143 protein-coding genes, 2 tRNA genes, 7 pseudogenes and 1 riboswitch (1 of these 153 cut by a window edge) are annotated in these 162,028 nt (G+C 67.6%); of the genes and pseudogenes, 105 read left to right on the top strand and 47 right to left on the bottom strand.

What is annotated here, in order from left to right:
- From BG28_RS03305 to BG28_RS03295, 3 genes are all read left to right on the top strand, one after another.
- On the top strand, nucleotides 1-846 hold an 846-nt coding region (locus BG28_RS03305; RefSeq protein ID WP_036474262.1), incomplete at its 5' end, for an AAA family ATPase.
- 89 nt (nucleotides 847-935) lie between these two features.
- Entirely contained in the window at nucleotides 936-5,726 is a 4,791-nt protein-coding gene (locus tag BG28_RS03300; RefSeq protein WP_235180943.1) for an NAD-glutamate dehydrogenase, read from the top strand.
- Between the two features lie 104 nt (nucleotides 5,727-5,830).
- Nucleotides 5,831-7,498 (top strand): sensor histidine kinase, encoded by a 1,668-nt coding sequence (locus BG28_RS03295; protein ID WP_036474113.1) that lies wholly within the window; start codon nucleotides 5,831-5,833, stop codon nucleotides 7,496-7,498.
- 4 nt (nucleotides 7,499-7,502) lie between these two features.
- Here BG28_RS03295 and BG28_RS03290 read toward each other — a convergent pair whose 3' ends face one another.
- Nucleotides 7,503-7,751 carry a WhiB family transcriptional regulator gene (locus BG28_RS03290; protein WP_036474112.1) on the bottom strand — a complete coding sequence of 83 codons (249 nt, stop codon included), beginning with the start codon at nucleotides 7,749-7,751 and terminating at the stop codon, nucleotides 7,503-7,505.
- Between the two features lie 422 nt (nucleotides 7,752-8,173).
- Between BG28_RS03290 and BG28_RS03285 the strand changes: the two genes are divergently transcribed.
- Nucleotides 8,174-8,626: a hypothetical protein gene (locus BG28_RS03285; protein ID WP_036474110.1), complete on the top strand. Its 453-nt coding sequence runs from the start codon at nucleotides 8,174-8,176 to the stop codon at nucleotides 8,624-8,626.
- Here BG28_RS03285 and BG28_RS03280 read toward each other — a convergent pair.
- Nucleotides 8,617-10,023 (bottom strand): phosphotransferase, encoded by a 1,407-nt coding sequence (locus BG28_RS03280; RefSeq protein WP_084479381.1) that lies wholly within the window; start codon nucleotides 10,021-10,023, stop codon nucleotides 8,617-8,619. The two genes, BG28_RS03285 and BG28_RS03280, sit on opposite strands and share 10 nt — an antisense overlap.
- 84 nt (nucleotides 10,024-10,107) lie before the next feature.
- Between BG28_RS03280 and BG28_RS03275 the strand changes: the two genes are divergently transcribed.
- From BG28_RS03275 to BG28_RS03270, 3 genes are read left to right on the top strand one after another with little or no spacing between them, the layout of a single operon-like run.
- Complete coding sequence (locus tag BG28_RS03275; RefSeq protein ID WP_161634789.1) at nucleotides 10,108-11,637, top strand: cell wall metabolism sensor histidine kinase WalK; 1,530 nt, start codon at nucleotides 10,108-10,110, stop codon at nucleotides 11,635-11,637.
- Entirely contained in the window at nucleotides 11,634-11,762 is a 129-nt protein-coding gene (locus BG28_RS16450; protein ID WP_255342463.1) for a hypothetical protein, read from the top strand. The genes BG28_RS03275 and BG28_RS16450 overlap by 4 nt, the downstream gene beginning before the upstream one ends.
- Complete coding sequence (locus BG28_RS03270) at nucleotides 11,759-12,418, top strand: response regulator transcription factor (protein ID WP_036474106.1); 660 nt, start codon at nucleotides 11,759-11,761, stop codon at nucleotides 12,416-12,418. Before BG28_RS16450 ends, BG28_RS03270 begins: the two co-directional genes overlap by 4 nt.
- Nucleotides 12,419-12,476: 58 nt before the next feature.
- Here the strand turns inward: BG28_RS03270 and BG28_RS15275 are convergent, their stop codons facing one another.
- The 8 genes from BG28_RS15275 to BG28_RS03230 form a co-directional block, all read right to left on the bottom strand.
- A complete protein-coding gene (locus BG28_RS15275; protein ID WP_133725403.1) occupies nucleotides 12,477-12,956 on the bottom strand; it encodes a hypothetical protein in 480 nt (159 codons plus the stop codon).
- A gap of 112 nt (nucleotides 12,957-13,068) precedes the next feature.
- The gene (locus BG28_RS03260) at nucleotides 13,069-14,130 is read right to left on the bottom strand and encodes a phosphotransferase family protein (protein WP_036474102.1); all 1,062 of its coding nucleotides are present in this window, start codon (nucleotides 14,128-14,130) and stop codon (nucleotides 13,069-13,071) included.
- Nucleotides 14,127-15,365, bottom strand: coding sequence for a phosphotransferase family protein (locus BG28_RS03255; RefSeq protein ID WP_161634788.1), 1,239 nt, complete (start codon nucleotides 15,363-15,365; stop codon nucleotides 14,127-14,129). The genes BG28_RS03260 and BG28_RS03255 overlap by 4 nt, the downstream gene beginning before the upstream one ends.
- On the bottom strand, nucleotides 15,362-17,302 hold the full coding sequence (locus tag BG28_RS03250; RefSeq protein WP_084479379.1) for an ABC transporter ATP-binding protein: 1,941 nt from the start codon (nucleotides 17,300-17,302) through the stop codon (nucleotides 15,362-15,364). Before BG28_RS03250 ends, BG28_RS03255 begins: the two co-directional genes overlap by 4 nt.
- Entirely contained in the window at nucleotides 17,299-18,600 is a 1,302-nt protein-coding gene (locus BG28_RS03245; RefSeq protein WP_036474099.1) for a glycosyltransferase family 4 protein, read from the bottom strand. The genes BG28_RS03250 and BG28_RS03245 overlap by 4 nt, the downstream gene beginning before the upstream one ends.
- Nucleotides 18,597-19,961, bottom strand: coding sequence for a glycosyltransferase (locus BG28_RS03240; RefSeq protein WP_084479378.1), 1,365 nt, complete (start codon nucleotides 19,959-19,961; stop codon nucleotides 18,597-18,599). The genes BG28_RS03245 and BG28_RS03240 overlap by 4 nt, the downstream gene beginning before the upstream one ends.
- Nucleotides 19,951-21,222 (bottom strand): glycosyltransferase family protein, encoded by a 1,272-nt coding sequence (locus BG28_RS03235; RefSeq protein WP_084479377.1) that lies wholly within the window; start codon nucleotides 21,220-21,222, stop codon nucleotides 19,951-19,953. The genes BG28_RS03240 and BG28_RS03235 overlap by 11 nt, the downstream gene beginning before the upstream one ends.
- A 123-nt stretch (nucleotides 21,223-21,345) precedes the next feature.
- Nucleotides 21,346-21,726: a DUF1844 domain-containing protein gene (locus tag BG28_RS03230; RefSeq protein WP_036474098.1), complete on the bottom strand. Its 381-nt coding sequence runs from the start codon at nucleotides 21,724-21,726 to the stop codon at nucleotides 21,346-21,348.
- Between the two features lie 136 nt (nucleotides 21,727-21,862).
- On the opposite strand from BG28_RS03230, the gene infC reads away from it, so the two are divergent.
- The 6 genes from infC (at nucleotide 21,863) to BG28_RS03205 (ending at nucleotide 24,868) form a co-directional block, all read left to right on the top strand.
- On the top strand, nucleotides 21,863-22,573 hold the full coding sequence (infC, locus tag BG28_RS03225) for a translation initiation factor IF-3 (protein ID WP_084479376.1): 711 nt from the start codon (nucleotides 21,863-21,865) through the stop codon (nucleotides 22,571-22,573).
- A gap of 256 nt (nucleotides 22,574-22,829) precedes the next feature.
- Entirely contained in the window at nucleotides 22,830-23,024 is a 195-nt protein-coding gene (gene rpmI, locus BG28_RS03220) for a 50S ribosomal protein L35 (RefSeq protein ID WP_036474096.1), read from the top strand.
- Nucleotides 23,025-23,073: 49 nt separating this feature from the next.
- On the top strand, nucleotides 23,074-23,454 hold the full coding sequence (rplT, locus tag BG28_RS03215; protein WP_036474094.1) for a 50S ribosomal protein L20: 381 nt from the start codon (nucleotides 23,074-23,076) through the stop codon (nucleotides 23,452-23,454).
- A 138-nt stretch (nucleotides 23,455-23,592) separates the two neighbouring features.
- Complete coding sequence (locus BG28_RS03210; protein ID WP_051500908.1) at nucleotides 23,593-24,258, top strand: hypothetical protein; 666 nt, start codon at nucleotides 23,593-23,595, stop codon at nucleotides 24,256-24,258.
- Complete coding sequence (locus BG28_RS16660; RefSeq protein WP_369797175.1) at nucleotides 24,147-24,566, top strand: TrmH family RNA methyltransferase; 420 nt, start codon at nucleotides 24,147-24,149, stop codon at nucleotides 24,564-24,566. The genes BG28_RS03210 and BG28_RS16660 overlap by 112 nt, the downstream gene beginning before the upstream one ends.
- A complete protein-coding gene (locus BG28_RS03205) occupies nucleotides 24,563-24,868 on the top strand; it encodes an RNHCP domain-containing protein (RefSeq protein WP_036474092.1) in 306 nt (101 codons plus the stop codon). Before BG28_RS16660 ends, BG28_RS03205 begins: the two co-directional genes overlap by 4 nt.
- 22 nt (nucleotides 24,869-24,890) lie before the next feature.
- Here the strand turns inward: BG28_RS03205 and BG28_RS03200 are convergent, their stop codons facing one another.
- Nucleotides 24,891-25,466 (bottom strand): DNA-3-methyladenine glycosylase I, encoded by a 576-nt coding sequence (locus BG28_RS03200; protein ID WP_036474255.1) that lies wholly within the window; start codon nucleotides 25,464-25,466, stop codon nucleotides 24,891-24,893.
- Between the two features lie 269 nt (nucleotides 25,467-25,735).
- Between BG28_RS03200 and BG28_RS03195 the strand changes: the two genes are divergently transcribed.
- Nucleotides 25,736-27,841, top strand: coding sequence for a S9 family peptidase (locus tag BG28_RS03195; protein WP_036474090.1), 2,106 nt, complete (start codon nucleotides 25,736-25,738; stop codon nucleotides 27,839-27,841).
- Nucleotides 27,842-28,074: 233 nt separating this feature from the next.
- Here the strand turns inward: BG28_RS03195 and BG28_RS03190 are convergent, their stop codons facing one another.
- Nucleotides 28,075-28,416: an acylphosphatase gene (locus BG28_RS03190; protein ID WP_084479375.1), complete on the bottom strand. Its 342-nt coding sequence runs from the start codon at nucleotides 28,414-28,416 to the stop codon at nucleotides 28,075-28,077.
- A gap of 139 nt (nucleotides 28,417-28,555) precedes the next feature.
- Complete coding sequence (locus BG28_RS03185) at nucleotides 28,556-29,725, bottom strand: amidohydrolase (protein ID WP_036474087.1); 1,170 nt, start codon at nucleotides 29,723-29,725, stop codon at nucleotides 28,556-28,558.
- A gap of 95 nt (nucleotides 29,726-29,820) precedes the next feature.
- Here BG28_RS03185 and BG28_RS03180 point away from each other — a divergent pair, with 95 nt between their 5' ends.
- The 24 genes and pseudogenes from BG28_RS03180 to BG28_RS03070 all read left to right on the top strand — a co-directional run bounded on the left by BG28_RS03180 (nucleotide 29,821) and on the right by BG28_RS03070 (nucleotide 57,962).
- Complete coding sequence (locus tag BG28_RS03180) at nucleotides 29,821-30,759, top strand: cation diffusion facilitator family transporter (protein WP_036474085.1); 939 nt, start codon at nucleotides 29,821-29,823, stop codon at nucleotides 30,757-30,759.
- A 432-nt stretch (nucleotides 30,760-31,191) separates the two neighbouring features.
- Nucleotides 31,192-31,755: a superoxide dismutase family protein gene (locus tag BG28_RS03175; RefSeq protein WP_051500906.1), complete on the top strand. Its 564-nt coding sequence runs from the start codon at nucleotides 31,192-31,194 to the stop codon at nucleotides 31,753-31,755.
- A gap of 220 nt (nucleotides 31,756-31,975) precedes the next feature.
- Nucleotides 31,976-34,960, top strand: coding sequence for a DUF4040 family protein (locus tag BG28_RS03170; protein ID WP_084479374.1), 2,985 nt, complete (start codon nucleotides 31,976-31,978; stop codon nucleotides 34,958-34,960).
- Nucleotides 34,957-35,502 (top strand): sodium:proton antiporter, encoded by a 546-nt coding sequence (locus BG28_RS15765; protein WP_084479373.1) that lies wholly within the window; start codon nucleotides 34,957-34,959, stop codon nucleotides 35,500-35,502. The genes BG28_RS03170 and BG28_RS15765 overlap by 4 nt, the downstream gene beginning before the upstream one ends.
- Complete coding sequence (locus BG28_RS03160) at nucleotides 35,499-37,103, top strand: monovalent cation/H+ antiporter subunit D family protein (RefSeq protein WP_036474083.1); 1,605 nt, start codon at nucleotides 35,499-35,501, stop codon at nucleotides 37,101-37,103. The genes BG28_RS15765 and BG28_RS03160 overlap by 4 nt, the downstream gene beginning before the upstream one ends.
- On the top strand, nucleotides 37,100-37,507 hold the full coding sequence (locus BG28_RS03155) for a Na+/H+ antiporter subunit E (protein WP_084479372.1): 408 nt from the start codon (nucleotides 37,100-37,102) through the stop codon (nucleotides 37,505-37,507). Before BG28_RS03160 ends, BG28_RS03155 begins: the two co-directional genes overlap by 4 nt.
- A complete protein-coding gene (locus tag BG28_RS03150) occupies nucleotides 37,504-37,770 on the top strand; it encodes a monovalent cation/H+ antiporter complex subunit F (RefSeq protein WP_036474080.1) in 267 nt (88 codons plus the stop codon). The genes BG28_RS03155 and BG28_RS03150 overlap by 4 nt, the downstream gene beginning before the upstream one ends.
- Nucleotides 37,770-38,129 carry a monovalent cation/H(+) antiporter subunit G gene (locus tag BG28_RS03145; RefSeq protein ID WP_036474075.1) on the top strand — a complete coding sequence of 120 codons (360 nt, stop codon included), beginning with the start codon at nucleotides 37,770-37,772 and terminating at the stop codon, nucleotides 38,127-38,129. The genes BG28_RS03150 and BG28_RS03145 overlap by 1 nt, the downstream gene beginning before the upstream one ends.
- A gap of 39 nt (nucleotides 38,130-38,168) precedes the next feature.
- Entirely contained in the window at nucleotides 38,169-39,440 is a 1,272-nt protein-coding gene (locus BG28_RS03140; protein WP_200869286.1) for a YihY/virulence factor BrkB family protein, read from the top strand.
- A gap of 456 nt (nucleotides 39,441-39,896) precedes the next feature.
- Complete coding sequence (locus tag BG28_RS03135; protein ID WP_036474072.1) at nucleotides 39,897-41,747, top strand: ABC transporter substrate-binding protein; 1,851 nt, start codon at nucleotides 39,897-39,899, stop codon at nucleotides 41,745-41,747.
- Nucleotides 41,748-41,887: 140 nt separating this feature from the next.
- Entirely contained in the window at nucleotides 41,888-43,411 is a 1,524-nt protein-coding gene (locus BG28_RS03130) for an ABC transporter permease (RefSeq protein WP_036474070.1), read from the top strand.
- Nucleotides 43,408-44,574: an ABC transporter permease gene (locus BG28_RS03125; RefSeq protein WP_084479371.1), complete on the top strand. Its 1,167-nt coding sequence runs from the start codon at nucleotides 43,408-43,410 to the stop codon at nucleotides 44,572-44,574. The genes BG28_RS03130 and BG28_RS03125 overlap by 4 nt, the downstream gene beginning before the upstream one ends.
- Nucleotides 44,574-46,306, top strand: a pseudogene (locus BG28_RS03120) (ABC transporter ATP-binding protein). The gene BG28_RS03125 and the pseudogene BG28_RS03120 overlap by 1 nt, the downstream one beginning before the upstream one ends.
- A 177-nt stretch (nucleotides 46,307-46,483) precedes the next feature.
- The gene (locus tag BG28_RS03115; RefSeq protein ID WP_036474068.1) at nucleotides 46,484-48,115 is read left to right on the top strand and encodes an ABC transporter substrate-binding protein; all 1,632 of its coding nucleotides are present in this window, start codon (nucleotides 46,484-46,486) and stop codon (nucleotides 48,113-48,115) included.
- Nucleotides 48,116-48,319: 204 nt separating this feature from the next.
- Complete coding sequence (locus BG28_RS03110) at nucleotides 48,320-49,246, top strand: ABC transporter permease (protein WP_036474065.1); 927 nt, start codon at nucleotides 48,320-48,322, stop codon at nucleotides 49,244-49,246.
- Complete coding sequence (locus BG28_RS15760; RefSeq protein ID WP_051500902.1) at nucleotides 49,239-49,778, top strand: ABC transporter permease; 540 nt, start codon at nucleotides 49,239-49,241, stop codon at nucleotides 49,776-49,778. The genes BG28_RS03110 and BG28_RS15760 overlap by 8 nt, the downstream gene beginning before the upstream one ends.
- Nucleotides 49,772-50,176 (top strand): ABC transporter permease, encoded by a 405-nt coding sequence (locus BG28_RS15755; RefSeq protein WP_200869285.1) that lies wholly within the window; start codon nucleotides 49,772-49,774, stop codon nucleotides 50,174-50,176. The genes BG28_RS15760 and BG28_RS15755 overlap by 7 nt, the downstream gene beginning before the upstream one ends.
- 13 nt (nucleotides 50,177-50,189) lie before the next feature.
- Entirely contained in the window at nucleotides 50,190-51,293 is a 1,104-nt protein-coding gene (locus BG28_RS03100) for an ABC transporter ATP-binding protein (RefSeq protein WP_051500915.1), read from the top strand.
- The gene (locus tag BG28_RS03095; RefSeq protein WP_051500900.1) at nucleotides 51,290-52,342 is read left to right on the top strand and encodes an ABC transporter ATP-binding protein; all 1,053 of its coding nucleotides are present in this window, start codon (nucleotides 51,290-51,292) and stop codon (nucleotides 52,340-52,342) included. Before BG28_RS03100 ends, BG28_RS03095 begins: the two co-directional genes overlap by 4 nt.
- Nucleotides 52,343-52,574: 232 nt before the next feature.
- The gene (gene typA, locus BG28_RS03090; protein WP_036474061.1) at nucleotides 52,575-54,521 is read left to right on the top strand and encodes a translational GTPase TypA; all 1,947 of its coding nucleotides are present in this window, start codon (nucleotides 52,575-52,577) and stop codon (nucleotides 54,519-54,521) included.
- Nucleotides 54,521-54,985, top strand: coding sequence for a hypothetical protein (locus BG28_RS03085; RefSeq protein ID WP_036474057.1), 465 nt, complete (start codon nucleotides 54,521-54,523; stop codon nucleotides 54,983-54,985). The genes typA and BG28_RS03085 overlap by 1 nt, the downstream gene beginning before the upstream one ends.
- A 38-nt stretch (nucleotides 54,986-55,023) precedes the next feature.
- A complete protein-coding gene (gene fdxA / locus BG28_RS03080; RefSeq protein WP_036474056.1) occupies nucleotides 55,024-55,344 on the top strand; it encodes a ferredoxin in 321 nt (106 codons plus the stop codon).
- A gap of 24 nt (nucleotides 55,345-55,368) precedes the next feature.
- Nucleotides 55,369-56,538 (top strand): succinyldiaminopimelate transaminase, encoded by a 1,170-nt coding sequence (gene dapC, locus BG28_RS03075; protein ID WP_036474055.1) that lies wholly within the window; start codon nucleotides 55,369-55,371, stop codon nucleotides 56,536-56,538.
- A 140-nt stretch (nucleotides 56,539-56,678) separates the two neighbouring features.
- Nucleotides 56,679-57,962 (top strand): citrate synthase, encoded by a 1,284-nt coding sequence (locus BG28_RS03070; RefSeq protein ID WP_036474054.1) that lies wholly within the window; start codon nucleotides 56,679-56,681, stop codon nucleotides 57,960-57,962.
- A gap of 105 nt (nucleotides 57,963-58,067) precedes the next feature.
- Here the strand turns inward: BG28_RS03070 and BG28_RS03065 are convergent, their stop codons facing one another.
- Together BG28_RS03065 and dapD are read right to left on the bottom strand one after the other, a co-directional pair.
- Nucleotides 58,068-59,132: a hypothetical protein gene (locus BG28_RS03065; RefSeq protein ID WP_036474052.1), complete on the bottom strand. Its 1,065-nt coding sequence runs from the start codon at nucleotides 59,130-59,132 to the stop codon at nucleotides 58,068-58,070.
- 84 nt (nucleotides 59,133-59,216) lie between these two features.
- Complete coding sequence (dapD, locus tag BG28_RS03060; protein WP_036474050.1) at nucleotides 59,217-60,170, bottom strand: 2,3,4,5-tetrahydropyridine-2,6-dicarboxylate N-succinyltransferase; 954 nt, start codon at nucleotides 60,168-60,170, stop codon at nucleotides 59,217-59,219.
- Nucleotides 60,171-60,256: 86 nt separating this feature from the next.
- Between dapD and dapE the strand changes: the two genes are divergently transcribed.
- From dapE to BG28_RS03045, 3 genes are all read left to right on the top strand, one after another.
- Entirely contained in the window at nucleotides 60,257-61,390 is a 1,134-nt protein-coding gene (gene dapE, locus BG28_RS03055; protein ID WP_036474048.1) for a succinyl-diaminopimelate desuccinylase, read from the top strand.
- 84 nt (nucleotides 61,391-61,474) lie between these two features.
- Complete coding sequence (locus BG28_RS03050) at nucleotides 61,475-62,188, top strand: SDR family oxidoreductase (RefSeq protein ID WP_036474045.1); 714 nt, start codon at nucleotides 61,475-61,477, stop codon at nucleotides 62,186-62,188.
- 10 nt (nucleotides 62,189-62,198) lie between these two features.
- Entirely contained in the window at nucleotides 62,199-62,633 is a 435-nt protein-coding gene (locus tag BG28_RS03045; protein WP_341802713.1) for a GNAT family acetyltransferase, read from the top strand.
- A gap of 65 nt (nucleotides 62,634-62,698) precedes the next feature.
- On the opposite strand, the gene BG28_RS03040 is transcribed toward BG28_RS03045, so the two are convergent.
- Nucleotides 62,699-63,304: a TIGR00730 family Rossman fold protein gene (locus BG28_RS03040; protein WP_235180942.1), complete on the bottom strand. Its 606-nt coding sequence runs from the start codon at nucleotides 63,302-63,304 to the stop codon at nucleotides 62,699-62,701.
- Between the two features lie 65 nt (nucleotides 63,305-63,369).
- On the opposite strand from BG28_RS03040, the gene BG28_RS03035 reads away from it, so the two are divergent.
- From BG28_RS03035 to BG28_RS03025, 3 genes are all read left to right on the top strand, one after another.
- A tRNA-Asn gene (locus BG28_RS03035) sits at nucleotides 63,370-63,441 on the top strand.
- A 106-nt stretch (nucleotides 63,442-63,547) separates the two neighbouring features.
- Nucleotides 63,548-64,423, top strand: coding sequence for a formyltetrahydrofolate deformylase (gene purU / locus BG28_RS03030; protein WP_036474043.1), 876 nt, complete (start codon nucleotides 63,548-63,550; stop codon nucleotides 64,421-64,423).
- Between the two features lie 333 nt (nucleotides 64,424-64,756).
- Entirely contained in the window at nucleotides 64,757-65,623 is an 867-nt protein-coding gene (locus BG28_RS03025) for a siderophore-interacting protein (RefSeq protein WP_036474041.1), read from the top strand.
- 21 nt (nucleotides 65,624-65,644) lie between these two features.
- Here the strand turns inward: BG28_RS03025 and BG28_RS03020 are convergent, their stop codons facing one another.
- On the bottom strand, nucleotides 65,645-66,091 hold the full coding sequence (locus BG28_RS03020; RefSeq protein ID WP_036474033.1) for an NINE protein: 447 nt from the start codon (nucleotides 66,089-66,091) through the stop codon (nucleotides 65,645-65,647).
- A gap of 80 nt (nucleotides 66,092-66,171) precedes the next feature.
- Between BG28_RS03020 and BG28_RS03015 the strand changes: the two genes are divergently transcribed.
- From BG28_RS03015 to BG28_RS03005, 4 genes are read left to right on the top strand one after another with little or no spacing between them, the layout of a single operon-like run.
- Nucleotides 66,172-66,999, top strand: a complete 828-nt coding sequence (locus BG28_RS03015) for a phage holin family protein (RefSeq protein WP_084479370.1) — start codon at nucleotides 66,172-66,174, stop codon at nucleotides 66,997-66,999.
- Nucleotides 66,996-67,184 (top strand): hypothetical protein, encoded by a 189-nt coding sequence (locus BG28_RS14155; protein ID WP_051500898.1) that lies wholly within the window; start codon nucleotides 66,996-66,998, stop codon nucleotides 67,182-67,184. The genes BG28_RS03015 and BG28_RS14155 overlap by 4 nt, the downstream gene beginning before the upstream one ends.
- Before the next feature lie 9 nt (nucleotides 67,185-67,193).
- Nucleotides 67,194-67,835, top strand: a complete 642-nt coding sequence (locus BG28_RS03010; protein ID WP_036474031.1) for a CDP-alcohol phosphatidyltransferase family protein — start codon at nucleotides 67,194-67,196, stop codon at nucleotides 67,833-67,835.
- Nucleotides 67,835-69,097, top strand: coding sequence for a glycosyltransferase (locus BG28_RS03005; protein ID WP_051500897.1), 1,263 nt, complete (start codon nucleotides 67,835-67,837; stop codon nucleotides 69,095-69,097). Before BG28_RS03010 ends, BG28_RS03005 begins: the two co-directional genes overlap by 1 nt.
- Nucleotides 69,098-69,131: 34 nt before the next feature.
- Here the strand turns inward: BG28_RS03005 and BG28_RS14770 are convergent.
- The 4 genes and pseudogenes from BG28_RS14770 to BG28_RS02985 form a co-directional block, all read right to left on the bottom strand.
- Nucleotides 69,132-70,105, bottom strand: a pseudogene (locus BG28_RS14770) (PQQ-dependent sugar dehydrogenase).
- Nucleotides 70,106-70,528: 423 nt separating this feature from the next.
- Nucleotides 70,529-70,602 (bottom strand) — tRNA-Ile (locus BG28_RS02995).
- Between the two features lie 68 nt (nucleotides 70,603-70,670).
- Nucleotides 70,671-71,057: a 6-carboxytetrahydropterin synthase gene (locus BG28_RS02990; protein ID WP_036474028.1), complete on the bottom strand. Its 387-nt coding sequence runs from the start codon at nucleotides 71,055-71,057 to the stop codon at nucleotides 70,671-70,673.
- A gap of 46 nt (nucleotides 71,058-71,103) precedes the next feature.
- Entirely contained in the window at nucleotides 71,104-72,162 is a 1,059-nt protein-coding gene (locus BG28_RS02985; protein ID WP_051500894.1) for a zinc-binding alcohol dehydrogenase, read from the bottom strand.
- Between the two features lie 67 nt (nucleotides 72,163-72,229).
- Here BG28_RS02985 and BG28_RS02980 point away from each other — a divergent pair, with 67 nt between their 5' ends.
- Nucleotides 72,230-73,333 (top strand): glycosyltransferase, encoded by a 1,104-nt coding sequence (locus tag BG28_RS02980; RefSeq protein ID WP_036474242.1) that lies wholly within the window; start codon nucleotides 72,230-72,232, stop codon nucleotides 73,331-73,333.
- Nucleotides 73,334-73,364: 31 nt separating this feature from the next.
- Here the strand turns inward: BG28_RS02980 and BG28_RS02975 are convergent, their stop codons facing one another.
- Together BG28_RS02975 and BG28_RS02970 are read right to left on the bottom strand one after the other, a co-directional pair.
- On the bottom strand, nucleotides 73,365-74,561 hold the full coding sequence (locus tag BG28_RS02975; protein ID WP_235180941.1) for an aromatic acid exporter family protein: 1,197 nt from the start codon (nucleotides 74,559-74,561) through the stop codon (nucleotides 73,365-73,367).
- Nucleotides 74,562-74,639: 78 nt separating this feature from the next.
- Nucleotides 74,640-75,176 carry a murein hydrolase activator EnvC gene (locus tag BG28_RS02970; RefSeq protein ID WP_084479369.1) on the bottom strand — a complete coding sequence of 179 codons (537 nt, stop codon included), beginning with the start codon at nucleotides 75,174-75,176 and terminating at the stop codon, nucleotides 74,640-74,642.
- Between the two features lie 384 nt (nucleotides 75,177-75,560).
- Here BG28_RS02970 and rpsB point away from each other — a divergent pair, with 384 nt between their 5' ends.
- From rpsB to BG28_RS02935, 7 genes are all read left to right on the top strand, one after another.
- Nucleotides 75,561-76,457, top strand: a complete 897-nt coding sequence (gene rpsB, locus BG28_RS02965) for a 30S ribosomal protein S2 (RefSeq protein WP_036474023.1) — start codon at nucleotides 75,561-75,563, stop codon at nucleotides 76,455-76,457.
- Between the two features lie 19 nt (nucleotides 76,458-76,476).
- Nucleotides 76,477-77,316, top strand: a complete 840-nt coding sequence (gene tsf / locus BG28_RS02960) for a translation elongation factor Ts (RefSeq protein ID WP_036474019.1) — start codon at nucleotides 76,477-76,479, stop codon at nucleotides 77,314-77,316.
- A 207-nt stretch (nucleotides 77,317-77,523) separates the two neighbouring features.
- Nucleotides 77,524-78,246: a UMP kinase gene (gene pyrH, locus BG28_RS02955; protein ID WP_036474018.1), complete on the top strand. Its 723-nt coding sequence runs from the start codon at nucleotides 77,524-77,526 to the stop codon at nucleotides 78,244-78,246.
- Nucleotides 78,247-78,311: 65 nt separating this feature from the next.
- Nucleotides 78,312-78,869 (top strand): ribosome recycling factor, encoded by a 558-nt coding sequence (gene frr / locus BG28_RS02950; RefSeq protein WP_036474012.1) that lies wholly within the window; start codon nucleotides 78,312-78,314, stop codon nucleotides 78,867-78,869.
- On the top strand, nucleotides 78,869-79,723 hold the full coding sequence (locus BG28_RS02945) for a phosphatidate cytidylyltransferase (RefSeq protein ID WP_051500893.1): 855 nt from the start codon (nucleotides 78,869-78,871) through the stop codon (nucleotides 79,721-79,723). The genes frr and BG28_RS02945 overlap by 1 nt, the downstream gene beginning before the upstream one ends.
- Nucleotides 79,724-79,725: 2 nt before the next feature.
- Nucleotides 79,726-80,283 carry a DivIVA domain-containing protein gene (locus BG28_RS02940; RefSeq protein ID WP_036474010.1) on the top strand — a complete coding sequence of 186 codons (558 nt, stop codon included), beginning with the start codon at nucleotides 79,726-79,728 and terminating at the stop codon, nucleotides 80,281-80,283.
- A 300-nt stretch (nucleotides 80,284-80,583) separates the two neighbouring features.
- Complete coding sequence (locus BG28_RS02935; protein ID WP_051500892.1) at nucleotides 80,584-81,513, top strand: hypothetical protein; 930 nt, start codon at nucleotides 80,584-80,586, stop codon at nucleotides 81,511-81,513.
- A gap of 93 nt (nucleotides 81,514-81,606) precedes the next feature.
- Here the strand turns inward: BG28_RS02935 and BG28_RS02930 are convergent, their stop codons facing one another.
- Together BG28_RS02930 and BG28_RS02925 are read right to left on the bottom strand one after the other, a co-directional pair.
- A complete protein-coding gene (locus BG28_RS02930; protein WP_084479367.1) occupies nucleotides 81,607-83,265 on the bottom strand; it encodes a cation acetate symporter in 1,659 nt (552 codons plus the stop codon).
- Complete coding sequence (locus BG28_RS02925; RefSeq protein ID WP_036474007.1) at nucleotides 83,265-83,627, bottom strand: DUF485 domain-containing protein; 363 nt, start codon at nucleotides 83,625-83,627, stop codon at nucleotides 83,265-83,267. Before BG28_RS02925 ends, BG28_RS02930 begins: the two co-directional genes overlap by 1 nt.
- Before the next feature lie 216 nt (nucleotides 83,628-83,843).
- Here BG28_RS02925 and BG28_RS02920 point away from each other — a divergent pair, with 216 nt between their 5' ends.
- From BG28_RS02920 to BG28_RS02905, 4 genes are read left to right on the top strand one after another with little or no spacing between them, the layout of a single operon-like run.
- Nucleotides 83,844-84,734 (top strand): sensor histidine kinase, encoded by an 891-nt coding sequence (locus BG28_RS02920; RefSeq protein ID WP_051500891.1) that lies wholly within the window; start codon nucleotides 83,844-83,846, stop codon nucleotides 84,732-84,734.
- The gene (locus tag BG28_RS02915) at nucleotides 84,734-85,492 is read left to right on the top strand and encodes a LytTR family DNA-binding domain-containing protein (RefSeq protein WP_036474005.1); all 759 of its coding nucleotides are present in this window, start codon (nucleotides 84,734-84,736) and stop codon (nucleotides 85,490-85,492) included. The genes BG28_RS02920 and BG28_RS02915 overlap by 1 nt, the downstream gene beginning before the upstream one ends.
- Before the next feature lie 58 nt (nucleotides 85,493-85,550).
- Nucleotides 85,551-85,973 carry a hypothetical protein gene (locus tag BG28_RS02910; protein ID WP_152539188.1) on the top strand — a complete coding sequence of 141 codons (423 nt, stop codon included), beginning with the start codon at nucleotides 85,551-85,553 and terminating at the stop codon, nucleotides 85,971-85,973.
- On the top strand, nucleotides 85,970-87,502 hold the full coding sequence (locus BG28_RS02905; protein ID WP_235180940.1) for a cation acetate symporter: 1,533 nt from the start codon (nucleotides 85,970-85,972) through the stop codon (nucleotides 87,500-87,502). Before BG28_RS02910 ends, BG28_RS02905 begins: the two co-directional genes overlap by 4 nt.
- 88 nt (nucleotides 87,503-87,590) lie before the next feature.
- Here the strand turns inward: BG28_RS02905 and BG28_RS02900 are convergent, their stop codons facing one another.
- The gene (locus tag BG28_RS02900) at nucleotides 87,591-88,607 is read right to left on the bottom strand and encodes a Gfo/Idh/MocA family protein (RefSeq protein ID WP_036474228.1); all 1,017 of its coding nucleotides are present in this window, start codon (nucleotides 88,605-88,607) and stop codon (nucleotides 87,591-87,593) included.
- A gap of 317 nt (nucleotides 88,608-88,924) precedes the next feature.
- On the opposite strand from BG28_RS02900, the gene BG28_RS02895 reads away from it, so the two are divergent.
- The 3 genes from BG28_RS02895 (at nucleotide 88,925) to BG28_RS02885 (ending at nucleotide 94,036) form a co-directional block, all read left to right on the top strand.
- On the top strand, nucleotides 88,925-91,444 hold the full coding sequence (locus BG28_RS02895; RefSeq protein WP_084479364.1) for a glycosyltransferase family 2 protein: 2,520 nt from the start codon (nucleotides 88,925-88,927) through the stop codon (nucleotides 91,442-91,444).
- A complete protein-coding gene (locus BG28_RS02890) occupies nucleotides 91,441-93,036 on the top strand; it encodes a chitinase (RefSeq protein WP_051500889.1) in 1,596 nt (531 codons plus the stop codon). Before BG28_RS02895 ends, BG28_RS02890 begins: the two co-directional genes overlap by 4 nt.
- A 325-nt stretch (nucleotides 93,037-93,361) precedes the next feature.
- Nucleotides 93,362-94,036, top strand: a complete 675-nt coding sequence (locus BG28_RS02885; protein WP_051500888.1) for an RNA polymerase sigma factor — start codon at nucleotides 93,362-93,364, stop codon at nucleotides 94,034-94,036.
- Here BG28_RS02885 and BG28_RS02880 read toward each other — a convergent pair.
- Together BG28_RS02880 and BG28_RS02875 are read right to left on the bottom strand one after the other, a co-directional pair.
- Entirely contained in the window at nucleotides 94,033-96,717 is a 2,685-nt protein-coding gene (locus BG28_RS02880) for a BREX system ATP-binding domain-containing protein (protein WP_161634787.1), read from the bottom strand. The two genes, BG28_RS02885 and BG28_RS02880, sit on opposite strands and share 4 nt — an antisense overlap.
- A 160-nt stretch (nucleotides 96,718-96,877) precedes the next feature.
- Nucleotides 96,878-97,345, bottom strand: a complete 468-nt coding sequence (locus tag BG28_RS02875) for a GNAT family N-acetyltransferase (protein ID WP_051500887.1) — start codon at nucleotides 97,343-97,345, stop codon at nucleotides 96,878-96,880.
- Between the two features lie 100 nt (nucleotides 97,346-97,445).
- Between BG28_RS02875 and dxr the strand changes: the two are divergent.
- The 5 genes and pseudogenes from dxr to BG28_RS02850 all read left to right on the top strand — a co-directional run bounded on the left by dxr (nucleotide 97,446) and on the right by BG28_RS02850 (nucleotide 103,594).
- A pseudogene (dxr, locus tag BG28_RS02870) lies at nucleotides 97,446-98,757 on the top strand (1-deoxy-D-xylulose-5-phosphate reductoisomerase).
- Nucleotides 98,754-100,322 (top strand): RIP metalloprotease, encoded by a 1,569-nt coding sequence (locus tag BG28_RS02865; RefSeq protein ID WP_036473996.1) that lies wholly within the window; start codon nucleotides 98,754-98,756, stop codon nucleotides 100,320-100,322. Before dxr ends, BG28_RS02865 begins: the two are co-directional and overlap by 4 nt.
- 142 nt (nucleotides 100,323-100,464) lie before the next feature.
- Nucleotides 100,465-101,613, top strand: a complete 1,149-nt coding sequence (gene ispG, locus BG28_RS02860; protein WP_369797177.1) for a flavodoxin-dependent (E)-4-hydroxy-3-methylbut-2-enyl-diphosphate synthase — start codon at nucleotides 100,465-100,467, stop codon at nucleotides 101,611-101,613.
- 16 nt (nucleotides 101,614-101,629) lie between these two features.
- Complete coding sequence (locus BG28_RS02855) at nucleotides 101,630-102,481, top strand: DUF4081 domain-containing GNAT family N-acetyltransferase (RefSeq protein WP_051500886.1); 852 nt, start codon at nucleotides 101,630-101,632, stop codon at nucleotides 102,479-102,481.
- Entirely contained in the window at nucleotides 102,482-103,594 is a 1,113-nt protein-coding gene (locus BG28_RS02850; protein WP_036473987.1) for a hypothetical protein, read from the top strand. It begins immediately after the preceding gene.
- Between the two features lie 42 nt (nucleotides 103,595-103,636).
- On the opposite strand, the gene BG28_RS02845 is transcribed toward BG28_RS02850, so the two are convergent.
- Nucleotides 103,637-104,431, bottom strand: a complete 795-nt coding sequence (locus BG28_RS02845) for a TSUP family transporter (RefSeq protein WP_036473986.1) — start codon at nucleotides 104,429-104,431, stop codon at nucleotides 103,637-103,639.
- 29 nt (nucleotides 104,432-104,460) lie between these two features.
- Nucleotides 104,461-106,265, bottom strand: a pseudogene (locus BG28_RS02840) (proline--tRNA ligase).
- Between the two features lie 215 nt (nucleotides 106,266-106,480).
- On the opposite strand from BG28_RS02840, the gene BG28_RS02835 reads away from it, so the two are divergent.
- Nucleotides 106,481-108,964: a LuxR C-terminal-related transcriptional regulator gene (locus BG28_RS02835; protein ID WP_036473984.1), complete on the top strand. Its 2,484-nt coding sequence runs from the start codon at nucleotides 106,481-106,483 to the stop codon at nucleotides 108,962-108,964.
- Nucleotides 108,965-109,017: 53 nt separating this feature from the next.
- Here BG28_RS02835 and BG28_RS02830 read toward each other — a convergent pair whose 3' ends face one another.
- Nucleotides 109,018-109,404 (bottom strand): SHOCT domain-containing protein, encoded by a 387-nt coding sequence (locus tag BG28_RS02830; RefSeq protein WP_036473982.1) that lies wholly within the window; start codon nucleotides 109,402-109,404, stop codon nucleotides 109,018-109,020.
- A gap of 205 nt (nucleotides 109,405-109,609) precedes the next feature.
- On the opposite strand from BG28_RS02830, the gene BG28_RS02825 reads away from it, so the two are divergent.
- The 14 genes from BG28_RS02825 to BG28_RS02760 all read left to right on the top strand — a co-directional run bounded on the left by BG28_RS02825 (nucleotide 109,610) and on the right by BG28_RS02760 (nucleotide 123,142).
- A complete protein-coding gene (locus tag BG28_RS02825) occupies nucleotides 109,610-110,158 on the top strand; it encodes a DUF6325 family protein (protein ID WP_133726421.1) in 549 nt (182 codons plus the stop codon).
- Entirely contained in the window at nucleotides 110,155-110,511 is a 357-nt protein-coding gene (locus BG28_RS02820; protein WP_036473977.1) for an SHOCT domain-containing protein, read from the top strand. The genes BG28_RS02825 and BG28_RS02820 overlap by 4 nt, the downstream gene beginning before the upstream one ends.
- A 167-nt stretch (nucleotides 110,512-110,678) precedes the next feature.
- Nucleotides 110,679-111,224 carry a ribosome maturation factor RimP gene (gene rimP / locus BG28_RS02815; protein ID WP_051500885.1) on the top strand — a complete coding sequence of 182 codons (546 nt, stop codon included), beginning with the start codon at nucleotides 110,679-110,681 and terminating at the stop codon, nucleotides 111,222-111,224.
- A gap of 24 nt (nucleotides 111,225-111,248) precedes the next feature.
- Nucleotides 111,249-112,226: a transcription termination factor NusA gene (gene nusA / locus BG28_RS02810; RefSeq protein WP_036473974.1), complete on the top strand. Its 978-nt coding sequence runs from the start codon at nucleotides 111,249-111,251 to the stop codon at nucleotides 112,224-112,226.
- A gap of 53 nt (nucleotides 112,227-112,279) precedes the next feature.
- Nucleotides 112,280-112,555 carry a YlxR family protein gene (locus tag BG28_RS02805; protein ID WP_051500884.1) on the top strand — a complete coding sequence of 92 codons (276 nt, stop codon included), beginning with the start codon at nucleotides 112,280-112,282 and terminating at the stop codon, nucleotides 112,553-112,555.
- 225 nt (nucleotides 112,556-112,780) lie between these two features.
- Nucleotides 112,781-115,648 carry a translation initiation factor IF-2 gene (infB, locus tag BG28_RS02800; protein ID WP_036473972.1) on the top strand — a complete coding sequence of 956 codons (2,868 nt, stop codon included), beginning with the start codon at nucleotides 112,781-112,783 and terminating at the stop codon, nucleotides 115,646-115,648.
- Nucleotides 115,649-115,794: 146 nt separating this feature from the next.
- Nucleotides 115,795-116,295: a 30S ribosome-binding factor RbfA gene (rbfA, locus tag BG28_RS02795; protein WP_036473971.1), complete on the top strand. Its 501-nt coding sequence runs from the start codon at nucleotides 115,795-115,797 to the stop codon at nucleotides 116,293-116,295.
- Between the two features lie 27 nt (nucleotides 116,296-116,322).
- Nucleotides 116,323-117,435: a tRNA pseudouridine(55) synthase TruB gene (gene truB / locus BG28_RS02790; RefSeq protein WP_084479363.1), complete on the top strand. Its 1,113-nt coding sequence runs from the start codon at nucleotides 116,323-116,325 to the stop codon at nucleotides 117,433-117,435.
- A 5-nt stretch (nucleotides 117,436-117,440) separates the two neighbouring features.
- Nucleotides 117,441-117,797: a hypothetical protein gene (locus BG28_RS02785; RefSeq protein ID WP_036474212.1), complete on the top strand. Its 357-nt coding sequence runs from the start codon at nucleotides 117,441-117,443 to the stop codon at nucleotides 117,795-117,797.
- Complete coding sequence (locus tag BG28_RS02780) at nucleotides 117,794-118,249, top strand: hypothetical protein (RefSeq protein ID WP_036473970.1); 456 nt, start codon at nucleotides 117,794-117,796, stop codon at nucleotides 118,247-118,249. The genes BG28_RS02785 and BG28_RS02780 overlap by 4 nt, the downstream gene beginning before the upstream one ends.
- Nucleotides 118,246-119,268, top strand: coding sequence for a bifunctional riboflavin kinase/FAD synthetase (locus BG28_RS02775; RefSeq protein WP_036473968.1), 1,023 nt, complete (start codon nucleotides 118,246-118,248; stop codon nucleotides 119,266-119,268). The genes BG28_RS02780 and BG28_RS02775 overlap by 4 nt, the downstream gene beginning before the upstream one ends.
- A 15-nt stretch (nucleotides 119,269-119,283) precedes the next feature.
- Nucleotides 119,284-120,237: a class I SAM-dependent methyltransferase gene (locus BG28_RS02770; RefSeq protein ID WP_051500882.1), complete on the top strand. Its 954-nt coding sequence runs from the start codon at nucleotides 119,284-119,286 to the stop codon at nucleotides 120,235-120,237.
- A 116-nt stretch (nucleotides 120,238-120,353) separates the two neighbouring features.
- Nucleotides 120,354-120,623: a 30S ribosomal protein S15 gene (gene rpsO, locus BG28_RS02765; RefSeq protein WP_036473966.1), complete on the top strand. Its 270-nt coding sequence runs from the start codon at nucleotides 120,354-120,356 to the stop codon at nucleotides 120,621-120,623.
- Between the two features lie 281 nt (nucleotides 120,624-120,904).
- Nucleotides 120,905-123,142, top strand: coding sequence for a polyribonucleotide nucleotidyltransferase (locus tag BG28_RS02760; RefSeq protein ID WP_036473964.1), 2,238 nt, complete (start codon nucleotides 120,905-120,907; stop codon nucleotides 123,140-123,142).
- Nucleotides 123,143-123,445: 303 nt separating this feature from the next.
- Here the strand turns inward: BG28_RS02760 and BG28_RS02755 are convergent, their stop codons facing one another.
- Nucleotides 123,446-124,855, bottom strand: a complete 1,410-nt coding sequence (locus BG28_RS02755; protein ID WP_084479362.1) for an MFS transporter — start codon at nucleotides 124,853-124,855, stop codon at nucleotides 123,446-123,448.
- A gap of 365 nt (nucleotides 124,856-125,220) precedes the next feature.
- On the opposite strand from BG28_RS02755, the gene BG28_RS02750 reads away from it, so the two are divergent.
- The 6 genes from BG28_RS02750 to BG28_RS14135 are packed head-to-tail and all read left to right on the top strand — an operon-like array spanning nucleotide 125,221 to nucleotide 129,433.
- Nucleotides 125,221-126,612 (top strand): rhodanese-like domain-containing protein, encoded by a 1,392-nt coding sequence (locus BG28_RS02750; RefSeq protein ID WP_036473961.1) that lies wholly within the window; start codon nucleotides 125,221-125,223, stop codon nucleotides 126,610-126,612.
- A gap of 56 nt (nucleotides 126,613-126,668) precedes the next feature.
- A complete protein-coding gene (locus BG28_RS02745; RefSeq protein ID WP_133726422.1) occupies nucleotides 126,669-127,307 on the top strand; it encodes a rhodanese-like domain-containing protein in 639 nt (212 codons plus the stop codon).
- On the top strand, nucleotides 127,304-128,146 hold the full coding sequence (locus BG28_RS02740) for a sulfite exporter TauE/SafE family protein (protein WP_036473960.1): 843 nt from the start codon (nucleotides 127,304-127,306) through the stop codon (nucleotides 128,144-128,146). Before BG28_RS02745 ends, BG28_RS02740 begins: the two co-directional genes overlap by 4 nt.
- 33 nt (nucleotides 128,147-128,179) lie before the next feature.
- Nucleotides 128,180-128,458 carry a metal-sensitive transcriptional regulator gene (locus BG28_RS02735; RefSeq protein WP_036473958.1) on the top strand — a complete coding sequence of 93 codons (279 nt, stop codon included), beginning with the start codon at nucleotides 128,180-128,182 and terminating at the stop codon, nucleotides 128,456-128,458.
- 58 nt (nucleotides 128,459-128,516) lie between these two features.
- Nucleotides 128,517-128,990, top strand: coding sequence for a PfkB family carbohydrate kinase (locus tag BG28_RS14140; RefSeq protein WP_051500881.1), 474 nt, complete (start codon nucleotides 128,517-128,519; stop codon nucleotides 128,988-128,990).
- On the top strand, nucleotides 128,903-129,433 hold the full coding sequence (locus BG28_RS14135) for a PfkB family carbohydrate kinase (RefSeq protein WP_161634786.1): 531 nt from the start codon (nucleotides 128,903-128,905) through the stop codon (nucleotides 129,431-129,433). Before BG28_RS14140 ends, BG28_RS14135 begins: the two co-directional genes overlap by 88 nt.
- On the opposite strand, the gene BG28_RS02725 is transcribed toward BG28_RS14135, so the two are convergent.
- The 3 genes and pseudogenes from BG28_RS02725 to BG28_RS02715 all read right to left on the bottom strand — a co-directional run bounded on the left by BG28_RS02725 (nucleotide 129,411) and on the right by BG28_RS02715 (nucleotide 133,844).
- On the bottom strand, nucleotides 129,411-131,066 hold the full coding sequence (locus BG28_RS02725; RefSeq protein ID WP_051500879.1) for an FAD-dependent oxidoreductase: 1,656 nt from the start codon (nucleotides 131,064-131,066) through the stop codon (nucleotides 129,411-129,413). The two genes, BG28_RS14135 and BG28_RS02725, sit on opposite strands and share 23 nt — an antisense overlap.
- A 138-nt stretch (nucleotides 131,067-131,204) precedes the next feature.
- Nucleotides 131,205-133,306: pseudogene (locus BG28_RS02720) on the bottom strand (RecQ family ATP-dependent DNA helicase).
- A 181-nt stretch (nucleotides 133,307-133,487) separates the two neighbouring features.
- Nucleotides 133,488-133,844, bottom strand: a complete 357-nt coding sequence (locus BG28_RS02715; protein ID WP_036473955.1) for an HNH endonuclease — start codon at nucleotides 133,842-133,844, stop codon at nucleotides 133,488-133,490.
- 269 nt (nucleotides 133,845-134,113) lie between these two features.
- Between BG28_RS02715 and BG28_RS02710 the strand changes: the two genes are divergently transcribed.
- Nucleotides 134,114-135,232, top strand: coding sequence for a class II histone deacetylase (locus BG28_RS02710; RefSeq protein WP_036473953.1), 1,119 nt, complete (start codon nucleotides 134,114-134,116; stop codon nucleotides 135,230-135,232).
- Here BG28_RS02710 and BG28_RS02705 read toward each other — a convergent pair.
- Nucleotides 135,229-136,143 (bottom strand): LuxR family transcriptional regulator, encoded by a 915-nt coding sequence (locus BG28_RS02705; protein ID WP_200869283.1) that lies wholly within the window; start codon nucleotides 136,141-136,143, stop codon nucleotides 135,229-135,231. The genes BG28_RS02710 and BG28_RS02705 overlap by 4 nt on opposite strands.
- Before the next feature lie 189 nt (nucleotides 136,144-136,332).
- Between BG28_RS02705 and BG28_RS02700 the strand changes: the two genes are divergently transcribed.
- Nucleotides 136,333-137,859: a TIGR01777 family oxidoreductase gene (locus BG28_RS02700; RefSeq protein ID WP_036473949.1), complete on the top strand. Its 1,527-nt coding sequence runs from the start codon at nucleotides 136,333-136,335 to the stop codon at nucleotides 137,857-137,859.
- A gap of 14 nt (nucleotides 137,860-137,873) precedes the next feature.
- Nucleotides 137,874-138,005 (top strand): annotated as a pseudogene (locus tag BG28_RS16655) (glutaredoxin family protein); the annotation flags it as partial.
- 124 nt (nucleotides 138,006-138,129) lie between these two features.
- Here the strand turns inward: BG28_RS16655 and BG28_RS02690 are convergent.
- On the bottom strand, nucleotides 138,130-138,675 hold the full coding sequence (locus tag BG28_RS02690; RefSeq protein ID WP_084479360.1) for a TspO/MBR family protein: 546 nt from the start codon (nucleotides 138,673-138,675) through the stop codon (nucleotides 138,130-138,132).
- Nucleotides 138,676-138,727: 52 nt separating this feature from the next.
- Between BG28_RS02690 and BG28_RS02685 the strand changes: the two genes are divergently transcribed.
- Nucleotides 138,728-139,330 (top strand): TIGR03085 family metal-binding protein, encoded by a 603-nt coding sequence (locus BG28_RS02685; protein WP_036473946.1) that lies wholly within the window; start codon nucleotides 138,728-138,730, stop codon nucleotides 139,328-139,330.
- A gap of 3 nt (nucleotides 139,331-139,333) precedes the next feature.
- Here the strand turns inward: BG28_RS02685 and BG28_RS02680 are convergent, their stop codons facing one another.
- The 9 genes and pseudogenes from BG28_RS02680 to BG28_RS02655 form a co-directional block, all read right to left on the bottom strand.
- Complete coding sequence (locus BG28_RS02680; protein ID WP_255342462.1) at nucleotides 139,334-140,410, bottom strand: aldehyde dehydrogenase family protein; 1,077 nt, start codon at nucleotides 140,408-140,410, stop codon at nucleotides 139,334-139,336.
- Nucleotides 140,344-140,646: pseudogene (locus BG28_RS16445) on the bottom strand (aldehyde dehydrogenase family protein); the annotation flags it as partial. The gene BG28_RS02680 and the pseudogene BG28_RS16445, both read right to left, overlap by 67 nt.
- 43 nt (nucleotides 140,647-140,689) lie before the next feature.
- Complete coding sequence (locus BG28_RS16440; protein WP_255342461.1) at nucleotides 140,690-140,821, bottom strand: hypothetical protein; 132 nt, start codon at nucleotides 140,819-140,821, stop codon at nucleotides 140,690-140,692.
- A 162-nt stretch (nucleotides 140,822-140,983) separates the two neighbouring features.
- On the bottom strand, nucleotides 140,984-142,210 hold the full coding sequence (locus BG28_RS02675; RefSeq protein ID WP_036473944.1) for an McrC family protein: 1,227 nt from the start codon (nucleotides 142,208-142,210) through the stop codon (nucleotides 140,984-140,986).
- Complete coding sequence (locus BG28_RS02670; RefSeq protein WP_051500878.1) at nucleotides 142,207-143,559, bottom strand: McrB family protein; 1,353 nt, start codon at nucleotides 143,557-143,559, stop codon at nucleotides 142,207-142,209. The genes BG28_RS02675 and BG28_RS02670 overlap by 4 nt, the downstream gene beginning before the upstream one ends.
- Nucleotides 143,556-144,554, bottom strand: a complete 999-nt coding sequence (locus BG28_RS14130) for a hypothetical protein (RefSeq protein WP_051500877.1) — start codon at nucleotides 144,552-144,554, stop codon at nucleotides 143,556-143,558. Before BG28_RS14130 ends, BG28_RS02670 begins: the two co-directional genes overlap by 4 nt.
- Before the next feature lie 358 nt (nucleotides 144,555-144,912).
- Nucleotides 144,913-145,599: a hypothetical protein gene (locus BG28_RS14125; protein ID WP_051500876.1), complete on the bottom strand. Its 687-nt coding sequence runs from the start codon at nucleotides 145,597-145,599 to the stop codon at nucleotides 144,913-144,915.
- 132 nt (nucleotides 145,600-145,731) lie between these two features.
- Nucleotides 145,732-146,793, bottom strand: coding sequence for a hypothetical protein (locus BG28_RS02660; RefSeq protein WP_036473943.1), 1,062 nt, complete (start codon nucleotides 146,791-146,793; stop codon nucleotides 145,732-145,734).
- Nucleotides 146,794-146,855: 62 nt separating this feature from the next.
- Nucleotides 146,856-147,893, bottom strand: a complete 1,038-nt coding sequence (locus tag BG28_RS02655; protein WP_036473942.1) for a LacI family DNA-binding transcriptional regulator — start codon at nucleotides 147,891-147,893, stop codon at nucleotides 146,856-146,858.
- A 162-nt stretch (nucleotides 147,894-148,055) separates the two neighbouring features.
- Between BG28_RS02655 and BG28_RS02650 the strand changes: the two genes are divergently transcribed.
- The 7 genes from BG28_RS02650 (at nucleotide 148,056) to BG28_RS02620 (ending at nucleotide 154,745) form a co-directional block, all read left to right on the top strand.
- Nucleotides 148,056-149,063 carry an asparaginase gene (locus BG28_RS02650; protein ID WP_036473940.1) on the top strand — a complete coding sequence of 336 codons (1,008 nt, stop codon included), beginning with the start codon at nucleotides 148,056-148,058 and terminating at the stop codon, nucleotides 149,061-149,063.
- A gap of 69 nt (nucleotides 149,064-149,132) precedes the next feature.
- Complete coding sequence (locus BG28_RS02645; RefSeq protein WP_084479357.1) at nucleotides 149,133-150,086, top strand: polysaccharide deacetylase; 954 nt, start codon at nucleotides 149,133-149,135, stop codon at nucleotides 150,084-150,086.
- Nucleotides 150,067-151,467: an MFS transporter gene (locus tag BG28_RS02640; protein ID WP_051500875.1), complete on the top strand. Its 1,401-nt coding sequence runs from the start codon at nucleotides 150,067-150,069 to the stop codon at nucleotides 151,465-151,467. The genes BG28_RS02645 and BG28_RS02640 overlap by 20 nt, the downstream gene beginning before the upstream one ends.
- A complete protein-coding gene (locus tag BG28_RS02635; protein ID WP_036473935.1) occupies nucleotides 151,464-152,246 on the top strand; it encodes an SDR family NAD(P)-dependent oxidoreductase in 783 nt (260 codons plus the stop codon). Before BG28_RS02640 ends, BG28_RS02635 begins: the two co-directional genes overlap by 4 nt.
- Before the next feature lie 5 nt (nucleotides 152,247-152,251).
- A complete protein-coding gene (locus BG28_RS02630) occupies nucleotides 152,252-153,064 on the top strand; it encodes an SDR family NAD(P)-dependent oxidoreductase (protein ID WP_051500874.1) in 813 nt (270 codons plus the stop codon).
- Nucleotides 153,065-153,081: 17 nt separating this feature from the next.
- The gene (locus BG28_RS02625) at nucleotides 153,082-153,540 is read left to right on the top strand and encodes a hypothetical protein (protein ID WP_152539187.1); all 459 of its coding nucleotides are present in this window, start codon (nucleotides 153,082-153,084) and stop codon (nucleotides 153,538-153,540) included.
- Between the two features lie 146 nt (nucleotides 153,541-153,686).
- The gene (locus tag BG28_RS02620; RefSeq protein WP_051500873.1) at nucleotides 153,687-154,745 is read left to right on the top strand and encodes a hypothetical protein; all 1,059 of its coding nucleotides are present in this window, start codon (nucleotides 153,687-153,689) and stop codon (nucleotides 154,743-154,745) included.
- Between the two features lie 24 nt (nucleotides 154,746-154,769).
- Here the strand turns inward: BG28_RS02620 and BG28_RS02615 are convergent, their stop codons facing one another.
- Nucleotides 154,770-155,303 (bottom strand): DUF805 domain-containing protein, encoded by a 534-nt coding sequence (locus BG28_RS02615; protein WP_051500872.1) that lies wholly within the window; start codon nucleotides 155,301-155,303, stop codon nucleotides 154,770-154,772.
- 228 nt (nucleotides 155,304-155,531) lie between these two features.
- Nucleotides 155,532-155,648: riboswitch (SAM riboswitch) on the top strand.
- Between the two features lie 66 nt (nucleotides 155,649-155,714).
- On the opposite strand from BG28_RS02615, the gene BG28_RS02610 reads away from it, so the two are divergent.
- The 5 genes from BG28_RS02610 to BG28_RS02590 form a co-directional block, all read left to right on the top strand.
- Complete coding sequence (locus BG28_RS02610; protein WP_036473931.1) at nucleotides 155,715-157,103, top strand: LLM class flavin-dependent oxidoreductase; 1,389 nt, start codon at nucleotides 155,715-155,717, stop codon at nucleotides 157,101-157,103.
- 66 nt (nucleotides 157,104-157,169) lie between these two features.
- Nucleotides 157,170-158,885, top strand: coding sequence for an ABC transporter substrate-binding protein (locus tag BG28_RS02605; RefSeq protein WP_051500871.1), 1,716 nt, complete (start codon nucleotides 157,170-157,172; stop codon nucleotides 158,883-158,885).
- A 3-nt stretch (nucleotides 158,886-158,888) separates the two neighbouring features.
- Nucleotides 158,889-159,926 carry an ABC transporter permease gene (locus BG28_RS02600; RefSeq protein WP_051500870.1) on the top strand — a complete coding sequence of 346 codons (1,038 nt, stop codon included), beginning with the start codon at nucleotides 158,889-158,891 and terminating at the stop codon, nucleotides 159,924-159,926.
- A gap of 19 nt (nucleotides 159,927-159,945) precedes the next feature.
- Nucleotides 159,946-160,881, top strand: a complete 936-nt coding sequence (locus BG28_RS02595; RefSeq protein WP_084479356.1) for an ABC transporter permease — start codon at nucleotides 159,946-159,948, stop codon at nucleotides 160,879-160,881.
- Nucleotides 160,878-162,028: the 5' portion of an ABC transporter ATP-binding protein gene (locus BG28_RS02590; RefSeq protein WP_084479355.1), read on the top strand. 622 nt of this gene lie beyond the right edge of the window; the window shows 1,151 of its 1,773 coding nt (coding positions 1-1,151); the start codon lies at nucleotides 160,878-160,880; its stop codon lies beyond the right edge, outside the window. Before BG28_RS02595 ends, BG28_RS02590 begins: the two co-directional genes overlap by 4 nt.

Here is a 162,028-nt window from a genome sequence, read left to right as displayed (position 1 = left end):
CCCGGAATCACCGTGGTCTGGGGTGCGCCGGGCAGTCCCGGTCGCAGCACGGTGGCGGTCAACCTCGCCGCCGAGCTGGTGCTGCAGGGCGCCTCGGTGCTGCTGATCGACGCCGACACCTTCGCCGCCTCGCTGGTGGCGCAGCTGGGACTCATGGAGGAGACCGCCGGGCTGGCGAGGGTCTGCCGCGCCGCTGACCTGGGCCGGCTGGACACGGCCGCGCTTGACGCCGCAACCCTCTCCGTACAGATCAGCGGTGCCCGGCTGGGACTGCTCTCCGGGCTGCCGCGGGCGCAGCGCTGGCCGGAGCTGCGGGAGCGCAGCCTCATCGCGGTGCTGGAGCTGGTCCGCAGCCACTATGACCACGTGATCATCGACGTCGCCGCCCCGGTCGAGGAGGACGAGGAGCTCAGCTTCGACACCGCTGCGCCGCAGCGCAACGCCGCCACGCTGACCTGTCTTCGAGCGGCTGATCGGCTCCTCGTCGTCGGAGCCGCCGATCCGGTGAGCTTTCCGCGACTGGTCAAGGCGGTGGAGGCCCTGGAGCTCGCCCTCGAAGACGCGCCACTGGCAGCGCCGGAGGTGATCATCAACAAGGTGCGCAGCGAGGTGATCGGGCGCTCGCCGCGGGATCAGCTCAGCCAGACCTGGCTCCGGCTCGGCCCCTCCGCCCAGATCCAGGCATTCCTGCCCTGGGATCCGGTCGGCTGCGACGCCGGGCTGCTGGCCGGGCAGGTCCTGGCCGAGGCCGCCCCGAACTCCGCGCTGCGGCGCAGCATCGCCCGGCTGGCCGGCGTCGATCTCTCGGTGCGCCGCCGCGGCCTGCGCGCACGGGGCAGAAGGTAGGCTGAGCGGCACAGGCAACGCGCCGCCTCCGACCTCCGGGGTCGAGGACCACGCGTGCTGAAGAACCTGCAGAAAGAGTGAGAGCACACATGCCCGCCGAGACAATTCTTTGGACCAGCAACGACGCCGATCTTGAGACATTGACCGATGCGTATTTCGCCCATATCGCCAGCGAGGATCGCCACCAGGTCAGCGCAGACCGCCAGCAGCAGCGGGTGCGCGAGCACCTGCACCTCGCCGAGACCCGGACCGACTCCTCCCCGGTGATCCAGGTGGTCCAGGTCGGGGCTCAGAGCCTGGTCCAGGTCGTCACCGATGACATGCCGTACCTGGTGGACTCGGTCACCGCCGAGGTGACCCGCCATGGCCACGGCATCTCCCTGGTGGTGCACCCGATCCTGCTGAGCAGCCGCAGCACCGACACCGGCCATCTGGTCTCGGTGAAGTCCCTGCCCTCGGAGCACCGCGGCGTCTCCTCGGGGGACACCCAGACGCTGCCCAACCTCGCCGCCGTCTTCGACGAGCAGCACCTGGTCAAGATCGAATCCTGGATCACCATCGAGCTGGACCGGGTGATCCCGGAGCAGGACGCACAGACCCTGGTCGCGGGACTCCACAAGATCCTGCTCGACGTCAAGGCCAGCCACCGGGACCAGGACCGGATGATCGCCCAGGTCAAGGCCGCCGGCAGTATGCTGCGCGAGGCCAGCGACCTGCCCGAGTCCCGGGAGTCAGCCGACCTGCTGCAGTGGATGGGTTCCGGGAACTTCCTGTTCCTGGGCTACCGCGAGTACCAGCTCGCCGACTACCCCGACGGATCCGTCCACCTCGACCCGCTGACCGGGACCGGGCTGGGGATCCTGGCGGACCAGAACGGCAAGCCGATCACCCGACGCTCCACCGAGCTCTCCGCGGCCGGTCGGCAGCGCGCCGGGCAGCGCCGGGCCCTGGTGATCACCAAGGCCAACTCGCGCTCCACCGTGCGCCGCCGCACCTACATGGACTATGTGGCGATCAAGACCTTCCACTCGGACGGCACCGTCAAGGGTGAGCGCCGATTTATCGGGCTCTTCAGCGAGCGAGCCTACAGCGAGTCGATCGTGAACATCCCGCTGCTGCGCTCCCGGGCCGAGCAGCTGCTGCGCCGCTCCGGCTTCGCCCCGGACTCGCATTCCGGCAACGACCTGATGCAGATCCTCGAGACCTATCCGCGCAACGAGCTGCTGCAGATGGAGATCGACGAGATCGAGCAGGCCACCTGGCAGATCATGCAGCTTCAGGAACGACGCCGGGTCAAGCTGTTCCTGCGCCGGGACCACTACGGACGGTTCATGACCGCCCTGGTCTACCTGCCCAGGGACCGCTACAACACCGCGGTGCGCCGGCGCATCGAACAGGAGCTGCTGGACTACATCGCGGCGGATTCCATCGACTTCAACGTCCGGCTCACCGACTCGGTGCTGGCTCGGGTGTTCTTCCGGCTTCGGCTCGCCGACGACGCCGCCGAGCCGACCGGCACCCAGCAGGAGCTGGAACAGCGCCTGACCCGGGCGGTGCGCTCCTGGTCCGAAGGCATCGCAGCCGAGGCGGGGGACCGCTACTCCTCCTCCCACGCCAGCGCCGTCGCGGCCCGCTGGGGCGAGGCGTTCCCGGATGACTACCGGGTGCTCTACGAGGTCCCTGACGCACTCGCCGACGCCGCCCAGTTCGAGGCGCTGGAGGCGGCCGCCGCGCAGGGCCAGGCGGTGCCCCGGATGAGCTTCTACCGCACCGGGGACAACGGCGTGGCGGACATGCGGCTGAAGCTCTACCTCACCGAGCCCAAGACGCTCACCGACACCCTGCCGGTCATCGACGACTTCGGACTCGAGGTCCTCGACGAGCGGTCCTACACCCTGCAGTGCCCCGACGGAGCCACCTTCCACCTCTACGACCTGGGCCTGTTCTACCCCGAATCGGTGGACGCCGACGCCACCATCGGGCTGCTCCAGGAGGCCTACCAGCAGGTCCTGATCGGCCGGGCCGAATCGGACATCTTCTCCCAGCTGGTGCTGCGGCTGAGCCTGAGCATCCGCAGCGTGACCGTGCTGCGCGCCTATGCGAAGTACTACCGCCAGCTCGGCAGCACCAACTCCTACAGCTTCGTGGCGGAGTCGCTGCTGGCCAACCCCGAGATGGCCACCGCCCTGGTGGACTACTTCGAGGCCCGCTTCGACCCCGACCTCGACGGTGACCGGGACCAGCTCAGCGCCGCGGCGCGCGAGCGGGTCACCGAAGCGCTGGAGCAGGTCCGCACGCTGGACGCGGACCGGGTGCTCAGCGCCCTGCTGAACCTGATCGACTCCACGCAGCGCACCAACCTCTACCAGGACCGCGACTGGCTCTCGCTGAAGCTGACCCCGGCAACCATCGACGCGGCACCCGCGCCCCGCCCGGCCCACGAGATCTGGGTCTACTCGCCCCTGGTGGAAGGGGTGCACCTGCGCTTCGCCAAGGTCGCGCGCGGCGGGCTGCGCTGGTCTGACCGGCGCGAGGACTTCCGCACCGAGGTCCTGGGACTGGTCAAGGCGCAGATGGCGAAGAACGCGGTGATCGTCCCCTCGGGCGCCAAGGGAGGCTTCTTCCCCAAGCAGCTTCCCGATCCGGCCGCCGACCGCGCGGCGTGGGCGCAGGCCGGCCAGGATGCCTACAAGATCTTCATCCGGGCGCTGCTGGACATCACCGACAACCAGAGTGAACGTGACGGACAGATGGTCATCACCCATCCCGAGCGGGTCGTGCGCCACGACGGGGACGACGCCTACCTCGTGGTCGCCGCCGATAAGGGCACCGCCACGTTCTCCGACACCGCGAACGCGATCAGCAAGGAATACGGGCATTGGCTCGGTGACGCCTTCGCCTCCGGCGGGTCGGTGGGCTATGACCACAAGGCCATGGGCATCACCGCCCGGGGTGCCTGGGAATCGGTCAAGTCGCACTTCTCCGAGCTCGGCCTGGACACCCAGCGCGAGGGCTTCACCGTCATGGGCATCGGGGACATGGGCGGCGACGTCTTCGGCAACGGGATGCTGCTCTCCGAGCACATCCAACTGGTCGCGGCGTTCAACCACCTGCACATCTTCATCGACCCGGACCCCGACGCCGCGGCCAGCTTCGCCGAACGACAGCGGCTCTTCACCGCCCAGCGCTCCGGCTGGAGCGAGTACAACCTGGACCTGATCTCTGCCGGCGGCGGGGTCTTCTCCCGCACCGCGAAGACCATCGAGGTCACCGAGCAGATGCGCCGCCGCTTCGACCTTCCCGAGGCGCAGCAGCGGCTCACACCCCCGGAGCTGATCAACGCGCTGCTGAAGGCGCCGGTGGACCTGATCTACAACGGTGGCATCGGCACCTACGTGAAGGCCTCCACCGAGACCCACGAGCAGGTCGGGGATCGCGCGAACAACGCCATCAGGGTCGACGGCGAGGCGCTGCGCGCCCGTGTGGTCGGCGAGGGCGGCAACCTCGGACTCACCCAGGCCGGCCGGATCGAGGCAGCCCAGACCGGGGTGCTGCTGAACACCGACGCAATCGACAACTCCGCCGGAGTGGACTGCTCCGACCACGAGGTCAACATCAAGATCCTGATCGACCAGCTGGTGGAATCGGGTCATCTCGACGTCGACGAGCGCAGCGATCTCCTCAGCTCGATGACCGAGGATGTGGCCGCGCTGGTGCTGGAGACCAACCGGGACCAGAACGTGCTGCTGATGACCGACCGGCATCGGGTGGGCGAGTGGTCGCCCAGCTTCCAGCGGCTGATCAGCTGGCTGGAAGACACCGTGGGGCTGGACCGGGAGCTCGAGGTGCTGCCCACCGATGGGGTCTTCGAGGAACGCGCCGCGAATAAGCAGCGGATCCTCACCTCGCCGGAACTCTCGGTGCTCGCCGCCTATGCGAAGATCCAGCTCAAGGCGGCCCTCGTGGAGAACTCGGTGCCTGATGACGACTGGTTCGGGGTCACGCTCCAGCAGTACTTCCCGGCACCGCTGCGCGAGCGGTTCTCCGATCAGCTCGCCCGTCACCCGCTGCACCGCGAGATCATCGCCAACGTGGTCGCCAACGACGTGATCAACGTCGGCGGGGCGGCCTTCGTGTTCCGTGCCATCGAGGAGACCTTCGCCGCCGAGGAACAGGTGGTCCGGTCCTTCGTGGCGGTGCGCGAGCTCTTCGCCCTGGAAGACTTCGACGCCGCCATGCGTGAACTGCCGGTCGGCTTCGACCGGGACGCCTGGGCCAACACCTACCGGGACATGCGCCGGCTGTTGGATCGCGCGGTGCGCTGGTTCATCAACCATGTCAGCCGCGGCACCTCGGTCCGCGAGGACGTCGCGACCTACGCAGAACATATCGCCCCGCTCTACGGCGATCTCTCCAGCTACCTGCGCGGGGAGGACCGCGAACGGGTCGAACGGCTCCACGAGGAGGCGTTGGAGGCGGGCATGCCGGCCCAGCTGGCGACCTGGGTCTCGCAGCTCTTCGAGGCGTTCTCGCTGCTCGACATCGCCACCCTGGCTCGGGACCTCGAGCTGGACTCCCGCGAGGTCGCCGGGGTCTACTATGCGGTCTACGCCGACTTCAGCGCAGACTCGCTGCTGAACCGGATCACCAACCTGCCTCGTGAGGACAAATGGCAGGCTCTGGCCCGCGGCGCCCAGCGCGACGAGCTCTACGGCGCGATGGCCGACATCGCCGGGACGGTGCTGCGCACCACCTCCGCCGAGACCGCGCCCGAGCAGCGGCTCGAGGAGTGGAAGCAGGCCAACGGGGCCAAGCTGGCGCGAGCGAGAAGCTCGTCGCCGAGGTGGACGCGCTCGCCGATGACAACATCGCCTCGCTGACCGTGCTGCTGCGGCACCTGCGCGGGCTGGTGGACTCGTGAGCCGACGTCGTTGCCTGGTCACCAGCGTGTCCAGCACCACCGCCTGCACCGAGGAGCCCTGAGATGGCCGTCTTCCAGGATCCGCTCATCGGGCACCGCCACCTCTCCAAGGATGACGTCGAGTGGCTGCACGCCCTGGTGGGGGACTGGCAGCTGCTCTCGGACCTGGCGTTCTCCGACGTGGTGCTGTGGTTCCCCCACACCGAGGAGGGGTTCCTCTCCCCGGAGGAGAGGTCCTTCATCGCGCTCGCGCAGGCTCGCCCCTCGACCACGCAGACCCTGATCCACCGGGACGTGGTCGGGGACCGGATCCGGGCGGATCTCAAACCGATGGTGGAGCGGGCCTGGACCTCCCAGGTGGAGACCAACTCCTCGGACCAGGGCCAGCCTTCCCCGGCGCGGATGCGGGTCCAGGCCATCCCGCTGATCCACCGCGGCCGCACGGTCGGGGTGATCACGCTGCATTTCGCTGTGGCCGCAATGCGCAGCCCCTCCCGGCTGGAGCTGACCTACCGGCGCTGCGCCGAGGATCTGCTGGTCATGGTGGCCGAGGGCCGCTGGCCCGACGCGAGCCAGGAGTTCACCGGCTACGGCGGAGCCCCTCGGGTGGGCGACGGGCTGCTGCGCCTGGATACCGAGGGCCGGATCACCTTCGCCTCGCCCAATGCGGTCTCGGCGCTGCTGCGCCTGGGCGTCTCGGACACTCTGGAGGGACGCTCGCTGGCCGGCATCGGGTCCGAGCTGCAGCGCGCCACCGGGGTGGCGGTGGATGAGTCTCAGCCGATGATGCTCACCGGGCGACGTGCGATGCGGGCCGAGCTGGAGGCCCACGGCGCCGCGGTGACGCTGCGCTCGATCCCGCTCTACCGCGCCTCCCGCAGCGGAGCTGGCGCGAGCTCCGCGGGGACTGCTGTGGCGCCTGTGCCGCCGACCTCGAGCCGCGGCGCCCGCGAGGCCCGCGGCGGAGAGCGCTTCGCCGCGCTGGTGCTCTGCCGCGATGTGACCGAGCTGCGACGCCGGGACAAGCAGCTGATGAGCAAGGACGCCACGATCAAGGAGATCCATCATCGGGTGAAGAACAACCTGCAGACCGTCTCGGCGCTGCTGCGGATGCAGTCGCGTCGGATGGACTCCCAGGAGGGCCGGGAGGGTCTGCGCCGAGCGATGCGCCGGGTGGAGACCATCGCGATGGTCCATGACTCGCTGTCCAAGGGACTGGAAGAGACGGTGGACGTCGATGAGCTGATGCGCCGCCAGCTGCACCTGGCCGCAGAGATGGCGCAGTCGGACCGGCAGGTGATCACCGCGCTGGAGGGCAGCTTCGGGCAGCTTCCCCCCGAGATGGTCACCCCGCTGGCGCTGGTGATCACCGAGATCGTCGCCAACGCGGTGGAGCACGGCTTCGGCCCGGATCCCGCGCGTCGGGAGCTGCATGTGAGCATGAGCGTGCAGCGTCATTCCGACGCCGCCGGACGTCAGCGCCTGGAGCTGGAGCTCACCGACGACGGGGTGGGGCTGCCGGAGCACGAATGGGAACCTGGGCTGGGGCTGCAGATCGTGCGCACCCTGGTTCGAGGAGAGCTCTCCGGCTCCATCGAGTGGGAGACCGCGAGCGATCCTGCCTCGGAGGCTGGCGCCGTCGCGGAGCCGGGCACAGAAACGGCGAGGACGGGGACACGGGTGAAGCTCCGTGCGCCGATCCTCGCCGCGTCGATGAAAACTGGAGGGTGAGGCCTCAGGAGGCGCGGCGAGCGCGTGCGGCCCGACGCTTGAGCGCCCGGCGCTCGTCCTCGCTCATCCCGCCCCAGACGCCTGAGTCCTGACCGGTCTCCAGCGCCCACTGCAGGCAGGTGTCCATCACAGGACACCTCCGGCAGACGCTCTTGGCCTCTTCGATCTGAAGCAGGGCCGGTCCGGTGTTGCCGACGGGGAAGAAAAGCTCAGGGTCCTTGTCCAGGCAGGCTGCTCGGCTGCGCCAATCCATGGGATCACTACTCCTAGGGCGCCACGTGGGCGCCGATGTTCGGGTCATTGGGCATTCAGCGGCGATTCCTCGACCGAGCCTCATGATGAGCTGCTCGTGAATGAGTCTCCAGGGAGTCACATCCGCTTCCAGGCGACAGAATGTGCCACGGTCCAGCTGTTCCGCAGTGCCTGGACGGATGTACATCTCCAGACCTCGGGTGAGGTGTTCTGCCATCCCGAATAAGTACGCCATCAACGTTGGCATGTTAACGGCTGGCAGACAAGACTTTGCGCGACTGAAATGACTCCGAAACAGTGTGTACTTTGTCACAGAATTCTCAGACTTCAGCGAACCCCCAGGTCAGGCGATTGAACCCCAGAATTCGCTCCGAGAGAGGGCCGAGGGACTCAGCCGGGTCGGTCGAGTGGTTCAATGGGGAGATGTCCTCAGATGACCCCGTCCAGCCGGATTTCAACGCCCCGCGACCCCCGCGGCGCTTCGTCCAGGCGCGGCCCCGACCGCTGGCGGTGTGGCTGATCTTCCTGATCCTCTTCGTCCAGGGCCTCGCGGTGGTCTTCAACGTGATCGCTTCCGCGGTGGCCTCCCCGCCGCAGGTGCTCGACGCCGCCGGTCAGATCGCCCTGGTGGTGCTCTACGTGCTCTTCGGACTGATCCTGGTCGTGCTCGGCTTCAGGATCTTCCTCGGCGCCCAGGGCGCCCGCACCCCGGCGATGGTGCTCCAGCTCTTGATCGTGGTGCTCTCCTTCAGCTTCTTCTCCTCAGGCGCCGTCCCGATCGGTCTGGCATTCCTGGTGCCCGCGGCGGTGGCGCTGGTGCTGCTGTTCATCCGCCCCACGCAGGTCTGGCTGAGCGAGACCGAGCCTCAGGACTGAGCGCGCGCTCCGGTCTGCCGTACCAGCTGCTCCGCGCAGCCCAGATGATGTTCGCGCTGATCCGGGCCGGAGGCTCCGGGCAGCAGTGAGAGCAGCACCGCTGCGGTGCGCGCACCGAGATCGGCCGCCTCGGTCTCGATCAGGCAGCGGGAGTGGAAGCGGCGGGCGAACTCTGGTACCGCGGCGTACCCGTGTGCGTCGAAGCTCGGCAGCACCAGCAGGTGTCCCAGCATGGTGGCGAGGTCATCGGCCCGGTAACCGGGACCGACCGTGTCTGCATCGATGAGTCCGCTCGGACGATGCGCCTCCACGTCCAGGAACAGGTTCGCCGGGTGGAAGTCCCCGTGCGTGGGCACCACCGGCCCGGGCCTCTCGCGCAGGCCGGCGGCGATCCGGATGCGCAGCCGCGCCACCCGGTCCGGATCAGCGCCTGCTGCCAGGGCGGAGGCCGCCAGAGCATCGAGCCGCTGAACCGGCGGCACCCGGGGCGGCATCTCGAGGCTCTCGGGGCGCAGCGTCTCCAGTGCGGAGATCAGCACCTCCGGGTCGGGCGGGACGGTCAGCTGGAGGTCAGCCTGTGCGGCGGGTCGGTAGAGCAGACTGGTCAGCGCCAGCCCAGGGGCCTGGTCTATCACCAGGATGCCGTCCCCGGCGTCGGCCACGGCGGGGATCAGCGGAGAACACCCGTGGCGTGCCAGCAGCTGCGCCGTTCGGGATGGCCTGACCACCTTCAGATAGACCACCCGCTGGCCCCGTGCGGAGGCCACCACCGCACGGTAGACGGCGCGGCGCAGCGGACGCAGCACCAGCAGCTGCAGACTCTGCAGCCGGCACGGCTCGCCGAGCAGACGGCTGAGTCGCGATTCCAGCTCGGTGCTGCCCAGAAGCTCGGAGCCCTCGAGACGTTCGGTCTCGCCAGGAAGCTCGGCGCCACCGGCTGCGGGGGAGTGGGTGGGCTGTTCCACCACGAGCAGTCCCGGCAGCTCCGGGTCCACCGGGTGCACCCACAGGTGCACCGTGCCCTGCGAGGAGTCGGCCCGGACCGCCCCCATGAGAGCGCGCTGCTCCGGGGTCAGCGTCACCGTGCTCGCCACCATGGTCAGCTCCGTGGGCGGCGTGTTGTCGTTCGTCGCGGTCAGTTCGATGGTCGCGGTCAGTCCGGTCGGCTCAGCGGCGCCGGTCTGCCTGGGTAGGGGTCCTGGAGGGGACCCCAGGGGTGCGGTGCACTGCACCCGGTACCGGGCTGAGACCTCGGCGCCGGGCCGAGCGTAGACCTGCTCCAGCGCCCAGCCGCTCAGGACGACGCCGGAAGACTCCAGCGCCTGCCGCAGCAGCGTCTCGGCCTCGGGTCCACACAGCACGCCCAGCAGATCACCGCGCGCCTGATGCCCATCCATGCCCTCATCCTCCCGCATCCAGATGAAAGAACTCTCATCGCCCAAGACCTTTGTCGGCGGTCCTTCAGTGAGAAACTGAGGTCCATGACCCACTCGAGCCCGCCCGACGACGCCGGGGCGACCAGCCCGCCCGACGCCTCGAGCCCGCGCCCCCGTTCCCCGCGCGGCTGGCGGCCGGTCCGGGTCAACGTGCGCATGAGGATCCTCACCGCCGTGGTCGGACTCGCGGCGCTCGCGCTCGCCGTCGCAGGCTACACCGCCTTCGCGATCCAGCAGGCGCAGGTCGAGGGTCGGATCGACGCCGAGCTGGCGGCCGATGCCGAGCAGTTCCGGGTGCTGCACGAGGTCGGAGTGGACCCCGGCACCGGCGAGCCCTTCACCTCCCCGGGTCAGCTGGTCCGCACCGCCATGGAGCGGATCATCCCGACCCGCAATGAGGGCATCGTGGGGCTGGTGGACGGGCAGGTGGCCTACACCTCCCCGGTCACTCCGGTGCGGCTGGAGGAGGACCTCGCCCTGCTGCGCGCGCTGGAGCCCCATGCCCTCAGCGACCGTGCCACGGTGGTCACGATCGAGACCGAGACCACCAGCTACCGTGCGGCCATCGTGCCGGTGCAGGGACGCGTCGCAGCGGAGGCGGCAGACCCCGCCGAGGATGAGGCTGCGGACGAGGCAGGTCAGGCGATCACCGAGGTGCCGCAGGTGGGCGCGCTGGTGATGGCCTATGACATCACGGCGGAGAAGCGTGTGTTCGCCGAGGGGTTCCTGATCTACGCCGCCGTGGCCCTGCTCTCCCTGGGTGTCGTGGCGATCGTGGGTGGGGTGATCGCCGGGCGTCTGCTCCACCCGGTGGGTGTGCTGGCCTCCTCGGCCCGGCATATCGGCCGCGAGGACCTCTCCGAGCGGATCCCGGTGACCGGCAAAGACGATCTGGCCGAGATGACCAAGGCGGTCAACGAGATGCTCGACCGGCTCCAGACCTCCTTCCGGGCCCAGGACCAGCTCATCCAAGACGTCAGCCACGAGCTGCGCACCCCGCTGACCATCGTGCGCGGTCACCTCGAGGTCCTCGACGTCGGGGACCAGGAGGATGTGACCTCCACCCGGGCGCTGACCCTCGATGAGCTGAACCGGATGAACCGCGTGATCGATGACCTCACCACGCTGGCACAGTCTGCCCGCCCGGACTTCATCCAGCGCTCGCTGACCGATCTCGGCACGCTCACCGACGAGGTTTACGACAAGGCGCTGGCGCTGGGCCGGAACCGCTGGATCGTGGAGTCCCGCGGCGAGGGCCCCGCCTGGGTCGACCGGGAGCGCCTCACCCAGGCCTGGCTGCAGCTTGCGGCGAACGCGGTGAAGTTCTCCGCCCCCGGCTCGGTGATCGCGCTCGGCTCAGAATTCACGGCAGAGGATATGCGCATCTTCGTCCGGGACCAGGGTCAAGGGATCGCCGAACAGGACCAGGAGCGGATCTTCCTGCGCTTCGGGCGCACCGACCCGTCCAAACCGGGATCCGGACTTGGACTGCCGATCGTGAACGCGATCGCGCAGGCCCACGTCGGACGCGTGGAACTGGACTCGCGCCCGGGGTGGGGGCGTGCTTCACTGTGATCATCCCGCTCACCAGCCCCGCCGCGGACCAGACTGACCCAGACCAGAGCTTCGAGCAGACCCCCGAGGACGACGGCGACACCGCGCCGCTGCCGCACCCCATCGACACCAGGAGTCATGGATGACCCAGATTCTGCTCATCGAGGATGAGGACCGGATCGCGTCCTTCGTGGAGAAGGGCCTGCGCGCGGCCGGCTATGCCGTGCTGCGGGGCGCCACGGCGTCGGAGGGCTTCGAATACGCGATGAACAACTCGGTGGGCCTCGCAGTCCTGGATCTCGGGCTGCCCGACGAGGATGGGCTGCGGCTGCTGGGCCGGCTGCGCGGCCAGGGCTTCGGCGTCCCGGTGATCATCCTGACCGCACGCAGCACCCCGGCGGACACGGTGGCGGGACTTGAATCAGGCGCAGATGACTACATGTCGAAGCCGTTCAGCATCGATGAGCTGCTCGCTCGGATCAGGCTGCGTCTGCGCGGCGGCTCGGCGGAGGAGCCGACCACCCTGAGCGCCGGAGGGCTCATCCTGGATTTGCATGCCCGTCGCATCAGGGCGGGGCAGAAGCATCACGATCTGTCCGCGCGGGAGTTCGCGCTGATGGAGACGTTCATGCGGCACCCCGGCCAGGTGCTCTCCCGGGAGCAGCTGCTGGAACGCGTCTGGGGCTACAGCTTCGATCCTGGGTCGAACCTGGTCGACGTCTACGTCCGGTATCTGCGGGCCAAGATCGGCGCCGGTGCGATCCGGACGGTGCGGGGCGTCGGGTACCGGCTCGAACTCTGAACCGTGCACAGGTCACGTCGCGCGCGATTCCTCCGGCGCAGCACAGCCTCGAAGCGGGTCAGCTGGCCGCGGAGGGGGCCGACCAGCTCTGCGCAGACACCGGGCTGGACCAGGACTGGGCAGAGGCCAGCGGAGCCTGCTGCTGGTAGGTCGAGGGCGGTGCGGGGGCGACCGTGGTGGGTGCAGGAGCCTGCGGCGGCACGTACTCCGGGGCCGGTGCGGTGCTGCGCGGAGTGCTCGGTGCGGGTGCGGCGGGGCTGGACGTGGGACTGGCGCTTGCGCTCGAACGTGAACTGGGAATCGGACTGGCACTCGAACGCACGCTGGGGCTGGCACTGGCGTCGTCCTCGCTGGAGCTCGGGCTCGGTGAGGCAGACTCACGCTCAGCAATGGGGGCCTCGCTCGGCGAGGCCACCTCCATGGCCGGACCGAGGTCCTGACCCTGGTCGGGACCTCCCAGGCCGGCGACGGCGGCCGTGCCGCCCAGAGCGACGATGCTCAGCGCCCCGGTGATGATCCATCCTGACTGCCTGGCCATAGTGCCCCGTCCTCTCACGTCTCTGCTCTGATGCCTGATTCTCTCTCCTGGTTCCATTCTGGGCCGTGCCGGTGAGCGTCCGGTGAGACCAGGATGAGAAGATTCTCATCTTCTACTGGGACCTCGCGGCGCGCGCTCGCAGCAGCGCAGCCACCCCGCGGTAGGTCGGGCGCACGGCGTAGACGCAGCCCAGCCGCAGCACCGCGGCCCGCTCATAGACCGCCAGCGCGTCGGGCGGCACCGCGAGTCGATCCGCTGCGGCATCGACCGCTGAGGTCACGGTGTCGGCCTCGTGGGACTGCCAGAGTCCCTGCATCCGCCGGAGCAGGGCGTGCGCCCGGAGGTTCCCGAGATCCAGCGCCGGGTCCGCGAGGCACGCGGTGTCCACATCGAGCAGGCCCGGACCGTTCTCCGGGGTCCACAGCAGCTGCTTGTCGTGGAGGTCTCGGTGGGCGGGCCGCAGCCGCGCCTCGGGCAGCTGCTGCAGTTTCACCGCCACCTCCTCCACCAAGGCCGGGAGCGGCTCGGCCGGGTCGAGGTACGGCCCTACGAGGTGGGCCCAGCGGCGCAGCACCGCTGCCTCATCCTCTGCGGCATGCCGCGGGACCTCCGGAGACTCGGCAGATCCGCCGCTGGTGATCCGGGTGAGGCCCGAACCGTCGCCCGAGCTGCGGACCGCCTGGGTCCAGGCGCTCAGCGTCTCGGTCCAGGCCAGTCCCCAGTGCGGGCCGGCGAGCATGGCAGGGTCGTGCAGGCTGGTCCCGGCCAACTCGGCGAAGGTCACGCAGGAGTCATCCTGGGAGAGGACCTCGGGGGTGCGGAACGAGTGCGTGAAGGCGCCGGCGCTGCTGACACCGTCCAGGATCGCGGCGGCTCGGCCGCGGCGCACCACCTTGATGAACTCCGCGCCGCGGCGCACCACGGCGCGCTTGCCCGGTCGATGTGAGACCACAGTGCCGGACCCGGCGAGACGCTCGAGGCTGGGCAGCCGGGGGTCCGTGCCGACCGGCTGCAGCCGGGCACCGTCGTGATCCCAGAATCCGGCGCGGCGCTGCCCGGCGTCCTCGCATTCGATCGCGAGTCGGGTGTCCTCGGGCACCGGCCAGGCGCGGGTGACGCGGAGGGAGCGGCCCGATTCGTGGATGAGCTCGGGGGGCAGGTGCAGGGTGCTCATCGGTCCAGGGCCTCCTCGCCGAGGGTCAGGGTGCGTTGGATCAGGTCGGGCCAGCGTGGATCCCGGACCCGGAACGGGTCCGGTGCGGCGTGCAGCTGGGCGTAGGCCTCCCAGACCGCGGCCCGGGCCGGGTCCGCAGCGCGTCGGCTGAGGTAGCCGGTCTGAAAGTCCTCGATCAGGATGTTGCGGTGCAGCCGGCGGCAAGCAGCGGCCCAGCTGCCGAGATCGCGCATCGGGTCCCCGGTGGTGGCGCGATCGAAGTCGATGAGTCGGATCTTATGGCTCCCCGGTGCAGCGAGCACCACCTGATCGGGGGAGAGGTCGCCGTGGAGCTCCGCGGTGAGGCTGGGCCCCATGTCTGAGAACCGGTCCTGGATCCGCTCAGCGAGTGCGTGGGCCTGAGGCCCCAACCACGGGGCGATCAGCGCGATCGATGCGGCGGCCGTGACGGTGTCCGTGGGAAGCGGGGTTCGGCGCGAGACGAGGGTGAGCCGATGCAGCGTGCCCAGCGCCTCCCCGGCGGAGACGGTGGCCGGGCCATAGGGCTGGCTGCTGAGATCGGCCCAGCCCCATAATGGGGCCCACAGGGCGGTGCCGCGGCTGCCGACGGGGGTGCTGTTCACCAAGGGCAGCCCCAGGTCCCGCCAGCGCCGCGCCGTCGCCAGCGCGGTGCCGGTGGTCCCTCGGGAGGCGACCCGGAGAACCTTCTCGCCGCGCCCACCGGCGGGGGGCACCACGGCCACCACCCGTCGGCGCGGGTTGTGCCGCAGGATCTTCCAGGGCTGGATCGTGCCGGGCTCCCGTTTTTCGCCGGGTCCATGGTTTCCGCAGGACTCCTGGTTCAGGGCACGGCGGGCGCCCTGAAGGTCCTTGGCCAGGACCGGATCAGACCAGAGGCTCCCGCTGAACAGGTAGGGCTGGTGCTGCGCATGCACGAGGAACGGCAGTCCCTCCCGTGCCGCCCCGGCGTCGTCCTGGGCGCGGTGCCGGGCCTTGCCGAGCTTGTCCGGGTCCAGGGTCAGCATCGCCCAGCCGGATTCGGACTCCGCGGTGGTGAACGCGGCGACCACCGAATGTCCGGGCTTGATCCGGACCCGGGAGATCGTGGCCTGCTGGCCCAGCACGGCAGAGAGCTCCGCGGAGTCCAGCAGCGTGCGCGCTCCGGGCAGCTGCACGGCCCGTGCGGCCGCCTCGTCGGCGTCGGTCCACATCGCGTGGGGCTGGGGCTGGCTCATCGGCTCACCCATTCGGTCTTCTCTGCCGTGCGCGGCGCAGTCGCCGAGGCAGCTGGATCGTCGGCCTCGGATGTTGTGGCCTCAAGTTCTGTGGCTTCGGGCCCTGCGGCCTCAGGTCCCGCGGCGCTGCGCTGGCTGGCCGCCCACTGTGCCAGCTGGGAGCGTGGATCAGCGAGCAGCTCCGCCGGACTTCCGTCCTCGTGGATCCGGCCGTTCTGGAGCCACAGCACCCGGTCCAGACCCTGGATCATGCTGATGTCGTGGGTGATCGCCACCGTGGTGCGTCCCCGGGTCAGTTCGCGGATAGATTCTTCCACCACGCCGCGCGAGGCCGGGTCCAGACCGGTGGTCGGCTCGTCGAGCAGGATGATGGGCGCATCGCGGACCAGTGCCCGGGCGATCGCCACCCGCTGACGCTGTCCGCCAGAGAGCGTGTCTCCGCGGTTGCCCAGCTCGGTCTCATAACCTTCGGGCAGCGTCATGATGAACTCGTGGGCACCTGCCCGCCGGGCGGCCTCCTCGACCTCCTCGTCTGAGGCGTCCTGCCGTCCGTACCGGATGTTCTCCCGCACCGAGGTGCTGAAGAGCACCGACTCCTGGAGCAGGACCGCGATGTTGCCGCGCAGGTTCGCTCTGGTGACGTTGCGCGCGCAGTACCCGTCGACCAGCACCGAGCCGGAGTCTGGATCCGCGAGCCGGAGCAGGTACCCGGCCAGGGTGGACTTCCCAGCGCCGGAGGGCCCCAGCAGTCCCACGCGCTGGCCCGCGGGGATGGTCAGGTTCAGCTTCTCGAACAGCGGCGTGCCACGGTGATCGTTGGCGCTGATGTTCCAGAAGGTCAGCTCCCCGGTGGCGCGTCCCAGCGGGAAGGGTCGGGCCGGGTCCTGGATCTCGATCTCTTCATCGAGCAGGTCCGCGATGCGTTCCCCAGAGGCGGTGGCGCGTGCGATCCGACCGGTGTACTTGGCCATGTCGCGCAGCGGCTTCATCGCGATCTTCAGGTACATCAGGAAGAGCACCATGTCTCCGGGGGTCATCGACCCCTGCAGGACTTGCCACCCTCCGAGTCCAAGGACCACGGCGGTGGAGATCCCCACCAGCAGATCGGTGGACCGTTCCAGCTGCGCCGCGAGCCTGCGGGCGCGGATCCCGGCGGTCAGCGCCTTGGCATTTCCGGCGGCGAACCCTGAGGCCACGGTGTCTTCCAGACCGTAGGACTGCACCACCCGTATCGCGCCCAGCGCCTCGGCTGCGTCTCCGACCAGCTGGCCCTCGCCCTTGCGGGTGGTGCGAGAGGCGGAGGTGATCTTCGGGCTGAGCACGTGGCTGAACAGAAGGTACCCGGCGCCGGTGAGGAGCACGATGATCGCGAGCACGGGATTAAGGATCAGCACCACGATCAGCAGCGTGAGCAGGGTCAGCAGGTTGCCCACCATCGGCAGCCCGGCGGTGACGGCGACCTCTTGGAGCCGGCCCATGTCCCCGACCAGGCGCTGCGAGGTGTCACCGATCGAGGCCTTGGAGTGATACCTCAGGGACAGCGCCTGGATATGGTCGAAGACCCGGGTGCGCAGCCTCGTGGCCACCTTCACCCCGGTCTTCGCGAAGGCGATCGTGGAGGCGTAGCTGCAGAATGCCCGGCCGCCGACGATCAGCGCGAGGGCGAAGGCCCAGAAGACCAGCATCCCCTCCACGTTGTGGCTGGAGTCGATGGTCTCGTTGATCTGCGCCCCGAGCGCCTCGGTGACCGCGTCCACGGCGAACTTCACCGGCCAGGGTTCGAGCACCCGGAAGGCGACGTCGCCCAGCAGGGCCAGCAGTCCCACGGTGATCAGCAGCTTGTGCTCCCCGAGGTGCGGCAGCACCATGCGCAGGGTGCGGCGCAGTCCCTGGCGGTGCAGGGTGCGGGAGGCCTTGGCCTCGGAACGTCTGCTCATCGCTGCGCCACCTTCTGGGCCGGGACCGCTGCGAGCACGTGCTGCGCGCGCATGCTCCAGCTGTGCTGGGCCTCCACGAGTCGGCGCCCAGCGGTCCCCATGTCAGCGCGGCGCGCGGGATCCTGGATCAGGCGGATCAGCGCCTGGGCAAGCGCTTCCACGTTGCCGGGCGGGACAGTGATCCCTGCCGGCTCGGCATCGCCGTGGAGCAGCTCGGGCAGCTCACCGACTGCGGAGGCGATCACCGGCACGCCGGCGGCGAGGTACTCGTAGACCTTCAGCGGAGAGAAGTAGTGCTCCGCATCGGGAGTGGGGGCGGGATAGGGCGCGCTCGCGATGTCCACACCAGCCAGCAGCTTCGGCACCTGTGCCGGAGACACCGGTCCGGTGAACTCGACGCGCTCGCCGAGGCCCAGCTCCGCGGTGAGGGACTCCAGTCGCTGCCGCTCGGGCCCGCCGCCGATGATCCGCAGCCTGAGCACACGCTGCAGCTCCGGGGCAGGCGCGAGGACCTCGGCGAACGCCCGGAGCAGCAGATCGGTGCCGTGCCAAGGCTTCAGCGTGCCGAGGAACCCTATGGTCACGGTGTCCAACAGGTCGGCGGGCTCCGGGTCGGCGGGCCTCGGGTCGAACGGCCCGGGGCCGACCTGTGCAGGGCTGAACCGTCCTGCCCTGAACCGGGCTGGCCTGAACCGGGCGGGGTCGACCCCGTTGGGGGTCACGCGCACCACCGGAGCCGCCTCATGGACAGCGTGATGCTCGGACAGCAGCCGGCGCGCCCACTCGGCAACCGGTGCGGAGACGCAGGAGAGCAAATCCGCCTGGGTGAAGCTCTCCAGGGTGGCGGCGGCGGCGGTCTGCTCGTCATGCAGGACTCGGTGTCGCCTCTGCTCATCCAGCAGCGGGGCGTTGACCTCCAGCACCAGCGGGACGCCACGACGACGCCGGGCCGCGGCACCTGCGGTGGAGAACAGTGAATACCGCTCGTAGAGCAGGTCGAAGCCGCCCTCTGCGGCGAGCTCGGCCATCCTGCCGGCGACCCGGACGACGGCGGCCTCACGGGCCGCGGCGCCCTTGACCCCGGACACCGGGACCACGAACACCGGCAGGTCCCCGAGGTCCTCCGGGACCGAGGCCGAGGTGGGATCGTCATGCTTGTCCCCACGCTTGGTGCAGAAGACCGTCACCTCGTGCCCGAGGGCGCGGAAGGCGCGGATCATCTCCTGGGCGTGCACGCTGGCCCCCTTGGAGCCGAAGATCCCGATGCCGGGATCGGGGAGCAGATAACCGATTCTCATGCTGATTCCTTCACTGCTGCGAGGGGCTCCTGCGTGACCGGAGACTCTGGGTCTGCGACCAGGGCTCGGAGCCTGCGGGCCTGAGCTAGCGAGTCGAAGCTCTGCTCGATCATGGTGCGTGCCGCGTCGAGCATGGGCAGGTGGTCTGGGTCCTCGGTGATCGCTTCACCCAGTGCCGCGGTGAGCGCGTCGAGGTCCCCGGAGGGCACCAGCCACCCGGTCTGTCCGGTGCGGACCACCTCGCCCACCGCGGTCACCTCAGCGGCCACACAGCGGATGCCGCGGGCCATGGCTTCGAGCAGCACCGTGGGCAGACCATCGGCATTGCCGTCGGCGCCGATGACGAAGGGGGCGGCGAAGACGTCATGGGTGCCCAGCAGCTGGCCCACCTCCTGCTGGGTGCACGGGCCCAGCAGCCGGACCGAGGCTCCCAGACCGGCCTCGTCGACCTGGCGCTGCAGCTCGTCTCGCAGCGGTCCGTCCCCGGCGATGTCCGCCTGGACCGCGAGGCCTCGTTCCTGGAGTCGGGCGACCGCCGCGATGAGCAGGTGGAACCCCTTCTTCTCGACCAGTCGGCCGATGCCCAGGATCCGTGCTGGGCGCCTGGTGCCGTCGTGAGGCGGCGCCGAGGCGGGCCCGAGTCCGGGGGCGAACGGGAAGCGGGAGAGCTCCAGGCCGTTGCGCACCAGGTGCAGCCGGGTGGTGGCGGCCGGGAACCGGGTGCGCAGATCCTCGAGGTTATAGCCGGAGATGGTGATCGCATGATGCGCGTCGGTGAGCTTCACGGCGAGCTCGGACTCGTCCACGTCCTGGTGGAAGATGTCCTTGGCGTGGGCGGTGAAGGAATACGGCAGGCCGCTGATCCGCGCGGCCAGCCGGGCCACCGTGGTGGCGATGGAGGCGAAGTGAGCGTGCAGGTGGGTGACCCCGGCCTCCTGCGCCGCGCGGGCCACGGCGACCGCCTGCTGTGCGTCATCGTGGTTCGCGGCGAGCATCTCCAGGAGGCTGCGTTGCAGCCCCTCCGCCAGCATGGGTGACTCGGCGGCGAGGCTCAGCTCGGTCCAGAGCCGGGCGGGGGAGGAATGACGAGGCACCTGGATGACCGGAGCCTTCACCCGGGCGAGCTCCGGATGGAAGCGGGCATCGGTGCTGGGTCGCAGCGAGAAGATCACGAGCTGCTCCCCGGCGGCTTCCCGGGCCAGGATCTCCGAGACGATGAAGGTCTCGGAGAAGCGGGGATACATCTTCAGAACGTAGCCGATCACGGGATTCCTCGGGAGGCTGGAGCGCTCGCCGATCGTGGGCCGCGCCGTCTCGAGGGGGCGCGGGTCGGACTTCTGGTCTGGGTGCTCAACGGACATGGGATTCGATCCTCGCTTCGGCGGCTGGGGGAGACAGGGGGGTGGCGGCGCCGAGCGCCGCCGCGGAGGCCGGATGCCTCGGGACCGGACGCGCCGTGAGTGAGAGCTCTGCGGCGGCCAGGGCCCCGATCCGGGTGAGCCCGTCCAGGTCCACGGCGCTTCGATCGCACCGCCGGGTCACCGCGCCCGTGAGCCACCGGCCCAGCGTGCGGGCGCTGAGGTCCTCGAGCGCAAGGGTGTCGACGGCGCCCACGGCGGCCAGCGCCGCAGCCCGGCGAGGCTGTTCGGCGCGACGAGTGGCGCGCGGCACCAGCAGCGCCGGCGTGGTGGTGGCCATGATCTCGGCCGTGGAGTTGTACCCAGCCATCGAGACGACGGCGGCGGCCTCGCGCACCAGCTGCGGGACATGAGGCGCCAGCCGGGTGACCTGGATCTGGGCCGCGTCGGGGGAGGCCGCGACGGCCTTCTGCACCCGGCTGTGGTCTTCCGGCGGCATCTGCGGTCCGGTGAGGATGATGTGCCGATGGCCGGCGGGGACCCGGGCCTGGGCCGCGGCCAGGGCGAGCCTGCCGCCGTCGGATCCTCCGCCGACCATGGAGAGCACATAGGGCCTCGGTGCCCGCACGCTGGAGTCGGAGAGCTCATCGGTGGGGCGTCCGTGGCTGAGGTAGCCGGTGAACCGGGTCCGAGTGGCCAGCGGCGCCGGGATCTCGCCGCTGGTGATCGGGTTGTAGACCGAGGGATCTCCGTAGACCCAGACGGCGTGATAGAACTCCGCGGCGGCCGACGCCCCGCCGATCCGGTCCCATTCCGCGCGGGCGGCGGCGGGGGAGTCCAATACCTCACGCATGCCCAGTACGCAGCGTGTGCCCTGCGAGCGCAGCCACTTCAGTGAATCCAGCAGCTCCTCGTCGACCCCGAACGGGTGCCGGTCCGCGATGAAGAGGTCGGGGGACATGGCCTTGATGGCGGCGGCCGCGGTGGAGCTGCGCAGCGCGGTGAGCCGCCCGTTGCTCACGTCGAGGTTCCGGGAGGCGTAGCCCTCAGCGGTCCGGGTGAACCCGGGCAGGACCAGCCAGTCCCAGCCCGGGGGCAGCGAGTCGGCGGTCGCGTCGGGGTGCCCGGCGATGAGCAGGCCGCGCACCGGCTGACCGGTGAGTCGCGGCAGGTCTGCGGCGAGGGCGTGGGCGAGGGCCCGATTGCGGCGGGCGTGGCCCAGGCCGACCGAGTCGTGTGAGTAGAGAACTACGGTGATGCTCATGGAAGACCACTTTGGTCACCGCAGGTGAAGCAACGATGAGACCAGCATGAGAGTCTCTTCCGAGTTCTCTCATCCTGATCTCATCTGGTTCTCATAAAAGGGCTCAGTGCCTTGAGGGGGTGTTCAGTTGACCGGTCCGGTCCACTTCTCTCCGGGGCCCTTGCCGGGCGCGTCCGGGACGGTGGACTCCTCGCGGAAGGCGAGCTGCAGCGAGCGCAGTCCGTCACGCAGCGGCGCGGCGTGGGTGGAGCCGACCTCGGGAGCGGCGGCGGTGATCAGTCCGGCGAGTGCGGTGATCAGCTTGCGGGCCTCATCGAGGTCCTTGAGCTCCTCGGCCTTGGGATCATCGGCGAGGCCGGTCTTGACCGCGGCGGCACTCATCAGGTGCACGGCGACGGTGTTGATCAGCTCCACCGCGGGCACCTCGGAGATGTCGCGGGACCGCTGGTTGACCGCCTGGGCGAGATCGGATTCTTCGGCGTGGTTGTTCTGCTCACTCTGCATGCTGGTAAGCTTGTCACAGTCTCATCGGCCGCGCTAAACGCGCTCAACACCGCGGAATGCGCCCAGTTGAGCTCAACGAAGCGCTCCAGCCGATGTCTCCCCATCCACCGAATTCCTCACAACAGGAGCTAGACAGATCAGCGAACCACGCATCAACGAACGCATCCGCGTACCAGAAGTCCGCCTTGTCGGCCCCCAGGGGGAGCAGGTGGGTGTCGTTCGGATTGAAGACGCCCTTCGTCTTGCCACTGAGTCGGATCTGGATCTGGTAGAGGTTGCGCCCCAGGCCAAACCTCCCGTCTGCAAGCTGATGGATTTCGGCAAGTACAAGTACGAGGCGGCGGTCAAGGCCCGTGAGTCGCGGAAGAACCAGAGCACCACGGTGCTCAAGGAGGTCCGCTTCCGGCTGAAGATCGATGACCATGACTACAACACCAAGGTCGGTCACGCTCGCCGCTTCCTGGATGCCGGTGACAAGGTCAAGGCCATGATCCAGTTCCGCGGTCGCGAGCAGCAGCGCCCGGAGATGGGCGTGCGGCTCCTGCAGCGCTTCTCGCAGGACGTCGCTGATCTCGGCGCCGTGGAGTCCTCCCCGCGCCAGGACGGTCGCCACATGGTGATGGTCGTCGGTCCGCTCAAGACCAAGGCCGAGGCCAAGGCCATGGCGAAGAACCAGGCCAAGAAAGAGGATCCCGTCGAGGCTGACGCCGAGGCCGAGGCTCCCAAGGTCAAGAACGAGCGCCGCTCGCGGAAGAACGCCGAGCGGCTGCCTACGGAGAAGAAGGATGCGACGCCGCTCTCGAACTCCATGGCCGATTATCTGCCGGATGAGCTGAAGAACCTCTAGAGGCCTTCTCTCCTCACGGTGAACCCGCGCACCATTCTCATGACGTAGACTGGTGCGCTGGTTTGCTTGACAGCCCCGCAGGGGGCCGTCACCACCACCCAAAAGGGGTCCGAGGCGTGGATCCGCTGTGCTGCGCAAGCAGCACCGGACACGCTGGCCGACCCACCTCTGCGCCGCCGCACCGGCTGATGAGCCTCGGCTCACGGTTGGAGAGCACAGGCGCTGCAGGTCCGAACGACATAAGGAGAACGGCACCATGCCGAAGATGAAGACCCACAGCGGGGCCAAGAAGCGGTTCAAGCTGACCGGTTCTGGCAAGCTCAAGCGCCAGCAGGCCAACCGTCGCCACTACCTGGAGCACAAGTCTTCACGCCTGAAGCGCCGCCTGGCCGGAGACCACCTGGTCACCAAGGCCGACGAGAAGCGCATCAAGCGGATGCTGGGCATCTGAGCCTCAGCACGTTCATCACCGAAGACTTTAAGACTCAAGGAGATATCACGTGGCACGTGTGAAGAGGGCCGTCAATGGCCATAAGAAGCGCCGCAAGGTCCTAGACAGGGCCTCCGGCTACCGCGGTCAGCGCTCACGCCTTTACCGCAAGGCAAAAGAGCAGCTGCTGCACTCGTACGTCTATAACTACCAGCACCGCAAGAAGCGCAAGGGTGACTTCCGCCGCCTGTGGATCCAGCGCATCAACGCTGCCTCCCGCTCGCACGGCATGACCTACAACCGCTTCATCCAGGGCCTGAAGGCCGCTGGAGTCGAGGTTGATCGCCGCATGCTGGCTGAGCTGGCCGTCTACGACGCCAACTCATTCGGCGTTCTGGTCGAGACCGCCCGCAAGGCGCTCCCGCAGGACGTCAACGCCGCTCGAGTCTGACTCGATCAGCGTGGCTGAAGGCGCCGTCTCCTCATCGGGGGCGGCGCCTTCTGCATGTGCGCGGCCGCTCGCAAGAGCGCGCCGCTCGGCAGCACCCCGAGAAGTATGAGCAGCCCCGAAGCAGGAGAAGAGAGAATCATGTCCCAGCACATCGACCCCGAGCTCGTCGACAACCCGAAGTCTGACCGCGTCCGTCGCGTGGCGGCTCTGGCCGGGCGCTCCGCGCGGCAGAAGCAGGGACTCTTCCTGGCGGAGGGGCCCCAGCCGGTCCGCGAAGCACTCACGATCTGGCTGCGCCAGTGGGAGCAGGAGCTGGGCCCGCAGCCCTTCCCTGAGCTGGACGCGCTCTTCTTCGATCCCGCAGCCCTGGAGCGGCACCCCGATGTGCTGGCGCTGCTGGACCGGATGCGCGGGGTGCTGTTCAACCCGGAGACCCAGCTGCCCTCGAACGCCCGGCCGTTCCTGCGCGAGGCCACCCCCGAGGCGCTGCGCGCCATGGGCGACGCCGAGACCTCCCAGGGCATGCTCGCCGTCTGCCGCATCCCCTCGGTGAGCACAGCACGCGAAGCGCTGGACGCCCAGCTCGAGAAGGTCGCCCAGGGCACCGGACAGGTCGCGGCGATGCTGCGCCTGCAGGACCCGGGCAATGCCGGCACGATCATCCGCACTGCGGATGCGGCCGCGCCGGCGCCGTGGTGCTCTCCGCAGGGACCGTGGATCCCTGGAGCCCCAAGGTCGTGCGTTCGGCGGCGGGCTCACATTTCCACGTGCCGATCTTCACCGGCATCGACGCCGCCGAGCTGACCGAGACCGCTCGCGCCAAGGGCTTCCAGGTGCTCGCCGCCGACGGCCGCGGTGAGGTCCAGCTCGCCGAGCTGGCGACCCCTGCGGCCCCCACGCTGTGGCTGCTCGGCCATGAGGCCCACGGACTGACCCATGTCGAGCGTGAACTCGCCGATCAGCGTGTGGCGATCCCGCTCTTCGGGGCCGCCGAGTCCCTGAACGTGGCCACCGCGGCCACGGTGTGCATGTATTCCACCGCGATGGCTCAGCACGCGCTCTCAGCCGAGGCGCCAGCGTCCGACGCCGGAGAGAGCGCACCCACGGCATGAGCCGGGAGGCCGAGAACACCGGCTTCGACTGCATCCACTGCGGGCAGCCGATCCCCAGACAGCTCGGCGGCAGCTATCGCAATCACTGCCCCCGCTGCCTGTACTCCCGGCATGTGGACATCACCCCGGGGGACCGCGCCGCGAACTGTGGGGCGGCGATGGAACCGGTGGGCGTGGACCACACCGGCAAGAAGGGCTTCCTGCTGCTGCACCGCTGCACCCGGTGCGGGCAGGTGGACCGGAACCGGCTCGCACCGGATGACGATATGGACGGCGTCATCGAGCTCCAGCGCCCGCACTGAGCCCAGGCTGTGGCGTCGTGACTCAGCCGGCCTGGTTGCTGAACTGCACCCCCGAGGCGCCTCGGCGATGCGAGCCCACAAGGTGGGTGTCGACCATCCCGATGGCCTCCATCAGCGCGAAGGCCGTGGTGGGACCGACGAATCGGAACCCCTCGGCCTTGAGCCGCTTCGCCAGGGCCTCGGACTCCGCGGATCGCGTGGGCACCTGCTCCATGGTCTCCGGCACAGGGGTCTGTTCCGGCTTGAAGGACCAGATCAGCGCGGACAGACCGCCGCGATCCCGCAGTTCCAGGGTGGCGCGGGCATTGCCGATGGTCGCGGTGATCTTCCCGCGGTGCCGAATGATCCCGGCGTCCTCGAGCAGCCGCAGCACGTCTGCCTCGGTGAACTCCGCGACGGCCTCGGGATCGAATCCGGCGAAGGCGGCGCGGAAGTTCTCCCGCTTGGCCAGGATCGTGGACCAGGAGAGACCTGCCTGGAAGCCCTCCAGGCTCAGTCGCTCAAACAGGCCCGGCTCGTCGCGGATCGGCATGCCCCATTCGGTGTCGTAATAGCGCAGCATCATCTCGCTGCCCAGCGCCCAGGGCGTGCGGGCCAGCCCATCGGGACCGGGTGCCGGTCCAGTGCCAGGCCCGCTGCCAGGCGCGGTGGTGTGTCCGGTGCCAGGCCTGGTGGTGGGTTCCGTGCCGGAGTCGGTCCCCGGCGCGGAGGCCGATTCAGGAGCCGGTGCAGGAGTCGGTGCAGCGGTCAGTGAAGAGGTCGGCGCGGGGGTCTGATCAGAAGCCACGGCACCAGGGTATCCCGACCCACCACGCCGGTAGTTGCATCATGCAACCAGATGTTGCTCCGCGCTGGTAGAACAGCATCATGACGAACAGCACCCCGACACAGCCCGGTCCGAGCATCTTCGCCGACCTGGACCAGTACGTCACCCACTCTCGGCTCAGCGGCCTCACGCTGAGCCCCGACGGGTCGCGGCTGGTCACCACGGTCTCCACCGTCAACACCGCAGGAGACGGCTACACCGGAGCGCTGTGGGAGATCGACCCGCAGGGCAGCCGCGCCGCGCGGCGACTCACCCGCAGCGCCAAGGGTGAGGCGGCTCCGGTGTTCTCCGCCGACGGTGACCTCTACTTCACCTCGGCCCGCCCGGGGGAGAAGCCGGAGCCCAAGGGTGCCGCGCTGTACAAGCTCCCGGCCGCCGGGGGTGAATCGGTGCTGGTCAGCCGCAGGGCCGGCGGGGTGAGCCAGCCGCACTGCGCTCAGCAGGGGTCCGCCATCCTGCTCACCGCGCCGCTGCTGCCGGGAGCGCGCAGCGAGGAGGACCAGGAGCAGCTGCACACCCGGCGCGAGGAAGCCTCGGTCAAGGCGATCCTGCACACCGGCTACCCGGTCCGGTTCTGGGACCACGATCTCGGTCCGGCCCGCCCGAGCCTGTTCGCGCTGGAGCCCTCGGCGGCTGCCGGCCCCCGGCCTGAGGACGACGCCGGATCCGAGCTGCAGGATTCCGAACCGAACAGCCTGCGCCACCTCACCGAGGGGCTGGGCGCGCGCTTCGGCGGCGAGGTGCAGCTCAGCCCGGATGGCAGGCTCGCGCTGATCAGCGTCATCGTGCCGGAACCGCGGGCAGGTCAGCGCACCGCCCTGGCCGTGGTGGACATCGCCACCGCTGAACGCCGGATGATCGCCGATGAGCCCGGCTACACGTTCAGCGCCGGGGTGATCAGCCCGGACGGTCGGAGCGCCGCCGTCCTGCGCTCGGCCCAGCCGACGCCGCAGCGGGCCCCGCAGCCGCAGCTGCACCTGCTGGACCTGGACACCGGCGAGCTGACGCGGCTCGCCGAGGACGCGGACCTGTGGCTGAGCCCCGCGGCCTGGCTCCCGGATGGCTCTGCTCTGCTCGCGCTGGCCGATCAGGGCGGACGCGGTCCGGTGTTCCGGGTGGATGCCTCTTCCGGCGCGGTGCACCAGGTGACCACCGAGGATGCGACCTACTCCGCCGTCGTCGTGGACCCCGAGGGTCACACGGGCTACGGGGTGCGCTCGAGCTACGCCTTCCCCGAGGAGGTGGTCTCGATCGACCTCACCACCGGTGAGGCCACGCGACTGCAGAACCCCCATCAGCGCCCGGAGCTCCCGGGCAGCCTGAGCGAGGTCACTGCCGTCGGGACCGACGGCGCACCGGTGCGTGCCTGGCTGGCACTTCCTGAGCAGGCCTCCGCCGCGCACCCGGCACCGCTGCTGCTCTGGATCCATGGCGGTCCGCTGAACTCCTGGAACGCCTGGACCTGGCGCTGGAACCCCTGGCTGATGGTGGAGCAGGGCTACGCGGTGCTGCTTCCGGACCCGGCGCTGTCCACCGGCTACGGACAGGACTTCGTCCAGCGCGGCTGGAACTCCTGGGGCGGGCATCCCTTCACCGACCTGATGGCGATCACCGACGTCACCGAGGCGCGCGAGGACATCGACCCCACGCGCACCGCAGCGATGGGCGGATCCTTCGGCGGCTACATGGCGAACTGGATCGCCGGGCAGACCGACCGGTTCTCCGCGATCGTCACCCACGCCTCGCTGTGGGCGCTGGATCAGTTCGGACCGACCACAGACATGGCCTCCTACTGGCGCAACGAGCTCGACGAGCGGATGGCCGCGGAGCACTCGCCACACCTTCACGTGGAGAAGATCGTGACTCCGATGCTGGTCATCCACGGCGATAAGGACTACCGGGTGCCGATCGGGGAGGGCCTGCGGCTCTGGTACGAGCTGCTGGCGAAGTCCGGACTGCCGGCTGATCAGGACGGGCAGAGCGCGCATCGGTTCCTGTACTTTCCGGACGAGAACCACTGGGTGCTCAGCCCCGCCCACGCCAAGATCTGGTACCAGGTGGTCTCCGGCTTCCTCTCCGAGCACCTGCTGGGAGAGCCGGCCGTGCCGCCGGAAGAGCTGGGACTCACCGCCCCGGCTGCGGACTAGCGCTGGCGGCCCCTCCGAGGGCACATCTCGCCTTTTCGGTGATCTGTCGCATGGCTTTGAACCGCTTCGGCGATCCGTCGCATGCCTATGCCATGTCCCATCGCTATTTCCGTTCAAAACGGTGGGACATGGCATAGCGATGCGACGTTCTCGGCGGGCCGGTCTCGGGTCACGGGATTCCAGGTCTGGTTGAGTGACCAGAGCCGGAATCCCTGCGGCGGGGAACGGCTGGGTCAGCGGCGGATCTCGAAGCCGGCCTGTGGCAGCGAAGCGAGGTCCGGCTCGGTGGCCTCGCGCTCTTCGACCTCCGTGACCTCGGCCGACTCGGGCCCCTTGCCGGCCCAGCGCAGCAGCGCGTCCACCGCGGGCCCGTCGCCACCGACCAGCAGCTCCACCGCGCCCTCGGCGGTGTTCCTGACCCAGCCGATCAGACCCAGGTCATCGGCCTCGGCCTTTGCCGCTGCGCGATAGGACACGCCCTGGACTCGGCCGGTGATCCACAGATGGGTGCCGGTGGTGCAGCCCGAGGGGGAGAGGGGCTGATCGGCGTCGGGCGGTGAGAGCGGTTCAGTCATACGCCCAGTCAAACATCCTCAGGGGTCAGCCACCAGGCACTGGTCTGTGCTGGTGGGGCGGACCGGCCCAGCCGACCGGCCCAGCGGACCGGCCCACCTCGTGGACCGAGCGCCGGAGTGAGGGACCCGACGGCGAGGATCAGGCCTGCGCCTCGGCGGGCTCCTGGGAGAACACCAGCTCCCCGTCGATCCAGGTCCGCTGCACCCGGTTCCGGGTGTCCAGCGGATCCCCGGACCACAGCGCCAGGTCGGCGTCCTTGCCCGGTTCCAGGGTCCCCACCCGATCCGCCACTCCGAGCACCTCGGCCGGGTTGATCGTGATCGCGCGCAGCGCCTCCACCGGGTCCATCCCCTCGCGCACCGCCAGGGCTGCCTGATGGATCAGGAACTCGATGGGCACCACCGGGTGATCGGTGATGATCGAGACCTTCACCCCGGCGCGGGCGAGGATGCCCGGGGCCTTGGGGCTGCGGTCGCGGACCTCCACCTTGGAGCGGGAGACGATCATCGGCCCGTAGAGCACCGGAATGCCGCGCTCGGCGATGACGTCGGCGAGCTTATAGGACTCGGTCCCGTGATCCAGGACCAGCTGGTAGCCGAACTCGTCGGCCAGGCGCAGGGCGGTGGCGATGTCATCTGCGCGGTGGCAGTGCTGGCGCCAGGGGATCTTGCGGTCCAGCACCAGAGCCAGCGCCTCGGAGACCAGATCTCCGGGCCGGTCCGCCGGGTCCTTGGCCTGCCAGTTCTTCGCCTCGGTGAAGGCCTTGCGGATGGTCATCGCGACCCCGAGCCGGGTGTTCGGGGTCTGCTTGCGCTCTCCATAGACCCGCTTGGGGTTCTCGCCCAGCGCGGACTTCAGCCCGGAGGGGGAGCGCAGCACCATCTCGTCGACGATCCGGCCCTGGGTCTTCAGCGCCACGGCGAGCCCGCCGATCGGATTCGCGGACCCGGGGTTCACGTTCACCGTGGTGATCCCGGCCGCGCGGGCGTCGGCGAAGCCGAGCTCCGCCGGGTTGATCGCGTCCAGTGCGCGCACCGCAGCGGTCACGGGGTCGGTGGTCTCGTTGACATCGGCGCCGGCCCAGCCCTCGCCCTCCTCATGGACGCCCAGGTGGACATGGGCGTCGATCAGACCGGGCAGCACCCAGCCGCCGGCCGCGTCGATCACCTCGTACCCGGCAGGGTGGTCCACCTCGACTCCGAGCGCCGCGATCTTGCCCTCGGTGATCACCACGGAGCCGTCAAAGGGCTCACCGCTGATCGGCAGGATGTGTGCATTGCTGATGACATAGTTTCTCTGAGCAACCATGCTGGGACTCTAGCGCACCGGCCTTGCTGAGAACGCTTCTGCGTCCGGCTCGCAGCTTAGGTGATCCCCCGCGGACGCAGGACAATAGAGGCATCATGCACCACCACGATCACGGCGCCTCCACCTCGGCCGAGACCCCGGAGCGCGCGCTCTCGCACCGTCGCCGGCTCGCGATCGCCTGCGCGATCACGGTCGGCATCGTGCTGGCCCAGGCCCTCGGCGCCTGGATGACCGGTTCCCTCGCGCTGCTCACCGATGCGGTGCATTCGCTCACCGACAGCATCGGCCTCGGCGTCGCCCTGGTCGCGGCGGGCCTGATGCACCGGGCCGCCACGGCGCAGCGCACCTGGGGCTTCCGCCGGGTGGAGATCCTGGCCGGGCTGCTTCAGGCGACGCTGCTGCTGGGCGTGGGCATCTATGCCGCGGTGGAGGGGATCGGCCGGCTCAGCGCCCCGCCGGTGATCCTGCACCTCGAGCTGCTGATCTTCGGCGCGCTGGGCCTGGCCGGCAATGTGATCTCGCTGCTGGTGCTCGCCTCGGGCCGCAAGGCCAACTTCAACATGCGCGCGGCGTTCCTGGAGGTCAGCGCGGACGCGCTGGGCTCGCTGGCGGTGATGCTGGCCGCCGTCGTCATCTGGACCACCGGCTGGCAGCAGGCCGACGCGGTCGCGGCGCTGGCCATCGCCGCACTGATCATCCCGCGTGCGCTGCTGCTGCTGCGCGAGACCGCCCGGGTGCTGCTGGAGTTCACCCCGCGCGGGCTGGACCTGGAGCAGGTCCGGGCGCACATGCTGGCCCTGGACCATGTCCAAGAGGTCCATGACCTGCATGCCTCCACCGTCGCCACCGGGCTGCCCGTGATCTCAGCCCATGTGGTGCTCGACGACGCCTGTTTCAGCGAGGGCTGCGTCCCGGAGACCCTGAACCGGCTCAAGACCTGCGTGGCCGAGCATTTCGACGTCGCGGTGGAACACTCCACCTTCCAGCTCGAGCCGCGCAGCATCGCGGCCGAGGAGACCCACACCCACGCCTGAGCGCCCAGCGTCCATGTTGCTGCGCCTGCTGCAGCTGAACCAGCAGCCACACCGGCCCGGGGGAGTCTCCATGACCGGCGGCCCCGGAGCTCGTGGCGGCGCAGGGGGCCCGGTAGGCTGTGCGCTCATGAGCATTCGACCTCACCGATCCTCCGCGCGCAGATTGCGCGGCCTCCCGCTGAGCGGGATCGCGCTCGTCGCCGCGCTGGCCCTGGCGGGCTGCGGCGGCGGAGACGCGAGCGACGCCGACCCGGACGCTGAACCGGGCGCCGAGCAGAACACCGCCGCGGAACCCTCGGACGACCAGGCCGATGCGGACGCCGAAGGCGGCACGGAGCTGGCGCTGAGGCCGGGGACGACGGGCAGGGCGCCGAGCTCCAGGGCGGTCCTGACGGCTCCGAGGAGCCCTTCGCCTCCGCGGCGCTCGCCGACGTGGCAGGCAACGACATCGGCACCGTGCAGTTCTCCGAGGTCGCCAACGGAGTGCTCATCGAGGCCGAGGTACACGACCTCGACGCAGGCTTCCGAGGCATCACGCTGCACGAACGCGGCCTGTGCGAGATCCAGTCCAGCTCCGAGTCCGGCGTCGTGGGGGACTTCGAGTCCTCCGGCGGACATCTGGTCGGCAGCATGGAGGAGGACATGGGCCTCGTGGACGGCGAGGAGGCTCCACAGGAGGAGGACCCCGAGAACGACCTCGATGATCTCAACGAGGCGGTCCCGCCCACAGAGCCCGAGGCTGTGACTCACCCGGACCATGCCGGAGATCTGCCGAACCTGCTGGTCAACCAGGACCGCACCGGCTGGCTGAGCCTGATCAGCGACCGTCTGGAGACCGAGGATCTGCTCGGTGACCAGGGCAGCTCGGTGATCATCCACGCCCAGCCGGACAACCACGGCAACGTCCCGGAACGCTACTTCGGCCCCGACGCCGAGACTCTGACCAGCGGAGACTCAGGCAGCCGCGTGGCCTGCGGGGTCGTCGAGGAGCAGTAGGACACACTTGCCGTAGCACGGATCCCACCGGAGCATGGTCCGCCCCCCATGAGCAGTACGCAATTGCTGAGAGATCAGCCCGATGGATATAGTCGATCACTGGTGTGCCGGGAAGACTGGTCGGCGATGAGCTTCACCGCGCCGTTTCACCCGCACCGACTGGAGGCACCATGCACTCGCGAAGACCTTCCATGCCCTGGGCGCCGGCGGTGGTCCGCCCATGACGCTCATGGTGCTCCTGATGCTGACCCTGGCCCTGGTCCCGCTCGCCGTGCTGGTCCACCGCGCTGTGGGTCGCGACACCGGCTTCTTCGCGGCCGTGGCCCTGACCGGCATCGGCGTCGCCACGCTTCCGTGGCTGAACACCCTGCTGGACGGGGGAGTGATTCAAGAGCACCTGCCCTGGATCCCCACCGTCGACGTCGGCATCAGCCTGCGCCTGGACGGGCTCGGGATGGTCTTCCTGCTGCTGATCCTCTTCATCGGCGCCCTGGTGATGGCCTATTCGGCCCGCTACTTCTCGGTCAAGAAGAAGACTGGCGACTACTACCTGTGGATGCTGATGTTCGTCTTCGCGATGAGCGGGATGGTCATCGCCGATGACCTGATCCTGCTCTTCGTGTTCTGGGAGTTCACCACGCTGTGCTCCTTCTTCCTGATCAACCGCTCCGGAGACAAGGCGCCGGCCCCGGCTCAGCGCACGCTGCTGATCACCGCCGCGGGCGGGCTGGGCCTGCTGACCGCGGTGCTGCTGATCATCGTGGAGACCGGCACCACCTCGATGTCCGAGGCGCTGACGCACAGCGCCTGGCAGGACAACACCACCTTCACCTCCGTGGTCGCGGTGCTCATCGCCTTCGCCGCGTTCACCAAGTCCGCGCAGTTCCCGTTCCACCTGTGGCTGCCCGACGCCATGGTGGCCCCTGCGCCGGTCTCGGCATACCTGCATGCCGCGGCCATGGTCAAGGCCGGCATCTACCTGCTGCTGCGCTTCTCCCCGGTCTTCGAAGCATCCACGCTCTGGCAGGTGCTCCTGATCAGCTCCGGTCTGACCACCGCGCTGATGGGTGCGCTCTTTGCGCTGCAGCGCCATGACATCAAAGAGATCATGGCCTACTCCACGGTCTCCCAGCTGGGCTTCCTGGTCGCCGTCATCGGCATCGGCACCCCCACCGCGCTGGTCGCCGCCACGATCCACGTGGTCGCCCACGCACTGTTCAAATCCGCGCTGTTCATGATGGTCGGCATCATCGAACATGAGGCGCATTCGCGAGACATCCGTCGGCTCAACGGGCTGAGCAAGACCATGCGCATCTCGCTGGTGATCACGCTGATCTCCTCGCTCTCCATGGCCGGGGTCCCGCCGCTGCTGGGCTTCGTCTCCAAGGAGCACCTGCTCGCCGGGTTCCTCTCCGCGGACATGCCCGCCGCGCTGACCTGGACGCTGACGTCCATGGCGGTGCTCGCCGCCATCGGCACCTTCGCCTACTGCGGCCGTATCGTGCTCGGCGCGTTCACCAGCTACTCCGGCGCCGGGTCCAAGGACGAATACCACGAGCCGATCGATCCCAGCACTCCGCACGAGGCCCCGGCGAGCTTCTACCTGCCAGCGCTGCTGCCTGCCGCCGCAGGCCTGGTGCTGGGCTTCATCCCGTTCGTCTTCGACGGGCTGATCACTCGAGCCGGTGAGGACGCGCAGACCGGGACCTATGCGGCGGAGTTCGCGCTGTGGCACGGCTTCAACACCGAGCTGATGCTCTCCGGGGTGATCGTCGGCGGCGGCGTGCTCGCCGTGGTGGTGCGCGCCCGGATCGACAATCTGATCCCACGGCGGATCCTGCCGTTCACCGGCGTGGAAGTGGTCGAGTCGATGCGCCTGGGGACCATCAACTTCGGCCGCCGGGTCGGAGACATCACCCGCAGCGACGTGCACGGGGTCCACCTCGCCCCACCGGGCATCCTGCTGGCCGGCCTGTTCATCGCCGGCATGATCGCGGCACCGGTGGTCGGGGAGTTCGAGCCCGGCAACACCCGGATGACCGACTGGGTGCTGATCGGGCTGTTGGTCTGCTTCCTGGCCGGCACCGTGATCGCGGAGAACCGCGCGGCCGCCGTCGTCCTGGCCGGCGGCGCCGGGTTCGTGGTCGCCGCCTGGTACTTCGCGCTGGGCGCGGTGGACGTGGGCATGACCCAGCTGCTCGTGGAGATCCTCACCGTGGTGGTGCTGGTCCTGGTGCTGCGCAAGCTGCCCAAACGCTTCCACAAGGTCACCCGTACCCGACGCGGCATCTCCATCGCCGTGGCCCTGGCCTTCGGCGTGATGGCCTTCGCCGCCACCTTCGCGCTCACCGGCCGGCGCGGACAGACTCCGATCGCCGAGTGGTACCTGCTCAACACCTACGAGGAGACCGGTGCGCTGAATGTGGTGAACTCGATCCTGGTGGACTTCCGCGCGCTGGACACCTTCGGAGAGCTCACGGTGCTCGGCGTCGCGGGCTTCGCGATCCTGGCGCTGCTGAACTCCTCCTTCGCCACCTCGGACAACGAGCCGCCCGCCTCACGGCAGTGGTCGGGGACCCCGCTGGACCACGCAGGGGACAACACCACCGCGATGCGCAGCGTCTTCAACTGGATGGCGCCGTTCATCGTGCTGCTCTCGCTGATCCTGCTGCTGCGCGGGCACTACGAGTCCGGCGGCGGGTTCATCGCCGCACTGGTCGCCGGCGGCTTCTTCGCGCTGCGCTACCTGGTCGCACCCTCGGACACCGCGGTGAAGCTGCGCTTCGACTACGCGCTGGTCATCGTCGGCGGCATCATCACCGGCGCGGCCATCGGCCTGGTCGGCTTCCTCGAGGGCTCCTACCTTCGCCCGATCGTGATCGCCGAGGGACTCCCGATGCCCTGGGGCTCCGACGCCGGGTTCTCACTCACCACGGCGCTGATCTTCGACGTCGGCATCTACCTCGCCGTGATCGGTGCGGTGCTCGTCGCGCTGGACCGCCTCGGTCAGGCGCAGCGCTACCCGGCGGAGCTGCTCAAGGCGCACCGCCGCGCCCACGGCACCAGCGAGGCCGAGCTCTCCACGCTGAAGGTCCCGGCCGGTTATCACGCCGACCCCGGGGACCTGCCCTTCGAGGTGCAGTCGGGGGAGCCCCGACCAGGGGGCCATGACCAGATCGAGCCGGGAGGGGTGAACGACCGATGAGCATCGCCATCGCCGTCGGGCTGCTCACCGCAGCGGCCGTCTACCTGTTCATGCAGCGAGGCATGGTGCGGATCGTGCTGGGCTTCGTCCTGGCCAGCCACGCAGCAAACCTGGTGTTCTTCGCGGCGGGCAACACCGCCTACCGAGGCGTGCCCTATATCGGCTCCGGGGAGCTCGGCGAACAGGCCGACCCGCTCCCGCAGGCCTTCGTGCTGACCGCCATCGTGATCGCCTTCTCCATCACCATGTTCATGGTGACCCTGGCGATCACCACCACCACCGACGACGACACCGAGGACGTCGAGGTCTCCCCGGCGCTGCTGCTCGCCGCGGACCGCGGCGACACCAACGACGCCGGCTTCTTCGGTCTGACCACCGAGTCCGGCGACATCGTGGTGGAGCGCGGCGAGGACGAGACCGGAGACCCCTGGCCGGAGAAGACCCCGGGGGCCACAGCGCCCGAGCCGGGGGCGTCCGCCGAGCCGGGGACTTCCACCAAGACCGAGACCTCCGCCGAGACCCAGGAGGGAGACGCCCGATGACCGAGATCCTTCCTCCGCTGCTTCCGCTGGCGGTCGGCATCCCGCTGCTGCTCGCCGCGCTCGGCGTGGCGCTGCGCAAGAAGCGCCTGGCCCGCCACATGATCAGCCTCGGCACCCTTGCCGCGCTCTTCGTCTTCGCGGTGCTGCTGGTGATCGCCACCGGCGACGGCACCGTCCTGGTCCATCAGGTCGGGCTCTGGGACTACGGCGTGTCGATCCCGTTCGTGGTCGACGCGCTCTCCGCGCTGGTGCTGATGATCATGTCGGTGCTCGCCATCGCCAGCGTGCTCTTCGCCATGGCCACCCACGAGGCGCGGGCACGGTTCTTCCACCCCTTCGTGCTGGTGCTCATGGCCGGGGTCTCCGGCGCGCTGATGACCGGTGACATCTTCAACCTCTTCGTGTTCATCGAGGTGATGCTGCTGCCCTCCTACGGCCTGCTGGCCATGATGGGGGCCAAGCTCGGCGCCCACGGTGCGCGGATCTACGTCTCGGTGAACCTGCTGGCCTCCACGCTGCTGCTGGTGGGCATCGCCCTGGTCTACGCCACCGCGGGCACCGTGAACCTCGCGGAGCTGCACGGGGCGGGCAAGGACGACCCCGCCGTCGCGCTGGCCGGCGGCGTCGTGCTGACCGCCGTCGCGATCAAGGCCGCGGTGGTGCCGGTGCATGGCTGGCTGACCCGCACCTACGCGATGACCTCTCCGGCGGTCACCGCGCTGTTCTCCGGGATCCACACCAAGGTCGCGATCTATGTGATCTACCGGATCTACTCGCTGCTCTTCGACGGCGACGAGCGCTTCCTCTGGGTGGCGCTGGTGATCACCTCAGCCACGATGCTCATCGGTGTCCTTGGCGCGGTGGGGGAGAAGACCACCCGATCCATCCTGGTCTTCCACATGATCAGCCAGATCGGCTACATCCTAATCGGCGTCGGCCTGTTCACCCTGCTGGGCCTCACCGCCGCGATCTTCTACCTGCTCCATCACATGATCGTGAAGGCCTCGCTGTTCCTCTCCACCGGTGCGATCGAGGAGACCTATGGCACCGGAGAGATCGACAAGCTCGGTGGGATGCTCAAACGCGAGCCGCTGATCGCGGTCACCTTCATGGTGGCCGCCCTCTCACTCGCCGGGCTGCCGCCCTTCTCCGGGTTCGTCGCGAAGTTCGCGATCATCCAGGCCACCCTGGCCGAATCCCACTACTGGGTGGCCGCCGTCGCGGTGGTGGTCTCGATCTTCACGCTGCTCTCGATGCTCAAGATCTGGACCGGGGTCTTCATGGGATCCGAGCCCGATGATCTTCAGGAGCGCGCGCTGACCTACCAGCAACGGATGCACGGCAAACGCTACCTGCGGGTTCAGGCCCAGGCGGAGACCCCCACGCTGACCATCGGACCGCCGACGGCGACCACCTCCGCGGTGCTCGCCGGCAAGCAGGCGGTCAAGGTGCCGTTCAAGCTGATCTTCCCGGCGATCCTGCTGGCCGCGATCACCCTGTTCTTCGGACTCGGGGCGGAGCTGCTGATGGGCTGGTCGGAGACCGCGGCCGAGAACCTGCTCAACCCAATGGACTATGTGAGGGCGGTGAGCGGAGCATGATGAGCTGGCCATTTCGGATCATCGGATTCCTCTTCTGGTATGCCAAGGAGTTCATCACCTCGAACTACACGGTGACCGCCGAGGTGCTGCGTCTGAGCGGGCGTTCCAGGATGCGACCCGCGATCGTCGCAGTGCCGGCCGCCTCGCGCAGCGACAGCGAATGGACGCTGATCTCCGCGCTGATCACGCTGACCCCGGGCACGCTGACCATCACGATCTCCAAGGAGCACAAGATCCTCTACGTGCACGGCATGTTCGTGGAGAACCGCGGGCAGCTGGTGGCCGAGATCCAAGAGATGGAGGACCGGATGCTGCGCGCGATGCGACGAGCGCCCGGAGATCTCACCCGCCCGACCGAGCTGCCGGTGGTCCGTCCGATGGACGAGGCAGGTGAGAGCCGATGATCTCCGAATGGACGCTTGAGGTCGCGCTGATCCTGCTGGCCATCGGCATGGTCATCGCCGCGGTGCGCGGGCTGCTCGGCCCACGCACCATGGACCGGGCCGTGGCCGCAGACCTGATCTTCTTCGCCACCATCGGCTTCGTCGCCCTGATCGGACTGCGCACCAATATCGAGGCGCTCTTCGACATCATCCTCATCGCCACGCTGCTGGGCTTCATGGCCGCGCTGTCCATGGCGCGACTCGGATCCGGAGGTCGCCGCTGATGGCACTCGCTGACATTGCAGACATCCTCGGCCTGGTGTTCATCTTCCTGGGCATCGCCACGATCATCATCTCGGCGATCGGCCTCTTCAAGCTTCCCGATCTGTACCTGCGCGCCTCGGCCGTGGGCACCTCGGCAGGGCTCGGGGTGGCGTCGATCGTCCTGGGTGCTCTGCTGATGGACTTCAGCGGGTTGAATCTGATCAAGGCGGTCATCGCGATCATCGCTCAGCTGCTCACCTCAGCGGTGGGATCCATGGCCATCGCTCGGGCGGGCTACCTCAACAACGCGCTGCCCGCACCGATCACCCATATCGACGAGCTGGCCCTGACCAGACGCGAGGTGTCAGGAGGCCGCTGAACAGTTGGTCCTGAGAACACATGCGGATAGTTTGAGTCCATGAGCACTCATTCCGACCCGCAGGGTCACTCCGAGAACACCAGCCCGGCCAGTCGGGCCGCTGGTGCCCTGAAGCCGCACCGCGTCCCGCGGCACCAGATCGAGGACACCGGCCGCTCCGGCGCGAGCGTGCACCAAGGCGACAAGCTGCGCGTGGGCACGCTCTCGGCCGCAGCGGACCAGCCCTATATGGTCAAGAACCGCCAGCGTGAGGACTTCGAGGAGTCCGTCTCCGGGGACAGCGAGGACCATAAGACCTCCTCACCTGTGAAGCTGACCGGCACCACCTGGAAGTACAGCGCCAAACGCACTCTGACCGAGTTCGGCCGCGACAGCTGCACGGATCTCGCCGCGGGTCTGACCTACTACGCGGTGCTCTCGGTCTTCCCGGCGCTGATCGCGCTGGTCTCGCTGATGTCCTTCGTCGGCGAGGGGGAACGGACCCAGGAGTTCCTGCTCTCCACCGCCGCCCAGACGCTCGAGTCAGACACCATGGAGCAGGTGCGGCCGGCCATCGAAGCCATCACCAGCGTGGAAGGGGCCGGGATCGGACTCGCGCTCGGCCTGCTCACCGCGCTGTGGACCGCCTCGAACTACGTCAACGCCTTCTCCCGGTCGATGAACCGGATCTATGAGGTGGAGGAGGGTCGCTCGATGTTGAAGCTGCGCCCGATCTTCTACCTGGTCACTGCCGGGCTCCTGGTGCTGGTGGCCACAGCGGTGTTCCTGCTGCTGATTTCCGGGCCGATCGCGCGGGCGGTGGGGGACACCGTCGGGCTCGGCGAGACCGCGGTGACGATCTTCAACTGGGCCACCTACCCGGCGCTGCTGCTGGTCGCGGCGATCTGCATCGCCATGCTGTACCACGTGACGCCGAACCTGCGTCAGCCCGGAATCCGCTGGATCTCCGCCGGCGCCCTGCTGGCGATCCTGGTCATGGTGCTCGCCACCACCGCCGTCATCTTCTACGTGTCGAACTTCAGCAACTATGAGGCCACCTACGGTGCGCTGGCAGGCGTCATCATCTTCCTGATCTGGATCTACCTCATGAACCTGGTGCTGCTGCTCGGCGCCGAATTCGACTCTGAGCTGGAGCGTGGACGTCAGCTCCAGAGCGGCATCGAGGCCGAACGCACCATCATGCTTCCCCCGCGCGACATGGGCACGGCAGAGAAGAAGTCCAAGAAGTACGAGGACCTCGTGGCGCAGGGTCAGGCGCTGCGCCTGAGCGAGGGTGAGACCTCCGATCCCGAGACCTCCTGGCGGCGCTGAGCGAAGCACCTGCCCAAGTGCGTAACACTGTGACTTATTCGGCGCAGAGGTGGGTTACCGATCGGTAGTTCGAGTCTGGATTGAATATTGCCGACATGTTTCACGTAGCAGAGTGGCGCCGCTCACTAAACTCGCGGACATATGACCGCCTGGTAACTCCCGTGCGATTCCCTGGGCGGAATGGCACGGGAGTTCTGCTGTCTGGGGGTGGTTGTTGCATGTTTCACACATGTTTTCGAGGCCGGATTGGGGCTCGGCAACGCGGTGACCTGGGTCACGGTCCAGCCGGTTGATCTGGGTAACGATTTCATCACGCGAGCCGATTTGGCGATCTGATCAGGCGTGCCGACCGTAGTCTGGTTCGCACATTGAACCGGTGTTAGATAGGTCACCTTCTCGAGGGATGAGGGGCCGACGAAACACCGGTCACATCGCATTGAAGGATGAGGAGCAACTGTGAAACTGAGGAAACTCTCTGCGGCGACGGCCATTCTGGCCACGGGCGCACTCGTGCTCTCCGGCTGCACCCCCGGAGGCGATAACGGCGACGCCGAGGCCGAGGACACATCCAACGGCGAGAACGGCGAAAACGGCGGCACCACCGACGCGTTCAACGCGGAGGGCCAGCAGTTCACCACCGAGCCGGAGGACACCGGCAAGGCCGACAGCAGCGACCTGGAGACCATGGAGGACGAGATCTCGGTCTCCATGGGAGAGATCGAGTTTGTGGGCTACAACGGCAGCACGCCGGAGAGCTACAGCGTCTACAACTCCACCGTGGTGAACCGGATCTTCGAGGGCTTCGGCTACTGGGGCACAGACAACGTCTGGTACGCCAATGAGGACTTCGGCTCCTACGAGGTGACCAGCGAGGATCCCTTCACCGTGGAGTACACCATCGGTGAAGACGTCTCCTGGTCCGACGGCACCCCGGTGACTGTGGCGGACTACGTGCTGGACTGGGCCTACCAGAACGCCTCGCTGACCAACTCTGATGATGAGCCGCTGTTCAACGGCATCTCCCAGACCTACGGGGAGCGTGTCCTGGAGGGCCCGCAGGGCGATCCCGAGGGCAAGACCTTCACCATCGAATACTCCGAGCCCTTCGCCGACTGGGAGATCATGGTGAACTCCACGCTTCCGGCGCATGTGGTCGCCGAGCAGAGCGACATGGAGCTCGACGAGCTGGTCACCGCGGTCCGCGAGGCCGACACCGAGGCGCTGGAGCCGGTGGCCGAGTTCTGGAACGAGGGCTGGCTGACCGATCCCGGAACGCTGCCCGATGAGGAGCTGATCCCGGTCACCGGTCCCTACACGCTGGACAACTGGCAGGCCGGTGAGTCACTGACCATCACCGCCAACGAGGAGTACTGGGGCAACGCACCGGGCACCGAGCGGATCGTCTTCCGCTTCGTCAACGACGGCCAGCACGTCCAGGCCCTGGAGAACGGCGACCTCAACATCGCCCGCCCGCAGGCCACCGTGGACACTCGCGGCCAGCTCGAGCGTCTCGAGGATCAGATCGTGCTGCACGAGGGCGAGGCTGCCACCTGGGAGCACCTGGACTTCAACTTCATCGAAGGTGGAGCCTTCGCCGACAGCCTGGAGCTGCGCGAGGCCTTCGCCATGTGCGTGCCGCGCCAGCAGATCGTCTCCAACCTGATCGAGCCGGTCAACCCCGAGGCCACGGTGCTCAACGCCCGTGAGTCGCTGACCTTCGAGGAGAACTACGAGGACATCGTCTCCGAGAGCTATGAGGGCACCTACGACGAGGTCGACGTCGAGGGCGCGGCTGAGATCCTCGAGGCCGAGGATGCAGTGGGCACCGAGGTTCGGATCGGCTACGCCGGCCCGAACCCGCGCCGCACCGACACGGTGGCCGAGATCAAGGCCTCCTGTGATGAGGCAGGATTCGACATCGTGGATTCCGGCTCCGAGGACTTCTTCGGTCCGGGCGGCGCCCAGGAGACCGGTGACTACGAGGTCGCACTCTTCGCCTGGGCCGGTTCCGGTCAGGTCGTCTCAGGACAGAACATCTACTCCACGGATCGCCCGCAGAACTACGGCGGCTACTCCAACGAGACCGTGGATGACCTGTTCAACCAGCTCGCCACGACCGAGGACGCAGACGAGCAGCAGGAGATCATCATCGGAATCGAGCAGGAGCTCTGGGGCGACCTGTTCGGGATCCCGCTCTACGTGCACCCGCAGCTCTCCGGCTCCGACATCTCGATCAGCAATGTCCGCGACACCGCCTCGCAGGACCAGATCGTGTGGAACGCCGAGCAGTGGCAGCGCGCTGAGTGATCTCAGCAGTTCCCAGGTCCCCGCGGCTGACTAATTCAGCCCAGTAGGACCGATGACATCGGTGGGGTTCGATCCGAAAGAACTTCGGATCGAACCCCACCGATGCTTCCCCTGCAGCTCGTGGAAGGTACAACCACCCCGTGTACAGCTATGTTCTGAAACGTCTCCTCAGCGCCATCGCGGTGCTCTTCGGCGCCTCTCTTCTGGTCTTCGTCCTGGTGATCAACTCCGGCGATCCGCTCCAGGAGCTGCGCGAGTCCAATGCGGAAAATGTCGAATTCCTGATCCAGCAGCGCATCGCGTTCATGAATCTCGACGAACCCTGGTATTCCCGGTACTGGATCTGGCTCACCGGAATCGCCGGCTGCGCCGTCGGCGCCTGTGACTTCGGCACCAATATGAGCGGTCAGGACGTCGGTGCGATGGTCGCGAACTCCGCGTCCTCCACGCTGCGCCTGGTCTTCATCGCGACCATCCTCTCGATCATCATCGGCATCCTCACCGGCATCGTCACCGCCATCCGGCAGTACTCCTCACTGGACTACGCCGTCTCCTTCTTCGTCTTCCTCTTCTTCTCGCTCCCGGTCTTCTGGGCCGCGGTGCTGGCCAAGGACTGGATGGGCATCACGTACAACAACTGGCTGCGAGAACCACAGTTCAGCTGGACGCAGATCATCATCGTGGCCGTGGTCGCCGCGATCCTGGTGCCGCTGATCATCGGTGGCTCCACCCGGCGACGCCTGCTCACCGGTGCGGCCATGTTCGGCTTCGTCCTGGTGGTGATGCCGCTGATGGACTCGCTGAACTACGCCCTCGAACCTCGTCTGGGCCCCGCGGTCATCACGCTGCTCGGCATCGGTCTGGCCTTCGGACTCACCGCGCTGCTCTCCGGGCTGAAGAACCGCAGGGTGCTGTATTCGGCACTGACGGTGGTCGGCATCGGTCTGGTCTCCTACTACGCCACCTTCTGGCTGCTGATCGAGCCGCCCGGCGGCTGGCTGACTGTGATCGGCCTGTTCCTGGTCACCATCGCCGTCGCGGTGCTGGTCGGCCGGACCATGGGCGGTCACGCCAAGGGTCAGGCCGTGGCCGTCAGCGTGATCACCGCCGCGCTGTTCGCGGTGATGGTGCTGCTGGATCACTTCATGCGGGCCTGGCCCGGATTCCTGGGCATGAAGCCGCGCCCGATCGCCACCATCGGCTCCTCCTCGCCCAACTTCAGTGGGGACTTCTGGGAGGTCGCTCTGGATCAGGGCACTCAGCTTGTGCTGCCCACCACGATCCTGATGCTGGTCTCGGTGGCCACCTACACCCGGTACACCCGCAGCTCCATGCTGGAGGCCGTGAACCAGGACTACATCCGCACGGCACGAGCCAAGGGCGTCAACGAGCGCACGGTCGTCTTCAAGCACGCCTTCCGAAACTCGATGATCCCGCTGACCACGATCGTGGCCTTCGACTTCGCCGGGCTGATCGGCGGGGCCGTGGTCGTCGAGCAGGTCTTCGGCTGGTCCGGCATGGGCAACATGTTCGTCACCGGCCTGAGCAACTCAGACCCCGCGCCCGTCATGGCGTTCACCCTTATCACCGGCGCCGCCGCGGTGCTGTTCAACCTGATTGCGGACCTCATGTATGCGGTCCTGGATCCGAGGATTAGAGTATGAGCCAGCCAACACCCCCCATCCCGCCGGAGGACGTGCGCAGCGCCGCGGAGGTCGAGGATGCCAAGCTCGCCAGTGCGCAGCGGTCCTATTCCCAGGGCCAGCTGGTGCGCAAGAGGTTCTTTGCGCACAAGCCGGCCGTGGTCTCCATGGCGGTGCTGGTCTTCATCATCCTGCTCTCGGTCAGCTCCATCGGCTTCTCCGGGCAGGGCACCGGCTGGTGGTCGAAGAGCTTCTCCGCCACCGGACTCACGGTCGACGGCGGCCGCCCCACCATGTTCAACGCCGCCTTCCTGGGCGAGCACCCTTTCGGCCAGGACAGCATCGGTCGGGACTACTTCGCCATGGTCATGCGCGGCACCCAGCAGTCGCTGCTGGTGGCCCTGGGCGTGGCGCTCTCCTCCACCTTCCTCGGCGTGCTCGTCGGTGCCCTGGCCGGATATTTCCGCGGCTGGATCGAGGCGGTGCTGATGCGCATCACCGACGTGGTGATCGTGGTCCCGCTTCTGGCTCTGGCGGCGGTCTTCGGCGCCTACGCGCAGGGCCTTCCGGGAGGGACCCTCACGCTGGCGCTGTTCATCGGCCTGGCCACCTGGACCGGCACCGCTCGACTGGTGCGCGCCGAGATCCTCTCGCTGCGCGAGAAGGAGTATGTCGCGGCGGCCATCGCCATGGGTGCGCATCCGGCGCGGATCATCCTCAAGCACATGCTGCCCAACAGCATCGGGGTGATCGTGGTCAATGCCACCTTCGCCATCGCCGCGGCGATCCTGCTCGAGACCACGCTGTCCTACCTCGGATTCGGTGTCCAGCCTCCGGAGACCTCGCTGGGTGCCCTGATCCAGGACAACCAGAACGCCTTCACCACCAGGCCCTGGCTGTTCTGGTTCCCCGGCCTGTTCATCATCGCCATCGCGCTGAGCGTGAACTTCATCGGCGACGGTCTGCGTGATGCCATCGACCCGCGGCAGAAGCGCTCCGGCGCCAACCGGCCCGGCTGGCGGACAGCCTTCGGCCTGTTGGGCCGCGCCACCGCCGAGGAGCGGTCCGGCAAGCAGGTCTCGGAGCTCTCCGGAGGTCCCACCCAGATGCAGCCACCCGCCGGCATGACCGACCACGGTCCAGACTTCGGCCACGATCCCACCGACGAGAAGAGGGACTCCTGATGCCCGCACCAGTGCTGAGCTATAAGGACATCCGCGTCAGCTTCGCCACCGAGTTCGGCGATGTCGACGCCGTCAAGGGCGTCTCTTTCGAGGTCATGCCCGGTGAGGTGGTCGCGGTCGTCGGCGAATCCGGATCCGGGAAGTCCGTCACCTCCTCCACCGCGATGGGACTGCTGCCCGAGAGCGCAAGCGTGCAGGGCGAGGTCCTGCTCGAGGGCCGTAATGTGCTCAAGATGTCCACCGCCGAGCTGCGCAGGCTGCGCGGCTCCGACATCAGCATGGTCTTCCAGGAGCCGATGACGGCGCTGAACCCGGTGCTGCGCGTCTCGGACCAGCTGGTGGAGGCGCTGCAGGTCCACGAGGTCGCCTTCGGGGGTAAGGCGCTGGAGAAGTCCATCGAGCTGCTCGAACGCGTCGGCATCCCCGAGGCCCGGACCAAGATTCGGCAGTACCCGCACCAGTTCTCCGGGGGGCAGCGGCAGCGCATCGTGATCGCCATGGCCATCGCCTGCGGACCGAAGGTGATCATCGCCGATGAGCCCACCACCGCTCTGGACGTCACGGTCCAGGCCGAGATCCTCGATCTGCTGCGCGAGCTCAAGCAGGAGCTGAACACCGGGATCCTGCTGATCACCCACAACATGGGCGTGGTCGCAGACATGGCGGACCGCGTGGTGGTGATGCTCAACGGCGAGGTGGTGGAGACCGGTCCGGTGGCGAAGATCCTCGGTCACCCGGAACACCCCTATACCCGGCGCCTGCTCGCGGCGATGCCGCTGCTGCGCGAGGCGGGGGACCCCTCGCTGGAGCGTGAGCAGGAGCAGGAGCGTGTGCGCGTCACCGAACGTGCCGCGCGTGAGACCAGCCACCGGGCTGCCGCAGGCATGAGTTCAGGTGCAGCCTCACCCGCGCCTGCGGCACTCGAGGCCAAGGACGTCGCGCTGGAGTACAAGTTCCGCCGCAAGGCCACCCGAGTGGTGCATGACCTGAACTTCACCGTCCAGCCCGGCGAGATCATGGGCCTGGTGGGGGAGTCCGGTTCGGGCAAGTCCACGGTGGCCAAGGCGGTTCTGGGCCTGCTGGATGTGGCCGAGGGTGAGCTGCGGGTGCGCGGCGAGAACATGCCCGCGCTGCCGTCGAAGCAGAAGAAGGCGCTCAAGCGGGAGATCGGCGTGGTCTTCCAGGACCCGGCGGCCTCGCTGGACCCGCGGTTCCCGATCGGTGACATCATCACCGAACCCATGGTGGTGCATAAAGAAGGGGACAAGGACTCACGCATGGCACGGGCCCGGGAGCTGCTCGATGCCGTCCGGCTCCCCTCCAGCGTGCTCAACCGCTACCCGCATGAGCTCTCCGGAGGCCAGCGGCAGCGCATCTCCATCGCCCGCGCGCTGACCCTGAACCCCACGCTGCTGATCGCCGACGAACCCACCTCGGCCCTGGACGTCTCGGTGCAGGCCGCGGTGCTGGAGCTGTTCTCCGAGCTGCAGCAGCACTATGCTTCGCCTGCCTCTTCGTCAGCCACGACCTCGCGGTGGTCGACTCGCTCGCGCATAAGGTGCTGGTCATGCAGAACGGCCGCACCGTGGAGCAGGGGACCACCGATCAGGTGCTGCGCCATGCGAAGGAGTCCTACACCCAGCAGCTGCTTGCAGCGGCCCCGGTGCCCAATCCTGAGACCCAGGCTCGACGCCGCACCGAACGGCAGCGGCTGCTCGCCGCTCTGGGCTGAGGCGGCGGCCCAAGGCCAACCTCTAGCAGCAGAAGAAACACGGTCACATGAACAGAACCTGAAACACAGCTGAAAAATTGCCCTGCTAAACTCACTCCCACAGGTGACCCACGCAACACTCGCGCGAGGGTCATCGTCTGCCCATAAAGCTCGCATCTTCTCGAGGAGTAACCGAATATGCACGTCAACAAGACCTCTCGTCGCTCTCGCGCGACGGGTGCGCTCGCCGTGACCGCCGCCGCAGCCCTGGTGCTGTCGGCCTGCGGCGGCGGCGACAACGGCGGGGACAACGGCGAAGCCGCCGAAGGCGTCGAAGGCGGCGGCACCGTCTCGGCCTATAACTGCGAACCGCAGTTCCTGGTCCCCGCGAACTCCACCGAGGTCTGCGGCTCCTGGGTCCTCGGCTCCCTGTTCACCGGTCTGACCCAGACCGACTTCGACACCTACGAGCCCACCGCGGGCGTGGCCGAGTCCTGGGACACCGAGGACAACGTGACCTGGACCTTCACCCTGGGTGAGGACTGGACCTTCCACGACGGCGAAGCGATCACCGCACAGACCTTCGTGGACACCTACAACTGGGCCGTGGATCCTGACAACGCCCAGCAGAGCGCCAACTTCTTCGACAACTTCCTGGGCTACCAGGAGGTCGTCGACGGCGACGCCGAGGAGATGGAAGGCGTCCGCGCGCTCGACGAGTACACCCTCGAGATCGAGCTCACCGAGCCCTTCTCCCCGCTGCCCGACATGCTGACCTACACGGCCTTCTACCCGATGCCCGCGGTGGCCTATGAGGACATCGAAGCCTTCGAGCAGGCCCCGGTCGGCAACGGTCGCTACCAGATGGACGGCGAGTGGGAGCGCGACCAGCAGATCGCGGTGAACCGCTACGAGGATTGGGCCGGGGAGAACCCGGGTCTTCCCGAGCGCATCGAATGGCGCATCTACTCCGACGTCGACACCGCCTACCTGGACGTCCAGGCCGGCAACCTCGACATCCTCGACGCCGCACCGGCGAACCGCCGCACCACGGTGGAAGCCGACTTCGGCGAGAACGCGCAGGACTTCGACACCTCCTCCTTCACCTACCTGGGCTTCCCGCTGTACCAGGAAGAGTTCCAGGACGTCGATGTGCGCCACGCGCTCTCGATGGCCATCGATCGTGAACTGATCATCGACAACATCTTCGACGGCGCACAGACCCCGGCGGAGAACATCATTCCCCCGGATCTGATCGAGGGCAACGAGAACACCTGTGAGTTCTGCCAGTACGATCCCGAGGCTGCCGCAGAGCTCTACGAGGAAGCCGGTGGCCCTGACGAGCTGACCGTCTACTTCAACTCGGGCGCGAGCCACGAGGACTGGGTCGAGGCCGTGGCCAACCAGTGGCGCGACAACCTGGGCATCGAGGACATCACCTTCGAGTCCCTGGAATTCGCCCAGTACCTGGGTCTGCATGACGAGCAGGAGATCACCGGGCCCTACCGTCTGGGCTGGACGCTGTCCTACCCCAGCGCGCAGTACGCGATGGAGCCGATCTACACCACGGGTGTCTCCTCGAACTACGCCGACTACTCCTCCGAGGAGTTCGACGATCTGATCGGCCAGGCCAACGCCGAGACCGATCCCGATGCTGCGGCCGAGCTCTACACCGACGCCGAGGCGATCCTGCTGGAGGACATGCCGGTGATCCCGATGTGGTTCACCAACTTCCAGGTGGTGCACAGCGACCGGATCGATGGCGAGTCCATCTTCATGGATCAGGCCACCTTCACCCGCCTGGAGCAGGTGGTGGTGACCGAGGAGTAATCCTCACAGTCCACGGCAGAGGCGCGGCCTGCGCGAAGTCTTCGCAGGTCGCGCCTCTGCCGTGTCGGCATCCAAGGATTCTCGGAAATGCAGTCCGAGTCCATATCATTGATCGCGGCGTCGCCCCCGGCTCAGGAGAAGACCTCTCCGCCGAGACAGACGCTGGGCGCACCCGCGCCACCACACGCACCCACAAGGACAGCAATGACCCGCTATATCATTCGGCGTCTGCTCCAGTTCATCCCGGTCATCCTGATCTCCACGTTGATCGTCTATGCACTGGTCTTCGCCATTCCGGGCGATCCCATCCGAGCCCTCGCCGGGGACCGCCCGATGAGCGACGCCGTCAGGGAGACCCTGCGCGAGCAGTACAACCTGGATGACCCGTTCCTGATCCAGTACTTCAAATACATCTGGGGCATCGTCACCGCACTGGACTTCGGCTCGACCTTCAACGGCCGCCCGGTCACCGACATCATCCAGCAGCGCCTGCCGGTCACCGCGACCCTGGCCCTGGTGACCCTGGTGATCCAGACGCTGATGGGCATCATCGCCGGCATCCTGGCCGCGCTCTACCGCGACCGGTTCTTCGACCGCTTCGTCCAGGTCTCCACCGTGGCCATGGTGGCGCTGCCCACCCTGGTGATCGGCTTCCTGCTGCAGCTGATCTTCGGGCTGAATCTGGGCTGGTTCCCGATCGCCGGCGTGAACAACGGGGTCTCCAGCTATATCCTTCCGGCGCTGACCATGGCTGCGGTCTCCACCGGCATCCTGGCCCGTCTGGTGCGCAGCGAGCTGCTGGACTCGCTGAAGTCCGACTACGTCCGCACCGCCACCGCCAAGGGCATGAAGCGCAGCCGCGTGATCACCCGCCACGGTCTGCGCAACTCGCTGATCCCGGCGGTCACCTTCATCGGCGCCGACCTGGCGAGCATGCTCGGCGGCTCCATCATCGTGGAGACGATCTTCAACCTCCCCGGACTGGGCCAGCAGGTCTTCGCCTCCATCCAGGGGCAAGAGGGCACCGTCGTCGTCGGCATCGTGACCCTCTTCGTGCTCTTCTTCGTGGTGATCAACCTGATCGTTGATCTCCTCTATGGCCTTCTCGACCCAAGGATCCGTTATGAGTGAGATACACCGCCCCGAAGCGCGCGTGGAGCCGATCGACTCGACGATCGAGCCCGCAGGGGAGCCCGCCAAGAACAAGAAGGTCGAGGAGGCGAGCCTGCTCGCCGATGCCTGGCGCTCGCTGCGGAGGAACCCCTGGTTCATCATCTCCGCGGTCCTGCTGGTGCTCTTTCTGTCCATGGCGATCTTCCCGCAGCTCTTCACCAACAACGATCCGCGCGAGTGCCTGCTCGGGCGCAGCCGGCAGTCGCCCTCGGCCGAGCACTGGTTCGGCACCGATGTCCAGGGCTGCGACTACTACAGCCGGGTGATCTACGGTGCCCGGAACTCGATCGCGGTCGGATTCATCGTCGCGATCGGCACCTTCATCATCGCCGTGCTCCTCGGCCTGGTCGCCGGCTACTTCGGCTCCTGGGTCGACGCCGTGATCTCCCGGTTCACCGACATGGTCTTCGCCGTGCCCTACATCCTGGGCGCCTGGTGTTCCTCAACGTGCTGGAGTCCCGCGGAGTCCGCGAGGTCGCCTTCGTGCTGATCATCTTCATGTGGCCGACCATGACGCGTCTGATGCGCGGCTCGGTGATCTCGGTGGTCAACTCCGAGTTCGTCCTCGCCGCCCGCGCCCTGGGTGCCGGACCGATCACCATCATGCGCCGTCATATCCTGCCGAACTCGCTGGGACCGGTGATCGGCTACGCCACGGTGTTCACCGGCATCATCATCGGCGCCGAGGCGACGCTGACCTTCCTCGGGGTGGGCCTGCAGCTGCCGGCCATCTCCTGGGGACTGCAGCTCTCCGACGCGCAGCCGTTCCTGCAGACCGTGCCGCACCTGCTGCTGTTCCCGGTGATCTTTGTGGGCCTCACCGTGTTCGCGTTCATGACCATGGGTGACGCGATCCGCGACGCCCTTGATCCCAAATCCAAGAAGTGAAGGGTTGGATCTGATGACGCAATCCCAGACCCCCGCCGGTTTCACCCCCGGAACCCGCCCCGGTGAGGTTCCGCTGCTGGAGGTCAAGGACCTCCAGGTGGAGTTCCGCACCAAGGCCGGCGTGGCCAAAGCGATCAACGGGCTGAACTTCAGCCTGCACGCGGGGGAGACCCTCGCGATCCTGGGCGAGTCCGGCTCGGGCAAGTCCGTGACCGCGCAGACCATCATGGGCATCCTGGACATGCCCCCGGGCAAGATCGCCGGCGGTGAGATCCGCTACCGCGGCGAGGACCTGCTGAGCATGGACGAGGAGTCCCGGCGCAAGCTGCGCGGGGTCAAGATCGCCATGATCTTCCAGGACGCGCTGTCCTCGTTGAACCCGGTGCTGCCGGTCGGCTGGCAGATCGCTGAGATGTTCCGCGTCCACCGCGGACTCAAGCGCAAAGAGGCCAAGGTCAAGGCGGTGGAGATGATGCAGCGCGTAGGCATCCCCGGCGCCGAAGAGCGGGCGGGGGACTTCCCGCACCAGTTCTCCGGAGGCATGCGCCAGCGCATCATGATCGCGATGGCCATCGCCCTGGACCCCGACGTGCTGATCGCCGATGAGCCCACCACCGCACTGGACGTCACCGTCCAGGCCCAGGTGATGCGGCTGCTGAAGGATCTGCAGACCGAGTTCAACATGGGTCTGATCCTGATCACCCATGACCTCGGCGTGGTCGCCGATGTCGCGGACAAGATCGCGGTGATGTACTCCGGACGTGTCATGGAGGCCGCCGATGTCTACGAGATCTACGGCAGGCCCGGGCACCCCTACACCCAGGGCCTGCTGAACTCGATCCCGCGGATCGACGACGAGGGTGGACGGCTGCGCGCGATCTCGGGGCTGCCGCCGTCGCTGACCGATATGCCGCCGGGCTGCCCGTTCAACCCGCGCTGCGAGTTCGCCACCGACCGCTGCCGGACCGAACGCCCGGAGCTGCGCCCGGTCGCGGAGGGACACCTCTCGGCGTGTCACTACGCCGAGGACGTCTACGCCGGCACCGCCACCCGCACCCGGCGCCCGTCACCCACCGGCGCCGGAATGATCGACGTCTCCGAGGAGGCACCACAATGAGCCTGTCAGTTCCCGCCGCCGCAGATCCCTTCGCCGACAAGCCCTCGGTGCTCGAGGTCGAGGGCCTGGTCAAACATTTCCCGATCACCCAGGGCATCGTCTTCCAGCGCAAGGTCGGTGCTGTGAAGGCCGTGGACGGGGTGAGCTTCAACCTGCGTGAGGGCGAGACCCTGGGCATCGTGGGGGAGTCCGGCTGCGGCAAGTCCACCCTGGCGAAGCTGCTGATGCGCCTGGAGGAGCCCGACGCCGGCACCGTGAAGTTCCGCGGTGAGGACTTCCTCTCGGTCAAGGGCGACGAGCTGCGCCGGCTGCGGCGCAAGATTCAGATCATCTTCCAGGACCCCTACACCTCTTTGAATCCGCGCATGTCGGTGGGCGACATCATCGCCGAGCCGTTCAAGCTGCACCCGGAGGAGAAGCCGAAGCAGGGGATCCGCAACCGGGTCAAGGAGCTGCTGGACCTGGTCGGGCTGAACCCGGAGCACATCAACCGCTATCCGCACCAGTTCTCCGGCGGGCAGCGCCAGCGGATCGGCATCGCCCGCGGCCTCGCGCTGAACCCCGACGTCATCATCTGCGACGAGCCGGTCTCGGCGCTGGACGTCTCGGTCCAGGCCCAGGTGATGAATCTGCTTGATGACCTGCAGAAGGAGTTCGGGCTCAGCTACATCTTCATCGCCCACGACCTCTCGGTGGTCCGGCACATCTCCGACCGGGTCGGGGTGATGTACCTGGGCAAGCTCGCCGAGCTGGGCACTCAGGAGGAGATCTACACCGGTCCCTCGCACCCCTACACCCAGGCGCTGCTCTCCGCGGTGCCGCTGCCGGACCCCACCCTGCGCGGGGCGCGCGAGCAGATCGTGCTCCAGGGGGATCCGCCGAACCCGGCGAACCCGCCCTCGGGCTGCCGCTTTCGGACCCGCTGCTGGAAGGCCACCGAGATCTGCGCCACCCAGGAGCCGGAGCTGATCTCCCGAGGTCAGATCACCCAGCTCAGCGCCTGCCACCATGCGCAGCAGAACGAGAAGATCATCCCGGCCCACAGCTAGGTCCGGGGCTGCCCCCAACCCCTGGTGACCACCGGCATTGCCGCACTCGCCGCTCGAGGCCGTACACTGGAATGGTGTGGTCGCGACACGGCCGTGTTGCTGTGCGCTCTGACCCACCCCAAACCACACTGTTGAACCACATGTAGAACCACGACGTGACATGGACGAGTCAAGAAACGACATCGACCGACCAGACACGTCACTCTCCTCTATGGAAGGCGTTGCCCCACTTATGACCACTGCTGCCGCTCGGACACTTGCAGGTACTGACGAGCGCCAGGATCTGCGCAACGTCGCCATCGTCGCCCACGTCGACCACGGCAAGACCACTCTGGTCGATGCCATGCTCACCCAGACGAGAGAGGCCGGTGCGCACGGCGCCCTCGAGGAACGGGTCATGGACTCCGGTGAGCTCGAGAAGGAAAAGGGCATCACGATCCTGGCCAAGAACACCACCGTGTTCTACTCCGGTCCGGCCGCCACCAAGCACGCCGGCATGGACAACGTCACCATCAACGTGATCGACACCCCCGGACACGCTGACTTCGGCGGTGAGGTCGAGCGCGGCCTCTCCATGGTCGACGGCGTCGTGCTGCTCGTGGACGCCTCTGAGGGCCCGCTGCCCCAGACCCGTTTCGTGCTGCGCAAGGCACTGAATGCTCAGCTTCCCGTGATCCTGGTCGTGAACAAGACCGACCGCCCCGATGCGCGCATCGACGGCGTCGTCTCCGACACCATGGACCTGCTGCTCGGCCTGGCCTCCGACGTCGCCGAGGAGAACCCCGAGCTGAATCTGGACTCGGTGCTCGACGTTCCGGTGGTCTTCGCCTCCGGCCGAGAAGGCCGCGCCTCGAAGAACCAGCCAGAGGACGGCGGAATGCCGGACAGCGACGACCTCGAGCCGCTCTTCGACACCATCCTCGAGCATGTTCCGGCGCCGAAGTACGACTCCGGCGAGGTCCTTCAGGCGCACGTCACCAACCTCGACGCCTCCCCGTTCCTCGGCCGCCTGGCCCTGCTGCGCATCTTCAACGGCACGCTGAAGAAGAACCAGCAGGTCGCCTGGGCCCGCAAGGACGGGACCATGAAGACGGTGAAGATCACCGAGCTCCTCGCCACCAAGGGCCTGGAGCGAGTCTCGGCAGACTCCGCCGGACCCGGCGAGATCGTCGCCGTCGCCGGCATCTCCGACATCATGATCGGTGAGACCCTCACCGACCTGGAGAACCCCAAGCCGCTGCCGACCATCACCGTGGATGATCCCGCGATCTCCATGACCATCGGCATCAACACCTCGCCGATGGCCGGCCGGGTCAAGGGCGCGAAGGTCACGGCCCGCCAGGTCAAGGACCGCCTGGACAAGGAGCTGGTCGGCAACGTCTCGCTCAAGGTCTTCCCGACCGAACGCCCCGACACCTGGGAGGTCCAGGGCCGAGGCGAGCTCGCACTGGCGATCCTGGTCGAGCAGATGCGCCGCGAAGGCTTCGAGCTGACCGTGGGCAAGCCCCAGGTGGTCACCCGCGAGATTGACGGCAAGCTGCACGAGCCGATGGAGAACATGATCGTGGACTCCCCCGAGGAGTTCATGGGTGCGATCACCCAGCTGATGGCGGCCCGCAAGGGAACCATGACCACGATGACCAACAACGGCACCGGCTGGATCCGTATGGAGTTCATGGTGCCCGCTCGCGGTCTCATCGGCTTCCGCACCAAGTTCCTCACCGACACCCGCGGCGCCGGAATCGCCTCCTCCTACGCGGCAGGCTACGAGCCGTGGAAGGGCCTGATCGAGTACCGCACCTCCGGTTCGCTGATCTCCGACCGCACCGGCACCGCGACCCCGTTCGCCATGATCAACCTGCAGGAGCGCGGCAACTTCTTCGTGGACCCGCAGGAAGAGGTCTACGAGGGCATGGTCGTGGGCGAGAACGCTCGCCACGACGACATGGAGGTCAACATCACGAAGGAGAAGAAGCTCACCAATATGCGTGCAGCGGCTGCCGACTCCTTCGAAGGCCTGACCCCGCCGACCAAGCTGACCCTCGAGGAGTCCCTCGAATTCGCGAATGAGGATGAGTGCGTGGAGGTCACCCCGCACTCGATCCGCATCCGCAAGGTCATCCTGAACTCCTCCGAGCGCATGCGTGACACACGCAAGAAGAAGAGCGCTTCACAGTAATGACCAGCCCGCAGGACACCGAGGCACCCTCGCGGAGAAGCTCGCTGCGACCAGCTCTGCTGGGCGTCTGCTTCTCCGCAGGGGTGGTCCTCGGGATCCTGGGCACCGTGTTGCACGGCAACATCGTGATGCTCGGTCCCACCGAGACCGGGACCGTGCTGCCCTGGGGCGCGGTGCTGGCCCTGCTGATGTGCCTGATGGCGCAGCTCTGGGCCGGGCTCAAGAGCGGCTCGTTGCTGGAACCGATGGTCATGGGCATGACCACCTTCACCGTGGCCTCGATCGCCTACCTCTGGCCCGGACCGGATCAGCTGGTGGTGCCTTACAGCCCCGAGGCCATGGCGCTGCTGCCGGGGCCCACGCTGGCCTCGGCGATCTGGTGGCTGGGCACCGCAGCGGTGACCTTGATCGCGATGGTCCTGGTCAAGTGGATCCTGGTGCGGGACCGCGCCGCATCTCGGTAGACTCGACTTACGCACTCGAAGAAAGATAAGAGGAGTCCATGACGTACATCATTGCCCTTCCTTGCGTGGATCTGAAGGACAAGGCCTGCATCGATGAATGTCCGGTGGACTGCATCTACGAGGGTGATCGGATGCTCTACATCCACCCCGACGAATGCGTCGACTGCGGCGCCTGCGAGCCGGTCTGCCCGGTGGAGGCCATCTACTACGAGGACGACACCCCCTCGCAGTGGTCCGAGTACTACCGCGCCAACGTCGAGTTCTTCGACGAGGTCGGTTCCCCCGGCGGCGCGGCCAAGGTCGGGCTGATCCCGAAGGACCACGAGATCGTCGCGGCCCTGCCCCCGCAGCAGCAGTGACCACCCAGCTCAGCGGAGGCCTCCATGCTCACTCTTCCTGAGTACCCCTGGGACGCGCTGGCTCCCTACCTTCAGAAGGCGCGGCAGCACCCGGAGGGAATCGTCAATCTCTCCATCGGCACCCCGGTGGACCCCACCCCTGAGGTGATCCAGGCGGCGCTCACCGCCGCCGCCGACGCTCCCGGGTACCCGACCACCCACGGCACGCTCGCGCTGCGCGAAGCCATCGCCGGCTGGTTCGCCCGACGGCGCGGGGTCACCGGCCTGGACCCGGAGAACATCCTGCCCACGGTGGGCTCCAAGGAGCTCGTCGCCTGGCTGCCGACCCTGCTGGGACTCGGCGCTCGCGCCGGGGCCGGCACCTCCGACGTCGTGCTGCGCCCACTGGTGGCCTACCCGACCTATGACATCGGCGCACAGATCGCCGGCGCGACCCCGCTGGCCACCGACGATCCGTTCAGCCTCGACGAGGAGACGCTGCAGCGGGTCAGGTTGATCTGGATCAACTCACCCTCGAACCCCACCGGCGCGGTGGCCGGGGCTGAGTGGATGTCCGAGGTGGTCAAGCTCGCCCGCCGCATCGGCGCCGTGGTCGCCTCCGACGAGTGCTACGCCGAGCTGCCCTGGGAGGTCGCCGAGGACGACGTCCCCTCGGTCCTGGACCCCCGGGTCTGCGGAACCCACCCGGAGACCGGCGCACCCGACCACCGCGGACTCCTCGCGGTGTACTCGGCGTCGAAACAGTCCAATATCGCCGGCTACCGGGCCGCGTTCGCCGCGGGCTGCCCGGAGCTGATCAGCGGACTGATCAACACCCGCAAACACGCCGGCATGATCGTTCCGGCCCCGGTCCAGGCCGCGCTGGCCGCGGCGCTGAACGATGACGCCCACGTGGCCGCTCAGCGCGAGCTCTACCGCCGGCGTCGGGCGCTGATGGTGCCGGCCCTGCAGGCCGCCGGTCTGCAGATCGAAGACTCGGTCGCCGGACTGTACCTGTGGTGCCGCGCCGCCGAGGCTGACCCTTCCGCCAGCACCGCGGAGGACACCTGGGCGCTGGTGGATCAGATGGCCCGGCGCGGGATCCTGGTGGGTCCCGGGGTGTTCTATGGGGAGCAGGGCAACGGCTACATCCGGGTGGCGCTGACCGCCACGGATGAGCGGATCGCCGCCGCGGCTGCGCGACTCACCAGCTGAGCTGGGTGCTTCTGCGGGATCCGATGCGATTCGGCGCAGGTTACACCCGATGCGGTGAACCATGACACAACTGGCAACCACCTGTGACCAAGCGGTAGGTTTGTCATGATGTCCCCCTAGTGTGTCTGATAAGGAGACCCATGACTGAGCAGTCTTCTGCCCGCCTGAACTATCAGGGGGGAGATCTCGAACTACCCGTGCAGCCCTCCGTGGAGGGCAATGTCGGTCTCGGCATCGCACCCCTGCTGAAGACGACCGGCGCGGTCACCTATGACCCCGGCTTCATGAACACCGCCAATGCGCAGTCGGCGATCACCTACATCGACGGCGATGAAGGCATCCTGCGCTACCGCGGCTACCCCATCGAGCAGCTCGCGGAGAAGTCCAGCTTCCTCGAGGTCTCCTACCTGCTGATCTACGGCGAGCTGCCCACCCAGCAGCAGCTGAGCGACTTCGACACCGTCACCCGTCGGCACACCCTGCTCCACGAGGAGCTGCGCGACTTCTTCGGCGGGTTCCCGCGTGACGCGCACCCGATGCCGGTGCTCTCCTCCGCGGTCTCGGCGCTCTCCACCTACTATCCCGACTCGCTGGATCCCTTCAACAAGGACCACGTGGAGCGCTCCACCTACCGGATGCTCGCGAAGGTCCCCACCATCGCGGCCTACGCGTATAAGAAGTCCATCGGCCAGCCGATGCTCTACCCGGACAACAACCTGACCCTGGTCGAGAACCTGCTCCGCGGCTGCTTCGGCGTGCCCGCCGAGCAGTACGAGCTGGACCCGGACATCGTCAAGGCCCTGGACACGCTGCTGATCCTGCACGCGGACCACGAGCAGAACTGCTCCACCTCCACCGTGCGCCTGGTCGGCTCCTCTCAGGCGAACCTCTTCGCCTCGGTCTCCGCGGGCATCAACGCGCTCTACGGCCCCGCCCACGGCGGCGCCAACGAGGCAGTGCTGGGCATGCTGCGCCAGATCCAGTCCGGCGACGTCAGCCCGGAGACCTTCATGGAGAAGGTCAAGAACAAGGAGGCCGGGGTCCGGCTCATGGGCTTCGGACACCGGGTCTACAAGAACTACGACCCGCGCGCCCGCGTGGTCAAGGGCCTGGCCGATGACCTGCTGGCCAAGCTCGGCGGCGACGACGAGCTCTTCGACATCGCCCAGCGCCTGGAGCAGAAGGCGCTGGAGGACGACTACTTCATCGAGCGCAAGCTCTACCCGAACGTGGACTTCTACACCGGCCTGATCTACAAGGCGATGGGCTTCCCGGAGAAGATGTTCACCGTGCTCTTCGCGCTGGGCCGGCTTCCCGGCTGGATCGCGCAGTGGCGCGAGATGATCGAGGACCCCTCCACCAAGATCGGTCGGCCCCGCCAGATCTACATCGGCGAGCCCGAGCGCAACTACCCCGGAGTCTGACCCTCTCCCTCCTTCCGTTGAGCGGCGGATTCTGCGACTATCTGAGGCCGAAAAGGCCCATAGATGCTCGGAGAATCCGCCGCTCAACGTGTTTGGGGGGAGGGGTCAGCGGCGGGAGAAGCCGATCACCACGACGTCCTCGCTGACCGTCTCCACCCGCTCCCAGCGGCCCGAATCCCGGTGCCACTCATAGGCTCCGGCGTGGACCGACTGGACCCCGTAGGTCTCTGCGGCGGCCACCGCCCACTGCGCCACCAGCCACTCCGGCTCGCTGCGCTCGGTCGAGTCGTCCTCGGTCGCGTCATCCTCCTCCGCCTCGGTGGCTCCGGCCTCCTCCGCCACGTCGCTCACCGAGACTCGCACCACGGCTGAATCTCCGGAGCCCTGCACCTCGGTCGCCTCGGCGCCGAGCATCCCGGACAGCGTGGACTGAAGCTCATCGCCCAGACCCTCGGAGTCCGGTCCGGGGACCTCAAGCTGGCTGAGCTGACAGGTCATCACCATGGGCTGCAGGCCGGCCAGGGGGCGGGCGAAGGCCCGGGCGAGCTCCTCGTGCTGCGGGTAGAACGTCGGGTTCTGCGGCCGGCCCAGAGTCTCGGCGGCCTCCTGGAGCCCCAGCTCGGGGGACCACGCGTCCTCGCCTCCGTCCTCGCGGCTCTGGATCAGCCGCGAGTAGAAGTCCTCGGCGGTGGTCGGGGTGGAGCTGGTCGCCTTCACGGCGTCCCACTGCGGGCCCCCGTCGGCGAAGAGCACCGGCGCGGGCGCGCTCGAGTCCTCTTCTGAATCAGCAGCCTCCGCCTCCTCGGCGTCGACCTCCTCGGTCTCCTCCTCCACGGGGTCCGCCCGGTCGTCCAGGTTGGTCTCCTGCAACGAGATCGCGATCGCGTCGGTGGCGGCCTGGACCGGCAGCTCGCGCTCCGCCGCCGCGGCGGCCAGGTGCGCGGCCGCATAGGTCTGGGCCGGGGTGAGCCGGTGCTCCACCTCGCCCACCGTCACCGAGCAGCGCTCATCGAGGAGATACTCGTTCTCCTCGATGAGCTGCCAGGCCCCGTAGCCGGTGGCTCCCACGGCGGCCGCGACCACGGTGATGGCCGCGACGGCCTTGACTCGACGTCGTCGCCGATGCACGGTGCGGGTGACGGTGATGGGGCGATCAGCGCGACGGCTCATCGAAGACCTCTCGACTCAGGTGGCTCGGGTTCGGCTCAGGGGGCTGCTCTGCAGCGGCTCGGTGGCTGCCTTCGCAGCGGCCGCTCAGTTGCGGTGCAGGGCGGCGTTGAGCTCGACCTTCGCACCCTTGCGCGGCACTGCCTGGACCGAACCGGTCACGGAGTCGCGCCGGAAGAGCAGGTTCGGCACGCCGGAGAGGGCCGAGGCCTTCACGGTGTCCATCACGCTGCGGTCATCATCGAGCACCGAGACCTTGGTTCCGGCGGTCACGTAGAGCCCGGCCTCGATCACACAGTCATCGCCGACCGAGATGCCCACACCGGAGTTCGCGCCCAGCAGCACGCGCTCACCCAGGGTGATCTTCTCCTTGCCGCCGCCGGAGAGGGTGCCCATGATGGAGGCGCCGCCGCCGATGTCGGTGCCGTCGCCGACCACGACCCCGGCCGAGATCCGACCTTCCACCATGGAGGTGCCCAGGGTGCCGGCGTTGAAGTTCACGAAGCCCTCGTGCATCACGGTGGTGCCCTCGGCAAGGTGCGCGCCCAGACGGACCCGGTCCGCGTCGCCGATCCGCACGCCGGAGGGGGTCACGTAGTCCACCAGGCGGGGGAACTTATCGATCGAGTGCACGCTGACATGCCCGCGGGAGCGCAGCTTCAGCCGGGTGGTCTCGAAGTCGGTCACCGCGCAGGGCCCGAAGTTGGTCCAGACCACGTTGCTCAGATGCCCGAAGATGCCGTCGAGGTTGATGCTGCGCGGCTTGACCAGCCGGTGGGAGAGCAGGTGCAGACGCAGCCAGACGTCGGAGGCGGAGCTCGCCTCGGCGTCCAGATCGGACTCCACGGAGACCACCTTCATCGTGACCCCGCGGTCAGGATCCTCGCCGGCGGCGGTCTGCAGGGCGGCGATCAGCTCGGCGTCGTCGTTCTCGGACAGAGGGGCCATCACGGGGCGCGGGAACCAGGTGTCCAGGACGGTGCCGTCGGTGGTCACCGTGGCGAGGCCATGGCCGGATGCGGTTCGAATGTCTGTGCTCATGGCACCATCCTACTTTTTCCTGCGTGCAAGCCCATCAGCTGCTCCCGCGGGTCCCACGCGCGGGGGCGTTCGCCTAGGCTGAGCGGATGGATATCCGTGCACTGCTCTCCGGCGACGTCGCCGCGCTCACCGAGGCGATCATCGGCTGCGAATCCGTCTCCGGCAACGAGAAGACCCTGGCCGACGCCGTGGAAGCGGCGCTGCAGGACCTGCCGGGACTGAGCCTGCACCGCGACGGCGACACCGTGATCGCGCGCACCGAGACCAGTGCGGCGCAGCGGATCATCCTCGCCGGGCACCTGGACACGGTCCCGCTGCCGAGCACCCCGGGATCCCGCGGCACCGTGCCGCCGCGCTGGGAGCAGGCCGAGGGTGCCGAGGTGCTCTACGGCCGCGGCGCCACCGATATGAAGGGCGGCGTGGCGGTGCAGCTGAAGCTGGCCGAGGACGTCGCGACGCACCTCTCCGCAGGCGGTTCCCTGGATCGTGACATCACCTGGGTCTTCTACGACCACGAAGAGGTCGAGGCCAGCAAGTCCGGGCTCGGCCGGGTGCTCTCCAAAGTCCCGGAGCTGCTCGACGGTGACTTCGCGGTGCTGCTGGAACCCACCCACGGGGTGGTCGAGGGCGGCTGCAACGGCACCTGCCGGTTCGAGGTCACGATCCCCGGGGTCGCCGCACACTCCGGACGGGCCTGGATGGGGGAGAACGCGATCCACGGCACCGCTGGGCTGCTCCGGGTGCTCAGCGACTACACGCCGAAGACCATCACGGTGGAGGGCCTGGACTACCGCGAGGGGCTCAACGCGGTGCGGATCCGCGGCGGGGTGGCCGGCAACGTCATCCCCGACTCCACCGTGGTGGAGATCAACTACCGCTTCGCCCCGGACAAGACCGTGGAGCAGGCCCACGCCCATGTCCGAGAGGTCCTGGCCGAGGCCGGGATCAGCGAGGACCAGCAGCGAGTCACCGACAGCTCGGCTGCGGCGCGCCCCGGGCTGGAGCATCCCGCGGCCCAGGCGTTCATCGACGCGGTGGGCGGAGTGCCGATGCCCAAATACGGCTGGACCGATGTGGCGCGGTTCTCGGCCAGGGGAGTCCCGGCGGTGAACTTCGGCCCCGGGGACCCGCTGCTGGCGCACTCCGACGACGAACACGTCACCGCGCAGGCGCTGCGGGACTGCCACACCGCGCTGCATCGCTGGCTGCTGGACGGCTGAGCCGCTGGGCGGGAGACCGCTGGCTGCCGGCTGCTGGGCGGATGGACGGCTGAGCCGCTGGGCGGAATCCTCTAGGCTGAACTCATGACCGAAGAGCAGACCCCCAGCACCCGTCCCGTCGCGCTGATCACCGGCGCCTCCCGCGGGATCGGCAAGGCCATCGCCGTCGAGCTCGGCCGCGATCACCACATCCTGGTCGGCGGGACGAACCCGGAGACCGTGGATGCCGTGGTGAAGGCCCTGCCCAGCGCCGAACCCTTTCTGGTGGATCTGACCGACCTCGACGCCATCGCCCCCGCGCTGCAGGCGGCCGAACCTTCCCGGCTTGACGTGCTGGTCCACTCCGCCGGGCTGGCCTGGATGAACCCGGTCGCAGAGACCACCCCGGCCCAGTTCCAGGGGATGTTCACCGTCAACGTCTTCGCCGTCGCCGAGCTGACCCGCGCCGCGCTTCCGCTGCTGCGCGCCTCCGCCGGAGCGGTGCTGAGCATCAACTCCGGGGCAGGATTCACCGCAGGCCCCGGAAGCTCGATGTACTCCGGTACCAAGTTCGCACTGCGCGCGCTCACCGATGCGCTGCGCGAGGAGGAGCGCGGCCAGGTCAAGGTCACCTCGATCCACCCTGGCCGGGTGGACACCGACATGCAGGTCGCCCTGCAGGAGTCCATGGGCAACAAGGACTACGACGGCGGCATCTACATCTCCCCGCAGGCGATCGCCGAGGCGGCGCGCACCGTGGTGGACATGGAGGACGCCTCGATGGTGGAGAGCATCTCCATCCGGCCGGTGCAGAAGTAGCCGCCGCGAGGTGACCGACCTGCGCCTCACCGAGCTGCCGCTGGAACTGGTGGACGCCGCCGTCGCCCTGTGGCGGCAGGCCGGGCTCACCCGACCCTGGAACGACCCGCACCAGGACTGCCTGCGCGCCCTGACCGGGGAGGAGTCCACGGTGCTCGTCACTCAAGACGCCGCGGGGGAGCTGGTGGGCACCGTGATGGTCGGTCAGGACGGTCACCGCGGCTGGATCTACTACCTCGCCGTGGATGAACGGCTCCAGGGTCAGGGGCTCGGCAAGCAGCTCCTGGCCGGGGCGGAGGACTGGCTGCGCCGGCGCGGGGTGCCCAAGCTGATGCTCATGGTGCGGCAGGAGAACGCGGCCGTGCAGGACTTCTACCGGGCGTTGGGCTACACCGACCAGGACACCGTGGTGCTGGGCCGCTGGCTGGACCGCGAGCTCGACTGACGGCCGGGCTGAGCTGACGGCTGGGCTGGGCTGAGCTGACGCGGAGCTGAAGCTGACGCCGGGCGTCAGCGCCCTTCGGGAGGCGTCCAGGCGCGCAGCTGGGAGATCAGGTCCTGCGGGTCGCTGCTGATCACCAGGGCCTCGCGGCGCCAGGCAGACATGAAGCCCTCGTCGACCATATGGTCGACCATGTCCAGCAGCGGATCCCAGAACCCCTTGACGCTATAGAGCCCCACGGGCTTGGCGTGCAGCCCCAGGTACTGCCAGGTCCACACCTCGAAGAACTCCTCGAGCGTGCCCATGCCGCCGGGCAGCGCGATGAAGCCGTGACCGAGGTCCGCCATCCGGGACTTCCGAGAATGCATGTCAGGCACGATCTCCAGCGAGGTCAGCCCATGGTGCCCCACCTCGCGGCCGATCAGCACCTCTGGGATGATTCCGTGGACCTCGCCGCCGGCCTCCAGGGCGGCATCGGCGATCTGCCCCATCAGACCGACCTTGCCTCCGCCGTAGACCACGGCGATGCCGGCTCCGGCCAGCGCGGTGCCGAGCCTGCGGACCTCCTCGGTATAGTCCAGGTCGGATCCCGAGGCGGAGCCGGTGAAGACCGTGAGAGCATTGAACCTCGGGGCAGGGGCCGTCGCAGGGGTGTCGGGAGAGATAGGCGTCACGGATCCATGATTCCACAGCGATTTCCCAGCGGCCGGGAACCCCTGTTAGACTTTTCCAGTCGCAATCCTCCATAGCTCAACGGCAGAGCACTCGACTGTTAATCGAGCGGTTGTTGGTTCGAATCCAACTGGGGGAGCAGATCCGCCCTCGCCCTCACGGGCGGGGGCGTTTTTCATGCCATAGTGTTTTTCCTGCGACGCTGCTGCGCCGCACTGACCTGGTGAACCCGATTCGGAGACTTGATGAGCGCCCCTGAGACGAAGACCCATGACATTGCCCGGCTGATCATCTCCTGCCCGGATCAGCCAGGGATCGTGGCGGCCGTCTCGGAGCTCATCGCCGAGGTCGGCGGCAACATCATCAGCCTCGACCAGTACTCCACGGGCGTGGAGGACGGCCGGTTCTTCCAGCGCACGGTGTTCCACCTGCCGGGCCTCGCCGCGGCCAAGCCCGCGGTGGAGCAGGCGATCCAGACCAAGCTGGCCGACCGGTTCTCCATGGACTACTCACTCTCCGCAGCCGATCAGCCCAAGCGGGTGGCGATCTTCGCCTCCAAGACCGACCACTGCCTGCTGGACCTGCTCTGGCGGCACCGGCGCGGCGAGATCCCGATGGACATCGTCATGGTCATCTCCAACCACGCCGACCTCGCCGAGGACGTGCGGCCCTTCGGGATCCCGTACTTCCACGTGCCGGTGGCCAACGGGGACAAGGCCGCGGCGGAGGCCCGGCATCTGGAGCTGCTGCGAGGCAACGTCGACATGATCGTGCTGGCCCGGTACATGCAGATCATCTCCGAGGACTTCCTCGAAAAGGTCGGGGCTCCGGTGATCAACATTCACCACAGCTTCCTGCCCGCCTTCATCGGGGCAGGCCCCTACCAGAAGGCCGCGGACCGCGGGGTGAAGCTCATCGGCGCCACCGCGCACTACGTGACCAAGGACCTCGACGAGGGCCCCATCATCGAACAGGACGTCATCCGGGTCTCACACAGCGACGACGTCGCCCAGCTCACCCGCTTCGGCGCCGACGTCGAACGCGCCGTGCTCTCCCGCGCGGTCAAATGGCACTGCGAGGACCGGGTCATCCGCAACGGCAGCACCACGATCGTCTTCTGATCCCACCCACCCCCCATTCCCCGTCCTCGTTGAGTGGCTGATTTCGCGGGTATTTCATGGGTCGGGCGGCTCAAACTGCGCGGAGAATCCGCCCCTCAACGTGGGGAGGGGGGGAGTGCGTCACCGGAGATCTCACCCGGCAGGGTGATCGTGCGTCCGGTCAGCTCGACGGCGACGTCCTTGTCCGGATCAAACCTGCCTAAATTGAGCGCGATGCACTCAATTTTCCCAGGGGCTGTGAGTCGGATTTGGGCATGGACTTCTGTCGCAATACAGTGCCGCTTGACTGAGGTTCCCCTGCGCCGGAGCGTCGGGTTCGATTAGAGTGCCGGGGTGTCTAAGTCAAAGAAGAAGCGCGTCCAGCACGTCCTCACGGTTGATGCGAAGAAGCAGCTCAGCCCGCACATGATCCGGCTGATCCTGGGCGGTCCCGGATTCGAGGCGATCGAGTTCAAGTCTGTGGGGGAGTCGCCCGCCACCGATCAATACATCAAGCTGCTCTTCCTGCCGCAGGACCTCGAGGCGGCCCGCCTGCCCGAGGGCGTCGACCTCAGTCGTCCCTATGACATGGACGCGCTGCGCGAGCAGCTGAGCACCGAGCAGATGCCGGCGACCCGCACCTATACGATCCGGCACGTCGACCATGCGAACTCACAGATCTGGGTGGACTTCGTGGTCCATGGCGAGGAGGGTCGCGCCGGAGTCTGGGCGAAGCACGCGCAGATCGGGGACCAGATCAGCTTCTTCGGACCCGGCAGCGGCTACGCCCCGCGTGAGGAGGCCGCATGGCACCTGCTGGCCGGAGATGAGGCCGCGCTGCCCGCGATCGCCTCCGCGCTGGAATCGATGGCTGAGGATGCGCGCGGCGTCGCCGTCGTCGAGGTCCGCGACGCTGCGGAGCGTCAGCCCTTGGACGTGCCCGCAGGGATGGACCTGGTGTGGCTGCACCGCGAGGCGGACTTCAGCCCGGAGGCCACGATGCTCACGGAGTACCTGGAGGAGCTGAGCATCCCGGACGGTGACGTGCAGGTCTTCGTGCACGGCGAACGTGCCCAGATGAAGCGGATCCGACGGATGCTGGTGGATCAGAAGGGGTTGGATCGCAAGGCGATGTCGCTTTCGGCCTACTGGGCGCATGGTCGGATCGAGGATCAGTTCCAGGCCGAGAAGCGCACCCCGGTGGGACAGATCGAGGACTGAACCCGGCGGGCCGGGTTCAGCTCAGCCGGCCACCCCGGAGCTGGTGCCCAGCACCAGGGCGAAGACCAGCCCGATCGCCAGCAGCAGCATCGTGATCGCCGAACACAGGCCGGCCCGCTCGCGATGCCCGGCCAGTCGCAGGTCATCACGGTCACGCATCGACCCGGTGAGGATCATGATCAGGTCGATCAGGGTCCAGGCGAAGACGATCGTGATGCAGAGCAGGCCGAGGTTCGCCTGCCCCGCGACCATCAGCACGACGGCGGCGACACTCACCAGGACCATGATCACGGCAGATCCCGGGCGGCTCAGATACCACCGATGCGCCCCCGTGGGGCCGAGGAGAAGTGTCAGGAGCCAGGCGGTCACAAAACGTTTCTGCGAGGTCGGCTGGGTCTCGTACGCCCGCTGATCAGCCTCGGTGTAGGTGTTGGCATAGAGCTCTTCGAAATCGTACTGGTCAGCCATGTCTCCAATCGTATAGGTGGTAGTTTGTAGTGAACTGAACACCCACCCCTGAGCACCATGAACACTACGGAGGCGCAGTCTTGTCTCAGCCAGGAATCGGCCGCACGAAGGGCACGGCGCCCCGGACGTCGTTGCTCGATGTGATCAAGGTCGTACTGCGACTCGGCCCCAAGCAGATCAACGACGAGATCCAGCTGGCCATCGCCCAGATGAAGACCAAGGGCGTGGCCGCAGGCATCGCCGTGGCCCTCATGGTGGTGGGCGTGGTCTTCCTGACCTTCCTCGTGGTCGCGCTCATCGTCGCCGCCGTCGCTGCGCTTTCACTGATCTTCGAGCTCTGGGCCGCCGCGCTGATCGTGGCCGGGGTCTTCCTGGTGATCGCGCTGATCTTCGCGCTCATCGGGCTGCTCAAGCTCAAGAAGACGTTCCCGCTGCTGCCCGAGGACGCCATCCGTGGCTTCCGGCTCGATCTCGGGGTGGCCCGCGAAGGCACCCGCTTCGATCCGCAGAGCCTGGACCAAGCTGACTCCGAGAAGCGCCGCCAGAAGGAAGAGTCCAAGCGCCAGGCCGCCGAACAGGCCAAGAAGGACGCGAAGACCCCCGGCGCCGGTCCCCGACACCTCCCACCTACAGCGAGCTGCTGCGCCGCACCGGTCTACGCCGCGACCACCTGGCCTCGCTGCAGGACCAGATCACCTCCGGCACCCGCAACATCGCCGAGGGTGCCAAGGGTCGGGCGCAGAGCCTCCAGGACAAGGCCGAGAACATCGGTTCAAAGGTCCGCGGCGGCAACAAGCCCAAGACCGCCCAGACCGACTCCTCGGCGAAGACCCGCGGCGGCAGCAAGCCCAAGACAGCCCGGACCGACTCCTCGGCGAAGACCCGCGGCGCCGCCGGTGCACCGGTGAGCGTCCCGGCCGCCGAGCCCAAGATCGAGGGCGTCCCCGCCGCGAAGGGAACCGGCTCCGCAGGCCAGGAGTCCGGCGCGCACGTCGCCGGTGAGTTTGTGGCCGCTCGGTGGAAGCCGCTCGCCGTCGTGGCAGGTTCTGCCGCCGCGGGTGCAGTCTTCCTCCGCGAGCTTGTGAAGAAATAAACTGCCCCGGTGAGACTGATCGGTGCCGGGACCCAGGATGGTTTCGAGTACACCATGCGCGAGACGTTCTGGACCGCGCCGAACATCGTGACGGTGCTGCGCGCACTGCTGATCCCGGTGTTCGTGGTGCTCGTGGCGCGCGACGAGTACATGGCGGCCTTCTGGGTGCTGGTCGTCCTCTCCGGCACTGATTGGATCGACGGGTACATCGCTCGACGCTTCGATCAGATGTCCACCGTGGGGCAGTGGCTGGACCCGTTGGCCGACCGGCTCGCGCTGATCATCGTCAGCTCCACCCTGGCCAGCTTCGGCATCGTGCCGATCTGGGTGGTGCTCGCCGTGGTCATCCCGGACCTGGTCCTCTCGGTCAACACCTACCTGCTCTTCAAGGGACCCCCGCCGCTGAAGGTCACCGTGCTGGGCAAGCTGCGGACAGCCTGCCTGCTGATCGGGCTGCCGATGGCGCTGCTGGGTTCCACCGGGATGCTGCGCGAGAGCCTCGTGCCCGACATCGCCTTCGGGCTGCTGGCGCTCGGCGCGGGGATGCATATCGTTGCGTCCATCGACTACTTCATCAAAGCGCGCCGCGAGGCGGAGCGGCTGCGCCGTGAACAGGCCCGACCGGGCATCGAGGAGGATTCGACTGGCTGATGGTGAACGCTGTGCCCCCTGAGGCTCCCCGAGAAGATGTCGCCGAGAACCCCCCAGGGGAGCCCGCAGAGCAGCCCCCGGCGAAGCTCCGAATCCTGATCGCCGCCGACACCTACCCGCCCGACGTCAACGGTGCCGCGGTGTTCAGCCACCGGTTGGCGAAGAACATGGCGGCACGCGGTCACGAGGTCCATATCGCCGCCGCCCGGACCAGTCGCGGCCCCGACCTGGTTGAAGAAACCGACGAGGCCACCGTGCACCGGTTCCGGTCCTTCAAGGCCCCGACCCATGAGTACATCCGGCTCTGCCTGCCCTGGCTGGTGGAGCCCGCGATGGGACGGCTGATGGACGAGCTGCAGCCCGACGTCGTCCACGTGCAGTGCCACTACATGATCGGCAAGGCCGCGATCGACGCCGCCGCCGAACGCGGACTGCGCACCATCGCGACCAACCACTTCATGCCCGAGAACCTGGATCCGTTCCTGCCGTTCCCCGGCTGGTTCCGCCGGATCGTGGCGAAGAACTCCTGGCGAGACATGGGCCGGCTGATGGGCAAGGCGGCCGTGGTGACCACCCCGACCCCGCTCGCGGCGCGGACCATGATGGAGCGGGCCGGATTCGAGAAGGTGCTCCCGCTCTCCAACGGGATCGACGTCGAGTACTACCGTCTGCGGCCCGAGGAGGTGCTGAGCCTGCCCGAGAGGCCGACGGTGCTCTTTGTGGGTCGTCTCGCCGTGGAGAAGAACGTGGACGTGCTCATCGAGGCGATCGGCAAGACCGATCCGGCCCTGGGGATCGGGCTGGACATCGTCGGTGACGGCGAGCAGCGCGACCTGCTCGCCGCCCAGATCCAGGAGCTGGGTCTGGGTGACCGGGTGCGGATGCGCGGCCATGTGGGGGAGGATGCGCTGCGCCGGGCCTATCTCGAGGCCGATGTCTTCTGCCAGCCCGGGACCGCGGAGCTGCAGTCGCTGGTCTCCCTGGAAGCCATGTCCTCCGGGCTTCCCGTGGTGCTCGCCGACGCCCTGGCACTGCCGCACCTGGTGGAGGAAGGCGTCAACGGCTACCTCTTCGAGCCCGGCAACTCCGCACATCTGGCGGCCCGGCTGGAGCAGCTGTTCGCGATCAGCCCCGAGCAGCGCACCGCGATGGGGGAGCGCAGCCGCGAGCGGGCCGGCCGGCACAGTCTCAACACCACGATGGACGCCTTCGAGAAGCTCTACCGCGGTGCCGACTGGATCGAGAGCCGGCACACGCCTTAGCTGCGGTCATTCTTCTGGGGTCATTCCTCTGAGGCTATTCTGCTGGGGTCAGGCGCAGCAGCTCCGCGCCGTCGCCGTCTTCGATGATCCAGATGCTTCCGTCCGGTGCCTGTTCCACATCGCGGATCCGCGCACCCATCTCCCAGAGCTCTTCCTCCCCGGCCTGATCCCCGTCGAGCTCCACGCGGACCAGCGCTTCGCCGGAGAGGGCGCCCATGAAGGCGCTGCCGGCCCAGTCCGGGAACATCTCGCCCTGGTAGATCATCAGGCTGCCGGGGGAGATGGAGGGGGTCCACCATGCGGCCGGGGGTGCGAATCCGTCACCCTCGGTGTGGTCGGGGATCTCGGCACCGCCGTATTGCGAGCCGTTGGAGGCTTCGGGCCAGCCGTAGTTCTCGCCCGCCTCCAGCAGGTTCAGCTCATCGCCGCCCTCGGGTCCCATCTCGGAGACCCAGAGCTGCTCCTCGGCGTCGAAGTCGATGCCCAGCGGATTGCGGTGACCGTAGGTGAAGACCTCCTCGGTGACCTCACCGTCCTCGGCGAAGGGATTCTCCGGGAACGGGTCACCCTCTGGGGTCAGCCGCATCACCTTGCCCAGGCCGCTGTCCAGATCCTGCGCCGGGTCCAGCTGTTGGCGGTCCCCGGAGGTCACGAAGAGCTGCTCGCCGTCCGGGCTGAACGCCAGCCGGTGCGAGAAGTGACCCGAGCCGGAGGCCTTAGGGTCCTGTTCCCAGATGATCGTGAGGTCCTGAAGCTCCGCGCTGTCTCCGGAGTCCGCCAGCGTTGCGTGTCCGACCACGCGCCGGTGCCGGCCTCGGAGGAGTTTATCCAGCTCAGATAGACTCGCTGGCTCTCTTCGAAGTCGGGGGCCGCGACGACGTCGCCCAGCCCGCCCTGGCCGTCGACGACGATGTCCTCCGGCAGGCCGGCCACGCTGAGGTCCTCGGAGGCGTCTGTCTCGGCTGTGCCGCGCAGGAAGAGCTCGCCGGAGCGGCTGGTGATCAGCATCTGCTCGCCACCGGGCAGGAACTCCAGCGCCCAGGGGGCGTCATAGCTGCCCCGGGATTCGGTGCCGAACGGCGGCGCATCCGAGTCGGGGTCATCGGCCTCCGGTGCGGCCGCGTCGGCCGCCTCTGCGCCGTCGTCCGCGTCGTCCAGATCTGCCGCGTCGGTCCCGGTGTCCGTCTCCGTCTCGGGGCTGGTCTCGGTGTCGGCCTCGCCGCCGCTCTCGGGCTGCTCTGCAGCGGGCTCGGCGCAGCCGATGAGCAGCATCGAGGTGAGGATTCCGGCAGATATCGCTGGTAGACGTCCCATGACCTGACCCTAATTCACACCGATGTGCGGCCGGCGCGTATGACGGAGCCGTCCAGGGCCTGCAGGCCGGACCGGATCTTGCTCGGTCCGGCACGTGCAGGGTGCTGCCTGCGGGGGTAGGGCGTCTGGGACTTGAACCCAGGACAAAAGGATTATGAGTCCTCTGCTCTAACCAACTGAGCTAACGCCCCTCGGGTCCTCGCGGGCGACGACGGGTCGACTCGCCAGGACACTCGGACATACTACCGAGCCTGCCGGTCTAGAGCTGAACCCAGACGGAGGCACGAGCCCGGGGGTGCTCCTCGGCCTGCACCTCCAGTGCTGTGAGCCCGTGGTCGGCGGGCAGCTCTGCGGCCAGCGTCTCGGCGATGTGTTCGATGATCACCTCGGTGGTGGTGAACTTCCCGGCCAGCGCCTCCAGCTCGTCCAGGTTCTTATAGCGCAGCGGCTCCAGAGTGGCGGCCAGCAGCTCGGTGGCGGCGCCGATGTCCAGGACCACTCCGTACTCGTTCAGACCATCCCGGAAGAAGCTGGCCTGGATGCTCAGCGTGGCCCCGTGCAGGTTCTGCGCCGGTCCGAAGAACGGGTCCTGCAGGCTGTGCGCGATCATGATGTGGTCATCGACGGTCAGGCGGAAGCGGCTCATGGTTCTCCTTGGAGGGTGGTGGATGAGAGTAGGCGCTGCGCGGGGATCACCCGACGGCGTGATGCGCGGCGAGCGGGTGATCGATCACGTGCAGGATCTGGTCCCGGGTCCAGGGGGCCCCGGCGGCGACGTCCTGCATCACGCTCGGCAGCTCGGCCAGCGGTGAGTGCCCGCTGATCAGCAGGTCGAAGCGGGAGTCGAGCAGATCCAGCGCCGTGGCGAGTCGCTGGCCGCGGGTCCGCCGCATCCGGCGAGGCCCGGGCACCTGACCGACCTGGGTCGCGACGATCCGGAGTCGACGGGCGTGGAAGTCGGCTCCCAGCGGGACCTGCTGGTCTCCGGTGCCGTACCAGGACTGTTCCACCACCACGGCGTCCTCGCCGGCCAGGCGCAGCGCGGTCGCCAGCCCGGCGGAGCTGGCCGAGCTGTGCAGCACCACATCGTTGTCCAGGCCAGCCGCATCCGGGGTGACTGCGTCCAGCCCCAGGGATTCGATGAAGGCGCGCCGCTCGGCGTCGATCTCCACGACCTGCAGCCGCTGCAGCGCCAGCTTCGAGGCCAGCAGCGCGGTGGTCAGCCCGATCAGTCCACCGCCGACGACGGCGACCCGGTCACCGACCATCACGGGGCCCTCCCAGAGGCCGTTCAGTCCGACCTCGCCGATTCCGGCGAGCAGCGCCCGCTGCGGAGGACAGCCCTCGGGCAGCACATGGGCGGCGGACTCGGGGACGACGACATGCTCGCGGTGCCCGGCCAGGGTGAAGACCGTCTGCCCGATCAGGGCCTCGCTGCCCTGCCGAACCACCCCGACGTTGAGGTAACCGTGGGAGACCGGGAAGGGCAGCTCGCCGAGCTGGAAGGGGGCCTGCATGATCTCGGTGATGTTGCTCGGCACCTCGCCGCGGTGCACCAGCGATTCGGTGCCGCGTGAGATCCCGCTGTGCAGGGTCTCGATCAGCAGCTCGCCGGGGCGGGGCTCCGGGAGTGGAACCTCGCGCAGCTCTCCGGTCTCGGCGGCCTCGGTCCAGTACTGACGGGAGGTTTCCGGTGCCGGGCCATGGCCCGGGACATCCGCACTGACACCTGTGAAACTCAACTCGCTCATGACCCTCATCATGCCAGAGGTGTCCACTCCGGTGCCCCGCAGACGGCTGTGCCAGAATCGGCATGTGCTGAAGCTCTTCTTCGACTGCCGGTACACCCGGACCCAGGTCCACGACGGCATCTCCAGGTTCACGGCCTCTCTGGTGGAGGCCGCCGCCGAACAGGCCGATGTCACCATGCTGATCAGCGACCCCGAGCAGCTGAACCTGCTCCCGGACCTTGCGCATCTGCAGATCTCCTCGCCCACCTCGGCCCGGGAGCCCTGGGTGGCCCGGCAGATCAATCCGCACCGCCCCGATGTGGTGTTCTCTCCGATGCAGACCATGGGCGGCCGGGGCCGGAACTACCCGTTGATCCTCACCCTGCATGACCTGATCTACTACGCCCACCGGACCCCGCCGCAGGATCTTCCTGCCCTGGTGCGCCTGGGCTGGCGGGCCTACCACCTCTCCTACCTGCCGCAGCGGCTTGTGCTGAACCAGGCCGACGCCGTCGCGACCGTCTCCGAGACCACCCGTGGGCTGATCCGTGAGCACCGGCTGACCCGCAGACCGGTGGAGCTGATCTCCAACGCCCCGCCATCGGTGCAGCGCCCCCGGGATCCCGCCGAGGCGCCGCGGAGGGAGCTCATCTACATGGGCTCCTTCATGGGATATAAGAACGTCGAGTCAGTGATCGCGGGCCTGAACCGGCTGCCCGGCTATACGTTGCATCTGTGCAGCCCGATCCAGGCGCCCCGCGAGGCCCAGCTTCGGGCGTTGGCGAGAGATCCGGAGCAGCTGGTCTTCCACCACGGAATCTCCGATGCCGACTACCGCGCGCTCCTGCGGGGAGGCAGCGCTCTGGTGACGCTTTCGGCGGCGGAGGGCTATGGGCTGCCCGTGGTGGAGGCGATGGCCCACGGCACCCCCGTGGTGCTCTCTGACCTGCCGATATTCCACGAGATCGGCGGAGCGGCGGTCGCGGAGGCAGGCGCCCAGGTGGTCCCCGGGAACGACCCTGAAGCGTTTGCCCGGGCGGTCCGCCGACTGGAGGAGCCTGGCACCTTCGCCCGCGCCTCCCGTGCGGCCCGGGATCGAAGCCTCGAGTTCGCCTGGAGTGACTCCGCCGCCGCGCTCGTGGACCTGGGCGAGCGGCTGGCCTCCCACGGGCAGGCAGCCCGGAAGAGCTGACTCAGGACCAGCCCCGGGCGCCGACGGCCCTCTAGTGGGAGACGATCGGGTTCTCGGAGGTTCCCTCGCGGGCCTCGCGCGCGGAGGCGACATCGTCGACCACGACCACGATATGGCGCACGCTGGAGATCAAGGACCCATAGAGCGGCCAGGAATCTCCCGGAAGCCCCTGCCCCTGTGACATCTCCGCGGAGAGCGAGCTCAGGTTCTCGTGCAGCGGGGCGACCTCCGCATCCGGGTCGGCGATCGCCCGGCCGGTATCGCCGACGATCTGCGCCCACTGTCCACGGAACCTGTGGTCCCACTCGCCGTCGGTGTGGGTGGCCTCGCGCAGGGTGCGCGCCAGGTGACGCAGGTGCGAGATGCCCTCGTCGGCGCGTTCCAGGATCTCCTCGTAGCTGGCCTCTTCGGCGTTCCAGCTGCTCACCTTCAGACTTTGCATGCCCTGGCGTGCCCGCGGGTTGGCGCGGCGAGACTCGCGAGCGAAGCGGACCACGGTCCAGGCCGAATTCAGCTCCTGGGTCATCGCCTCGGTCTCCTCGAACCAGGCCTCGGCCTTGTCGGTGTCCCAGGAGTCGGAGAACTCCTGGGAGATGCTCACCAGTACGCTGCCCATCCGCTCGTTGATGCTGTCCACGTACCGTCCGGCCTGTTTGTCACGCAGCGGCGGAACGATCAGCAGATTCACCAGCAGCCCGGCGGCCACGCCGACGGCGACTTCGAGGATGCGATCATCCAGCAGTGGTGCCTGATCATCGAAGCCGCTGGCCAGCACGAAGATCGCGGTGGTGGCGATCGCGATCCCCTCGTCTCGGATCCAGGAGATCCGGGCGGCGGTCACCCCTACCAGCAGGGCCAGGGCGAAGGTCCACAGGCTGACGCCTAGCAGATGCCCGATCAGGAAGGAGAGTCCGACGCCGATCGTGGAGGCGATGGTGGTCTGCACGCCTCGGGAGAGCGAACGGTGCACCGTGGCGTGCACCGTCAGCAGCGCCGTCCAGGGAGCGAGGAACGCCAGCTCAGATTCCAGCACCGAGATGGAGACCCACCAGGCGGCGGTGCCCGCGATCACGGTCTTGAGGATCTGCAGCACATCGGTGAGAAACTCGGGGCGCTGCAGCAGGTTCCGGAGCTTTCTGGTGCGGCCCTCCGCGGCGGGTTCGCGCTCACGGTTCTTCCGAGCTTGGGGCTGGCTCTGTTGCCTCGCGTCCTCGGACGGTCGGGCCACGGGTCCTCCTCGGGTAGTGATCTGCCTGCGAGGTGACAATATTGTGCCATTGTCGCGGCGGCAACTGTACCGGCGGCCTCAATCCCCACCCAACGGCAGCAGGACCGAGGGCTCCGCGTCACCTGTGAGCAGCAGCGGGTTGATGTACTCCCCGTCAAGCCGCACTCCCCAGTGCACGCAGGGTGCCTCGCAGTGGCCCGCACCGGTCGCGAGGATACCCACGGGATCCCCGGCACTGACCCGATCCCCGACCTCCAAGGCGGCCTCCACCGGTTCGAAGGAGCTGAGGTAGCCGTTGCCGTGACGGATGGAGAGCACCGGGCGGTCCACCACCACGCCGGCGAAGCTGATCTCGCCCTCAGCGGGAGCTCTGATGTTCGCTCCAACGTTGAGAGGTCCCAGGTCCACTCCGCGGTGGCCTGCGCCCCAGGGAGCGGGGGGTCTGGCAAAGGGGCGCAGCTCGTCGGCGACCACCGGCAGCTGCCACAGTGCCCGGGCCGGCGCGGAGGCAGAATCCTCCGGTGTCGCCCTCGGGAGACCGCCCAGACCAAGCAGCAGCACAACACCCAGCGCGGTGACTTTTGCCCCGGTGATCCCTCGCCCGCCCGCGCCCATGGACCCAGCCTGGACCACTGCGATCCGGGATCCCCGCCAATCCGCCGATGTGTGGAGCATCCAGGCCGCTGCCGGATCCCCGAGGCGGTTGGGGAAAACGCCGTCGAACCGCTAAGCTGAACCCCAGCAGTTGACCTGTGTGTGCCTAGGCGTGCCTGGATCAGCTGACTACGCGCAGGAGCTGCCCGAGTGATCGGGGCGTTTCTCATCGGTCCACATCCAGCTGTCTCTCACTTTGGAACAGCCGTGCGGCGAGAACGCGAGACCCCTCCTTCTTCTGCCAGGAGCCCGAGAGAACCGGGCCACTGTCCAACCGAGAAATCCAGCCGGAGCTGCATGAGGCATGTCCTCCATGTTCCAAGCCCGGCATTGAAAGGAAATACCATGCCTGTCGTCACCATGCGCCAGCTGCTCGACTCCGGTGTCCACTTCGGTCACCAGACTCGCCGCTGGAACCCGAAGATGAAGCGCTTCATCTTCACCGAGCGCAACGGTATCTACATCGTTGACCTCCAGCAGTCCCTGACCTACATCGACACTGCTTACGAGTTCGTCAAGCAGACCGTCGCCCACGGCGGCTCCGTCCTCTTCGTCGGCACCAAGAAGCAGGGCCAGGAAGCCATCGCCGAGCAGGCCACCCGCGTCGGTCAGCCCTACGTCAACCACCGCTGGCTCGGCGGCATGCTGACCAACTTCCAGACGGTCTCCAAGCGCGTCCAGCGCATGAAGGAGCTCGAGGAGATCGACTTCGACGACGTCGCAGGCTCCGGTCACACCAAGAAGGAACTGCTGCTGATGCGCCGCGAGCTCACCAAGCTGCAGTCGAACCTCGGTGGTATCCGCAACCTGACCAAGACCCCTTCCGCGGTCTGGATCGTCGATACCAACAAGGAGCACCTGGCCGTCGATGAGGCCAAGAAGCTGGGCATCCCCGTGATCGCCATCCTCGACACCAACTGCGATCCCGATGACGTCCACTACCCGATCCCGGGCAACGACGACGCCATCCGGTCCGTGGACCTGCTGACCCGCGTGATCGCCGACGCCGTGGCCGATGGCCTCATGGCTCGCGAGAACAAGCGCGGCGGCGGCTCCGGCACGGCTGCTGAGCCGATGGCCGAGTGGGAGCGCGAGCTGCTCGAGCAGCACGCCACTGAGAAGTCTGCCGAGGCTGAGAAGTCCGCAAAGACCGAGCAGGCCGAAGAGCCCGCCAAGTCCGAGCAGGCCGCAGAGGCACCCGCTGCAGAGTCCACCGAAGCTCCCGCTGAAGAAGCCAAGTAGAGAGAGGAACTGCTTTTCTATGGCGAACTACACCGCTGCACACATCAAGGCCCTGCGTGAGCGCACCGGCGCCGGCATGATGGACGTGAAGAAGGCTCTCGACGAGACCGACGGCGATACCGAGAAGGCCCTCGAGGCCATCCGGATCCGCGGACTCAAGGGTGCTGCCAAGCGCGAAGGCCGCTCCGCCGCTGAGGGCCTGGTCACCGCCAAGGTCGTCAACGGCACCAAGGGCTTCCTGATCGAGATCAATGCCGAGACCGACTTCGTGGCCAAGTCCGCGAAGTTCGTCGCGCTGGCCGACAAGGTCCTCGAGACCGCAGTCGCCCACGACGTGACCACTGTGGAGGCACTCCTGGAGGCCGACGTCGAGGGCAAGAAGCTCGTCGACTTCGTCACCGAAGAGGGTGCGATCCTCGGCGAGAAGGTCGTCGTGCGTCGTCTTGCCACGGTAGAGGGTGCCTTCGTGGACGCCTACCTGCACAAGACCTCCAAGGACCTTCCGGCTCAGGTCGGCGTGCTCTTCGCCGTCGACGCCGACTCGGAGGGGGCCAAGGAGGCTGCCCACGACATCGCGGTGCACGCCGCCGCGCTGTCCCCGCAGTTCCTGACCCGTGACGAGGTCCCCGCGGAGACCGTGGCCGACGAGCGCCGCATCGCCGAGGAGACCGCCCGGGCCGAGAACAAGCCCGAGCAGGCGATGACCAAGATCATCGAAGGACGCACCAACGCGTACTTCAAGGACAACGTGCTGGTCGACCAGCCGTTCGCCAAGGACCCGAAGAAGACCGTCACCCAGGTCCTCGAGTCCGCCGGCACGTCCGCCAAGGGTCTGGCTCGCTTCCGCGTCGGAGCCTGAGACTCAAAACAGCTGAGACTCAACGCAGCTGAAGTGCGGAGCCGCTGACCATTAGACTGGTCGCAGCTCAGCAGTTCAGACGTCAAGGGGGTGACCACTTCAGATGAGGTGGTCGCCCCCTTTTCCGTGCCTGCGCCCGCCCGCCCGGGTGCCCGGCAGCGTCCCGCAACCGCAACGCCCCGCCCCACGATCCCCTGGAGGACACCCATGACCGCAGAGACACCGACACACCGCCGCCGAGTGCTCCTGAAGCTCTCCGGAGAGGTCTTCGGCGGAGGCGCAGTGGGAGTCGATCCGGCCACGGTCCGCGGGATCGCCGAGCAGATCGCGGCGGTCAAAGGTCAGGTGGAGGTCTCCGTCGTCGTCGGCGGCGGCAACTTCTTCCGCGGCGCTGAACTCTCCCGGGCCGGCATGGACCGGGCCCGCGCCGACTACATCGGCATGCTGGGCACCGTGATGAACGCGCTGGCGCTGCAGGACTTCCTGGAGCAGGCCGGCCAGCCCACCCGCGTGCAGACCGCCATCACCATGGGTCAGGTCGCCGAGTCCTACATCCCGCTGCGCGCCGTGCGCCACATGGAGAAGGACCGGGTCGTCGTCTTCGGCGCCGGTGCGGGCATGCCCTACTTCTCCACCGACACCGTATGCGCCCAGCGAGCCCTGGAGACCCACTCCGACATGGTCCTGATGGCCAAGTCCGGCGTGGACGGGGTCTACACCGCTGACCCGAAGACCAATCCCGACGCGCAGAAGCTGGATCACCTGACCTACGGGGATGCGCTGCGCAAGAACATCCGAGTGATGGACCAGACCGCGATGACCATGTGCAACGACAATGACCTCAACATGCGGGTGTTCGGCATGGAGGGGGAGGGCAACGTGACCCGCGCCCTGCTCGGCGAGGAGATCGGCACGCTGGTCACCCCCTGACCTGGTGCCCCCGACTAGACTGAAGCCCTACTCCATCCGCAACGTCATCCCTTAAGGAGACCCCCGTGATTGATGAGACCCTGGCAGACGCCAAGGAGCAGTTCGAACGAGCAGTCGAGGCCACCTCGGTCGACTTCAGCACCGTGCGCACCGGCCGCGCCAACCCCGCGATCTACTCCCGCGTGCTGGTGGACTACTACGGATCCGCCACACCGCTGCAGCAGCTGGCCTCCTTCGCCACCCCGGACGCCAAGACCATCCTGATCACCCCCTTCGACATCTCTGCGATGCGCGACATCGAACGGGCGCTCTCGGATTCGGAGATCGGTGCCAACCCCTCCAACGACGGCAAGCAGATCCGCATCACGATCCCGGACCTCACCGAGGAGCGCCGCAAGGAGTACGTGAAGCTGATCAAGTCCAAGGGCGAGGACCACAAGGTCTCGGTGCGCAACACCCGGCGCAAGTCCAAGGAGATCATCGAGAAGGCCATCAAGGACGGCGAGGTCGGCAAGGACGACGGCGAGCGAGGCACCAAAGAGCTCGAGATCCTCACCAAGACCTACGTCGAGAAGATCGACGAGATGAGCAAGCGCAAGGAAGCTGAGCTGCTCGAGGTCTGATGGCGGGAAAAGCTGGGAGGAATCTGCCCGCAGCCATCATCACCGGCGTCGTCCTGCTGGTACCCGCACTGCTCGGGATCTTCTTCTTCGAGCTGATGCTGATCTTCGTCTGGACGATCCTGCTCTCGATGGGTGTCTGGGAGGTGGCTCGCGCGCTCGAGACGCGCGTCGCCCCCACCGGACACCAGCTGCGGCTTCCCAAGATTCCGCTGTTCCTCGGCGCCATCGCCATGCCCACCGCCGCCTACTTCGGCGGGGTGGAGGCGCTGACGCTGGCGTTGATCGCCACCGGACTGGCCATCGTCGTCGCGGCCGCCCTGTGGAAGGTCTCCGATCCTGGCCGGTCCATCCTGTCCTCGATCTTCGTGGCCAGCTGGGTGCCGTTCATGATGTCCTTCGCGGTGCTGCTGCTGAACCTCGAGCAGGGCGACTGGCGGCTCGTCGTCGTCGTGCTGCTGGTGGTCGCCAATGACACGTTCGGCTATATCTTCGGCGTGTTCTTCGGCAAGCACCCGATGGCGCCGAAGATCAGTCCCAAGAAGTCCTGGGAGGGCTTCGGCGGCTCGCTGCTCGGCGCCACCGGCGTCGGGGTGCTGGCCTCCTGGCTGATCTTCGAGGAACCGGTCTACATCGGTGCGGTGCTCGCGGTCACCGTGGTCATCGCCTCCACCGCGGGTGACTTCTCCGAGTCGATGGTCAAACGTGAACTCGGCATCAAGGACATGTCTCGGCTGCTGCCGGGACACGGCGGCGTGATGGATCGGCTGGATTCCCTGGTCTTCGCGATGCCCACCGCGTTCTTCGTGGTCGTGGCGTTCAACGGGGATGCCGGGGGAGTGCCACTAGGATTATGACCATGGCGAACGAGACGGCACTGTTCACGCTCCTGAACGATCAGGAGCAGGGGTACAACCGCGATGAGGTGGACGAGTTCATGGCACGGGCCCGTGTGGCCTATGACTCCGGGGAGGGCATGGCGCTCTCGGAGATCCGTGACGTGAGTTTCTCCATGATCGGGGGCGGCTACGATCCGGCTGAGGTCGACGGCGCGCTGGACCGGCTCGAGGACGCCTTCGCCAGCGCCGAGCGGGACAAGTACGTCGATGCCCACGGCGAGGACGCCTGGTACGAGATGCTCGCCGAACGTGCCGAGCCGCTGCGCGGTCGGCTCTCCCGCCCGGACGGCAAGCGCTTCCGCGAGCCCGCGCACTCCTCCTCCAACGGCTACCGCAAGGAGCAGGTGGACGAGCTGTGCCGTCAGCTCGAGCAGTACCTCGACGGGGAGAACCCGATGAGCGTGGACGAGGTCCGCACGATCACCTTCAGCGGCGCCCATGGGCACAATGGCTACGACGAGGCCCAGGTGGACGCCTTTCTGGACAAGATGACCGAGATCATGGCCTCCGTCGGCTGACCCTCCCTCCCTCCCTTTTCGTTGAGGGGCGGATTCTGCGGGTATCTCATGGGGTTTTTAGCCCTAGATGCTCGGAGAATCCGCCCCTCAACGCGTATGGGCCCAGAGCCCAGGAGTTTTCCCCAGGATCTAGTTACCAGCCTCCCGTTCACAGCCTCGGCGGCTGCCCCCGGTTGAGCCGCAATCCGGTGTGCACTGAATCCCGTGGAGTCACTGAGCACACCTCAAGACGGCCGTCGTCGCCCCGGGATCTTCGTGCCCCCAGCGGGACGACGACGGGCGCGCCTCCAGGCCGAGGGGATGGCGCGACGCGATCTCGAGCATTCCCGGGCAAACGATCTTCTGCATCAGCTCACCCACGGCATCTATGCGGGCACGGGGTTGCCGAACGAGCCAGAGGCCGATCCGGTCCGCGCGCTGCTGCAGGGCCTCACCGAGTCGACCTCGCGTGTGATCAGCTTCGAGACGGCAGCCCGGCTGTGGGGGCTGATCCCCGGTGAGCTCAGAGCGCCGCTGCATATCAGCAGCCCCGCAGGCGGCGCCCGCGTGCAACGCCCGCACCTGGTGGTGGGTCACCGGATCACGGTTCCGGAGCAGTTCGTGCTCGACCTCGGCGGCATCCGAGTGACCAGTCCGGCCTGGACCTGGTTGGACCTGGCGCTGGATGGCCCGACGGGTCCCAAGGGCCCTCGGGGTGGTGAGGTGGCGCGTGCCGTGATCCTGGGTGATCAGGTGGTGCGGCCTCCGCGCGGAGAGTACGGCGAGACCGGCAGACAGCTGGCCAGCATCTCCGAACTCCGTGAAGCAGTCCGAGCCCGGGGAAGGACCAAGGGGATCAGGGGTGTGCGGGAGGCGCTGGGGCTGATCCGCGAAGGCGTCGATTCCCCGCAGGAGTCCCGGCTGCGGTATTTCATGCACCTCGCCGGCCTGCCGGAGCCGCTGGTGAACCCGGTGATCCGGCATCCCAGCGGATATCCGTGGTTCGAGCCGGATCTGGCGATTCCGACGTTCCGCGTCTCCATCCAGTACGAGGGGGAGGAGTTCCACTCCACCCCGCACAGCGTGCGCAAGGATGTGCGGCGCAGTGAGATCACCGAGCAGCTGGGCTGGATCGAGGTCAGGATCACTGCGGACCATATGGCGGACCAGGGGCGCCGCGCGATCCAACGCATCCAGCGCGCCCTGATCCAACAAGGGTGGCGTCCGGAAAGACCCACCACACACAGTTGAGGGGCGGATTCTCCGAGCATCTGACGCCGTTCCCGGCATCAAGTACTCGTAGAATCCGCCCCTCAACGATGGGACGGGTGGTGGAGCGGCCGCTTAGTGCTCGGCGGCCTTCTCGGCGCCCACACCGGTCAGCGATCGGATCTCCATCTCGGCCTGCTTGGCCGGATCCTCGGAGACCTTCGAGGTCATCGAACCGAGCCAGCCCAGCAGGAACGCCAGCGGGATCGAGACGAGACCGGGGTTGGTCAGCGGGTACAGCGCCAGGTCGATCTCCGGGAAGAACGAGGTGTCCCGGCCCCAGACCACGGGGGAGAAGGCGATCAGGAGCAGCGCCGAGCCGAGTCCGCCGTACATGGACCACAGCGCGCCACGGGTGGTGAATCGCTTCCAGAACAGCGAGTACAGGATCGTGGGCAGGTTCGCGGAGGCGGCGACCGCGAAGGCCAGCGCCACCAGGAAGGCCACGTTCTGACCCTGTGCGCCGATGCCGCCGAGGATCGCGAGGATGCCGACCACGATCACGGTCATCTTGGCTGCCTTGACCTCGCCGGCGGAGTCGATCTTGCCCTTCTTGATGACCTGGGCGTAGACGTCATGGGCGAAGGAGGCCGAGGCCGTGATCGTCAGTCCGGCGACCACCGCGAGGATGGTGGCGAAGGCGACGGCGGCGATGAAGCCCAGCAGGAACGTGCCGCCGAGCTCGTAGGCCAGCAGCGGTGCCGCAGAGTTCTGCCCGCCCGGTGCTGCCAGGATCGTCTCGGTGTCCAGCAGTGCTGCTGCGCCGTAGCCCAGCACCAGGGTGAACAGGTAGAACGCGCCGATCAGGGCGATGGCCACGACGACGGACTTGCGTGCGTCCTTGGCGGTGGGGACCGTGTAGAAGCGGATCAGCACGTGTGGCAGGGCGGCGGTGCCCAGCACCAGCGCGATGCCCAGGGACATGAAGTCCAGCTTGGTGAACAGGTCGGCGCCGTACTGCAGACCCGGCTCGAGCAGAGCCGCCTCACCGGTGTTCTCCACGGCCGAGCCGAGCAGCTCGGAGAAGTTGAAGCCGTAGAGCGCCAGGACCCAGATGGTCATGACGGCGGAACCGGCGATCAGCAGCGTGGCCTTGATGATCTGGACCCAGGTGGTGCCCTTCATGCCGCCGATGAAGACGTAGAAGATCATCAGTGAGCCGACCACCGCGATGATCAGCGACTGTCCGAGCCCGCTCTCGATGCCGAGCAGCAGCGCGACCAGTGCGCCCGCACCGGCCATCTGGGCCAGCAGGTAGAACAGGCAGACCGCGAGGGTGGAGATGGCCGCGGCGATGCGCACCGGCTGCTGGCGCAGGCGGAAGCTGAGCACGTCGGCCATGGTGAACTTGCCGGTGTTGCGCATCAGCTCGGCGACCAGAAGCAGCGCGATCAGCCAGGCGACCAGGAAGCCGATGGAGTACAGGAACCCGTCGTAGCCGTAGATCGCGATGGCGCCCACGATGCCGAGGAAGGATGCCGCGGAGAGGTAGTCCCCGGCGATGGCGGTGCCGTTCTGCGTGCCGGAGAAGGAACGTCCGCCGGCGTAGTAGTCCGCGGCGGTGCTGGTGTTCTTCGACGCCCGGATCACGAAGAACAGCGTGACGCCCACGAAGACCAGGAAGATGGAGATGTTCGCCAGCGGGCTGCCGACGTCGGAGCCTGCCTCGGCGGCGGCCGTGGCCAGCGGCGCAAAGCCTGCCTCGATGGTGGATGCGTTGATCAGGGAGTTCATCAGTGCTTGTCCTCCTCAGGAAGGCCCGCGCCTCGGGCCTCGAGCTCGAGTCGGATGGCGGTGGATTTCGGGTCCATCTTCGAGTTGCTGAACCAGACATAGAGTCCGGTGATCACGAAGGTGGTGACGAACTGCGCGAGCCCCAGCACTAGGCCGAGGTTGATGTTGCCCCAGACCGGAATCGCCATGACGTCCGGGAAGAACGCGGCGGTGATCACGAAGGCGATGTACCAGATGAGGAAGAAAGCGGTCATCGGGAAGACGAAGCTCCGGTGCGTCCTACGAAGCTCTTGGAAGTCTTCGCGCGCCTGCACCTCCTGGTAGTCAACGGGCCCCGCGTTGGGGGTATTGACCTGGGTCATGTCGGCTCCTTCATCAGTAGCGTCGGCCCGCGGATGCGGGCCTCGGTCACGTGTGTGTACTTCAAGAGTGCAGTGTGATCCGGGTCACGATCGACTTGAGGGCATGCTCATGCGACGAGCGGCACCAGATTAGCGACGAGTGGTCGCTCGGGCGCTCGCGAGGAGGAATGGTGAGCTGTGCAACAGATCGGCCCGCGCCCTCATAGGATGAACACGATGGACTTCCTGACCGAGCTCGCCCCCCTGGTGCTCGCCCTGGCCCTGGTGGTCGGGGTGATCCTGGCTGCCGTCCTGCTCTACCGCACCCACGACGACGCCGGGCCCGCCGGCGCTCGGGAGGCTGTGATCAGTCCGGAGGTCCGGGCGCAGCTGAGTGAGGCGCCCGTGGAGGAGGCGCTGCGGCGCCAGCTCGTGGAGGCGGAGCTGCGCTCGCTGCGCGCGCAGATCTCCCCGCATTTCATCTACAACAGCCTCAACGCCATCGCCGCGACGATCCCCACCGACCCGGTTCGAGCGCGAGAGCTGGTGCTCGACTTCGCGGACTTCACCCGCTACAGCCTGCGCGCCGAAGGCGAGTTCACCACGCTGCGCGAGGAGCTGGCCGCCGTCGAGAGCTATGTGCTCTTGGAGAAGGCGCGCTTCGGTGATCGCATCCAGGTGAAGCTGCAGATCGCCCCGGAGGTGCTCGGCGTGCGGATCCCCTTCCTTGCGGTGCAGCCCCTGGTGGAGAATGCGGTGCGCCATGGGATGGATTCCGAGGCCGGCTCCGGCACGGTCTGGCTGCGCGCCGCGGACACCGCGACCCACGCGGAGATCAGCGTGGAGGACGATGGTCAGGGCGCCGATCCGGAAGCTATGCGGCAGGTGCTCCACGGGGAGGCCGGCAACGCCCACATCGGGGTGCGCAACGTGGACCTGCGGCTTCGCCAGGCCTACGGCGGAGCCGCCGGGCTCGTGGTGGAGACCGCTCCCGGAGCCGGGATGAAGGTCTCCATGCGGATCCCGAAGTTCCAGCCCGACCCGTTCCAGCCGGACCCGTTCCGACCCGACCCGTCCAGGCAAGAACTGCCCCAGCACGAACCGACCCGGCCCCAGGAAGGAACCTGATGGAAGCGAATACGGCTTCGCAGGGACTGAGTGTCCTGGTGGTCGACGACGAGCCGCTGGCGCTGTCTCAGATGAAGTGGCTGCTCGACGCCGAGCCCCAGGCCGGCGAGGTCTTCACGGCAGCGGATGCACGCAGCGCGGAACAGGTGCTGCAACGGCAGCGCATCGACGTGGTGCTGCTCGACATCCATATGCCCGGCATGAGCGGACTGGCGCTGGCCCGCAGGCTGCGAGATCTTCCGGCGGCCGAACCGCAGGCCGAGGCCGGACCCCAGGTGATCTTCGTGACCGCGGACGCCCATCCCGCGGTGGAGGCGTTCGAGCTCGAGGCTCGGGACTATCTGCTCAAGCCGGTGCGCGCCGCGCGGCTCGCCGCGGCGCTGCGGCGGGCCACGGCGGCTCGAGAGGCCGCCGCGCAGGATCGCCCCGAACCGGTCCGGGTCTCGGTGCTTCAGGGTGACTCCACGGTGCTGGTGAAGCTGCAGGACATCCGCTGGGTCCAGGCACATGGTGACTACGCCCGGCTCCATACCCAGGCCGGCACCTACCTGCTGCGCACCCCGCTGGCGGAGCTGGCGGAGGAGTGGCAGGAGCACGGGTTCATCCGGACCCACCGTTCCTCGCTGGTCAACGTCATCCACGTGCAGCGGGTGACCCGCCGGCAGGGACGGATGCTGATCGAAGTTCCCGGCGCCGAGCTCGAGGTCAGCCGGCGGCTGATGCCCCAGGTGCGCGAGCGCCTGGAGGCCGGCCGCTGATGAGCGACGCCGACCCAGCCGCCGACCCGGCCGCGCAGCCGTCCCGCCGCGGACTTCAGTGCGCGGGCCCCAGGCGGAGCCCACCGTGCGCGAGGCGCTGCTGAGCCGCAGTCAGGCGGCCGATCACGCACGGACCGCCGGTGCAGACTCCGACCAGCGGGACCAGGCGGTGCGGGGCCTGATGCGCGCCCAGCTGCGGCTCGCGCTGATCCTCGGCGTCGGGTTCTTCTGCGCCGTGGTGCTGATCAGCCTGCTGCTCGTCACCACCGGGTTCGGGGCGCTCACGCTCTGGGGCGTGCCGCTGGCCTGGGCCGTGCCCGGCCTCGGGTTCTTCCCGGTGCTGCTGGTCCTGGCCGGGTACTTCCGTCGACACTCTGAGGCCAACGAGCAGCGATGGGCTGAGGTCCTGGGACTCAGTCTGCAGAGCTCCGATTCAACGGCCACCCCGACGGCCCGTCCCGGATCAGGGGCCCCACGGTGACCGGGGAGCAGATCGCCGTCCTGGCCGCCGTCGCGCTGGTGTGCGCGGTGACCCTGCTGCTGGGTGGTCCTGGCTTCTCGCGCAGCACCGGCGACTTCTTCGTGGCCTCCCGCCGTGTCCCGCCCTGGATGAATGCCTCCGCGATCGCCGGGGAGTTCCTCTCCGCGGCCAGCTTCCTCGGCGTGGCCGGGCTGATCCTTGCCCACGGGACCTATGGGCTGTGGTTCCCGGTGGGCTATACCGCGGGCTTCCTGATCGTGCTGCTCTTCATGGCCGCCCCGCTGCGCCGGTCCGGGGCCTATACGATCCCGGACTTCGTGGTGCTGCGCTTCCGTTCCGCGATGATGCGCCGGATGACGGTCCTCGTGGTGGTCGCCGCCGGCTGGCTCTACATCGTCCCGCAGCTGCACGGCGCCTCGATCGCGCTCTCGGCCACCGGCGGCGCGCCCGGCTGGGTGGGGCCGCTGCTGGTGGCCCTGGTGGTGCTCTTCGTGGTGCTCACCGGCGGCATGCGGTCGGTGACCCTGGCCCAGGCGGTCCAGTACTGGGTGAAGCTGACCGCGCTGCTGGTGCCCACGGTGTTCATCCTGCTCCAGGTCGGCTTCTGGGAGCGGCTGGAACTGCCCGAGTTCCACGGCACCTGGTCTGCCGGGCTGGCCACGCTGAGCGGATCCGGGGACCAGTTGGGGGACTTCTCCCGAAGCCTCTCGGTGCTCGTGGCGCTGATGATGGGCACCCTCGGGCTGCCCCATGTCTTGGTCCGCTTCTACACCAACCCCGACGGCGCCGCCGCCCGCCGCACCACCACCTTCCTGCTGGGGCTGCTCGTGCTGTTCTACCTGCTGCCGGTGCTGCTCGGAGTCATCGCCCGGATGGTCTGGGGAACGACGACGGCGGCGAGCGAGCTGGCGGGCACCGGCGGGCTCAGCCACGACACCGCCATCCTGCGCCTGCCGGCCGCGGTGTTCGACGGCCTGGCCAGCGATCTGCTGACCGCGCTGATCGCCGGGGGAGCCTTCGCGGCCTTCCTCTCGACCACCTCGGGGCTGGTGGTCTCGGTCTCCGGGGTGCTCTCCCAGGAGTTCTTCTCCGGCACGGTGCGCGGATTCCGGCTCGGCGCGCTGCTGGCGATCGCGGTCCCGCTGGTGGTGGGATCTGCGACCTCGGAGCTCGCGCTGGCCGGTGCGGTGGCGATGGTGTTCACCTTCACCGCCTCCGCGCTCGCCCCGGTGATGCTGCTCGGGGTGTGGTGGCGCGGGCTCACCGCCCAGGGTGCGTTCTGGGGGATGGCCTTGGGAGCTGTGAGCTCATTGGCCGCGCAGGTGTTGGGCCTGAGTCTGGGGGAGGGACCGGTCCAGGACGGCCCGCTGCAGCTGCTGGTGTCCCCGGCGCTGTGGTGCGTCCCGCTGGCCTTCGCGGTGACGGTGCTGGTGAGCCGGTTCGGAGCTGGGCAGCCGCCGAGCCACACCGAGGCCGTGATGGCTCGGCTGCACACCCCGGAGATCGCGGCGGCGCGGCAGAACCTGTGAGGTCAGCCCGCACCGAACCCCGCCTCGAGCCCCGCCCCGCGCCTCGGCCTGCGCGAGATGCGGCGCCTAACCTCAGGCCCGGCGAACCTCAGCGCCGTCGCGGCTCGCCGGGGTAGCGCAGCCCGATCTGCGCGCGAATCTCGTCCAGGGTGCCCATGATCCGCACCGAGTCATCCACGCTGAGCAGCTCCGAGGTGAGCAGCCCGCGGGCCACATAGTCCTGCGCCGCGAGCGCCTGATGCTGCATGCCCACCCCGTGACGGGCGGACTCATAGCGCTCCAGCAGCGTGCCGTCTGCGGCGCGGTGGCTGAAGTCCGCGGAGGTGTACCAGACCCCGTCGATGTCGATCCGGCCCTCGGTCCCGACGATATGGGCGGTGTTGGGACCCTTGGCGCGCGATGAGGTCGTCGTCGTCGAGAGCGCCCCGGAGAGGTGGGTCATCAAGGTGGCGACCTCGGTGTCCACGCCGGTGGCGCCGAAGTGGGCCGCGGCCTGGATGCTGATCGGTTCACCCAGGATGTCCCAGGCGAAGGAGATCGGGTAGATGCCCAGGTCCAGCAGGGCGCCTCCGCCCAGACCCGGCGCATTGATCCGGTGCTCCGGGTCGGTGGGCAGGGACTGGGTGTGATCGGCGAAGACCGTGCGGACCTCGCCGATGCCGCCGGCCGCGATGATCTCGCGGATCCGGCGGATATGTGGCAGGTATCGGGTCCACATGGCCTCCATGACCAGCAGCCCGTGGCGCGCGGCGATCTCACGCAGCTCCACGGCCTCGGCCCGGTTGAGTGTGAACGGCTTCTCCACGAGCACATGCTTGCCCGCCTCCAGCGCCATCCCCGCGGTCTCGCGGTGCATCGGATGCGGTGTGGCCACATAGATGATGTCGACCTCAGGATCGGCCACGAGCGCCTCGTAGGAGCCGTGGGCATGCGGGATCCCATAGGTATCGGCGAAGCGCTGCGCGGACTCCTCGGAGCGGGAGCCCACGGCGCGGACGTCGAGTCCGGCGATCAGGGCGTCGGCGGTGAACTGTCCGGCGATGAACCCGGTGGCCAGGATGCCCCAGCGCAGACCATGGCGTCGCGGAGTCGGAGCCGGGGTCACCGGATCTGCCTCGTGCTGGGTCCCGCCGGGGGTCCCGCCGGGAGACTCGCGGGAGCGGGCTGGGTCGGTGGGGAAGTCTTCCGGGAACGCGGATGTTGCCTGGCTCACAGTCATGGGCCTGAGAATACACCGAGGAGGGGTTTTCTTGAGCCGGTTGATCCGGACAGCGGTCCGCACAGCGGAGAAATCCTAGGGTGGCACCCCAGGGCGCCTGGGGGTGTGGACTTTAGTCTATAGAGTGCACCAGGGTCCGCCGGCCCGTTCCCCGGCGGACCCACCCTCTGCAGATCTCCTGCCCGACCTCCGGGAAGCCCACCATGACTGTTCCTCCCAGCTCCTCCGTGTCTGCCGACGGCCTGACCGCCGCCAGCTCCTCCACCTCCAGCTCGGCTGCCGAGTCCCGCACGCGGCCCTCGGCGAGCCCGCGACGTCGTCGTCAGCTCGGCGCCGAGCGGCGCACCGAACCCTTGTCGGTGGTGCATCCGCGGCCGAGCCTGCGCCGTATCGTGCTCAGCCGCTTGGCGATCCTCGCCACCATGCTGGCCTGGGTCGGGTACGTGGTCAGCACCGTGCTCTGGCAGTTCCTGGAGTACGGCTCGCAGAACTTCCGCTTCACCATGGAGACCGTGGGCTACCTGCTGGTGGTGACCATGCTGACCTTCTCGGCCCTGATGTACCTCGTGGCCCGGCACGGCGCGCTGCTGCGCTTCCGCTCCCACCGCCGGGCCTCCCGGGTGGAGCTCGACGCGCACTTCAGCGGGCAGAGCGCGGTCTCGCAGCGTTCCGAGGTCGACTCCCCGATGGTCGTGCTGGTGCCCTCCTACGCAGAGGAGCCAGGCGTGGTGCGTCAGACCCTGTGGTCCGCGGCGCTGCAGGAATACCCCGAGATCCACGTGGTGCTGCTCATCGACGACGCCCCTGACTCGCAGAGTCCTGCGCTGGAGCGGACCAGAGGCCTGGCCGCAGAGATCGAGGCCGCCCTGAAGAAGCCCGGAACCAGGATGTCGGACGCCCAGGTCATCTACGAGATGGGACTCTCCCAGGGCCAGCCGGTGAACTCGCTGCAGGTGCTGACCCTTGCCGGGCACTACTCCTGGGGTGCGGACTGGCTGCGCCAGATGGCGGCTGAGGAGTCCCGCGTCGATCACGTGGACGACTTCTTCTGCAACCAGGTCCTGGGCGGCCTCTCCGCCGAGCTCGCGGCCACCGCAGAGGCCCTCGTGATGGCCGCCACGGCCCAGGAGCTGCCTTCCGCAGAGCGGATGCTGCAGCTGCACCGTCGGCTGGCCTGGATCTTCAACGCCGAGCTCAGCAACTTCGAGCGCAAGAGCTACACGAACCTCTCCCACGAGGCGAACAAGGCCATGAACCTCAACGCCTACCTCGGGCTCCTCGGCGGGGAGTACAAGGCGGAGCTGAGCTTCTCGGGGACCGCGCTGCGTCCGGTCCAGCCCGGAGAGACTGCGGATCTCAGCGTGGCCGACGCCGAGTTCGTGCTCACCCTCGACGCCGACTCGCTGCTGCTGCCGGAATACTGCCTGCGCCTGGTCCACCTGCTGGAACAGCCTGGCAACGAGCGGATCGCGGTCACCCAGACTCCGTACTCGTCCTTCCGGGGCGCCGGCACACGGATCGAGCGCCTGGCCGGGGCGACCACCGACATCCAGCACCTGCTCCACCAGGGGATGAGCCACGCCGGGGCGACCTTCTGGGTGGGGGCCAATGCGGTCATCCGGACTGCGGCGCTGCAAGACATCGCCGAGACCAGCTGGGAGAACGGGGTGCTGGTCAAGCGCTTCGTGCAGGACCGCACGGTCATCGAGGACACCGAATCCAGCATCGACCTCGGAACCCACGGCTGGACCCTGATGAACTACCCCGAGCGGCTCTCCTACAGCGCCACCCCGCCGGATTTCGGCTCCCTCGTGGTTCAGCGGCGCCGCTGGGCCAACGGTGGACTGCTGATCCTGCCCAAGCTGGTGCGCGAGCTGCGCGCCCGCCGTCGTCGGGGGGAGCAGATCCGGCTGACCGAGGTGATGCTGCGGCTGAACTACATGGCCTCGATCGCCTGGGCCTCCCTGGGGCTGATCTTTCTGCTCGCCTACCCCTATGACTCTCGGCTGCTCAGCCCGCTGATCCTGCTGGCAGCGCTGCCCTACTTCCTGACCATGGGAGCCGACCTGCGGGAGTGCGGGTACCGGTTCTCTGACATCTTCCGGATCTATGGGTTCAACCTGATCCTGCTCCCGGTGAACCTGGCCGGGGTGATCAAATCCCTGCAGCAGGCGCTGACCGGAGAGAAGATCCCCTTCGCCCGCACCCCGAAGGTCAAGGATCGCACCGCTGCACCCTGGATCTACGCGGTCGCACCGGTGCTGATCGTGGGGTTCTCGCTTCTGACCCTTTGGCGCGACATCGGGCAGCAGAACTGGGGCAACGCCGCCTTCGCCGCCTTCAACGCCTTCTGGGGCACCTGGGCGTTCATCGCGTATATCGGACCCTGGAACGCGTTCATGGATGTGGTGCTCGCGATCCGCAGCTGGTTCTACGTCGAAGACGTCAAGACCTCCCGGCGACCAGCCAGGAGCTCCAAGAAGGCTCACGCCACGCCGCCCGTCCCTGGGCAGCTCGACTGGCGACTGGTCCTGGATGAAGGCATCCTCGGCGCGGGCTCAGCCCCTCGCGGGCCCCAGGCCGAGGGTCACCCGAAGCGCAACGGCTCCGCCTCGCTCGCGGTGCTGCGCCCGCTGACCAGCCAGAAGCTCACCTATCAGCCCCTGTCGCTCGCCCGGCCGTCGGCAGACCGATCCCGCAGCGCACAGGAGGAAAACGCATGAGCAGCACCGCACGACTCTCACCGTGGCGAGTTACCCTCGCCGTCATCATTGTGCTCGCCACCGCGGTGGCCGGCGTTCTAGGAGTCCGCATGTACGAAGCTCGAGCAGCACAGGAGCCGGCCTCCCACTGGTTCGCCGGCTATGTCGATGTCACCGCCACTCCGAGCTACGCGTTCGAGGAGGGGTCGGTGGACGCCGAGGGCCACGTGTCCGACGTCGTGCTCTCCTTCATCGTCGCCGATGAAGCCGGGAGCTGCACGCCCAGCTGGGGGACGTACTACGGCCTCGAGGAGGCCGGCGCGGAGCTCGACCTGGACCGTCGCATCCAGCGGCTGCGTGAACAGGGGGCCGGAGTCGTGGTCTCCTTCGGCGGCGCCATGAATCAGGAGCTGGCCACGGTCTGCGAGTCTCCGGAGGAGCTCGCCGAGGCCTACCTGGCGGTGATCGAGCGCTACGACCTGGACACCATCGATCTGGACATCGAAGGACCCGCACTCGAGGACCCTGAGAGCAACGCGCTGCGCGCCGAAGCGGTGGCGCTGCTGCAGAAGAAGCTCGCTGCCGCGGGCAAGCCGCTCGCGGTGTGGCTCACGCTGCCGGTGATCCCCAGCGGGCTGACCGCCGACGGGCGCGACGTCGTGATCGGGATGCTCGACTCGGGCGCCGACCTGGCCGGGGTGAACCTGATGACCATGAACTACGGCCAGGCGCGCGACTCACGCTCCATGTTCGACGCCTCCGCAGCGTCCCTGCACGCCACCCACCGCCAGCTGGGCATCATGTACGAGCAGGCCGGGATCCCGCTGAGCAGCGCCTCACTGTGGGGCAAGCTGGGCGCCACTCCCATGGTCGGGCAGAACGACGTGGTGGACGAGGTCTTCACGGTCGATGATGCGCAACGTTTCAACGAGTTCGCCGTGGAGAACGGGGTCGGACGGATGTCCATGTGGTCGCTGAACCGGGATGCGACCTGCGGGCCGAACTATCCAGACACCTCACGGGTCTCTGACGCCTGCAGCGGGGTCGATCAGGGGGAGCTGCGCTTCGCGGAGGTGCTCAGCCAGAGCTACACCGGTCATGCTGCGGAGGCCGCCTCGGCCACCACCACGCCCGATCCGGCCGCCGCGGCCCCGGCCGAGGATGACCCGGAGACCAGTCCCTATCCCATCTGGACCGAAGAGGCGTCCTATCTGGAAGGCACCAAGATCGTCTGGCACCGCAACGTCTACGAGGCGAAGTGGTGGACCCGCGGAGAGCTCCCGGACAACCCGGTGCTCGAAGCCTGGGATACCCCATGGGAGCTGATCGGACCGGTCCTGCCCGGGGAGACCCCGTTGCCGGTCTTCACCGTGGAGAAGGGCACCTACCCGGCCTGGAAGGGCTCGACCTCCTATGACAAGGGTGACCGGGTGCTCGCCGAGGGAACGCCGTATGAGGCGAAGTGGTGGACCGAGGGAGACAGTCCGGACGCCTCACAGGGCGACCCGGACAGCTCGCCATGGGTGCCGCTGACCGCCGAAGACGTCACCGAAGATGCCGCGGAGGACTCGGAGGACTCGGAGGACTCGGAGGACGCAGAGGACGCCGAGTAGCAGTCTTGCCTCGGCGACAGAAGCGGCCCCTGGAGGATCCTGCGGGATCACCCAGGGGCCGCTTCTGCTCGCGGACGCCCGGAATCGGCCCGACGGCCACGCCGCGCGGCTTGTCGAGCCACATGTGTCGGACAGAAGTCCGTGGACCCCGGAAAACCTAGGGCCGCACCCCAGGGCGTACGCACAGGTATGGACTTTAGTCTCTATGTAGCACCAGGGCCCGCCGGCCGTTCCCCGGCGGACCCGCCCCCCTGCAAGATCCCTCTGGTCCCGGCCCGTGTCAATAACGTCACGCCCTCTTACACCTAGCTACGGGATGTCTCAAATGTCTATCTCTCCTCTCGCCACCCCTCCCGCCTTCAACCCGAAGCGCGCCCCCATTCTCAGCCAGATCATCGGCCGGCCCGCAGGTGCCCTGGGCACCAAGACTTCCCATGTCGCGGCGCCGCCGAAGCAGGCCGCCGAGGACGCGCCCTTCGACGTGCGCGAGGCCTACGCCGCCCACGGAGCCGCCCTCTTCGCGTTCGCGTTCAACGGACTGGGTGACCGGACCGACGCCGAAGACTGCGTCCAGGAGGCGTTCATCCGGGCCTGGAAGGGCAGGGAGCGCTACAGCAGCTCGCGGGGCTCGGTGCGCACCTGGCTCTTCGCCATCGAGCGGAACCTGATCATCGACGCGCTGCGGTCTCGTTCCCGGCGTCCGTCGCCCTCGGGAGAGCAGAAGATCGAATCGGCCAGCGAACCGGTGACCGAGGACCTGCTCATCGTGGAGCGGCTGGCCATCTACGAGGCCCTGGCCGGGCTCAGTGTTGAACACCGCGAGGTGATCGTGGCGGTCAAGCTGGACGGCATGGACTACCAGGAGCTCTCGGAGCGCACCGGCATTCCGATCGCGACGCTGCGCACCCGGATGTACTACGGGCTGAGGTCACTGCGCAAGACGCTCGGTGATGGGGCTCGCGATGGCGCTGAGACCACCGCGCTGCAGTCGCTGCGCTAGATGCCGCGCACCCCGGGGGAGAACCCTGGCGCCTGCTCGGGCGGGGCGGTGCGCTGGGAGGCCACTGCCGCGGAGGTCCAGAGCTCCCGCCTGGAGGACATCCCCAGCTTCGGCAGCAGGTTGGACACGTGATACTCCACGGTCTTCTTCGACACGAACAGGCTCTCGGAGATCTCACGATTGGTGCGTCCCTGGGAGATCAGGTGGGCGATGTCCCGCTCCCGGGGCGTCAACGAGGCGTAGCGGCCGGCCACGGAGAGCAGCCTGCTCTTCACCGCGCCCAGTTCCGGAGAAGCGCCGAGCTGGGCGAAGATGTCTCGCGCCGCCTCGAGCTGCTCGTCGGCCTCGGCATGCTCGCCGCATTCGCGGTGCGCGATCCCGAGGCTGTGGTGGAGCCGGGCCTTGGTGTGCGGGAAGTCTGTGGCGAGCCAGATCGCTGCCCGGTAGTCCGCCACCGCCGCCCTGAAGTCCCCGCGCTGTGCGGCGAGCTTCGCCCGCAGGGCCTGCGGATGGCCATAGGGGAGGGGCAGCGCAGGTTGCAGCGCAACCTGCTTCGAGAACACCTCCAGGAGTCGGCCAGCCTCGGCGATCCGGGCCCCGCTGGGGTTCTCGAGGTCCAACAGCGCCTCGATCTCCAGGGCACGCCAGCCGATGAGACCCACCTCCTCGGCCCAGGTGCTCAATCTGCTGCGCCTGAAGGCCGCGATCACGTCGAGGGCCCGCGCATGGTCATGGGACATTCGAGCCGTCCAGGCCATGGCGGTCATGACGTTGTAGAGCGGCAGAGAGCTCGAGGTCGTCACATGGTGGCTGAGCCAGTCGGTGTGTTCCGCGGCCGCCGTCTCATCGGCATGGGCGACGGCGGCCATGGCCAGCACCGCATGAGAACTGGCGAGGCCGCGCCAGTCGTAGCTGGCCCGGGCCATCGAGATCACCCGTTCCGCGCGCAGGATCGCATCGCTCCAGCGACCCAGTTGAAACTCGATCATGGCCTGCTCGGCCATTCCGCGCTGCGCCGCAGCTGGGACCACCCGGTGGTGCCTTCCCTCCTCGGCGCGCTCCAGATCGTCCAGGGCCGCGGCGGTATGACCGGCGTAGTAGTGCACCCTGGCGCGGAAATAGAGCGCGTCCGTGTGCTCGGCGGTACCAGCTGCCTGGATCAGGAAATCATCCAGGCGCGCGATGGACTCCTCGACCACCCCCGAGTTCCACAGCGCGTAGATCTCATGCATGGCCAGCACGCGGCCCAGCACCTTGTCGATGGGAGTAGAGGGTGTGATCCCGAGGAGCCGCAGCTCGGCCACGGCGGCCTGTGCGGCCTGTGCATCGGCGGCGGCGATCTCCACGGTGCACAGCAGGATCAGCATCCGCCAATGGGTGAGGCTCTCGATGTGCTGCCCGGCCCCGGGCGCGCGCAGCTCGCTGTGCAGCAGCCGCCGGGCCTCGGCGAGCTGACCGGTGAAGAAGGCCAGACCCGCCTGGAACAGCGTCACCATGACCGGGTCTTCGAGCAGGCCGATCTCCGTATGGAGGTCGAGCACGCCGTGCGGGTCCTCCGCTATAGCAACTGTGAGGCTCGCCGTCAGCATCCGGCGCGCACGTTCGGGCCCGCGACTGACGTTCATGGCCATGGAGAGGTACTCCGCACTGGTCAAATAGTCCCCAGCCTCCAGCGCCTTGAGCCCTTCGACCTCGAACTCGTCACCCAGCCCTGGATCTCCGTCAGATGAGGAGGCGGCGCTGAGGTGGCGGGATCGAGCGAGACCGGTCGTGCGCTCAGCAAGCAGCTCGTGCAGCTGCTGGCGGCGGGCAGGCTCGATCAGTGCCTGGGCCGTCTGCCGCCATGCTTCGTCGGCCAGTCTCACCTCGCGTCCGTTGCCGCTCAGGATCGGGTGCAGCGCGTCGACCAGGTCATCGGCGTCCACCGGGGCGGCAAGGTCGGGACGAGCGGCCTTCAGCGCGAGGACGGCGGCCTCGGCCGCGACCTCGGCCCGGGAGTCGCCGGTGTCCAGAGCCAGGACCTCCAGGAATGTCCGCAGGCAGGGTTCCATCCGCTCGAGCTCGGGCCGCAGGAATGACCGCGAGATCGCGGATTGTTCCTCGGCCTCGGTGTGCACCCCGGCCTCGGCCAGTCGCAGGGCGACGCCGGGGTTGCCCGCCGCTCTCATGTGCACCGCTGCGACGGTCTCTTCGTTGAGCTGGTGGCCGTGCTGGCGCAGCAACCTGCTCAGCTCATGGCGCGTGATGCCGCGCAGCGTGACCCGAGTTCCGGTGTGCGCGGACATCCTCGCCAGCCTGCGGGTGAGCGGATCGACCGTGGGGGAGGAGGTCAGCAGGATCAGCACCGGGGAATCGGCGTTGCGGGTCAGCGACGCCTGATCCACCAGCTGTTCCAGAGCGTGCTTCGCCTCAGCCGAGGACCGGTGGAGGTCATCGACGACCAAGCAGTAGGGGCCGGTCCCGTGTGTCTGCAGGGACTCGCACATCCCCCGGAAAGGGGTCAGATCCGCGAGTGAGAGCACTGTCAGGCCAGCGCCGGCGGCGCGTTCCCGCGCCTCGGAGGCCAGTGCGGACTTCCCGGAGCCTACGGTTCCCTCGAGGAAGCAGACACCGCTGTGCCCGGCAAGGGTGCGATGGATCGCGCGCAGCGCCTTGGCGCGCTCCGAGTCCCGCCCAATCACGATTCTGGCAGCTGATGCTTTCACATGCATGACCCCCGTCGGGTTCAACGCGCCACCTTCAGCGGCGTTGAACACATGGTATCCCCAGGTCAGGACAATGTCGTGCTCATGTCGCTGCTAGATGGCGTTCAGTGGTGCCGAGGCATGGGCACCGCGGGGCTCAGCCCAGCTGCAGGATCTTCTCCTGCACGACCTTGGCGCGCACGTTGGAGAAGCTGGATTCCTCGCCGGTCTCGGTGAAGCCCAGCGACTCCAGGATCTTGAGCGTGCCGAGGTTGTCCACCACCACCCGTGCGGTGACCGGGCGTTCGGGAAACTCGGTGAGGAACTTCTGCACGGCCTCGGTGGTGATGCCCTGGCCCCAGAAGCGCTTCTCGATCCAGAAGGTGATCTCCCGGCTGGCCTCGTCCTCGAAGGCGGCGATCGAGCCCACGGGCTGGCCGTCGCTCTCGATGGTGCGCACGATGATGTCATCGGAGTTCAGCAGCTCGCCCCAATGGTGATCGAAGACGCTGCGGTCCTTGGGGTTGGTCGAGGCGAAGGCGGCCATATGGGCGGCATCGGCATCCTGCTGGAACACGAAGAACTGTTCCAGGTCCTCGGTCTCCACTGCACGCAGTGTGATCATCGGTGAGGCTCCTTCATCGGCTTGTGGCCGCATGGGTCTGCAACTGCTGTGTGACCAGCGTACTGTGCACGCCCATCACGGGCGACCTCGGTGCGCCATAATGGTGCCTATGGCTTCCCCCAAGCGCCGCGTGGCGATCCTCGGTTCCACCGGTTCCATCGGAACCCAGGCGCTGCAGGTCATCGCCGCGCATCCGGACCGATTCGAGGTCGTCGCGCTCGCCGCCGGCTCCAACGCCGCACTGCTGGCCGAGCAGGCCACCGCCACCGGCGCGCGCCTGGTCGGGATCGCCGAGCACGCCGCGGCCAGCGAGCTCCGCGCCGCGCTGACCGCCGGCGGATCGGGCTCAGCGGCGGATCCCGGCAGGGCCGACTCCTCACACCCGGCCGGCCGCCCCGAGATCCTCACCGGTGAAGAGGCCGCCGTGCAGATCGCCGCGGAGTCCGGTGCCGACGTCGTGCTGCAACGGGATGGACCGGGTCCATCCGGTCCTGCGCCCCACCCTCGCCGCGCTGCGCTCCGGCGCCACCCTCGCGCTGGCGAACAAGGAGTCCCTGGTGGTCGGCGGCGCGCTGGTCGCCGAGGCGCTGCAGCGTCCCGGGCAGCTGGTCCCGGTGGACTCCGAGCACTCGGCGCTGGCCCAGGCTCTGAGCTCCGGCCGGCATGAGCGCGGGCTCTGCTCCGTCCCCGCAGACGGCACCACCCGGCTCAGCGGGACCTCAGAGGTCTCCAGCCTGGTGGTCACCGCCTCCGGAGGGCCCTTCCGCGGCTGGGACGCCGCGGCGCTCGCCGAGGTCACTCCGGCCCAGGCGCTGAAGCACCCGAACTACGCGATGGGCCGAGTGGTCACCACCAACTCCGCCACCATGGTCAACAAGGCGCTTGAGGTGATCGAGGCGCATCTGCTCTTCGACATCGCGCTGGAAGACATCCAGACCGTGGTGCACCCGCAGCAGTGGATCCACTCGATGGTCACGTTCCAGGACGGCTCCACCATCGCCCAGGCCGGTCACCCTCGAATGTTGATCCCGATCGCGCTGGGCCTGTCCTGGCCCGAACGGCTCGAGCAGATCGACGCGCCCATCGACTGGACCCAGGCCATGCAATGGGACTTCGAGCCGCTGGATGACCAGGCCTTCCCCGCCGTGGCCCTGGCCAAGGCCGCCTGCGCCGCCTCGCCGACCCATATGGCGGTCTACAACGCGGCCAACGAACAGGCCGTGGAGGCCTTCCACGCCGGACGGCTCGGCTTCCCGGGAATCGTGGCCACGGTGGAGGCGACCCTGGAGTGCTACCAGCCCGCCAGCAGTTCCGCCGCCCCCTCCCTCCAGGAGGTCCTCGACGCGGAACGCTGGGCGAGAGGCACCGCCGAGGAGCGCATCGCCGCCGGATCGGTCCAGGTGCGCGCATGATCGCGCTGCTGATGATCGCTGGCATCGTGATCGTCGCCCTCGGGATCGCGCTGTCCATCGCGCTGCATGAGATCGGGCATCTGCTGCCCGCCAAGCTCTTCAAGGTCCGTGTCACCCAGTACATGGTGGGCTTCGGCCCCACACTGTGGTCCCGGCGCCGCGGCGAGACCGAGTACGGGGTCAAGGCGATCCCGCTGGGCGGTTATGTCGCGATGATCGGGATGTACCCGCCGCCGGATGAGACCGGGACGCTGAACCACCCCGCCGAGGGTGAGCATGAATCCTCGGAGACTCCTGCCGCCGAGGATCCCGCACGGAATGACCACTCCCCGCGGGATCCATACTTGCGCCAGGTCGGAGCCCAGTACGGCGCCCCCGCGGCGTCCTCCCCGGCCGCAGGAACCGCTGCCGGCGGGTTCACCGAAGGGGTTGAGGGCGGGACCGAGGGTGGGACTGCCGGAACCGGCACGGCGACCAAGACGGTGCGCTCGCAGTCCACCGGAATCTTCCAGCAGCTCTCGACCGAAGCGCGCGAGGTGGCCGCCGAGGATCTGCAGCCCGGGGACGAGGACCGGATGTTCTACCGGCTGCCCATCTGGAAGCGGATCATCATCATGCTCGGCGGCCCGGCCATGAACGGTCTGATCGCGCTGGCGCTGACCGCCGGGATCATCTCCTTCCACGGCACCGCCGAGCCGAACACCACGGTCCGAGAGGTCTTTGAGTGCGTGGTCTCCGCCGAGGCCGCCGACGCCGGGCAGACCGAATGCACCACCGAGGATCCCGCCGGACCCGCCTTTGAGGCAGGCCTGCGTCCGGGGGACCAGATCCTGGCCTTCAACGGTGAGCCGGTGGCGACCTGGGATGAGCTCACCGCGCTGATCCGGGAATCCGCCGATGAGTCCAGCGAGGTCAGCTACGTCCGCGACGGCGAAGAGACCACCACCACGCTGACCCCGATCCTCACCGAGCGCCCGATCAGCGACGGACTGGGCCGGGCGCAGCGCGACGACGACGGCGCGCTGATCACCGAACCGGTGGGCTTCATCGGGATGGGCGCCGATCAGGAGATCGTCCAGCAGCCGTTCTGGGAGGCCGGGCCGATGGTGTGGGAGCAGTCCAAGGCGGTGGGCGCCGTCGTCGCGAACCTGCCGGTGCGCCTCTACGACGTGGCGGTGTCCACCTTCACCTCCGCTGAGCGGGACCCCGACGGGCCGCTCTCGGTGGTCGGTGTGGGCCGGATCGCCGGGGAGCTCTCCGCGCAGGAGGAGATCCCGCTGGAGTCCCGCTTCGCCTCGCTGAGCTCCCTGGTGGCCGGGGTCAACGTCGCGCTGATGGTGTTCAACCTGATCCCGCTGCTGCCGCTCGACGGCGGCCACGTGGCCGGGGCGCTCTATGAGGGTCTGCGCCGGCGCCTGGCCAAGCTGCTGGGCCGTCCGGATCCGGGCCCCTTCGACATCTCCAAGCTGCTTCCGCTGACCTATGTGGTCGCCGGAATGCTCCTGGTCATGGGCGTGTTGTTGATCTATGCGGACATTGTGAACCCGATCCGTCTCTTCGAGTAGCAGCGTCCACGCCGGGCGGTACCATGGAGTAGGCGGGTGACCCCCGCCGATGCGCCAAGAAGATGTACAAGAATCACGGCGTCTGACCGACGTCGAAGCCCAAGATCCATCAGGAGAGTCTGTGCCCGCGATCAACCTCGGAATGCCCTCCGCGCCGCCGCCAGTGCTGGCGCCGCGCCGGAAGACGCGCAACTTCCATGTCGGATCAGTAGGCGTGGGCAGTGATCACCGGGTCTCGGTGCAGTCGATGACCACCACCAAGACCCACGACATCAACGGCACCCTGCAGCAGATCGCCGAGCTGACCGCCTCCGGCTGTGACATCGTCCGCGTGGCCTGCCCCACGGACAAGGACGCCGAGGCGCTGAAGATCATCGCGATGAAGTCGCAGATCCCGGTCATCGCCGACATCCACTTCCAGCCCAAATACGTGTTCGCCGCCATTGAGGCGGGCTGCGGGGCTGTGCGCGTGAACCCCGGCAACATCCGCCAGTTCGACGACAAGGTCGGCGAGATCGCCAAGGCTGCCAGCGACGCCGGCGTCTCCATCCGCATCGGCGTCAACGCCGGGTCCCTGGACAAGCGGGTCATGGACAAGTACGGCAAGGCCACGCCCGAGGCGCTGGTCGAGTCCGCCGTCTGGGAGGCCTCGCTGTTCGAGGAGCACGGCTTCCATGACTTCAAGATCTCGGTCAAGCACAACGACCCGGTGATCATGGTCCAGGCCTACCAGATGCTCGCCGAGCGCGGCGACTGGCCCCTGCACCTGGGCGTCACCGAGGCCGGACCGGCCTTCCAGGGCACGATCAAGTCCTCCGTGGCCTTCGGCGCGCTGCTCGCCCAGGGCATCGGCGACACCATCCGCGTCTCGCTCTCTGCACCGCCGGCCGAAGAGGTCAAGGTGGGCAACCAGCTGCTGGAATCGCTGAACCTGCGCCCGCGCAAGCTCGAGATCGTCTCCTGCCCCTCCTGCGGACGCGCTCAGGTCGATGTCTACACCCTCGCCGACGACGTCACCGCCGGACTCGAAGGCATGACCGTGCCGCTGCGCGTGGCCGTCATGGGCTGCGTGGTCAACGGACCCGGTGAGGCCCGCGACGCGGACCTCGGCGTGGCCTCGGGCAACGGCAAGGGACAGATCTTCGTCAAGGGCGAGGTCATCAAGACCGTCCCCGAGGACCAGATCGTCGAGACCCTGATCGAAGAAGCCAACCGTCTGGCCGAAGAAATGGAACGCGAATCCGATGGAGATGCTCAGGCAGCGAGTGCCCCTGTGGTCTCCGTCAGCTGACGCCGCAGCTGCTCGCGTGCACCGCGCCACCCGCGGCGGCGTCCGCGTGCTCGGACACGGAGACACTCCGGCGCTGGAGAAGCTGCTCGCAGCCGACCCGGTGGCCAACGTCTCCGTTGCTTCCACCGTGCGTGCCCGCCGCTCTGCCGGCCCCGGGAAGGGACGCAACGGTGCCGTGGTGCTCGGCATCGACGGCGAGAACGGGCTGCTCGCGGCCTGCTGGACCGGAAGCAACATCATCCCCGTCGGGGCCACCGCCGCCCAGGGGGTGCTCTTCGGCGAGGCCGTCGCCGCGATGCGCCGCCGGGTGGCGTCCATCTACGGCGAGGCCGAGGCCAGCCTGGCGCTCTTCGAGGCCACCGGCTGGACCGGCGCCCGCGACGTCAGGCCCGACCAGCCGCTGATGGCGATCACTGCGCCCTCTGCGGTGGAGCCGCTGGCAGGGGCCCGGCTCTCCGCATCCGGGGACTTCCCCCGGTTGGAGAAGGCCAGCGCGGCGATGTTCACCGAAGAGCTGGGATTCTCTCCCTACGCCCAGGGTGGAAGCCAGTACCGGGAGCGCGTGCGCGGACTCATCAACGCCGGGCACTCGATCATCGCGGTGGACCCTGGGACCTCCGAGCTCGTGTTCAAGGCCGAGTTCGGCGCGGTCAGCCCCGAAGTGGTCCAGGTCCAGGGCGTATGGGTGCGGCCGAGCCACCGCGGACGCGGCCTCGCCGGTCCTGGGATGGCCGCCGTCATCGAGCACGGACTCAGGCTGGCGCCCACGGTGAGCCTGTACGTGAACAGCTACAACACGGCGGCGATTCGGACCTATGAGCGTGTTGGATTCACCCAGGTGGGGACCTTCGCGACCATACTGTTCTAGATGACTTTCTTCCCCTCCTCTCCTGCTGCGCGCCGCCGAGCCGGCGCCTCGCTCGGACTCCTCGGGGCGCTGCTGCTCACCGGCTGTGACGCCACGCCCGCGGAGCAGCCGGGCACGCCTGCGGCCGAGCCGGGCACCAGCAGCGGCGGCGTCGGCCAGCAGGTCCCGGAGCCCTCCGGCAACCAGCTCTCCCACGAGGAGATGCGTGAGCAGCTGGAAGCCCGTTACCCGGATGCCGCGCTGAGCGACACCACGGACTATTGGGCGGGGCTGCGGGATGTCGAGACCGAGCTCCAGCGACTGGTGGTGGACCCTCCGGAGTGCAAGCAGTTCGTCGTGCGCTCTGCGGTCCCGGTGCCGGCGGGCGCGCTGGTGGCCTTTGCCGATGGGACGACCGCAGCGGCCGAGGACCAGGGCGAGGAGCAGCAGTCCGAGGAGCAGGGCGAGGGTCAGGGCGAGGAGCCCGGTGGGTCCGAGGGTGATCCCGAGGCCGGAGCGCACCAGCCCGGGGGAGACGACCCCGAAGCGCAGATCCAGCTGGCCAGCACCGAGGAGGACGACTCCACAGACGGTGAGTCTGCGGAAGACGACCCCGAGAACGGCGACTCTGAGAACGGCGACTCTGAGGACGGCGACTCTGAGAACAGTGAACCCGAGAACAGTGACTCTGAGAACGGCGACTCCGAGAACGGTGACTCCGATGATGAGGAGGAGCCCGAGCCGGTCACCGTGGACCTGCCGGAGCAGCGCCAGGCCCTGATCCTGAGCTTCCGGGACTGGCGCGCCGCCGACGCGCACCTCGCCGCGGAGCAGGACGGACTGGAGTCCTGCGACTCCTACACCGCCAGCCGCGGGGGAGAGGACTCCGTGGAGACCTCGACCTCGGTGGACCTGGTGGAGGTCTCCTCCGAGGCCGACGCCGCACTGGGCACCACCACGCGGATCAGCTCGGAGGGCGACCGTGAGGACAGCGCCGCGGTCACCCTGCGCGGCGGCTCACATATCGTCACGGTGACGGTACCGCTGAGCGAAGGGCTCTCCGAGGACGAGGCTGAGGTCGCCGTTGAAGAGCTTGAGGCCGAGGCCGTCGATCTGCTCGAGAGCCTGGACTGAGCTTCGGCGCAGGGCCCCCGGACCCAGATCTGGGCGTCCTGCTCAGCCGAAGAGGTCCATGGCCACGTCGTAGCCCAGCTTGATCACCAGGGCGAAGACCACCACCAGGAACACCACCCGGATGAACTTCGAACCCTTGGCGATGGCCATCCGCGCGCCCAGGTAGCCTCCGGCCATATTCGCCGCACCCAGCACCAGCCCCAGGCCGATGAACACATGTCCGGCCGGGAAGAAGTACAGCAGCGCGCCGAGGTTCGTGGCCACATTGACCACCTTCGCCTGAGCCGAGGAGTTCAGGAAGTTGTAGCCCAGCACCGTCACCAGGGCGATGACCAGGAACGTGCCGGTGCCGGGACCGAGCACCCCGTCGTAGAAGCCCACGATCAGCCCGATGCTCACCGCGCGCGCGAGGTGGCCCATCCCGACATGGCGAAGCCTCTCCAGCTGGCCGACGTGCGGCTTCAACGCGGTGAACACCCCCACGCCGATCAGCGCCAGCAGGATCAGCGGCAGGATGATCCGCTCCGGCAGCGAGGCGGCGACCACCGCGCCGCCGTAGCTGGCCAGCAGGGCGGCTGCGGCCATGGGCAGGGCCGTGGTCATGGAGGGCTTGACCCGCCGCGCGTAGGTGATCGCCGACGTCGTCGTGCCGAAGATGGAGCCGAGCTTATTGGTGGCCAGCGCCTGGACCGGGGTGATCCCCGGGACCATCAGCAGCGCCGGCAGCTGCAGCAGCCCGCCGCCGCCGACGACGGCGTCCACCCACCCGGCCGCGAAGCCTGCCAGAATCAGCAGCAGCAGCGTCACCCAGGTGATCTCGAGGCCGCCACCGATCACGAGATCAGCAGCGGCCTCGAGGGCTTCGTTCAGCGCAGGCCCTTGACGTGTTCGAGCACCGCCGCCGCGGCTTCGGCCACCGGGACCTCACGGGATTCACCGGAGCGGCGATCCTTGAGCTCGATGGTGCCGTTCTTCAGACCGCGGCCCACGGTGACCAGCATCGGGACTCCGAGCAGCTCGGCGTCACCGAACTTCACTCCCGGGGAGACCTTGGGGCGGTCGTCATAGATCGCGCTCAGGCCGGCCGCCTCGAGCTCGCTGATCAGCGCCTCGGCCGCGGCGTAGACCTCTTCGCCCTTGCCGGTGGCGACCAGGTGCACGTCGGCCGGGGCGATGGCGGCGGGCCAGATCAGGCCCTTGTCATCGTGGGTGCCTCGGCGATCGCAGCCAGGGCGCGGGTCACGCCGAAGCCGTAGGAGCCCATCGTCACCGTGGCGAGCTTGCCGTTGACGTCGAGGACCTGCAGGCCCAGCGCCTCGGCATAGCGGGTGCCGAGGTGGAAGATGTGGCCCATCTCGATGCCGCGGCGAGTGCGCAACGGACCGGAACCGTCCGGAGCCGGGTCACCGGATTCCACGACCACCGATTCGATGACGCCGTCCCAGCCGAAGTCACGCCCGGCGACCAGGCCGAACACGTGCTGATCGGCTTCGTTCGCGCCGGTGATCCAGCTGGTGCCCGAGACCACGCGCGGGTCCACCAGGTAGCTGACGCCGGCGCTGCCAGCGTCGCCGAGGACCGGGGCGTCCAGGGAGAGACCGGGGCCGATGTAGCCGCGCACGAGTCCTGGGTGCTTCTTCAGGTCCGCCTCGTTCGCGGCCTCCAGGGCGACCTCGCCGCCGACGCCGAGCAGTCCGCCGATGGTGGCCTCGGCCCGTTTCAGGTCCACCTCGCGGTTTCCGGGCACGCCGAGCACCACGATCCGGCGGGTGCCGTCGGGCAGCACGGCCGCGACCACCACGTTCTTCAGCGTGTCTGCTGCGGTCCAGGCGCGGTCGGCCCGGGGCTGGTGGGTGTTCGCGGCCTCGACCAGGGTGGCGATGGTGTCGGTGCCGGGGGTGTGGTGCACCTGGGCGGCTGGCAGCTCGGAGAAGTCCAGCGGCTCCGGGGCAGGGGTGGTGACGGCCTCGACGTTGGCGCGGAAGCCGCCCTCGGACTCCACGAAGGTGTCCTCGCCGATGTCACACGGGAAGAGGAACTCCTCCGAGGCGGAGCCGCCCATAGCACCCGACTGCGCGTTGACCGGGACCACCGGCAGGCCCAGGCGGTCGAAGATGCGCAGGTAGGCCTCGCGGTGCGCGGCGTAGGCGGCGCTCTGGTCCTCCTCGGTGAGCGCGAAGGAGTAGGAGTCCTTCATGATGAACTCGCGACCGCGCAGCAGCCCGGCCCGGGGGCGTGCTTCGTCGCGGTACTTGGTCTGGATCTGGTAGATCGAGAGCGGCAGGTCCTTATAGGAGCTGTAGAGGTCCTTCACCAGCAGGGTGAAGACCTCCTCGTGGGTGGGCGCCAGCAGGTAGTCCGCCTCCTTGCGGTCCTTGAGCCGGAAGATCCCGTCGCCGTAGTCGTCCCAGCGGCCGGTGGCCTCATAGGGCTCCTTGGGCAGCAGGGCGGGGAAGTGCACCTCCTGGGCGCCGATCCGGTTCATCTCCTCGCGGACGATCGCCTCGATCTTCCGCAGCACGGTCAGCCCCAGCGGCAGCCAGGTGTAGACGCCCGGGGCGGCGCGGCGGATGTAGCCGGCGCGGACCAGCAGCTGGTGGCTGGCGACCTCGGCGTCGGCCGGATTGTCGCGCAGCGTGCGGAGGAACAGGTGAGACAGGCGGAGCGGCACAGGTGAACTCGTTTCCGGTGAGGGATCTTCTACCGGCCCAAGTCTAAGGGGCGCTCGCAGCTGGACTTCCACCGGTCGTCGGGCAACCCTGCCGTGCCGCCGCGCGGCGTCGATATACTCCGAGCGTGGCCGTCTCGAGGCCAGCGCATCCGACTGTGCCATGGGCCCGCTATCGCATTCCGGCGAGTCGACCGGATGCACTGCCACGTCCCCGCGTGAGCGCGGCCATCGAAGCGGCGGTCTCAGGCCACCGGATCAGCGTGATCAGCGCCCCCAGCGGTCACGGCAAGACCCGGGCGGCGGCCGAATGGGCAGCGCTGCAGCCGCGCCCCGTCGCCTGGCTCTGCCTGGGCCCGACCGACGACGACCCGGCCGTGCTCACCTCGGGCGTGGTCACCGCGCTGCGCGGACTGCTGCCCGCCCAGCAGGAACTGGGCGAGGCACTGGGCCGATTGGATCCCGGCGCCGAGGTGAACAGGCTCTATAACCAGATCTGCCGGACCTTCGAGCAGGCCCGAGCGGTCTGCGTCCTGGTGGTCGACGACGCTCAGCGAGCCGCAGGCCAGCTCGGGGCGGGACTGCTGGGCATGCTCCTCGACGAGGCACCAGAGAGCCTGCGACTGGTGTTCCTGGGAACCACTCCGATCGAGGGCTGGTTGGCGAAGCAGCTTCTGGAGGGCTCGGCCGTCCAGCTCTCGGCGCAGGATCTGGCCTTCGACCGCTCCGAGACCGAGGGTCTGCTGAAGCGATTCGGCGGTCGCCTGGACGCGCGCGAGGTGCTCGAGGACACGCAGGGCTGGCCGATAGCCGTGCAGGTGGCAGCGCTGGCCAGCCAGCGGCCCCCGGGAGCGCAGGACAGTCTCGAGGACCTGTTGCGCAGCTACGTTCAGACCCAGATCCTGGATGGGCTCGGCGACTCGCTCGCCGTCTTCGTGCTCACCACGACCGCCTGCACCGAGCTGACGGCCGGGCTCGCCACCGCCATGTCCGGTCGGCAGGAGGCGGCTGCGGTGCTGGAGGAACTCGTCGACCGCGGCATCTTTCTGAGCCGGCACTGCGGATCGGATGAGACCCCGGTCTACCGGTGGCACCCGATCTTCGCTCGGCAGTGCACCCAGATCCTGCTCCGCCAGGATCCGACGGCGCTGAACCTCATCCACCGCAGGGCCGGGGAGTATCTGTGCTCCACCGAACCCATGAGGGCGCTGCGCCACTTCGAGGCCGCTCATGACCACGATCGTGCCATGGAGGTCCTGGTCGAGAATTGGTTGGAGCTGATCATCGGGGATCACGCCGCTCAGGTCGCCACGTTCTGCGCGGTCCTCCCGCGGCGGCTCTCCGGCGCCGCCGCGGCGCAGCTCATTCTGGCCTGCGCCGAAGAGGCCATCGGTGAACACCAGGAGGCACGCGCCCGGTTCCACCGGGTGCTGGACTCGCTGCCCGATCACCCGAGGGGTCAGGAGGTCGGATCCATCCTCCGGGTGGCGCGGCTTCTGCTCACCGATGACCCGAAGGCGGCGCTGGAGGCGACCAGGGATGTCCACGCGCGGCTGGCGGTGGCGGGGGAGTACGAGGGGCGGGAGCGGGTCGCGGTGCTGTTCCTGCTGACCTGGACCGAGCTGCGGCTCCGGCTGCACCCCGCCTCTGCCCCCGAGATCATGTCTGCCGCCGCTCGCGAGTGGGCAGCGATGCACGAGACCCACCTGGAGCGCAGCGCGCTGGGCAGTCTCGCCATGATTCATCTGTGCGACGGGAGAAACTCCCGGGCCCGGCGCATTCTGCGGGAGGTCGACGCGCCGCTTCAGGCCTCGGCCGCGACATTGACCGCCTACGCGGGCAGTGCGCTGGGCACCGCATCGGGACTGCTGGCCTACTGGTCCGCGGACTTCGAGAACGCGGCTGCCTGGTTCGGTCGGATCCTTGAGGCGGGAGACCTCCCGGTTCCGCTGGGTGGTGCGGTGCGCGCATTCCTGGCCTTCAGCGCGGCCGGCGCCCGAGATCCGGCCCTGTGCCGACGCGCCGCCACCGAGCTCGAGGCGGTGTCCCCGGAGGAGGTCCAGGGAGCCCAGTGGCCGATCTTCCGGGATGCGGCGCATGCCGTGTTGGCGGAAGCCGCTGGTCACCGGCCGAGGGCGCTGGCGCTGGTGGCGCGACACTCGGAGTCGGCGGACCTTCCGATGATCGGGGTCGTGCTGGCCGGGATTCTTCGTCGAGCCGGGGATCCTGCGGGCGCCTTCCGCCTGTTGTCGCGGCATCGCGCGTTCATGGGGGTCTCCTATGTGGCGATCTCCGCGAGAATCTCGGCCGCCCTGGTCCACAGGATGCATGGAGAGCCCGAGGTGGCCCACGAATATTGTGAGTACGCCCTGGACATCGCGGAGCGTGAAGACATGCGAGCGCCATTCTGTGACGGGGACCTGAAGCTCCGCCTGCTGCTCACGGAGCACCTGACCCGACGCACGTCGCACGAGGCCTTCATCGCCGGCGCCCTGACCGCCGAACAGAGCAGTCAAGGGCTTCTCGCCGCCCTGTCCGGCCGGGAGGTCGAGGTCTACCGCCTGCTGCAGACCTCCATGACCATCCAGGAGATCGCAGAGGCGCTGACGGTCTCGGTGAACACGGTCAAGACCCACCAGCGAGCGATCCATCGCAAGCTGGGGGTCCGGACCCGCCGGGAGGCTCAGCAGCTCGCACCCTAGCTCAGGCCCTGAACGCGCCAGCCCTGACGGCGGGGCTTGCGATCGCGCCAGGATCAGGCGAGGGCCCGGGTCTTCAAGGATTGGAACTCATCCTCGGTGATGGTGCCCTGTTCGCGCATCTGAGCCGCCTTCTCGATCTCGACGCTGGGACTGCTCACGCCCACCTCCCGCAGCCGAGCCAGCAGCGCCTCATGATGCTGCTGATCCGCGGCGGCTCCACGCTCGGCCATGCCGCTGCCACGAGCGATGAGATAGACCAGTGCCGTGATGAAGGGGAAGAAGATCAGACAGAACACCCAGACGGCTTTCGAGAATCCGCCGAGCTTCCGATCCCGGAAGATGTCTCCGATGATGCTGAACAGGACCATCAGATAGGCCACAAAGACGAAGGCCCATACGAACCACCAGATGATGGACCAGAACGATTCCCAGAATTCCATGACACTGCCCTTCTGTGCGGTATGCCGTTCTCGTCAGGATTGACACTCTGAGGGTCACACAGACCGAGGACGAGCGGGCCCACGCTCACCCGTTCTGGGTGAGCAGAACCCAGCCGCGTCTTCGGCTCTGCGAGCATCGGGTCAGACGCTTGATGCGTTGCAGGACTCTGCCAGAACGAAGGAGACCACCGAAGAGGATGAGGTCATGTCCGACTTCCGATATGGACCAGTGGAGCTCTATCTGATCGTCTTCGACACCGAGCAGCCCGCACCCGGCTGCCTGGCGCCGTTGGTGGAGATGCTCTCCTCCGGAACGGTCCGACTGCTGGATCTGGTCGCCGTGAGCAAGAACGACAGCGGCGAGGTGATGATGCTCGATCTCCCCAGCCGGGACCTCCTGGGTCTGGCTCGACTGGGCAAGGATCGGCTGGGTCCGGCTCGACTGGGCCCGGATCGGCTGGGCCCGGCTCGACCGGGCCTGGATCGGCCGGGCCTGGATCCGCTGGACCCGACAGTGGGGCCCGACCCCGTGACCGAGGGGCTGATCGGTGAGGAGGACCTCGCCGACCTTGCCGCGCCGCTGGATCACGGATCCTGCGCGGCAGTGCTGGCACTGGAGCTCAGAGTCGAGCTTGCCCTGGCGGAGCGGCTCGCCCCGAGCCGGGCACAGGTGCTGCGCAGCGCGCACATACCTGCTCCGGTGGTCAATGCACTCATCGATCTCTATGACCCGGTGGAAGGAACCTCGCCATGACGATGGACCGCGTAGGACGCCCGGGCCTGATCGGACTGGCTGCGCGCACGTCGGCGCTGGCTGGAGCCACGCCGGCCCTGGCCGGCCAGGTCGACGTCTACGAACAGCGCCGGGCCCAGGACCGTGAGGAGCAGGAGCAGTACTCTGCCGCCCACCAGCAGGCGCGCATCGAGACGGCCGCGCTGGCGGCGCTGGCCCATGCCGCTGCGCCCGCCCCCGCAACACCGGCACCGCTCGTTGCCTCGGGCGGCACCAGCTTGCTCGATGACCTGCAGCGGCTGGCCGAGCTGCGACGATCCGGACTTCTCAGCGAGGAAGAGTTCGCGGCCGGCAAGGCCAAGCTGCTGCGCTGAGCCGCTGAGCCGCTGAGCCGCTGAGCCGCTGAGCCGCTGAGCCGCTGAGCCGCTGGTACCACCCCACCACCCGGCCCACTGCCGCCTCAGCACATCGGCCGGTAGGCGGTGCGTTGAGTCTCAGGCACAATAGAGACGCACCGCAGACCACCACTGATAGGACCGTCATGGCCACCGCCCCCCGCCCCACCGGCGATCAGCGCTTCAAGGACGCCCGCACCGCAAAGATCGCCGAGCTGATCACTGACACGATCACCGCCCAGGGGCTGTACCTCGAAGAGATCGAGCTCGTCGCCAACGGGTCCACCACCACGCTGAAGCTCTCGGTGGATCTGCTCACCGGCACCGAACAGGTGGATCTGGACACCATCGCCGAACTCTCCCAGGCGATCTCCGCCCGCTTCGACGAGGACGACGTCCTTCCCGAGTTGGAGCGCTACGACTTGGAGGTCTCCACCCCCGGTGCGACCCGCCCGCTCACCACACAGCGGCACTTCGAGCGCAATCTGGGGCGGCTGCTGGAGATCACCCAGACTGGGCACAGCCCGATCCTGGCCCGGCTCCAGTCGATCGAGGACGGCGCCATCACCGTGGTCGAGCAGAAGCCGAGCCCCAAGAAGGGGATGCCGGTGAAGTACGGAGACCCCGCACGGATCAATCTCTCGGCCATCGACCAGGCACGAGTGCAGGTAGAGTTTTCCCATACGCAGTAGATACTGGCTTAACCGGAGGCACAAGTGGATATCGATATGAGCGCACTGCGCATGCTTGTCAAAGAGCGCGAGATCCCGCTGCAGCGGCTGATCCCCGCCATCGAACAGGCGCTGGTGCTGGCTTACCACAAATCGCCCGGAGCACTGCAGCACGCCCGTGCCGAGATCGATCAGTCCACGGGACACGTCACGGTCTGGGCCAAGGAGCAGGACGAGGACGGCACCTTCATCGGGGAGTTCGACGACACCCCCAGAGACTTCGGCCGGGTCGCGGCCTCCACCGCCCGCCAGGTGATCATGCAGCGGATCCGCGACGCCGAGGACGATCAGGTCCTGGGCCAGTTCAAGGGCCGCGAGGGCGAGCTGATCTCCGGCACCATCCAGCAGGGCCGCAACCCCAAGATGATCCAGGTGGATCTGGGCAGCGTCGAGGCGCTGCTGCCCCCACAGGAGCATGTGCCCGGTGAGGAGTACGTCCACGGTCACCGGATCCGAGCCTTCGTCGTCGACGTCCACCGCGGCATGCGCGGGCCCTCGATCACGCTCTCCCGCTCACACCCGGGCCTGGTGAAGAAGCTCTTCGAGCACGAGGTCCCAGAGATCGCCGACGGTTCCGTGGAGATCACCGCCATCGCCCGTGAGGCCGGGCACCGCACGAAGATCGCGGTGCGCGCCCACCAGTCGGGGATCAACGCCAAGGGAGCCTGCATCGGCTCCATGGGCTCCCGCGTCCGGGCGGTCATGAACGAGCTCAACGACGAGAAGATCGACATCATCGATCACTCCGACGACGCGGCCGAGTTCATCGCCCACGCGCTCTCACCTTCGAAGGTGAAGTCGGTGACCATCCTGGATGAGGCCACGCGCAGCGCACGGGTCGTGGTCCCGGACTATCAGCTCTCCCTGGCCATCGGCAAGGAGGGTCAGAACGCGCGGCTCGCCGCGAAGCTCACCGGCTGGCGGATCGACATCGTCTCCGACGCGACCCTCGCGGCGCCCTGAGCGCCGCCGACTCCGACGTTTCTGCTCGACGCCGCCGGAAGGGGTAGACTGTCATGGTTCCAGTGCGTACCTGTATCGGCTGTCGTCGTGAGGTCGCGCAGGACAAGGCAATAAGGCTCGCACTCGACGTGGCCCAGACCGCCGATCCAGCACCGCCTCTGGTGGTGGCGGACACCGCCCGGGTTCTTCCCGGACGAGGCGCCTGGCTGCACCCGCAGCGCGAGTGCTTCGAGACCGCGATCAAGCGCAAGGCCTTCAACCGGGCCTTCCGCCGGACCGTGGATTCGAGGACGCTCGATCTGCACGACATTATCGGCACTAACGGCTGACATCGCCCCTCCTCGCAGCAATGCGGCGGATCAGGTGGAGGAAGCCAGAAAGCGGGTTCAGAGAGATGGATCCCCGATGAAGACTGACGCATGAGTTCGCAGCGATGACCCATCACGGCAACTCCGTCACGGTTTCAGAACAGTTCAAACGGCCTGCGCCGATGAACCGCTGACATCAGCCCCGCTGGTGCCAGTGGGAATGCGCGGGCCAGATTAAGGAGAAATGTGGCCAAGGCCCGCGTACACGAGCTCGCCAAAGAGCTCGGCATCACCTCGAAAGAAGCCCTCGCGAAACTGCAGGGCATGGGCGAATTTGTGAAGTCGCCCTCCTCCACCGTGGAGCCCCCGGTGGCGAAGAAGCTGCGTCAGGCCTTCCCTGACGCCAAGCCAGCCTCCGACGCCTCCGCGTCCAACGGCGCCGCTCGTCCCGGTCCGAAGCAGTCCGACGCGGCCTCCGAGCCCGCCGCTGACAGCTCGGCCCCGGCCCGCCCGGCCGCGACAGGTTCCTCCGCGCCTCGGCCCGGCGGATTCAAGCCCGGGCCCCGGCCCGGACCGAAGCCTGCTGCCGCCCCCGAGCCCGAAGCTCCGGCCGCCGCTGCCCCCAAGGCGCCGAAGGCCGAAGCTCCCAAGGCTGAGACGCCGAAGGCCGAGCAGAAGCCCGCTGCGAGCACCGAGGCACCGTCTGAGAAGCCGGCATCCAAGCCCGCCGGATCAGCATCCAAGCCCGGCGGTCCCCGCCCGGGCAACAACCCCTACGCACCGAGCCAGGGCATGGGCGCCGAGCGCCAGGCCCCACGTCCCGGCGGCACCGGAGGCCCCCGCCCCGGACCCAAGCCGGCCGGTCCGCGCCCGGGCAACAACCCGTTCGCACCCCAGCAGGGCATGCGCACCGAGCGCGGCGGCGGCCCCCGCCCCCGCGGCGGTCAGGGTGCCCCCGGTGGCGCACCGCGTCCGGGCGCACCCCGCCCAGCAGGTGCGGCCGGGTCACGCCCAGGTGCTCCCGCAGCAGGCGGCGCAGCCCGCCCCGCACCGGCACGTCCGGGCGGTCCCAAGCCCTCGATGATGCCCAGCCAGGCCCCGGCGCCCGCCGGTGGTCGTCCGGGTGCGCCTGCCGGTGGTCCGCCACGCGGCGGTCGCGGCGGCGGTCCTCGTCGTGGCGGCGCAGCAGGCGCCTTCGGTCGCGGCGGCTCCAAGGCCAAGGCTCGCAAGTCCAAGCGCGCAAAGCGCCAGGAGATGGAGCAGCGCCAGTCCCGCGAGATCGGCGGTGTGCGCGTTCCCAAGGGAGACGGCACCACCGTCGTGCGGCTGCGTCGCGGCTCCTCGCTGGGCGACTTCGCCGAGAAGATCAATGCCGAGCCGGCAGCGATGGTCACCGTGCTGATGAAGCTCGGTGAGATGGCCACCGCCAACCAGTCCCTCGACGAAGAGACCTTCCACCTGCTGGGTGAGGAGCTGGGCTACCCGGTCCAGATCGTCTCCCCGGAGGACGAGGACCGCGAGCTGCTGAACACCTTCGACATCAACATCGAAGATGAGCTGGCAGCCGAGAGCTCCGAGGAGCTGTTCGCACGTGCCGCCGTCGTGACCGTCATGGGTCACGTCGACCACGGCAAGACCCGACTCCTGGACTCCATCCGAAGCGCGAAGGTCACCGAAGGCGAAGCCGGCGGCATCACCCAGCACATCGGTGCCTACCAGGTCCACGTCGAGCACGAGGGCGTCGAGCGCGGCCTGACCTTCATCGATACTCCCGGTCACGAGGCGTTCACCGCCATGCGTGCCCGTGGTGCGAAGGTCACCGACATCGCGGTGCTGGTCGTGGCCGCCGATGACGGCGTCATGCCCCAGACCATCGAAGCGCTGAACCACGCGAAGGCCGCCAACGTGCCGGTCGTCGTCGCGGTCAACAAGATGGACAAGGAAGGCGCCTCCCCGGACAAGGTCCGCGGTCAGCTGGCCGAATACGGTCTGGTTCCCGAGGAGTACGGCGGCGACACCATGTTCGTCAACGTCTCCGCGCTGAAGCACCTGCACATCGACGAGCTCCTCGAGGCCGTGCTGCTCACCGCAGACGCAGCCCTGGAGCTCACCGCGAACCCGAACAAGGCAGCTCGCGGCGTGGCCATCGAAGCGAACCTGGACAAGGGTCGCGGCGCCGTGGCCACTGTGCTGGTTCAGTCGGGCACGCTGCGGGTCGGTGACAACATGGTCGCCGGCACCGCCCACGGACGAGTCCGCGCCATGTTCGACGAGCACGGCGAGACCGTCAAGGAGGCCGTGCCCTCTCGGCCGGTGCAGGTTCTGGGTCTGTCCTCGGTGCCTCGCGCCGGTGACACCTTCCTGTCCACCTCCGATGACCGCACCGCTCGCCAGATCGCTGAGAAGCGTGAGGCGGTGGAGCGCAACGCTCAGCTGGCCAAGCGCCGCAAGCGGATCAGCCTGGAAGATTTCGACCAGGCTGTGGCCGACGGCAAGATCGACACGCTCAACCTCATCCTCAAGGGCGACGTCTCCGGTGCCGTGGAGGCCCTGGAAGATGCGCTGCTCAAGATCGATGTGGGTGCCGATGTGCAGCTGCGCGTCATCCACCGCGGCGTCGGTGCGATCACGCAGAACGACGTGAACCTGGCCACTGTGGACAACGCAGTGATCATCGGCTTCAACGTCCGTCCTGCGGAGCGCGTCAATGACCTGGCCGAGCGTGAAGGCGTGGACATGCGCTTCTACTCGGTCATCTACGCGGCGATCGACGACATCGAGGCAGCCCTGAAGGGCATGCTGAAGCCCGAGTACGAAGAGGCTTCACTGGGCACCGCGGAGGTCCGCGAGGTCTTCCGCTCCTCGAAGTTCGGCAGCATCGCCGGTTCGATCGTCCGCTCCGGTCTCATCCGCCGCAACGCCAAGGCGCGCCTGGTGCGCGATGGCAACGTGGTGGCAGAGAACCTCACCATCGAGTCGCTCAAGCGGTTCAAGGACGACGCCACCGAGGTCCGCGACGGCTTCGAGTGCGGCATCGGCCTCGGATCCTTCAACGACATCCGCGAAGGTGACAGCATCGAGACCTGGGAGATGCGCGAGATCCCGCGCTCCTGACCAGGCCCGCCGGTTCTACCGGTGAGCGCTCCGGGGACCCTGCCACAGGCGGGGTCCCCGGAGTTGTCCGCAGACCATACCCACCCGGTGACGCCGCAGCGCGAGACCGGGTCCGGGACCCAGAAGTTTTTTGAAAGGAGCGCATCATGGCAGATCCAGCACGCGCCGCACGACTGGCGCAGCGCATCAAGGTGATCGTGGCCGAGGCGCTGCGTCGCCGGGTCAAGGATGAGCGCGCAGAGCTGATCACGGTCACCGACGCCCGAGTGACCAATGATCTCCAGCACTCCACGGTGTACTACACCGTCATGGCCCCGGACGAGGAGTCCCGAGCCGGAGCCGAGGCGGTCCTGGCCGCCAACCAGGGCACGCTGCGCTACGAGCTCGGCCGGCAGCTGAACATACGGCTGACCCCGACCCTGGAGTTCGTCGCCGACGAGATCCCAGAGTCGGCCGCACACATGGAGGACCTGCTGCGCAAGGCCCGGGAGCAGGACGAACAGGTCGCAGCCCTGCGCAAGGACGCCCAGCCCGCCTCGGAGGAGAAGCCCTACCGCTGGCAGGTCGAGGAGGAGCCGGCCGCATCCGAGGACGCCGGACGCTCCAGCTCCGAGGACGCCGGCCGGTCCAGCTCCGCGGATCGCTGAGCGCACGGAAGCTGAGGCGGAACACCCATGGGCAAGAAGCAGAAGCCTGAAGAGCTGGAGGTCGGCTCCGGACTTGTCCTGGTGGACAAGCCGGCCGGCCTGACCAGCCATGACGTGGTCGGACGGATCCGCAAGCTCGCCGGGACCCGCAAAGTGGGCCACGCCGGCACCCTGGATCCGATGGCCACCGGGGTCCTGGTGGTCGGGATCAACCGTGCCACCAGGCTGCTCACCCATATCGTCGGGGTGGACAAGACCTACACCGCCACCGTGCGGCTGGGCCAGTCCACCTCCACCGACGACGCCGAGGGCGAGGTCCTGCAGAGCAGGTTCGCCAATGCGGTGACCCCGGCGGCCATCATGGCCGAGGTCGCAGAGCTCACCGGTGCGATCCAGCAGGTCCCCGCCACGGTCTCGGCGATCAAGGTGGACGGCCAGCGCGCCCATGCCCGGGTCCGCGCCGGCGAGGAGGTCGCGCTGAAGTCGCGCAGCGTCACCGTGCACCACTTCGAGGTCTTCGACGTCCGGCGGATCGACGGCGGCAAGCTGGTCGACGTCGACATCGAGGTCCGGGTCTCCTCCGGCACCTACGTGCGCGCCCTGGCCCGGGACCTGGGTGAGGCGCTCGGCGTCGGAGGTCACCTCACCGCGCTGCGCCGCACCGCGGTGGGCTCCTACAGCATCGACCAGACCCTGACCCTGGACCAGCTGGGGGAGGACTTCGGCTATATCGGCCTGGCTGAGGCCGCCGAGCAGCTCTTCCCGAAACGTCAGCTCACGCTCCAAGAGGTGGAGAACCTCGGCTATGGCCGGCGGATCACCGCCTCCGGCACCGGCGTGGACCCGCAGCTCACCGCCGCCTTCGCCCCCGATGGGAAGCTGGTCGCGCTGCTGGCCGACGTGCCCGCCAAGAAGGGCGCCTCGGCCTCCCCGGACGCCGCCCACGCGGCGGATTCTGGATCCACCGACTACCAGGCCAAGCCCGAGCTGGTCTTCCTGATCACCACCGGCGGCGGATCGGCTGACTCCGGAGCCCGGGCCTCCGGAGGCCAGGCCTCTGGGTCCGGTGCTCCGGCTGCCGGAACCAGCACCCGAGGTCCCGAAGCTGAGGGCACACAGGCGGGGGGAACCGCCGGATGACGGTGATGTTCCTCATAGGCGCCTTCGTCTGCGGGCTCTCCGTGCTGGTCTGCTGGGTGATGACCGCCGCCCGGGATCACCCCGCGGACTCCTCGATCATCTCGCTGGCCGCCATCGAGCTCTACCTGATCGCCTACGGCATCTACGCCGGGATCCGGCAGCTCGGCGGCGCCTCGGTCTCCGGCGAGGCCTGGGAGTTCTGGGGTTATATTCTCACTGCACTCCTGTTGCCGGTCGGAGTGTTCATCTGGGCCATGATCGACAAGACCCGCTGGTCCAACCTGGTGATGAGCTTCGTCGGGCTCGTCGTATTCGTGATGGTCTACCGCTTGGAGGAGATCTGGTGGGGAAGCGCGCTATGACCGAATCGCCGCAGGAGACGCCGGGCAACGCCTCACCGACCCCGCGCAACCGCGGAGTCGGGATGCTGATCATCACCGCCTACGGCATCTTCGCGGTCTCCTCCTTCGCCCGGGCGCTGTATCAGATCCTCACCGACTTCGACGCCTCCCCGGTGTCCTACTCACTCAGCGCCTTCGCCGCGACGGTCTACATCGTCGCCAGCCTGGCCCTGGCCAAGATCGGGCCCCGCGCCTGGCTGGTGGCGCTGATCGCGGTGCTGCTGGAGCTCACCGGCGTGCTCGCCGTCGGCCTCTGGACCTACCTGGATCCGGAGCTGTTCAACGAGGCCACCGTGTGGTCCCACTTCGGTGAGGGCTACGGATTCGTGCCGCTGCTGCTGCCGTTCATCGGCCTGTTCTGGCTGCTGCGGCACCGTCCCGGCACCGAGGCCGCGCGGGACACCGCAGGATGAGCGATAAACTGACTGACGTGCAGTTCTGGAATGGTCTTGAAGAAGTCCCCCGCGGGCTCGGACCCACCGCAGTGACCATCGGCAACTTCGACGGCGTCCACCTGGGCCACCAGGAGGTCCTCACCCGCCTGGTCGCCGCCGCCCACGAGCAGGCCGAGCCCGGCCAGCATCCGCACCCTCAGGCCGTGGCGATCACCTTCGACCCGCACCCGCTGCAGGTCCACCGCCCCGAGGAGTCCCCGGTGATGCTCACCGGCACCGCGGAGAAGCTTCAGCGCCTGGCCGAGACCGGCATCGACGCGCTGCTGGTGCTGCACTACAACCTCGACCTCGCCGGGTTGACGCCTGAGGAGTTCGTCAAGACCTATTTCGTGGACACGCTGAACGCCGCCGTGGTGGTCATCGGCCACGACGTGCGCTTCGGCCGCGGAAACTCCGGGAACTTCGAGACCATGGTCGAACTCGGCCGTCGCTACGGCTTCGCGGTGCTCGGCGTGGACGACTTTGCGCTGACCGGACATTCAGTGGCCGAGACCGAGCGCCGCTGCTCCTCGACCTGGGTGCGAGAGGCCCTCGACGCCGGGGACGTCGCGGCCGCCGCCGAGGTGCTCGGCCGCCCCCACGCGGTGCTCGGCGAAGTGGTCCACGGGGCAGCCCGCGGACGTGACCTGGGCTTCCCGACCGCGAACCTGGGCCGTGACTCCGAGGGCATGATCCCCGCCGATGGCATCTACGCCGGCTGGCTGGTCGACGCGGCCGGCGCCCGCTGGCCCGCCGCGATCTCCGTGGGTTCGAATCCCACGTTCCATGGCGTGGAGCGCGTGGTGGAATCCCACGTGATCGACCGTCCCACCGAGGCGGTGGAGGACTTCGACCTCTACGGCCAGCACGTGCGGGTGGAGTTCGTCGAACGGCTGCGCGGAATGGTCGCCTACAAGGGTGTGGCCAAGCTGGTGGAACAGATGTACCTGGACGTGGAGCAGACCCGCGAGGTCCTCGCCCGGCTCCGCGCCGAGTAGCTCCGGGTCCCACCGGTGCCCTCCCGCCCCAAGCCCCGCCCCGCTCAGCAGGCGCTGATCACCGACCCTGAGCGCCGCCGCCGGCTCGGCGCCGCCTTCACCGATGACACCTCGCTCGAGGAGGCCTGGCGCTATGACGCGCTGCGCCCGCGCTACCCGCAGGCGCTGCTGGATCAGCTGCTCGAGACGGCGGGGCACTCCGGTTCCCCCGCGGAGCCGGTGATCGCCGAGCTCGGAGCCGGCACCGGGATCCTCACCCGGGAGCTGCTGGCCCGCGGAGCCCGGGTGCATGCGGTGGAACCCTCAGCGGCGATGACCGAGGTGCTGCGCGCCCGCAGCGCCGATCAGCAGCAGCGCAATCAGCCTGGCCGCGAGCTTGGCCTCGAGCCCGGGCAAGAGCCCGACCCCGAGCCTCGCCACGAACCTGGCAAAGAGCCCGGCCACGAGGACCCCCGGCTGCAGGTCCACCTGAGCACGGCGGAGGCGACCGGACTCAGCCAGGCGAGCTGCGACGTCGTCGTCGCCGCCCAGGCCTGGCACTGGTTCGATGACGACCTGGTCCAGGAGGAGGTGCGCCGGATCCTGCGCCCGCACGGAGTGCTCGCCGTGCTGGCCAACTACCTGGACACCTCTGTGCCCTGGGTGCACCGGCTGACCAGGATCATGCGCGCCGGGGACGTCTACCGGCCCGGCTGGACCCCGTTGGTGGACCCCGCCCACTTCAGCGCCTGGGAGACCACGCTGACGCGTTGGGAGCGGGGGATCACGCCGGAGCAGATCCGCGAGCTCGGGACCACGCTGAGCTCCTGGCTCTCCGCCGATGAGTCCGCACGGGCCCGGCGCCGGAGCAACCTGGACTGGTACCTGGACGAGCACCTCGCCCTGACCCCGGGGGAGCCGGTGGCGCTGCCGTACCTCACCGTGCTGCACACCAGCGTTTCACGTGTGCCGGGGGCTCCTGTATCGTAGAAAGGTCGCTTCGGCGACATCGTCATGCTGCAGTCCGCGGTGGCTGACACTGGTCCCTGGCCCTTTTGGGGCAAAGCCCGGTCCTGTTCGCGGTACAACAATGAAGGAGCTCTTCCATGGCTTTAGATCCCGTTGTCAAACAGGAGATCATCAAGGAGTACGCAACTTCCGAGGGTGACACTGGTTCACCCGAGGTTCAGGTTGCGGTTCTGACGCGTCGGATCTCCGACCTCACCGAGCACCTGAAGGTGCACAAGCATGATCACCACACCCGTCGTGGTCTGATGATCCTGGTGGGTCGCCGTCGTCGTCTGCTGAAGTACCTTGCTGCTACGGACATCGAGCGCTACCGTTCGCTGATCAAGCGTCTCGGTATTCGCCGATGAGCTTCAGCGTCAAACGCTGATCACCAAGCAACGAAACAGGCGGCTCCTCACACGGTCTTCACGGCCGTAGGAGCCGCCTGCTTTGTATGCGAGGATAGTGGGTGGCGCTCCCGCCAGTGAGAGGGATCGAACTCATATGTTCCGGTCCTCGGTAGTAGCCTCCGGGAGGCACGAGACGTGCCAGGCCCGTGGGCTTCGATCGATGACCGACCATATGTACGCAGATCCTTTCCTCTCACTGGCTCGCCAGTAATGCACGCAACTGAGAGGAGACACCTGTAATGCAGGGTCCCGAGATTCACTACACCGAAGCCGTGATCGACAACGGATCATTCGGTACACGCACGATTTCCTTCGAGACCGGCCGCCTCGCCAAGCAGGCCGCCGGTTCCGTCCTGGTCACCATGGACGAAGACACCACGCTGCTCTCGGCCACCACGGTGGGCAAGTCCCCCCGTGAGGGCTTCGACTTCTTCCCGCTGACGGTCGACGTCGAAGAGCGCATGTACGCCGCAGGTCGCATCCCCGGCAGCTTCTTCCGTCGCGAGGGTCGCCCCTCCACCGACGCGATCCTGGCCTGCCGCCTGATCGACCGCCCGCTGCGCCCCGCGTTCAAGAAGGGCATCCGCAACGAGGTCCAGGTCGTGGAGACCGTGCTCTCGATCAACCCGGATGACCTCTACGACGTGGTCGCCATCAACGGCGCCTCGATGTCCACCCAGCTCTCCGGTCTGCCGTTCTCCGGCCCGATCGGTGCAGTGCGCGTGGCGCTCATCGACAACGGATCCGGCGCCCAGTGGGTGGCCTTCCCGAAGCACTCGCAGCTCAAGGACGCCGTGTTCAACATGGTCGTCGCCGGTCGGGTCGTCAATGACGACATCGCCGTGCTGATGGTCGAGGCCGAAGCCACCGATGACTCCTGGAAGCTGATCAAGGAGCAGGGCCGCACCGCCCCGACCGAGGACATCGTCTCCGAGGGTCTGGAAGCGGCAAAGCCGTTCATCAAGGTCCTCTGCGACGCGCAGGCAGACCTGGCAGCTCGCGCCGCCAAGCCTGCCATCGACGTCCCGACCTTCGTGGACTACGAGGACGACGTGCTGGCAGCGGTGGAGTCCTCCGCCTCCGAGCGTCTGAGCAAGGTCTACCAGATCGCCGACAAGCAGGAGCGCGACGCGGCGGACTCCGAGCTCAAGGCCGAGGTCCGCGAGGATCTCGCCGGCGAGGGCAAGCAGTTCGAGGGTCGCGGCGGCGAGGTCGCCAAGGCCTTCGGCGCAGTGACCAAGCAGGTCATCCGCCAGCGGATCCTGCGCGATCAGGTCCGCATCGACGGACGCGGTCTGACGGACATCCGCCAGCTCACCGCCGAGGTCGAGGTCCTTCCCCGCGTGCACGGCTCGGCCATCTTCGAGCGCGGCGAGACCCAGATCATGGGTGTCACCACGCTGAACATGCTTAAGCTCGAGCAGAACATCGACTCGCTGTCGCCGGTGAAGACCAAGCGCTACATGCACAACTACAACTTCCCGCCGTACTCGGTCGGTGAGACCGGCCGCGTGGGTTCGCCCAAGCGCCGCGAAATCGGACATGGTGCTCTCGCAGAGCGCGCCATCACCCCGGTGCTGCCCTCCCGCGAGGAGTTCCCCTACGCGATCCGCCAGGTCTCTGAGGCCCTGGGCTCCAACGGCTCCACCTCGATGGGTTCGGTCTGCGCCTCGACGCTGTCCATGCTCAACGCCGGTGTGCCGTTGAAGGCTCCGGTGGCAGGCATCGCCATGGGCCTGGTCTCCGACCAGGTCGACGGTGAGACCCGCTACGCCGCCCTGACCGACATCCTCGGCGCCGAAGATGCTTTCGGCGACATGGACTTCAAGGTCGCCGGCACCTCCGAGTTCGTCACAGCCATCCAGCTGGACACCAAGCTCGACGGCATCCCGGCCTCGGTGCTCTCCGCAGCGCTGAAGCAGGCCCGCGAGGCTCGCCTGCACATCCTGAGCGTCATGGCCGCTGCCATCGACACGCCGGATGAGATGTCCGAGTTCGCACCGCGCATCATCTCGGTGATGGTCCCCGTGGACAAGATCGGCGAGGTCATCGGCCCGAAGGGCAAGATGATCAACCAGATCCAGGAGGACACCGGCACCGACATCTCGATCGAGGATGACGGCACCGTGCTGATCGGCGCGACCAACGGCGAAGCTGCTGAGGCAGCCCGCGCCGCGGTCAACGCGATCGCCAACCCGCAGGTCCCTGAGATCGGCGAGCGGTACCTGGGCACCGTGGTCAAGCTGACCACGTTCGGCGCGTTCATCTCGCTGACCCCGGGCAAGGATGGCCTGCTGCACATCTCCGAGCTGCGCAAGCTCAACGAGGGCAAGCGCGTGGACGACGTCGAAGACGTTGTCAGCGTCGGCCAGCGCATCCAGGTCGAGATCTCCAAGGTCGATGACCGCGGAAAGCTCAGCCTGGCCCCCGTCGTCGAAGGTGATGGCTCCTCGGAGTCCAGCAACGACGACGCGTGATCGGTTTTCTGCTGATCGGTTCCAGCTGAGAAGCTGAGCCACCAGGACGGCCGGTGAGGTTCCCTTTCGGGGCCTCGCCGGCCGTTTTTGTGCGCCGGGCCTTCTTCCGAGGGCCTCCTGCCGCTTGGTCCCGCCGTGGGAGCCGCCCGTTGCATCGAGTGGTCGATTCAAGGGACTTTCGGGCCTCGAAAGCGCCTCAGAATCCCCTGGATCGACCAATGGATGAGCGAGCTTCGGTTCCAGCGGTGCACACCCCGGCCCGCGCCCGCTGCCCGCGCCCGCTGGTGCTGTCCCGGCCGAGGATCAGTGGCCTGAGTAGTCTCCCGAGTAGTCCCGCGCGTTGCTCACGCCCAGCGCGTTGCCCACTGCGGCCAGAATGATCAGCAGCGCTGCGACCAGCGGGACCAGGGCCGCGGTCTGGGTGCCGAAGCTCTCAGCCAGGTACCCGGTGATCGCCGAGGAGGAGGACTGTCCGATCACGATCGCCGTGGTCAGCAGGGACATCACCGTGGTGGAGCGACCGCGCGGACTGCGTTCGGCCACCAGGCTGAACTGGGTGACCAGGGTCGGGCCGATGCCGACCCCCATCACCAGCAGCACCAGCAGCAGAACCGGCAGGGCGGAGGCGAACTGCAGCCCGATGGTGCCCAGCAGCAGCACCCCGCCGAAGCTCAGCCAGCGCGCCTGAAGGCTGAAGCTGGCCGGGAACAGGGCCGCGGCGAGGGCGAAGACCGCCGAGCCGATGCCCATGGCGCCATAGACCAGTCCGGCGCGTTCGGCGTAGCCGAGGTCGGCCATGAAGGAGGTCAGCGTGGTCAGCGTGGAACCGAAGATCAGCCCGATGCCCAGTGCCCCGGCCATCAGCACAAGCAGCCGCGGCGCGAACAGGGCCCTCACCGGCGCGGGTTCCTGGTGGGTGGCGGCGTTCTTGGGCACCGCCTCGGCCGTGCGGTGCAGCGCGAAGGTGATCAGGAAGCACAGGGTCAGGATCGCGGCGCCGATCATCGGAGCCGCCCCACCCAGGGTCGCGGCGAGCAGACCGACGATGACCGGGCCGAACACGAAGGTGATCTCATCGGCCGCGGACTCATACGCCATGGTCGAGTTCATCGTCTTCTGCTGGCGCGCCGGAGGCAGCTCGCGGAAGATCACGCCTACCAGGCGGCTGCGCGACATCGGCGGGACCTGCGGAGCGGTGGCGCCCACCAGGAAGGCCGAGATCAGCACGGCCCAGGTGCCGAGGGGGCTGTACACCACCCAGGCCATGGCGAGCAGCGAAAGGCTGCTGGCGGATCCGGCGATCAGCAGCACCCGGCGCTGCCCCCAGCGGTCTGCCGCGGCCCCGATCAGCGGGCCGAAGATCGCTGTGCCCAGACCCACCATGGCTGAGGTCAGTCCGCCCAGGCTGATCGAGTCCCGAGCGGCCACCACCAAGGTGAGCACCCCGACCACCATCATCGCGTAGGGGAAGCGGGCGAGCAGGGCCACCGGGAAGTAGGCGGGACCGACGACGCCGCGCAGCGTCGGCTGCGGGTCGGCGCCGGGGAAGCTGGAGGCAGTCTCGCGGGCCGTCGCGGGAGCCGGCGACCCTGCCGCCGGGATCTCCGCTGCCGCATACCCTGCGGCCGGCGACCCCGCCGCGGAGGGGCTCTCAGGCTGGGCGTCGGTCTGGGCGGCGCGCGGCTGCTCGGCGTCGTGCTTCTTCGCGGGCATGTGGGGATCCTCCGGTGTCGGCTCTGGCGTGCTCAGTGCCGCCTTGACCCCGCCGACGTGCCCGAGGGCTGTCGCTGGAATCAGGTAGATACACAAGATTGCTGCGTCCGCGCGCAGGTCGCCGCTTCGGCGGTCCCGGGGGAGGGCAGATCACCAGCGTACCGGCTCATGTTTCCTCCGTGTGAACTTCGTCTCTCAGATCACACGCGACCGCGCACACGACCGCACATGCGGCGCACACACGGCACACCGGGGCCGACCAGAAATCGGGTTGACCCACGCAGATTTGTATACCCCAGGGGGTATGTGTCAGAGTGGGAACATACCCCCCGGGGTATCCATTGACTTTCACAGGAAGGGATCTCATGCTTCTCGAACGGATCTACGACGAGGACCTCGCCCAGGCCAGCTACTTCATCGGCTGCCAGTCCAAGGGTGAGGCCATCGTCATCGACGCCCGCCGCGACAACAGCGAATACTTCGAGCTCGCCGAGCGCCACGGCATGCGCATCACCGCCGTGGCCGAGACCCACATTCACGCCGACTACCTCTCCGGCACCCGCGAGCTGGCAGCCGCGGCTGACGCGGAAGCCTACGTCTCCGGCGAAGGCGGCGAGGACTGGCAGTACGGCTTCGACGCCACCCGACTGAACCACGGGGACAAGATCACCCTGGGCAACATCACCATCGAGGCCCGCCACACTCCCGGTCACACCCCCGAACACCTGGTGTTCCTGGTGACCGACGGCGCCTTCAGCAACGATCCCGGCTACATGATCTCGGGAGACTTCGTCTTCGCCGGAGATCTCGGCCGCCCCGACCTGCTCGATGAGGCAGCCGGGGGAGTGGACACCCGCTTCGAGGGGGCCAAGCAGCTCTTCCGCAGCCTGAAGGAACAGTTCCTCACCCTGCCCGATCACGTGCTGGTCTACCCCGGCCACGGCTCCGGCAGCGCCTGCGGCAAGGCGCTGGGCGCGCTGCCTGCCACCACGGTCGGCTACGAGCGCACCAACGCCTGGTGGGGCAAGCACCTGCGCAACGACGACGAGCAGGGCTTCATCGATGAGCTCCTCGACGGCCAGCCAGACGCGCACGCCTACTTCGGTCGGATGAAGCGCGAGAACAAGGAAGGCCCCGCAGTGCTCGGCCCGCTGAGCCCGCTGCAGGCCTTCACCTCGGACCAGGTGCGCAGCGCACTGGAAGAGGACCGTGCGATCTTCGTGGACACCCGCACCAACGACGAGGTCAAGAAGGGCACCGTCCTCGCCGCACTGAACATCCCCGCCGGCGGCAAGTTCGCCAGCTACGGCGCCTGGGCCTACGACCCGGAGAAGGAGCAGCAGCCCCTGATCCTCCTGGCCGAGGATCAGGATCAGGCCGAGGACATGCGCAACCACCTGATGCGAGTCGGCATCGATGCGGTCAAGGGCTACACGATCAGCCTCGCTGACCTGCCGCAGACCCAGCCCGCCACCATCACCCCCGCAGAGCTGGAAGACTTCGAGCCGGCACTGCTGCTGGATGTGCGCAACAAGTCCGAGCACTCCGCAGGCCACGTCCCCGGCTCCAAGCAGCTCAGCGCCGGACGCGTGCTGTGGCACCAGGATCAGCTGCCTGCCAGCGGCCCGATCGTCACATACTGCCAGTCCGGTGTCCGGAACTCCGTGGCAGCCAGCGCGCTGCGCCGGGCCGGCCACGACGTTCGCGAACTCGTCGGCAGCTACGCCGGCTGGTCGGACTGGAACACATCGCACTGACCAGCTGTTCTGGTCTGACAAGAAACGCACACTTCTCGAGAGGAACCACCAGCCCTATGGCTAACACCACCACGACCACCACCCCGACGACGACGGCGGCCGCATCCCCGATGAGCCCCACCGAACTTGCCGAGAAGCTCCGCTCACAGGACGCCCCGCTGCTCGTCGACGTCCGCACCCCCGCGGAGCATGAGTCGCTGCGGGTCCCCGGGTCCCACAACGTCCCGCTGGATCTGCTGCAGAAGAACAAGGAGACCCTGGCCGAGCAGTTCAACTGCGAGGTGGTGCTGATCTGCCAGACCGGCAACCGCGCCAACCAGGCCCTGCAGCACCTGCGCGCCGCAGGAGTGGACTCCGCACGGGTGCTCGAGGGCGGCGTCGTCGCTATGGAAGCACAGCACAGCCAGCACACGCACCGTGGTCAGCAGCGCTGGGCCATGGACCGTCAGGTCCGGATGGTCGCAGGGTCGCTGGTGCTCACCGGGTTCCTGGGCGGGAAGCTGATCTCACCGAAGGTCGGCTACCTGGCCGGCGCGATCGGTGCCGGGCTGACCTTCTCCGCGCTCACCGATTCCTGTGCGATGGCCGCGGCGCTGAACAAGATGCCGTGGAACAAGGTGGAAGCTGACCCGACCGTCGAGAAGTTCCTGGCGGGGATCCCACGCTCCACCCAGATCCAGGCGCCGCGGGGGTGAGCACCGGCCTCATCCTGGCGATGATCCTCGCCGTCGGGATCGGCATATCGCTGGGCCTGCTCGGCGGCGGGGGCACCATCCTGGCGGTCCCGCTGCTGACGTATGTGGCCGGGATGCCGCCGAAGGAAGCGATCGCCGCTTCGATGTTCATCATCGGAGTCACTTCGGCGGTCAGCGTGGTCGCTCACGCCAAGCGGGGCAACGTCCAGTGGCGCACCGGATTCATCTTCGGCGGAGCCGCAATGGCGGGAGCCTTCGGCGGCGGACTGCTGGGGAGCCGGCTGCCCGGCGTCGTGCTGATGGTGGCCTTCGGCATCATGATGGTCGCCACCGCGCTGGCCATGATCCTGGACCGCCGGGCCAAGCCGGCCGGGGCGCCGCGGAAGAAGCTGCCGCTGGGAAAGATCATCATCGAAGGACTCGTGGTCGGGCTGGTGACTGGCATGGTCGGCGCCGGGGGAGGTTTCCTGGTGGTCCCGGCGCTGGTGCTGCTGGGTGGGCTCTCGATGCCCGCCGCGGTGGGCACCTCGCTGCTGATCATCTCGATGAAGTCCTTCACCGGACTCGCCGGTTATCTGACCTCGGTGAGCATCGACTGGGGTCCGGTGCTGATCATCACGGTGATCACCGTGATCGGCGCACTGATCGGGACCGCGATCGGCAAGCACGTTCCGGAGAAGGCGCTGAAGAAGGCCTTCGGGTATCTGGTGCTGGCCATGGGCGTGGTGGTGTTCCTTCAGGAGCTGCCGCTCGCCTACGGCGTGGGTGCAGCAGTGGCCATCGTGGCGCTGCTCGGGACCTTGTTCTACCGCCGGCGCGGCGATCAGCTGGCATCATAGAGACCAATCAGTGCGAGGAGCAGGGAGAGAACCATGAGAGAAGCCGATCCGGAGACTCAGCGCAAGATCGTGAACCGTCTGAAGCGGGCCCGCGGTCAGTTGGACTCGGTGATCAACGCCGTGGAGAACGGCGGCAGCTGCCGCGATGTGGTCACCCAGCTCGCGGCGGTGTCCACCGCCCTGGACCGGGCTGGGTTCAGCGTGGTCTCCTCGGCGATGCAGTTCTGCGTCACCGACCCTGAGCGTGCCGCAGAGACCGAGGACGGGCTGACCGTGGAGGAGCTCGAGAAGCTCTTCCTCTCGCTCTCCTGAGCAGCGTGGCCGCCGCCCCCGTTCTCCACGAACTGGCTGCGGCCCTGAGAGGACAGAGATGACGCTGTTGGTCATGGGGTCGGTGAACCGGGACATCACCGCGCAGCTTCCGGAGTTCCCGCAGCCTGGAGAGACGCTGCTGGCCACCGGCTCGGAGACCGCCACCGGCGGCAAGAGCGCGAACCAGGCCGTGGCCGCCGCGATGGTCGGCGCCCGGGCGCATCTGATCGCGCGCTGCGGGTCCGACGCCGCCGGCGCCGAGGCGGTGCGCTCGCTGCGCGAGGTCGGGGTGCACGTCGACGCCGTCACCCCGGGCCGCGCGGCTCAGGGGACGGCGTTCATCGCCGTGCGCACCGACGGGGAGAACACCATCGTGGTGGTCCCCGGCGCGAACGCGGAACTCCGGGCGCAGGACTGCCCGCAGCACCTGCTGGAGAAGGCGGAGTGGATCCTGCTCAGCCTGGAGGTCCCGCTGGCCACCGTCCTGGAGACCGCCGCGCGGGCCGCGCTGCGGGGGTCAAGGTCGCGCTGAACGCGTCCCCGTCACCGGGGCAGCCGCTGGATCTGCGCGATGTGGACCTGGTGATCGTCAACGAGGGTGAAGCCGCCGCGCTGTTGGCCGGTGCCGGCGCGGCGGAGCCTGGTTCTCAGCCTGAGGACCTCGCAGCCGCGCTGGGCCTGGAGACCCTGATCGTCACCCGCGGGGCGGCCGGGGCGAGCATCCACGCTTGCGGCCACGCGACGGTCCAGGTGCCCAGCGTGGAGGTCCAGGCAGTCGACACCAGCGGCGCGGGTGACGCGTTCACCGGCGCCCTGCTCGGGCGGATCACCTGCGGGGACAGCCTGGAGACGGCATCAGCCATCGCCGCCCGGTTTGCTGCCTCGGCAACCACTCGCGTGGGCGCCCAGGCCTCCTACCCGCGGGACTTCCAGGTCGATGAACCCTCGGTCTTCACCGTCGCGAGAGATTCGTGACCGCAGGTCCTTCCAGCAGCTCCCCGTCGGCGGCGAAGCGCGAGCCGTGCAGCGGGCAGTCCCAGGACAGGGCCGCGTCGTTCCACTTCAGCACCCCACCCAGGTGGGGGCAGACGGCGGAGACCTTGCAGGTCTGACCGTCCACGGTGGAGACCCCGACCGGTTTCCCGTGATCGCGGCCCACCTGGCCCTCGCCCTCGGCAGGGAGATCCTCGGGCAGGGCGTGAAGCTCGGCGCCGACCCAGCCGGCCACCAGGGTTCCGCCGACCTCGAGGTTGTCCTTGATCCCGGTGAACACATCGGAGGGTGTGACCGCACGTGCGCTCAGCGTCTCGGCCCAGGCCATATGCCCGCCGAGGATCTGCGCAGAGATGGCCAGGGCGGCGGCCACCGCGTTGGACATGCCCCACTTGTTGTATCCGGTGGCCAGGTAGATCTTACCGCCGCCGCGGGGCAGTGTGCCGAAGAACGGGATGTACTGCGCCGTGCGGTAGTCCTGGGCGGACCAGACGTGGGTGCGCTGGGCGCCGGGGAAATGCTCCTGCGTCCAGGCCTCGAGGTCATCCACGGCGGCGCGCTCTGAGGGTGACCGGCCGACTCCGTGGTCGTTGCCGCCGATCAGCAGCAGCTCCTCGCCATGGACCGGGACGGTGCGCAGGGTCCGGCCTGGGGTGTCGGCGCTGAGGTACATGCCCTTCGGGATGCTGACCGGAGCCCCGGGCACCCGGTATGTCATCGCGTAGGAGCGGTGGGGCTTGAGCTTGGCGAAGTAGCCGCCGCGATCGAGCACCGGGACCCCGGTGGCGAGCATCAGTCGACCCGCGGTCACCGGTCCCTGTGAGGTCTCGATGGTCAGCGGCGCCTCATCCACCGCCGGGTCCAGCGGGGAGCCCTCGGTGTCGTCCTCGGCAGAGGCCCGCGGAGTTCCCGAGTGGGATCCTGCTGCGGCACCTGTGCCTGCTGAGTCACCGTCAGGTCCGTTCGAGGTTGCCCCGGTCACCCGCACGCCATCGATGAGTTCCCCGCCGCGTTCGCGCAGCTCGGCGGCCAGAGCGGCCAGCACCTCCATGGGGTGGAACTGGGTCTGCTTTGCCAGGGCCACGGCCCCGCTGACCTCGAACGGCAGATCGGTCTGATCGGTCCAGGTCACCGGCAGCCCAGCCTCTTGGCAGGCGGCGAACTCCGCGTCCACGGCGGAGAGGCCGGATTCGGTGGTGGCATAGGTGTAGGCCGTGCGCTGCTGATACGGCACCCCGTGTTCCTGCATGTAGCGCACCAACCAGGAAACACCCTCATGGTTGCCGTCCACATAGGCCTGGAGCACCTCAGCCGAGTGGTGCTTGCGGATGTCGGAGAGGGTGGTGCCCTGGAGCAGCGAGAGCTTCGCGGTGGTGTTGCCGGTGGCGACGACGCCGACCGCCCGGGCCTCGAGCACCGCGACCTTGTGCCCGGCTCGGGCCAGGAGCACCGCCGTGGTCAACCCGGTCAGCCCGGCTCCGGCGACGACGGTGTCATAGTGCGCACCCTCGGTGAAGGAGTCGGTCGGGATGGACTCGGGGGAGTAGCTGTCCAGCCAGACCGAGCGGTGCGTGTTTGAGGGCTCGTGGGCGGTGTGCGGGGTCTGCGAGTTCACAGGTGGTCCTTCCTCAGGGGCTGCCGGTGGCCGGTAGCTGACCTCCGGCAATGGTCCTCATCCTGGTGGCTGGACCTGGGAGTATCCAGGATCACCGCCCGCGCAGCAGCACGCGGAGGCGGCTCGGATCAGCCCGGATCAGCCACGCATGCCCAGTGCGAAGGGCAACACCTCGGCCCCCCCCGCGCCGCGCAGCTCCCGGGCGGCCACGGTGAGCGTCCAGCGCGAGACGACCTCGTCATCGACCAGCAGCACCGAGGCGCCGTCGATCTGCTCGGCAAGCGCCGAGGGCACCGCGAACTTCCCCAGCAGTCCGGCCAGCCGGAAGGCGCTGTTGGTGTCCGGAGTGCTCGTGGGGCCACCCTCGGCCCACTCCAGTGCCCCCGCGTAGGGCAGCCGTCCGACCTGGGCCAGCGCCCGGGCGATGGAGTCCACCAGCACCGGATGCCTCCGTGAGGGCATCGAGACGACGACGTCGGGTCGCCGCGCCCAGCCCCATTCAGCCAGGACCCGGATCGCTCCGCGCACCAGCTGCTCGGAGACCTCGGCGTCGGCGCCCTGGAGCGCCTCGCGCACCGGGGTGCCCCAGCCGAGGTCGCTCAGCCGGGCGAGGGCCCGTCCGGGCTGGGCCTGCGCCTCCGCCGGCAGCTTGCCCTTGAGTCCGATGCCCAGGGCGTTGAGCCCGGTGGGCCACTGCTTGCGTGGGGCGATCTCCAGACCGACCCGGTCCAGGCTGTCCTTGGCCTCGGACAGCGCGGACTGGGAGACGTCGTGCGGGAACCAGGTGTCTGCGCAGGTGTCGCAGCGACCGCAGGGCTGGGCCTCCTCGTCGTCGAGGGCATGGGCCAGGAAGACCATCCGGCAGACCCCGGCGGGGAGCCGCTCGTAGTCGAGCATGAGCTGCTGCTCGGCCCGGCGCATCGCCAGGATGGTGTCATAGCGTTCGGCGTCGTAGGTCCAGGGCGCCCGGTGGAGAGCCAGCCGCCGGAGACCCGGCGGACGCTGCCGTCGACCTCTAAGACCTTGAGCAGCAGCTCCAGCGGGGAGCGGCGGATCTCCACCATGGCCTCGAGCTTGGCGACCGAGAGCGTGGTCTCCGGGGAGAGGGCTCCGAGCACGGCGTCGGCGCGCTCCTGGGTGGGCATCGAGGCCTGGGCGAAGTACTCCCAGATCCGGATGTCCTCCTTGCCGGGCATCAGCAGCACGTCGGCGCTGTCCACGGCGCGTCCGGCACGGCCGATCTGCTGGTAATAGGAGACCGGGGAGGAGGGGGCGCCGAGGTGGACCACGAAACCGAGGTCGGGTTTGTCGAATCCCATGCCCAGCGCGCTGGTCGCGATCAGGGCCTTCACGGTGTTGTCCTTCAACGCCTGCTCCAGCTGCTGGCGCTCATCCGGGTCGGTCTGCCCGGTGTAGGCCGCGACCTGATAGCCGTGGGCATTGAGGTGCGCGGCGAGATCGGTGGCCTGGGAGATGGTCAGCGCGTAGACGATCCCGCTGCCGGTGAGGTCCTTCAGGTGCTGGGTCAGCCAGGCGATGCGCTGCTCGGAATCCGGCAGCGAGAGCACGCCGAGGCGCAGGGATTCGCGGCTGAGCGTGCCGCGCAGCACCATGACCTCCTGATCAGGCTCCTGAGCTGCGGCGGCTTCGCCCGAGGCTTCCCCCGCAGGGGTGAGCTGGGCAGCGATGTCATCGACCACCCGGGAGTTCGCAGTGGCGGTGGTGGCCAGCACCGGGACCTCGGCGGGGAGGTTGCGCACGATCTCCCCGATCCGCCGGTAGTCCGGCCGGAAGTCGTGACCCCAGTCGGAGATGCAGTGCGCCTCATCGACCACGAGCATGCCCATGCGCTGCAGCAGCCCGGGGAGCACCTCGTCGCGGAAGCGCGGGTTGGCCAGGCGTTCTGGGGAGATCAGCAGCACGTCGAGCTCGTCGTTGCGCAGGGATTCCATGATGGAGTCCCACTCGTGGGCGTTCGCCGAGCTGACCGCCTGGGCGCGCACCCCGGCGCGAGTGGCGGCGGCGATCTGGTCACGCATCAGCGCGATCAGCGGGGAGACGATCAGGCTGACCCCGCGTCCGCGGCTGCGCAGCAGGTGCGCGGCGAGGAAGTAGACCGCTGACTTTCCCCAGCCGGTCTTCTGTACCACCAGCACCCGGCGTCGATCCTGGACCAGCGCGGAGATCGCCTCGAACTGGCCGTCCCGGAAGTCCACCTCGGCTCCGGCGAGGGCGGCCAGGCGCTCGCGGGCCTCGGTGTAGAAGGCCGGATCACGCTCGGCGGCGGAGGAGTCAGGGCGGGCTGTGTTCGTGCTGGAGATGCTCACGTGACCACTCTGTCACAGGGGTGGGACACGGGCGCGAGCCTTCGAGCACGCCGACCTCAGCGCCCCATGACATGGGTTCGGGGACGCGACGTGATCAGCTCGGCGCGTCCTGCGCGCGCAGCGCGCGGGTGATCTCGACCCACCGTCGCAGGAACGCCGGCTCGTCGAGCCGTCGTCGTCGTATCCAGGAGGTGACCTCGTCGTTGGACTTGCTCGCATTGCAGGACGCGCAGGCCGGCACGACGTTCTCCAGCGTGTAGCGGCCACCCCGCGAGATGGGGGAGACACAGTCCTTCTGGAGCGGAGCGCCCTCGGTGCCGCAGTAGGCACAGCATGCCCAGGCCTCAAGGATGCGGAACCACTGCTCCTGAGTCAGGTCGCTGCCCGAGGCGGCGACGCGTCTGCTCCGCCGGCGCGCAGCGCGGGCGCGGCGAGTGTGACGAACCGGCATGGCCCGAGATTAGCATCGCGCGGTCAGCACGCTGGGGACCCCATGACCCACAAATCGCTGCGCGCTCAGGCGCACGTGGCGGACGAGCGGCGTTCCAAGACACCCACTCTGAGGCCTGATTGCGCTGAGTCCTCGAAGGCCCAGCATCACCGTGTCCTGTGAAAGAGCTCACTCAAATCAGTAGAACTGCCGATGCCTTCGCCGCAGCGCGGCCGGATGCTGAGACCAGCCGAACACCGGCGCTCAGGCCAGAAGAGAGGAACGACCTCATGACGTCAACCACGGGGTACATATGGAACACGCTCTATGGCTGGACCGACACCGGGAGTGGAGGGCTGCTCCCGCCCAGCACCGACTCCCTGACCCAGCCGATCGGGCACCATGTGGCACACCCAGATACCAAACGCCGGATGCATGAGCTGATCTCAGCGTCGGGACTCATCGACTCCCTGAAGCAGATCGATGCTGCGCCGGCTGCAGAAGCGGACATCCTGCGGGTCCATGACCAGTCTCACTATGACCGAATCCTTGCAGAGAGTGCTCTTCCTAAAGGCGGAGACGCCGGAGACGGGGTGTCCCCGTTCGGACATGGCGGACATCGGATCGCCATGTTGGCGGCCGGTGGAGCCATCGAAGCCGTCCGTACGGTCGTTGAGGGACAGGTCAGCAACGCATACGCTCTCATCAATCCCCCCGGGCATCACGCGGAGCGCAGCACCGGCAGGGGGTTCTGCACCTTCAACAACGGCGCCGTCGCCGCGGCCTACGCGCGCGATGTGCTGGGGCTGAAGCGGGTCGCCATCGTGGACTGGGACGTCCACCACGGCAACGGAGCTCAGGACATCTTTGGTGGGACCGCCGAAGTCTTGAACATCTCAGTCCATCAGGACCGTTGTTTCCCGTCCGACTCTGGTTTTCGAGAGGAGCGAGGCCACGGGGAGGGGTTCGGGTACACGCTGAATGTCCCGCTGCCTCCCGGGGGAGGCAGCGGGGCCTACGAATACGCATTCGACACGGTCGTGCTGCCTGCCGTCAGGGCCTATAAGCCGGACCTCATCATCGTCGCCAGCGGTTTCGACGCCTCCATCATGGACCCATTGGCGCGCATGATGATGCGCAGCGAAGGATTTCGCAGTCTGGTGCGAAAGCTGGTGGATCTCGCCGCGGAGGTGTCCCAAGGAAGACTGGTCTGCCTGCAGGAGGGTGGCTACAGCCCCATCTACGTCCCGTTCTGTGGACTCGCGGTAATTGAAGAGATGGCTGGGGTGAGCACCGGCACCCAGGATGCCTATACACCGATCCTTGGCGCGATGGGCGGTGACAAGCTGCTCGAACATGAGCGCGAGGCCATCGATCTGGCGAGTGTCCTGGTCTCGGACATCCACTAGCGCGCGCCGCCGAAGATCCGGGTGAGGTCCTTCATCGGCGCGGTGCGCGGACCCGGAAGATAGATGGAGGCCGTCGCGGCTCTCGCGGCGGCCTCCGCGCGTCTCGCGACGCCCATCTTCCGCCGGATGCTGGACATATGAGAGTTGACGGTGCGCTCACTCAACGTGAGTGCCATCGCTATCTCAGCGTCGGTCCGGCCGATGACCAGGCCGCTGAGAACGCGAAGCTCCTGCAGGCTGAGCTGCCAGAGATCCTCTCGAGTCAACTCCTGGACGCTCACCGCGAGGTCGTCGAAGGCTCCGAGCCGGGACAAGGTCACATGAATCCAGCTGCCGTCGAATCGCCACAGATGGCGGAGGGTGTCCAGTGAGCTCTCCATGAACTCGGCCACCACCCGGACGAAGTCCGAGTCCCTGAGCAGGGGGACGCTCTCCCGCTCCGCTGCGCCAAGTGCGTCTGGAGTCCACCGCAGATGCACGGTTTCGGTCGTGGAATGAAGCGCAGCATCAGCCCGCAGTCCGAGCGCGAGGAGACCCGACAGGCTCTGTGCCAGGGCCCGCTGTGTGGGTTGGAACGTATCGGGCTGCCGCGCGGAGAAGTGGACCAGTCCCAGATACCCGGTCTCATCGAAGAGCTCCAGGCTCATTCCGTCGCGATAGCCTTCAGTGCTCAGGTAGCGGCGGAACAGAGTTGTCCGAACGAACTCTTCGCGCAGGTCTGCCCCGCTGTCACTGATCGATGGAGGTAGGTGATCGACCGGGTCAAGGCGGTCGGTGAAACCGATCTCGTAGTTCAAGGGGAACAGATTCTGCAGGGCCCACGCCGTTCCATCGCTGTAACCGAGCCGCGTGACGACTCGGGATCTGCCATTGGCGGGCTGATGGATCACCAGTGCGGAGTCGAACAGCACGTGACGCTGCAGGTGACCAAGCGCCAGTGTCAGTCCGTGTCTCTGCGGAGGATCACTCGGTAGACCTCTCATAGGTAGAGGCTAAGTCCGCACCGTTGACTTGCCAAGCAACTCAACACCCAGCCACGGGGCAGTGAGGCCTGGTAGCGTTCCGGCTAAGCTGCCGCGCCAGGTCTACCAGGAGGCATTATGCCGATCTTCGAGTACGAGACCCACCTGCCCTTCTCCCGTGAAGACGTCTTCGACTGGTACGCCCGTCCGGGCGCGCTGGTCCGGCTGCATCCGCCCTTCGCCGGCCGGGTGATCGAGGAGCCCAGCAACGGTCTGCAGGACGGTTCGGAGTCGGTGCTCGGGATCAACATGCCCAGCCTCTTCGGCACCACGCTCGCCGGGCTGATGGACATGGCCGGCTCGGCCAGCTCGCTGCCGATGCGCGGCTACACCAAGTGGCGCTCGCGGCACACCAACTTCAAGGCCGGCCACAGCTTCTCCGATGAGATGATCTCCGGCCCCGCGAAGTCCTGGCGGCATGACCGCAGCTTCGAGGACGACGGCGCCGGGATGGTGCTGCGCGAGAAGGTCACCTATGAGCTGCCCGTGGTGGACAGGCTCCCCGCCGCGGTCCAGAAGGTGGTCGCCCGCCAGTTCGAGACCGAGCTCAACCGGATCTTCGCCTACCGCGGCCGGCAGAGCAGCGATGACCTCGCCTTCCACCAGTCCCATGGCCGTCTGGCCTCACAGCTGAACCAGGATTCGCACCACCGGCCCGAGGCCGCCCCGATCAAGGTCGTGGCCGTGAGCGGCGCCTCCGGGTTGATCGGACGTCAGGTCTGCGCGCTGCTCGGCGGTGCCGGCATCGAGGTCCGCCGGATGGTCCGCGGCAGCGGGAGCTCCTCGAGCGGCAGCGACGGGGAGATCCTCTGGGATCCCGAGGCCGGCACCCTGGACCCCGAGTCGCTGCGTGATGTGGACGCCGTGATCCACCTCGCCGGGCACCCGCTGGCCGCCCGCTTCACCGAGGAGCACAAGAAAAAGGTCCTGGACTCCCGCGTGGAGGGCACCTCACTGATCGCCACCACGCTCGCGCACCTGGAGGAAGCTGATCAGCGTGGCCGGGTGCTGATCAGCAGCTCCGCCATCGGCTACTACGGTGCGACGCCGGAGGATCGGTCCCTGCGCAGCGCCATCCTGACCGAGGACTCACCGGCCGGCACGGACTACCTCGCCGAGGTCTGCAAGAAGTGGGAGGAGAGCACCGCACCCGCGAAGAAGGCGGGCGTCCGGGTCGGGATGGTCCGCACCGGGATCGTGCAGACGCCCGCCGGCGGCGCCCTGTCCCAGCTGCTCCCGCTTTACACCGTCGGCGCCGGCGGACCGCTGGGAGACAAGGAATGGCAGAGCTGGATCAGCATCGATGACATCGCCTCGCTCTTCGTGCACCTGGCGCTGAACCCGCACGCCGAAGGCCCGGTCAACGGAGTCGGCCCCGAGCCCGTCACCGCCAAGCAGTACTCCAAGACGCTGGCCGCGGTCATGCGTCGCCCCTCGGCGATCCCGGTGCCTGCCTTCGGTCCGAAGCTGGTCCTCGGTGAGCAGGGCGCCAAGGAGATCGTCGGCGCGGATCAGCAGGTGACCTCGGTGAAGGCTCAAGCCCTGGGCTACGCGTTCCGGCACCACACATTGCAGGAAGCCCTCGAACACGTCCTGGGCAGCTGAAGGAGACAGCACCGATGGCAGCAGAGACCAAGATCCGGATGTTCGGCGCGCAGTGGTGCGGGGACTGCCGGCGGACCAAGGCCCAGCTCGACGCGCTGGAGCTGGACTACGACTACATCGACCTGGAGCAGGACGTGGCCGCCGCGAAGGTGGCCGAGGAGATCTCCGGGCGCAAACGGATCCCGGTGGTCGTCTACCCGGACGGCTCCCACCAGGTGGAGCCCTCCAACGCGGACGCGAGGCCAAGCTGCAGGAGCTGGAGCTCCAGCCCTAGTTCATCAGGGCGATGTAGAAGTTCAGCGTGGAGGCGTACAGCGTCCAGGCGAGGTAGGGCAGCAGCAGGTAGGCCCCGATTCGGGAGATCGGCCAGAACCGCCAGATGGTCAGCGCGATCGCGGCGATCAGCACCACGATGAGCACCATCGCCGCCCAGAGCGCCGCGGTCCCGAAGACCGGGTAGCCGCCGAAGAACAGCGGGGACCAGATGCTGTTGAGCACGAGCTGTCCCACGAAGAGCGCCAGGGCCGGGGTGGCGTTGACGCTGTGCCGACGTCGCCAGACCAACCAGGCGCCGACGCCCATCAGCAGATACAGCACGGTCCAGACCGGGCCGAAGACCGCATCCGGCGGAGTCCAGGCCGCCTTGTCCGCCGCGGCGTACCAGCCGTCGGTCTCCTCAGCGGTGAGCATGCTTCCCAGGAATCCCACGGCCTGGGGGATCCCGACGAAGAGGATCAGCACGATGAGCTGCTTCACCGTAGAGTCCGGGGAGCCATGTGGTTCGAGCCAAGTTTCGGTGCGTGCCTGCGGTGTCATGTCATGGTCCTTCCCGTACCCAATCGATGCACCCGACCATACACTTGGGCCTATGACTTCCACAGCTTCCGAGCAACGCCAAGCCCTGGTCACTGCCCTGCGCAGCGTCTCCGCCGATGCCCCCACGCTGTGTGAAGGATGGGCCGCGGAGGATCTCGCGCTGCACATCGTGATCCGGGACTCCCACCCGCACCTGCTCATCGGACCGAGCCTCCCCCTGGTCGGAGACCGGGCGAGCAAGGCCCTGAAGAACCTGCGCAGCACCGGGTACGAGTCGTTGGTGGAGCGGGTGCAGGCCGGGCCGCCGTCGTACTTCCCGCAGAGCTTCCCGCCGCTGAATGACCTGATGAACACCGCAGAGTTCTACATCCACACCGAAGACGTGCTGCGCGCACAGCCTGACTTCGACCCGAAGCATCCGCGCAGCATCTCCGAGAAGCTGCGCCGACGACTGTGGAAGCAGGGGTCGATGATGTTCCCCATGGCCGCCCGCTCCGCGAAGCAGCGCATCACCTTCGTCAGCCCCGGCTACGGTTCGACGACGTCCGGCCCGGCCTCTGCCCCGATGCGCAAGATCACCGGGGCACCCGAGGAGCTGCTGCTCTGGGCCTTCGGCCGCAAGGAGAAGGCCCAGGTCAGCATCGGCGAGGCCTGAGGCTTAGAACGGGTAGGGCGCGATCTCCGAGCGCACGGTCAGCCACTGGGTCTCGGTGAAGGACTCGATGTTCGCGCTGGCCCCACCGACCCGGGAGCCGGTGCCGGAATCGCCGACCCCGCCGAAGGGCGCATTGGCCTCATCGCCTACGGTCTGTTCGTTGATGTGGACCTTGCCGGAGTCGACCTGGTCGGCGATCTTCATCGCCAGACCCACATCACCGAGCACACCGACCGAGAGTCCGTATTCGCTGCCGTTGATGATCTCCACGGCTTCTTCGATGGTGGAGAAGGAGATCACCGGGGCCACCGGGCCGAAGATCTCCTCGGCCCAGGCCGGGTTGTCGATGCTGATCCCGGAGATCACGGTGGGGGAGTAGAACAGGTCGGTGAACTCGCCGCCGGCCTCCACGGTGCCACCCTGCGCGGTGGAATCTTGGACGATCGAGTGGATCCGGTCGCGCTGCTTGGCGTCGATGATCGGGCCGATCGCGATGCCGTCCTCGGCGGGGTTGCCCACGGGCAGGTGCTTCGCCTTCTGACTCAGCTTCGCGATGTACTCCTCCTTCAGGGACTCATGCACCAGGTGCCGTCCGGTGGTCATGCAGACCTGCCCCTGGTGCAGGAAGGAGCCGAAGGCCCCGGCGGAGGCGGCCTTGTCCAGGTCGGCGCCGGGGAGGATGACCAGGGCGTTGTTGCCGCCAAGTTCCAGGTGGGCGCGCTTGAGCAGCCTGCCAGCGGTCTCACCGACCAGGCGGCCTGCCGCGGTGGAGCCGGTGAAGGAGATGATGCGCACCTCAGGGGCCTCGGTGAGTGCCTTGCCGACCTCGCCGCCGCCCGGCAGCAGGTGCAGCACGCCGGCGGGGAGCCCGGCTTCTTCGAAGATCCGTGTGATGACCACGCCGCCGGAGACGCTGGTGCGTGGATCCGGCTTCAGCAGCACCGCGTTGCCCAGCGCGAGAGCCGGGGCCACGGAGCGGATGGAGAGGATCAGCGGGAAGTTGAACGGAGAGATCACCGAGACGACGCCGGCCGGGCGGCGCCGCGCGAAGGACCAGCGCGGCTGTTCGGTGCTGAGCACCTCGCCGGCCGGGGCAGAGGGCAGCGTCCGCCGCCTCGAAGCACTCCGGCCGCGGCGACGTGCGTCTCCAGCGCGGCCTTGGTGGGCACGCCACCGGTCTCACGCACGATCCAGGTCTCGATCTCCTGGGCGTGGGCCTCGAAGAGATCCCCTGCGCGGCGCAGCACGGCGGCGCGCTCGGAGGGCTTCATGGCAGCCCACTGCTTCTGCGCGGCGGCTGCGGCGGTGGCCGAGCGGTCGACGTCCTCGACCGAGGCGCCGCCGGCGGTGCCGAGGCTCTCACCCGGTGGCGGGCTCGGTGATCGGGATCAGCTCACCGCCGCCGGTCTGCCACTGCCCGGTGAAGATGTTGCTTTCCCAGCGGGCGTCATCGAGGAGACCGGTCTTGTTCAGGGTGGAGGTGGTGGACATGGTGGGGTGACCTCTCGGGAGGGGAAGACTGCATGTCAGTGTTGACTATCTCCATAGTGATCCGTGACACAGATCTATTCAAGTGCCAGGTGTGTATATGTCGACTTCCACGGAAGGTCGTTTGGCATGGGCTTGGGATCCTGCGACGCGCCTTCTCGGGTGCTATTGGACGAAGGCGACCGGTTCGACCGTTGCTGTGGTCCGTTGTTTGACGTGCACCCGTTCCGCAATCAGTCGTATCTGATCAAGCAGGCCCGCAGGCTCGACAGTGACATTGAGACCTGAGAGTTGGATCGTGATGCTCGAGCCGGTGATGTGGATGCGCCGTGGCCCTTCAACTTCGTTGGACTTCGCGACATGGATCAGGTGCCCCGTGTGCAGACCCAGCGCGGTGCAATAGGCCAGCACCTGGTAGACATCCTCGGCAGGTACGCCCGAGCTTTCTCCGAGTACCTTGTACTTCACATCCGCCACGGCGACTGGTCGGCCATCCAGCGTGTGTACGATGTCAGGTCGGATCGGGACTGTTCGGTCAGTGTCTAGAACGGTCCGGTACTGGTCCCTGGTGCTTCCCGGGCCGAGTCCCCGCAGCGACTCTCTTATGGCGACGAAGAGGAAGTTCTCAAACACGTCAGCCATGTTGTAGGTCATCGATGCGACGTTCTGGTGTCCCCCGTTCAGGCTCAGTCCGGTGGACTGAAGGATGGTTTCCGCCAGGTCCAGCGCGGGAAGGTACCTACGGTTTTTTCGTGAGGCCGTCCACGGCGGCAGCGGGGCCGCCGGGTGAATCATTTCGATTCCATGCAAGCGTCGAATCAGCTGGCTGAGCTCTGCCCGAACGCTGGGAGAGAGTCTTGGGACACGCACCATGCGCTGAAGTGCCGCAAGCAGAATCTGGTTCTCAGCGATGTCTGTCGTGAACTCGTCGTAGCTAACTTCCAAAGGCACTGGCATGCCGCCGTGCCGAGCAAGCTGATCGGACAGGCGCAGACGCCCCTTGACGGTCATCAGTGAATCGTCGCGAGATACATATCCGTGTAGCAGGCCACGGTCCAACGCGCGTCGGCTCAGCAGTACCAGTGTTTTGGCCACCGAGGACCAGAGATCATCATCAGCGGACCCAGAGACGACGTCGGCGGGCTCGCTCGGGTGCCGGGCGTAGCTGATCATGAAGAAAAGTGAATGGAACGGCGCCTTGGGGTGGACGACGACGTCCATCTGACCGGCCCGCAGTGCGCCCACTCGATTGAGTTTTGGCTTCAGCAGCCATTGCCCATGACGTTCCGGCCAAACATCGATGAGGTCTGAAACCGTAAGCGCCTCGACGAGGTCCTCAGACAGGGCGAGGACCACACCCTTCCCGTTCTCCGTGAGGTCGAGCCGGTTCACAATACGGAGTCCGTGGCTTCGGAGGCTCCTTCTCCACGGAGAAGCTGCCTTCTGATCTGTCGGTAGCTGAAGCGCTCAGCCACCTCGGCTGGAGAATGAATACCGTAGAAGTGTTCTTCCAAGAGCGGCAGAAGATCGTACTTCCAGATCCGTTCGAGACCGACTTCGGTCGCGGCCTGGGTGCGCATGAAATAAGAAGGCCCGATGTGCTGGTCTCGGCTCTCCTCTCCAAGCTCGTCGTTGAGCGCCTCAAGGAGACGTGCGCGCGTCGCGGAGAATCCTCGAGCACGAAGCCAACGGTCGAGCAGCCCAGCGACGGGGGTGCTGTCTGGGTGCATCTCTAGAAACGCGAACCGGCGACGGATTGCGGTGTCAACCATTGCGATGGAGCGGTCCGCCGTGTTCATCGTGCCGATGATGTAGAGGTTCGGAGGGAGCCGGAACTTCTCTCCCGAGGAGTACTGCAGTCGGATGTGCTCGTCCCGATACTCAAGTAGGAAGTACATCTCGCCGAAAATCTTGGCGAGGTTCCCTCGGTTGATCTCGTCGATGAGGAGGACGTATGGCCGCTGTGGATCGTTGGTCGCTTTGGCAGCGAGGCGTCGCAGGGGTCCAGGCTTGAGGTCAAAGCCGAGTCCACCGGAATCCGTCGGGCTCGGGCGGTACCCCTCGAAGAAATCCTCGTATGCATAGGAGGGGTGGAACTGCACGATCTCAGGTTCTTGGTTGGTCACGTGCCGGGCGATGGCGCGCGCCAGGAAGGTCTTGCCGGTGCCAGGAGGTCCGTACAGGATGATCTGGCGGCGTTCCTCGAGCACGGAGATCATCTCATCGAGCCAGATCTGGTCCATGTGGAGCTGATCGGCCAGAGCGGGGCCAGCTGGTCGCAATTCACCGCTGTGGGCGATGTCATTGAGATTGGGTGTTGAGTCAGAGGTCTGGACATCTTCACGGAAGGTTGAGTCATCTTCGAGCATGTCTTGCAGGTAAGGCAGCGACCCGGGAAGTTCGACGACGCCGGGAGACTCATCAATCTCTGAGGACACATGTTCGGGGAGCGCGTCAATTGACACAGGCTCTTCGTTCCATGTCACTTCTCGACGGATTTCGTGGAGGTCAGGGTCGAAGTTGCCTTCTCCTGAGATTCGACCCACCCATATGGCTGATCCGTCTCGCACCGCTACGGCGTCGCCTTCCTCCATTCGGGAAATGAAGGTGTGGATTTCTTCGGCGAGGATCAGGCGGCGGGCCGAGTCGAGGTGCCGGTATGCGTCGAAGACTCGATTTCTGACCGTCACGAAGTCTGATCCGGGCTCAAGCGATCTCAGGTAAGAGGCGTTGTAACTCATGGCTGCTTCCTTGAGCCACTTGGACGTGGCACCGGCGTCTTCGGTCCGTGGTTGCACCGCCCAGGCGTGGGTGCTTCCCAGGTCCGTTTTTGCCATGTTGAGTACCAGGGCTCGGCAAACCAATCGATTCTGGTCTCTGCGTCTTCCTCGAGATGCTTTCGCAAGAGGTACAGGTCGTGGTCGAGGTCAGAGGAGAGCTGAAGATCCGGGGCGAGACCACTAAGTCCGTCGAACAACGCGCGTTTGTGTTTCTCGCTGATCAGGTGCTCGAAGACGAAAGGGAACGCCAGGAATCTGAGTGTGTTCCTCATGGAAGGCTGCTCGTATGGGACAGCGTCTGTGATGTCCCTAAATCGCCAGGGGTCCTCTCGCGCTTCATGTTGGGCTGGCCTTGAGAGTGTTGTCCAGGACTTGGCAAACAGAGCCATCCAGATCATCTGCTTCCAGAACTGCTGGTTGTACCCCTGCCCTCCATGGAAGATGCCGGGCAAATTCAGGCAGAGTCTCATCAGCTCGGGGACAGCGGGCTTGTCTGGAAGCCAGGCCAACAGGGTCTCGATGTACCCCAATTTCGTGTCCGGTCGAAGGTTCATCAACGGGAGGCTGCGGAGGTAGATGGACTCAGCTGCTAGCAGCACCACATCTCGGGGAGCATTCTTCAGTTGGAGTTCGAGTTTCTCCATGAAACTTCCGGGACCCTCATTTGGATCATCCTGGATGGCACTTCGAAGATACTCAGCATTCTCGGGCGTCCAGATCTTGCGGCTGGGGTCGATGACGGAGAGCCCGTCGCCGAAGAGATGCCCCAGTACGAACCGTGCAGCGTCGCCCATCGCCGATACGTGGGCGGGATAACTTTCGCCTGGTCCAACGTAGACGGTCGCGTCCTCAGGTCCGATCAGACAACTGAGACAGAAGCGGGAGTCGACACCGACGGTGACCGCCTCAGCGGATTGCTCTCGCCAGGCTTGCTGAACTTCATCGAGCGCCACCATGACGGCCGAGTCAGGAGCTGCGGAGCAATCGCGAACATGGTACGTGCCAGACGGGGTGTCCCATAGGTAGCCCTCCTGAGACCAGACCAGGTCGAACCTGCGTCCAGCGAATCGTCGGGAGGGCAAATGAGTCGCCGACGTACTTCGCGCCGCGCGCTGCGCATCTGTATCCATTGAGAAATCCCCTCATCAGCGTGCCGTTAGGTCCAGGCTAGCCTGTGAGGCCGGGGGTTGAGTCGGCATCACATAGTGGGATTGCCACGATGGTGATGGTTAGTCGCCGAGTCTTCACTCTCAAAGTGTGGAACCGGGTGAGTCCGGGGGACCCCGGACTCACCCGGCGTTATCGGGGGAACGCTTACTGCGCGACCCACTCGCCGCAGTCGCTGGTCTCGAAGGCGACATCGGTTTCGGCGATGGTGACGAATCCTTGTCCCTCAGGCAGGCCGTTGGTGATGATGTCGTCGAACTCGCCGCTGAGGCCGGAGAGTCGAGCCCAGTAGCAGAACCCTGAGGTGTCCTCGGTGCGGTAGGTGCCTGGCTGGATCTCCTCGCCGATGAGGAAGGTTCCTGAGCCCGGGATGGAGCCGGAATCCGAGACCGACGTCTCTTCCTGATCAGCTTCCTCGGTCTCGACCTCTTCCTCCGCCTGGGATGCCAGTTCTTGCTCACGGGAGTCGAGCGCGCTTTCCCGATCATCTAGCTCAGCGGTTCTGGCTTCAAGGGATTCTTCGTCCTCCGCGATCACCTCGCGGCGCTCCTCAAGATCCGCCGGTTCGACTTCGACTTCTACCTCCACCTCTTCGGTGATGGTCTCCGTCTCAGTTTCCGTGACGATCTCCGGTTCGGCCTCTCCGCTGTTGCCGATCCCAACCCCAGCAAGCAGCGCGACGATGATCCCAGCGATCCACGGCCAGCGCCGCCGCTTCTTGGCTGGTGCTTCCGCCCCGCCCGCAGCGGGCGGGTAAGGCTGATACTGATCGTTGGAATACTGCGTACTCGGATACTGGTCTGTCGGGTGCTGATCATGGTGTGAGTGATTCATGGTGTCCCTTTCCCTCGGGCGATCCACTGGAGATCCAGTGGGCTGACGCAGAGAACAATGCGTGTTCTGCATCAGTGAAAATCACCCTAGATGTGACCACGGACATGAATCGCAACCCGCCAAGAAAACCCTCTACTCCAGCTCGTCCTCCGAATACCGCCGCTGGGACTCACGCTGGCCGTGGGTGATGCGGCGGATATCCATGCTGGAGTCGAAGGTGGAGCCCACGGCTCCGGCCACGACCCCCATCGCGGCACTGAGCCAGGCGATGTCGAGGTAGTTGAAGAAGCTGATCTCGCTGCCGATGAGATCTGCCAGGAAGTCTGGATCGATGACCACGAGTGCGCCGATGAGAATGGTCACCACCAACGCCACGTAGAGCATCGACACCGCGATCAGCAGAGTCAGCACAGTGGACCCGTTGTAGAGCCAGAAGACCCGTGCCAGATCCTTGTTCGTGGGTTTGTCCCAGAGTCGGTTGGTGAAGATCAGCCAGGCCACCATGCTCAGAATCACCGCACCCCCGATGGAGAGCAGCCGCGCCGTGCTCAGGGCGTCAGCCATCTCCCAGATCGAGTAGTAGAAGATGCCGAAGGCGCCTACCGCAGCTGCGCCGGCGAGAGCGCCGGAGAGCTTCGGGGCGGTCCGGAAGGGGTCGTTGGCGACCGTCATGCCCAAGAGCGTGCGCACTTCGCCGGTGCCCGGGTGGGCGAACAGGCGGTGCCGACCGCTGGGCTCGACCGGCTGCCAACGGGTCCATCGCTGTCGGTATTCCTTCTGCAGCGGCCCGTGACAATCCGGCAGCAACCGGAGGAGGCAGTCCATGAAGATCTCACGGATCCTTCGCTTGGTCGAGCGCACTCCCAGCGTCGGGTAGGAGACGACTGCGGTCCGATTCTTGGCGAGTATCTCCGCCACCAGAGGTCGTCCTTCGACGTGTCGCGGGACTTCGGTGAGCATCAGCACGGCATCGGCGTCGAGGTGATCTGCGTCGAGTTCTCTCAGAGCCTCGATGTCGAGGCTCCCCTCCGGGGTGATCCGCAGACTTCGGATCTCCATCTCCACCGTGACATCGTCGACGAAGATGTCGCGCGCCTCGGCCAGGAACGCTTCCTTGATCTTCTCGATGCGGCGCGCGGCCACGCCGGGGTCTGCGACCAGCATCACCCTGATGGGGGTGTCGGAGGATGACATGTGTGTATTCCCTTCATGTCCCGGCCTGGACACCAGGGGATTCTGGTGGGTAGGCGATCGGTCTATCTGGTTCCGCGGACGCTCACTGCGGAGGAGGCCCGGACGATGAGTTCGGGCTCCAGCTTCTGGGACGAGACCTCTTTGCCGGCGATGAGCGCCAGCAGGGTCAGCAGTGCCTCGCGGCCCATCAGGTGCATCTTGGACCGGATCGTGGTCATCGGGATCCCCACCGATTCGGCCAGTGGAGTGTCGTTGTAGCCGATCAGCGCCACATCGTTGGGCACCGAGAACCCGTGGTCCTGCAACACCCCCAGCGCGCCGATGGCAGCGAAATCGTTGGTGGCGAACACGGCGTTCGGTCGGATCCCCGCCTCGAGGATCTCGCCCATCGCCTGGCGACCGGCGGCGGTGTCGAAGCCGCGGTAGATCAGATGGTTCTCCGGCACCTCCACCCCGGCTTCGGCCAGGCGGTCGATGAGCCCACGGGTGCGGTCATAGGCGGTGGAGGCGAACTCCAGTCCGGCGAGGACGACGACGTCGGTGCGTCCCAGCTCGAGCAGGTGCTCGGCCACCAGGCGGCCGCCGAGGTAGTCGTCGCAGGTCACCGAGACATGGCCCTCGCGGCGTCGGGAGGTCAGCACCAGCGGCACCCCCTGCTCGCGCAGCTCATCGAGGAAGGTGTCATCGAGGTGGGCGTCGCCGAAGATCAGTCCATCCACTCGGCGGTCGATCATCGCCCGGGTGCGGGTGCGCTGCAGGGCCGTGTCATCCAGGGAGTTCATCACATAGGTGTTGATCCCGTTCTCCATCGCGGCCTCTTCGATGCCCTCATAGATCGTCGCGAGCACGAAGTCCTGCAGTCGGGGCACCATCACCCCGACCAGGTTGGAGCGGGCGGTGCGCAGGCTCGCGGCGTGGGGGTTCCGCGTGTAGCCATGGTCCTCCGCGAGCGCAAGGATGGTGCGCACCGTCTCGGGCGCCGCCCAGCGATGCCGCTGATCCGGGGGAGAGCCCAGGACGCGCGAGACCGTGGCCACGCTGACTCCGGCGAGCTCGGCCAGCCCGCGCTGGGTGACCGCTCGTGCCCTCTGCTGTGCCATCTGCACCTCCTGCTGTGTCAGCCTATCGCCCTCTCGCACCCCTGAAGCCGCCGGAGAGGCTTTACAAGCAATTAACACAGAAGTCTACGAAATCGATTGCCGTAAACGATTGTGTGTGGTGAGATCTACCTCATACGACGCACCGATCGAATTGAGGCCCTCTTGTCCCGCATCGTCCTTCTCGCCACCGGCGGCACCATCTCCTCTCGGGAGAACGCCGCCGGGGGATCCCGTGCCAGCGACTCCGCCGCGCAGCTGCTCGCGGCGCTGAAGCACCATGCCCTGGCGGATCTGATCAGCGAGATCCAGGTCGAGACGCAGGACATCTCCGTGGAGAACTCCTTCAACTTCAGCTTCTCCGACCTGGCCCGCATCGACTCCGCGGTGCGTGAGATCCTGCAACGTCCCGAGGTCGACGGCGTCGTGGTCACCCACGGCACCGACACCATCGAAGAGACCCTCGCACTGCTGGCGCTGACCCATGACGACGACCGCCCGGTGGTCTTCACCGGCGCTCAGCGCAGCCCCGATCACCCCGACAGCGACGGCCCGCGGAACCTGCGCGACGCGATTCTGGTCGCCGCCGATCCCGCCTCCCGCTTCCACGGGGCGCTGCTGTGCTTCGGGGGAGAGATCCACACCGCGCTGCCGCTGCGCAAGGCTCACGCCTCTGCGCTCCAGCCGTTCTCCCATCCCAGCGGCGGCATGCTGGGCCGGCTCACCGAGGCCCAGCCGCAGTACTACTTCGGACCGCGCAGCCTTCCCCGGCTGCCCCACCCCACCCAGAACTTCGGTGACCAACGGGTGGACATGGTCCTGTCCTACCCCGGGGCCGACGGCGCGCTGATCCGCAGCGCGATCGCATCCGGCGCCGCAGGGCTGATCGTCCTCGGCGGAGGTGCGGGGAATCCAGGCAGCGCCCTGGTGGAGGCGATCGCCGAGGCCACGCAGGCCGGCGTCGTCGTCGGGCTCGCCAGCCGGACCTTCGGCGGCTCGGTGGCCGCGATCTACAGCGGCGGGGGAGCGGTGGACGCGCTTGCCGCCGGGGCGGTGGCCCTGGGAGATCTGCCCGGGACCCAGGCACGGGTGCTGCTCGCACTGCTGCTGAGCACCGGGGCCCGAGAAGAGACCAAAGACCGGCTCGAGCGCTGGGTGCAGACCGCGCGCTGAGTCAGAACAGCAGGAACTGGCAGAGAAGTACACGCAACGGAAAACAAGTAGAGAAAGAGGACTTACATCATGGCTAAAGAGATCTACGTAGCACTGGGCATCGACGTCGACGCGGTCGGCGGCTGGCTGGGCTCCTACGGCGGTGAGGACTCCCCGGGAGACATCTCCCGCGGCATGTTCGCCGGTGAGGTCGGGGTGCCACGGCTGAACAAGCTGCTGGCCAAGTACGACCTGCCCGCCACCTGGTTCTGGCCCGGTCACTCCATCGAGACCTTCCCCGAGCAGTTCGACCAGGTCGTCGCCGCCGGGCATGAGATCGGGGTCCACGGCTACAGCCACGAGAACCCGATCGCGATGACCCGCGAGCAGGAGACCGACATCCTGACCTACTGCATCGACCTGATCGAGAAGCGCAGCGACCGCCGGCCCACCGGCTACGTGGCCCCCTGGTGGGAATTCTCCACCGTCACCAACGAGCTGCTGCTGGAACAAGGCATCAAATACGACCACTCGCTGATGCACCGGGACTTCGAGCCCTACTACGTGCGCGTCGGGGACAACTGGGAAGCCTCCAAGATCAACTACGACAAGCCGGCCAGTACCTGGATGAAGCCGCTGGTCCGTGGCGAGGAGACCGACCTGGTGGAGATCCCGGCCTCCTGGTACCTCGATGACCTGCCTCCGATGATGTTCATCAAGGGCAGCCCGAACAGCCACGGCTTCGTGAACCCGCGCCACCTCGAGGAGATCTGGCGTGACCAGTTCGACTACATCTACCGGGAGAACGACTACGCGGTCTTCACCATGACCGTGCACCCCGACGTCTCCGGCCGCCCGCAGGTGCTGCTGATGCTGGAGCGCCTGATCGAGCACATCAACTCCCACGACGGCGTGAAGTGGGCCCAGTTCGACACCATCGCCGATGACTTCATCAAGCGCTCACCCCGCCAGCTGAGCACCCCCCCCACAAGACCCTCCACTTGCACCGGAATGAGGACAACTGATGTCGACCCCAGCAGTTGAGCAGCCCAAGCCCATGGCGAAGATCCCCGCGAAGCAGACCGTGCTGGTCACGGTCATCTGCTTCGTGGCCTGGAGCATCGCCGTCTACGACTACATCCTCTTCGGCACCTTGCTGCCGCGCATCGAGGAATCCTTCGGCTGGACCCAGAGCTTCGCGCTGCTGGTCTCCACCCTGGCCAGCGCGGCGATCTTCATCGTGATCATCATCTTCGGTCCGCTGGTGGACCGGATGGGCCGGCGCAAAGGCATGATGGCCTCGGTGGGCGGTACCGCTGTCGCCGGTGTCGCCACCGCGGCCGTCCAGGGGGCGACCTCCGTGGTGGCCGTGCGCGGCTTCACCGGGCTCGGCCTGGCCGAGCAGAACGTCAACGGCACCTACCTCAATGAGATCTTCGCGCAGACCGAGTCCAAGCGGATCAAGCGCAACCAGGGCTTCTTCTACTCCCTGGTGCAGTCCGGGTGGCCGGTGGGCGCCCTGTTGGCCGCAGGCTTCGTCGCGCTGACCGCGCACTTCTTCGGCGCGGAGAACTGGCGGGTCGCGTTCCTGCTCTCGATCATCCCCTCGATCGTCGTCTTCGCCCTGATCTACTTCCTGCTCAAGGAGACCCCTCAGTTCACGACGATGAAGAAGATCCGGGACCTGCGCAAGGCAGGCAAGCCGGAGGAGGCCGAGGCGCTCTCGGCCGCCACCGGTCTCCGGGTGGAGAAAGAGGTTCCGCTGAAGCGGATCTTCAACGGCAAGCACCGCCGCAACACCATCGTGCTCTCGCTGGCCTGGACGCTGAACTGGTTCGGCATCGCGACCTTCTCGGTGCTGGGCACCTCGGTGCTGGAGTCAGGCAAGGGCGTGGACGCCGACAGCGCACTGCTGATGATCGTCGGCGCCAACCTGGTCGGCGCCCTGGGCTACCTCACCCACGGGTTCCTGGGCGATAAGTTCGGACGCAAGAACGTCGTCGTCGTCGGCTGGCTGATCGCCGGCGTGGCCTTCGCGGTGATGATGCTGGGCCCGAACAACCCTGAATTCGTGCTCCCGCTCTACATGGTCGGGCTGTTCTTCCTGCTGGGCCCCTACGCCGCGATCATGTACTTCCAGGCCGAATGCTACGACGCCGACTGCCGGGCCACCGGCTCCGCGTTCATCAGCGCCTTCAGCCAGCCCGGGGCCGTGATCGGCGGGTTCATCCTCACCGCACTGGTGGCCGCCGCCTTCGAGTTCGCCACCGCAGCGCTGGTGGTGGGCGCGATCGGCACCTTCGTCTCAGGACTGGTGATGCTCTTCGCCAAGAAGGTCGAGACCGATGTCCCGCGCGAGGAGGTGCCGATCCCGGCGCTGCGCCCCACCGACGAGGTCGTTCAGGCCGCGAGGAGCAACCGATGACCGCAGAGAACACAGCCACCGCGGCGCCGGTCACCGTGATCAGCGGGGCCGCCTCCGGGATCGGGCGCTCCACCGCGGAGTACCTGGCCGGCAAGGGTCACCGGGTGGTGATCGGTCACTTCGGCAAGGACCCGCATGACCCGCAGGAGACCCTCGACCTGGTGACCGCGGCCGGGGGAGAGGGCGTGATCCTGGACCTCGATGTCAGCTCCACCGCGTCCACCGACGCGTTCATCGCCGCGGCGGTGGGCCATTACGGGACCGTGGATCATGTGGTGGCCAACGCCGGGATCCTGCGCCAGGCGCCGTTCGCTCAGATGGACGACGCCAGCTGGGACGAGCTGCTGCAGGTGGACCTGCATGGCGTGATGCGACTGGTCCGGGCCTCCCTGCCGCACCTGGGGCAGGGGAGCTCGATCGTGGCGACCTCCTCGATCGTGGGCAGCTACTACGGCTGGGCCGAACATGCCCACTACGCCGCCGCGAAGGCCGGGGTCATCGGGCTCACCCGCAGCCTGGCGGTGGAGTTCGGACCGCGCGGGATCCGCGCGAATGCGGTCATCCCCGGGCTGATCGAAACTCCGCAGTCGCTGGACTCGGTGAACTCACTGGGCCCCGAGGGGCTGAAGGCCGCAGGGGACTATATCCCCTGGGGTCGGGTGGGCAGACCTGAGGAGGTGGCCAGCGTGATCGGTTTCCTGCTTTCGGCCGATGCGAACTACCTGACCGGACAAGAACTCACGGTCGACGGCGGCCTGACCGTCGCGATGAGAGGCTGAGGTTGATGAGCACTGAGGTAGCGCAGATCCCGGGCGCCGGGATTCCGAACTACGGCAACATCCTCGCCGGGCGCACCGCCCTGGTCGCCGGGGCAGCCAGCGGCATCGGGGAGGCTATCGCGGCCCACCTGAGTGCTGCTGGCGCCCGGGTGGCGCTGGCCGACCGCTCGGCGAGGGTCACCGAGGTCTCCGCCGCATTGAACGCCCGCACTGGGGCCGACGGCACTGTGGCAGACACCGTGCCGATCATCTTCGACGCCGCCTCCGAGGAGGCTGTGGACGCTGGGGTGGCGGAGACGATCGAGGCACTGGGCCGGATCGACACCCTGGTCACCTGCCACGGGATCCTCACGGAATCTCCCTTGGCGCAGATGAGCCTGGCCACCTGGCAGGAGACGCTGAGTGTGGATCTGACCAGCGTCTTCCTGCTCAACCGAGCGGTGCTGGCCGGGATGCTCGAACGCGGCGACGGGCGGATCATCAACGTGGCCTCCCAGCTCGGGCAGAAGGGCGGGTCTGGGATGGCGCACTACGCCGCAGCCAAGGCCGGGGTGATCGCGATGACCAAATCCCTGGCCCGGGAGGTCTCCGGCGACGGGGTGCTGGTCAACGCCATCGCCCCCGGGCCCATCGAGACCCCGATGGTCGCCGGGATCAGCGAGGACTGGAAGATTCAGAAGCGCGCCGAGCTGCCCCTGGGCCGTTTCGGCACGGTGGACGAGGTGGCGCCCACCGCGGTGATGCTGGCCTCCTCCCCGGGCGGCAACATCTACGTGGGCCAGACCCTGGGACCGAACAGCGGAGACGTGATGCTCTGATGTGCGGCGGCTGTGGCGTGGCGCGGCAGGACTGGGCCGGACCCATCCTGTCCAGCTCCCACGCCAAACCCCTGGTGGCTCGCCTGCTCTCCGGTGTCGCAACCGGGCTGAGTGTGCGAGCCACCGGGGTCGGCTGGACCGTGACCCAGCCCGGGCGGCCGGTCACCGTGCACACCAGTGGGCTCGCGCTGCTGGATCAGGTGTCTGCATGGCTGGTGTCCCGGGGCGTGAGCGCTTCGGCGGTGACGTCCGCGCTGGAGACCGCGCCGGATCACCGCGCGGTGCACGTGACTCGGGAGATGTTCCCTGCCGCCAGGACGGAAAGTCTCGAGGGTGGCGCGCAGGTGGTCCCCTCCACGCAGTTGGTGCCGACGTTGCTGGTTGCGGCACTCGGGATCCGGATGGATCCAGGCGGCGTCGAGCAGCGGCTGGTGCTCCAGGACGCGGAGGAGTCCTGGACGCTCCGAGTCGACTGAACCTCCGCCGTCGTCTCAGGGGCCTCCCGGGGCGAGGAACTGATCCCGGGTTGTTTCCCAGGGAGGTGAACTCTGGTAGGCATGAACCTAGTAGTCCGCCCTGACGTCACTGCCTGCCGGCAAGTCACCCGCCACAAGGAGACACCGTGTCCAAGAATGAGAACAACGCCCACCGGCTCGATGTCCCGCTAAATGGTGTTCGCGGGCCCAAGGGTGCGAAGAAGACCCCGTTCGAGGGCGACCCCCGCACGCTCTGGCGGGTGAACCAGTACCCATCCCCGTTCACGCTCGCAGACGTTCCGACTCGCGAGAAGATCGGGTTCAAGGGCAAGAAGGACGACGGGGAGGAGGCGCTCGCCGAACGCTCGGCGATGCTCGCGGATCTGCAGGAGCTGATGTGGGCCCATGTGGTCGCCGCCTCCGAGGCGGACCAGTGGGAGGTCGCTAAGGCCATCGCCGGACGGGTTCCGCGTCGGACCCCGCAGGAGAAGGCCCGCCGCGAGGAGCTGTTCTCACCCGAGGTGGAGACTGCGCTGAACAACCTGGACCGTGGCCCGAGGATTCTGCTGGTGCTGCAGGGCATGGACGCTTCCGGAAAGGGCGGGGTGGTCAAGCAGGTGGTCAGCTCGATGGACCCGATGGGTATCGAGGTGGCCGGATTCGGGAAACCCACCCCGGAGGAGCAGCGCGAGCATTACCTGGAGCGCATCATCCGGCGCCTGCCGCGGCCAGGTCTCGTGGGCGTCTTCGACCGGTCCCACTACGAGGATGTGCTGGTGCCCAGCATCACCGGCAGCGAAAGCCCGGAAGAGATCGAGCGTCGCATCGAGGCGCTGATCCTCTTCGAACGCGAACTGGTCCGGCTGGGCTTCGTCATCATCAAGGTCAAGCTGCTCATCTCCCAGGAGGAGCAGCTGGACCGGCTGGTCTCCCGGCTGGACCGTAAGGAGAAGCACTGGAAGTACGACCCCTCCGACGCCGACGCGCGGGCCGAGTTCGACACGTATCAGGAGCTCTACTCGCGGGTCATGGAAGCCACCGACGCCGACCACGCCCCCTGGCACGCGATCGGAGCGGACCGGAAGTGGTACTCCCGGCTGGCGGTCCAGGAGCTGCTGATCGCAGCGTTCTCAGACCTGAAGCTGCGCTGGCCCGCCGCGGACTACGACGTGGAGGCCGAGCGGGAGCGGCTGCTGAAGTCCTGAGGTCTCACTGACGAGGCGGAGAGCCTAAGGGAGGGTGCGTCCTGCATTCTGGGCCTCGGGTGCTGGTTCCGTCGGGTACTCCCAAGCTCGGATGTGCTTCTCAGGCCGAGTCGGCAGGATCATCAGGATTATAAGGACGATTGGGCCGACGAAGGGGATCAGCACCAGGAAGTACGTGGGTCCTGGGAGTCCCGCGTCATGCAACCTGCGCCAGCTCAGTGCAAGCATCGGAATAAACGTCAGGAGGCCCCAGATGAACGCGCCGAGCGCGCTCGCCAGGACCAGGCCTTCGACGTTTCCGGTGCCCTCCGTCAGGTCGAAGCGTCCGAGGGTGGGGTCGTAGGTGCGCAGGTAGGGGATCGAGATCACGCCGGTGACGACGTTCGTGAAGAGCTGCACCCACCAGTATTCGCTGCGCGAGGCGTACCCCTTGAAGTGCGTGTACTTGCCGAAGAAGCGCCGCACGGCTTGGCCCAGCGTGGCGCCGTAGAGCGGCTCATCTAATGGGGGAACGGAGGTGGGGGTGGTCTGGGATGGATCGGTGCTGTAGCTGCTCACGGTTACTCACTCCGGTGTCGACGCTCAGGTATGTTCAACCCTACGGTGCATCGCGCTGGTCTGGGAAGACCCGTGGAATGCGGGTGAGCTCGATGTTTGAGTGTCAGTCAGGGATTTGACCGGGTGCGACTCCGGTCGCAGGGAGCCCATCCTCAACGTGTCGATATATGTCAGTAAATATGATCAAGTCTTGCACTTGGAATGAGTGCGTTCTACGCTGAACCAAGGAATCACGAGTTCCGGACGAAAGCCCTGGCTGTCCGGACAGCAACCCTCTCACCGTAGTGGGGTGCTCCAGGTGATGATTCGGCCCGGTGTCACAACCGTCCCGGGCAAGTACGGTGCCTGCGCATCCGCCCCGAGCACGGGACGCTGCGCGGTGCCACGGTCCGAAAGAGACGTGGAAACCTCATGCCTGACAGCAACTCCGCCCCCACTCCGCTGCACTTCAACGCCTTCGTGATGAACACGAACAGCCACATCCATCACGGCCAGTGGCGGCGCGAGGATGCCCACCAGACGGAGTTCACCGATGTGGACACCTGGGTCAATCTGGCCAAGATCCTGGAGGCGGCAAAGTTCGACGCCATGTTCTTCGCCGACGTCTCCGGCCACTACGGGGACTCAGATGCCGACTACTCGGTCTACCTCAACGAGGGCCTGCAGATCCCGTCCAATGATCCAACCGTGCTGCTCGGCGCGCTCGCCGTGGTGACGGAGAACATCGGCCTGGCCACAACCTCCAACGTCTTCCAGTCCCACCCGTTCCAGTTCGCCCGGCAGATCTCCACACTGGACCACATCTCCAAGGGTCGGATCGCCTGGAACATCGTCACCGGGATGCAGGACAACGGCTCACGCAACTACGGCATGCCGCGATTGACCGAGCACTCCGAGCGCTACCGCTGGGCCGACGAATACGTCGATGTGACCTACAAGCTCTGGGAAGGCTCCTGGGACGAGGGTGCAGTGATCAACGACCGCGCGGGATCCCGGTACTCAGACCCGGCCAAGGTGCACAAGATCTACCACCAGGGCGAGCGCTACTCGGTGGAAGGCCCACATCTGCCCTCACCCTCACCCCAGCGCACCCCGGTCCTGTTCCAGGCCGGCTCCTCCGTCTCTGGTCGCGACTTCGCGTCACGCAACGCCGAAGCCGTCTTCTTGGGGGCGCCGAACCCAGAAGTCGCCAAGGCGCAGATCGAAGACACCCGTGCCCGGGCCGTGGAAGCCGGACGCGCCCCAGAGGACATCAAGTTCTTCCAGGGGCTGAGCTTCATCATCGGTGACACCGAAGAAGAGGCGCAGCGAAAGCTCAAGGAAGCCGAAGAGTTCGTCTCGCTGGACGGCTACCTCGCGCATGCTGCCCTGGTGGATCCCGACGGACGCGTCTACCCGCCCGAGACGCCTCTGAAGGACGTGCAGACCAACACCCGGCGCGGATTCACCGAATGGGCTTCCAAGACGATCACCGATCGTGAACCGCTGGTGGCGGATATCGCCTGGCGTTCCAACCGCAGCAACCGGATCGTCGGCACGCCTGAGCAGATCGCTGACCAGCTGGAGGCGTGGCAGGCCGCCGGCATCGACGGGGTCAACGTCGTCAATTGGGTGATCCCCGGATCCTTCCAGGAGTTCGCCGAGAAGGTGCTGCCGGTGCTGCGCGATCGCGGACTGGCTCAGCGCGAATACACTCCGGGCACGCTGCGGCAGAAGCTCTTCGGCCGTGATCGGCTGCCCGCGACCCACCCCGGCGCCCGCTACCGCGGAGCCTTCGCGCAGGTCCCAGCGACTGTCTGATCTGTGACGTCCCGGGCCACTCGCGCCCACGTCCTCTCTGCTTGAACCACTCCGAGAAGGAGCACCATGACCACCCCGCCCCACCTGAACGCACCCAAAAAGAGACAGAGATTCAGGACCCCGCTCAGCGCTGCGGCGATCCTCAGCGCCACCGTACTCACCGCCTGCAGTGGCACCTCCGGCCTGGTCAGCGCCGAACAGGTTGCCGACCGGCAGCCCGCTGACGGCCCTCAGTCCGGCGGCATCATCGAATATGGACACCTCCAAGAGCCGAAGTGCGTCTACGGCGGGTGGATCCAGGAGAACTTCACTGCGCGCCAGATCCTGGACTCGCTCGTCTCACAGGACGCCGATGGCAAGATCGTTCCCTGGCTCGCCACCGACTGGGAGGTCTCGGAGGATCAGCTGGTCTGGACCCTGACCCTGCGCGATGACGTGTCCTTCACCGACGGCACGCCGGTGGACGCTGAGGCCGTGGCGTATAACTTCGACCACTGGCTCGACGGCGGCAACGGCACCGCGGCCGCGCACCTGGGCGGGTTCTACGAGGACTCCAGCGCAGTGGATGAGCACACCGTGGAGGTCCACCTCTCCGCGCCGTTCTCACCGTTCCTCTCGACGCTTTCCCAGTCCTACTTCGGGATCCAGTCGCCCACCGCGCTGGAGACCCGCAGCGAGGAGGAGAACTGCAGGGCCCCGATCGGTTCCGGACCCTTCACCGTGCAGGCATGGGAGAGCGGCCAGTACCTCGAGTTCGTCCGCAACGAGGACTACAACTCCGCCCCCGCGAACGCCAAGCACCAGGGCCCGGCGTACGTGGAGGGCATCCGGTGGAGCTTCATCCCTGACAACACCTCGCGCTACGGCTCGCTGCTCTCCGAGGAGAGCGACGTGATCGGAGAGGTGCCGGCGGTCAACATCGCACAGGCCCGGGAACGGTTCGACTTCGAGCAGTACATCACCCCGGGGCGTCCGGTGGTGATCAACCTGAACACCGAGAAGGGCGCCTTCGCCGATCAGCAGGTCCGCCAGGCGCTCAGCTTCGCAACCGATCGGGAAGCCAATATCGAGTCGGCATTCCTGGGCACGGTCCCCTTCGAGCCCAGCGGATACCTCTCCCAGAGCACCCCGGACTACGACGTCGACGCGGCCACCGAGTACCCCTTCGACCTGGACCGCGCCGATGAGCTCCTGGACGAGGCCGGCTGGACCGAGCGCGCTGAGGACGGCACCAGACTCAAAGCCGGGGAACGGCTCGAAGTGGTGTTCACCTACGGACTGAACACCATCGTCACCCCCGACGGAAACACCGCGATCCAGAACTTCCAGGAGCAGGCCCGCGATGCCGGCTTCGACATCCAGCTGCGCCCGCTGACTCCCTCAGAGAACTCCTCCGGCGCATTCTCCGGCCCCGATGCCTATGACGCCCAGGTCGGCTACTGGACCTCACCACACGCCGGCATCCTCAACATCAACTACCGGCCAGGCACCGAGGATCAGCCCAATGGGGCCAACACCACGTTCCTGGTGGATGAAGGAGTCTTCGCAACGATCCAAGAGGCGCTGCAGGCTCCGACGTCGGAGGACGTCACGAAGCATTTCTCCCAGGCGCAGCACGAACTCAGCGAGCTCGCCCCGGCCATCGGGCTCTACACCCAGACCAACACCATCGCCGTCTCCGATGAGCTCAGTGACGTCTGGCTCGAGGAGTCCCAGGGCTCACCGGTCTTCCACGACGCCTATTTCCGCGCTGAAGAATCCGTCACCGAAGAAGAGGGCTGACCCATGACTGTTCCGCCACTCAGCGCCACCACCGAGCCATACCAGGCCACCACCGCTGATCCGACTCCCGTCTCCCCACGTCAGAGAACCGATCCGAGACTCGTGGTCTCGCTGATCCTGCGCAAGCTCGGCGGGGCCGCCTTCGTCGTCTGGGCAGCCGCCTCCCTGACCTTTCTGATGCAGGCGCTTCTGCCGGGAGATCGGGCCACCATGCTGCTGAACCAGCAGACGGGTCAGGTCCAGGAACGCTCCGCAGAGGAGCTGGCACCGATCAATGAGATGTTCGGATTCACAGACCCGCTTCTCGTCCAGTACCTGAGCTTCCTGGGCGGTCTGCTCCGTGGAGATCTCGGCGTCTCCTACCAGCTGCTGCAGCCGGTCACCACGGTCATCGGGGACCAGATCGCGCCGACCGTCATCCTGACCTTCTCCTCCCTGGTGGTCGCCTGGGTCATCGCGCTGGTGCTGCTGGTGCTGACGGCTCGCCGGGTGGGTTGGGTGTCCCGGTTGTTCTCCGGCCTCGAAGCCGCCGCCGCTGCGCTGCCCCAGTACTGGCTGGGCATCATCCTGCTGGTGGTCTTCGCCCTCGGCCTGGGACTCTTCCCGGTGGTCGGGGGAGAGGGACCCCTCGGACTGGTCCTTCCCGCCCTGACCCTGGGCCTCCCGTTGGCCGGCTTCCTAGGCCAGACCATGCGCGCCGAGTTCGAACGCACGCTGGACGAACCCTTCGTCCTCACCGCCCGGGCTCGCGGGATGAGCGACACCGGGGTGCGGATCAGGCACGTGCTGCGCCACGCGCTGCTGCCTGGTCTGACTCTGACCGGCTGGGCCATCGGCTCTCTCTTCTCGGGGGCGGTGATCGCGGAGAACGTCTTCTCCCGGCCAGGCCTTGGGGGAGTGCTGGTCGATGCCGTCAACGGGCGTGACCTGCCGGTGGTCTGCGGCGTCGTGATGCTCGTGGCGCTCATCTACGTCATCGCAAACCTGGTGGTGGACACCGCCTACGTCCTTGTTGATCCGCGCCTGAAACTGACTCACTGAGTCAGAACTGGAGTAACCAATGACCACCACACTCAACGGTCCCGCAGACCAGCGGTCACCGACCCAGCATTCGACAACCCAGAAGCCGACGACGGTGGCCTCCCAGCTGTACTCCTCGCTGCAGTCCCGCAGACCCAAGAGCCGGCTCCGTCAGGTCCCGCTCACCGTCTGGATCGCCGCGGTCTTCGCGCTGGTCTTGTTGATCGCCAGCCTCGCGCCGTCGCTGTTGGCCACCCACGATCCCCGTGCCATCAGGCTCGAGGCACCCTTGGCGTCACCGAACTGGGAGCACTGGTTCGGCACCGATCAGTCCGGGCGTGACCTGTACTCCCGGATGGTTCACGGGGCGGGACAGTCGCTGCTGATCGGCCTGGGCGCCACTGGGATCGGGGTCGGTCTTGCCGTGATATTCGGCGCCTGGGCCGGATTGGGCGGGCGATGGGCGGACGCCTTCATCGGCCGTGGCCTCGATGTCTTCTTCGCGTTCCCGACGCTGCTGCTGGCCATGGTGTTCATCACCGTCTATGGGCCCTCGGCACCCACGCTGATCCTTGCGGTTGGGCTGGGGACCGCTCCCGGCTACACCCGGATGGTGCGCGGACAGATCCTCGCCGTGCGCCACTCGGGATACGTGCAGGCCGCCGAGGCGCTGGGACATTCACCCTGGCGGATCCTGAACCGACACATCCTGCCCAATGCGCTTCGTCCGCTGCTGGCGATCTTGACCCTGGGCATCGGCCAATCGATCGTCTGGGCCTCCGGACTGGCCTTCCTCGGCTTCGGCGTGGCCCCGCCGTCGCCGGAATGGGGTGCGCTGCTCGAAGCTGGCCGCCCCTACATCACCGAGGCCTGGTGGCTGGAAATCCTGCCCGGCCTGGCCGTGCTCGCCACTGCACTGACCGCCACGATTCTGGGCAAGCACCTCGAATCCGCCTTGGAAGGATCACAGACATGACCACGACTGTCATCAACCCCGATATCGAGACCACTTCCCGCATCCGCCCCGACACCGCGCCAGACGTTGCCCCCGCAGAGGCGTCGCTGGTGACGCTGGAGGATCTCAACGTCTGGTTCACCGATGCTGCCGGCGCGGCTCACCACGTGGTGCACGACCTCTCACTGGATATCAACCCAGGTGAATGCGTGGCGGTGATCGGGGAATCTGGGTCCGGCAAATCCGTGACTGCCCGCACCCTCATCGGTCTGACCGGGCCCAACTCGCATATCCAAGCCACCCGTGCCAGCGTGGACGGACGCGACATCCAGCGCACTACCGACGCGCAGTGGCGCAGGATCCGCGGGGCGCAGATCGGTTTCATCCTCCAAGATGCGCTCGTCTCCCTGGACCCGTTGCGCACCATCGGCGCCGAGATCGGCGAGTCGCTGCGGCTGCACGGAGTCGGCAAGGCGGCTCAGCGCAGGGAACGGGTGATCGAGCTCCTCGAGGCGGTGGGCGTGCCGGAACCCGAGATGAGGGCCAGGCAGCGCTCCGGAGAGCTCTCCGGAGGTCTGCGCCAGCGGGCCCTGATTGCTTCAGCGATCGCCAATGATCCTCCGCTGTTGGTGGCCGACGAACCCACCACCGCCCTGGACGTGACCGTGCAGGCCCAGGTGCTGGACCTCCTGGCGCAGCGCAAGGCTTCCGGGACCGCCATCTTGTTGATCAGCCACGACTTCTCCGTGGTCGGACGCCTCGCCGATCGAGTCCTGGTGATGCAGGGCGGGCACATCGTCGAGCAGGGCACCGCGGAGGACGTGCTCAACCACCCGCAGCATGAGTACACCAGGCAGCTGTTGGACGCCGTCCCCTCCGGCGTCACCAAGGGTGAGTACCTGACCTCGGCCAAGCGTGAGCATGCCTCGGTAGCCCTCAATACCTCCCCGGTGCGAACCCACGAAGTGGCGGACGCACCCCCGGTGCTGGAGGCCACGGGTCTGACCAAGTCTTTCCGCGGTCCCGATGGCGTCACTCGCACTGTGGTCAAGGACGTCTCCTTCGACGTCCGAGCGGGTCAGACCCTGGGGATTGTGGGGGAGTCCGGCTCGGGAAAATCCACCACCGCATCCATCGCCCTGGGCTTCCTCCAGCCTGATTCCGGGTC

Source organism: Nesterenkonia sp. AN1, from assembly GCF_000582475.1.
GTDB classification, from domain to species: Bacteria; Actinomycetota; Actinomycetes; order Actinomycetales; family Micrococcaceae; genus Nesterenkonia; species Nesterenkonia aurantiaca.
Note: the sequence above shows the minus strand (reverse complement) of the source record. Positions and strands in the feature narration are given on the sequence as shown.

Coding starts and splice junctions, on each gene's coding strand:
- typA (WP_036474061.1), top strand. CDS start 52,575: ATGACCACTGCTGCCGCTCGGACACTTGCAGGTACTGACGAGCGCCAG.
- BG28_RS02715 (WP_036473955.1), bottom strand. CDS start 133,844: ATGCCGGTTCGTCACACTCGCCGCGCCCGCGCTGCGCGCCGGCGGAGC.
- truB (WP_084479363.1), top strand. CDS start 116,323: ATGGGCAAGAAGCAGAAGCCTGAAGAGCTGGAGGTCGGCTCCGGACTT.
- dapD (WP_036474050.1), bottom strand. CDS start 60,170: ATGAGCACAGACATTCGAACCGCATCCGGCCATGGCCTCGCCACGGTG.
- BG28_RS02735 (WP_036473958.1), top strand. CDS start 128,180: ATGAGAGAAGCCGATCCGGAGACTCAGCGCAAGATCGTGAACCGTCTG.
- BG28_RS03290 (WP_036474112.1), bottom strand. CDS start 7,751: ATGGATTGGCGCAGCCGAGCAGCCTGCCTGGACAAGGACCCTGAGCTT.
- BG28_RS02660 (WP_036473943.1), bottom strand. CDS start 146,793: ATGTCATCCTCCGACACCCCCATCAGGGTGATGCTGGTCGCAGACCCC.
- BG28_RS16440 (WP_255342461.1), bottom strand. CDS start 140,821: ATGTCCACCACCTCCACCCTGAACAAGACCGGTCTCCTCGATGACGCC.
- BG28_RS02780 (WP_036473970.1), top strand. CDS start 117,794: ATGACCGAATCGCCGCAGGAGACGCCGGGCAACGCCTCACCGACCCCG.
- BG28_RS02925 (WP_036474007.1), bottom strand. CDS start 83,627: ATGACCCAGGTCAATACCCCCAACGCGGGGCCCGTTGACTACCAGGAG.
- rpsB (WP_036474023.1), top strand. CDS start 75,561: ATGCCTGTCGTCACCATGCGCCAGCTGCTCGACTCCGGTGTCCACTTC.
- BG28_RS02915 (WP_036474005.1), top strand. CDS start 84,734: ATGGAAGCGAATACGGCTTCGCAGGGACTGAGTGTCCTGGTGGTCGAC.
- BG28_RS02930 (WP_084479367.1), bottom strand. CDS start 83,265: ATGAACTCCCTGATCAACGCATCCACCATCGAGGCAGGCTTTGCGCCG.
- BG28_RS03285 (WP_036474110.1), top strand. CDS start 8,174: ATGTCCTCAGATGACCCCGTCCAGCCGGATTTCAACGCCCCGCGACCC.
- BG28_RS02920 (WP_051500891.1), top strand. CDS start 83,844: ATGGACTTCCTGACCGAGCTCGCCCCCCTGGTGCTCGCCCTGGCCCTG.
- BG28_RS02990 (WP_036474028.1), bottom strand. CDS start 71,057: ATGAGCCGCTTCCGCCTGACCGTCGATGACCACATCATGATCGCGCAC.
- BG28_RS03190 (WP_084479375.1), bottom strand. CDS start 28,416: ATGACTGAACCGCTCTCACCGCCCGACGCCGATCAGCCCCTCTCCCCC.
- BG28_RS02890 (WP_051500889.1), top strand. CDS start 91,441: ATGAGCAGCACCGCACGACTCTCACCGTGGCGAGTTACCCTCGCCGTC.
- BG28_RS02820 (WP_036473977.1), top strand. CDS start 110,155: ATGACGATGGACCGCGTAGGACGCCCGGGCCTGATCGGACTGGCTGCG.
- purU (WP_036474043.1), top strand. CDS start 63,548: ATGAGCGCCCCTGAGACGAAGACCCATGACATTGCCCGGCTGATCATC.
- BG28_RS03050 (WP_036474045.1), top strand. CDS start 61,475: ATGACCGAAGAGCAGACCCCCAGCACCCGTCCCGTCGCGCTGATCACC.
- BG28_RS02690 (WP_084479360.1), bottom strand. CDS start 138,675: ATGACACCGCAGGCACGCACCGAAACTTGGCTCGAACCACATGGCTCC.
- BG28_RS03185 (WP_036474087.1), bottom strand. CDS start 29,725: ATGGTTGCTCAGAGAAACTATGTCATCAGCAATGCACACATCCTGCCG.
- BG28_RS03160 (WP_036474083.1), top strand. CDS start 35,499: ATGACCGAGATCCTTCCTCCGCTGCTTCCGCTGGCGGTCGGCATCCCG.
- BG28_RS02935 (WP_051500892.1), top strand. CDS start 80,584: ATGGCGCGACGCGATCTCGAGCATTCCCGGGCAAACGATCTTCTGCAT.
- BG28_RS03270 (WP_036474106.1), top strand. CDS start 11,759: ATGACCCAGATTCTGCTCATCGAGGATGAGGACCGGATCGCGTCCTTC.
- BG28_RS02940 (WP_036474010.1), top strand. CDS start 79,726: ATGGCGAACGAGACGGCACTGTTCACGCTCCTGAACGATCAGGAGCAG.
- BG28_RS03065 (WP_036474052.1), bottom strand. CDS start 59,132: ATGAGCCGTCGCGCTGATCGCCCCATCACCGTCACCCGCACCGTGCAT.
- rbfA (WP_036473971.1), top strand. CDS start 115,795: ATGGCAGATCCAGCACGCGCCGCACGACTGGCGCAGCGCATCAAGGTG.
- BG28_RS03005 (WP_051500897.1), top strand. CDS start 67,835: ATGGTGAACGCTGTGCCCCCTGAGGCTCCCCGAGAAGATGTCGCCGAG.
- BG28_RS03205 (WP_036474092.1), top strand. CDS start 24,563: ATGAGCCGGGAGGCCGAGAACACCGGCTTCGACTGCATCCACTGCGGG.
- BG28_RS03145 (WP_036474075.1), top strand. CDS start 37,770: ATGGCACTCGCTGACATTGCAGACATCCTCGGCCTGGTGTTCATCTTC.
- BG28_RS14140 (WP_051500881.1), top strand. CDS start 128,517: ATGACGCTGTTGGTCATGGGGTCGGTGAACCGGGACATCACCGCGCAG.
- BG28_RS03230 (WP_036474098.1), bottom strand. CDS start 21,726: ATGCAGAGTGAGCAGAACAACCACGCCGAAGAATCCGATCTCGCCCAG.
- BG28_RS03255 (WP_161634788.1), bottom strand. CDS start 15,365: ATGAGCCAGCCCCAGCCCCACGCGATGTGGACCGACGCCGACGAGGCG.
- BG28_RS15760 (WP_051500902.1), top strand. CDS start 49,239: ATGAGTGAGATACACCGCCCCGAAGCGCGCGTGGAGCCGATCGACTCG.
- BG28_RS02970 (WP_084479369.1), bottom strand. CDS start 75,176: ATGGGCGCGGGCGGGCGAGGGATCACCGGGGCAAAAGTCACCGCGCTG.
- BG28_RS02700 (WP_036473949.1), top strand. CDS start 136,333: ATGCCGATCTTCGAGTACGAGACCCACCTGCCCTTCTCCCGTGAAGAC.
- rpmI (WP_036474096.1), top strand. CDS start 22,830: ATGCCGAAGATGAAGACCCACAGCGGGGCCAAGAAGCGGTTCAAGCTG.
- dapC (WP_036474055.1), top strand. CDS start 55,369: ATGCTCACTCTTCCTGAGTACCCCTGGGACGCGCTGGCTCCCTACCTT.
- BG28_RS02825 (WP_133726421.1), top strand. CDS start 109,610: ATGTCCGACTTCCGATATGGACCAGTGGAGCTCTATCTGATCGTCTTC.
- BG28_RS02630 (WP_051500874.1), top strand. CDS start 152,252: ATGAGCACTGAGGTAGCGCAGATCCCGGGCGCCGGGATTCCGAACTAC.
- BG28_RS02895 (WP_084479364.1), top strand. CDS start 88,925: ATGACTGTTCCTCCCAGCTCCTCCGTGTCTGCCGACGGCCTGACCGCC.
- BG28_RS03250 (WP_084479379.1), bottom strand. CDS start 17,302: ATGAGCAGACGTTCCGAGGCCAAGGCCTCCCGCACCCTGCACCGCCAG.
- BG28_RS02875 (WP_051500887.1), bottom strand. CDS start 97,345: ATGATCACACTGCGTGCAGTGGAGACCGAGGACCTGGAACAGTTCTTC.
- BG28_RS02805 (WP_051500884.1), top strand. CDS start 112,280: ATGGTTCCAGTGCGTACCTGTATCGGCTGTCGTCGTGAGGTCGCGCAG.
- BG28_RS02830 (WP_036473982.1), bottom strand. CDS start 109,404: ATGGAATTCTGGGAATCGTTCTGGTCCATCATCTGGTGGTTCGTATGG.
- BG28_RS03275 (WP_161634789.1), top strand. CDS start 10,108: ATGACCCACTCGAGCCCGCCCGACGACGCCGGGGCGACCAGCCCGCCC.
- BG28_RS02745 (WP_133726422.1), top strand. CDS start 126,669: ATGGCTAACACCACCACGACCACCACCCCGACGACGACGGCGGCCGCA.
- BG28_RS03095 (WP_051500900.1), top strand. CDS start 51,290: ATGAGCCTGTCAGTTCCCGCCGCCGCAGATCCCTTCGCCGACAAGCCC.
- BG28_RS02755 (WP_084479362.1), bottom strand. CDS start 124,855: ATGCCCGCGAAGAAGCACGACGCCGAGCAGCCGCGCGCCGCCCAGACC.
- BG28_RS02655 (WP_036473942.1), bottom strand. CDS start 147,893: ATGGCACAGCAGAGGGCACGAGCGGTCACCCAGCGCGGGCTGGCCGAG.
- BG28_RS03020 (WP_036474033.1), bottom strand. CDS start 66,091: ATGGCTGACCAGTACGATTTCGAAGAGCTCTATGCCAACACCTACACC.
- tsf (WP_036474019.1), top strand. CDS start 76,477: ATGGCGAACTACACCGCTGCACACATCAAGGCCCTGCGTGAGCGCACC.
- BG28_RS03125 (WP_084479371.1), top strand. CDS start 43,408: ATGAGCCAGCCAACACCCCCCATCCCGCCGGAGGACGTGCGCAGCGCC.
- BG28_RS03180 (WP_036474085.1), top strand. CDS start 29,821: ATGCACCACCACGATCACGGCGCCTCCACCTCGGCCGAGACCCCGGAG.
- BG28_RS02785 (WP_036474212.1), top strand. CDS start 117,441: ATGTTCCTCATAGGCGCCTTCGTCTGCGGGCTCTCCGTGCTGGTCTGC.
- BG28_RS02710 (WP_036473953.1), top strand. CDS start 134,114: ATGACGTCAACCACGGGGTACATATGGAACACGCTCTATGGCTGGACC.
- ispG (WP_369797177.1), top strand. CDS start 100,465: ATGCCCTCCGCGCCGCCGCCAGTGCTGGCGCCGCGCCGGAAGACGCGC.
- BG28_RS03115 (WP_036474068.1), top strand. CDS start 46,484: ATGCACGTCAACAAGACCTCTCGTCGCTCTCGCGCGACGGGTGCGCTC.
- BG28_RS02600 (WP_051500870.1), top strand. CDS start 158,889: ATGACTGTTCCGCCACTCAGCGCCACCACCGAGCCATACCAGGCCACC.
- pyrH (WP_036474018.1), top strand. CDS start 77,524: ATGACCGCAGAGACACCGACACACCGCCGCCGAGTGCTCCTGAAGCTC.
- BG28_RS03070 (WP_036474054.1), top strand. CDS start 56,679: ATGACTGAGCAGTCTTCTGCCCGCCTGAACTATCAGGGGGGAGATCTC.
- BG28_RS02750 (WP_036473961.1), top strand. CDS start 125,221: ATGCTTCTCGAACGGATCTACGACGAGGACCTCGCCCAGGCCAGCTAC.
- BG28_RS02775 (WP_036473968.1), top strand. CDS start 118,246: ATGAGCGATAAACTGACTGACGTGCAGTTCTGGAATGGTCTTGAAGAA.
- BG28_RS02985 (WP_051500894.1), bottom strand. CDS start 72,162: ATGAGCGAGTTGAGTTTCACAGGTGTCAGTGCGGATGTCCCGGGCCAT.
- BG28_RS14130 (WP_051500877.1), bottom strand. CDS start 144,554: ATGGTGGCGCTCGATGAAGTTCAGCAAGCCTGGCGAGAGCAATCCGCT.
- fdxA (WP_036474056.1), top strand. CDS start 55,024: ATGACGTACATCATTGCCCTTCCTTGCGTGGATCTGAAGGACAAGGCC.
- BG28_RS15765 (WP_084479373.1), top strand. CDS start 34,957: ATGAGCATCGCCATCGCCGTCGGGCTGCTCACCGCAGCGGCCGTCTAC.
- BG28_RS02865 (WP_036473996.1), top strand. CDS start 98,754: ATGATCGCGCTGCTGATGATCGCTGGCATCGTGATCGTCGCCCTCGGG.
- BG28_RS02850 (WP_036473987.1), top strand. CDS start 102,482: ATGACTTTCTTCCCCTCCTCTCCTGCTGCGCGCCGCCGAGCCGGCGCC.
- BG28_RS03235 (WP_084479377.1), bottom strand. CDS start 21,222: ATGAGCATCACCGTAGTTCTCTACTCACACGACTCGGTCGGCCTGGGC.
- BG28_RS02610 (WP_036473931.1), top strand. CDS start 155,715: ATGCCTGACAGCAACTCCGCCCCCACTCCGCTGCACTTCAACGCCTTC.
- BG28_RS03280 (WP_084479381.1), bottom strand. CDS start 10,023: ATGGATGGGCATCAGGCGCGCGGTGATCTGCTGGGCGTGCTGTGTGGA.
- BG28_RS14125 (WP_051500876.1), bottom strand. CDS start 145,599: ATGAATCACTCACACCATGATCAGCACCCGACAGACCAGTATCCGAGT.
- BG28_RS02635 (WP_036473935.1), top strand. CDS start 151,464: ATGACCGCAGAGAACACAGCCACCGCGGCGCCGGTCACCGTGATCAGC.
- BG28_RS03150 (WP_036474080.1), top strand. CDS start 37,504: ATGATCTCCGAATGGACGCTTGAGGTCGCGCTGATCCTGCTGGCCATC.
- BG28_RS02685 (WP_036473946.1), top strand. CDS start 138,728: ATGACTTCCACAGCTTCCGAGCAACGCCAAGCCCTGGTCACTGCCCTG.
- BG28_RS02595 (WP_084479356.1), top strand. CDS start 159,946: ATGACCACCACACTCAACGGTCCCGCAGACCAGCGGTCACCGACCCAG.
- BG28_RS03240 (WP_084479378.1), bottom strand. CDS start 19,961: ATGTCCGTTGAGCACCCAGACCAGAAGTCCGACCCGCGCCCCCTCGAG.
- BG28_RS03245 (WP_036474099.1), bottom strand. CDS start 18,600: ATGAGAATCGGTTATCTGCTCCCCGATCCCGGCATCGGGATCTTCGGC.
- BG28_RS03170 (WP_084479374.1), top strand. CDS start 31,976: ATGACGCTCATGGTGCTCCTGATGCTGACCCTGGCCCTGGTCCCGCTC.
- BG28_RS02670 (WP_051500878.1), bottom strand. CDS start 143,559: ATGAGTTACAACGCCTCTTACCTGAGATCGCTTGAGCCCGGATCAGAC.
- BG28_RS03085 (WP_036474057.1), top strand. CDS start 54,521: ATGACCAGCCCGCAGGACACCGAGGCACCCTCGCGGAGAAGCTCGCTG.
- BG28_RS03300 (WP_235180943.1), top strand. CDS start 936: ATGCCCGCCGAGACAATTCTTTGGACCAGCAACGACGCCGATCTTGAG.
- BG28_RS02645 (WP_084479357.1), top strand. CDS start 149,133: ATGGCTAAAGAGATCTACGTAGCACTGGGCATCGACGTCGACGCGGTC.
- BG28_RS02885 (WP_051500888.1), top strand. CDS start 93,362: ATGTCTATCTCTCCTCTCGCCACCCCTCCCGCCTTCAACCCGAAGCGC.
- BG28_RS03260 (WP_036474102.1), bottom strand. CDS start 14,130: ATGAGCACCCTGCACCTGCCCCCCGAGCTCATCCACGAATCGGGCCGC.
- BG28_RS15275 (WP_133725403.1), bottom strand. CDS start 12,956: ATGGCCAGGCAGTCAGGATGGATCATCACCGGGGCGCTGAGCATCGTC.
- BG28_RS03100 (WP_051500915.1), top strand. CDS start 50,190: ATGACGCAATCCCAGACCCCCGCCGGTTTCACCCCCGGAACCCGCCCC.
- dapE (WP_036474048.1), top strand. CDS start 60,257: ATGGATATCCGTGCACTGCTCTCCGGCGACGTCGCCGCGCTCACCGAG.
- BG28_RS02640 (WP_051500875.1), top strand. CDS start 150,067: ATGTCGACCCCAGCAGTTGAGCAGCCCAAGCCCATGGCGAAGATCCCC.
- BG28_RS02605 (WP_051500871.1), top strand. CDS start 157,170: ATGACCACCCCGCCCCACCTGAACGCACCCAAAAAGAGACAGAGATTC.
- BG28_RS03155 (WP_084479372.1), top strand. CDS start 37,100: ATGATGAGCTGGCCATTTCGGATCATCGGATTCCTCTTCTGGTATGCC.
- rpsO (WP_036473966.1), top strand. CDS start 120,354: ATGGCTTTAGATCCCGTTGTCAAACAGGAGATCATCAAGGAGTACGCA.
- BG28_RS03140 (WP_200869286.1), top strand. CDS start 38,169: ATGAGCACTCATTCCGACCCGCAGGGTCACTCCGAGAACACCAGCCCG.
- BG28_RS03195 (WP_036474090.1), top strand. CDS start 25,736: ATGACGAACAGCACCCCGACACAGCCCGGTCCGAGCATCTTCGCCGAC.
- rimP (WP_051500885.1), top strand. CDS start 110,679: ATGGCCACCGCCCCCCGCCCCACCGGCGATCAGCGCTTCAAGGACGCC.
- BG28_RS03295 (WP_036474113.1), top strand. CDS start 5,831: ATGGCCGTCTTCCAGGATCCGCTCATCGGGCACCGCCACCTCTCCAAG.
- BG28_RS03110 (WP_036474065.1), top strand. CDS start 48,320: ATGACCCGCTATATCATTCGGCGTCTGCTCCAGTTCATCCCGGTCATC.
- BG28_RS03210 (WP_051500908.1), top strand. CDS start 23,593: ATGTCCCAGCACATCGACCCCGAGCTCGTCGACAACCCGAAGTCTGAC.
- BG28_RS02760 (WP_036473964.1), top strand. CDS start 120,905: ATGCAGGGTCCCGAGATTCACTACACCGAAGCCGTGATCGACAACGGA.
- BG28_RS02945 (WP_051500893.1), top strand. CDS start 78,869: ATGGCGGGAAAAGCTGGGAGGAATCTGCCCGCAGCCATCATCACCGGC.